This window comes from Aestuarium sp. (genome assembly GCF_023253315.1).
GTDB classification, from domain to species: domain Bacteria; phylum Pseudomonadota; class Alphaproteobacteria; order Rhodobacterales; family Rhodobacteraceae; genus Marivivens; species Marivivens donghaensis.
Map to the genome: position 1 here is coordinate 111,347 of NZ_JALRGW010000001.1, position 192,160 is coordinate 303,506.

The 192,160-nt window shown below is 58.3% G+C and carries 200 protein-coding genes, 1 other RNA gene and 1 pseudogene (1 of these 202 only partly in view); 94 read left to right on the top strand and 108 right to left on the bottom strand.

Going from position 1 to position 192,160, the window contains the following annotated elements; translation table 11 throughout:
- Nucleotides 1-970, bottom strand: partial view of a glycosyltransferase family 2 protein gene (locus tag AC1QQ2_RS00585; RefSeq protein WP_479711680.1) — the start only. The gene continues 1,283 nt to the left of window position 1, outside the view; the window shows 970 of its 2,253 coding nt (coding positions 1-970); it begins with the start codon at nucleotides 968-970; its stop codon lies off the left edge, out of view.
- A 250-nt stretch (nucleotides 971-1,220) separates the two neighbouring features.
- Here AC1QQ2_RS00585 and AC1QQ2_RS00590 point away from each other — a divergent pair, with 250 nt between their 5' ends.
- On the top strand, nucleotides 1,221-2,210 hold the full coding sequence (locus AC1QQ2_RS00590; protein WP_479711681.1) for a phosphoadenosine phosphosulfate reductase: 990 nt from the start codon (nucleotides 1,221-1,223) through the stop codon (nucleotides 2,208-2,210).
- A 2-nt stretch (nucleotides 2,211-2,212) separates the two neighbouring features.
- On the opposite strand, the gene AC1QQ2_RS00595 is transcribed toward AC1QQ2_RS00590, so the two are convergent.
- From AC1QQ2_RS00595 to AC1QQ2_RS00610, 4 genes are read right to left on the bottom strand one after another with little or no spacing between them, the layout of a single operon-like run.
- Complete coding sequence (locus AC1QQ2_RS00595; RefSeq protein ID WP_479711682.1) at nucleotides 2,213-2,776, bottom strand: sarcosine oxidase subunit gamma; 564 nt, start codon at nucleotides 2,774-2,776, stop codon at nucleotides 2,213-2,215.
- Nucleotides 2,769-5,732 (bottom strand): sarcosine oxidase subunit alpha family protein, encoded by a 2,964-nt coding sequence (locus tag AC1QQ2_RS00600; protein ID WP_479711683.1) that lies wholly within the window; start codon nucleotides 5,730-5,732, stop codon nucleotides 2,769-2,771. Before AC1QQ2_RS00600 ends, AC1QQ2_RS00595 begins: the two co-directional genes overlap by 8 nt.
- Nucleotides 5,729-6,058, bottom strand: a complete 330-nt coding sequence (locus tag AC1QQ2_RS00605) for a sarcosine oxidase subunit delta (RefSeq protein WP_067545822.1) — start codon at nucleotides 6,056-6,058, stop codon at nucleotides 5,729-5,731. Before AC1QQ2_RS00605 ends, AC1QQ2_RS00600 begins: the two co-directional genes overlap by 4 nt.
- A gap of 12 nt (nucleotides 6,059-6,070) precedes the next feature.
- Entirely contained in the window at nucleotides 6,071-7,315 is a 1,245-nt protein-coding gene (locus tag AC1QQ2_RS00610) for a sarcosine oxidase subunit beta family protein (RefSeq protein WP_479711684.1), read from the bottom strand.
- A gap of 225 nt (nucleotides 7,316-7,540) precedes the next feature.
- Between AC1QQ2_RS00610 and ccmI the strand changes: the two genes are divergently transcribed.
- From ccmI to AC1QQ2_RS00625, 3 genes are read left to right on the top strand one after another with little or no spacing between them, the layout of a single operon-like run.
- Nucleotides 7,541-8,764, top strand: coding sequence for a c-type cytochrome biogenesis protein CcmI (gene ccmI / locus AC1QQ2_RS00615; protein ID WP_479711685.1), 1,224 nt, complete (start codon nucleotides 7,541-7,543; stop codon nucleotides 8,762-8,764).
- Nucleotides 8,761-9,231, top strand: a complete 471-nt coding sequence (ruvX, locus tag AC1QQ2_RS00620; protein WP_479711686.1) for a Holliday junction resolvase RuvX — start codon at nucleotides 8,761-8,763, stop codon at nucleotides 9,229-9,231. Before ccmI ends, ruvX begins: the two co-directional genes overlap by 4 nt.
- Nucleotide 9,232: 1 nt before the next feature.
- Nucleotides 9,233-9,478, top strand: a complete 246-nt coding sequence (locus tag AC1QQ2_RS00625) for a DUF1289 domain-containing protein (RefSeq protein WP_438987572.1) — start codon at nucleotides 9,233-9,235, stop codon at nucleotides 9,476-9,478.
- Here AC1QQ2_RS00625 and AC1QQ2_RS00630 read toward each other — a convergent pair.
- The 4 genes from AC1QQ2_RS00630 to AC1QQ2_RS00645 all read right to left on the bottom strand — a co-directional run bounded on the left by AC1QQ2_RS00630 (nucleotide 9,475) and on the right by AC1QQ2_RS00645 (nucleotide 13,037).
- Nucleotides 9,475-10,221, bottom strand: a complete 747-nt coding sequence (locus tag AC1QQ2_RS00630) for a hypothetical protein (protein WP_479711687.1) — start codon at nucleotides 10,219-10,221, stop codon at nucleotides 9,475-9,477. The two genes, AC1QQ2_RS00625 and AC1QQ2_RS00630, sit on opposite strands and share 4 nt — an antisense overlap.
- On the bottom strand, nucleotides 10,218-11,042 hold the full coding sequence (locus AC1QQ2_RS00635; RefSeq protein ID WP_479711825.1) for a sulfite exporter TauE/SafE family protein: 825 nt from the start codon (nucleotides 11,040-11,042) through the stop codon (nucleotides 10,218-10,220). Before AC1QQ2_RS00635 ends, AC1QQ2_RS00630 begins: the two co-directional genes overlap by 4 nt.
- Nucleotides 11,043-11,073: 31 nt before the next feature.
- Nucleotides 11,074-12,063 carry a tRNA dihydrouridine(20/20a) synthase DusA gene (gene dusA, locus AC1QQ2_RS00640; protein WP_479711688.1) on the bottom strand — a complete coding sequence of 330 codons (990 nt, stop codon included), beginning with the start codon at nucleotides 12,061-12,063 and terminating at the stop codon, nucleotides 11,074-11,076.
- A gap of 77 nt (nucleotides 12,064-12,140) precedes the next feature.
- Complete coding sequence (locus AC1QQ2_RS00645) at nucleotides 12,141-13,037, bottom strand: LysR family transcriptional regulator (RefSeq protein ID WP_479711689.1); 897 nt, start codon at nucleotides 13,035-13,037, stop codon at nucleotides 12,141-12,143.
- Nucleotides 13,038-13,172: 135 nt separating this feature from the next.
- Here AC1QQ2_RS00645 and ygiD point away from each other — a divergent pair, with 135 nt between their 5' ends.
- From ygiD to AC1QQ2_RS00675, 6 genes are all read left to right on the top strand, one after another.
- Nucleotides 13,173-13,997, top strand: a complete 825-nt coding sequence (gene ygiD, locus AC1QQ2_RS00650) for a 4,5-DOPA-extradiol-dioxygenase (RefSeq protein WP_479711690.1) — start codon at nucleotides 13,173-13,175, stop codon at nucleotides 13,995-13,997.
- Between the two features lie 69 nt (nucleotides 13,998-14,066).
- Nucleotides 14,067-14,891 carry an arsenate reductase/protein-tyrosine-phosphatase family protein gene (locus AC1QQ2_RS00655; protein WP_479711691.1) on the top strand — a complete coding sequence of 275 codons (825 nt, stop codon included), beginning with the start codon at nucleotides 14,067-14,069 and terminating at the stop codon, nucleotides 14,889-14,891.
- A complete protein-coding gene (locus AC1QQ2_RS00660) occupies nucleotides 14,888-15,886 on the top strand; it encodes an ArsJ-associated glyceraldehyde-3-phosphate dehydrogenase (protein WP_249944171.1) in 999 nt (332 codons plus the stop codon). Before AC1QQ2_RS00655 ends, AC1QQ2_RS00660 begins: the two co-directional genes overlap by 4 nt.
- Nucleotides 15,883-17,130 (top strand): organoarsenical effux MFS transporter ArsJ, encoded by a 1,248-nt coding sequence (gene arsJ, locus AC1QQ2_RS00665; RefSeq protein WP_479711692.1) that lies wholly within the window; start codon nucleotides 15,883-15,885, stop codon nucleotides 17,128-17,130. Before AC1QQ2_RS00660 ends, arsJ begins: the two co-directional genes overlap by 4 nt.
- A gap of 166 nt (nucleotides 17,131-17,296) precedes the next feature.
- Nucleotides 17,297-18,268, top strand: coding sequence for an efflux RND transporter periplasmic adaptor subunit (locus tag AC1QQ2_RS00670; RefSeq protein WP_479711693.1), 972 nt, complete (start codon nucleotides 17,297-17,299; stop codon nucleotides 18,266-18,268).
- Nucleotides 18,261-21,473 carry an efflux RND transporter permease subunit gene (locus AC1QQ2_RS00675; RefSeq protein WP_479711694.1) on the top strand — a complete coding sequence of 1,071 codons (3,213 nt, stop codon included), beginning with the start codon at nucleotides 18,261-18,263 and terminating at the stop codon, nucleotides 21,471-21,473. Before AC1QQ2_RS00670 ends, AC1QQ2_RS00675 begins: the two co-directional genes overlap by 8 nt.
- A 47-nt stretch (nucleotides 21,474-21,520) precedes the next feature.
- Here the strand turns inward: AC1QQ2_RS00675 and AC1QQ2_RS00680 are convergent, their stop codons facing one another.
- Nucleotides 21,521-22,648 carry a zinc-dependent alcohol dehydrogenase family protein gene (locus AC1QQ2_RS00680; RefSeq protein ID WP_479711695.1) on the bottom strand — a complete coding sequence of 376 codons (1,128 nt, stop codon included), beginning with the start codon at nucleotides 22,646-22,648 and terminating at the stop codon, nucleotides 21,521-21,523.
- A gap of 79 nt (nucleotides 22,649-22,727) precedes the next feature.
- On the bottom strand, nucleotides 22,728-23,921 hold the full coding sequence (locus AC1QQ2_RS00685) for a glycerate kinase type-2 family protein (RefSeq protein ID WP_479711696.1): 1,194 nt from the start codon (nucleotides 23,919-23,921) through the stop codon (nucleotides 22,728-22,730).
- Between the two features lie 127 nt (nucleotides 23,922-24,048).
- On the opposite strand from AC1QQ2_RS00685, the gene AC1QQ2_RS00690 reads away from it, so the two are divergent.
- From AC1QQ2_RS00690 to AC1QQ2_RS00700, 3 genes are read left to right on the top strand one after another with little or no spacing between them, the layout of a single operon-like run.
- Nucleotides 24,049-24,666, top strand: coding sequence for an ImuA family protein (locus tag AC1QQ2_RS00690; RefSeq protein WP_105234790.1), 618 nt, complete (start codon nucleotides 24,049-24,051; stop codon nucleotides 24,664-24,666).
- A complete protein-coding gene (locus tag AC1QQ2_RS00695) occupies nucleotides 24,663-26,291 on the top strand; it encodes a Y-family DNA polymerase (protein WP_479711697.1) in 1,629 nt (542 codons plus the stop codon). The genes AC1QQ2_RS00690 and AC1QQ2_RS00695 overlap by 4 nt, the downstream gene beginning before the upstream one ends.
- Nucleotides 26,291-29,590 (top strand): error-prone DNA polymerase, encoded by a 3,300-nt coding sequence (locus tag AC1QQ2_RS00700; protein ID WP_479711698.1) that lies wholly within the window; start codon nucleotides 26,291-26,293, stop codon nucleotides 29,588-29,590. Before AC1QQ2_RS00695 ends, AC1QQ2_RS00700 begins: the two co-directional genes overlap by 1 nt.
- Here AC1QQ2_RS00700 and AC1QQ2_RS00705 read toward each other — a convergent pair.
- The 5 genes from AC1QQ2_RS00705 to AC1QQ2_RS00725 form a co-directional block, all read right to left on the bottom strand.
- A complete protein-coding gene (locus AC1QQ2_RS00705; protein ID WP_479711699.1) occupies nucleotides 29,587-30,546 on the bottom strand; it encodes a LysR family transcriptional regulator in 960 nt (319 codons plus the stop codon). The genes AC1QQ2_RS00700 and AC1QQ2_RS00705 overlap by 4 nt on opposite strands.
- A gap of 66 nt (nucleotides 30,547-30,612) precedes the next feature.
- Complete coding sequence (locus AC1QQ2_RS00710; RefSeq protein WP_479711700.1) at nucleotides 30,613-31,785, bottom strand: APC family permease; 1,173 nt, start codon at nucleotides 31,783-31,785, stop codon at nucleotides 30,613-30,615.
- 18 nt (nucleotides 31,786-31,803) lie between these two features.
- Nucleotides 31,804-32,355, bottom strand: coding sequence for a polyhydroxyalkanoate synthesis repressor PhaR (gene phaR / locus AC1QQ2_RS00715; RefSeq protein WP_479711701.1), 552 nt, complete (start codon nucleotides 32,353-32,355; stop codon nucleotides 31,804-31,806).
- A gap of 145 nt (nucleotides 32,356-32,500) precedes the next feature.
- The gene (locus AC1QQ2_RS00720) at nucleotides 32,501-32,944 is read right to left on the bottom strand and encodes a phasin family protein (RefSeq protein ID WP_479711702.1); all 444 of its coding nucleotides are present in this window, start codon (nucleotides 32,942-32,944) and stop codon (nucleotides 32,501-32,503) included.
- Between the two features lie 158 nt (nucleotides 32,945-33,102).
- Nucleotides 33,103-34,914: a PHA/PHB synthase family protein gene (locus AC1QQ2_RS00725; protein WP_479711703.1), complete on the bottom strand. Its 1,812-nt coding sequence runs from the start codon at nucleotides 34,912-34,914 to the stop codon at nucleotides 33,103-33,105.
- Nucleotides 34,915-35,018: 104 nt separating this feature from the next.
- Here AC1QQ2_RS00725 and phaZ point away from each other — a divergent pair, with 104 nt between their 5' ends.
- Nucleotides 35,019-36,290, top strand: coding sequence for a polyhydroxyalkanoate depolymerase (gene phaZ / locus AC1QQ2_RS00730; protein WP_249945500.1), 1,272 nt, complete (start codon nucleotides 35,019-35,021; stop codon nucleotides 36,288-36,290).
- 96 nt (nucleotides 36,291-36,386) lie between these two features.
- On the opposite strand, the gene AC1QQ2_RS00735 is transcribed toward phaZ, so the two are convergent.
- On the bottom strand, nucleotides 36,387-37,094 hold the full coding sequence (locus AC1QQ2_RS00735; protein ID WP_479711704.1) for an alpha/beta fold hydrolase: 708 nt from the start codon (nucleotides 37,092-37,094) through the stop codon (nucleotides 36,387-36,389).
- 124 nt (nucleotides 37,095-37,218) lie between these two features.
- On the bottom strand, nucleotides 37,219-37,962 hold the full coding sequence (locus tag AC1QQ2_RS00740) for an alpha/beta hydrolase (protein WP_479711705.1): 744 nt from the start codon (nucleotides 37,960-37,962) through the stop codon (nucleotides 37,219-37,221).
- A 159-nt stretch (nucleotides 37,963-38,121) separates the two neighbouring features.
- Between AC1QQ2_RS00740 and thrS the strand changes: the two genes are divergently transcribed.
- Entirely contained in the window at nucleotides 38,122-40,068 is a 1,947-nt protein-coding gene (gene thrS / locus AC1QQ2_RS00745) for a threonine--tRNA ligase (protein WP_479711706.1), read from the top strand.
- A 32-nt stretch (nucleotides 40,069-40,100) separates the two neighbouring features.
- On the opposite strand, the gene AC1QQ2_RS00750 is transcribed toward thrS, so the two are convergent.
- On the bottom strand, nucleotides 40,101-40,469 hold the full coding sequence (locus tag AC1QQ2_RS00750) for a hypothetical protein (protein WP_438987501.1): 369 nt from the start codon (nucleotides 40,467-40,469) through the stop codon (nucleotides 40,101-40,103).
- A gap of 59 nt (nucleotides 40,470-40,528) precedes the next feature.
- Complete coding sequence (locus AC1QQ2_RS00755) at nucleotides 40,529-40,855, bottom strand: arsenate reductase family protein (protein WP_479711707.1); 327 nt, start codon at nucleotides 40,853-40,855, stop codon at nucleotides 40,529-40,531.
- A 176-nt stretch (nucleotides 40,856-41,031) separates the two neighbouring features.
- Between AC1QQ2_RS00755 and AC1QQ2_RS00760 the strand changes: the two genes are divergently transcribed.
- Nucleotides 41,032-41,241: a cold-shock protein gene (locus tag AC1QQ2_RS00760; RefSeq protein ID WP_067545895.1), complete on the top strand. Its 210-nt coding sequence runs from the start codon at nucleotides 41,032-41,034 to the stop codon at nucleotides 41,239-41,241.
- Nucleotides 41,242-41,247: 6 nt separating this feature from the next.
- Here AC1QQ2_RS00760 and AC1QQ2_RS00765 read toward each other — a convergent pair whose 3' ends face one another.
- Together AC1QQ2_RS00765 and thyX are read right to left on the bottom strand one after the other, a co-directional pair.
- Nucleotides 41,248-41,745 carry a BLUF domain-containing protein gene (locus AC1QQ2_RS00765; RefSeq protein ID WP_479711708.1) on the bottom strand — a complete coding sequence of 166 codons (498 nt, stop codon included), beginning with the start codon at nucleotides 41,743-41,745 and terminating at the stop codon, nucleotides 41,248-41,250.
- Between the two features lie 219 nt (nucleotides 41,746-41,964).
- On the bottom strand, nucleotides 41,965-42,873 hold the full coding sequence (gene thyX / locus AC1QQ2_RS00770) for an FAD-dependent thymidylate synthase (RefSeq protein ID WP_479711709.1): 909 nt from the start codon (nucleotides 42,871-42,873) through the stop codon (nucleotides 41,965-41,967).
- Between the two features lie 185 nt (nucleotides 42,874-43,058).
- Here thyX and AC1QQ2_RS00775 point away from each other — a divergent pair, with 185 nt between their 5' ends.
- Genes AC1QQ2_RS00775 through AC1QQ2_RS00790 form a run of 4 tightly spaced genes read left to right on the top strand, consistent with a single transcriptional unit; the run spans nucleotide 43,059 to nucleotide 46,562 of the window.
- Nucleotides 43,059-44,033: a hypothetical protein gene (locus AC1QQ2_RS00775; protein WP_479711710.1), complete on the top strand. Its 975-nt coding sequence runs from the start codon at nucleotides 43,059-43,061 to the stop codon at nucleotides 44,031-44,033.
- A complete protein-coding gene (locus AC1QQ2_RS00780; RefSeq protein WP_479711711.1) occupies nucleotides 44,017-45,405 on the top strand; it encodes a hypothetical protein in 1,389 nt (462 codons plus the stop codon). The genes AC1QQ2_RS00775 and AC1QQ2_RS00780 overlap by 17 nt, the downstream gene beginning before the upstream one ends.
- 58 nt (nucleotides 45,406-45,463) lie before the next feature.
- Nucleotides 45,464-45,892, top strand: coding sequence for a VOC family protein (locus AC1QQ2_RS00785; RefSeq protein ID WP_438987496.1), 429 nt, complete (start codon nucleotides 45,464-45,466; stop codon nucleotides 45,890-45,892).
- The gene (locus AC1QQ2_RS00790) at nucleotides 45,834-46,562 is read left to right on the top strand and encodes a DUF1194 domain-containing protein (protein ID WP_479711712.1); all 729 of its coding nucleotides are present in this window, start codon (nucleotides 45,834-45,836) and stop codon (nucleotides 46,560-46,562) included. Before AC1QQ2_RS00785 ends, AC1QQ2_RS00790 begins: the two co-directional genes overlap by 59 nt.
- On the opposite strand, the gene AC1QQ2_RS00795 is transcribed toward AC1QQ2_RS00790, so the two are convergent.
- From AC1QQ2_RS00795 to AC1QQ2_RS00805, 3 genes are all read right to left on the bottom strand, one after another.
- The gene (locus AC1QQ2_RS00795; protein WP_074039062.1) at nucleotides 46,556-47,008 is read right to left on the bottom strand and encodes a MarR family winged helix-turn-helix transcriptional regulator; all 453 of its coding nucleotides are present in this window, start codon (nucleotides 47,006-47,008) and stop codon (nucleotides 46,556-46,558) included. The genes AC1QQ2_RS00790 and AC1QQ2_RS00795 overlap by 7 nt on opposite strands.
- Nucleotides 47,009-47,171: 163 nt before the next feature.
- Nucleotides 47,172-47,447 carry a succinate dehydrogenase assembly factor 2 gene (locus AC1QQ2_RS00800; RefSeq protein WP_249945488.1) on the bottom strand — a complete coding sequence of 92 codons (276 nt, stop codon included), beginning with the start codon at nucleotides 47,445-47,447 and terminating at the stop codon, nucleotides 47,172-47,174.
- 2 nt (nucleotides 47,448-47,449) lie between these two features.
- Entirely contained in the window at nucleotides 47,450-47,830 is a 381-nt protein-coding gene (locus tag AC1QQ2_RS00805; RefSeq protein WP_105234773.1) for a helix-turn-helix domain-containing protein, read from the bottom strand.
- 79 nt (nucleotides 47,831-47,909) lie between these two features.
- On the opposite strand from AC1QQ2_RS00805, the gene AC1QQ2_RS00810 reads away from it, so the two are divergent.
- Both AC1QQ2_RS00810 and AC1QQ2_RS00815 read left to right on the top strand, forming a co-directional pair.
- Complete coding sequence (locus tag AC1QQ2_RS00810; RefSeq protein WP_479711826.1) at nucleotides 47,910-49,112, top strand: pyridoxal phosphate-dependent aminotransferase; 1,203 nt, start codon at nucleotides 47,910-47,912, stop codon at nucleotides 49,110-49,112.
- Nucleotides 49,113-49,118: 6 nt separating this feature from the next.
- A complete protein-coding gene (locus AC1QQ2_RS00815; protein ID WP_479711713.1) occupies nucleotides 49,119-49,544 on the top strand; it encodes a hypothetical protein in 426 nt (141 codons plus the stop codon).
- Here AC1QQ2_RS00815 and AC1QQ2_RS00820 read toward each other — a convergent pair whose 3' ends face one another.
- Entirely contained in the window at nucleotides 49,545-50,897 is a 1,353-nt protein-coding gene (locus AC1QQ2_RS00820; RefSeq protein ID WP_479711714.1) for an MATE family efflux transporter, read from the bottom strand.
- Nucleotides 50,898-50,980: 83 nt separating this feature from the next.
- Here AC1QQ2_RS00820 and AC1QQ2_RS00825 point away from each other — a divergent pair, with 83 nt between their 5' ends.
- Entirely contained in the window at nucleotides 50,981-51,652 is a 672-nt protein-coding gene (locus tag AC1QQ2_RS00825) for a DUF2461 domain-containing protein (RefSeq protein WP_479711715.1), read from the top strand.
- On the top strand, nucleotides 51,649-52,536 hold the full coding sequence (locus tag AC1QQ2_RS00830; RefSeq protein ID WP_479711716.1) for a LysR family transcriptional regulator: 888 nt from the start codon (nucleotides 51,649-51,651) through the stop codon (nucleotides 52,534-52,536). Before AC1QQ2_RS00825 ends, AC1QQ2_RS00830 begins: the two co-directional genes overlap by 4 nt.
- On the opposite strand, the gene AC1QQ2_RS00835 is transcribed toward AC1QQ2_RS00830, so the two are convergent.
- Entirely contained in the window at nucleotides 52,533-53,042 is a 510-nt protein-coding gene (locus tag AC1QQ2_RS00835; protein WP_479711717.1) for a hypothetical protein, read from the bottom strand. The genes AC1QQ2_RS00830 and AC1QQ2_RS00835 overlap by 4 nt on opposite strands.
- 156 nt (nucleotides 53,043-53,198) lie before the next feature.
- Here AC1QQ2_RS00835 and parE point away from each other — a divergent pair, with 156 nt between their 5' ends.
- Together parE and AC1QQ2_RS00845 are read left to right on the top strand one after the other, a co-directional pair.
- Nucleotides 53,199-55,157 carry a DNA topoisomerase IV subunit B gene (gene parE / locus AC1QQ2_RS00840; RefSeq protein ID WP_479711718.1) on the top strand — a complete coding sequence of 653 codons (1,959 nt, stop codon included), beginning with the start codon at nucleotides 53,199-53,201 and terminating at the stop codon, nucleotides 55,155-55,157.
- Between the two features lie 15 nt (nucleotides 55,158-55,172).
- Complete coding sequence (locus AC1QQ2_RS00845) at nucleotides 55,173-55,685, top strand: super-infection exclusion protein B (RefSeq protein ID WP_479711719.1); 513 nt, start codon at nucleotides 55,173-55,175, stop codon at nucleotides 55,683-55,685.
- Here the strand turns inward: AC1QQ2_RS00845 and AC1QQ2_RS00850 are convergent.
- A complete protein-coding gene (locus AC1QQ2_RS00850; RefSeq protein WP_479711720.1) occupies nucleotides 55,676-56,044 on the bottom strand; it encodes a c-type cytochrome in 369 nt (122 codons plus the stop codon). The two genes, AC1QQ2_RS00845 and AC1QQ2_RS00850, sit on opposite strands and share 10 nt — an antisense overlap.
- Nucleotides 56,045-56,162: 118 nt before the next feature.
- Here AC1QQ2_RS00850 and AC1QQ2_RS00855 point away from each other — a divergent pair, with 118 nt between their 5' ends.
- Complete coding sequence (locus tag AC1QQ2_RS00855) at nucleotides 56,163-56,597, top strand: DMT family transporter (protein WP_479711721.1); 435 nt, start codon at nucleotides 56,163-56,165, stop codon at nucleotides 56,595-56,597.
- On the opposite strand, the gene AC1QQ2_RS00860 is transcribed toward AC1QQ2_RS00855, so the two are convergent.
- The 3 genes from AC1QQ2_RS00860 to proS all read right to left on the bottom strand — a co-directional run bounded on the left by AC1QQ2_RS00860 (nucleotide 56,581) and on the right by proS (nucleotide 60,042).
- Nucleotides 56,581-57,264: an ABC transporter ATP-binding protein gene (locus tag AC1QQ2_RS00860; RefSeq protein ID WP_479711722.1), complete on the bottom strand. Its 684-nt coding sequence runs from the start codon at nucleotides 57,262-57,264 to the stop codon at nucleotides 56,581-56,583. The genes AC1QQ2_RS00855 and AC1QQ2_RS00860 overlap by 17 nt on opposite strands.
- Nucleotides 57,257-58,558, bottom strand: a complete 1,302-nt coding sequence (locus AC1QQ2_RS00865; protein WP_479711723.1) for an ABC transporter permease — start codon at nucleotides 58,556-58,558, stop codon at nucleotides 57,257-57,259. The genes AC1QQ2_RS00860 and AC1QQ2_RS00865 overlap by 8 nt, the downstream gene beginning before the upstream one ends.
- Nucleotides 58,559-58,686: 128 nt before the next feature.
- The gene (gene proS / locus AC1QQ2_RS00870) at nucleotides 58,687-60,042 is read right to left on the bottom strand and encodes a proline--tRNA ligase (RefSeq protein ID WP_479711724.1); all 1,356 of its coding nucleotides are present in this window, start codon (nucleotides 60,040-60,042) and stop codon (nucleotides 58,687-58,689) included.
- Nucleotides 60,043-60,269: 227 nt separating this feature from the next.
- Between proS and AC1QQ2_RS00875 the strand changes: the two genes are divergently transcribed.
- Genes AC1QQ2_RS00875 through AC1QQ2_RS00890 form a run of 4 tightly spaced genes read left to right on the top strand, consistent with a single transcriptional unit; the run spans nucleotide 60,270 to nucleotide 65,874 of the window.
- The gene (locus AC1QQ2_RS00875; protein WP_479711725.1) at nucleotides 60,270-61,394 is read left to right on the top strand and encodes an AI-2E family transporter; all 1,125 of its coding nucleotides are present in this window, start codon (nucleotides 60,270-60,272) and stop codon (nucleotides 61,392-61,394) included.
- Entirely contained in the window at nucleotides 61,391-62,056 is a 666-nt protein-coding gene (locus AC1QQ2_RS00880) for a P-loop NTPase family protein (protein WP_479711726.1), read from the top strand. Before AC1QQ2_RS00875 ends, AC1QQ2_RS00880 begins: the two co-directional genes overlap by 4 nt.
- Before the next feature lie 49 nt (nucleotides 62,057-62,105).
- Nucleotides 62,106-64,274 (top strand): RNA degradosome polyphosphate kinase, encoded by a 2,169-nt coding sequence (locus AC1QQ2_RS00885; RefSeq protein WP_479711727.1) that lies wholly within the window; start codon nucleotides 62,106-62,108, stop codon nucleotides 64,272-64,274.
- 46 nt (nucleotides 64,275-64,320) lie between these two features.
- On the top strand, nucleotides 64,321-65,874 hold the full coding sequence (locus tag AC1QQ2_RS00890) for a Ppx/GppA family phosphatase (protein ID WP_249945471.1): 1,554 nt from the start codon (nucleotides 64,321-64,323) through the stop codon (nucleotides 65,872-65,874).
- Here the strand turns inward: AC1QQ2_RS00890 and AC1QQ2_RS00895 are convergent.
- Both AC1QQ2_RS00895 and AC1QQ2_RS00900 read right to left on the bottom strand, forming a co-directional pair.
- Nucleotides 65,869-66,873, bottom strand: coding sequence for an endonuclease/exonuclease/phosphatase family protein (locus AC1QQ2_RS00895; RefSeq protein WP_479711728.1), 1,005 nt, complete (start codon nucleotides 66,871-66,873; stop codon nucleotides 65,869-65,871). The two genes, AC1QQ2_RS00890 and AC1QQ2_RS00895, sit on opposite strands and share 6 nt — an antisense overlap.
- On the bottom strand, nucleotides 66,870-67,550 hold the full coding sequence (locus AC1QQ2_RS00900) for a TerB family tellurite resistance protein (RefSeq protein ID WP_479711729.1): 681 nt from the start codon (nucleotides 67,548-67,550) through the stop codon (nucleotides 66,870-66,872). The genes AC1QQ2_RS00895 and AC1QQ2_RS00900 overlap by 4 nt, the downstream gene beginning before the upstream one ends.
- 134 nt (nucleotides 67,551-67,684) lie before the next feature.
- Between AC1QQ2_RS00900 and nhaA the strand changes: the two genes are divergently transcribed.
- Nucleotides 67,685-68,863 carry a Na+/H+ antiporter NhaA gene (gene nhaA / locus AC1QQ2_RS00905; RefSeq protein ID WP_479711730.1) on the top strand — a complete coding sequence of 393 codons (1,179 nt, stop codon included), beginning with the start codon at nucleotides 67,685-67,687 and terminating at the stop codon, nucleotides 68,861-68,863.
- Nucleotides 68,864-68,911: 48 nt separating this feature from the next.
- On the opposite strand, the gene scpA is transcribed toward nhaA, so the two are convergent.
- Both scpA and AC1QQ2_RS00915 read right to left on the bottom strand, forming a co-directional pair.
- Nucleotides 68,912-71,038, bottom strand: a complete 2,127-nt coding sequence (scpA, locus tag AC1QQ2_RS00910) for a methylmalonyl-CoA mutase (RefSeq protein ID WP_105234755.1) — start codon at nucleotides 71,036-71,038, stop codon at nucleotides 68,912-68,914.
- Complete coding sequence (locus AC1QQ2_RS00915) at nucleotides 71,013-72,044, bottom strand: hypothetical protein (protein ID WP_479711731.1); 1,032 nt, start codon at nucleotides 72,042-72,044, stop codon at nucleotides 71,013-71,015. The genes scpA and AC1QQ2_RS00915 overlap by 26 nt, the downstream gene beginning before the upstream one ends.
- 102 nt (nucleotides 72,045-72,146) lie before the next feature.
- Between AC1QQ2_RS00915 and AC1QQ2_RS00920 the strand changes: the two genes are divergently transcribed.
- Nucleotides 72,147-72,614: a DUF4174 domain-containing protein gene (locus AC1QQ2_RS00920; RefSeq protein ID WP_479711732.1), complete on the top strand. Its 468-nt coding sequence runs from the start codon at nucleotides 72,147-72,149 to the stop codon at nucleotides 72,612-72,614.
- Here AC1QQ2_RS00920 and AC1QQ2_RS00925 read toward each other — a convergent pair.
- From AC1QQ2_RS00925 to AC1QQ2_RS00935, 3 genes are all read right to left on the bottom strand, one after another.
- The gene (locus tag AC1QQ2_RS00925; RefSeq protein WP_249945464.1) at nucleotides 72,604-72,777 is read right to left on the bottom strand and encodes a hypothetical protein; all 174 of its coding nucleotides are present in this window, start codon (nucleotides 72,775-72,777) and stop codon (nucleotides 72,604-72,606) included. The genes AC1QQ2_RS00920 and AC1QQ2_RS00925 overlap by 11 nt on opposite strands.
- Nucleotides 72,777-74,777, bottom strand: a complete 2,001-nt coding sequence (locus AC1QQ2_RS00930) for an acetyl-CoA carboxylase biotin carboxylase subunit (protein WP_479711733.1) — start codon at nucleotides 74,775-74,777, stop codon at nucleotides 72,777-72,779. The genes AC1QQ2_RS00925 and AC1QQ2_RS00930 overlap by 1 nt, the downstream gene beginning before the upstream one ends.
- Before the next feature lie 93 nt (nucleotides 74,778-74,870).
- Nucleotides 74,871-75,074: a hypothetical protein gene (locus AC1QQ2_RS00935; RefSeq protein ID WP_105234751.1), complete on the bottom strand. Its 204-nt coding sequence runs from the start codon at nucleotides 75,072-75,074 to the stop codon at nucleotides 74,871-74,873.
- Between the two features lie 162 nt (nucleotides 75,075-75,236).
- Between AC1QQ2_RS00935 and AC1QQ2_RS00940 the strand changes: the two genes are divergently transcribed.
- Nucleotides 75,237-75,389 (top strand): hypothetical protein, encoded by a 153-nt coding sequence (locus AC1QQ2_RS00940; RefSeq protein ID WP_249945462.1) that lies wholly within the window; start codon nucleotides 75,237-75,239, stop codon nucleotides 75,387-75,389.
- Nucleotides 75,390-75,399: 10 nt separating this feature from the next.
- On the opposite strand, the gene AC1QQ2_RS00945 is transcribed toward AC1QQ2_RS00940, so the two are convergent.
- The 5 genes from AC1QQ2_RS00945 to AC1QQ2_RS00965 form a co-directional block, all read right to left on the bottom strand.
- On the bottom strand, nucleotides 75,400-75,768 hold the full coding sequence (locus AC1QQ2_RS00945; RefSeq protein WP_105234750.1) for a hypothetical protein: 369 nt from the start codon (nucleotides 75,766-75,768) through the stop codon (nucleotides 75,400-75,402).
- Between the two features lie 66 nt (nucleotides 75,769-75,834).
- The gene (locus tag AC1QQ2_RS00950) at nucleotides 75,835-75,984 is read right to left on the bottom strand and encodes a hypothetical protein (protein WP_167668772.1); all 150 of its coding nucleotides are present in this window, start codon (nucleotides 75,982-75,984) and stop codon (nucleotides 75,835-75,837) included.
- 211 nt (nucleotides 75,985-76,195) lie between these two features.
- Complete coding sequence (locus tag AC1QQ2_RS00955; protein ID WP_438986520.1) at nucleotides 76,196-76,567, bottom strand: DUF6497 family protein; 372 nt, start codon at nucleotides 76,565-76,567, stop codon at nucleotides 76,196-76,198.
- Nucleotides 76,568-76,574: 7 nt separating this feature from the next.
- Complete coding sequence (locus tag AC1QQ2_RS00960) at nucleotides 76,575-76,928, bottom strand: hypothetical protein (protein ID WP_479711734.1); 354 nt, start codon at nucleotides 76,926-76,928, stop codon at nucleotides 76,575-76,577.
- A gap of 22 nt (nucleotides 76,929-76,950) precedes the next feature.
- Nucleotides 76,951-78,483, bottom strand: coding sequence for an acyl-CoA carboxylase subunit beta (locus tag AC1QQ2_RS00965; protein WP_067546004.1), 1,533 nt, complete (start codon nucleotides 78,481-78,483; stop codon nucleotides 76,951-76,953).
- A gap of 216 nt (nucleotides 78,484-78,699) precedes the next feature.
- Between AC1QQ2_RS00965 and AC1QQ2_RS00970 the strand changes: the two genes are divergently transcribed.
- Nucleotides 78,700-79,926 (top strand): multidrug effflux MFS transporter, encoded by a 1,227-nt coding sequence (locus tag AC1QQ2_RS00970; protein ID WP_479711735.1) that lies wholly within the window; start codon nucleotides 78,700-78,702, stop codon nucleotides 79,924-79,926.
- Between the two features lie 47 nt (nucleotides 79,927-79,973).
- Nucleotides 79,974-81,371 carry a helix-turn-helix domain-containing protein gene (locus AC1QQ2_RS00975; RefSeq protein WP_479711736.1) on the top strand — a complete coding sequence of 466 codons (1,398 nt, stop codon included), beginning with the start codon at nucleotides 79,974-79,976 and terminating at the stop codon, nucleotides 81,369-81,371.
- Between the two features lie 32 nt (nucleotides 81,372-81,403).
- Here AC1QQ2_RS00975 and AC1QQ2_RS00980 read toward each other — a convergent pair whose 3' ends face one another.
- Nucleotides 81,404-81,652, bottom strand: a complete 249-nt coding sequence (locus tag AC1QQ2_RS00980) for an HP1242/YdcH family protein (RefSeq protein WP_067546012.1) — start codon at nucleotides 81,650-81,652, stop codon at nucleotides 81,404-81,406.
- Nucleotides 81,653-81,935: 283 nt separating this feature from the next.
- Between AC1QQ2_RS00980 and AC1QQ2_RS00985 the strand changes: the two genes are divergently transcribed.
- Nucleotides 81,936-82,346: a hypothetical protein gene (locus AC1QQ2_RS00985; RefSeq protein ID WP_245918131.1), complete on the top strand. Its 411-nt coding sequence runs from the start codon at nucleotides 81,936-81,938 to the stop codon at nucleotides 82,344-82,346.
- 32 nt (nucleotides 82,347-82,378) lie between these two features.
- On the opposite strand, the gene betA is transcribed toward AC1QQ2_RS00985, so the two are convergent.
- From betA to betI, 4 genes are read right to left on the bottom strand one after another with little or no spacing between them, the layout of a single operon-like run.
- On the bottom strand, nucleotides 82,379-84,037 hold the full coding sequence (gene betA / locus AC1QQ2_RS00990; protein WP_479711827.1) for a choline dehydrogenase: 1,659 nt from the start codon (nucleotides 84,035-84,037) through the stop codon (nucleotides 82,379-82,381).
- Complete coding sequence (gene betB, locus AC1QQ2_RS00995; protein ID WP_479711737.1) at nucleotides 84,037-85,497, bottom strand: betaine-aldehyde dehydrogenase; 1,461 nt, start codon at nucleotides 85,495-85,497, stop codon at nucleotides 84,037-84,039. Before betB ends, betA begins: the two co-directional genes overlap by 1 nt.
- Before the next feature lie 45 nt (nucleotides 85,498-85,542).
- Nucleotides 85,543-87,057, bottom strand: coding sequence for a choline-sulfatase (betC, locus tag AC1QQ2_RS01000; RefSeq protein ID WP_249945453.1), 1,515 nt, complete (start codon nucleotides 87,055-87,057; stop codon nucleotides 85,543-85,545).
- Nucleotides 87,054-87,635 (bottom strand): choline-binding transcriptional repressor BetI, encoded by a 582-nt coding sequence (betI, locus tag AC1QQ2_RS01005; protein WP_479711738.1) that lies wholly within the window; start codon nucleotides 87,633-87,635, stop codon nucleotides 87,054-87,056. The genes betC and betI overlap by 4 nt, the downstream gene beginning before the upstream one ends.
- 92 nt (nucleotides 87,636-87,727) lie before the next feature.
- Here betI and choX point away from each other — a divergent pair, with 92 nt between their 5' ends.
- The 3 genes from choX (at nucleotide 87,728) to choV (ending at nucleotide 90,613) form a co-directional block, all read left to right on the top strand.
- Nucleotides 87,728-88,642, top strand: coding sequence for a choline ABC transporter substrate-binding protein (choX, locus tag AC1QQ2_RS01010; RefSeq protein ID WP_105234740.1), 915 nt, complete (start codon nucleotides 87,728-87,730; stop codon nucleotides 88,640-88,642).
- A 121-nt stretch (nucleotides 88,643-88,763) separates the two neighbouring features.
- Complete coding sequence (gene choW, locus AC1QQ2_RS01015; protein WP_479711828.1) at nucleotides 88,764-89,600, top strand: choline ABC transporter permease subunit; 837 nt, start codon at nucleotides 88,764-88,766, stop codon at nucleotides 89,598-89,600.
- Entirely contained in the window at nucleotides 89,600-90,613 is a 1,014-nt protein-coding gene (choV, locus tag AC1QQ2_RS01020) for a choline ABC transporter ATP-binding protein (protein WP_105234739.1), read from the top strand. Before choW ends, choV begins: the two co-directional genes overlap by 1 nt.
- A 51-nt stretch (nucleotides 90,614-90,664) precedes the next feature.
- On the opposite strand, the gene AC1QQ2_RS01025 is transcribed toward choV, so the two are convergent.
- Together AC1QQ2_RS01025 and AC1QQ2_RS01030 are read right to left on the bottom strand one after the other, a co-directional pair.
- Nucleotides 90,665-91,573 (bottom strand): DMT family transporter, encoded by a 909-nt coding sequence (locus tag AC1QQ2_RS01025; protein ID WP_479711739.1) that lies wholly within the window; start codon nucleotides 91,571-91,573, stop codon nucleotides 90,665-90,667.
- A gap of 45 nt (nucleotides 91,574-91,618) precedes the next feature.
- On the bottom strand, nucleotides 91,619-92,221 hold the full coding sequence (locus AC1QQ2_RS01030) for a LysE/ArgO family amino acid transporter (RefSeq protein ID WP_479711740.1): 603 nt from the start codon (nucleotides 92,219-92,221) through the stop codon (nucleotides 91,619-91,621).
- A gap of 69 nt (nucleotides 92,222-92,290) precedes the next feature.
- Between AC1QQ2_RS01030 and AC1QQ2_RS01035 the strand changes: the two genes are divergently transcribed.
- Nucleotides 92,291-93,154 carry a LysR family transcriptional regulator ArgP gene (locus tag AC1QQ2_RS01035; protein WP_479711741.1) on the top strand — a complete coding sequence of 288 codons (864 nt, stop codon included), beginning with the start codon at nucleotides 92,291-92,293 and terminating at the stop codon, nucleotides 93,152-93,154.
- Between the two features lie 48 nt (nucleotides 93,155-93,202).
- On the opposite strand, the gene AC1QQ2_RS01040 is transcribed toward AC1QQ2_RS01035, so the two are convergent.
- From AC1QQ2_RS01040 to mgtE, 5 genes are all read right to left on the bottom strand, one after another.
- Nucleotides 93,203-93,946 (bottom strand): YebC/PmpR family DNA-binding transcriptional regulator, encoded by a 744-nt coding sequence (locus tag AC1QQ2_RS01040; protein WP_479711742.1) that lies wholly within the window; start codon nucleotides 93,944-93,946, stop codon nucleotides 93,203-93,205.
- A gap of 69 nt (nucleotides 93,947-94,015) precedes the next feature.
- The gene (locus tag AC1QQ2_RS01045; protein WP_479711743.1) at nucleotides 94,016-95,797 is read right to left on the bottom strand and encodes an SLC13 family permease; all 1,782 of its coding nucleotides are present in this window, start codon (nucleotides 95,795-95,797) and stop codon (nucleotides 94,016-94,018) included.
- Between the two features lie 62 nt (nucleotides 95,798-95,859).
- Nucleotides 95,860-96,684 (bottom strand): TIGR00282 family metallophosphoesterase, encoded by an 825-nt coding sequence (locus AC1QQ2_RS01050; protein ID WP_479711744.1) that lies wholly within the window; start codon nucleotides 96,682-96,684, stop codon nucleotides 95,860-95,862.
- A gap of 125 nt (nucleotides 96,685-96,809) precedes the next feature.
- A complete protein-coding gene (locus tag AC1QQ2_RS01055) occupies nucleotides 96,810-97,364 on the bottom strand; it encodes a 5-formyltetrahydrofolate cyclo-ligase (protein ID WP_479711745.1) in 555 nt (184 codons plus the stop codon).
- Complete coding sequence (gene mgtE, locus AC1QQ2_RS01060; protein ID WP_105234733.1) at nucleotides 97,361-98,734, bottom strand: magnesium transporter; 1,374 nt, start codon at nucleotides 98,732-98,734, stop codon at nucleotides 97,361-97,363. Before mgtE ends, AC1QQ2_RS01055 begins: the two co-directional genes overlap by 4 nt.
- Before the next feature lie 109 nt (nucleotides 98,735-98,843).
- Here mgtE and guaD point away from each other — a divergent pair, with 109 nt between their 5' ends.
- Complete coding sequence (gene guaD, locus AC1QQ2_RS01065; protein WP_479711746.1) at nucleotides 98,844-100,130, top strand: guanine deaminase; 1,287 nt, start codon at nucleotides 98,844-98,846, stop codon at nucleotides 100,128-100,130.
- Here the strand turns inward: guaD and AC1QQ2_RS01070 are convergent.
- From AC1QQ2_RS01070 to AC1QQ2_RS01090, 5 genes are all read right to left on the bottom strand, one after another.
- Nucleotides 100,127-100,606, bottom strand: coding sequence for a CAP domain-containing protein (locus AC1QQ2_RS01070; protein ID WP_479711747.1), 480 nt, complete (start codon nucleotides 100,604-100,606; stop codon nucleotides 100,127-100,129). The genes guaD and AC1QQ2_RS01070 overlap by 4 nt on opposite strands.
- 25 nt (nucleotides 100,607-100,631) lie before the next feature.
- Nucleotides 100,632-101,963 carry an 8-oxoguanine deaminase gene (locus AC1QQ2_RS01075; protein WP_479711748.1) on the bottom strand — a complete coding sequence of 444 codons (1,332 nt, stop codon included), beginning with the start codon at nucleotides 101,961-101,963 and terminating at the stop codon, nucleotides 100,632-100,634.
- Between the two features lie 59 nt (nucleotides 101,964-102,022).
- Nucleotides 102,023-102,334, bottom strand: coding sequence for a hypothetical protein (locus AC1QQ2_RS01080; protein WP_479711749.1), 312 nt, complete (start codon nucleotides 102,332-102,334; stop codon nucleotides 102,023-102,025).
- 150 nt (nucleotides 102,335-102,484) lie between these two features.
- A complete protein-coding gene (locus tag AC1QQ2_RS01085; RefSeq protein ID WP_105234729.1) occupies nucleotides 102,485-103,222 on the bottom strand; it encodes a Bax inhibitor-1/YccA family protein in 738 nt (245 codons plus the stop codon).
- Between the two features lie 93 nt (nucleotides 103,223-103,315).
- Nucleotides 103,316-103,543, bottom strand: coding sequence for a DUF1127 domain-containing protein (locus tag AC1QQ2_RS01090; protein WP_479711750.1), 228 nt, complete (start codon nucleotides 103,541-103,543; stop codon nucleotides 103,316-103,318).
- Between the two features lie 113 nt (nucleotides 103,544-103,656).
- Between AC1QQ2_RS01090 and AC1QQ2_RS01095 the strand changes: the two genes are divergently transcribed.
- On the top strand, nucleotides 103,657-104,514 hold the full coding sequence (locus AC1QQ2_RS01095; RefSeq protein WP_479711751.1) for a LysR family transcriptional regulator: 858 nt from the start codon (nucleotides 103,657-103,659) through the stop codon (nucleotides 104,512-104,514).
- On the opposite strand, the gene AC1QQ2_RS01100 is transcribed toward AC1QQ2_RS01095, so the two are convergent.
- Entirely contained in the window at nucleotides 104,504-105,460 is a 957-nt protein-coding gene (locus tag AC1QQ2_RS01100) for an NADPH:quinone oxidoreductase family protein (protein WP_479711752.1), read from the bottom strand. The two genes, AC1QQ2_RS01095 and AC1QQ2_RS01100, sit on opposite strands and share 11 nt — an antisense overlap.
- A 271-nt stretch (nucleotides 105,461-105,731) precedes the next feature.
- Between AC1QQ2_RS01100 and AC1QQ2_RS01105 the strand changes: the two genes are divergently transcribed.
- Nucleotides 105,732-106,100 carry a helix-turn-helix domain-containing protein gene (locus AC1QQ2_RS01105; RefSeq protein ID WP_067546062.1) on the top strand — a complete coding sequence of 123 codons (369 nt, stop codon included), beginning with the start codon at nucleotides 105,732-105,734 and terminating at the stop codon, nucleotides 106,098-106,100.
- A gap of 59 nt (nucleotides 106,101-106,159) precedes the next feature.
- Nucleotides 106,160-106,972 (top strand): inositol monophosphatase family protein, encoded by an 813-nt coding sequence (locus AC1QQ2_RS01110; RefSeq protein ID WP_479711753.1) that lies wholly within the window; start codon nucleotides 106,160-106,162, stop codon nucleotides 106,970-106,972.
- Here the strand turns inward: AC1QQ2_RS01110 and AC1QQ2_RS01115 are convergent.
- The 3 genes from AC1QQ2_RS01115 to rnpB all read right to left on the bottom strand — a co-directional run bounded on the left by AC1QQ2_RS01115 (nucleotide 106,969) and on the right by rnpB (nucleotide 108,209).
- Complete coding sequence (locus AC1QQ2_RS01115) at nucleotides 106,969-107,469, bottom strand: GNAT family N-acetyltransferase (protein WP_479711754.1); 501 nt, start codon at nucleotides 107,467-107,469, stop codon at nucleotides 106,969-106,971. The genes AC1QQ2_RS01110 and AC1QQ2_RS01115 overlap by 4 nt on opposite strands.
- 77 nt (nucleotides 107,470-107,546) lie before the next feature.
- The gene (rpmG, locus tag AC1QQ2_RS01120) at nucleotides 107,547-107,714 is read right to left on the bottom strand and encodes a 50S ribosomal protein L33 (protein WP_007814563.1); all 168 of its coding nucleotides are present in this window, start codon (nucleotides 107,712-107,714) and stop codon (nucleotides 107,547-107,549) included.
- Nucleotides 107,715-107,838: 124 nt separating this feature from the next.
- An RNA gene (gene rnpB / locus AC1QQ2_RS01125) (RNase P RNA component class A) lies at nucleotides 107,839-108,209 on the bottom strand.
- A gap of 102 nt (nucleotides 108,210-108,311) precedes the next feature.
- On the opposite strand from rnpB, the gene AC1QQ2_RS01130 reads away from it, so the two are divergent.
- The 5 genes from AC1QQ2_RS01130 (at nucleotide 108,312) to AC1QQ2_RS01150 (ending at nucleotide 113,090) form a co-directional block, all read left to right on the top strand.
- Complete coding sequence (locus AC1QQ2_RS01130; protein WP_479711755.1) at nucleotides 108,312-109,847, top strand: FAD-binding domain-containing protein; 1,536 nt, start codon at nucleotides 108,312-108,314, stop codon at nucleotides 109,845-109,847.
- Between the two features lie 71 nt (nucleotides 109,848-109,918).
- A complete protein-coding gene (gatC, locus tag AC1QQ2_RS01135; protein ID WP_479711756.1) occupies nucleotides 109,919-110,206 on the top strand; it encodes an Asp-tRNA(Asn)/Glu-tRNA(Gln) amidotransferase subunit GatC in 288 nt (95 codons plus the stop codon).
- Complete coding sequence (gene gatA, locus AC1QQ2_RS01140) at nucleotides 110,206-111,684, top strand: Asp-tRNA(Asn)/Glu-tRNA(Gln) amidotransferase subunit GatA (RefSeq protein WP_105234723.1); 1,479 nt, start codon at nucleotides 110,206-110,208, stop codon at nucleotides 111,682-111,684. Before gatC ends, gatA begins: the two co-directional genes overlap by 1 nt.
- A 33-nt stretch (nucleotides 111,685-111,717) precedes the next feature.
- Entirely contained in the window at nucleotides 111,718-112,428 is a 711-nt protein-coding gene (locus AC1QQ2_RS01145; RefSeq protein WP_479711757.1) for a hypothetical protein, read from the top strand.
- Nucleotides 112,429-112,436: 8 nt separating this feature from the next.
- Nucleotides 112,437-113,090, top strand: a complete 654-nt coding sequence (locus tag AC1QQ2_RS01150; RefSeq protein ID WP_479711758.1) for an N-acetylmuramoyl-L-alanine amidase — start codon at nucleotides 112,437-112,439, stop codon at nucleotides 113,088-113,090.
- Here AC1QQ2_RS01150 and AC1QQ2_RS01155 read toward each other — a convergent pair.
- Complete coding sequence (locus AC1QQ2_RS01155; RefSeq protein WP_438987628.1) at nucleotides 113,087-113,536, bottom strand: nucleoside deaminase; 450 nt, start codon at nucleotides 113,534-113,536, stop codon at nucleotides 113,087-113,089. The two genes, AC1QQ2_RS01150 and AC1QQ2_RS01155, sit on opposite strands and share 4 nt — an antisense overlap.
- A gap of 166 nt (nucleotides 113,537-113,702) precedes the next feature.
- Here AC1QQ2_RS01155 and AC1QQ2_RS01160 point away from each other — a divergent pair, with 166 nt between their 5' ends.
- From AC1QQ2_RS01160 to AC1QQ2_RS01180, 5 genes are all read left to right on the top strand, one after another.
- Entirely contained in the window at nucleotides 113,703-114,509 is an 807-nt protein-coding gene (locus AC1QQ2_RS01160; protein ID WP_479711759.1) for a pseudouridine synthase, read from the top strand.
- Between the two features lie 219 nt (nucleotides 114,510-114,728).
- Complete coding sequence (locus AC1QQ2_RS01165; protein WP_479711760.1) at nucleotides 114,729-115,607, top strand: 5-bromo-4-chloroindolyl phosphate hydrolysis family protein; 879 nt, start codon at nucleotides 114,729-114,731, stop codon at nucleotides 115,605-115,607.
- Between the two features lie 26 nt (nucleotides 115,608-115,633).
- Complete coding sequence (locus tag AC1QQ2_RS01170; RefSeq protein WP_479711761.1) at nucleotides 115,634-116,824, top strand: toxic anion resistance protein; 1,191 nt, start codon at nucleotides 115,634-115,636, stop codon at nucleotides 116,822-116,824.
- The gene (locus tag AC1QQ2_RS01175) at nucleotides 116,825-117,772 is read left to right on the top strand and encodes a DUF2927 domain-containing protein (protein ID WP_479711762.1); all 948 of its coding nucleotides are present in this window, start codon (nucleotides 116,825-116,827) and stop codon (nucleotides 117,770-117,772) included.
- Between the two features lie 16 nt (nucleotides 117,773-117,788).
- Nucleotides 117,789-118,898, top strand: coding sequence for an SPFH domain-containing protein (locus AC1QQ2_RS01180; RefSeq protein ID WP_479711763.1), 1,110 nt, complete (start codon nucleotides 117,789-117,791; stop codon nucleotides 118,896-118,898).
- Here the strand turns inward: AC1QQ2_RS01180 and AC1QQ2_RS01185 are convergent, their stop codons facing one another.
- The gene (locus AC1QQ2_RS01185) at nucleotides 118,899-119,300 is read right to left on the bottom strand and encodes a CZB domain-containing protein (RefSeq protein ID WP_479711764.1); all 402 of its coding nucleotides are present in this window, start codon (nucleotides 119,298-119,300) and stop codon (nucleotides 118,899-118,901) included. It abuts the gene before it with no gap.
- A 79-nt stretch (nucleotides 119,301-119,379) separates the two neighbouring features.
- Between AC1QQ2_RS01185 and AC1QQ2_RS01190 the strand changes: the two genes are divergently transcribed.
- The 4 genes from AC1QQ2_RS01190 to AC1QQ2_RS01205 all read left to right on the top strand — a co-directional run bounded on the left by AC1QQ2_RS01190 (nucleotide 119,380) and on the right by AC1QQ2_RS01205 (nucleotide 123,171).
- Nucleotides 119,380-120,468, top strand: coding sequence for a TFIIB-type zinc ribbon-containing protein (locus tag AC1QQ2_RS01190; RefSeq protein WP_479711765.1), 1,089 nt, complete (start codon nucleotides 119,380-119,382; stop codon nucleotides 120,466-120,468).
- An 80-nt stretch (nucleotides 120,469-120,548) separates the two neighbouring features.
- Entirely contained in the window at nucleotides 120,549-121,466 is a 918-nt protein-coding gene (locus AC1QQ2_RS01195; protein WP_479711766.1) for a carbohydrate kinase family protein, read from the top strand.
- On the top strand, nucleotides 121,463-121,900 hold the full coding sequence (dtd, locus tag AC1QQ2_RS01200) for a D-aminoacyl-tRNA deacylase (protein ID WP_479711767.1): 438 nt from the start codon (nucleotides 121,463-121,465) through the stop codon (nucleotides 121,898-121,900). Before AC1QQ2_RS01195 ends, dtd begins: the two co-directional genes overlap by 4 nt.
- A 218-nt stretch (nucleotides 121,901-122,118) precedes the next feature.
- A complete protein-coding gene (locus AC1QQ2_RS01205) occupies nucleotides 122,119-123,171 on the top strand; it encodes an aspartate-semialdehyde dehydrogenase (RefSeq protein WP_479711768.1) in 1,053 nt (350 codons plus the stop codon).
- 11 nt (nucleotides 123,172-123,182) lie between these two features.
- On the opposite strand, the gene AC1QQ2_RS01210 is transcribed toward AC1QQ2_RS01205, so the two are convergent.
- Genes AC1QQ2_RS01210 through AC1QQ2_RS01220 form a run of 3 tightly spaced genes read right to left on the bottom strand, consistent with a single transcriptional unit; the run spans nucleotide 123,183 to nucleotide 125,187 of the window.
- On the bottom strand, nucleotides 123,183-123,965 hold the full coding sequence (locus AC1QQ2_RS01210) for a metal ABC transporter permease (protein WP_479711769.1): 783 nt from the start codon (nucleotides 123,963-123,965) through the stop codon (nucleotides 123,183-123,185).
- Nucleotides 123,965-124,711 (bottom strand): ATP-binding cassette domain-containing protein, encoded by a 747-nt coding sequence (locus AC1QQ2_RS01215; protein WP_479711770.1) that lies wholly within the window; start codon nucleotides 124,709-124,711, stop codon nucleotides 123,965-123,967. The genes AC1QQ2_RS01210 and AC1QQ2_RS01215 overlap by 1 nt, the downstream gene beginning before the upstream one ends.
- Nucleotides 124,708-125,187, bottom strand: a complete 480-nt coding sequence (locus tag AC1QQ2_RS01220; RefSeq protein ID WP_479711771.1) for a transcriptional repressor — start codon at nucleotides 125,185-125,187, stop codon at nucleotides 124,708-124,710. Before AC1QQ2_RS01220 ends, AC1QQ2_RS01215 begins: the two co-directional genes overlap by 4 nt.
- A gap of 65 nt (nucleotides 125,188-125,252) precedes the next feature.
- Between AC1QQ2_RS01220 and AC1QQ2_RS01225 the strand changes: the two genes are divergently transcribed.
- Nucleotides 125,253-126,137: a zinc ABC transporter substrate-binding protein gene (locus tag AC1QQ2_RS01225; RefSeq protein WP_479711772.1), complete on the top strand. Its 885-nt coding sequence runs from the start codon at nucleotides 125,253-125,255 to the stop codon at nucleotides 126,135-126,137.
- A gap of 89 nt (nucleotides 126,138-126,226) precedes the next feature.
- Nucleotides 126,227-126,817 (top strand): TetR/AcrR family transcriptional regulator, encoded by a 591-nt coding sequence (locus AC1QQ2_RS01230; RefSeq protein ID WP_105234707.1) that lies wholly within the window; start codon nucleotides 126,227-126,229, stop codon nucleotides 126,815-126,817.
- On the opposite strand, the gene AC1QQ2_RS01235 is transcribed toward AC1QQ2_RS01230, so the two are convergent.
- Nucleotides 126,814-127,512 (bottom strand): HAD family hydrolase, encoded by a 699-nt coding sequence (locus AC1QQ2_RS01235; RefSeq protein ID WP_479711773.1) that lies wholly within the window; start codon nucleotides 127,510-127,512, stop codon nucleotides 126,814-126,816. The genes AC1QQ2_RS01230 and AC1QQ2_RS01235 overlap by 4 nt on opposite strands.
- Before the next feature lie 9 nt (nucleotides 127,513-127,521).
- Nucleotides 127,522-127,800: a DUF3572 domain-containing protein gene (locus AC1QQ2_RS01240; RefSeq protein WP_105234705.1), complete on the bottom strand. Its 279-nt coding sequence runs from the start codon at nucleotides 127,798-127,800 to the stop codon at nucleotides 127,522-127,524.
- Nucleotides 127,801-127,877: 77 nt separating this feature from the next.
- On the opposite strand from AC1QQ2_RS01240, the gene AC1QQ2_RS01245 reads away from it, so the two are divergent.
- A complete protein-coding gene (locus AC1QQ2_RS01245; protein ID WP_479711774.1) occupies nucleotides 127,878-129,260 on the top strand; it encodes a diguanylate cyclase in 1,383 nt (460 codons plus the stop codon).
- Here AC1QQ2_RS01245 and AC1QQ2_RS01250 read toward each other — a convergent pair.
- The 4 genes from AC1QQ2_RS01250 to AC1QQ2_RS01265 form a co-directional block, all read right to left on the bottom strand.
- Nucleotides 129,257-129,733, bottom strand: a complete 477-nt coding sequence (locus AC1QQ2_RS01250) for a periplasmic heavy metal sensor (RefSeq protein ID WP_479711775.1) — start codon at nucleotides 129,731-129,733, stop codon at nucleotides 129,257-129,259. The genes AC1QQ2_RS01245 and AC1QQ2_RS01250 overlap by 4 nt on opposite strands.
- Nucleotides 129,734-129,735: 2 nt before the next feature.
- Nucleotides 129,736-130,101 carry a hypothetical protein gene (locus AC1QQ2_RS01255; RefSeq protein WP_479711776.1) on the bottom strand — a complete coding sequence of 122 codons (366 nt, stop codon included), beginning with the start codon at nucleotides 130,099-130,101 and terminating at the stop codon, nucleotides 129,736-129,738.
- Nucleotides 130,091-130,681 carry an RNA polymerase sigma factor gene (locus AC1QQ2_RS01260; protein ID WP_479711777.1) on the bottom strand — a complete coding sequence of 197 codons (591 nt, stop codon included), beginning with the start codon at nucleotides 130,679-130,681 and terminating at the stop codon, nucleotides 130,091-130,093. Before AC1QQ2_RS01260 ends, AC1QQ2_RS01255 begins: the two co-directional genes overlap by 11 nt.
- 83 nt (nucleotides 130,682-130,764) lie before the next feature.
- A complete protein-coding gene (locus AC1QQ2_RS01265) occupies nucleotides 130,765-131,307 on the bottom strand; it encodes an EF-hand domain-containing protein (protein ID WP_438987475.1) in 543 nt (180 codons plus the stop codon).
- 201 nt (nucleotides 131,308-131,508) lie between these two features.
- Here AC1QQ2_RS01265 and AC1QQ2_RS01270 point away from each other — a divergent pair, with 201 nt between their 5' ends.
- Both AC1QQ2_RS01270 and AC1QQ2_RS01275 read left to right on the top strand, forming a co-directional pair.
- Nucleotides 131,509-131,898: a DUF983 domain-containing protein gene (locus AC1QQ2_RS01270; protein WP_105234699.1), complete on the top strand. Its 390-nt coding sequence runs from the start codon at nucleotides 131,509-131,511 to the stop codon at nucleotides 131,896-131,898.
- 17 nt (nucleotides 131,899-131,915) lie between these two features.
- Entirely contained in the window at nucleotides 131,916-132,602 is a 687-nt protein-coding gene (locus tag AC1QQ2_RS01275) for an NUDIX hydrolase (RefSeq protein ID WP_479711778.1), read from the top strand.
- On the opposite strand, the gene AC1QQ2_RS01280 is transcribed toward AC1QQ2_RS01275, so the two are convergent.
- From AC1QQ2_RS01280 to AC1QQ2_RS01290, 3 genes are all read right to left on the bottom strand, one after another.
- Nucleotides 132,596-133,078 (bottom strand): lipocalin/fatty acid-binding family protein, encoded by a 483-nt coding sequence (locus AC1QQ2_RS01280; protein ID WP_479711779.1) that lies wholly within the window; start codon nucleotides 133,076-133,078, stop codon nucleotides 132,596-132,598. The genes AC1QQ2_RS01275 and AC1QQ2_RS01280 overlap by 7 nt on opposite strands.
- Entirely contained in the window at nucleotides 133,078-134,112 is a 1,035-nt protein-coding gene (locus AC1QQ2_RS01285) for an aldo/keto reductase (protein ID WP_249945410.1), read from the bottom strand. Before AC1QQ2_RS01285 ends, AC1QQ2_RS01280 begins: the two co-directional genes overlap by 1 nt.
- A gap of 140 nt (nucleotides 134,113-134,252) precedes the next feature.
- Complete coding sequence (locus AC1QQ2_RS01290) at nucleotides 134,253-134,711, bottom strand: outer membrane beta-barrel protein (RefSeq protein WP_249945409.1); 459 nt, start codon at nucleotides 134,709-134,711, stop codon at nucleotides 134,253-134,255.
- A 137-nt stretch (nucleotides 134,712-134,848) separates the two neighbouring features.
- Here AC1QQ2_RS01290 and metG point away from each other — a divergent pair, with 137 nt between their 5' ends.
- Complete coding sequence (gene metG, locus AC1QQ2_RS01295; RefSeq protein ID WP_479711780.1) at nucleotides 134,849-136,561, top strand: methionine--tRNA ligase; 1,713 nt, start codon at nucleotides 134,849-134,851, stop codon at nucleotides 136,559-136,561.
- 28 nt (nucleotides 136,562-136,589) lie between these two features.
- On the opposite strand, the gene ruvB is transcribed toward metG, so the two are convergent.
- Genes ruvB through ruvC form a run of 3 tightly spaced genes read right to left on the bottom strand, consistent with a single transcriptional unit; the run spans nucleotide 136,590 to nucleotide 138,769 of the window.
- Nucleotides 136,590-137,606, bottom strand: a complete 1,017-nt coding sequence (gene ruvB / locus AC1QQ2_RS01300; RefSeq protein WP_479711781.1) for a Holliday junction branch migration DNA helicase RuvB — start codon at nucleotides 137,604-137,606, stop codon at nucleotides 136,590-136,592.
- A gap of 3 nt (nucleotides 137,607-137,609) precedes the next feature.
- Nucleotides 137,610-138,263: a Holliday junction branch migration protein RuvA gene (gene ruvA / locus AC1QQ2_RS01305; RefSeq protein ID WP_479711782.1), complete on the bottom strand. Its 654-nt coding sequence runs from the start codon at nucleotides 138,261-138,263 to the stop codon at nucleotides 137,610-137,612.
- Nucleotides 138,260-138,769: a crossover junction endodeoxyribonuclease RuvC gene (ruvC, locus tag AC1QQ2_RS01310; RefSeq protein ID WP_249945406.1), complete on the bottom strand. Its 510-nt coding sequence runs from the start codon at nucleotides 138,767-138,769 to the stop codon at nucleotides 138,260-138,262. The genes ruvA and ruvC overlap by 4 nt, the downstream gene beginning before the upstream one ends.
- A gap of 317 nt (nucleotides 138,770-139,086) precedes the next feature.
- On the opposite strand from ruvC, the gene AC1QQ2_RS01315 reads away from it, so the two are divergent.
- Nucleotides 139,087-139,296 carry a DUF1127 domain-containing protein gene (locus AC1QQ2_RS01315; protein WP_105234691.1) on the top strand — a complete coding sequence of 70 codons (210 nt, stop codon included), beginning with the start codon at nucleotides 139,087-139,089 and terminating at the stop codon, nucleotides 139,294-139,296.
- 80 nt (nucleotides 139,297-139,376) lie between these two features.
- On the opposite strand, the gene AC1QQ2_RS01320 is transcribed toward AC1QQ2_RS01315, so the two are convergent.
- The 3 genes from AC1QQ2_RS01320 to AC1QQ2_RS01330 form a co-directional block, all read right to left on the bottom strand.
- Nucleotides 139,377-139,745 (bottom strand): hypothetical protein, encoded by a 369-nt coding sequence (locus tag AC1QQ2_RS01320; RefSeq protein WP_479711783.1) that lies wholly within the window; start codon nucleotides 139,743-139,745, stop codon nucleotides 139,377-139,379.
- Between the two features lie 110 nt (nucleotides 139,746-139,855).
- Nucleotides 139,856-140,734 (bottom strand): 50S ribosomal protein L11 methyltransferase, encoded by an 879-nt coding sequence (locus AC1QQ2_RS01325; protein WP_479711784.1) that lies wholly within the window; start codon nucleotides 140,732-140,734, stop codon nucleotides 139,856-139,858.
- Nucleotides 140,735-140,746: 12 nt separating this feature from the next.
- On the bottom strand, nucleotides 140,747-141,979 hold the full coding sequence (locus AC1QQ2_RS01330) for an MFS transporter (RefSeq protein ID WP_479711785.1): 1,233 nt from the start codon (nucleotides 141,977-141,979) through the stop codon (nucleotides 140,747-140,749).
- Between the two features lie 144 nt (nucleotides 141,980-142,123).
- On the opposite strand from AC1QQ2_RS01330, the gene AC1QQ2_RS01335 reads away from it, so the two are divergent.
- Nucleotides 142,124-143,191, top strand: coding sequence for a YeeE/YedE family protein (locus tag AC1QQ2_RS01335; protein ID WP_479711786.1), 1,068 nt, complete (start codon nucleotides 142,124-142,126; stop codon nucleotides 143,189-143,191).
- Here AC1QQ2_RS01335 and AC1QQ2_RS01340 read toward each other — a convergent pair.
- On the bottom strand, nucleotides 143,188-143,598 hold the full coding sequence (locus tag AC1QQ2_RS01340) for a group III truncated hemoglobin (protein ID WP_479711787.1): 411 nt from the start codon (nucleotides 143,596-143,598) through the stop codon (nucleotides 143,188-143,190). The two genes, AC1QQ2_RS01335 and AC1QQ2_RS01340, sit on opposite strands and share 4 nt — an antisense overlap.
- Before the next feature lie 316 nt (nucleotides 143,599-143,914).
- Here AC1QQ2_RS01340 and ileS point away from each other — a divergent pair, with 316 nt between their 5' ends.
- Both ileS and AC1QQ2_RS01350 read left to right on the top strand, forming a co-directional pair.
- The gene (gene ileS / locus AC1QQ2_RS01345; protein WP_479711788.1) at nucleotides 143,915-146,812 is read left to right on the top strand and encodes an isoleucine--tRNA ligase; all 2,898 of its coding nucleotides are present in this window, start codon (nucleotides 143,915-143,917) and stop codon (nucleotides 146,810-146,812) included.
- Nucleotides 146,813-146,857: 45 nt separating this feature from the next.
- Entirely contained in the window at nucleotides 146,858-147,274 is a 417-nt protein-coding gene (locus AC1QQ2_RS01350) for a GNAT family N-acetyltransferase (protein ID WP_479711789.1), read from the top strand.
- Here the strand turns inward: AC1QQ2_RS01350 and AC1QQ2_RS01355 are convergent.
- From AC1QQ2_RS01355 to fsa, 4 genes are all read right to left on the bottom strand, one after another.
- Nucleotides 147,271-147,969 carry a CDP-alcohol phosphatidyltransferase family protein gene (locus tag AC1QQ2_RS01355; RefSeq protein WP_479711790.1) on the bottom strand — a complete coding sequence of 233 codons (699 nt, stop codon included), beginning with the start codon at nucleotides 147,967-147,969 and terminating at the stop codon, nucleotides 147,271-147,273. The genes AC1QQ2_RS01350 and AC1QQ2_RS01355 overlap by 4 nt on opposite strands.
- A 39-nt stretch (nucleotides 147,970-148,008) precedes the next feature.
- Entirely contained in the window at nucleotides 148,009-148,941 is a 933-nt protein-coding gene (locus AC1QQ2_RS01360) for a tyrosine recombinase XerC (protein ID WP_479711791.1), read from the bottom strand.
- A complete protein-coding gene (locus AC1QQ2_RS01365) occupies nucleotides 148,938-149,645 on the bottom strand; it encodes a DUF484 family protein (protein ID WP_105234681.1) in 708 nt (235 codons plus the stop codon). Before AC1QQ2_RS01365 ends, AC1QQ2_RS01360 begins: the two co-directional genes overlap by 4 nt.
- Before the next feature lie 198 nt (nucleotides 149,646-149,843).
- Nucleotides 149,844-150,497, bottom strand: a complete 654-nt coding sequence (gene fsa, locus AC1QQ2_RS01370; RefSeq protein ID WP_067546217.1) for a fructose-6-phosphate aldolase — start codon at nucleotides 150,495-150,497, stop codon at nucleotides 149,844-149,846.
- 91 nt (nucleotides 150,498-150,588) lie between these two features.
- Here fsa and AC1QQ2_RS01375 point away from each other — a divergent pair, with 91 nt between their 5' ends.
- Complete coding sequence (locus tag AC1QQ2_RS01375; RefSeq protein ID WP_479711792.1) at nucleotides 150,589-152,778, top strand: primosomal protein N'; 2,190 nt, start codon at nucleotides 150,589-150,591, stop codon at nucleotides 152,776-152,778.
- On the opposite strand, the gene AC1QQ2_RS01380 is transcribed toward AC1QQ2_RS01375, so the two are convergent.
- Both AC1QQ2_RS01380 and AC1QQ2_RS01385 read right to left on the bottom strand, forming a co-directional pair.
- Complete coding sequence (locus AC1QQ2_RS01380; protein ID WP_479711793.1) at nucleotides 152,772-153,770, bottom strand: YcjF family protein; 999 nt, start codon at nucleotides 153,768-153,770, stop codon at nucleotides 152,772-152,774. The genes AC1QQ2_RS01375 and AC1QQ2_RS01380 overlap by 7 nt on opposite strands.
- A complete protein-coding gene (locus tag AC1QQ2_RS01385) occupies nucleotides 153,767-155,182 on the bottom strand; it encodes a YcjX family GTP-binding protein (protein ID WP_479711794.1) in 1,416 nt (471 codons plus the stop codon). The genes AC1QQ2_RS01380 and AC1QQ2_RS01385 overlap by 4 nt, the downstream gene beginning before the upstream one ends.
- Before the next feature lie 163 nt (nucleotides 155,183-155,345).
- Here AC1QQ2_RS01385 and truA point away from each other — a divergent pair, with 163 nt between their 5' ends.
- The 5 genes from truA (at nucleotide 155,346) to AC1QQ2_RS01410 (ending at nucleotide 163,031) form a co-directional block, all read left to right on the top strand.
- Complete coding sequence (truA, locus tag AC1QQ2_RS01390) at nucleotides 155,346-156,113, top strand: tRNA pseudouridine(38-40) synthase TruA (protein WP_479711795.1); 768 nt, start codon at nucleotides 155,346-155,348, stop codon at nucleotides 156,111-156,113.
- Between the two features lie 175 nt (nucleotides 156,114-156,288).
- A complete protein-coding gene (locus tag AC1QQ2_RS01395; protein ID WP_479711796.1) occupies nucleotides 156,289-158,010 on the top strand; it encodes an autotransporter assembly complex protein TamA in 1,722 nt (573 codons plus the stop codon).
- Complete coding sequence (locus AC1QQ2_RS01400; RefSeq protein ID WP_479711797.1) at nucleotides 158,010-161,741, top strand: translocation/assembly module TamB domain-containing protein; 3,732 nt, start codon at nucleotides 158,010-158,012, stop codon at nucleotides 161,739-161,741. The genes AC1QQ2_RS01395 and AC1QQ2_RS01400 overlap by 1 nt, the downstream gene beginning before the upstream one ends.
- Nucleotides 161,741-162,310 (top strand): hemerythrin domain-containing protein, encoded by a 570-nt coding sequence (locus AC1QQ2_RS01405; protein WP_479711798.1) that lies wholly within the window; start codon nucleotides 161,741-161,743, stop codon nucleotides 162,308-162,310. The genes AC1QQ2_RS01400 and AC1QQ2_RS01405 overlap by 1 nt, the downstream gene beginning before the upstream one ends.
- Before the next feature lie 70 nt (nucleotides 162,311-162,380).
- Nucleotides 162,381-163,031, top strand: coding sequence for a GntR family transcriptional regulator (locus AC1QQ2_RS01410; RefSeq protein ID WP_479711799.1), 651 nt, complete (start codon nucleotides 162,381-162,383; stop codon nucleotides 163,029-163,031).
- On the opposite strand, the gene AC1QQ2_RS01415 is transcribed toward AC1QQ2_RS01410, so the two are convergent.
- Genes AC1QQ2_RS01415 through AC1QQ2_RS01425 form a run of 3 tightly spaced genes read right to left on the bottom strand, consistent with a single transcriptional unit; the run spans nucleotide 163,028 to nucleotide 166,151 of the window.
- A complete protein-coding gene (locus AC1QQ2_RS01415) occupies nucleotides 163,028-163,468 on the bottom strand; it encodes a GNAT family N-acetyltransferase (RefSeq protein WP_479711800.1) in 441 nt (146 codons plus the stop codon). The genes AC1QQ2_RS01410 and AC1QQ2_RS01415 overlap by 4 nt on opposite strands.
- Nucleotides 163,465-164,760: an NAD(P)/FAD-dependent oxidoreductase gene (locus AC1QQ2_RS01420; protein ID WP_479711801.1), complete on the bottom strand. Its 1,296-nt coding sequence runs from the start codon at nucleotides 164,758-164,760 to the stop codon at nucleotides 163,465-163,467. The genes AC1QQ2_RS01415 and AC1QQ2_RS01420 overlap by 4 nt, the downstream gene beginning before the upstream one ends.
- A complete protein-coding gene (locus AC1QQ2_RS01425) occupies nucleotides 164,760-166,151 on the bottom strand; it encodes an aspartate aminotransferase family protein (protein ID WP_479711802.1) in 1,392 nt (463 codons plus the stop codon). The genes AC1QQ2_RS01420 and AC1QQ2_RS01425 overlap by 1 nt, the downstream gene beginning before the upstream one ends.
- Before the next feature lie 467 nt (nucleotides 166,152-166,618).
- Here AC1QQ2_RS01425 and AC1QQ2_RS01430 point away from each other — a divergent pair, with 467 nt between their 5' ends.
- The 4 genes from AC1QQ2_RS01430 to AC1QQ2_RS01445 all read left to right on the top strand — a co-directional run bounded on the left by AC1QQ2_RS01430 (nucleotide 166,619) and on the right by AC1QQ2_RS01445 (nucleotide 170,633).
- Nucleotides 166,619-167,704, top strand: coding sequence for a polyamine ABC transporter substrate-binding protein (locus tag AC1QQ2_RS01430; RefSeq protein ID WP_479711803.1), 1,086 nt, complete (start codon nucleotides 166,619-166,621; stop codon nucleotides 167,702-167,704).
- A gap of 69 nt (nucleotides 167,705-167,773) precedes the next feature.
- Nucleotides 167,774-168,925: an ABC transporter ATP-binding protein gene (locus AC1QQ2_RS01435; protein WP_479711804.1), complete on the top strand. Its 1,152-nt coding sequence runs from the start codon at nucleotides 167,774-167,776 to the stop codon at nucleotides 168,923-168,925.
- A gap of 5 nt (nucleotides 168,926-168,930) precedes the next feature.
- The gene (locus AC1QQ2_RS01440; protein ID WP_249945385.1) at nucleotides 168,931-169,827 is read left to right on the top strand and encodes an ABC transporter permease subunit; all 897 of its coding nucleotides are present in this window, start codon (nucleotides 168,931-168,933) and stop codon (nucleotides 169,825-169,827) included.
- On the top strand, nucleotides 169,824-170,633 hold the full coding sequence (locus tag AC1QQ2_RS01445; RefSeq protein ID WP_105234669.1) for an ABC transporter permease: 810 nt from the start codon (nucleotides 169,824-169,826) through the stop codon (nucleotides 170,631-170,633). The genes AC1QQ2_RS01440 and AC1QQ2_RS01445 overlap by 4 nt, the downstream gene beginning before the upstream one ends.
- Here the strand turns inward: AC1QQ2_RS01445 and AC1QQ2_RS01450 are convergent.
- Nucleotides 170,630-171,136 carry a DUF2478 domain-containing protein gene (locus tag AC1QQ2_RS01450; protein ID WP_479711805.1) on the bottom strand — a complete coding sequence of 169 codons (507 nt, stop codon included), beginning with the start codon at nucleotides 171,134-171,136 and terminating at the stop codon, nucleotides 170,630-170,632. The genes AC1QQ2_RS01445 and AC1QQ2_RS01450 overlap by 4 nt on opposite strands.
- Before the next feature lie 62 nt (nucleotides 171,137-171,198).
- On the opposite strand from AC1QQ2_RS01450, the gene mobA reads away from it, so the two are divergent.
- Nucleotides 171,199-171,756 (top strand): molybdenum cofactor guanylyltransferase MobA, encoded by a 558-nt coding sequence (mobA, locus tag AC1QQ2_RS01455; RefSeq protein ID WP_479711806.1) that lies wholly within the window; start codon nucleotides 171,199-171,201, stop codon nucleotides 171,754-171,756.
- On the opposite strand, the gene AC1QQ2_RS01460 is transcribed toward mobA, so the two are convergent.
- From AC1QQ2_RS01460 to AC1QQ2_RS01470, 3 genes are read right to left on the bottom strand one after another with little or no spacing between them, the layout of a single operon-like run.
- Nucleotides 171,753-171,977: a sulfurtransferase TusA family protein gene (locus AC1QQ2_RS01460; protein ID WP_105234667.1), complete on the bottom strand. Its 225-nt coding sequence runs from the start codon at nucleotides 171,975-171,977 to the stop codon at nucleotides 171,753-171,755. The two genes, mobA and AC1QQ2_RS01460, sit on opposite strands and share 4 nt — an antisense overlap.
- A complete protein-coding gene (locus AC1QQ2_RS01465; protein ID WP_479711807.1) occupies nucleotides 171,970-173,016 on the bottom strand; it encodes a DUF475 domain-containing protein in 1,047 nt (348 codons plus the stop codon). Before AC1QQ2_RS01465 ends, AC1QQ2_RS01460 begins: the two co-directional genes overlap by 8 nt.
- Before the next feature lie 51 nt (nucleotides 173,017-173,067).
- Nucleotides 173,068-173,310, bottom strand: coding sequence for an accessory factor UbiK family protein (locus AC1QQ2_RS01470; RefSeq protein WP_067546274.1), 243 nt, complete (start codon nucleotides 173,308-173,310; stop codon nucleotides 173,068-173,070).
- A 103-nt stretch (nucleotides 173,311-173,413) separates the two neighbouring features.
- Here AC1QQ2_RS01470 and lgt point away from each other — a divergent pair, with 103 nt between their 5' ends.
- The 5 genes from lgt to AC1QQ2_RS01495 all read left to right on the top strand — a co-directional run bounded on the left by lgt (nucleotide 173,414) and on the right by AC1QQ2_RS01495 (nucleotide 177,502).
- Entirely contained in the window at nucleotides 173,414-174,295 is an 882-nt protein-coding gene (gene lgt / locus AC1QQ2_RS01475; protein ID WP_479711808.1) for a prolipoprotein diacylglyceryl transferase, read from the top strand.
- Nucleotides 174,292-175,347: a class I SAM-dependent methyltransferase gene (locus AC1QQ2_RS01480; protein WP_479711809.1), complete on the top strand. Its 1,056-nt coding sequence runs from the start codon at nucleotides 174,292-174,294 to the stop codon at nucleotides 175,345-175,347. Before lgt ends, AC1QQ2_RS01480 begins: the two co-directional genes overlap by 4 nt.
- Nucleotides 175,344-176,102 (top strand): peptidoglycan editing factor PgeF, encoded by a 759-nt coding sequence (pgeF, locus tag AC1QQ2_RS01485; protein ID WP_479711810.1) that lies wholly within the window; start codon nucleotides 175,344-175,346, stop codon nucleotides 176,100-176,102. Before AC1QQ2_RS01480 ends, pgeF begins: the two co-directional genes overlap by 4 nt.
- A 193-nt stretch (nucleotides 176,103-176,295) precedes the next feature.
- Nucleotides 176,296-176,445, top strand: a complete 150-nt coding sequence (locus tag AC1QQ2_RS01490; RefSeq protein WP_158664492.1) for a hypothetical protein — start codon at nucleotides 176,296-176,298, stop codon at nucleotides 176,443-176,445.
- A gap of 274 nt (nucleotides 176,446-176,719) precedes the next feature.
- Nucleotides 176,720-177,502 (top strand): Hint domain-containing protein, encoded by a 783-nt coding sequence (locus AC1QQ2_RS01495; RefSeq protein WP_479711811.1) that lies wholly within the window; start codon nucleotides 176,720-176,722, stop codon nucleotides 177,500-177,502.
- Here the strand turns inward: AC1QQ2_RS01495 and AC1QQ2_RS01500 are convergent.
- Complete coding sequence (locus tag AC1QQ2_RS01500) at nucleotides 177,499-177,999, bottom strand: Lrp/AsnC family transcriptional regulator (protein ID WP_479711812.1); 501 nt, start codon at nucleotides 177,997-177,999, stop codon at nucleotides 177,499-177,501. The two genes, AC1QQ2_RS01495 and AC1QQ2_RS01500, sit on opposite strands and share 4 nt — an antisense overlap.
- A 192-nt stretch (nucleotides 178,000-178,191) precedes the next feature.
- Here AC1QQ2_RS01500 and trxB point away from each other — a divergent pair, with 192 nt between their 5' ends.
- Nucleotides 178,192-179,133, top strand: a complete 942-nt coding sequence (trxB, locus tag AC1QQ2_RS01505) for a thioredoxin-disulfide reductase (protein ID WP_067546295.1) — start codon at nucleotides 178,192-178,194, stop codon at nucleotides 179,131-179,133.
- A gap of 42 nt (nucleotides 179,134-179,175) precedes the next feature.
- Here the strand turns inward: trxB and AC1QQ2_RS01510 are convergent, their stop codons facing one another.
- The 3 genes from AC1QQ2_RS01510 to AC1QQ2_RS01520 form a co-directional block, all read right to left on the bottom strand.
- Nucleotides 179,176-179,655 (bottom strand): cytochrome b, encoded by a 480-nt coding sequence (locus AC1QQ2_RS01510; protein ID WP_479711813.1) that lies wholly within the window; start codon nucleotides 179,653-179,655, stop codon nucleotides 179,176-179,178.
- A 101-nt stretch (nucleotides 179,656-179,756) separates the two neighbouring features.
- Entirely contained in the window at nucleotides 179,757-179,981 is a 225-nt protein-coding gene (locus AC1QQ2_RS01515; protein WP_105234661.1) for a DUF1150 family protein, read from the bottom strand.
- The gene (locus AC1QQ2_RS01520) at nucleotides 179,981-180,400 is read right to left on the bottom strand and encodes an Hsp20 family protein (protein WP_105234660.1); all 420 of its coding nucleotides are present in this window, start codon (nucleotides 180,398-180,400) and stop codon (nucleotides 179,981-179,983) included. The genes AC1QQ2_RS01515 and AC1QQ2_RS01520 overlap by 1 nt, the downstream gene beginning before the upstream one ends.
- Nucleotides 180,401-180,558: 158 nt before the next feature.
- On the opposite strand from AC1QQ2_RS01520, the gene AC1QQ2_RS01525 reads away from it, so the two are divergent.
- From AC1QQ2_RS01525 to AC1QQ2_RS01535, 3 genes are all read left to right on the top strand, one after another.
- A complete protein-coding gene (locus AC1QQ2_RS01525; protein ID WP_067546311.1) occupies nucleotides 180,559-180,777 on the top strand; it encodes a YdcH family protein in 219 nt (72 codons plus the stop codon).
- 73 nt (nucleotides 180,778-180,850) lie between these two features.
- Nucleotides 180,851-181,339: a 5-(carboxyamino)imidazole ribonucleotide mutase gene (gene purE, locus AC1QQ2_RS01530; protein ID WP_067546314.1), complete on the top strand. Its 489-nt coding sequence runs from the start codon at nucleotides 180,851-180,853 to the stop codon at nucleotides 181,337-181,339.
- Nucleotides 181,332-182,408 (top strand): 5-(carboxyamino)imidazole ribonucleotide synthase, encoded by a 1,077-nt coding sequence (locus AC1QQ2_RS01535; RefSeq protein ID WP_479711814.1) that lies wholly within the window; start codon nucleotides 181,332-181,334, stop codon nucleotides 182,406-182,408. The genes purE and AC1QQ2_RS01535 overlap by 8 nt, the downstream gene beginning before the upstream one ends.
- Here the strand turns inward: AC1QQ2_RS01535 and AC1QQ2_RS01540 are convergent.
- A complete protein-coding gene (locus AC1QQ2_RS01540) occupies nucleotides 182,386-183,120 on the bottom strand; it encodes an alpha/beta fold hydrolase (protein ID WP_479711815.1) in 735 nt (244 codons plus the stop codon). The two genes, AC1QQ2_RS01535 and AC1QQ2_RS01540, sit on opposite strands and share 23 nt — an antisense overlap.
- A gap of 77 nt (nucleotides 183,121-183,197) precedes the next feature.
- Between AC1QQ2_RS01540 and AC1QQ2_RS01545 the strand changes: the two genes are divergently transcribed.
- The gene (locus tag AC1QQ2_RS01545) at nucleotides 183,198-183,644 is read left to right on the top strand and encodes an NUDIX domain-containing protein (protein ID WP_479711816.1); all 447 of its coding nucleotides are present in this window, start codon (nucleotides 183,198-183,200) and stop codon (nucleotides 183,642-183,644) included.
- Here the strand turns inward: AC1QQ2_RS01545 and AC1QQ2_RS01550 are convergent.
- Both AC1QQ2_RS01550 and AC1QQ2_RS01555 read right to left on the bottom strand, forming a co-directional pair.
- A complete protein-coding gene (locus tag AC1QQ2_RS01550; RefSeq protein ID WP_479711817.1) occupies nucleotides 183,641-184,699 on the bottom strand; it encodes a CaiB/BaiF CoA transferase family protein in 1,059 nt (352 codons plus the stop codon). The genes AC1QQ2_RS01545 and AC1QQ2_RS01550 overlap by 4 nt on opposite strands.
- Nucleotides 184,699-185,910 (bottom strand): acyl-CoA dehydrogenase, encoded by a 1,212-nt coding sequence (locus AC1QQ2_RS01555; protein WP_479711818.1) that lies wholly within the window; start codon nucleotides 185,908-185,910, stop codon nucleotides 184,699-184,701. Before AC1QQ2_RS01555 ends, AC1QQ2_RS01550 begins: the two co-directional genes overlap by 1 nt.
- 93 nt (nucleotides 185,911-186,003) lie before the next feature.
- Here AC1QQ2_RS01555 and AC1QQ2_RS01560 point away from each other — a divergent pair, with 93 nt between their 5' ends.
- From AC1QQ2_RS01560 to AC1QQ2_RS01575, 4 genes are all read left to right on the top strand, one after another.
- Nucleotides 186,004-186,900, top strand: coding sequence for a LysR substrate-binding domain-containing protein (locus AC1QQ2_RS01560; protein WP_479711819.1), 897 nt, complete (start codon nucleotides 186,004-186,006; stop codon nucleotides 186,898-186,900).
- Nucleotides 186,901-186,961: 61 nt separating this feature from the next.
- Complete coding sequence (modB, locus tag AC1QQ2_RS01565; RefSeq protein WP_479711820.1) at nucleotides 186,962-187,657, top strand: molybdate ABC transporter permease subunit; 696 nt, start codon at nucleotides 186,962-186,964, stop codon at nucleotides 187,655-187,657.
- Nucleotides 187,654-188,712: a molybdenum ABC transporter ATP-binding protein gene (gene modC, locus AC1QQ2_RS01570; RefSeq protein WP_479711821.1), complete on the top strand. Its 1,059-nt coding sequence runs from the start codon at nucleotides 187,654-187,656 to the stop codon at nucleotides 188,710-188,712. Before modB ends, modC begins: the two co-directional genes overlap by 4 nt.
- A 49-nt stretch (nucleotides 188,713-188,761) precedes the next feature.
- Entirely contained in the window at nucleotides 188,762-189,973 is a 1,212-nt protein-coding gene (locus AC1QQ2_RS01575) for an AGE family epimerase/isomerase (protein ID WP_479711822.1), read from the top strand.
- 4 nt (nucleotides 189,974-189,977) lie between these two features.
- Here the strand turns inward: AC1QQ2_RS01575 and AC1QQ2_RS01580 are convergent, their stop codons facing one another.
- The 3 genes and pseudogenes from AC1QQ2_RS01580 to AC1QQ2_RS01590 form a co-directional block, all read right to left on the bottom strand.
- Complete coding sequence (locus tag AC1QQ2_RS01580) at nucleotides 189,978-190,724, bottom strand: maleate cis-trans isomerase family protein (RefSeq protein ID WP_479711823.1); 747 nt, start codon at nucleotides 190,722-190,724, stop codon at nucleotides 189,978-189,980.
- Nucleotide 190,725: 1 nt separating this feature from the next.
- A complete protein-coding gene (locus tag AC1QQ2_RS01585; RefSeq protein WP_479711824.1) occupies nucleotides 190,726-191,886 on the bottom strand; it encodes a M24 family metallopeptidase in 1,161 nt (386 codons plus the stop codon).
- A pseudogene (locus AC1QQ2_RS01590) lies at nucleotides 191,879-192,160 on the bottom strand (PLP-dependent lyase/thiolase); the annotation flags it as partial. The gene AC1QQ2_RS01585 and the pseudogene AC1QQ2_RS01590, both read right to left, overlap by 8 nt.

The following is a 192,160-nucleotide window of genomic DNA, read 5'->3' on the forward strand; positions in this document are numbered from 1 at the left end:
TTGCCGCCTCAGCGTCTTGCATCGCGACGTTGCCAATACGGTTCATCCGCCAAACCGCATTCGATGCGGCCTTTGCAGGGGCAATGCACCAACGGCGGCGCGGGGCTTCGGCGTCGAACTGAACGCAGATATGATCGGCAAAGCGGATCGGTTCATCATTGCGCACGCGCCACGGATAGGCCTGCGTCCCAAGCATCGGGATCGCCCCCGTTTCAGACGCAACCGCACGGTCAAAAATCGTACCCTTGCCCGTGTCGGTGATCAAGTCAAACACATCGATATTCGCCACCGCTCGCGCAGAGCCAAGGAACCGTTCGCGAATGATTTCATAGGCATGCATCGCGCCCAAAGGCGATTTCCACGGGTCGGCGGCTGGGATCTCCATCCGATCTTTGCCGGGGGCACCAGGGGCGCAGAACGGGTGGCTCTCATCGGGGAGGTCGAGCTTGCCCAAGGGCGTGGGCGAACGCAGGATCAAGACCTCAACATCGGCCTCCATCGCGGCTAGCCCCGCCTGAAACGCCTCATCGAACTCTAGGCTATCGCCCAGACGATCCCGATCAAGGATCACCGCCGTCTCAACGCCCTGATATTCGGCGTTGAACTCTAGCCAGCGCAGCACCGTCGCCGCTGTTTCCCCGTTGCGGGTCGCGGCCAACGCATTCGTCCCCGCAAAGATCGTCTGTTCAGGATCAGCAGGCGTGATATCAGCCACAGCACCGCCAAAACCGATGCGCAATGGGACACCCTCTGGCAGACGCAATTTGACAATCGGACAGCCGCCAATGGTGACCTGAGACAGCACTTCGGTGCCGCGCGGCAACCCGATACGATCCATCGGCGCATCCGCGCGGAAATACAACGTGACGAGGTTTTCCGAATTTTCCGACGGCACGCGCACCGCATCGATCAAGGCGATGCCATTTGCAATCATGCCGTGTAGGTTACGGTAATGAACCTTGCCTGCCATTTGTTCCGCCTACCCCGCGCGCCGTTAAATCACAGGCACCTGCGTTCAATGCCTTTTCGTTTTCTATTACGGCAACTCTAGTCAAAGCTGTATCCCCTTTCCAGCGTTTGCCCCAACTGACCCCGATTTTGACGAGCGATGTGACCAAAAATAGCTGAATTGTGGCACAAAATGCCCAGATTTCTTCTGGTTATGGCCTTAAACCGAGCCTAGTGTCCGCCCAAAGGCCCCGTCACCAGCGGGGGTTAGTATGTTTGAGACGTTTGAAAAAGGTGGGTCTGTCGTGCACCGCAATAACCAGAAACTGCGTGATCCTCTAACTGGATTGGACTTTGCCGCATGGCGCGCGAAGGTCGAAGAGATCAGCAATGACATTGGCCAGTTTCAGGCAATCGGCGACAAACATTTCAGCACCTTTGTTGAGGCGGGATCGACGCTCTTTGTCACCTTTGAAAGCGCGGAAACCGCGATGGAAGGTTTAACCGATGGGCGTCCTCTGGGCTGGGACTATGTGATTGAAAACGGTTGGTCGCACCTCGGCCTGTTTTCCGTCGGCGACACGTGGTTCCGCCATGACGATGTCTATGCCTTCTTTGACGAACTCCTCGACGATTACTTCTTTGACGACTTCGATCAGGTGATCTTTTTCGGCGCTGGCCCCGGTGGGTATGCCGCCTGCGCCTATTCGGTCTGCGCCCCTGGTTCAAAGGTGCTCGCCCTTAACCCACAAGCAACGCTGTCGCCAGATGTGACCCGCTGGGACGACCGTTTTCCACAGGCGAAGAAGCTCGATTTTATCGAACGCTACGGCTACGCGCCTTATATGGTTGAGGCGGCTGAGGATGTGACGATCCTCTATGACACCGGTTCGGAACTCGACGCGCTACATGCTGCGATGTTTGAGGGCCCAAATGTCACCCATCACCGCGTGCGGATGTTCGGTATCGACCTGCGCCGCGCCTTTATCGAGATGGGAATTCTCAAGAAACTCTTGGCCCAAGTCGCCGCTGGCACCCCCACCGACGAAGGGTTCGGTACGCTCATGCGGGCACGCCGTAACCATGGTGGGTACCTGCGCGGGCTTTTGGCAGAGCTGGTCGAACAAGACCGCCCATACCTGACTGCACTGCTGTGTCGGAATGTGTTGTCGCGCATGCCCGCGCCGCGGTTCCGTCAGCGGCTTGATGCACTGGAAAAGGCAGAGCGGGAGGGGCTGGTTAAGCTCCCCCCCGACGTCTGATTTTAGTAAACGCCAACTGGGCCAGCTTTGGCCGAAGTTGCGATCAGGCCGAATACGTATTCAGCAACAGAGCGGAAGCACACGACGCGGAAGCTACCGTCGTCGAGTTTCCAGTAGGCCGCTGCCACCTGCCCTACACGGGAGCGGCGCACCATGCCTGCAACGAACTGCGATGCTTCGAAATCGACGGGCGCGTTTTTGCCCAGTACTTCGGTCGCGAACTCGCCCGACACGCTAAAAATCGCGCGCGCATCAGACACATTCGCCACGAGGTAATGCGATCCCGCCAGCGCGTCGTTCATCGCCGCAACAAAGGCATTCACCTCTGTATAGGGCAGAACGACGAGCAGTTCGTCGGGCGACATCCAGAGGACGGTTTTCACGCCATCGGTCTGGAACTGGCGCACGTCGGGGATTTGCAGACCTGTCAGCTGCGTTACCGCAGCCGCAAAGCCTTCGTCCTCAAAATCGCCGCGCAGGGTGACCATGCCGGTCAGGCCCAGCTCTTGGACCGTTACAGGGCCGGTCGCAGTTTTGCCGTTCAAGGCGCTGACAGCATTAGACATTCTGCTTCTCCCCGTCTTTGTCGTAGAACACCGGATCGACAATTTTTGCCTTAACCATGGTGCCATCTTCGCGGTTGAACTCGATCACTTCGCCCATGCGATCTGGACCGTGTTTGACAAGACCCATCGCGATGCCACGCTTGAGCGTTGGCGAGTAGTAGGTCGAGGTGACACGCCCCTGAACATTGCGCTGACCGTTCGGGTTATACCCCGGTGCAGGCACGTAGGACCCATCAGGAATGACCGACCCGTCGAGTGTTTCCAGACCAACCAGTTTCCAGCGATCAGGTGACGCCATGAACGACCGCTCTTGAGCGCGTTTACCCAGATAGTCCTCTTTCTTCTTGGAAATCGCCCACTGAAGGTTGAGGTCTTGCGGGATAATCGTGCCGTCGGTTTCGTCGCCGATCATGATAAAGCCCTTCTCGGCACGAAGGATGTGCATGGCTTCGGTACCATAAGGCATCAGGCCGAGGTCCTTGCCCGCCTCTTGCAGCGCGGACCAGAGGGCCGCACCTTGGGATGCAGGAACCGAGACTTCGTAGGACAGTTCGCCCGAGAACGAGATTCGGAAAATCCGCGCATCGAACTCGCCCAGCTTGCCCTCGACGTAGGTCATGAACGGGAAGCCCTCTTTGGAGAGGTCCATGTTGCCGCCCAGTTTTTCCAAAAGCTGGCGTGCTTTGGGACCAGCAACCGCGATCTGCGCGAATTGTTCGGTCACGTTCGCGGTGTAGACCTTCCAGTCCCACCATTCGCACTGAAGCCAGTCTTCCATCCAACCGTGGATACGATCTGCACCGCCCGTGGTGGTGTGGCAGAGCCATGTATCCTCGGCCAGACGCACAACAACGCCGTCGTCCGAGAGGAAGCCGTTTTCGTTACACATCAGACCATAGCGGCATTTGCCAACGCCCAGAGTGCTCATCATGTTGGTGTAGAGCATGTCGAGGAATTTGCCCGCATCCGGACCCTTCACGATGATCTTACCGAGGGTCGACGCATCCAGCGTGCCCACGTTTTCACGAACGTTCAGGATCTCGCGGTTGACCGCATCATGCACCGTTTCGCCGTTGCGCACGTAAGCGTAGGTCCGGCGCCAATGGCCCACAGGTTCCCAATCCGCACCATTGGCGTCATGCCAATCGAACATCGGGGTTTTGTGGATGGGCTGGAACAACTCGTCACGTGCCGCACCCGTGATCGCGCCCATCGAGATCGGCGTGTAGGGCGGACGGAAGGTCGTGGTGCCCACATTTGGGATCGACGCGTCGAGCGATTTGGACAGGATAGCCAGGCCGTTGATGTTCGACAGTTTGCCCTGATCGGTCGCCATACCCAGCGTGGTGTAACGCTTTGTATGTTCAACAGATTCATAACCTTCGCGTGCAGCGAGCTGAACGTCAGAGACCTTAACGTCGTTCTGATAGTCGAGCCATGCTTTCATGCGCAGTTTTTGACCAGCGCCCTGCGGCATCAGCCAAACAGGTTCGAGCGGAGCCGCAGCAACCTCGTTTGTTGTGACCTCAAGACCTGCGTCTTTGAGGACATCAGCGGTGCTAAGATAGCCAGAGGCCGACCCAACGGTGCTGACGAATGCCTTACCGTCGGCACCTGTCGGGGCGCGGGACGGATCGGGGCGGAACATCGCGAGGTCTTCGTCCCAGTTCAGTTTGCCACCACAGTGCGACCAGAGGTGCACAACAGGCGACCAGCCACCCGACATCGCGACGCAATCACATGCGATCTCTTCGATGACAGAGCCTTCGCCCGCTTGCAGACAGACCTTCACGCCAGTGACGCGGGTTTTGCCTTTGACCTTGGCGATAGCTTTGCCTTTGAGCACGCGAATGCCGAGCTTTTCAACTTCAGCCGCGATTGGGCCAGCGCCAGAGGCACGAGCGTCGATGATCGCAGGGACAGCGAGGCCAGCGTTTTTCAGAACGATCGCTGTGCGGTATGCGTCGTCGTTGTTGGTGACAACAACGGTGCGATCACCAACCGACACGCCCCAGTTCACAACGTAGTCACGCACCGCAGCGGCCAAGAGGACACCCGGAATATCGTTGCCAGCAAAGGACAGCGGACGTTCAATCGCGCCAGTCGCCGTGATGATGTGACCTGCACGGATGCGCCACAGGCGGTGACGCGGACCCGATTTGTCGGACAGGTGGTCCGTCAGACGCTCATAGCCCAGAACATAGCCGTGGTCGTAGACGCCCGACGCCATGTTGCGGTTACGCACTGTGACGTTCGGCATCGCGTTCAGCGCTGCGAGCGTGTCCTGCACCCAAGCCTCTGCCGACTTGCCGTCGATTTCGACGCCATCCACAACAGCACGACCACCAAAATCAGCGGTTTGTTCAAGAAGCAGAACCTTCTTGCCTGCTTGACCTTCTTTCAGTGCAGCCGCCAGACCAGCGATACCGCCGCCGACAACCAGCACGTCACAGAAGTAGTAGAAGTGTTCGTAGGTATCCGCGTCTTTTTCCTGCGGCACCTGACCCAGACCAGCCGATTGGCGGATGAAGGGTTCATAGACGTGCTTCCAGAACGGACGCGGGTGGATAAACATTTTGTAGTAGAAGCCAGCAGGCAGCCAACGGGCGAACAACTGGTTCACAGCACCGATGTCGAACTCAAGGCTCGGCCAGTGGTTCTGCGAACGGATCGTCAGACCGTCAAAGACTTCTTGCGTGGTGGCGCGTTGGTTCGGTTCAAAACGACCGCCCTCGCCCATGTTAAAGAGCGCGTTCGGCTCTTCTGCGCCAGAGGCCACAACACCACGCGGACGGTGGTATTTAAACGAACGGCCAACCATCATCTGGTCGTTTGCGAACAAAGCAGACGCGAGCGTGTCGCCCTCGTAGCCTTTGAAACGCTTACCGTTGAACTTGAATTCGACAGGTTTCGAACGGTCGATCAGACGACCGGAATTTGCCAGACGGGTGCTCATGCGGTTTCCTTCCACGACCAGTCGGGATATTTTGCACGGATGTTTTCAGTCACATCCGCAGGCGGTTCGGTGGTCTGGGCCGGATAGGTCCCGAACACCTCGAGCGTGGCGGTATCCCGCGCTGCAAGGAACCACTTCCCGCAGCCATAGGCATGACGCCAGCGTTCCAGATGAACGCCTTTTTTGTTTTCACGCATAAAGAGGTAGCCTTCAAAGGCCTCGTCGCTGTCACCAACGGTCGCGCGCTTCAGGTGCGCTTCGCCGCCAGCGGCCAGTTCAGTTTCTTCGGCATTCACGCCGCAATAGGGACACTGCAATAAAAGCATCGTCTTCCCTCCTTAGTGCGCCACGCCAGCGGCGACAGATTCATCGATGAATTTGCCTTCGCGGAAGCGGAACATATCAAATTCTTGCGTCAGCGGGCTGTGACCTTTGGCCATCAGTTCCGCCATCGCCCAACCAGAGCCCGGGATCGCCTTAAAGCCGCCGGTGCCCCAACCGCAGTTGACAAAGATGCCATCCACAGGGGTTTTCGACAGGATCGGCGAACGGTCACCAGTCATATCCACGATACCACCCCACTGGCGCAGCATCTTCAGACGGCTGACCATCGGGAAGGTTTCGACGAGCGCGCGAACGGTTTCCTCGATGTGGTGGAAGCTGCCGCGCTGTGTGTAGTTGTTGAAGCTGTCAGTGCCGCCACCGATCACCATCTCGCCCTTGTCCGACTGGGACATGTAGCCGTGAACGGTGTTCGCCATAACGACCACGTCCATGCAGGGTTTGATCGGCTCGGAGACGAGAGCCTGCAGCGCAACCGATTCAATCGGCAGACGGAAGCCAGCCATTTCAGCCAGAACCGAGGTGTGACCCGCAACGACCATGCCCAGCTTATCGCAGTCGATGTCACCTTTGGTGGTCGAAACGCCAAGAACCTTGCCGCCTTCGGTGCGGACACCTTTGACTTCGCACTGCTGGATTACGTCCATACCCATGTCGGAACAGGCACGCGCATAGCCCCAAGCCACCGCATCGTGACGGGCTGTGCCGCCGCGTTTCTGGTAGAGGCCACCCATGACAGGGTAGCGCGGGCCATGGATGTTGATGATCGGGACCAGCTTTTTCAGCTGCTCTGGGGTCACCCACTCGGTCGCAACGCCCTGCAGTTGGTTCGCCATAACGGTCCGCTGATAGCCGCGCACCTCGTGGTGGGTCTGCGCGAGCATGATCAGGCCGCGGGGCGAGAACATGACGTTGTAGTTCAGATCTTGGGACAGGTTCTCATAGAGCTTGAGTGCCTTGTCGTAGATCGCCGCAGAGGGGTCCTGCAGATAGTTCGAACGGATGATCGTGGTGTTACGACCTGTGTTACCACCGCCGAGCCAGCCTTTTTCGATGATTGCGACATTGGTGATGCCGTAATTCTTACCGAGGTAATAGGCGGTCGCGAGGCCGTGGCCACCCGCACCAACGATAATCACATCGTATTTCTTCTTCGGCTGGGGCGAACGCCAAGCACGCTCCCATCCTGTGTGATAGCGTAGACCCTCGCGGGCGACGGCAAATACTGAATAGCGTCTCATAGGCTGCGAATCCCCCTATTCTGGTCGCGGGCATCCTTTGGTCCTAACTGGACAAAAACTGCGAAGCAAAGACGATTGGACACGCCTGATTTTTGCAGTTTTGCGACATGCGACAAAGAAGCGTTACGAATGAGACCTGATCACAAACGGGTCATCGGGCCGCAGGGGCTTTTCTCAGGGGGTTGGGAAGGTTAGGTAAGGCGAAACGTTTAAACGGGAGGCCCCATGACGTTCTGGATCATTGCGACCGCATTGGCAGTTATTGCCGCAGGTCTTCTTGTGCTGCCGCTTTTGCGCTCCGGAACCAACACGGACGTCGATCCTCGCAACGACATTGCGATCTACAAGGATCAATTGGCCGAAGTGGACCGCGACCTCGCCCGTGGTGTTCTCGATCAGGCAGAGGCCGAACGGACTCGCACCGAAATTGCCCGCCGTTTGTTGGCCGCTGATAAGGCCGAAACCGACACATCGACCGATGCGCCCAAAGCCTTGGGTCGGGTTGTGATGATTGCTGCAGCAGCGGCGACCGTGGTTGGGGCGCTTGCGCTCTATTACCGTGTGGGTGCGCCTGGTTATCCCGACATGCCCCGCGCCGTTCGTCTGGCAGAAGCCAAAGACGCCTACGACAACCGCCCCACACAGGCCGAGGCCGAAGCCGCCCAGCCGATCCAAGAGCCAGTCACCCTGCCCGATGATCTACAGGCGACGGTGGACCGCGTACGCCAAACCGCAGAGGCCAACCCTGATAACCTGATCGCGCAGCGTGATCTGGTGCGGCTTGAGACGGCACTGGGCAATGTCAACCGCGCCGCCCATGCGCAGGTAAAGGTCGTGGCGATCCTTGGCGATGATGCAGAACAGGCCGATCTGGAGGTTCTTCTGGAGCTCCTCGTCGCGGCGGCAGGTGGCGATGTCACCCCCGAAGCGGAACGCGTTCTCAAAGCCATTCTAGACAAAGATCCTGAAAGCATTTCAGGGCTTTACTGGGCGGGAGTGATGTTCAACACCTATGGCCGTCCAGACCGTGCCTTCCCCTATTGGCGCAAGCTGCTAGAGGTCGCGCCTGAGGGTGCCGAATGGTTCGATCAGGTCGCCCAAGCCACCATTGAACTGTCGTGGTTCGCTGGCGTCGATGACTACACCCCGCCGATGCAAAACGGTGGTCTGCGTGGCCCGAATGCCGCTGCCATGGCCGCAGCAGGCGACATGAGCGAAGAAGACCGCTCTGCCATGATCGAAGGCATGGTTGGCAACCTCATGGATCGCCTCGCGACCGAGGGTGGCACACCGCAGGAATGGGCACAGTTGATCCGCGCGCTTGGCGTGCTGGGCGATACGGACCGCGCCGCAGCGATCTGGGGTGAGGCTCAGCAAACCTTTGCCAGCGATGCAAACGCGATGTCGATCATCCGTGAGGCCGCTGTCAGTGCAGGTGTCGCGGAATGATCTGCAACGACGCCGAAACCTTTGCCGCCGCCCTGCCCCCGTATCGCGCGATTTGCGGGCTGGATTTGGGCACCGTGACGATTGGCGTTGCCGTCTCTGACGGCCTGCGTCAGGTCGCGACCCCGCTCGAGACGATCAAACGCAAGAAATTCACGCTCGACGTGGAACGCCTGCTCGAGATCGTTAAAAAGCGCGACATCGCCGGAATCGTTCTGGGCCTGCCGCTGAATATGGACGGATCAGAGGGGCCGCGCGTGCAATCGACCCGCGCCTTTGCCCGCAACCTCGAAAAACTGACCGACCTTCCTATCGCGTTCTGGGACGAACGGCTGTCGACCGTTGCCGCAGAACGGGCGCTGTTAGAGGCGGATACGTCCCGAAAACGTCGCGATGAGGTCATCGATCACGTCGCTGCGGGGTATATCCTGCAAGGCATGCTAGACCGCCTGCGCCACCTCGGAGCCTGATGTGACCGAACAATTGAACACGGATGCCATTTGGCAAAGGGCCGAAATCGAAAGCCCTTGCGTCAAACTCTGCTCGATCCATCCCGAGACAAAAACCTGCATCGGCTGTCACCGCACCCTGCAAGAAATCGGCATGTGGAGCCGCATGACCCCGGAGGATCGCCGCACCATCATGGCTGATCTTCCGAACCGCGCTGGAGCGCTGAAAACCCGCCGTGGCGGACGGGCGGCGCGGCTCAAGGCTTAATCCCTGAGCCAATCCCGCATGTTGTCAAACTGCGGTCTGAAAAACGCGAGCCTGCGCCCTGCGGCGGGCACCTTATCCCTGCCTTCAGGTGCTGTGCCGTGGATTACCATCCGATCCAACAGGACCGACTGCCCCGCTTTCATCGGTAGTTCGACACGTTCGCAGCACTCGAACACCTCATTGCGGGCGTCCGTGTAAATCTCGGTCACGTCGGTATCCGACCACATGGACGGCGGCATCCCCGCAAAGGCCACGGTAAATGCCTCGCGCATAATCTCTTCGCTACCGGGCCAAACGACCAAAGGCGCGGCCGTGCAATCGTTCAAAGCGACAGCGAGGATATAGGCATGTGGTTCGCGCAGGAACCGCCGTTTCTGCGGCCCCTCGCCCATCAATCCATCGAGATGCGCCGCATCCTTGGCCTTGCGATAACGGTGCGCCTTATCCGTCTCATCCGCGTCCTTTTGCGGGTAGCCCGAATAGATCACCGACAGTTGCCCTTGATGCAGCGGCATCTCGGGCACCATCCCATCCCACGGACCGCGCAGGGGAACGCCATCAATCGCCCCCGTGGCATCGTTGGGCAATACGTCCACCCCCACGAACCACGTCTTACCATGCCGCAGCCACTTCGCCTGCATCGCAGGATCAGACAAAACCGCATCCGCCGCCACGTTCGCGGCCTTGGCCCAAACTGTGGCCTCTGGCGTGGCGTCGAACTGGATGAAACCGCCTTCGATCATGACATGATCGCCTTACGCAGCATGTTCAGCGCGATGAGGATCAGGAACATGCCAAAGAACTTCTTTAGTTTTCCTGCGTCCGTCTTATGCGCAATTGCAGCACCAATCGGCGCGGTAAACGTCGTCATTGCGATCACCACGAGGAAGGCCGCGATATTGACAGCACCGATGCTGAACGGCGGGGCGACGCCTTCTGGCAGCGAGGTCATCAGGAACCCAGCCACCGATGGCACCGCGATGATGAACCCAAAACCCGCCGCCGTTGCCACAGCGCGGTGCACAGGCACGCCAAACATGGTCAACAGAGGCACGCCGAACGACCCGCCACCGATGCCCATCAGGACCGAGAGGAACCCGACAAATGGCGAAAAAACGCGGCCTTTCAGACCTTTAGGCAGTTCATTTGCAACGCGAAAGTCTTTGTTCCCGAAAGTCATGTAGAGGCCGATGAACACCAGCAACCCGCCAAAGATATACTGCAACACGGTCGTGTTCAGGGCCGAGACGGTCATCTTGCCCGCGATTGCGCCCAGCACGATCCCGGGTGCCCAGATTTTCAGGATACCCCATTCCACCGCACCCTTTTTGTGGTGCGACATGACCGAACGGGCCGAGGTGACGATAATCGTGGCGAGCGAGGTCGCCAGACAGATTTGCATCAGCTGCGGGGTTTCATACCCCAGCGACGCAAACGCGTAGTAAAAACCGGGGACAAGGACGACACCGCCGCCGACTCCCAACAAACCTGCCAAAACACCTGCAAGCGCACCAATCGCCAGCAAAATAGCTGCCATTTCAATCAACAGAACGCTATCCATCAGGGCCTCCCAAATGATGTTGCCCTGATCAGTATCAGCCGCCCGTCACGTAGGAAAGCGCCTCTAGCACCGTCTTTGGCCCAGCGCCGTCGAGATGCGCGTTTTCCGACAGATACCGCCGCCAGCCCCGCGCCCCTGCCTTGCCCGCAAAAAGGCCGAGCATATGGCGCGTGATCTGGTTCAAACGTCCACCCGCAGCGATGTGATTTTCGATATAGGGCAGCATGTCATGGACGACCTGCACAGGGTCAGGACCCGCCTCTTTGCCGTAAATCCGAGCGTCTGCCATTTGCAGAATATCGGTCGGCTGGTGATACGCCGCCCGCCCGATCATCACGCCATCGAGCCCAAGGTCCAGTTGCGCGACGGCTTCGTCCAAGGTCGCGATGCCACCGTTGATCGAAATATGCAGATGCGGATAGGCGGCTTTGATTTCGTGAACCAACGCGTAGTCGAGCGGCGGAATATCGCGGTTTTCCTTGGGCGACAGCCCTTGCAGCCACGCCATCCGCGCATGGATGGTAAAGCGGTTCACGCCCGCCGCGCTGACCTTTTCGATGAACTCTGGCAGGATGTCGCGAGGCACCTGTTCGTCGACACCGATGCGGCATTTGACCGTCACCTCAACAGGCGATGTCGCGATCATTGCAGCCACGCACTCCGCCACCAGATCGGGCGACTTCATCAGTACCGCTCCAAAGGCCCCCGACTGCACACGGTCCGACGGACAGCCGCAGTTCAGGTTCACTTCGTCATAGCCATAATCCCCGCAAATCGCGGTCGCCTCGGCCAGTTGCACAGGATCGGACCCACCGAGCTGCACCGCAACAGGATGTTCGGCCTCATGGTAGCCTAATAGCTTTTCCCGATCGCCATTGATCACCGCAGGCGCGGTCACCATCTCAGTATAGAGCAAGGTCTCACGGCTCAGCAGACGGTGCAGATAGCGACACTCTCGCGTCGTCCACTCCATCATCGGGGCCACAGACAGGCGGGCCGCTGATTTTGCTGTGTTCTCCACCATGGGGTTTGTCATCGCTTATTAGATCGGATCAGTTTCGCGGTCGCATAGCGGATGCCGCAGGGAATTTCCACCAATCGCTAGAGGATTTCTGCCCCGCCGATATCATTCACCGCGAAATCTATCAGCGCACGGATTTTGCGCGGCAGTTGTCGTCCCTCGAGGTAAACCGCGCTCAATGGCCCCGTTTCGCAATCATACCCCTGCATCACAGGCACCAACCGCCCAGCGGCCAGCGCATCCCGCACGGCAAAGCGCGGCGCATAGGCGATCCCGAGGTTCGATGCCGCAAGCTCGGTCGCGGCACGGGCGGAGTTGACGTGAAACCGCCCTTGGACACTGGCGATAACATCGCGGCCATCCTCAAAGAACCGCCAACGTTTCGGGTGATGACGGTTGGTGTCGACGATACAGGCGTGGGCTTGCAGGTCGGCGGGATGACGTGGCGCGCCATGCTCTGCGATATAGGCGGGACTGGCGACAAGGACCGACCGAAAGTCCCCCAGCTTGCGAGTTTTCAGCGATAGCATCTGCGATTGCCCTAGGCGGAACGCCAGATCGATCCCGTCGCTCGCCAGATCGGCAAAGTCGTCCGTCAGCCGCAGATCAAACGTCAGCGCCGGATTGGCCTGCGCGAACCGCCCGAGCATTGCGCCCACATAGACCTCACCAAAGGTGACAGGGGCAGAGATGCGGATCACACCCGTCAGCCCCTTGGACCCATCAGCTACCTGCCCCAAGAGATCATCGAGGTCATCCAAGACCGCAGGCGCGCGGGCCAAGAGGTCCTCGCCCGCGGGCGTCAGTCCCACCCTGCGCGTGGTGCGTTGGAACAGACGAACACCCAGCCGCGCCTCAAGTTCGGCCACGTATTTCGACGTGAGACGGTTCGACACGCCCAGCGCCTCGGCCGCCGCCGTGAATGATCCCGTCTGCGCGGTCGCCACAAAGGCACGGAGTTCGTCGGTAATATCCATCGTCGGCTTATTTGGAATAAAACGGTAACAGTCAATCCACAAAGTCGCCATTTCATTGATTATAATCAAGCCCTATCTCAATCCTAGACAGAGGCGGTGCCCGACGCAGGCGCCGCAGATGAAAAGGATGCGCGAATGACAACGATTACATCTCTCCAAGCCCTCCGCGATCGGCTTGCCCCCTCTGACCGTATGCCCGTGGTATTCCTCGGTCATGGCAGCCCAATGAACGCGATTGAGGATACCGAATACAGCCGTTCGTGGACGGAACTGGGCCGCAATCTGCCGCACCCTCGGGCGATCCTCGTGGTGTCGGCGCATTGGATGACCAAAGGCACGACGCTCGTGGATGTCTCGGCTCTGCCCAAAACGATCCATGATTTCTACGGCTTCCCCGATGCGCTCTATGCCGAAAAATACCCAGCGCAGGGTGATCCCGCCCTCGCCCGCGAGGTAGTATCGCTCTTGGCCAGCCACCATGCCGAAGAGGACGACACATGGGGCCTCGACCACGGCGCATGGACCATTCTGAAATTCCTCTACCCAGAGGCCGATGTGCCCGTGTTCCAAGTCTCTATCGATATGAGCAAAGGGTTGGGCTACCAGCTCGAGATCGGCAAAACCCTGTCCGAATTGCGGGATCGCGGTGTGCTGATCCTCGGCTCTGGGAACGTGGTGCATAACCTGCGCGCCCTGCGGTTCGACGGCCATGTGCATGACTTCGCAACGGAATTCGACAACCTGTTCGAGACAAAGCTGACCGACCGCGATTTTGGCGGGCTGGCCGATGCCAATAAACTCGGGTCGCTTTTACGTATGGCGCACCCTTCTGTCGATCACTACCTGCCTGCCCTGACCATTGCGGGCGCCTCTGATGCGGGCGATGATCTTACCTTTATGACGGGGTCCATTGACCTTGGCGCTGTGTCGATGCGTTCGTTTGTGTTCCACCCTCGTTAACGAGTAACGGGGATCGCTGTTACAAAACCTTCACTTTGCGGGAGGGCATATTTCATATATTCATGAAATATGAAAACAGCGATTCCCGACCTATTATCGACCCTTGGCCACCCGCAACGCTTGTCGGTGTTCCAATTACTCATGCGCCGTTACCCCGACCATGTGCCTGCGGGGGAAATCTCGGACGCGCTGGGGATCAAAGGCAGCACGCTGTCGAACTACCTCTCTGCCCTGCAAACCGCTGGTCTGATTGACCAAGAGCGGTCAGGCACCTCCCTGCGCTACTGCATCAATATGACAACCGTTCAACAGATGTTTGACGGTCTGCTGGTCGACTGCTGCCGTGGTCGGCCTGATCTCTGCCTTACCCCGAAGCCCAAGCCACAGAGCCGCCCCTATAACGTACTCTTTATCTGCACGGGCAACTCTGCTCGTTCGATCTTTGCCGAAACGATCCTGCGGGATTTGGGTGGGGATCGGTTCAACGTCTTTTCCGCAGGGACCAAGCCTTATTCGGAACTGAACCCCTTTGCGCTCGAAGTGCTCGGGACCAAAGGGCATGACACCAGCCAATTGCGGGCCAAGAACGTTTCCGAATTCACGGGCCCCACTGCGCCAGACCTCGATTTTGTGTTCACCGTCTGTAATCAGGCCGCGAACGAGGAATGTCCCGCGTGGGACGGCCAGCCGATTAGTGGCCATTGGGGAATGCCTGATCCTGTCAAAGCTACAGGTACCGACGCCGAAAAAAGCCTAGCGTTTCAGCAGGCTTACGGGGCACTTCGCAACCGCATCGAACAATTCATCGCGCTGCCGATCACAACGCTTGATCGGATTGCGCTGCAAAAGGCCGTGGACACCATCGGCCGCCAGACCTCTGAGGATCACCTATGACCACATACGCACTCAACGGCCTTGGCCGCATCGGTAAACTCGCCCTGAAACCTCTGCTGGAAAGCGGCGCAAAGATCGCGTGGATCAACGATGCCGTTGGCGACACAGAGATGCATGCGCACCTGCTAGAGTTTGACACCGTGCATGGGCGCTGGAATGCAGCGTTTTCCTACGACGATGACAGCGTCACCATCGACGGCACCCGCCTACCCTTTATCGGGACCAAGGACCTGAGCGCACTGCCTCTCGACGGTGTTGACGTCGTGATCGACTGCACGGGCGTGTTCAAATCCGAAGCCGCCCTTGCCCCCTATTTCGCAGCTGGCGTGAAAAAGGTCGTCGTCTCGGCCCCCGTGAAAGACGGCCCAACCGCGAACATCGTTTATGGCGTGAACAACGACACCTATGATGCAGCCACCCATCAGATCGTCACGGCGGCGTCTTGCACCACGAACTGTCTGGCCCCCGTGGTGAAGGTGATCCACGAAAACCTCGGCATCAAACACGGGTCGATCACCACGATCCATGATGTCACGAACACGCAAACCATCGTGGACCGCCCCGCAAAGGATCTGCGCCGCGCCCGCTCTGCCCTGAATTCGCTGATCCCGACGACCACAGGATCGGCGACTGCGATCACGCTGATCTATCCCGAACTCAAAGGCCGCCTGAACGGTCACGCCGTGCGCGTGCCACTGTTGAACGCCTCGCTGACTGACTGCGTGTTCGAGGTCGAGCGCGAAACCACCGCCGAAGAGGTCAACGCCCTGTTCAAAGCAGCCTCCGAGGGCGCGCTGAACGGCATCCTCGGCTATGAGGAACGCCCGCTTGTGTCCACCGATTACACGAACGACGTGCGGTCCTCGATCATCGATGCGCCGTCGACGATGGTGATCAACGGCACACAGGTCAAAATCTACGCGTGGTATGACAACGAAATGGGCTATGCGCATCGTCTGGTCGATGTGGCCCGCATGGTCGGGGCATCGCTGTGAGCCAGAAACCAGAAGGTTTATCGGCCTATATTGCGGTCACCGCCGCCTATTGGGCCTTTATGCTGACGGACGGGGCCTTGCGGATGTTGGTGCTCTTGCACTTCCACACGCTCGGCTTTTCGCCCGTGCAGTTGGCCTATCTGTTCATCCTCTATGAGGTCGCAGGGATGGTGACGAACCTCTCTGCGGGCTGGATCGCGGCGCGGTTTGGCCTGACGACAACCCTCTACGCAGGGCTGAGCCTTCAGGTCGTAGCCCTCCTCGCGCTCGCCCAATTGGACCCGAGCTGGTCGATCCCCGCCTCGGTCGCCTTTGTCATGTGCGTCCAAGGCGCATCGGGCGTGGCCAAAGACCTAGCCAAGATGTCGTCGAAATCGGCAGTCAAACTCCTCGCGCCCACGGGCGATGGTGGGTTGTTCCGCTGGGTCGCGATCCTCACAGGGTCCAAGAACGCGGTCAAAGGCGTGGGCTTCCTCATGGGCGCCGCGCTCCTCGCTGCGTTCGGGTTCGTTGCGTCGATCTGGGCGATGGCGATCGTCCTTGGCGTGATCCTCATCGCAGTCGCGCTCTTCATGCCCTCGGGCCTGCCCAAAGGCCGCAAAGGGGCAAAGTTCTCTGAAGTCTTTTCCAAGTCCCACAACGTGAACTGGCTCTCTGCGGCGCGAGTGACATTGTTCGGCGCACGCGACGTGTGGTTCGTCGTCGGCATCCCGATCTATTTCTACGCGGTGCTCTCGGACGGGTCCGAGGCAGGCAACCGCGCGGCGTTCTTTATCATCGGTGTGTTCATGGCCGCGTGGATTATCCTCTACGGCATGGTCCAAGCCGCCACCCCGCGCATCCTCCGCGCGGCCATCCGCCCAGAGGCAGAGATCATCGGCGCGGCCCGCACATGGGCATGGGCGCTGTTCATCGTGCCTGCTGTGCTGACGGTTGCGGTTGCCCTATCGCCTGCCCCGCAGATGTGGCTGACAATCACCTTGGTCATTGGGCTACTGGCCTTTGGCGGAATATTCGCGGTGAACTCCTCGCTTCATTCCTACCTGATCCTCGCCTTCACGAAATCAGAGCGAGTCACGATGGATGTGGGGTTCTACTACATGGCCAATGCGCTGGGGCGTTTGATCGGGACGCTCTTGTCCGGATTGACCTATCAGATCGGCGGCTTGCCAATGGTACTGGGCACCGCTGCGGTGATGGTTGCACTCTCGGCTCTGACCACCGCGAAACTGCGAACGGTCTAAACCCGCCCCACATCTTAACAGATCAGAGCGCAACCGAACGGTCGGTTTGCGCTCTTTTCATATGGCTGCGGCAAACTGATTGGGACACGGGCCAAAGAATCGCTTGGCTTTTATATTAGCATGTCTATATATGTCGCAAATTAAATGTTTAACCAGAGAGGCCCCCATGCGCGCGCTCCTACTCACGGCCTGCATCGCTGCGACCGGATTCACCGCTGCGGCGGACACGATCACCCTCCGTCCTGAGCCTGTTCAGGAATGGAAGCCCGTCTACGGCACCGTCGAAACCCGCGACCGCGTACCCGCACGGGCTCGTATTCCGGGCACCATCACAGAGCTGCTGGTGAGCGAAGGCGATCAGGTCACCTCTGGTCAGGCCATCGCCCGCATCGAAGACGACAAACTTCTGTTGCAGGTAGAGGCTTTAGACGCCCGTCTTGAAGCCCTCGCATCGCGTCTCGCAACTGCGCAGGCCGACCTCGAACGTGGTCAGCAACTGTCGGAAAACGGCGTGATCACGGGGCAGCGCCTTGAGGGTCTGCAAACCGCGGTGGACGTTCTGAACGGCGAAATCGCTGGGACTGAGGCGGAAAAGCTGGTCGTCAAACGCCAGATCGAAGAAGGCAGCGTTCTTGCGCCTGAAACGGGTATCGTCCTTGATGTGCCTGTCTCGCTTGGTTCCGTGATCAACCCAGGTGAACCTGTAGCGGTCATCGGCGGTGGCGGCGTGTTCCTGCGTCTGTCGATCCCCGAACGCCACGCCCTGTCATTGACCCAAGGCGATCCAATTTCCATAGACGGCGCCGACGGCGAAATCGAAGGCCGTCTGGCCAAGATCTACCCGCAAATCTCTGGCGGTCGCGTTGAGGCTGACGTTGAGGTCGACGGCCTCTCTGACACCTTCGTGGGCTTGCGTGTGCCCGTGCGCCTGACCGTTGGCACCCATGACGCGCTGATCGTTCCTGCCACTGCCGTGACCAAAATCGGCGGCATTGATTTCGTTGCGGTCGAACAGGGCGGGCACACCATCGAAAAAGCCGTCGTTCCGGGTGGCACGATGCTGCGTGACGGCGTCGAGTGGGTTGAAATTCTAACCGGCCTGAATGCTGGCGACGTAGTGGTGACTGACCATGAGTAATCCGAACCAAACAGGCAGCCTAGGCATTGCGGGTCACCTGACCCGTATGTTCTTGCTGTCGCCGCTGACACCGCTTCTGCTGATGGCGTCGCTCGCCGTTGGACTGATTGCGCTGGGCGCTCTGCCCCGCGAAGAAGAGCCGCAAATCTCAGTGCCACTCGTCGATATTTTCGTCGAAGCCCAAGGCCTGCGGGCCGAGGACGCGGTGAAACTTATTACAGAGCCGCTTGAGACGATCATCAAAGGCATCGACAACGTCGAACACGTCTACTCTGACACCCGTGACGACCACGTGATGGTCACCGCGCGGTTCGAGGTCGGCATCCCCTCTGACACTGCGATCCTGCGCGTGCGGGACAAGATCATGGCGAACCTCGACCGTATCCCTGTGGGCATACCGCAGCCGATGGTCGTGGGCCGTGGCATCAACGACGTGCCGATCCTCTCTGTCACCTTTAGCGCCGCTGAAGGCCATGAGGACATCACCGCCGCTGACCTGACCCGCATTGCGCGCGAGGTCGAAGTTGAGGCCGCGACGATTGAAAACGTGGGCCTGACCTATTTGATCGGTGCAACCGATGAGGCGATCCGCGTTGCCCCGAACCCCGAAAAACTGGCGCTTTACGGTGTGACGCTCCAGCAGCTTGCAGGCAAAGTGCAGAGCGCGAACAGCGCGGTTCCTGCGGGCACCCTCCGTGATGGGGGTGAACAGATCGGCCTCGTCGTCGGTCGCACGCTGACCACACCTGCGGATATCGGCAACCTTGAACTCACCACCCGCGACGGCCGCACGGTCTATGTTCGTGACGTGGCCGATGTGGCGCTGGTCAATGACATCGACGAACGCCATGTGGCGACCCTCACCCGTGATGAAAACGGCGAGGTCACCCGTCGTCCCGCGGTCACCCTCGCGCTTGCGAAACGCGCTGGATCGAACGCCGTGATCGTGGCCGAGGAAATCTTGCATCGCATTGAAGGCATGCACGGCAAACTCATCCCTGAATCCGTCGATATCGAAATCACTCGTGACTACGGTGAAACCGCCGACGAAAAAGCGAACGAACTTTTGTTCCACCTCGCTTTGGCGACCATCTCTATCGTGATCCTCGTTTGGCTCGCCATCGGTTGGCGCGAAGCCATCGTGGTCGCCATTGTGATCCCTGTGACGATCCTCCTGACGCTCTTTGCGGCTTACATCATGGGCTATACGCTCAACCGTGTATCGCTCTTTGCGTTGATCTTCTCGATCGGGATCTTGGTGGATGACGCGATTGTGGTCATCGAAAACATCGCCCGACACTGGGGGATGAAGAAACCGGGGCAGAGCCGCTTTGGCGCGACCATCGCGGCTGTGGCTGAGGTCGGAAACCCGACCATCGTTGCGACCCTGACCGTTGTGGTTGCCCTTCTACCGATGCTCTTTGTGTCAGGTCTGATGGGCCCCTACATGAGCCCGATCCCCGCGAACGCTTCTGCCGCGATGATCTTTTCGTTCTTTGTGGCGGTGATCCTGACCCCGTGGCTGATGCTGAAAATCGCGGGCCGTGCGGAACTTCATCACGATGATGGCCATGGTTTCCCCGGTGGCAAACTCGGTCGCATGTATGACCGCATCGCGCGTCCGCTGCTGTCGGGTAAGAAGTCGTCGCTGATCTTCCTCTTGGTCGTGGTTGTGCTGTCCTTCGGGTCGCTCGGCCTGCTCTACACCAAGGAGGTAACGGTTAAGCTTCTGCCGTTCGACAACAAATCGGAACTGGCGATTATGATCGACCTGCCCGAAGGGTCGAGCGTTGAGGCCACCGATGCCGTTGCCCAAGCCGCTGCACGTATCGCGATGGATATGCCCGAGGTGATCTCGGCCCAGACCCACGCGGGTACTGCGGCACCGTTCAACTTTAACGGCCTCGTGCGTCACTACTACCTCCGTCAAAACCCAGAGATGGGCGAGGTGCAGCTGAACCTTCTGCCGAAAACAGAACGTGACCGCACCAGCCACGACATCGCACTGGACCTGCGCGCACGCCTTGCCACGCTGAACCTGCCCGAAGGCACGGTCGTCAAAGCGGTCGAACCCCCTCCGGGTCCGCCAGTGATCGCGACCCTTCTGGCAGAGGTTTACGGCCCTGATGCAGACACCCGTCGCGAAGTTGCTGAAAAGGTCCGTGCCGCGTTTGAGGACATCGACTTTGTCGTGGACGTAGACAACAACTACGGCGTCCAGCCGCGTCGTCTGCGGGCAGAACTGATGACCTCTGACCTCGACTTCTACAACGTGCTGGAAAGCGACGTCACACAGACGCTGCAACTCCTGAACGGGTCGTCGATTGTGGGCTATTCCCACCGTGGCGAAGGCCGCCGTCCGCTGCCGATCGTGATGACACGTGACCACGGCGACAACACTCTGGACGCGATGGCGCTCTCTACTCCGGTTCCGGCGAATGCCCTGCCCGGTGGTCGTGGCGTGGTCGAACTGGGTGACGTTGTGCAGATCACCGAAGAACGCGCGTCGTTCCCGATCTTCCGCCACAACGGTCGTGACACCATCATGGTCATGGCAGAAATGGCGGGCGATTATGAGGCGCCTCTGTATGGTATGCTTGCCGTGCAGGAACGTCTGGACGCGATGGACTGGCCCGAAGGCATGAAGCCCGAGATCAGCCTGAACGGTCAGCCGTCCGAGACAGATACCCCCGTCATCCTCTGGGATGGTGAATGGGAAGTGACTTGGGTCACCTTCCGCGACATGGGCGCTGCTTTTGGTGTGGCTCTCTTGGGGATTTACATCCTCGTCGTGGCCCAGTTCGGCAGCTTCCGTCTGCCGCTGGTGATCCTGACCCCTGTGCCGCTGACCTTCCTCGGTATTATGGGTGGTCACTGGCTGTTCGGCGCGCCCTTCTCGGCGACCTCGATGATTGGTTTCATCGCGCTTGCGGGGATTATCGTGCGGAACTCGATCCTACTGGTGGACTTTATCCGCAACGCCAATGACGACGGCGAAGTGACCGTGGACATTCTGATCGAAGCAGGTGCGACCCGTTTCAAACCGATCCTTTTGACCGCGCTTGCGGCGATGATCGGCGCGGCGGTGATCCTCGTTGACCCGATCTTCCAAGGTCTCGCGATCTCGCTCTTGTTCGGATTGTTGTCCTCAACCGCCCTGACGGTTCTGGTGATCCCAGCGATCTACCGGATCTTCAAAACCTAAACGCAGCTTGCGCCCGCCCTCAACAGCGGGCGCAAAACTTTTAGAGGTTAGCCAAAGACGACAACCTGACGGATCGCGGCCCCTTCGGCCAAACGATCAAAGCCCTCGTTGATGTCCTCAAGTTTGATCTGATGGGTCATCAGCTTTTCAATCGGCAACTGCCCCCGCATCATCATAGAGGCAAAGCGCGGAATATCCCGCAGCGGCACGCATGATCCCACATAAGACCCCTTGAGCGTTTGTTCGTTCGCCGTCAGCGACACGGCAGGGATTTTCAGCTCGTGCTGCGGGTTCGGCAGGCCAGCGGTGACAGTCGTCCCACCACGGCGCGTCACGTCATAGGCGTATTTCAACGCAGGCACAGCACCCGCCACCTCGACCGCGAGATCGACACCGCCGCCTGTCATATCGCGCAGCTTTTGAACCGCGCCTTCCTCTGACGGGTCAATTGCGGCAGTCGCACCCAGTTCCAGCGCAAAGGCGCGTTTGTCGGCGGCAAGGTCAACCGCAATGACTTCACGCGCGCCACCCGCAATCGCGCCCAAGAGCGCGGCAAGGCCAACACCGCCCAAGCCCACCACAGCGCAGGTCTGCCCTGCCCGCAAGTTGCCAGAGTTCAGCACAGCGCCAACGCCCGTCAGCACCGCACAGCCCAAGAGCGCTGCACGATCCAGCGGGATGTCTTTGTCGATTTTCACACAAGACGCCTCGGATACCACGGCGTAGTCCGAGAACGCTGAGACGCCGACATGGTGGTTTACGGTGTGGCCTTCGTGGCTGATCCGTTTGTCACCCCCGATCAGGCTGCCCTTGCCCGCCGCTGCCGCCGCAGGAATGCAGAGCGCAGGACGGCCTTCGGCGCAGGGAACGCAGTGACCACAGGAGGGCGCAAAGACCAGAACCACGTGATCGCCCTTGGCAAAGCGGGTGACGTTCGGGCCGACAGCTTCAACCACACCAGAGGCCTCATGCCCCAGCGCCACAGGCATATCGCGCGGACGGTCGCCGTTGATGACGGAAAGGTCAGAGTGGCACAGCCCCGCCGCCGCCATTTTGATCAGGAGTTCCCCACTACCAGGTTCAGACAGCTCTGCCTCAACGATTTCAATGGGTTTTGTATCGGCATAGGGGCGTGCATTCCCCATTTGCCGCAGCAAAGCGATCCGCGTTTTCATCAGGTCCTCCGTCTCTGTTTACACCACTTTCGGGCGAGAGCGGAGTTGAGGCAAGAGAAATTGAAGGGTTGTTCAATTCTTATCGAATGAGGACACCCAGATCGGCGACGTTGGTCCCCGTGCCGCCTGTCATCAACAAATCCCCCGCAAGGCCCAGTGCCGCGTAGCTGTCGTTATTGTCCAAGAGCGCCGCGAGATCACCGCCCGCCGCCGCGATCCGTGCAAGCGTACCCTCATCGACCAAACCACCCGCAGCATCCGTCGGTCCATCGCGCCCGTCCGATCCCCCCTGAAGGCAGGTCCAGTTGGTCCAACCCCGTGCCTGTGCCTCTAGCGCGATGCGCAGGGCGAGCTCTTGGTTACGGCCCCCGCGCCCTGTGCCCTTGAGCGTCACGGTCGTTTCCCCGCCCCAAATGGTGATGCCCTCTCCTGCCGCGTCACAGATTTCGCGGGCGGCATCGGCAACGTCCCCTTCGATGGCGGTGGGAATGACATACGCCACGCCAGCCTCTGCGGCCATTGCGGCGACCGATTGGGCGTTTGATCCGATCAGGATGTTCCGCGCCTCTGCAATCGGCTGGTCAGCGTCAGAACGGGTGAGCCAATCGCGCACCGACTGCGCCACACGGTCCCAGATGTTCAGGCGTTCCAATACGGCAATCGCATCGGCGCGTGTGCCCAAAGGCGCAACGGTTGGCCCGCTGGCAATCGTAGAGAGGTCATCACCCACCACATCCGACAGGATCAACGCCCGCAGGTCGCGCCCCGCACAAAGCCGCGCCAATCCGCCCCCTTTGATCAGGGATAGTTGCTGACGAAGCAGGTTCATCGTCCGAATATCCGCCCCCGACGCCAAGAGGAGCCTGCTGACCTCGGCCTTATCCTCGAGCGTGATGTTCCCCGCAGGTGCAGGCAGCAGCGCCGACCCACCGCCCGAGACGAGCACCAGAACGGGACCCGTGGTTGATTGGATCGCCTCGATAAAGGCCCGCGCGCCAGCGGCACCGCCCTCGTCTGGGACGGGGTGGCCTGCGGTGATCACGGTCGCGCCGTCTAGCGGAGACGCGTTTTCAGCGTTGGTCACCACGATGGTTGGCACGCCCGCGAAACGGTCCAACGCCGCCTCTGCCATACGGCGGGCGGCCTTACCAACGGACAGGATCAGCGCCGGGGCTGTGTCGGGCAATGCGCCTTGGACGCCGGTAAAGGGATCAGCGGCAGCGACGCCTGCGTTGAAAATTCGGGTAGCCGTTTGGCGCATATCTTGGGTCATGGGCGGATCGTTACCTAGCCGTTTTCCAAGGGCAAGGCATTTTCAGATCTTTGCCCCTCTGCCCATCAGGATATTTGACGGAAGGTGGCGACTCGATGTAGAACAAAAAGAGAACAAAGAGTCTGCCATGTCCCGTCCAACGCCCAAAGATGCCACCCTGTCAGAGGTGTTTAGCCCCCGCGCTATTGATGCAGCAGCGGTGGGTTTTGTGCTGGCCCATCTGGACACGGCCAAACCCGTTCTGTGGATTCAAGATCGCCTGTCGCGCAAGGAAACAGGCCGTCCACATCTGCGCGGATTGCCCCGCCCGATTGAGATCATCCATGTGGACGCCAACCGCCCCGTCGATGTCCTCTGGGCGATGGAGGAAGGGTTGCGTTGCCCTGCCTTTGGCGCCGTGTTGGGCGAGGTCTGGGGTGATCCTGCCGTCCTCGATTTTACGGCCACGAAACGGCTGGCCTTGCGGTCAGAGGCGCATCGTATTCCCGCGTGGCTCATTCGGCGGGCGGCTACTGCGGGGTTGAGTGCGGCACGCAATCGCTGGCGCGTGGCCTCTCTGCAATCGCTCAAACACCCGTGGGACAGCCGCGCCCCCGGTGCGCCCGTCTGGGAGGCTGATTTATTCCGATCCCGCTGGGGCAAAACGGGGCGTTGGGTGGCGCAGTATGATGGCACCCGACTAACCTTTGACCACGGCGTTGAGGCGGACGCCTATGACGACCAACGGAGGGAGGCTGAAGGGTGAGCCGCCTGTCATCACGGGACATGGACCTCGCTGCCGCCCTGAAACAGTTGGAAACGGGGCTACAGACCCCTGCGCCAGACTGGGCCAAACCGAAACCATCGGGGCGGCGTATCCTGTCCCTCCACCTGCCCCGCTTTGCGATGGACCGCTGGCAGATCATGGCGGATCGGCGCGGCGATAGCCCACCTGCGGATATGCCCTGCGCCTTGGCCGTGGATAGTGCACGGGGCGCGATGATTCATGCCACCAACCACGCAGCCGAAGCCGCGGGCGTCTATATCGGTGCCCGCGTTGTCGATATGCGGGCGATCTGCCCTGCGCTGCACCTCGACCATGCGGATGTGGACAGCGATGCCCGTGCGCTGGAACGGCTGATGCTCTGGTCGCGACGGTGGGCACCTTGGACCGCGCGGGATGGGGCCGATGGGATCGTCATGGACATCACGGGCTGCGCTCACCTCTTTGGCGGAGAGGACGCGATGCTCTTGCAGATCGAGGACCGTCTGGCGGGCCTCGGTCTCAACTCTGCGAGCGCGATTGCCCCGACCCACGGCGCGGCATGGGGGCTGGCCCGCTTTGGCGCGGTGCGAGCGGTTTGCCCGCCGGATCAGCTAGAGACACAGATCAGCGCCCTGCCCGTGCGGGCCTTGCGGATCACGGATGACACGACGCTGTTGCTCAATCGGCTGGGGCTAAAGACCATCGGCGATCTGATCGCGGTGCCGCGTGTGCCTCTCGCCCGTCGGTTTGCCCGTGCGCCGCTGGCGGAAAACCCTCTGATGCGGCTCGACCAGATGGTGGGGAAATTGGCAGAGCCGCTGGATGCGCCAGATGATCCACCTCGGTTCATCACTCACGCCCGCCTGCCCGAACCCGTCCAAGACCCGACTGAATGGATTCCCCAACTGGCCCAAGACCTCTGCGCCGATCTAGAGGCCGCAGGGTTTGGCGCGCGGCGGATCACGCTGACCGTGTATCGCACCGATGGGGATGTGTCCTCTGTCACGGTCGCGACCAGCCAGCCCAGCCGCGATGCCGCCCATCTGGCCAAACTTTTTGACGGGAAGCTGGACCGCATCGACCCTGGCTATGGCTTTGACCTGATCACCCTCGCCGCGCCCTTTGTCGAACAGATGGGCAAGCTACAGCACCGTCTGGATCGCCGCGCCACGGATGGCAGCGAACTCGCGCAGACTATCGACCGTCTCACCGCGCGGTTTGGGCCGCGTGGGGTGCTGCGTCCTGCCCCGTTAGAACGGCATATCCCCGAACGTTCGGAACAGTGGCGGCCTGCGATGGCGGGCACCCCTGACCCTGCCGCCACCCATCCACGGCGGCCCATTCGCCTGCTCGAACACCCCGAGGAAATCCGCGTCCTCTATGCTGTGCCCGAAGGTCCGCCCGCCCAGTTTGTCTGGCGGCGGCAGGTGCACCGCGTGGGTCGCTTTGACGGGCCAGAGCGGATTGCCCCCGAATGGTGGGCCGACAAACCCGGCACGCGACTGCGCGATTACTACAAGGTCGAGGATCAGCATGGCCTGCGCCTGTGGATTTACCGCGAGGGTGTGCTGGGCGATCTGCGTGGGGCAGAGCCGCGCTGGTTCCTGCATGGGCTCTTTGCCTGATGCCCGACATTACGCCCCATCACCCGAAACGGAGCCTGCCTGACGACAGCGACTTCACCCCCAATCCACGCAGCGCCTATGTGGAACTGGGGCTCACAAGCTGCTTTTCTTTTTTGCGTGGCGCGTCAGAGGCCTGTGATCTGGTGCAGACCGCGTGGGAGGCAGGCTATGATGCGCTTGGCGTGGCGGATCACAACACGCTTGCGGGGGTCGTGCGGTTCTATGTGGAGGCGGAAAAGGCGCATATCCGCCCGCTGATCGGCTGTCGGATTGTGCTGACCGAGGGCGATATGATCCTCGCCTATCCCACGGATCGGGCCAGCTATGGTCGCCTGTCTACGCTGTTGTCCAAGGGCAAACGCCACACGCCCGACGGCACGTGGCAGGACAAAGGGGCCTGTGACATTCCGCTGGCCGACCTGCGCGCTGCGGCAGAGGGCTTGCGGCTGATTGTGATCCCACCCGACGACCTGACCAAATGGGAACCGCGGCTCAAGCACCTCAAACGCAGCGTGCCGCAGATCACCCATATCGCTGCGGCCTACCTCTATCGCGGGGCGGATCGCGCACGGATCAACCATCTGGATGCGCTGGCCGATCGCAACGGACTGTCGATCCTTGCCACCAACGATGTGCTCTATCACGCGCCCGACCGTAGGCCCCTGCAGGATGTGATGACCTGCATCCGTGAAAAACGACGGCTGAGCGATGCGGGCTACCTGCTAGAGCCGAACGCTGAACGACACCTGAAAACACCCGCAGAGATGTGCCGCCTGTTTGCCGAATGGCCCCATGCGATCCGCGCCACCCGCGAGGTGGCCGATAGCATCCGTTTTGACCTGCGCGAACTGTCCTATGAGTACCCCAAAGAGGTCGTGCCAGAGGGACAAAGTCCGCAGGCCTACCTAGAGCAATTGACGTGGAAAGGTGCCGCTGACCGCTATCCTGACGGGATACCCGATGAGACGGTCAAAGTTATACAAAAAGAACTTCGCATGATCGAAAAGCTCGATATTGCGCGGTATTTTTTAACTATTCACGACATCATCCGTTTCGCCCGTGATCAAAGCAGCCCGCCGATCCTGTGTCAGGGGCGCGGATCGGCGGCGAATTCGGCGGTGTGTTATGTGCTCGGCATTACGGCGGTGGACCCCGCGCAGCACCAGCTGTTGTTCGAACGTTTCATCTCTGAGGAACGCAAGGAACCGCCCGATATCGACGTCGATTTCGAACATGAACGGCGCGAGGAAGTGATCCAGCATATCTACGCCAAATACGGGCGGGATCGGGCGGGGTTATGTGGGACGGTGATCCACTATCGCCCCCGCTCTGCCATCCGCGAGGTGGGCAAGGTCATGGGCCTATCCGAAGATGTCACCAGCGCCATCGCCAAAACCGTTTGGGGATCGTGGGGCACCGATGTTGAGGAAAAACGCGTCACAGAAGCGGGCTTGGATTTGAGTGACCCGCTGTTGCGTCGCACGCTGACCGTGGCCCGCCAGATGATCGGGATGCCGCGGCACCTCTCGCAGCATGTGGGCGGGTTTATCCTAACCGAACGGCCCCTGACCGAAACCGTTCCCATCGGCAACGGCGCGATGGCGGATCGAAGTTTCATCGAATGGGACAAGGACGACATTGATGCGCTGGGGATCCTCAAGGTGGATATCCTCGCGCTCGGCATGCTGACCTGCATCCGCAAGTGTTTCGATTTAATTTCAGCGCATTACGGAAAGCACCTAACCCTCGCCACCACGCCCCGAGAGGACCCGAGGGTTTACGATATGCTCTGCCGTGGGGACAGCATCGGGGTGTTTCAGGTGGAAAGCCGTGCGCAGATCAACATGCTGCCGCGCCTACGGCCGCGTGAATTTTACGACCTCGTGGTGCAGGTGGCGATTGTGCGGCCTGGGCCTATTCAGGGCGACATGGTGCACCCGTATTTGCGTCGGCGGAGCGGTGAGGAACCCGTGATTTATCCGTCCCCCGCGCCGCCCCATCACCCCGAAGAACTGCGCCAAATCCTTGGGCGGACCTTCGGCGTGCCTATCTTTCAGGAACAGGCGATGAAGATCGCGATTGAAGCGGCAGAGTTTTCCCCCGCCGAAGCCAATGAACTGCGCAAGGCGATGGCGACCTTCCGCAGCCGTGGTACCATTGGGCGGCTTGAGGAAAAGATGGTCGGGCGGATGGTGACGCGCGGCTATGACGAGGAATTCGCCCGCCGTTGTTTCGATCAGATTAAGGGCTTTGGCGAATACGGGTTTCCCGAAAGCCACGCGGCGAGCTTTGCCCAGTTGGTCTATGTGTCGAGCTGGCTGAAATGCCATTACCCTGCAGCCTTTTGCGCGGCCCTGCTGAATGCGCAGCCGATGGGATTTTATGCTCCTGCGCAGCTGGTGCGTGATGCCCGCGAGCACGGCGTGATCGTGCGTCCGCCTGATGTGAATTACTCGGATTGGGACACGACGTTGGAACCCCTCAGCGGGGGCTTTGCGCTGCGATTGGGGTTCCGTCAGATCAGCGGGTTTCCACAGGCGGCGGCCCTGCGATTGATGGCGGCGCGTGACAGGCCGTTTCGGGATGTCAAATCGCTCCAAGAGGTTGGGATCAGCGCGGCCCACATCCGCAAACTGGCCGAGGCGGATGCGATGCGGTCACTGTTTATCGACCGCAGGCAAGCCCTTTGGGAGGCGAAATCGCTCCGCGATGCGCCCGATCTGCCACTGTTTGCCGAGACGCGCGATGAAGGCGCCGAACCCGCTGTCGCCCTGCCTCAGATGCCCAATTGCGAACAGGTCGTGGCGGATTATCAGACGCTGCATCTGTCGCTCAAGGCGCATCCGATGGGGTTCTTACGCGCAGGGATGAGGAAAAAGGGCTATGGCGCGACCCGCGATCTGATGCAGTCCCGCCCGTGGCAAAAGGTCAAACTGGCGGGGTTAGTGCTGATCCGTCAAAGACCTGGATCGGCCAAGGGCGTGTGCTTTATCACCATTGAGGATGAAACTGGCGTCGCCAATATCGTCGTTTGGCCCAAGATGATGGAGGCCTATCGCAAGGTGGTGATGCAGTCTCGGCTCTTGTCCGTCGAGGGGTACATCCAGCGCGAGGGCGACATCATCCACGTTGTGGCGCAGCACCTAGAGGATCGGTCGGATGCGCTTTTGCGATTGGCGCCCGAGGCGATGGCACCCCCGATGGCCCGCGCGGATGAGGTCACAAAACCCATTCCCGCAGGCGCCGCCCGTCACCCGCGCAACGTCCGCGTCATCCCCAAAAGCCGCGATTTCCACTAGAGCGTGGTGAGCTGTCCCTTGAGCCACGGGTAGGCGGTAACCGCAGGACCGACGATCAAATCGTCGATCAACGGGCGCAACCTGTTTGCCACTTGGGTCGGTGTGTCCGAGAGCGCCCCGCGCCGTGCGGTCAGGGCAATCTGGCGCGACAGTGGTGCGAAAGGCAGCGGGATCAGGTCGAGTTGATCATGCACCCGTTCCGCCCGCAGCCACGCCATCGGTGTCAGGATCGACCATCCCGCCCCGCCCGCAACCATCGCAAGGATCGCGTGATAACTGTCCAACTCGAACCGATGGGCCAGTGGGAAATTCTCGCGTGCCAAATGCGCGGCAATCACCTGCCCCATGAAATGGCGAGTGGTGTATTGGATCATCGGCAAACGGCGCAGATCAGACAGCGGCGCGACCAGATCCACGGCCCCCTTGGGCGCTGCGATGACAAAGGGTTCTTGCATGAGCGCGTGACGCTCCAGCCCTTCGGTCATCGTCGGCAGGTCCGCCGCCACGATCATATCGAGCGCCCGTGCGTCCAGAAGGTCGTGCAACTGATGCGATGGGCCCGTCTCTAGCAGGAACTGGCAGGATTTCAGAACATCGGCAATCTCGCCCAAGAGGCGTGGTGTCACGTCAGTCTCAAAATCCTCGATCATCCCGAGGCGGAGGCGCGTTAACCCAGAATTATCGCCCGAGAGTTCCAACCGCGCCTGATCAGCCTCGTTCAGAATGGCATTGGCGCGGCGGAGGAATTTCTCGCCCGCTGAGGTCAGCGTGATGGGTCGTTCGTTGCGGTTCAACAGGACCGCGCCGATGCTGGTTTCCAAATTGGTCAACTGCTGGCTCACCGTCGCGGCGGACGATCCCAACCGCCGTGCCGCCGCCGAGATGGAGGCCTCTTGCGCAGTGGCCACAAAGACCTCAACGCCCCAGAGGGTAATTCGACCTGATGATGGTGCCATGAACCATGCCTCCTGTTCGCTGCGGCTACGCTAGGGGGTCAACCGCGATGCCGCAACGGCGAATGATTAGCCTTCGACCGATCGACCAAAGATCGCGATGCCCGCGCCCAAAACCGCCAGCGTCCAATAGATCGGTCGCCCTCGTTGGGCGGCGATGGCAGCTTGGACGGCGTAATAGGCGGCAAAGGCACGGCTGGCGTAGGCGATGATGGCAAAGACATCTGCACCCCACGTCAGCGCCAATCCCACGGCGACCAGCACCGCATAGGATTGCCCCGTACCGAGCCGCCCTTTGGTCAGTTCCGTCACCAATCCGCCCGATCCGCCTGTATCCGCCACAGCCGCGCTGAACTGGGCCGACAGGGCCGCGACGATCAAAAGTGGCGGCAAAACGGGCGCAACGATGGCCATCATGTCGATCACTGCCGTTTCAGACAAAGGCACATGGCCTGCGGGGAAGAGATACACCAAAAGGCATATGTAAATCATATAGATAGCGGCAGAAATCAGCTGCGCCCACCGCATCGATCGCACCCGCATTTCGGCGGAATACGTATCACCGAGGTAACGCGAGGTTTCGAAACCTTGGACCGTAACGATCAGGCCAAAGGCCAATGTAACAGCGCCCCAGCCAGACACCGTGACGGGGTTTATGACCAAACCGCCCGCACTCGCTTGGTCCGGGAAATGCACAGCCAAACCTGCGAGCAGGCCCGCGATGATCGCAAGTTTGAGGGTGACGGAGGCTTGCTCCATCCGTTCCATGGCGTGAAATCCGTAGACCCAGCCGACCAAGAGGATGACCGCATAGGTCACAGTCGTGATGATCCGTGCGGGCATGGCGCCGTCCCACGGGGTCAGGGTCGCGGCGAAGGCGCCAAAGAGGTTCAGGTAATAGGCAACCGAGATGAAATAGGCCCCAGCCAGCAGCCAAGAAGCCACGGTTTCGAGCCGCGCAATGCCACGGCCACGGTCAGGGTTTGCGTCGATGTCGTGGATGTTCGCGCGGATCGCACCGCCAAAGGCATAGGCCACAGCGCAGAGGCCCAGCATCACAACGGGGGCAAAAGCGCCGAAACTGTCGTCAAGAACAGGACCGAGGACCAGAAACCCGCTACCGATGATAGAGGCCAGTGGCGTGACCGTGGCCCGCCACCCTGTTGCGCGTCTGAGCTTTGGGTAAAACAAAACCGCCCCCGCGAGGACCGTCACAATTAAAATCGTGAGATCGGTCAGCACAGAGGCGGCTTTCGTTGATTACTTGCCAATTTTGGACAGTTTGTCCTGAAGCTCGGCAAGTTGTTTTTTGATCGTATCGAGGTCGTCGCCGCCTTTGGGCTCTTCCTCTTTTTCGGGGCCAGATGATCCGACCAGACCACCTGTCATCGCCTTAAAGAATGCAGCTTGCTGCGCCTGCATCGCCTCTAGCCCCGGAATAGAAGGCATGGCGGGCTGCGATTTGGTCATCTTTTCCATCATCGACGACTGGCTCTGACGGAGCATCTCGAACGACGCAGCGAGGAACTGTGGCACCACAGAGGTCGCTTGGGTCGTGTAGCTGCGCACCAGATCTGTGAGCACATCCACCGGAAGCACGCTTTCCCCGCGGCTTTCATGTTCTGCAATGATCTGAAGGAGATACTGACGAGTCAGATCATCCCCAGACTTCAGATCTACAATCTGAACTTCACGGCCTTCACGAATGAACAGCGCGATATCCTCAAGCGTCACGTAGTCGCTTGTTTCAGTATTGTAGAGGCGGCGGCTTGCGTACCGTTTGATGAGCAGTGGTTTGTTTGTTTCGGCCACGGGTCCCTCCCCGAACGTTTGCGGCAATGCAGCGAGCCTATGCTGCATCTGATTAAAAAGAAAGAATAAAGAAAGGGCGAGCTGTTTTCACAGCTCGCCCATCATTTCCGACCTAAAGGGAGGAGGATCAGGTCGGTAAGTCGAATTACTTCGCAGCAGCTTTTTTAGCAGCAGCCGTAACTTCGGTGGTTGCTTTTTTAGCAGCAGCGGTCAGGTCTTCCTGAGCGGTTTTGCCAGCAGCCATCATCAGTTCCAGAGTGTCTGTCTGAACTTTTTTCGCGATTTCAGCGAAAGCAGCCATGTGCTCTGCAGCAGCTTCAGCAGCGGTCGAAGCGAAATCGGTAACCGATTTTGCGTAGTCAGCAGGCTCTGCTTTAACGGTCGACAGCTCGGTCAGTTTTGCCAGAGTGTCTTGAGCCCATTTTGCCGACAGTTCGGTCGATTTCTGAGCAGCGTCGATCGCAACAGCCGACATTTTTTCAGCCAGAGTGGTTTGCGATTTGTAAGCGTCTTCCATCGATTTGGTGTCGATCGGGAATGCGCCCATCATGTCTTTGAATACAGCGGTGAAGTCAGTAGAAGCAGTCATCGGTAATACCTTTCATGGTACATGCGGCGCTTGCCGCTGGTCATTTGTCTTACCAACAATATGCATGCTGCACCGCAGCATTTCAAGTTTTTTCTGCATTGCAGCATGTGAAATTTCTGCGACACAGCAAAATCAGTAGGTTAGACCCCACCAGAGGGTTATTCCCCCTCTGGTGGTACTGCCGCTACGTAAGTTCCAGGGGCCGAACAGAGCACTGGATGGGTCGAATCACCCGGCGTTCTGGCGGGAACCATCTCGCCTGACCGTTCAGCGAGCCACGCGCCCCACCGTGGCCACCACGACCCGTCATTGCGCACAGCGCCCGATTTCCACTCTTCCGCGGAACCAGACATGTCGGGATTGGTGTAGTGCCCATATTTGCCCTTGGACGGAGGGTTTACGATGCCCGCGATGTGACCGCTCTCTGACAAGATAAAGGTCTTATCCTTCGATCCCATCTGCTGCACACCAGCATATGACGCATGCCACGCAGCGATGTGGTCGGTTTCACAGGCAATGGCACAGAGCGGGACATCCACCTCATTGATCTTCAGCACGTCGCCAGCGAGTTCAAACCCGCCATCCGCGAATTTGTTCTTTTGACAGAGGCCACGCAAGTATTCGACGGCCATCTTTGCGGGCAAGTTCGTGCCGTCCCCGTTCCAATACAGCAGATCAAAGGCTGGTGGGGTTTCACCCATCATGTAGCTCTTGATCGCGGGCTGATAGATCAGGTCACGCGAGCGCAGGTAGCTAAAGGTGCGCGCCATATAGAAGGACTCGAGCACGCCCGTGCGGTTCACCTCGGCCTCAATCCCGTCAACAAAGTCGTCGGTGAGGAAGACGCTAAACTCACCCTGATCCGAGAAATCCGTCAGCGTGGTAAAGAAGGTCGCGGAGCTGACAGAGGTATCCCCCTGCTGTTTCATCCGCGAAAGCGTCAGCGACAATGTGGTGCCCGCGATGCAATAGCCCACCGCATTGATCGACTCGGTACCGCAGATGGATTTCACCTCACGCATCGCGGTGCGGTAGCCATCCTCGATATAGTCGTTCAGCCCCGTATCGCGCATCGCAGGACCAGGGTTGACCCAAGAGACGATGAACAGCGTGTAGCCTTGATCCACGATCCATTTCACAAGGCTGTTCTTTTCCTTGAGGTCGAGGATGTAGAATTTGTTGATCCACGGCGGAAACAGAACAATCGGAATATCACGCACCTGATCGGTCGTCGGCGTGTATTGGATCAGTTCGAACATATGGTTGCGGAATACAACCTCGCCTTTGCTGGTCCCAATATTTTCGCCCAGTTTAAAGGCAGACCCATCCGCGAGCGACACAACCAGTTCACCGTCATGCGCCTCTAAGTCACGCACGAGGTTTTCCAGCCCGTCGATCAGGCTCTGCCCTTCGGTTTCGATCGCGCGTTCCAGTGCGTCGGGGTTGGTGGGCAGGAAATTGGTCGGACACATCATGTCGACGACCTGCGCGCCGAAATACTTCAGACGTTTACGTTCAAGGTCAGAAATCCCCTCGATCTCTTCGACGCCTTTAGCCAGAGCCTCAGCGTTGATCAGGTATTGCTGCTTGACCATATTGAAATAGGGGTTCGTCTTCCACATCGGGTTACTGAACCGACGATCATCGGGCGTGTGATCCTCTGGCGCTTCTAACGTGCCCTTTGCCAAGGCCGCCTGAGCCTCTGCAAAATGGGTCAGCGTTTTGCCCCAATACGCGATCTGTTGCTCAAACAGCTTTGCTGGATTCGCGGCAGCCTCGGTCCAATAGGCCATCGCCGCTTTCATATAGAGCTCTTGCGACGGACCTTGTAATGCTTCTGGCACATGACGTTTATGGGCGAAAGCGGCCATAACGCGCTGCGTCAAAGCCTCAATTCGCGCCATGTTTTGTTCGAGTTTCGCGAGCTGCGGATGCCCTGCGGCATCTTCGACCAAATCATTAGTTGTCATATGTGCGTCCTCCCCTTAACCTTCGCACATGCAGCATCGCCCTGTCTGCAGAGTTTGGGGACGTTGCATTGGCTGCATCGTTCCGCGAACAGGAGACGTTACAAGTGAAGTATATGTACACTTACGACCTTATGGAAAGCGTTCGTAACACTAATCAGTGGTTAGGTGCGACAGCGCGTGCATTTGCCGCGTATCCAGCATTGGCCGCGACCTCCAATCCAATGGTCGAATGGCTCGGTGCTTGGGGCGAAGTGACTGAACGGACCTTCTCTCGCATGGTTGCGAAACCTGACTGGGGTATTCCTTCGGTTCAAACGGGCGACGGCAAAGACCACATCGTTCAGGTGCAAAAGGTCATCGAACGTCCCTTTGGCGATCTCGTGCACTTTAAGGTCGCAGGCCGCAAGCCGATGAAACGCCGTGTGCTGCTCGTGGCACCGATGTCCGGCCACTATGCGACCCTCCTGCGCAAAACCGTGATGAGCCTCCTGCCCGATTGCGAGGTTTACACCACCGATTGGCACAACGCCCGCGACATTCCTGTCAGCGAAGGGAAATTCGACGTTGAGGATTACACCCTCTACCTCGTTGATTTCATGAAACACTTGGGCAGCGACATTAACGTGATCGCCGTCTGCCAGCCTGTTCCCCTGACCTTGGCCGCGACCGCCTATTTGGCAGAGCTTGACCCTAAGGCGCAGCCAAAGACCCTCACCCTGATCGGTGGTCCCGTTGATCCCAGCGCCGCCCCGACCGAAGTGACCGATTTTGGCCATTCGGTCACGATGGGCCAGTTGGAACAGACGATGATCCAGCGCGTTGGCTTTAAATACGCGGGCGTAGGCCGCAAGGTCTATCCGGGCCTTCTGCAGTTGGCCTCCTTCATCTCGATGAACGGTCAAACCCATGCCGAAGCATTCCAGAACCAGATTTTCCGCGCCGCCAAAGGCGAGTCTTCGGACCACGACAAACACAACGTGTTCTACGACGAATACCTCGCCGTGATGGATATGACGGCAGAGTTCTATCTGTCGACCGTTGAGCGCGTGTTCAAAAACCGCGATATCGCTCGCAACGCGTTCACCGTGAACGGCCATAAGGTCGACATCTCTAAGATCACGACCGTTGCTGTGAAAACTGTCGAAGGCGAAGAGGACGACATCTCGGCACCCGGTCAGTGCAAAGCCGCGTTGGACCTCCTGACCAACCTGCCGGACGAGAAAAAAGCATGGCACGTTGAACCGGGTGCAGGTCACTACGGTATCTTTGCTGGCGGCAGCTGGCGCAACAACATCCGCCCGCTCGTGCTCGACTTTATCGACGCGAATGCTGGAACGGCGCCCGCGAAACCCAAGGTCGTCGCGGTTAACGGCTAAACGAACAAAGGGGCCTCAGGGCCCCTTTTTGCTGCCTTTGTGCTGTAAATATCCCGGGTGAATTGGCCGCAGGCCAAGAGGGCAGCGCCCTCCCCCTTACTGCAGAACCAAGGGCTGCTTCATCCACGACCGCAGGGTTTCCCCAAAGGCGGCAGGGGCCTCTAGGCTCGGCAAATGCCCTACACCTGGCAGCACAGCCAGTTGCGCGTAGGGGATCAGTTGCGCCATAAATTCGTGGCGTTTGACGGGAAAAACGGTGTCCTCAGCCCCACAAATCAAAAGCGCAGGCTGTTTAATGCGACGCAGGGTGCTTTGTTGGTCGCGGCGGCGCTGCATGGCGCGGCATTGGCGGACATAGGTCTCGGCTCCGCCCGCCTTACCCATGGTTTGCAGTTTGCCCCAAACGTCCTTGCGATGGGCGGCACCGATGGCGTCCATCGGAACCTCTTTGGCTAAGATGTCGTCAAACCGCCCTGCCCGCGCGCCCACAATCCGAAGTTCCCTTTCGGCGGAATCCTGTGGCGTTTCAGGCAATGGCGAGGTTGAGATCAGCGCAACCCGCGTGACCCTCTCAGGTGCGCGGCGCAAAATCTCCATCGCGACCATGCCGCCAAATCCATGCCCCGCGAGGGCAAATTTCTGAGGCAAACCGGGCAAGAGGTTCGATGCGATTTCGTCAATCCGCTCGCCTTGGCAGGTCGGCGCGACCATCACGGGGCGTTCGCGACCCAAGGCGGTCAACTGCGGTAAAAACAGTCTGATATCCGACAAAATGCCGGGTAAAAGAACCATTGGTTCGGTCATTGGTGTCCTGCCCCCGCGTCATCCGCGGAATTGCCTGCGTCAGTCTTTCGCGGATGTTTTCACCCGTCTTAACCGCATCATGGCGCAACTCTCCTTTTGAGGGAAGAGGGCAAAGGATCACAATTTAGCCGATACGTTCCAAAATATCACAAACCGACTTTTTGATCAGCGCCAGACAGGCCGGATCAGAGAACCGATGGTCCGCGCCTTTGACGACGGTCAGTTGGATATCGTCGCCCTGCGCATGGGCAAAAAGGCGTTCCGCGACGTCCTGCGTGACCACATCATCCGCGCTGCCTTGCAGAATGCGCGCCGGAAATGGAAAGGTCAGCGGGCTACGCAGGATCAGGCGGGTGCGGCCATCCTCAATCAGACGACGGGTGATGACATAGGGCTCAACATATTCGTTCGGGATTTCGATGCGGCCCACGGTCATGATGGTTTCGCGCTCTTCGTCAGTGAACCCCGCCCAATAGCCGTCCTCGGTAAAGTCGGGCGCACCTGCGATAGTGACGAGCCCCGCGACCTTATCCGCGCGTTCGCGGGACAATAGCAGCGACACCCAACCGCCCATAGAGGATCCGACCAAGACGACCTCACCGTCGATCATGTCGATCGCGGCGCTGGCGTCTTCGAACCAATCACCGATGCAGCCGTCCTCAAAATCGCCATCGCTGATGCCGTGGCCAGAATAGTCGAACCGCAAGAACCCCTGCCCCGATGCCTTGGCCCATTCTTCGAGAGCGAGCGCTTTGGTTCCTTCCATGTCGGACTTTAGACCACCGCAAAACACGACATAGGGCGCGCGACCTTTGGTGAGGTTATAGGCGATGCGGCGGCCCTCTGGGGTGGTCAGATACTCGGTCATAGCGGTTCTCTCTTTGATTTTTTCGCCACATTTGCCCCGATGACCCAGAATGGCAAGCCTGCGGGCTTGACGTGTCATCAATCGAGGATCAAAACGCGGCTCGAACCATATACCCGCAACCGGGCGTTCCGTGGGCGCCAAACTGACGAGGAGACGGCTATGAGCCAGATTTCCCTTACCTTCCCCGATGGCAATTCGCGTTCTTATGATGCAGGCGTAACCCCTGCTGAAGTCGCGGCATCTATTGCCCCTTCGCTGGCCAAAAAAGCCATTTCTGCCAACGTGAACGGTGCCCATTGGGACCTTCAGTGGCCGATCAACGAGGACGCAACGGTTGCGATCAACACCATGCAGGATGATGAACCTGCGCTGGAACTGATCCGCCACGACCTCGCTCACATCATGGCCCGCGCTGTTCAGGCGATTTGGCCAGACGTCAAAGTGACCATCGGCCCCGTTCGCGATTACGGCTGGTTCTATGACTTTGACCGCGAAGAGCCGTTTACCCCCGAAGACCTCGGCGAAATCGAAGCGAAGATGAAAGAGATCATCAACGCACGCGAGGAGGTAAAGACCGAAGTGTGGGACCGCGCCCGCGCGATCAAACATTACGAGGACACCAACGAACCTTATAAGGTCGAACTGGTGAACCGCATCCCCGAAGGCCAAGACCTGCGGATGTATTGGCACGGCGACTGGCAGGACCTCTGCCGCGGTCCGCACCTGCAGAACACCGGTCAGGTTCCCGCTGATGCGTTCAAACTGACCCACGTGGCGGGTGCATATTGGCTCGGCGATAGCTCGCGTCCAATGTTGCAGCGTATCTACGGTATCGCGTTCAAAAACCGCAACGACCTCAAGGCGCACCTCAACATGCTTGAGGAAGCGGCAAAGCGGGATCACCGCAAGCTCGGTAAAGAAATGGACCTCTACCACATGCAGGAAGAGGCACCAGGTCAGGTGTTCTGGCACCCGAACGGCTGGACCATTTACACCACGCTGCAGGACTACATGCGTCGCCAGCAGCGCCGTGATGGATACGTCGAGGTGAACACCCCGCAGGTCGTGAACCGCAAACTGTGGGAAGCCTCGGGTCACTGGGAAAACTACCAAGAAAACATGTTCATCGTTGAAGTTGACGAAGATCATGCCCGTGAAAAAACCGTCAACGCGCTGAAGCCGATGAACTGTCCTTGCCACGTTCAGGTGTTCAACCACGGTCTGAAATCCTACCGTGACCTGCCGCTGCGCATGGCTGAATTTGGGTCGTGCAACCGTTATGAACCCTCGGGCGCTCTGCACGGGATCATGCGTGTGCGTGGCTTTACCCAAGACGACGCGCACATCTTCTGCACCGACGACCAGATCGAAGCCGAAACGAAGAAATTCATCGACTTCCTCGCTGGGATTTACGCGGACCTAGGCTTCCACAATTGGAAGATCAAACTCTCTACCCGTCCTGAAAAACGTGTTGGTTCGGATGAGAGCTGGGATCGTGTAGAGGCCGCACTGGGTGATGCGTGTAAGGCTGCGGGCTACAACTACGAAATCCAAGAAGGCGAAGGCGCATTCTATGGTCCGAAGTTGGAATTCGTCCTGACCGACGCGATTGGTCGTGATTGGCAGTGCGGCACCCTGCAGGTTGACCCGAACCTGCCAGAGCGTCTGGATGCGGTTTACGTTGGCACTGACGGCGACAAACATCGCCCCGTCATGCTGCACCGCGCGGTTCTGGGATCGTTCGAACGCTTCATCGGTATTCTGATCGAAGAGCACGCAGGCAAACTTCCGTTCTGGCTCGCGCCACGTCAGGTGGTTGTGGCGTCGATCGTGTCGGATGCGGACGGTTACGTGGCTGAGGTCGTTGAGGCGCTGCAGGCACGCGGCATCCGCGCTGAGGCCGACATCCGCAACGAAAAGATCAACTACAAGGTCCGTGAACACAGCCTTGGCAAGGTGCCTGTCATCCTCGCCATCGGCGCACGTGAGGTCGAGGAACGCACCGTTTCCGCCCGCCGTCTGGGTGAAAACAAGACCGAGACCATCGCTCTTGACCAGATCATCGCTGATCTCGCCGTCGAGGCGACACCGCCCGATCTGCGGTAATCAAAACATTCTAAGAATTTGAAAAGGCGCGCTTAAAAGTGCGCCTTTTCTTCGTCTGGCTTACCCGCCGCAATCGCGAGGATCCCGCCGACGCCTGCCATGCCGATTGGGAACATGGTGGCAAAGTTAAAGCCGAACGCGGCATACATCATCACCGCCGACACCAGCAAAAGCCCACCACCCCAGAGCGCACGGTATTTCGCCATACCAGCCCCCGTGATCGCGAGGATCGGGCCGAGGAAGCTCGCCGCTTTGATAAATGCGGGGTTGGTCACGACGCCAAAAATTTCTCCGACTTCGGAGTGGGTTTCCGTGAGGGACACATAGCCAAAGCTGAAAATCCCGATGATCATACCGATCACCCCGCCGAAAATACCCAAGGCTTTGGCTGCGCTACGCATCGCGTGCTCCTGTTTATTGCTGACCCTACATAGGCACGGCACGACCGCGCCACAACACCCTAGGCCAGAACGCTGGCTTTAACGGCGGCAGACCAGCCTTGATACCAGACGCCATCAGAGACGATCACGGGACGCTTAAGGAGCGTCGGATGTTCGGCGAGCAAATCGGCAGGATCACGCGCCTTATCCTCGTCCGACAGTCCGCGCCATGTGGTCGAGGCACGGTTCACCGCCTTTTCCCCAAAGGCCGACAAAATCGCCACGATATCATCGCCAGACAACCCATCCGCGCGCACGTCTTGAACCTGAGGGTCGAGCCCCCCTGCCGTCATTTCTTTGATCGCCTTGCGACAGGTGTCGCAGGACTTCAGGGAATAGACCTTCATTTTGCCTCCTTTTTCGGCATTTCGCGCAAGATGTCGCCTCAATGCAAGGTTGTCATTTGTCTTTTGGAAAATCGTGTTAGGCTTTGAGTCGCAGATCGGTGAGTGTCACAACGTAATGCGCGCTCATCGTGACGGCCACGCCCAAACGGGCAACCGACGACGAAGGAGTTACGACAATGGCTAGCGGTACTGTAAAATGGTTCAACACAACCAAGGGCTATGGCTTTATCGCCCCCGATGGTGGCGGCAAGGATGTGTTTGTCCATGTATCAGCTGTTGAACAAGCCGGCATGACCGGATTGGCAGACAATCAGAAGGTCGAATTCGACCTGATTGAAGGCCGTGATGGACGCCAAATGGCAGGCAACCTCAAGGCAGCAGGCTAACCGGCGTTAGCCCTCGGACCGCTCAGCAATCAGCGGATACCACTGCCCATCCTGACTGAACCCTCGCACCAACCGTTGCGAGGCTTCTTTGGCAGTGCTCACTTTTTCACGTGCCAGCGCCGCATTGACGTTCGAATGAAGCTCTGGATCGTTGAAACTGCGCACGTTTCCAGGTGTTCCCATGCGGAACGTCTTGAACTCGCGTTTGGCGATATCCTCGGTCACGAGCGTGGTGACATCAGTGTGACGTTTATCGGAACGGATATCATCAAAGGTCGACATAACGGCGTCGAGCGGTCCCTCGAGAACCTGCCAGAACTGCCCCTCGTCATAGATCAACATGCCAGTGAGACCTTTGATCTCATTGCGCTTGGATGCCTTGACCAAAATGTGTTCGATCTGCTCGCTTCCCATATCGGGTGCAGCAACGCTTACATAGATCAAACGTATCAATTGTTGGCTGTCTTCCGGCACATCTATCTCCAGCAAATTGGTCTTTGGCATCGGTAACGACCGATGACTGTTTAGCTTTACGCCAAAACAAAGACTTACCCAACGTCAACTTTTACCAAATATTCTTTTGTGACAGGAATGCAAGTCACCGCCAACGATCACATGACACTTTAGCGTGTAGTATATCAGAAAATCTGACAAAAGTAACATATGCAAAAGCCTACCCCGTGAAACAGGGTAGGCTTTGAACTTAAAAAGCAAAAAGTAGCGTCAGTTTTCTAGAACGGTTTGGAACTCGCGCCACTCACCTGCGCTCATGCCACTGTTTTCCTGAGTCACAGACTCGCCTTTAAGCATACGTCGCACACAGTCGAGAGCTTTACCCGAGAGCGTTGCACCACCCATGCGGTAATCCTCGAACGCTTGATACGCGGCAGGTACCCAATCGGCGACGACCTTACAAATTTCGTCCGCATAGACGCGAATTTCGTACTGCGCATGGCTATCCGCCCGCAAACGCAAGAAGTGGAACAGGTTGTGAAGGTCCACCTTCCAATACCACTGGGTGTAGATGTTCGCAGGCAGGTTCATCCGCGCCAATTCACGTGCAAGGCCCTGCTGACCGTCCTGAGAGATCATTTCCTGATAGTGGTCGTAGCAACGTGCCGCATCACCCTTCAGGTATTCGAGAACACGCGCCGCTTCTTCACCCGTCAGAACCTCACCACGGCCTTGGTTGTTGATCACCGACTGGGCTGCCAGAACGTCGGGCTCTGGGATGTAGAATTCACGATCCATGATCGAATAGCGGGCGGAGTATTCGTTCACGTTCGCCGTCCGGTGACGGATCCACTGGCGCGCGACAAAGACAGGAAGTTTGACGTGAAGTTTGATCTCGCACATCTCGAACGGGGTCGAGTGCCAGTGGCGCATCAAATAGCGGATCAGACCTGCGTCGTTCTGAACAGATTTCGTGCCTTTGCCATAGGACACACGCGCCGCCTGACAGATCGCAGCGTCATCGCCCATGTAGTCCACAACCCGAACAAAGCCGTGATCCAGCACGGGTTTGATGGTGTAGAGGTGGCTTTCCATCCCCTCGGAAACAGCCCGCAATGTTTGACGCGGTGTCGCGCGAAGTTCGGCAACCTCGGCCTCTTGTTCGGGGGTAATGGACATTTTGCTCTCCTCGGGGACTGGTGACTCGCGCATCACTATATATGGCAGACGTCAGAGGCAAAACCTCCATATTCCGTGTCAGCAGCGCGACAGGCACAGATTTAACCTAGCCGAATGGTTGACAGAGACTAACCTAAAGTCGATTGTCGCCCTCAATATACAAGAACGATTTTCAGAGTCTGATAATGCAGAAATCCATTTTGACTTTCGCCCTCCTGACCGCCCTCGCGGCCTGCGGCGGAGATGGGACAAACCCGTTTCAGCGAGCGGAGGTGGATACTGGCACAGGCACAGGTGCGGACGAAGAGAGCACCACCGATTTTTCGAAGCTGACCGATGACATGCGCGGGGTGGTTTTTGATCCTGATGCAGGCACGTTGTCCGTTGATCTAACTGGCCTTGACCAAACAAATGGGCAGTATCCATTAGCAGCCTACAATCGGACACCTCAACTTGACGTCGAGGGCTACCTCGCCTTCACCTATCAAGACGACCCTCTAGATCGACACTACACCGCCTTTGTCGCACAAGATTTTGCCAGAACGGTTCAAGGGGCCGTAGCCTCTGATGGTGGTCAATTTAACATCTATATGTCAGGCTCGACGTTCATCGCACTTGAGGCATTTGTGAACCCGACTCCATCTCTAACTGGGTCAGACAATGGCTTGGTTTCCTATGCTGGCCACTATGCGGGTGTCACGAATATGGGTGCCGTCAACGAGCTACTTTTAGAACCGACAATTGAAGTCTACGATGGGATCCCACCTCGTCAGACGTTAACGGTTCACGGTCAGATTTTTCTCAACGTCGACTTTGGGGATAATTTAATTAACGGAATAATCTACCATCGAGAATGGGGCAACACGCCACTGCCGCACTATACTCCGACCTACGACGACGAAGGCTATTTGCCCGATATCGTCCTCACCGTGACCACCATTAACGATATGGGCGAATTCTACGGCGATGCACAAAATCGGGACCAAGCGGGCATCGGCAATTACGGTGGTGTCTTTGGTGGAGCAAACGCTGAAGGCGTCGCGGGTGGCATTTTCGTTGAAAACCACGTTGGGGTCGAGAATGCTGATGAATATGGTGTTTTCGTTCTAACGCAATGCGGATTGACTGGGGCGGACCCCATCTGTGCGACGGTTAATTAACGTCTTTACCACATCAGTTTTCGCTCTCGGGGTTAGCCTAGCGCCGTCCGTCGGGCGGGCCGAAACCGCCGAAATATCCCTCACCCAAGGCCACGTCATGGCACGACAAGCGCTATTGTCGGGCGATTTTGGGTTCGCGATGGACTTGGCGCTCGCGCTTTTGGATGCGGACCCAGACGACGCAGATGCCTTGGCAATCTTGGCGACGGGATTGATACGGGTGGGCGATTACCCATTGGCCCGCAGCACCGCCCGCCGCGCCTATCGACAAGCCGAGGCAGGGTTGCAATCCTACGAGGCCGCCCGCATTGCGGCCCTCGCGGCCAAGCTCGATAATCGGTTCACCCTCTCGCAACTCTGGCTAAGGCGCGCGGCGACCCACGCGGAACTGCCGAACCTCGCCGCGCAAACGGCCCAAGATTACAAACAGGTCGCCGCGCAAAATCCGCTGTGGTTTCGCGTAAATGCATCAGTCAGACGGTCCGACAACGTGAACGGCGGCAGCGATACGGCGCTGAACGTGATTGACGGCGTACCTTGGGTTGGGACCCTCAGTGCAGAGGCGCAGGCGCTCTCTGGTACGGTGGCCTCGGGGCAGATATCTGCGCGCTATCGGATTGACCAATCGTCAGAGCACTTGACCGCTTTGACAGGGCAGTTGCTGTCGCAAAACGTGTTCTTGTCTGACGCGGCCCAAGCCAGTGCACCCGATTTAACCAACGCGGACCTCAGTTCCTATTCCCTGACCGCTGGCATTGAACATCGGCAAAAATGGGACAACCTCACGTCGAACATCAGTGCAGAAGTGGGGCAAGTTTGGTCGGGGGATGCAAAGTCCTATGATTTGGCCCGCTTGGGCGCAGGGCTGAGCTTCGGTCTGCGTGAAAACGCAGCAATTTCCGCGACGCTCCGCCATGAAATGCGGTTCGATCGGACGGGCGGGCGGAACGACGACACGGTCACAACGTTCGGCGCAGGCATCACTGCAATCGCGCAGACGGGCATCGCCCAAGGGCGTTGGAGCGCGGGCGTCAATCATACGATGACCGAAAGCCCAACTACCAACCGCGCCAATACCGCCTCAAGCCTCTACGCGAGTTTTGCCCCGAACATGCAGGGCAAGCCAGTGCAACTACAGGCGTCGGTTGGCCGTGCGGTCACGCTGTATGACGATTACGCCCTGCCGCCAGTGTTTTCGGGCGAACGGCGGGACGAGACGTCCTTTGCCGTGATAGAGGCTGCCTTTCCGAACATGACCTATGCGGGTTTCATGCCCGTGATCAGCCTTCGGTCCGTTCAAACCGATAGCAACATCAGCCGCTTTACCCGATCCGAAACGGGGATCGAGATCGGCTATCGTTCTTCTTTCTAACTGGTCATCGTCGGCTGGAGTGCTAGGGTTTGACCAAAGCAGTTTCGGGAGAAAACCTATGACCCTACGGTATTTGCACACGATGGTCCGCGTGAAGGATCTGGAAAAGAGTATGGCGTTTTATGCGCTCTTGGGTCTGCGTGAAACGCGTCGGATCGACAATGAGGCGGGGCGGTTTAGCCTCGTGTTTATGGCACCTGAGGGCCAAGAGGAGTGCCCGATTGAGCTGACCTATAACTGGGATGGCGATGAGGGCTTGCCGTCGGACGGACGGCATTTCGGGCACCTCGCCTATCAGGTGCCGAATATTTACGAGACGTGCCAGCACCTTATGGACAATGGCGTGACGATCAACCGCCCACCGCGCGATGGGCATATGGCCTTTGTGCGGTCGCCTGACAACGTGTCGATTGAACTGCTGCAAGCGGGTGAACGGCTCGCACCTGCGGAACCTTGGGTCAGCATGGACAATGTCGGTCACTGGTAAGGCGTTCTTCGCCGCTGCATTGATTGGGGCGGGCCTCCCTGCCGATGCGGAGTGTCGTCAGGCCTTGGCCCTAGGGCTCGATGTGTCGGGGTCAGTGGACGCGGTGGAATATCGTCTACAGCTCGATGGATTGGCGGCGGCGTTGTTGGCGCCTGAAGTCAGCGCGGCCATATTGTCAGACCCGATGGCCCCAATCAGGCTGTCGGTCTATCAATGGAGCGGGCCAGACACGGCGACCATCCTGTTGCCGTGGACCGAGGTCGCCTCGGCCTCTGACCTTTCTGCCATTGCCGCACGATTAACGACAGTTTCGACAGCGCCCGGTGATCTGACCACATCGATTGGGTCGGCACTGATGGCGGGCAAAGCGTTGCTCGACCAGCAGCCTGACTGCTGGCGGCACACGCTCGACCTATCAGGGGATGGCGAGAATAACACAGGTCCCCGCCCCCAAGACATCCCAGAGGACGACAGCATGACCGTCAACGGGCTGGTGATCCTCGGCGGTGAGGATGACGAAGGGCTGTTATCCTACTGGAAAACATACGTCATTCGTGGACCAGAGGCCTTTGTCGAACCTGCCGCGGGCTTTGACGATTACGAGGCCGCGATGCGCCGCAAGTTATTGCGGGAATTGCGCAGCCTCGCTCTTGGCTCACTGGATCAGTAGATATAGCGGATTTGGTCGGTCCAATACCGTTCGATCCGTTTGAGCGAGCCAGAGATCATATCCATGCCGTCATGATCCACCACCCCCCGCTTTTGCAGCCCTTCGGAATGGGCGGCGAACAGTCGGGACACGATATCCCGCACGCGGCGGCCTTTTTCGGTCAGACGAACGCGGACAGACCTGCGATCCGCATAGCAGCGCTGATGGTGCATAAAGCCGCCATCCACCAATTTCTTAAGGTTATAGCTGACGTTTGACCCCTGATAATAGCCGCGCGATTTCAGTTCGCCCGCCGTCACCTCATTGTCGCCCACGTTAAACAAAAGGAGCGCCTGAACAGGGTTCAGTTCCAGAACGCCCAAGCGTTCAAATTCGTCTTTGATCACATCCAGAAGCAACCTGTGCAGGCGTTCGACCAGCGACAGGGATTCGAGATAGTTGTTCATAAAGGCAGCATTCTGCGCCGTAATTGCGGAGGTTTCCTTCTGGACCCCGAGTTCGGAAATCAGGCTCATGCCTCTTACTCCTCTTTCGGTCAGTGGGACCATCTAGGGGTAAGAATCAGAAGATTTGGTTAAAGGTGGCGACTAATTTTCGTCACCACCGATATTATTGGCGCGGCGCCGTCAGGCCTTTGGCCGAAACGGAAATGCGGGCAACCAGGTCTTTGAATTGATCCGGTGCCTCGGTTTGGCCGCTGATCCACTGGTAGAGGTCGAGATCGGCCTCCTCCATGAAAATCTCATAATGATCGAGCTCCGCGTCGGACATGGTGGACAGTTCGCGGCTCGCGAAATCCGACAGGATCAAATCCATCTCTTTGATGCCGCGACGCATCGAGCGCATCGCCAAACGTTTGATCCGAATGTCACGCGGTTCAGTCATTGTTACTCCTTCAGCGCGGCGCGCAATTGCCGTTCCAGCTGGCCCATCTTTTTGACGTTGTCCTGCATTTGCACCCGCAATTCGCGGATTTGGGACAGAATGTCAGCGACACCAGGTGAAATTTCATCCTCAGTCGGTTCTGTGGGGCCTTCGCCCTGCCCCGTCAAGAGCCAGCTCATCGAAACGCCCAGCAAACCTGCCAGCATCTGGAGTTTGTTTGCACGGGGTTCAGTGAGGTCATCCTCCCATCCGCGCAGGGTCGTCAATTTGATCCCGATTTTTCCTGCGAGTTGTTTTTGGGTCAGGCCAGCCGCTTCTCGCGCCCCTGCCACTCGATCACCAAAAGTTGCCTGATCTTCGCTAAACCATTCTGTAGTTTCCACCGTCCGCGCTCCTTGCCGCTTGATTGGGTTACTGGGCCATCTTATGACACATCAGATCCAAATGACCACCGGAGGCGTCATGTCCGTGCTCTCAACGACACTTTCCCGCGTAAAACCTTCGCCCACGATCGCGATGACGACCAAAGCGCAAGAGCTGAAGGCCGCGGGGCGCGATGTGATCGGGCTGTCCGCAGGCGAGCCGGATTTTGACACGCCGCAGAACATTAAGGACGCCGCGATTGCAGCGATCAACGCGGGCAAGACGAAATACACGGCTGTCGATGGTATCCCTGAGTTAAAGCAAGCGATCTGCGATAAGTTCCGCCGCGAAAATGGCCTGTCCTATGAACCCGCTCAGGTGACGGTGGGCACGGGTGGTAAACAGGTGCTTTATAACGCGTTCATGGCGACCCTGAACGCAGGCGACGAGGTGATCATCCCCGCGCCCTACTGGGTGTCCTATCCTGACATGGTTCTCTTGGGCGGTGGCACGCCTGTGATTGTCGAATGTAGCCTCGAAAACCAGTTCAAACTGACGGCCGAGCAGCTAGAGGCCGCGATCACGCCAAAGACCAAATGGTTCCTTTTTAACTCTCCATCAAACCCGTCGGGCGCTGGCTATTCATGGGACGAGCTAAAAGCGCTAACGGATGTTCTGATGCGTCACCCGCATGTCTGGGTGATGACTGATGACATGTATGAACACCTCGTTTTTGACGATTTCGAATTCTGCACCCCTGCGCAGGTCGAACCAGGCCTTTATGACCGCACGCTGACCGTAAACGGTGTGTCCAAGGCCTATGCGATGACCGGCTGGCGGATTGGTTATGCCGCTGGCCCCGAAGAGCTGATTAAGGGCATGCGCAAGGTTCAGTCGCAATCCACATCGAACCCTTGTTCGATCAGCCAATGGGCGGCGGTTGAGGCGCTCAACGGTCCGCAAGGCTATATTGAGGACAACAAGGCCCTGTTCCAGCGTCGCCGTGATCTGGTTGTGGGCATGCTCAACGATGCGAAGGGTGTGAACTGCCCGACGCCCGAAGGTGCGTTTTATGTCTACCCCGACATCTCTGCCTGCATTGGGAAAACCAGCGCGGCGGGCACGTTGATCGACACGGACGAAGCCTTTGCGACCGCATTGTTGGAAGAGACTGGCGTTGCGGTTGTCTTCGGGTCGGCCTTTGGGCTTTCACCCAATTTCCGCATCAGCTACGCTACCTCGGACGAGGCCTTGGCAAAGGCCTGCACGCGCATTCAACAGTTCTGCGAAGGCCTAAGGTAAGCGACTATGAGTTCTGAATTACCCGAGTATTACTTTCGCGTGCGCGACAATGGCGCGGCCGTGTTCAAAGTGGATACCGAAAACCGTCAGCGCCGGATTGAGATGGACCAGATCGCCGTTGCGAACATCCGCAATGGCGAGATTAAGGCCCAAGGCGCACGGGAGCTCAGCCCCGAAGACCTAAAGGTAATTAAGGACTGGATGGAAGCGCGCATCGCCCTTTTGGCGGCGCGGGACATCGACGACATCCACCGAGCGGTGGACTACATGAATTTGACGACCCATTGGGCGCAGACCAAAGCGACCGATGAACAGTTGGAAGACGTGACAGACGCGCTCTTGATGGCAATGCACGACCTGCGGACGGTTCTGATCCGCAAGAAAGCTGACCGCTTGATGAAGGGTCGCGAGGACGCGTCCGACGACGATTGATCAACCGATCCTGACCGACCGCGCCCAGAACCGCCACATCAACGTCAGCGCCGCCATGCCGAGGCCGATACAAAGGCCGAGCCATAGGCCAACTTCATTCAAGCCCAAGACAAACGCCAGAACGTATCCTGCAGGCAGACCGATCAGCCAATAGCTGATCGTCGCCAACCACATTGGCACAGCCGTATCCTGCACCCCGCGCAAGAGCGACAAGGCGATGATCTGCCCCGCGTCGACGAATTGGAACAGAGCGGCAAATATCAGAAGCTTTGCGGCGATGCTGATCAGGGCAACGCGCTGCGGTTCGGACGGGTCGACAAAGAGACCGACGAGCGTTTCGGGGAAAGAGAGGAACGTGCTGACAACGATCACGCCAAAGCTCAGCCCGACGATGACAGATGCCCATGCCGTGCGACGCAGACCCGCTTGATCCTTGCGACCATAATCCCCGCCTGCACGGATGGTTGACGCTTGGCTCATGCCGACGTGGAACATAAAGGCAAGTGCGGCGAGTTGCAGCGCGATCCCGTGGGCCGCCAGTTCCAATTCCCCGATCCAGCCCATCATCACAGCACTGGCCGAGAACAGACCGCTTTCCGCCAATGACGTCAGGCCAATCGGCACGCCCATGCGAAAGATCTGCGACAGGGCTTCGCCATCGGGTTTCCAGATACGCTGGAACAGTTTGATCTCAGGCAGTTTGAAGTTCGAATAGATCGCGAGAACCAGCAAGGTGATCGTCTGGATCAGGACAGAGGCCATCGCCGCCCCGCGGATGCCCAGCTCTGGCGCGCCAAAATTACCGAAAATCAGGATGTAGTTCACACCCGCGTTAAAGACGACGCCACCCAAGGTCACCCATAGCAAAATCGCCGTCATATGCTGCGCCGACAGATAGGACCGCAGCACCACGACGAGCAGCCCTGGCGCAATGCCAAAGCCCGCGATCCGCAAGTATTTCTGGGCCTCTAGGGCAATCACCTCATGCTGGCCCATCCATAGGAAAATGGTCCCCGACCACCACAAGAGCGGCAAAACCACCGCCGCAAAGGCGAGGCTCAGCCAGAATGCCATGCGGGTAACACGGCGGGCGCGGGTATCATCGCCTTCGGCAGCAGCCGCAGCGACAAGCGGCATCACGGCAAAGCCGAACCCCGCGCCGAAAATATAAAGGATAAACCACCACGATGACCCCAATGTCACCGCCGCAAGCGCGGTCACGTCATACCAGCCCAACATGATCGTATCGGTCATATGAATGGCAAAGGCAGCAATGCTGCTGCCGACCAAGGGCATGCCGAGGCGGATCAGGGGCAGGATATCCTGACGAAGGGTGGGACGCGTGTGATTCATAGCACCAGCATTACGGCAAGTTGCAATTTTCGTCCATATGATCAAATTCCGTTTGTCAGTAGACACCCCTCGCCCGACACCGCATGATCCCCGCGAACGACAGTGGTGCTGCTATGAATTTCGAGACATTTATTGAGACTGCCCAGCCGTTTTATCGGACGCTGGCGGCGAACAATTCCAAAGACTGGTGGGAAGCAAACCGCGCCACCTATGACAAAGAGATCAAACCGACCGCGCTTGCTCTGCTGGATGACATTGCACCGCGACTGAGCGACCTATTGGGTGATCCCGTCACCACCAAACTGTTCCGCCCGCACCGTGACACCCGGTTCTCTAAGGATAAGACGCCTTACAAGACCCACCTGCATGTGCTCTGGCAAGTGAACGAAGGACGTCAGCCCGTGGCCTATTTCTTTGGCATCGAACCAGATCAAGTTCGGATCGGTGGCGGGATGATGGCGATGGAGAAAGACGTTCTCGACGATTGGCGCAAATTCGTTGATCTGGACGCCCCGCGTGTAGCGCGGATTGTGGAAGGTGTGAAAACGGCAGGCTTTAGCTTGCGCGAACCAGAACTGGTGCGGGTGCCGCGTGGCTTTGCGCCTGATCACCCGAATGCGGACCTCTTGCGCCACAAGTCGGTGATTGCGACCCGACCCTTGGGCGGCACTGGTCCCCTTTGCGATCGGATCATGGACGGGTTAAAGGAGTTCAAACCCCTTGGGGACCTATTGCTTTCGGTGGCCTGCGCATGATCGACAAATTGGAAATGTTCATCGCCCTCGCCCGCGAGGAACATTTCGGACACGCCTCGGAAAGTTTGGGGATCACCCAGCCAACGCTCTCTGCGGGGATCAAGCAGTTGGAGAACCAGTTGGGGGTGCAACTGGTCTATCGCGGGTCGCGCTACGGTGGCCTGACGCCCGAAGGTGCACGCGTGTTGGATTGGGCGCGGCGGATCGTGGGCGATGTGCGCGTCATGAAACAAGAGATGCGCGCCGCCCGTGAGGGTCTATCTGGCGACATTCGTTTGGCCGTGATCCCAACGGCCCTGCCGATGGTGGCCGATCTGACCTCGGCCTTTTCCAAAGAACACACCAATGTTCGGTTCACGATCCTGTCGCGGTCATCGATTGAAATCCTCGACATGCTTGAGGGGTTGCAGATCGACGGTGGGATTACCTACCTCGACAACGAACCTCTGGGCCGCGTGGCGACAGTGCCCTTGTATGAGGAAGACTACGCCGTCATCTGCCACGAGGGGTCCGACCTCGCGAAACGGTCGAAATTGGACTGGTCTGATCTGGCGGATGCGCCCCTCTGTCTGCTGACACCCGACATGCAGAACAGGCGGATCATCAACCAAAACCTCGCGGCGGCGGGTATCACCCCGACCCCAACTGTCGAAAGCAACTCGACCTTGGTTTTGGTGAGCCACGTGGAAACCGGCCAATGGGTGACGATCCTGCCCTTGCGGATTGCCGCGTTCCTAACGACAGGCAAAGACCTCACGTCTGTTCCACTCTCCGCACCAGAGCGGAGCCATAGCATAGGGTTGATTGCAGCAGACCGCGACCCACAGACCCCTGTGATGGCCGCTCTATTGGGCTACGCATCCCGTATCGCGAAGCGCCGCTAGAACCGCGCGGCAGCGGAACGGATGATGCGAATGATCATCTTTCCAAAGATCACAATATACCACCGCATATACCTTTTGTGCAAAATAGCCGATCCCGTCAGGACAACGTCCTCTTGGTCTGCGGACATGGTGACGCAGACCATGCCCATGCGGACCTTATCATCCACGATCAAACACAGTTTATGATCGCTAATGGTTTCGACGATGAAGCTACCGATCTTAGCCCCTTTTTTCGGGGGATAATCGATATCCATCTCGGTGGGTTTGAAGGGCTTCGTCCCGAACGGCAAAAGAACAAGGTTGCGAAACTTGAGAATGAACCGCGACCACCATGGCAAAGAGGCGTTCGCCTTTGCCCAAACCTCCCACGCGGTCATGGGATGAGGCAGCGGCTGCGCCAATGACAGAAAGAAATCGAGCTCTTCCAACGGCGCAATGATAGAGGCTGGATTAGGTCGAACCTGTCCATTTGTCTCTAACGTTAATGTGGTGATCCGCGACGCCATTGTCCCCCCTCATCCTTAAAGTATTACACAAGTTCTAATTTTCAACTCGCCCAAACGACGATCTTTTCGATCATCATGTGGATAATGCAAAACCAGAGATTGCCCCCCCGCGTCGGTTAGGCCACTATATGCGGCAACAAAGCAAAGAGCAGCGATATGGCCGACGACCTTCTCTCCGGCGCAGAGCCGACCGATTACGACGCATCTTCTATTGAAGTCCTCGAAGGGCTCGAACCTGTCCGCAAACGTCCGGGCATGTATATTGGCGGCACGGACGAACGGGCGCTGCACCACATGGTCGCGGAAATCCTCGACAACTCCATGGACGAGGCCGTTGCTGGCCACGCCAATCGGATCGAGGTCGAACTGCACGCGGACTATTCGATTTCGGTGCGCGATAACGGTCGCGGGATGCCCGTCGATCCCCACCCCAAATTCCCAGGGAAATCCGCGCTCGAGGTTATCCTGACCGTTCTGCACGCAGGCGGTAAATTCTCGAACAAGGCCTATTCGACCTCTGGCGGTCTGAACGGCGTGGGCTCCTCCGTTGTGAACGCGCTGTCGGATTCGATGATCGTGCAGGTCGCACGGAACAAAGAACTCTACGAACAGAAATTTTCGCGCGGGGTCCCGCTTGGCCCGATTGAGAAAATCGGCGCTGCCCCGAACCGTCGCGGCACGACTGTGACGTTCCACGCAGACCCTGACATCTTTGGCTCGCAGAAACTGAAACCTGCCCGACTGTTCAAAATGACACGGTCCAAGGCCTATCTGTTCTCGGGCGTTGAAATCCGCTGGAAATCCGAAATCGATGACGGGGAAACCCCGACCGAGGCCACGTTCCGTTTCCCGAATGGCCTGTCGGACTTCCTTAATGAATCGCTCGAAGGGGTCAGCACCTATTCCGAAAAACCGTTCTCTGGCAAAGTCAGCTTTGAGGACAAATTCGGCGTACCGGGGTCGGTCGAATGGGCGATCAACTGGACGCCGTCGCGCGATGGCTATCTCCATTCCTACACCAACACCGTTCCCACGCCCGAAGGCGGCACCCATGAAACGGGGTTCTGGGCTGCGATCCTCAAGGGCATCCGCGCCTACGGTGAACTGGTCAGCAACAAAAAGGCCGCACAAATCACCCGCGAGGACCTGATCACGGGCGGCTGTGCGCTCTTGTCGATCTTTATCCGCGAACCCTCTTTCGTAGGCCAGACCAAAGACCGTCTCTCGACCGAGGAAGCCGCGAAATGGGTGGAAAACTCTGTCCGCGACCACTTTGACAACTGGCTCGCTGCCGATACCAAATCGGCGGGCGCGATCCTTGATTTCCTTGTCCTGCGCGCCGAAGAGCGTCTGCGCCGCCGTCAGGAAAAAGAGACCCAGCGCAAAACCGCGACCAAGAAACTCCGCCTGCCGGGGAAACTGGTGGACTGTTCCGCTACGAACCGCGAGGGCACCGAGCTTTTCATCGTGGAAGGTGACTCAGCGGGTGGCTCTGCGAAAATGGCGCGGGATCGCAAGACCCAAGCCCTCCTGCCGCTGCGTGGTAAAATCCTGAACGTCCTTGGCGCCGCGTCGAACAAGCTTGGCACGAACCAAGAGATCAGCGACCTGACCCAAGCGCTCGGCGTGGGGCTGGGCACGAAATTCAACGTCGACGATCTGCGCTATGACAAGGTCATCATCATGACCGACGCGGACGTGGACGGGGCGCACATTGCCTCGCTCCTCATGACGTTCTTCTTTACGCAGATGCGCCCGATGATCGACCACGGGCACCTCTACCTCGCCTGCCCGCCGCTGTTCCGCGTCACCCAAGGGGCGAAACGCGTCTACTGTCTGGACGAGGCCGAAAAGAACGCCGTGCTGGAAAAAGGGCTTGGCGGTAAGGGCAAAATGGATGTGTCCCGCTTTAAAGGCTTGGGCGAAATGGACGCCAAAGACCTCAAAGAAACCACGATGGACCCCGCCTCCCGCAAACTCATCCGCGTCACCATCGACGAGGACGAACCGGGCGAAACCGGCGATCTGGTCGAGCGTCTCATGGGCAAAAAACCCGAGCTAAGGTTCCAGTATATTCAGGAAAACGCGCGGTTTGTTGAAGAGTTGGATGTTTGAGGAATTGTAAAAAGTATGTACGATTGGTTCATAGCGTTATTAAAAAGTACTTCTACCAGAACAGCCTTCGTCCTATTTTTCGTAGCTGTTGCATACATCTTCTTACCAGAAAATGTCCTAATCAAACTGGGCACGCCACGATCTAGCGATCTAATGCCGTATGCTGGACTTGTGTTTCTAGGGGGTGGCGGATGGAGTTTATACTGGCTTTTTAATTTCTTTGGCCCCGCCCTCGAAAGGCAGCGTAACATATGGTCCTTCAGAAAAGAAACGAACTGGCACCTTGAACGACTTGGCGTGGATGAGAAAGACTGCCTAAGAGAATTTATTCAAACCAATAAAACCACCTTAAATTTAGCGATCCCGAATGGAACCGCCGATGCTCTATGCAAGAAAAACATTCTGTATAAACCGAGCAATATTACTATGACAAATCCGTCCTACCCTCATGCCTATTACTCACTCCATGGGGTAGCTAAAGATTTAATTATCAAGAAAAAAATAATCGAATTGCAGCCTCACTCCTGAATGCTCTCCAGATACCCTGCGAGGGCCAGCAGCTCGGCGGGTACGGGGGTGCGGTCGACCATGATGATCTCGCCCATGTCGCCCGCTCCGAACTCTGGCATCGGGTTGTCGGGGGAGTGGTGGAGGCCGTCGATGGTGCTCATCACCGCGTTCACGTCAAAGATACCGCCGTTTCGGGCTGCGATCTGGGTCAAATCGGGCGGCGTTTTCGCGAGGCCTGCGGCGGCAAAGCCGTTGCCCTTGGCGTTCTCACCGTGACAGGCAGCGCATTCGTCGGCGAAAATCTTGCGGCCATCCGCGACCTCTTCGACGCAGGCGGACAGACCAAAAGCGGCAAGAAGGATAAAGGCGGGTTTCATGACTGCTCTCCCCAATGTTTGTTAGCCCCATTGTCCCAAAGCGCGGGGCAAAGGTAAACAGGAATTGCGTGTCCCTGTCCGATCGGTCTAACGTCCCGCAGGGGCAGGAGGAATTTCCATGAACAGTTCGTATGTTGTGATGCTACTCGCAGGGATCGGCGTGCCCGTTTTGGCGGCGTTGAACGCGGCCTTGGGTCGCACAATCGGGTCACCTGCGGCGGCAGGGTCGGTCCTGTTCATCGTGGCCTTCTGCGTGGCGCTGGTGGTGGCGCTGTTCACGGGGCCAGAGGGCTATGGCAAACTGCTGAACGCGCCAAAGCACCTGTTCCTCGCGGGGTTCCTGATCGCGTTTTACCTGCTGTCGATCACATGGATCGCGCCGAAAATCGGCATCGGCAACGCGGTGTTTCTGGTGCTGATCGGCCAGTTGATTTCAGCCGCAGCGATTGACCATTTCGGGCTGTTTGGCGCGAACCAGACGCCGATTTCCCTGACCCGCGCGGCGGGGATCGCGATCATGGCGGTGGGTGTTTTCGTCACGCAGAAGGTGTAACGGCCCCCGCGTCGAGCCGCACGATACGGTCCATCCGCGCCGCGAGGTCGTGGTTGTGCGTGGCGATGAGCGCCGAGAGGCCCGTGGCACGAACGAGCGTCATCAGCGCCTCAAACACGCGGTCAGAGGTATCAGGATCGAGGTTCCCCGTCGGTTCATCCGCCAGCAAGAGCGCAGGCCCATTGGCGAGCGCCCGACAAAACGCGACACGTTGCTGTTCGCCCCCCGATAGCGCGGCAGGACGATGCGCAGCGCGTTCCGCAATCCCAACGGTATCGAGGAGTTCCAGCGCCCGCGCCTTGGCCGCGCGTTCGCTAACGCCATTGGCGAGCTGCGGGAGCGTGATGTTTTCGAGCGCGGTGAATTCGGGCAGCAAGTGGTGGAACTGGTAGATAAAGCCGACCCCTGCCCGACGGATCGCGGTGCGCCGCCGATCAGAGATGCCCGTCATATCTTCGCCCCCGATGGACACCATGCCCGTGTCAGGCGTGTCGAGTAGCCCGGCGATATGCAGGAGCGTCGATTTCCCCGCACCAGAGGGCGCGACAAGGGCGACTACCTCGCCCTCGCCCACAGTCAGATCAACGCCGCGCAGGACTTGCACTTCGTTCGGTTTGCCGTGGTTGTAGCCTTTGGTGATGCTTGACAGGGTGAGGGTGTTATTCATAGCGCAGCGCCTCCACCGGGTTCATGCGGGCTGCACGGCGTGCGGGCAAAAGGGTGATCGTCCACGACAGGCCGAGCGACAGCGCGACGGCAGAGACGACATTCGACAGGCGCAGTTCGGCGGGCAGATGATAGATGCCACGGATCGACGGGTCCCAGACGCCGCCGCCAGAAACGTAGTTAATCAGGCTAAAGATCGGGTCGATGTAGATCGCGAAAAGGCACCCGAGGATCACGCCAGCAATAGTGCCAACGGTCCCGATGCTCGCCCCGCAGATAAAGAAAACGCGCAGGACGGACCCTTCGGTCAGGCCCATGGTGCGCAGGATTCCAATGTCGCGGCCCTTATTCTTTACCAGCATGATAAGGCCCGAAATGATGTTCATCGAGGCGATCAGCACGAGGATCGCCATGAGAACGAACATCACGTTATCTTCGACCGTGAGGGCACGCAGGAATGCCCCAGCGCTGTCGCGCCACGTCCAGATCAGGGCCCGATCGCCAGCAGCAATCAGGATCGGAGCCAGCAGATCATCGACGGCTTCTGGGTTCTCGACCATCACCTCGATCTCATCGGCGACACCGTCTTTGTTAAAGAACAGCTGCGCCTGCGCCATTGGCAGATAGACCCGCGTGCGGTCGATGTCCCAACGGCCAGCGGTAAAGATATAGACCACCTCATAGGCACTCACCCGTGGGCTGGTGCCAAAGGCCGTGCGGGTGCCATTCGGTGAAATCAGCTTGATTGTGTCACCAATGGTCACGCCCAGTTCACGCGCCACGCCAGAGCCAATCGCGATACCTTCGCCAAAGCGGGCAATGTCCCCCAAAGCGACCTCGGGTTCAACAATGCGCGGAATGGTCAGCAGGTCGTCATAGGCGATGCCGTAAACTTCTACCCCTGCGTTTGCGTTGGTGAAATTCGCCATAACCTGACCACGCACCAAGGGCGCAGCGCGGGTCACGCCCTCCACCGCGCGAAGGGCGGCGGCCATATCGGCGGCATTGGAAATCGTGCGGCTCACCTGCCCGTTCTGATCGACCTCCATCGTTTGATAGACGGTCACATGGGCATTCGCGCCAAGGATCGTATCCACGAAATCAGAGCGGAACCCAGACCGGATGGCCATCGTCGCAACCAGCGCAAAAACGGCGAGCATAATGCCGATGAGGCTGATCCAGGTCATCACCGAAACGCCACCCTCTGCACGACGGGCGCGAATGTAGCGCCACGCGATCATCCACTCAAAGCGGGAAAACGGTGCGGTGGATCGTGCCTTAGGCAGTTCGGTCATAACGGCTCCTGTCTGTCGGAACGGACCTTATGGAAAGGGCACAAAGGGTCAAGTCACTCTCCCGTGGCTTGCGCGCCTTTGTGCCCAAAATAGTCAAAATAGCGCGGGGACAGTGCCCCCGCCCCAGATTACGCGCCTTTTGGGTGCGGATGTTTTGTGTAGATCTCTTTGATCTTCGCGATAGCTTCAGCGGGCGCCATCTCAACGCTTTCGCCTGTGCGGCGCGAGGTCAATTCAACGACGCCATTCGCCAGACCACGCGGGCCAACGGTGATGCGCCACGGCAGACCGATCAGGTCCATTGTCGCGAATTTGCCGCCAGCGCGTTCGTTGCGGTCGTCATAGAGCGGTTCAAACCCAGCAGCGGTCAGTTCCGCATAGAGGCTTTCACAAGCCGCATCTGCCGCATCATCACCCTGCTTCAGGTTCACGATACCAACGTGGAACGGGGTCACGCCTTCTGGCCAGATGATGCCCTTTTCGTCGTGGCTCGCCTCAATGATCGCACCCAACAAACGCGATACGCCGATACCATGCGACCCCATGTGGACAGGAACCTTGTTGCCTTCGTTGTCGACAACGGTCGCGCCCATGGCGTCCGAATATTTGGTGCCAAAGTAGAAAATCTGACCCACTTCGATACCACGAGCCACACGACGACGTTCTTCTGGCACCTCGTTAAAGACCGCCTCATCGTGGGTCTCATCGGTGCGTGCGTAACGGCTGGTAAACTCTTCCAGAACCGCCTGACACTGTTCGCGGCTATCGTAGTCAATCTCACGATCACCAAAGGTCAGATCGGTGATCTGGCTATCGTAGAACACCTCGGACTCGCCCGTTTCCGCGAGGACGAGGAACTCGTGGGTGTCATCGCCGCCAATCGGGCCAGAATCCGCACGCATCGGGATCGCCTGCAGGCCCATACGCTCGTAGGTGCGCAGGTAGCTGACGAGGTGACGGTTATAAGCGTGCAGCGCGTCCTCTTTGGTAAGGTCAAAGTTGTAGCCGTCTTTCATGTAGAACTCACGACCACGCATCACGCCGAAACGCGGGCGCACTTCGTCGCGGAACTTCCACTGGATCTGATAGATGGTCAGCGGCAGGTCTTTGTAGCTGTTCACATGGGCGCGGAACACGTCCGTGAACATTTCTTCAGCGGTCGGAGAGAACAGCATGTCACGGTCGTGACGGTCCTTCATCCGCAGCATTTCAGGGCCGTAAGCGTCATAACGACCAGACTCGCGCCATAGGTCCGCTGGCTGCAGCGTCGGCATCTGCATCGGGATGTGACCCGCTTTGATCTGTTCATCGTGAACGATGTTCTCGATCTTTCGGAGGACTTTGAACCCGAGGGGCAGCCAAGAATAAATCCCCGCTGCCTGCTGCTTGATCATACCAGCACGCAGCATCAGGCGGTGCGATACGATCTGCGCTTCGGCAGGGTTTTCTTTCAGAACAGGAAGGAAGTAGCGGGAAAGGCGCATATCACGGTCCAGCAATTTAATGACAAGGTTACCCCTTCCGCTATCGGAAACCGCCCCCATGGGCAAGTCAGACCTCGCGATCCCTGCCTTTGTGCCGCAACTATCCCGGGGGAGGCCACCGCAGGTGGACGGGGGCAGCGCCCCAAAACCCGTCCTAACCCCGGGCAGGACTTGATTTATCTGGCCAGAAGGCTGACATAGACCTAACGCGACGATAGGGGCATGGCATGGGACTTCCAGTCAAAGAACAGGTGAAATACTGGGGCATCGCCACAGCTATTTTGGTGTTTTTGCTCTATTTCCTCGGCAACGTGATCCTGCCCTTCGTTCTAGGTGGAGCGGTCGCCTACATGCTCGACCCAGTTGCAGATCGGTTGGAGAGAGCGGGCTTTAGCCGTGCGGCCTCTGTCGGCGTGATCAGTATCGGCGCAACGATCATTTTTGTGATCGCGGCTCTCTTAATCATCCCTGTGCTGATCCAGCAAACAGCGTCGCTCTTTAATTTCATCGGCACCTCGGTTGATACCGCGCCCACAGTTCTGCGCGATCTTGATAGATGGCTGACCGACACCTTCCCTGCCCTCGCACAGAATGACATCACACTCTCGGGCAGCCTCAAAAACGTGGCCTCCACCGTGCAGAGCAAAGGTGGCGATTTCCTAAACGGCGTGCTCTCTTCGGCGATGAGCCTGATCAACGTGATCGTCCTTTTGGTCGTCGTGCCCGTTGTGGCGGTCTACTTGCTCTATGATTGGGACAATATGGTCGCTGAGATCGACAGCCTCTTGCCGCGCGATCATTTGGGACAAATCCGCAGCATCGCGACAGAGATCGACAAAACGCTTGCCTCGTTCATCCGTGGGCAAGGCACCGTCTGCCTCATCCTTGGCATTTTCTATGCGGTGGGCCTCATGGTCGTTGGTTTGCAGTTCGGCCTCGTCGCTGGTGCCATTGCGGGGCTTTTGACATTTATCCCTTACGTTGGAGCTCTGGTCGGTGGCCTTTTGTCGATCGGCCTCGCGCTGTTTCAGTTCTGGAATAGCGTTGAGGTGATCGACGGCGCGACCACGACCTTTGCCACGGATTGGCTGCGGATCGGGCTTGTCGCTGCGATCTTTGGCGTCGGCCAGTTCCTCGAAGGCAATTTCCTGACACCAAAACTCGTCGGTAGCTCGGTCGGCCTGCACCCTGTTTGGCTGATCTTTGCGCTGTCCGTCTTTGGCACCTTATTCGGTTTTGTTGGGATGCTCGTTGCGGTGCCAGTTGCCGCGATGATCGGCGTTGTGGCCCGTCACGCCATCCGAAGCTACAAGAACGGACGCCTCTATCGGGGCTTTAGCGATACCGAATGACCCCGCGCCAGCTGTCCTTTGATCTACCCCCTAACGTCGCGTTGGGCCCTGACGATTATTTCGTGTCAGAGGCCAATGCCCACGCCTATGTCATGGTCACAAACCCTGATGGCTGGGCCGATGGCAAGCTCGCCCTGATCGGCCCCAAGGGAAGCGGCAAAAGCCATCTGTCGCGCGTGTTTCAGCACCTTACAGGTGCCACCGTTTGGAAAGCTAGGGAGATTGGCAGCACGCTCGACCTGCCCTCTTGCCCGATTGTGATTGAGGACATGGAGGGCCTGCAGCCCCAGTCCGAGGAACCTCTGTTTCATCTTCACAATCACCTGCGTGCGCAGCGTTTGCCGCTTCTGCTGACCGCCGCAACGCCGCCGAGCCGTTGGAGCATCGCCCTCCCCGACCTTGCCAGCCGAATGCAGGCAGCACCCACCGTGCATATCGCCGACCCCGATGATCGGCTACTCAGCGCCGTGTTGATGAAGCACTTTGCCGACCGCCAGCTGACCCCGAAACCCGCGCTGATCTCCTATCTTGCAGGTCGGATTGAACGGTCGTTTTCTGCTGCTGACGACATCGTATCAGCGCTGGACAAAGAGGCTCTCGCGACAGCGCAACCGATTGGAATTAAACTAGCTGGTAGGTTGCTGGACAATCCATCAGAATAGGCGCGATAATGGTCACATAATCGTTGCAATTGCGCAGCATAAGGCCGCCATGACACTCGCAAATTTCCTGACCGCAAAATTCCCCGAAGCCGTTGAGGCCGATTTTGACCTCACCAGCCCATCCCGTTTTTATAACCGAGAGTTAAGCTGGCTTGGCTTCAACTGGCGTGTCTTGGAAGAGGCCGAAAACCTGCGGGTTCCACTGTTGGAACGCCTGCGGTTCCTGTCCATTTCGGCAACCAACCTTGACGAGTTTTATACCGTGCGCGTTGCGGGTCTGCGGGAACTGGCACATGCGGGCAACATGACCCCTGCGCTCGACGGTCTTACACCTGTCGAACAACTCGCGCTGATCAACGCGGACGCCCGCGATCTGATGATGCGCCAACAGTCGACGTTTAACGCGCTCAAGGCTGAACTAGCGCAAGAGAAAATCCATATCCTATCACGGACCGACCTGATCGAAGGTGACGCAGAGTTCCTGGAAAATGTGTTCCTGAACAACGTGTTCCCCGTTCTTTCTCCACTCGCTGTTGACCCTGCGCACCCCTTCCCGTTCATTCCGAACACGGGTTTTGCGCTGGCGCTGCAATTGGAACGGACCGCTGACAAACGGTCCATGCGCGCGCTCTTGCCCGTGCCGCATCAGATCGACCGCTTTATCGCGCTGCCGACAGTTGACGGGGATCGGTTCCTGCCGCTCGAAGAACTGCTTTTGTTGCACATCCACCGCCTCTTCCCTGGCTATAAGGTCAAAGGCGACTGTGCGTTCCGTGTGCTGCGCGACAGCGACCTTGAGGTCGAAGAAGAAGCCGAAGATCTGGTGCGCGAATTTGAGGTCGCCCTCAAACGTCGTCGTCGCGGTGAGGTCGTCCGCATGAAGATGACAGCGGGCGCACCTGACGGGCTGCGCGACATGATCATGCACGAACTGCATGTCGACGAATCCGAGGTGGTGATCGTGGACGGTATGCTCGGTATGGCTGACCTCAAACAACTGGTCCTCGACAGCCGTCCTGACCTTTTGTGGTCGCCCTACACGCCGCGTGTTCCCGAACGGGTTCAGGACCACGGCGGCGACATGTTCAAATCGATAAAACAAAAGGACATGCTGCTCCACCACCCCTACGAGACCTTCGACATGGTGGTGCGGTTCCTCAAACAAGCGGCCGCCGACCCGAATGTGGTCGCTATCAAACAGACGCTTTATCGCACGTCCAAGAACTCCCCGATCGTTGAAGCGCTCTGCGAGGCGGCTGAGGATGGCAAATCCGTGACCGCGCTGGTCGAACTGAAGGCCCGCTTTGACGAGGCTGCGAACATCCGTCAGTCGCGCCGTTTGGAACGGGCTGGCGCGCATGTGGTGTATGGCTTTACCACACTGAAAACTCACGCGAAAATCTCGACCGTGGTGCGCCGCGAAGGGGATCAACTGGTCACCTACACCCACTACGGCACGGGCAACTATCACCCGATCACCGCAAAGATTTACACCGACCTGTCGTTCTTTACCTGCGATGCGGCCTTGGGGCGGGACGCGACGAAGGTGTTCAACTACCTGTCGGGCTATGTGCAGCCAGACGGGCTTGAGAACCTGACGATTGCACCGATGGGCCTGAAACAACGCCTTATCGAAATGATCGACCTTGAAATCGAACATGCCCGCGCTGGCCGCCCTGCTGCGATCTGGGCCAAGATGAACAGCCTGATTGAAGAGGACGTGATGAACGCGCTCTACCGCGCGAGCCAAGCGGGCGTGAAGATCAGTCTCGTGGTGCGTGGCATCTGCGGCATTCGTCCGGGGATCAAAGGACTGTCGGAAAATATTCGCGTCAAATCCATCGTTGGTCGGTTCCTCGAACATTCGCGCATCGTCTGCTTTGGCAATGGCGGCGGACTTCCGGGCAAAGAGGCACGTGTGTTTTTCTCGTCTGCAGACTGGATGGGGCGTAACCTCAACCGTCGTGTTGAGACACTGGTTGAAGCTAAGAACCCGACCGTCAAAGCGCAGATCGTCGATCAGATCATGTCAGCCAACATGGCGGATATCGCGCAGAGCTGGATCATGGGGCCGGATGGCAAATTTACGCGGGTCGCCGTGCCTGAGGATAAATTCGCCTTTAGCTGCCATAAGTTCTTTATGGAGAACCCATCGCTGTCTGGTCGCGGGTCGGCCGGGGCCACGGGTGTCGTGCAACTAACGCACACCGAAGATTGACACCGCGCCCCTCCCCGTCCAAAGGTCGGGGAGGACCGGAGAATCCATGACGACCACGACCCAGACAGACGACACCGACTGGGGCCCCTTTGGGCGGCCTTTGTTTGACGATCCTCAAGCCAAAGCGCTCGCGCGTGTCGGCGTGTTGGACGTTGGCTCTAACTCTGTTCGTATGGTGGTCTTTGACGGCGCTGCCCGTAGCCCTGCCTATTTCTACAACGAAAAGGTCATGTGCGCTCTCGGCGCTGGACTTCGTGAAACGGGTCGTTTGAACCCGACAGGCCGCGCCCGTGCGCTGGCTGCCATCCGCCGCTTTGCCGCTCTCGCCGAAAGCATGGATGCACCTTTGACCGCTGTTGCCACGGCTGCCGTGCGTGAAGCCGAAGATGGCGATGAATTCAGCCGCGAAGTACTGGAAAAAGCAGGCGTCAAGCTGCACATCATTGATGGTCGCGAAGAGGCCCGCCTTTCGGCGCAAGGCGTTCTGCTGGGCTGGCCCGGCAGCTTTGGCATGGTCTGTGATATTGGCGGCTCGTCAATGGAATTGGCGGATATCAAAGATGGCAAGGTTGGCCACCGCCTCACCTCGCCCCTCGGTCCACTGCGCCTCAAAGGGTTCACCTCAAAGCGCGACCTCAAGGCCCATGTCAAAGAGATCATGCAGGGCATGCATGCCGAGATGGACTATGAGACAGGGATGCGGCTGTTTCTGGTCGGCGGCTCATGGCGTGCGATCGCGCGCATCGATATGGAGCGGCGCGGCTATCCCCTGACCGTTCAACACGAATACCGAATGACCGCCCGCAACGTCTCCACGACGGCGGATTACATCGGCTCTGCAAACCTCGACGATCTGCGCAGCCGTTGTGGAATTTCGTCCGAACGTATGGCGCTGGTGCCCATCGCAATCCACGTGCTCAAGGAACTGGTGAAAACCTTCCGCCCCAAAGATATCGCTGTGTCATCCTACGGCATACGCGAGGGTCTTTTGTACGAACAAATGCCCCAAGAGCTGCGTGACCGCGATCCGTTGATTGAAGCCAGTCGTTATGCGGAATCAAAAGACGCGCGTTTGCCCGGATTTGGCAAAGTTCTCTATGATTTCGTAACGCCGCTGTTCCCCAATGCAAATTGGCAGAAACTGCGCATCATCAAAGCCGCCTGCCTCTTGCATGACGTAACTTGGCGCGCGCACCCTGACTACCGTGACGAAGTTGCGTTCGACAATGCGACCCGCGCAAACTTGGGCGGGTTGAAACACGAAGAACGAGTGTTGCTCGGTCTCTCGCTGTTCCATCGCTATTCCAGCAAGCGTCAGGGTTCGCGTCTCGAACCTCTGTTTGCCCTGCTCGATGAACAGCAAATCCGTGAGGCAGAGATCCTAGGTCGGGCGATGCGTTTGGGTGCGATGCTGTGGCTCAAGGCCGAGGGGAATCCGGGGCAGTTTATTTGGAAGCCCAAGAAGCGCGAGCTGGAACTGGTTCTCAACGCAGAGACAGAGCCGCTATGGGGTGAAGTGTCTGAGGCGCGGTATAACTCGCTGGCCAAGGCGATGGACGCGGTGTCTGCAACCGTCCGCATCCTGCCCAAACAGTCATAAATTAAGGTCGATCGTCACGGGAAAGTGGTCCGACGCGGTCAATAAGGCCTCGCGCAGTTCGGGCGTGCCGTAGCAGACGGGGTTGTCGAACGGATGCCAAATCCGCCAACGCGGGTCATGGTCCAATAGTTCTGGCGACACCATGACATAATCGAGCAAAGCGCACAGGTAGTTGTCATCCCCACCCATCCTAAACCGCGATGTGGTCGGCACAGCGCCGAGTTTTTGGGTGAGCGCCGCCCGCGCGTGGGGATCAAAAAGACGCGGTTGGTCGCCCTCTCCCATAACGATCTCAATACTGGACCGACCAAAAAGCTTTTCATATTCGTCCAGCCCAGGGCCGTCGTTGAAATCGCCCAAAACGATCAGGTTATCGCCCTGCGCCAAATGGTGATCAATCCGACGGCGCAGCCAGAGACATTGCGCCAACTGCTTGCGCCTGTTCTCAATCGCGATCCGCATTTGTTCATGGATATTGCGGGCACCGTGCGGGGCCTTTGATTTCGCGTGAACGCCAATCAGCCGCAAATCGTGCCCTGCCTTAGTCCGCAATGCGACTTCGTTCGGGGGTTTGGACCATTGCACGAGATCGAGATCAGCATCGACATCCAGATCAATCTCGAACGCCGCATCGAACCGCGGGGCGTCGGGGTGAGACAGGGGATCATGTCGCGCCTCAAATACATCGGGATCATAGAGCAGCGTGATCTCTTGCTGCGTATCATTCGAAAACCCAATCAGCGCCTTTCGCGCCCGCAACCCATATTCGGCGGCAAAGTTCTGGAGGGCGATGACCCCGCTCCGCCGACGATTGTCGTCTGGGGCCTCAATCACCATCACGGCATCGGCGTCGAGTGCAGTGAACACAATCCCCAAGGCATCGAGCTGTTCGCCCCGTTTTACATTCAATCGTCCCGACCAGCGATGATCGTGCAGAAGCCGCCCATTATCGTCAAATAAGTTGGTAAACCATTCGACGTTATAGGTGGCTATCCTCATGCGGCTTTGCCGTTAATCTGATCCCACGCAGTATTTACGGCTATGAGACGCGCTTCGGCGAGTTTGATCGCCTCCTCGGGAAGGCCACGCGCCATCAGACGGTCAGGATGGCTTTCGCGCACGGCATCGCGCCAGACCTTGCGAATGTCATCAATCGGCATATCGGGCGAAACGCCCAGCACGTCATAGGGATCGCGCTCTGCATCGGGGACGAACTGCGCGCGGATGGTGCGGAACCGACGCTCATCAAACCCAAGTATCTCTGCCACACGCTGCAAAAACGCGTCCTCAGCCTCGTGATATTCACCGTCCGCCATCGCAATATGGAACAAACCTTCCATAAGGTCACAGAGCGGTGCGCGGTCATCACCGAACATCTTTGCGACGCGAGCCGCATAATCCTCAAACCCTGCAACGTCTTGTCGCGCAAGGTTAAATAGCTTTGCCGCCTGTGCCTCATCTTCGGGCGCGATGGTGAACACCTCGCGGAATGCGGCCACTTCGTCACGGGTCACAAGGCCGTCGGCCTTGGCCATTTTGGCACCCAAGGCAATCACCGCGATGGTAAAGGCTACCGATCGTTCGGGCGGCGTGCGGAATTGTTCAAACACAGCCGCCAACCCCTCGCCCTTGCGAAGAGCGGCCAGAGCATCAGCGATACGTGTCCAAATCGACATCGACGGGCTTCCCGTTGTGCTAGAATCGACAAGGTCACCTGCAATTATGCACAGACAAACCGTGTTCAACTGGTTGATGCAAGCGCCTGAGTGCTTACTTGACATTAAATTAACTATAATTGTCGGGAATTACCATGTCTCTTGCCTCTGCCCTCGATCGCTTTTTCCGCCATGAAGCGGCGGGAGGGATCGTTCTCATGCTGTCCGCAGCCTTGGCGCTCATCGTCGCTAACTCTGGACTGACGGATCTCTACCACGGTGTTCTCAACACATATTTCGCCATCACCTTTGACGGCGAAGGGCTGCAGAAACCGCTGATCCTCTGGATCAACGACGGTTTGATGGCGGTGTTCTTCTTCCTGATCGGGCTAGAGCTAAAGCGCGAGATGTTAGAGGGGAAGCTGAAAAACCCGCGCGACGTGATCCTACCAGGTATGGCAGCGGTCGGCGGCATGGTCGTGCCTGCGGTGATCTATGCGGCGATTAACTGGGGCAATCCCGAAACCATCCGTGGCTGGGCTATTCCTGCTGCCACCGACATCGCCTTTGCGGTCGGTGTTCTGGCGCTGCTCGGCACGCGGGTGCCGTCCGCGCTCAAGGTGTTCTTGCTGACGCTCGCGATCCTCGACGACCTCGGTGCGATCATCATTATCGCGTTGTTCTACACGGCGGATTTGAAAATCGATTACCTCTGGCTGGCGCTGATCCCTCTCGCGGGTCTGTGGTTCCGCAATTACATGGGCTTCCACCGCGTGGCACCCTCGGTCCTGCTGGGCATCATCCTGTGGTTCTTCGTTCTGAAATCGGGCGTGCACGCAACGCTGGCTGGTGTGATCACCGCGTTCTTTATTCCTCTCAAGGATAAATACGGAAAATCGCCGCTCCATTCGGTCGAACATGGCCTGACGGACTATGTGTTTTTCCTGATCGTACCGATCTTTGCCTTTGCAAACGCGGGTGTTGTCCTCAAAGGGATCACGATTGACCAGATGTTCGCGCCGCTCCCCATCGGTATCGCGCTCGGCCTGTATCTCGGTAAGAAAATCGGCGTGTTCGGCCTCACATGGCTCATGGTGAAAGCAGGTCTGGCTAAACTGCCCTACGGCGTCAACTGGCGGCACATCTACGGTGTCAGCTGTCTGGCGGGCATCGGCTTTACCATGTCGCTCTTTATCGGTGGCCTGAGCTTTGGCGAAGGTGGTGTGCTGATGAACGAGGTGCGAATTGGCGTTCTGCTCGGTTCTATCCTTTCGGCGATCACGGGGTATCTGGTGCTGCGCAATGCAGGCAATCCAGAGGTCGAAAAGGCCTAACGCAAAAGGGGGCCTCGCGGCCCCCTTTTTTCAGTCTGATCGCTGATCTTAACCGCGAACGTCGCGGATGATCTGCAAGATATCTTCGGCAGCTTTGGGGATGTTTGTCCCCGGACCAAAGATCGCCTTAACGCCAGCTTTGTAGAGGTAATCGTAGTCCTGCTGCGGGATAACACCGCCGCAGATTACGATGATGTCTTCGGCACCAGCGGCCTTGAGCTCTTCGATCAACTGCGGTGCAAGGGTCTTGTGACCTGCAGCCTGCGACGAAATACCGATCACGTGAACGTCGTTGTCGATCGCGTCCTGTGCAGCTTCAGCAGGGGTTTGGAACAGCGGGCCAACGTCCACGTCGAAACCAATGTCCGCAAAGGCGGTCGCGATGACCTTGGCGCCACGGTCGTGACCGTCCTGACCCATTTTTACCACGAGCATACGCGGGCGGCGGCCTTCTTCTTCGGCGAATTGCTCAACCGATTTCTGAATGGCGGCAAAGCCTTCGTCGCCTTCGTACGCTGCGCCATACACACCAGCGAGCGTTTTCACTTCGGCGCGGTGCCGACCGAACTCTTTTTCCATAGCCATGCTGATCTCCCCTACGGATGCACGGGCGCGTGCGGCTTCGACAGCAGCAGCGAGAAGGTTTCCACCCTCTTTTGCGCGGCGGGTCAGTTCGGTCAGAGCAGCCTGACAGGCGGCCTCGTCACGGGTGCCACGGATTTTTTCAAGACGGGCAACCTGCGATGCACGCACCGCGTTGTTGTCGATGTCCAGAATGTCGATCGGGTCTTCTTTGGCGAGGCGGTATTTGTTCACGCCTACGATCACTTCGTCGCCACGGTCAATCATCGCCTGACGTTTCGCAGCCGATTCTTCGATGCGGAGTTTGGGCATACCCGAGGCCACAGCCTTGGTCATGCCGCCCATTTCCTCGACCTCTTCGATAAGCTTCCATGCCTCTTCGGCGAGCTGAGCGGTGAGGCTTTCGACGTAGTAGGAACCAGCGAGCGGATCGACGACCTTGGTCACGCCAGTTTCCTCTTGGAGGATCAACTGGGTGTTCCGTGCGATACGGGCCGAGAATTCGGTCGGCAGCGCAATCGCTTCGTCCAGCGCGTTGGTGTGGAGCGACTGCGTGCCGCCCAGAGCAGCCGCCATCGCCTCGTAAGCGGTGCGGACAACGTTGTTGTAAGGGTCTTGCTCTTGGAGCGACACACCAGAGGTCTGGCAGTGCGTGCGGAGCATCAGCGACCCCGGTTTCTGCGGGTTGAACTCTTTCATGATGCGGGTCCAAAGCAGACGCGCAGCCCGCAGTTTCGCGGCCTCCATGAAGAAGTTCATGCCAATCGCAAAGAAGAACGACAGACGCGGTGCGAACTGGTCAACATCCATGCCCGCCGCAATCGCGGTGCGCACGTATTCACGACCATCGGCCAGCGTGTAAGCGAGTTCCTGAACGAGGTTCGCGCCCGCCTCTTGCATGTGGTAGCCAGAGATCGAGATCGAGTTGAATTTCGGCATCTCGGTCGAAGTGTATTCGATGATGTCCGAAATGATCCGCATCGATGGCTCTGGCGGGTAAATGTAGGTGTTTCGCACCATGAACTCTTTCAGAATGTCATTCTGAATGGTCCCCGACAGGACTGATTTATCGTGGCCCTGCTCTTCGCCCGTGACGATAAAGTTCGCCAGAACGGGGATAACCGCGCCGTTCATGGTCATTGAAACCGAGACTTTATCCAGCGGAATGCCGTCAAAGAGGATCTTCATGTCCTCAACGCTGTCAATCGCAACGCCTGCCTTGCCCACGTCACCGACAACGCGCGGGTGATCCGAGTCATAGCCGCGGTGCGTCGCGAGGTCGAAGGCCACCGACACACCCTGCTGACCCGCAGCGAGAGCCTTGCGGTAGAACGCGTTCGATTCCTCAGCCGTCGAAAAGCCCGCGTATTGGCGGATGGTCCAAGGACGGCCTGCATACATGGTTGCGCGCGGACCACGGGTGAAGGGTTCGATCCCGGGCAGTGAGCCGAGGTGCGGCAGGTCTGCGGTGTCCTCTTCGGTGTAAAGGGGTTTGACCGTGATGCCTTCGAGCGTGGTCCAGTTCAGGTCATCTAATGGGCGATCACGCAGTTCTTTCTGCGCGAGCTTAGACCAGGTATCTTTGTCTGCCATGATCGGGTCCTCCGATTGCCGAACGCCAATGGGCGTTGGTCACTTCTGTCTGTCTAATATGGGTCGTGTCCAACCCGTGCTGGGTTGGTATTTCGATAAGCCGCGCCTGAGCGATTGCGCCCTCGCGCAACTCTGTCAGGTCGTCAGCATATGTGCGTTGCATCGCCGCGCGTTGATCGGCGTCAAACGGCATCCAAGCGCCGCTGCCCTGCCCCAAACGGATCGCCCCGTCGAGGTCGCCACGGTTCACCAATTCCTCGCGCAATTTGCGCAGGCGGGGCGACGGGTTGCGCCAATCGTCCGCCTCTGACAGCGAAACGCGCTGGCCGATGAGGTGCGACAGTTCCGCGTCGGGATGGCTAACCATCGCCTCGAACGGGAAGACAACGATGTCGGTCTGCGGGAACACCCGGGCGACGTCGCGGATCACATCACCCCATCTGCGCGACTGCATTGCCAGACGGTCGATCAGGTCGGGCTGTGGCATGGTGTGGCCGTTCATCACCGCATAAGCGAGGACAGAGGCCCAGTAACTGTCATAGTTGCGGATGCTGATCGCGATACGGGCTACGGGCGCGGCCAGTGCCGCACGAAACCGCAACAGCCGTTCGAGAACATCGGAATAAAGCGCCCCATCGCGCAGGTTATTGCGGGCCGAGCCAAGAAGGTTCTCTTCGGTGATCATCAGGCGGTCATAGCCAGCCTCGGTCAAACGTCCGACCTCGCGGCGAATGGCAACGCGGGACCGTTCAGAGCGGTGTGCGATTTCAGCCGTTACGCGGTCGGGCCGATGAACCAAGCCATCAAACAGCCCTGCCCGCGTTTGTTTCGGCGTCCAAACGGCCGTGCCGCCATGGGACAGCGCCCCGCGATGACGTTGGACATGACATTGGAACGATGTTGTGCCCGTACGATGGGCCCCCAGATGAAGACAGATTTCCACGGCGCGATCACCTTTTCGGCGTTGGGCCGCGCGTTGGTGCGCGGGATGGACGATAGCGATCATGCTGCGTCCTCCAATCTCACCAGAGGCTTAATGCTAAAATTGTTCGCACCGAGGGTGTCTGCCCCCTTAGAAACCGTAAATTCCAACCCTATATTGATAGGCATGAAACCAATTCTTCGCGCCAGTTTTACGTTCTTATTCATGGCTTTGGCAGGCATTCCTGCCGCTGCACAATCCGTCACGCCTGACGACTGGATTGCCGCGCCTGACCAATTTGTCGACGCATCCGAGATAAATTTGAACGATTTTCTCTGGCGTGCGCGGGCCATTGTTGTGTTTGCTGACACGCCCTTTGATCCACGATACATCGAACAGATGGACAATCTCGGCGCCGACATCCCTGCGCTCGTCGAACGCGATGTCATCGTGATCACCGACACCGACCCCTCCGCAGAGACAGCGTTACGCGAACGGCTGCGGCCACATGGGTTCATGCTCGTGTTGATCGATAAGGACGGCACGGTTGCGTTCCGCAAACCTGCCCCTTGGGACATGCGCGAAATCGGGAGGTCGATTGATAAATCCCCTCTCCGCCAGCAAGAGATCAACGCGCGGCGCATCACGCAATAATCCCCTCAACTAAGGCATAGAGCCCAACTGCCAAAGCAGGTGCCGCGAGGGCGATCACAGGGGCGACATCGCCGCCCCCATGCAGCACAACTGCCCACCAGCCCGCATAGGCGACCACAAAGGCCGCCATCTGCGTAAGAACTGTGTGAGCGTCGCGCATCATTATTCGAACTCGATGATGACTTCGTCTACGGCCATGCTGTCGCCAGCCGCTGCTTTCACCGCCTTGACGATGCCCTTACGTTCAGCGCGGAGGATGTTTTCCATCTTCATCGCTTCAACGGTGCAGAGCGCCTGACCCTCTTGGACTTCGTCGCCTTCGGCCACGTTGACCTTAACGATCAGACCCGGCATCGGGCAGAGCAGCAGTTTCGAGGTATCTGGCGGCAGTTTCTCAGGCATCAGTTTCGCAAGTTCAGCCTGACGCGGGGTGCGCACGTGAACCTTGATGTCTGCGCCACGGAAACGAATGCGGAAGCCGTGGGTGATCTTATCGACCTTCAGAACCAGCGGTTCGCCACCAACGCTCAGACGTGCAAGGCTGTCGCCCGGAGTCCAATCGCTCTCGACCCGCAGAACTGCGCCGTCGATGGTGACGTTCGAGCCGTCGCGATCTGCCGCGATTGTGGTCGCAAAGTCCTCGCCCTGCAGCGAAACAACCCAATCGGTGCCAACGCGACGTTCGTGGTTACCCAGACGACCTGATACTTGGGTCCGACGGATTTCGGCCACGCGGTTCATCGCAGAGGCCGCCGCAGCGACCTTAACCAGCGCATCTTTCGGCAGGGTCACACCGTCGAACCCTTCGGGGTATTCTTCGGCGATGAACGCAGTGGTCATATTGCCCGAGGTGAAACGCTCGTGGTCCATAACAGCCGCGACGAACGGCAGGTTATGACCGATGCCTTCGACCTCGAACGTGTCGAGAGCAACGCGCATCTCTTCGATCGCAGCCGCACGGGTTTCGCCCCATGTGCAGAGCTTTGCGATCATCGGGTCGTAATACATGCTGATCTCGCCGCCTTCGTAGACGCCAGTATCGTTACGCACGATGCCACCCGTAGTGGTCTGGCCCTCAACAGGCGGACGGTAGCGGGTCAGGCGGCCAATCGACGGCAGGAAGTTGCGATATGGGTCTTCTGCATAAAGACGGTTTTCAATCGCCCAACCGTTGATTTTCAGGTCTTTCTGTTCGAACGGCAGCTTTTCACCAGCAGCGACGCGGATCATCTGTTCAACAAGGTCGATGCCCGTGATCAGCTCTGTCACTGGGTGTTCCACCTGCAGACGGGTGTTCATCTCGAGGAAGTAGAAGTTCCGTTCGCCATCGACGATGAATTCCACGGTTCCTGCGGATGCGTAGCCCACAGCCTTGGCCAGTGCGACCGACTGTTCGCCCATTGCCTTGCGGGTTTCCTCGTCGAGGAACGGCGACGGTGCCTCTTCGACCACTTTCTGGTTACGACGCTGGATCGAACACTCACGCTCGTGCAGGTAAACGGCGTTGCCGTGGCTGTCAGCGAGAACCTGAATTTCAATGTGGCGCGGCTGGGTGACGAATTTCTCGATAAAGATACGGTCGTCGCCGAAAGAGTTCGCTGCTTCGTTCTTGGAGGACTCGAACCCTTCGCGGGCTTCGGTGTCGTTCCATGCGATGCGCATACCCTTACCACCGCCACCAGCGGAGGCTTTGATCATGACCGGATAACCGATCTGGTTCGAAATTTTGACGGCTTCTTCGGCGTCCTCGATCAAACCCATGTAACCGGGAACGGTGTTCACCTGAGCGTCCTGAGCGATCTTTTTCGACGTGATCTTGTCGCCCATCGCTTCGATTGCGCCAACCGGCGGTCCAATAAACGCAACGCCAGCAGCCGACAGGGCCTCAGCAAATTTCGAGTTCTCAGAGAGGAAGCCATAGCCCGGGTGCACTGCTTCGGCGCCGGTTGCTTTGATCGCTTCCATGATCTTGTCGATCACGATGTAGGACTGGTTCGCGGGCGGCGGGCCGATGTGGTAGGCTTCGTCCGCCATCTGCACATGCAGGGCGTGACGGTCAGCGTCCGAATAGACAGCAACCGTTTTGATGCCCATTTTGCGGGCGGTCTTAATGACACGGCATGCGATCTCGCCACGGTTGGCGATCAGGATCTTCTTGAACATGTGCTGGGGTCCTTTGAATGCAAAACCGCCGTGGGGGCGCAATGCACCCCACGGCGGTTCAGGTGGTTTAGACGCCCCGAAGGGCAGAATGGGTTAGCGGCAGACGGTTGCGTAGTTGTCGCACGTTGCGCCAACGAGCGCGCCGCCAGTAGCGCCGATGATCGGATCGACACCGAGCGCATCTGCCGTGACTGCGCCAGCGGCAGCGCCGGCAAGCCCACGTTCGAGGTCGGTATCAAGGCAGGCCGAGAGACCTGCGAAAGCGACAAATGCGACGATCCAAATTTTGTTGACCATGAGTGACTGCCCTTTTCGTTTTTATTCTGCGCCAAAAGACCACGAGCAATTCGCGGCGCGGCCAAAGTAACAAATAGGTCGAGACGGTCCTCTCCCGAAGTCGATCCGGTCTGGGGAAAGCCGGACCGACAAGGGGAAGGGTAACAGTCTTGACTGCTTGTCTTGGACGACCTGCTGGTTACGTCCTCAACACAGGCAGCGTGGCACGAAGTTTCGCCAGAGCCAAAGGCGAAATCCGTCAGGGCAGCCGCATGGGCTGTTTCCTGCCAAATCGCTGCCTTCATGGGCAAAATCGTGCCGATCCGTGTCATCTAACCCAGCACCCTCACTCAAAGAAATCGCTGTCAGGGTCAAAGACCGCTGGGAAGCTGATCATCGCCTTATCGACGTCGATACGCAGAACGGCGTCATAGCTCTCTGGATCAAAGTCTTCAGGATATGCAGCGACAACCTCGCGGCCAAAGAGCCAGCTCAGACGGCCCGCATCCAGATTGCCGCGCTCAAACGGTTGGTCACCGAAGTGGTGCCAAAGGGCAGCCATAAACGCCTCGTCCACGCGTTTATCCATGGCCTTACGGTCACGGAAACGTTCACGGCGGGTCAGAGGGGTGACGCCACGCGGGTTTGCACGGCGAATAACAAATTGGAATTCAGAACCAGGGAAACGACCTGGGAAACCACGATGTTTCAGCATCACACGCGCCCTCCAACGACGGGCGCGAGGGTCAGGACAGCCCCGTGGGACTGTCCCATTTGCGCATTAGTTACCGTATTTGCCGGTGAAAACAGGCTCTGTTGAGAGCGGTGCTGGCTCAACATAGACGGTTTCAGTGGGGTGTTGGCGGGCAGAACAGGCTGCGACGACAACGAGTAATCCAAGCGCACAGAGCGCTTTGATGGAATGAGACATGATATGCTCCAGACACTGCCTACGGGGTTTGTCCGGTATTTGTTCCGGCTTTCCCCTAACTTGTTACGGGCTACCTTTTGGTAACCTGCTGTCAGGATAGCAGAAATGCCGTTTCCAGCATATCGGGAGCTATGCAGATTTGCGCCCTGTGTCGGGCCTGCATCAATTCGGGTCATGATGAGTTCGAGCCTCGCAATATATTGTGGAGTCATCAGAATGGCTCCCACATGCAGCGACCGTCTTCAATCACGAAAGGGTCAAAGAACTGGGTTATTTCGGGTGCGGTCTCTCCAAACGGGACAATTTCCGCCGAAAGTGAGATCACAACCTGCTCAACACCCTCATCGAGTGAGGGAATCGCCACCGTTTCGCAGAGCGTCGCAATGTCCGCAGAAACGTCAGCGTAATCGAGGTCGGCAATCGCAGGCGCGATAAAGCGGAACCGCGTCAGGCCCTCTTCGGCAATCACCTCATGCAGGGTCACGGACAGGCCAGACGGCATAGCGAAGTCTTCCGCTACCGCTGGAACTGCGAGGTTCCCTGCTAAAATGAGTGCACCAAAGATCACCTGTTTCCCTCCCATGGTCGGATCACACCTCCGACTGAGTGATTTGCGACCGCGCCACCCAGCGCGCTCTTTTCGTCGTATCGGCCAAGAGATCACCGATGACCGATTGAGTGGTAGTGGCGGGAAATGGTCCCGCCACCGATCCTCCGGCCCGCACAACAAGTCCTCCATCTTGTGTGCGGACCTCGACAACCGGGGAAAAGCCGCGAAGCCCTTTTAGCGCGCGCCACAAATCCTGACGGATTTGAGTGGCAAGCCGGCCTCGTCTCAGCAACGGGAACGTCGTCTCTGCCGATACATCGAAATGTGCAGGCAGGCGGCGGGTGTGAGTAACCACACCCTCGTTGCGGATCGTATGCCAGCGGCTTTGCGCCATATCCCCTACTTCCGCCCTGAAATCAGAGCGGAATGTTGTCGTGTTTCTTCCACGGGTTCGTCAGCTTCTTGTTGCGAAGCGAAGCGAACGCGCGGGTCACGCGGCGGCGGGTCGAACGCGGCTGAATAACCTCGTCGATAAAGCCCTTTTCTGCAGCAACGAATGGGTTCGCGAAACGGTCCTCATAGTCTTTGGTCCGCGCTGCGATTTTGTCGGGATCACCCAGTTCGTTGCGATACAGGATCTCAACCGCGCCCTTCGCCCCCATCACCGCGATTTCCGCAGTCGGCCAAGCGTAGTTGAAGTCGCCGCGCAGGTGTTTGGACGCCATAACGTCATATGCGCCGCCGTAAGCTTTACGCGTAATAACGGTCACTTTCGGGACGGTCGCTTCACCATAGGCAAACAGCAGTTTCGCGCCGTGTTTGATAACGCCGTTGTATTCTTGGCTGGTGCCCGGCAGGAAGCCCGGAACGTCGACCAGCGTCAGGATCGGAATTTCGAACGCATCACAGAAGCGCACGAAACGCGCTGCTTTGCGGGACGAGTCAATGTCGAGGCAGCCCGCCAGAACCATCGGCTGGTTCGCAACAACGCCCACGGTCTGACCTTCCATGCGGATAAAGCCCGTCAGGATGTTTTTCGCGTAGTCAGCCTGAATTTCAAAGAAATCGCCTTCGTCAGCGATTTTGCCGATCAGCTCTTTCATGTCGTAAGGCGTGTTCGGGTTATCGGGGATCAGGGTATCCAGCGATTCCTCTACGCGGTCCACTTCGTCAAAGAACGGACGAACGGGCGGCTTTTCGCGGTTGTTGAGCGGCAGGAAGTCCACCAGACGGCGCACTTCAGCCAGCGCCTCAACGTCGTTTTCAAACGCGCCATCCGCGACCGACGATTTCTTGGTGTGAGTCGACGCACCACCAAGCTCTTCTGCGGTCACAACTTCGTTCGTGACGGTCTTAACCACGTCAGGGCCAGTTACGAACATGTAAGAGCTGTCACGCACCATAAAGATGAAGTCGGTCATCGCAGGCGAATACACCGCACCACCCGCGCACGGCCCCATAATCACAGAGATCTGCGGAACAACGCCCGAGGCCATGATGTTACGCTGGAACACGTCCGCATAACCCGCGAGCGAGGCAACGCCCTCTTGGATACGAGCACCACCAGAATCGTTCAGACCGATGACAGGCGCGCCGTTCTGCATCGCCATATCCATGATTTTGCAGATTTTTTCAGCGTGGGTTTCAGAGAGCGAACCGCCGAATACGGTGAAGTCCTGAGAGAACACATAGACCATACGGCCATTGATCGTGCCCCAGCCCGTGACAACACCGTCACCCGGCATTTGCTGTTCCTGCATACCGAAGTCGGTGCAGCGGTGCGCTTTGAACATGTCAAATTCTTCAAAGCTACCTTCGTCTAGCAGCAACTCGATACGCTCGCGCGCGGTCAGCTTGCCTTTAGAATGTTGTGCATCAATCCGCTTTTGACCACCACCAAGCCGCGCAACTTCGCGACGGCCTTCGAGTTCTTGCAGGATATCTTTCATCTGGGGTCCCCTCCGACAGGTCGTTAGCGGGACCGTATGTGAAAGATTATTGCGCGACAAATGAAATCGGGCAAATTTGCAAATAGTTGGATTAGCAAGACTTTGCATTTGCAAATCAGCTAACTTTACTTAACCAATTTGCTCGTCCCTTTTGCACAGATCATCCGTCAACTTTGCAGATAGACAGGGGCGGGTTTTGGGCGTAGCCAAACCATCATGAGCATTGATCAATCGGTCAAGATTTTGGACCGCACCACCCCGCCCCATACGCTGACGCTGGTTTTATTGGCTGGCATGTCCGCGCTCACCATGTCGATCTTTCTGCCATCCCTGAACGGAATGACAGTGTATTTCGGCACAGATTACAGCGTGATGCAGTTTGCCGTTTCTGGCTACTTTATCATGACGGCGCTTTTGCAGCTGATTATCGGACCGATGTCGGATCGTTACGGGCGGCGGCCTGTTCTGCTCATCTCTCTCGGCCTGTTCGTCATCGCGACCTTCGGCGGCATTCTCGCGTCGAACGTCTGGGTGTTCTTGGGCTTCCGTATGCTCCAAGCCTCTGTCGCATCCTGCATGGCGCTTAGCCGCGCGGTCGTGCGTGACATTTACCCTGCGGATCAAGCGGCATCGAAACTCGGTTATGTGACGATGGGCATGGCGCTGGTGCCAATGCTCGGCCCTGTGATCGGTGGCGTCTTGGATCAAGCCTTTGGCTGGCAATCGGCCTTTGCCTTCCTTCTGGCCGCTGGCATCGGCGTTTTTGCCCTTACCTATTTCGACCTCGGCGAAACCGCCAAGGGCACAGGGATGAAGTTCAGCGACCAGATCAAAACCTACCCCGAACTGTTCCGCTCTGTGCGGTTTTGGGGCTATGTCGCTTGCACGGCGTTTTGCGCGGGTGCGTTTTATGCGCTCCTTGGTGGGGCGTCGTTTGTCGCGGGCACCGTGTTTGAACTGTCGCCCTCCATGACGGGTGTCGCCCTCGGCGCGCCGTCGATCGGGTATCTCTTTGGGAACTTCCTGTCGGGTCGCTACTCGGTCAAACTGGGGATCAACAAGCTCGCACTCTTTGGCTGCTCGATCACCGTTTCAGGCCTCATCGCGGCACTGATCGTCACAACGACAATCGCCTCGCATCCCTTCGTGTTCTTTGGCTTTACGACCGTGATGGGCCTCGGCAACGGGTTGACGATGCCGAACGCCACGTCGGGGTCGCTCTCGGTCCGGCCGCACCTCGCTGGCACGGCCTCGGGCCTTGGCGCTGCGATCATGATGGCGGGCGGCGCGGGACTCTCGGCACTGGCGGGATCACTCCTCGACCCCGCACAACGCGAAGTGCCCCTGCTGATTATCATGCTCATCAGCGCTTCGCTTTCGCTGCTGTCGATCATCCTCGTCATTTATCGCGACCGCCGCATCGGTTCGGACTTGCTGGAATGAGTTTGCAAACGTAACTTTGCAGCAACTCTATTCTGCAAAGGTGCCCTATGGCTGTCCAGAAACTCTATGCTGGTGTGAAACTGCGTGAACTGCGCGGACGACTGGGGCTGACGCAAAAGACCTTTGCCGAAAAGCTGGGCGTGTCCCTGCCCTATCTGAACCAGATGGAAAACAACAACCGCCCTGTGTCGACGGCGGTGGTTTTGTCACTGGCCCAAGAGTTCGGTTTTGACGTGACCGAACTGCAATCGGGCGATGAGGCGCGCCTGATCTCTGATATGCGCGAAGCCTTGGCCGACCCTGTGTTCACGGGTTCTGCCCCGTCGGTCGCCGACCTGCGACTGGTGGCCTCCAACGCGCCGACAATGGCGCGGGCACTGCTGGACCTGCACGCGGCCTACCGCCAGACCCACGAACGGCTTGCCTCATTGGACGAAGCCTTGGGCCGCGAAGATGCTCGCCTACAGCCGTCCCCGTGGGAGGAAGTGCGAGACTTTTTTCACTACTGCGACAACTACATCGACGCCGTGGACCGCGCGGCAGAGAACTTTGCGCTCAACGCGGGCGACATGCCCGTGCGTGACGCTGCGATAAAAACGCTTGATGGGCGCGGCGTCACTGTGCGGTTCGATGATACCGAGGTTATTCGTCACTACGATGCTGCCACCCGCACCCTGACCCTGTCCCGCCGCGCGGCCGAAGGCACGCAGACGTTCCAACTGCTCCTCCAACTCGCACTCCTGACCAAAGATCAACTGATCGAGGCCACGCTCGACCTCGCACGGTTCCAATCGCCAGAGGCACGCTCGATCGCCAAGGTTGGCCTTGCGAACTATTTCGCGGGTGCTGCGCTCATGCCCTACGGACGGTTCCTTGAGGCGGCCCAAGAAACGCGGCACGACCTCGAACGATTAGCGGATTGGTTTGGGGCCTCGCTGGAACAGGTGGCGCACCGTCTATCGACCCTGCAAAGACCAGGGGCCAAAGGCATCCCGTTTTTCTTTGTTCGTGTGGACCCCGCAGGCACGATCACCAAACGCCACTCTGCCACCACACTGCAATTCGCACGATACGGTGGGGCTTGCCCGTTATGGAACGTGCACCGCGCCTTTGAGAACCCGAACCGCTGGCTGCGCCAGTTGGCCGAAACGCCCGACGGTGTTCGGTATTTCTGCCTCGCCCGTGACACGACGAAATCTGGGGGATCGTTCCACGCGCCAACCCGCCGCTTTGCAATCGGCCTCGGCTGCGAGGTGAAACACGCGCGTGCGCTCGTCTATGCCGATCACATGGACATCGACACGGCCGCCGCGTTTGAGCCTATCGGGATTTCCTGCCGGATTTGTGACCGTCGCGATTGTCACCAGCGGTCCGTACCACCGCTTGAACGTCGCCTGACGGTCGATCCAGACCACCGCGCCGTTCTACCCTATCAGGTCGAATAAAAAGGGCGGCACCCTCGCGCCGCCCCATCAGATTAGGCCGTTGCTGCGGCTTTGAGAGCCGCTGCAATCTCGTCCTTGAGCTTCATCCGTTCTTTGCGCATCTCGATGATGAACATATCATCGGCAGGCTCAACGTTGGTCTCTGCGAGGTGGATTTTGTCATTCACCTCTTCATACCGATCAACGGTTTTCGCAAAATGCGCGTCAGACTGTTTCAGCGCGTGGAGCGCATCGATCTGGGCTGGAAATTCTTCGTTAAGGCGGTGCGGAGTGTTCGACATATTGGTCCCTTTCCTCAGGTTTCGATTAAACCTAGGCCCCGCGCAGCCCCCTCACTTTGACTAAAATCAATAAACGGGGGCGAGTTTACCTTTCCGCTGCATTTTGCAATCTCAGGCTGCTTTTTGAGAATTTTCTCAACCTTTTTGATTGAAATCATTACAAAATAACGAATTCTCGCGTAGAGTTGTCCCAAGGATGGAAATGACCCTCATAAGGTCCAACGAACGGAGAAGACCTGTGCAACACCTTGGAACGCTTATCAGCGCCACGATTTTCACGGCCGTGTCGACTGCAGCTTCGGCATGTCCTGACTACAACCAATACGGCGCCGAATATCGGTATTCCGGTTCGGATCTGTATTCCGCGCGTCAGTTCAGCGTCGTTGCAGGTGGTGACAACAATCTGCAATCCTGCGGTTTCAAGAACAACTCTGGCTACGTGATGACCGCGCCAGACTTTAGCTTCGACCTCTATAAGATGGGCGGCTTCGATGTTGAAATCAGCGTTCTAAGCAATTGTGATTCCATGCTTTTGGTCAACGATGCCAATGCGAATTGGTATTATGACGACGACAGCAACGGTCAGGCTGATCCCAAAATCCGGATCAGCGGCAGCGATGGCTACCTCGATGTTTGGGTCGGCACCTATAACGGGGAATATTGCGACGCGACGCTCTACCTCGAAACGTTCTAAGACAAAGGGCCGCGTGATGCGGCCCTTTCTTTTTAGCGCTGGGATGTTTCCCAATTCGGGTTGATCCACGGCTCTGCATTCTCAGCAGGCAGCGGTGTCCGACCAAGGATATGATCCGCCGCCTTTTCGCCCGTCATGATCGACGGTGAATTCAGGTTGCCGTTGGTGATCCGTGGGAAGATCGAGCTATCCGCCACGCGCAGGCCATCGACGCCGATGACACGGCATTCGTGATCTACAACCGCCATCGGATCGTTCCGGTCACCCATCTTACAGGTGCCGCACGGATGGTAGGCGGATTCAACGTGTTCGCGGGTAAACCCGTCCAGCTCGTCATCGGTCTGGCAATCCTTGCCTGGTTGGATTTCCTTACCCGCGTAGGGTTTGAACGCATCCTGAGCGAAAATCTCGCGCGTGAGGCGGATCGCGGTGCGGAAGTCAGCCCAATCCTTTTCGTGCGACATGTAGTTAAACAGGATCTTCGGCTTATCCTTGGGGTCCGCTGACCGCAGCGTGACCGACCCGCGTGACGGCGACCGCATGGGGCCAACGTGTGCTTGGAAACCGTGCCCTTCGGCAGCGGCCTTACCATCGTAGCGCACGGCGATGGGCAGGAAGTGATATTGGATATCTGGGTAATCCACGCCAGCCGCCGACCGCACAAAGGCCGCGCTTTCGAACTGGTTCGACGCGCCGAGGCCCTTTTTCGTCAGCAGCCACTGTGCGCCAATGATCCCCTTCCAGAACAGGTTCCAGTATTTGTAGAGGCTCACAGGCTGGGTCGCGGCCACCTGAATATACATCTCAAGGTGATCCTGAAGGTTCTGACCAACGCCCGCACGATCCGCGACCACATCAATGCCATGTTCCGCCAGATGCGCCGCAGGTCCAATGCCTGACAACATCAACAGCTTTGGCGAGTTGATCGAGGATGCCGCGATTATCACTTCGTTCGTGGCAGAGATCACTTCGGAGCCGTTGCCTTTGTTGATCTGAACGCCCGTCGCCCGACCGTTTTCGATCACGACCTTTTCGGCCAGACCTTTGACGACCGTCACGCGCCCCGTCGCCATCGCGGGTTTGAGGTAAGCGTTCGCAGCCGACCAACGGCGGCCTTGCCATATGGTGCTGTCGAACGGGCCAAAGCCCTCTTGCTGTTCGCCGTTATAATCGCCCGTCACAGGATAACCCGCCTGACGACCGGCCTCGACAAAGGCGCGGGTCAGTGGGTTCGTACGCGGACCACGGGTCACATGCAGCGGGCCAGAGTTCCCACGCCATGACGCATCACCTCCATGACCACCGTCATGCCAGTTCTCCATCCGCTTAAAATAGGGAAGCACATCGGCATAAGACCACCCATGCGCACCGCTTTCGGCCCAGTGATCGTAGTCTTTCGCGTGGCCGCGCACGTAGATCATGCCATTGATCGAGGACGATCCGCCAATGACCTTACCGCGCGGCGTCGCCATGACGCGACCGCCCAGATGCGGCTCTGGTTCTGTCTGAAAGCCCCAATCATAAAGCCCCATGTTCATCGGGTAGGACAGCGCCGCGGGCATCTGAATAAACGGACCAGCATCGGTGCCGCCGAATTCCACAACGATGACTGACTTGCCTGCCTCGGCCAAACGGTAGGCCATGGCGCAGCCAGCGCTGCCCGCGCCAACGATTACATAATCAGCCCGCATTAGAATGGAGCCTCGCATTTGTTCATGGACACGTAGACGGTCTTCACTTCGGAATAGTGATTGATCGCCACTTTCGAGTTCTCGCGCCCAACGCCAGACAGTTTAGAACCGCCGAACGGAGCCTCCACTGGTGCGAGATTGTAGGTATTGATGTAACAGGTGCCTGCTTCGAACCCTGCGACGACACGGTGCGCACGGGTCAGATCAGACGTAAAGACGCCAGCCGCCAGACCAAATTCGGTGTCGTTGGCACGGGCCATGACTTCTTCCTCGGTGTCGAAATCAAGAACCGACAGCACAGGGCCAAAGATTTCCTCGCGGGCGATGGTCATATCGTCAGTCACATCGGCAAAGAGTGCGGGTTCGATGTAATAGCCTTCGTTGCCAATGCGTTTGCCGCCTTTGACCAAACGGGCGCCCTCTTCGATGCCTTTCTGGATATAGCCCTCAACGATCCCCAACTGGCGTTCGTTGGACATCGGCCCAATTGTGGTTTCGATTTGCAGCGGATCGCCGATCACAGCGTCATCCATGCGTTCCGCCAGACGTTTCAGGAACGCCTCTTTGATGCCTTTTTGAACGAACACGCGGGTGCCGTTCGAACAGACCTGACCTGTCGAATAAAAGTTCGCATTGATCGCGCCAGAGATCGCGCTTTCCAAATCGGCATCGTCAAAGATGATCAGGGGAGATTTGCCGCCCAGTTCCATCGTGACGTGCTTCATGCCAGCGGCAGCGGCGGCATATACTTTTTGCCCCGTCGGCACAGAACCGGTCAGCGACACTTTCGCCACGCGTGGATCAGTGACAAGCTGCGCACCGACGGCACCCAGACCTTGGATCACGTTGTAGACGCCCGCGGGTGCGCCTGCCTCATGCAGAATCTCCGCAACTTTGAGTGCGCAGAGCGGTGTGGTTTCCGACGGTTTGAACACCATCGTATTGCCGCAGGCCAGCGCGGGTGCGCCTTTCCAACACGCAATCTGGGTCGGATAGTTCCATGCACCGATGCCGACACAAACGCCCAGAGCCTCGCGGCGGGTATAGACGAAATCACCGCCACCCAGCGGGATGTGTTCGCCCGTCAGTGCCCCAGCCAGACCACCGAAATATTCGAACGCATCCGCGCCAGAGGTCGCGTCCGCAATCGTCGTCTCGGACAGTGGTTTGCCCGTGTCATAGGTTTCCAGAACCGACAGATCGTAGTTCCGATCCCGCATGATATCCGCCGCGCGACGCAGGATGCGGCCGCGCTCTGTGCCTGTCATTGCGGCCCATTCCGCCTGCGCCCGTTTTGCCGAGGCAATCGCACGTTCGACAATCGCGGGCGTGGCCGCATGGACGCGGGCAATTACCTTGCCAGTGGCGGGATAGATGACTTCGATCAGTTCGCCTGCGCTGTCTTCGACATATTGGCCATCGATGAAATGGCTTGCGGTGGGTTGGGTATCATAGGGCATTATTTGGCCTCCGTTGGGAGTATTTCGGTAGCAAAGAAAAAGCGGTTATTCCCCACGGGGGAAGCGCTTGTTCTCTTCAAGAACGTTCAGGTCCATGTGGTTGCGCATGTATTGTTCAGACGCGAGCCGCAGCGGTTGGTAATCCCACGGGAAGTAGGCCCCATTGCGCAGCGCCTCATAGACGACCCAACGGCGGGCTTGGCTTTCGCGCACAGCGGCGTCGAACCGATCAAGGTCCCAACGCGCCAGCGATTTCGCCTTTAGGTCCGCGAGGGCATCCGCATGGGCGGGATCATCGGCGAGGTTGGTCAGCTCGTTCGGATCGGTCGCGAGGTTGAACAGCTGATCGGGGTCCAGCGCGCAGCGGGTGTATTTGTAGTCGCCTTCACGGATGGACACGAGGGGCGCATAAGACCCTTCGGCGGCATATTCCATCAGGACAGGCTCAGTGCGCTGACCGCCCTGCCCCAAGGACACAAGGCTCTGCCCATCGGTCCACGGCATCACCTCGTCCATGCTGACGCCTGCGAGGTCACACATGGTCGGGCATACGTCGATGGTGGAAACGGGCGTTTCGACCAGACCCGGCTCCATCTGCGGGGCGGCGATCATCAGGGGCACGCGAGCGGAGCCTTCGAAGAAGGACATTTTGAACCACATACCGCGTTCGCCCAGCATATCGCCGTGATCCGAGACAAAGAACACGATGGTGTTGTCATCCATGCGGGTGCGTTTGAGCACGTCTAGGATTTCACCAATCTTATCGTCGAGATACGAGATGTTCGCGAAATAGGCGCGGCGCGACCGACGGATATTGTCGTCGGTGATATCAAAGTTGCGCCAATCGTTCGCGTCCATCAGACGTTTGTTGTGCGGGTCGAGGTCCTCGTAGGGGATCGTCGGAACTGTCGGCTCCAGATGCTCGCAATCCTCGTAGAGGTCCCAGTATTTCTTGCGAGCCACATAAGGGTCATGCGGGTGTGTGAACGACACGGTCATCATCCACGGACGATCATCGAGTCCCCGCGACAGGTCATAGAGTTTCTTGGTCGCGTTAAAGGCCACCTCGTCGTCGTATTCCATTTGGTTGGAAATCTCGGCAACGCCAGCGCCCGTGACGGAGCCCATGTTGTGATACCACCAGTCAATACGCTCACCCGGTTTGCGGTAGTCAGGGGTCCAGCCAAAATCGGCGGGATAAATGTCAGTGGTCAGACGTTCCTCAAACCCGTGCATCTGGTCAGGACCGACAAAGTGCATCTTGCCCGAGAGGGTCGTTTGATATCCCGCGCGACGCAGGTGGTGCGCGTAGGTCGGGATATCTGACGCATATTCGGCGGCGTTGTCATAGACGCGGGTGCGGCTCGGCAATTGACCCGCCATGAATGACGCCCGCGCGGGTGCGCAGAGCGGAGAACCTGTGTAGGTGTTTTTGAAACGCGTGGACCGTGCAGCGAGCGCTTTGAGGTTCGGCGCATGGAGCCACTCTGCGGGGCCGTCGGGGAACAAGGTACCGTTTAACTGGTCGACCATGATGATCAAAATATTCGGCTTGGTCATTTCGTTTTCCCTAGTTCGAGATCAAGTGCAGCAAGCACATGTTTGGTCGCGGCTTTGCTGCTGGTTTTCGTTATGGTGAGGGCTTCGCGCAGATAGATACCGTCGATCAATCCACCGATCCGATAGGCTGCGTCCTGTGCGTCATCGCCCAAAAGCGGGCGCAGGTTAAACATGAGATTCGCGTGCAAACGGCGCTGATAGATCGTCAGCAGCCTTTTCGCTTCGCCTGAAGTTTGGGCAAGAACGTAAAAATTAAGCCAAGCCGCAATCACCTCGCGGCGGAAGTTTGACGTTCCGAATCCAGCCCGAATGATCGCCTCCAGCCGTTCGCGCGGCGTGTCAGCCATAATCAGCGCACCGCGAACTTCCGCGGCGTAAACGGATAAAGTGTGTCGCATTGCAGCCAGAAATATCTGTTCTTTTCCACCGAAGTAGTGGTGTGCAAGTGCAGATGACATACCCGCACGTTTCGCGATCTGGCTAACCGTTACATCCAACGACCCGTTTGCCCCGATTTCATCAATCGTGGCTTTCACCAAAGCGGCGCGGCGTATAGGTTCCATCCCGAGCTTGGGCATCTTTTCATCCAAAATAGCTTGCCAAGTGAAACTAGGTGGTTGTTTATTGACTCGTCAATCAACAAAAAACCATCACCAACGGGAGACCATACATGAAACTCAAATCTGCTCTGTCCGTGCTTGCCATTTGTGCAGCTGCACCTGTGCTTGCTGATTGCGGCACCGTAAACATGTCCGATGTGGGCTGGACCGACATCACCACCACCACTTCTGCGTCCAAGCACGTGCTCGAAGCACTGGGCTATGACGTGGACGTAAAAATTCTCTCGGTTCCAGTGACCTACGCGTCGCTGTCGTCGGGTGATCTGGACATCTTCCTCGGCGCTTGGATCCCTGCTCAGTCGGGCGTTCTAGACCCATATCTGGCTGACAAAACCATCGACGTTCTCGCAACGAACCTCGAAGGCACCGTCTACACACTCGCAGTTCCGACCTACACCTTCGAAAAAGGTCTGCAGTCGTTTGCCGACATCAACAAATTCGCTGAGTCGCTCGACGGCAAGATCTACGGCATCGAGCCGGGTAACGAAGGTAACACCTACCTCGTCTCGCTGACCGAAAAAGCTGGTTCTGGCCTCGAAGGCATGGAAGTCGTCGAATCCTCCGAACAGGGCATGCTAGCTCAGGTTGCTCGCGCTTATGACAAGCAAGAAGACGTTGTCTTCCTCGGCTGGGCACCGCACCCGATGAACGCAAACTTTGAACTGTCCTACCTGCCGGGTGGTGAAGAGTTCTTTGGCGGTATCGGTACCGTTCAGACCCTCGCACGCGCTGGCTACGCCGAAGAATGCCCGAACACTGGCAAACTCTTCAGCCAGATCTCGTTCACCCTCGACATGGAAAACGGCATCATGGGCCAGATCCTCGACGAAGGCGCTGATCCTGATGAAGCAACCATGGCTTGGCTGCAGGCAAACAAAGATGCCGTTATGGCATGGGTTGACGGTGTGACCACCGCTGACGGCGGCGACGCTGCTGCAGCTGTTTCGGCTGCTTTCGGCTACTAATCCCGACCAAACGAAAGGCCCCGTTGATCGGGGCCTTTCTGTTTCCCTCAAACAGGCAAAGACCTGTCGCTGCATTTTAAAGGAGGTTTGGGTGATTAGTTTAGGTGAGTTTTGGCAATCGATGGCGGACGGAGAGCTGGGCAGCAAAATCCCTGTAGGGAAAGCTGCGAAGACCGTTTTCGATTGGATGCAAGACAATTTCGAATTCGTATTTGACTGGATTTCTGCGGTGATGGAATGGCTGATCGACGCTATCCTTGCCGTTCTCGAATACCCACACCCCATCGTGATCATCGGGGCCTTTATGGCGCTGACCTGGGTGCTTCAACGCAATTGGAAGACCTGCGTGCTGATCGCAGTCGGGTTCCTCTTTATTCTGAACCAAGAATATTGGGACGAAACCCTTGAGAGCCTCACACTGGTCTTGTCGTCTTGCCTCGTCTGTATGGCGATTGGTGTGCCGTTGGGTATTTTTGCCGCTCACAATCCCAAAGCCTACCGTTTCATGACGCCAGTGCTCGACCTGATGCAGACGCTCCCTGCGTTCGTCTATCTGATCCCCGCGATCGTGTTCTTTGGCATCGGCACCGTTCCGGGCCTGTTGGCAACGGTGATCTTTGTTCTGCCTGCACCGATCCGTCTGACCCACCTTGGTATTTCGTCGACGCCGAAAGCGCTCCTCGAAGCGGCGCGTGCCTTTGGCGCGACCAACCGTCAGGTTCTGTGGAAGGTTGAACTCCCCTCTGCCCTACCGCAGATCATGGCAGGTCTGAACCAAACCATCATGCTGTCGCTGTCGATGGTTGTTGTTGCCGCGCTCGTGGGCGCAAATGGTCTGGGCGTTCCAGTGCTGCGTGCGCTGGGTCAGGTGCGCACCGACCTCGGCTTTGAATCTGGGTTCGTGATCGTGGTCGTGGCCATCATCCTAGACCGCATGCTGCGGATGGAGCGTAAATAATGGCTAAAACCGCAGTAGAATTCGACAACGTATCCATCGTTTTCGGCGATCAACCAGACCGTGCCCTACCCCTCATGGACGAAGGTCAGACCCGTGGTGACATTCAGGCCAGCACAGGTCAGGTCCTCGGCGTGCATAACTGCTCGCTCACGGTGGCTGAGGGGGAAATCCTCGTTCTAATGGGCCTCTCTGGCTCAGGTAAATCCACGCTTCTGCGCGCTGTGAACGGGTTGAACCCCGTGGTGCGGGGCTGCGTTCGGGTATCGGACGGCAATGGGCTCGTTGATGTGACCCACGCCAAACCCGCAGACCTGCGCCATATCCGCCAGACTCGCGTTGCGATGGTGTTCCAGCAATTCGGCCTTCTGCCGTGGCGGACCGTTCGTGAAAACGTCGGCCTAGGGCTAGAGCTTGCGGGGCAAACACCCGCACAGCGCAAGGCTGCCGTCGATGCGCAGCTAGAGCTTGTCGGTCTGGCTGACTGGGCTGAACGCAAGGTGGGTGAATTATCGGGCGGTATGCAGCAGCGCGTCGGCCTCGCCCGCGCCTTTGCGACCGAAGCCCCGATCCTGTTGATGGACGAACCCTTCTCGGCGCTCGATCCGCTGATCCGTGCGAAGTTGCAGGACGAACTCCTCGACCTGCAAGCCAAGCTGAAACGGACGATCATCTTTGTGTCGCACGACCTTGATGAAGCGTTCAAAATAGGCAACCGCATCGCCCTGATGGAAGGCGGCCGCATCGTTCAGATCGGCACCGCCCGCGAGATCATCGCGAACCCTGTCGACGACTACGTGCAGGACTTTGTCGCGCATATGAACCCGCTCGGCGTTCTGACCGCGCGTGATGTGATGACCACTGGGTCGGGCGACGGCGTTAAGATCGACGCGGAACTACCGATCCGCCAGATCATCGCGCAGCTACAGACAGACAAAGTGCTAACGGTCGTTGAGAATGGCACCCCCATTGGGCAAGTGACCGAAGCCTCGGTTCTGACGCGCCTGAGCCGCTAAGAGCCTCTGCAAAACAGCAAAACGCCGGTCCATTGGGCCGGCGTTTTTCGTTTAGACTTTGGTTTGGTTCACAACCGGTGTCACCTTGCGGCGCAACTGCGCCTCGCGCCATGTCATATAACTGATCGCCCCAATGATGAGCGCCCCACCTGCCAGAACAAAGGGATCAACCGCCTCACCAAAGAGCACCGCGCCAAAGATGCTTGCCCAGACAAGCTGGAGGAAAGTCACAGGTTGCGTGACCGTCATCGGGGCAGAGGCAAACGCCTTGGTCATGCAATAATGCGCGGCAGAGGCAAACACAGCCACACCACCGAGCCACATGACCTGATGTAGCTCTACGGGTTCCCAGACTACAAACGCAATCGGTGCAAGGCAGATCGTCACCACGCCCGACAGCATCGCCACAACGACACCCGCAGGGGCAATCCCGCTAAGCTGTTTGGCCACGAGGTAGGACAGGCCAAATGACAGCGCCGCGCCCAACTGGGACAGGTGACCGATTTGGATTTCACGCATACCAGGGCGGATTACGATCAACGCGCCGATCAGCGCCACGCCAATCGCCAGCATCCGACGCCGCGCGAACCCTTCGCCCAAGAGGAGCGCGGCACCCACCGTCACTACAATCGGGTTCAGATAGCCAATCGCCGTAACCTCGGCCATCGGGATGCGGGCCATCGCAAAGAACCACAGGATAATCGCGACCGTATGGAGCGCCCCGCGCAGACCAAAGAGCTGCCATGCCCGCACACCAATCCCACCCCTAAGGTAGGGTCCGAGCGTTGGGACGAGGAACACAAAGCTCCACGCGAAACGGATGAATGCGCTTTGTGCGGCGGGGAGGTCCTCGCCCAGATAGCGCACGATCACGTTCACCACGACAAAGCAAAAGCCAGTGGCGAGCATCCACAACACGCCCTGAACGGGCCGATCCTGAGAGGGTGATGAAACAGTCATTGCACCTTCATGAACCTGAGCGCTTGCCGCCGCAAGTGGATTTGATCACATTTCAGCGAAGACCAGAGTTGCAGCCACAGACCACATCAAAAGCCCCACGCAGGTATCGAGGATACGCCACGCAATGGGCCGTTCGAACACAGGTGCAAGTAGCCGCGCACCAAAGCCAAGCGTGGTGAAAAAAATCACAGACCCCGACATCGCGCCCGCACCAAAGACCCATTCGCGGCCCTCGAACTGCGCCGATAGGCTGCCGATTAGGACTACTGTGTCGAGGTAGACATGCGGGTTCAACCATGTGAACGCGAGGCAGGTCAGCATGACCCTTGCCAGCGGAACACGGTCGCCTTCGCCTGCTGTCATCACCGCCCCGCCACGCCACGCGGACAGAAACGACCGTGCGCCATACCATCCCAGAAACGCGACACCGCCCCAGCGCAGCAGCGGCATCAGCCACGGCAGGGCATCTACCGCCGCGCCGATCCCCGCAACACCCGCCGCGATCAACACAGCGTCCGACACGGCGCAAGTCGCAACCACCGCCAAGACATGTTCCCGCCGCAGTCCTTGCCGCAGCACAAAGGCATTCTGCGCCCCAATTACGAGGATGAGCGCGATACCTGTTCGAAGTCCGATCCAATATTCCATGGGGTTGACCTAGCGCGGCACAGCGGGATTAATCAAATTAAATAAACTGAGTTAGAATTAGAGTTTCTAATGTATGATCCCGCTCAACTCTCCGCGCTTTCTGCCGTGATCCGACTTGGAGCCTTTGACGCGGCAGCCCATGCGTTGGGCGTCACGCCATCCGCGATTTCGCAACGGATCAAGGCACTTGAGGACCGTATTGGAACCACGCTGATCCAACGCGGAACCCCCTGCACCGCGACGCCGACAGGCGCGCGATTGTCACGGCACTATGATGACCTCACGCTACTTGAGACGGCATTGGCGGCGGACATCGGGCAAACGGCGGCCCCTGCGCGGCTGCGGGTCGCGGTCAATGCGGATAGCCTCGCCACGTGGTTTTTGCCCGCTATTGCCGACCATCCCATGCTGTTCGACCTTTTGATCGACGATCAGGACCACTCTGCCGATTGGCTCCGCAAAGGCGAAGTTTCTGCTGCCATCACAGGCGAGGCTGGCCCCGTTCAGGGCTGCGATAACTTTGCCCTCGGTGCGTTGACCTACCGCGCGACCGCGAGCCCATCCTTTGTCCGTCAGCATTTCCCGAACGGCGTCATGGCAGTCGCGTTAGCTACCGCCCCTGCCCTGACGTTCAACGCCAAGGACGCGCTCCAAAACCGCTGGGTCGAGATGATGGTCGGGAAACGGGTGCCGCTGAACACTCACCTCGTCCCATCGTCGAGCGCCTTTGTTGAGGCGAGCCTCTTGGGCATGGGGTGGGGCATGAACCCCGCGGCTCTGGTTGATCGGCTGATCGCAGAGGGTAAACTGGTCGATCTATCGCCAGAACGACCCCTTCTTACCCCGCTGCATTGGCAGGTGAACCGTCTGGTTGCGAAACCTCTGGCGGGGCTGACGGCTTCGATCCGCGCTTCGGCGAAACAAACGCTCTAAATGAAAACGGCGCCCGAAGGCGCCGTAAATCGGAGTTGATCCTAAGGATTAGCCGAGCTGAGCCGCCACATCCTCTGGCACGTCAAAGTTCGCGGTGACGGTCTGAACGTCATCGTCGTCTTCGAGCGTGTCGATCAGCTTCATCAGCTTCTGAGCGGTTTCGAGATCCACATTGGTGCGGTTCTGCGGTTTCCAGATCAGTTTCGCTTCAGTCGCTTCGCCGAGTTCAGCTTCGAGAGCTTCGGACACCTCAGAGAGGTTTTCCATCGCGCAATAAACCCAGTGGCCGTCCTCATCGGATTCCACATCGTCAGCGCCTGCTTCGATCGCAGCCATCATCACGGTGTCCGCATCGCCAACCGATGCCGGATAGGTGATTTCGCCCACGCGGTCGAACATGAAGGAAACCGAACCCGTGGTGCCGAGGTTGCCGCCACCCTTGGTGAATGTCGAACGCACGTTCGATGCGGTGCGGTTCACGTTGTCGGTCAGTGCCTCAACGATAATCGCGATACCGTTCGGGCCGTAACCCTCGTAACGGATTTCGGTGTAATCATCGCCGTCACCCATCTGCGATTTCTTAATCGCGCGTTCGATCACGTCCTTAGGCATGGACTGCGATTTCGCTGCTTTGATCGCCAGACGTAGACGCGGGTTCTTATCGGGATCAGGGTCGCCCATCTTTGCGGCTACGGTGATCTCTTTGGAAAATTTGGAGAACATTTTGGACCGCGCAGCGTCTTGACGCCCTTTGCGGTGTTGGATGTTAGCCCATTTACTATGGCCGGCCATGGGGACCTCTTTTCAGTCTATCGGACAGTTCGCGTCTCTATATGTCAGTCGGGCGGCTGGCTGCAAGCCTCAGAGCGGCCAGATCAACGGGATGATGGCTGAACATAGGAACGCAAGCGATGCATTGAGCGGCACACCAACCTTTAGGAAGTCCGAAAACTTATACCCACCGGGACCGTAAACGAGCGTGTTGGTCTGGTATCCGATGGGTGTCGAAAAGCTCGCCGAGGCAGCGACCATGACCGCGACGACCAAGGGCCGAGGGTCCACACCAATCGCATTGGCAAGCCCGATCGCAATAGGCGTCATCACCACGCCGACCGCATTGTTCGACACCAATTCCGTCAGAACCATCGACAGTGTGTAGACCGCAAAGACCACCACATAAGGCGGCAAGTCGGTCATGAACGGCGCTAGGCCATTACCGATCAGCGCCACAGCCCCCGAATGATCCAAGGCCGCGCCGACGGCCAGCATGCCAAAGATCAGCGCCAAGAGGCTGCCATCGACATGCTCAAACGCCTCTTCAGCATCAATACAGCCCGTCAGCAAAACTACGGCCACGGCCACAATAGCCAACAATAAAATCGGCGCCACATTGAACGCCGCCAAAATCACCACGCCAAACATCGCGGCAATCGCGATCGGCGCATGGCTACGACGATAGGCACGAACCGAGGGTTTCGACACATCGCCAAGGCTCATATCAGCAGCGAGTTTCTGGATGTCCTCAGGCGCACCTTCCAACAGGAGCGTATCCCCCACCCGCACAATCAAATCTTCGATCTGGTTGCCGATGTTTTTGTCACGACGATGCACAGCAAGCGGGTAGACGCCATAGCGACGACGCAGGCGCATTTGGCCCAGTTTGCGGCCGACCATCCGCGATTCAGGGGTAATCAGCACTTCGACCGTGGTGGTTTCAACTGCTGACAGCTGATCCATCCGACGCAGTTCTTTGTTCCGCTGCAAGCCCAACAGCTCTGCCATTGGGGTCCGCAGCACAACGCGGTCCCCGACCTGCAGCGTCACACCTGTCAGATCACGCCGCAGCGACTGGTCGCCACGCACCACATCGATCAATCGCACGCCTTCGCGTTTGAACAACTGAACGTCGAGCACTTCACGACCAATAAGGTTCGATTCAGGTGGAATGACCGCTTCGGTAAAGAACCGCATCCGGGACCGATCCGACAAAAGCGAGGCCATGCTCGTACGATCAGGCAGCAGCTTGCGCCCGAAAATCAAAAGATAAGCCATCGTCCAGAGCGAGATCACTATGCCAATAGGCGTGATTTCAAAGATCGAAAACGGCTCCATCCCCGACTGACGAGCCACACCATCCACTAATAGGTTGGTCGATGTGCCGATCAGCGTCATCGTGCCACCCACAATCGCGCCATAGGACAAGGGGATCAGCAGTTTCGAGGCAGAGACACCCAAGGTCCGCGACAACTGCACAAAGACGGGCAACATCACAACGACCACAGGGGTGTTATTCACAAAGGCCGAGGAAACGATGACAAAGCCCATCAACCCCGCCAGCGCCAATTTTGGGCGCTCCTCAGCATGAGCTTGGGCGAATTCCGTCATCCGCGCGAGGGCACCCGTCCGCACCAACGCTCCCATCACGATAAACATCGCCGCAATCGTCCAAGGTGCAGGGTTCGACAACGACGACACCGCCACGTCATAGGGCAAAATGCCCAAGGCCAGCATGATCGCAACGCCTGTGATCGCCACAACTTCGGTCGGGTAGGTTTCCCGCAGGAACATGACGAACATGCCGACAACGATCATCAACGCTACGATGGCCTGACCTGTCTGCGACAGGTGTATTAGGTCGACCATGAAATTCCCCAAGCTATTGGCACTCTATAGTTGCCGCGCCGCATGTTCGGACGCAAGCCCCCTCAACACAGAGGCGACGGACCACTTTGTGACAATCGGCCTCCATGGCGGACCATTTCCACGCGGGTTGCTTTGCCTGTGCGGTCATCGGTTTCCACATAAAGGCCCGATACCGTCACATCGCCCATCGCGGGTTCAAAACGGTTCTTCGCCATGCCCGTGATAAACCGACGCAGTGGTTCCGCCTTGGTCATGCCGATCACGCTGTCATAATCGCCGCACATCCCCGCATCCGACTGAAACGCCGTGCCCGCTGGCAAAATCTGCGCGTCGCCGGTCGGCACGTGAGTATGCGTCCCCACAACAACCGAAGCCTTCCCATCGCAAAAGTGACCCATCGCCATTTTCTCTGATGTCGCCTCGCAGTGCACATCCACCAACGTCGCCTGCACCAACCCACCCAAGGGGAACTGACGCAACACCTGATCCACGGCAGAGAACGGGTCATCAAACGGGCGCTTCATGAACACCTGACCTAACACTTGCGTGACAAGAACCTTCTGCCCCCGCCGCGCCGTAAACACCCGCGCCCCTTTGCCTGGTGCCACCTTGGAGAAATTCAACGGACGAATGATCCGCGGCTCTTGCTCGCAAAAGGCCATCATGTCCTTTTGGTCAAAGGCATGATCGCCCAAGGTGATCACATCCGCGCCCGCGTCCAACATCATCTTGGCGTGTTCGCCCGACAATCCCATGCCGCGCGTCGCGTTTTCGCCGTTCACCACAACGAAATCGAGCCCCCACGCGTCCCGCATTTTCGGGATCGCATCCACCACAGCCGCGCGTCCGCCACGACCCATCACATCGCCAAGAAAGAGTATTTTCATGAAATACCTCTAGGCCCGTGCCAATAAATGCGCAACCTCCGCCGCTCTCTGCGCTGCCTTTGTGCGTCAAATATCCCGGGGGGTGAATGGGCCAAAGGCCCAGAGGGGGCAGCGCCCCCTGCCCTTTACCCGACCTCGATCACACCGTTTTCGGTGACAATCAGGTTCAACGGCTGATCCACAGGTTCGAGCGGGATATTGGCATCCTCTTGGGCGCTATAGGCAAACCCGATCGCCAGCGTCGCGCGTTTGGCGCGCAGTTTCTCTAGCGTGCGATCATAGAAACCACCGCCATAGCCCAGACGACCGCCTGTCCGCGAAAACGCGACAAGGGGTACGATGAGGATCTCTGGCTCTATCCACTCCCCGCTTTCGGGGATCATTGCGCCGAACTCTCCCGCGATGAGGGTGCAGTCTGGTTCCCACTGGCGGAACTTGAGCGGTGTTGCAGCCCCCATGATCACAGGCACACCGACAGGGCCGTGCGCTGCGGCCTCGGCCATTGCGGGCAGCGGATCAATCTCGGTCCGCATCGGCATGTAACCCGCGAGCGGCACGCCACGATACCCCGCGAGGACCTCTGAAAGATGCGCGGATGTGCCGACGCCCGCTTGATGGGCCTCTTTGCGGCGGGCAAAGGCGGCGACCCGCGCCGCAGCCTTCTGTTCATCAAGCGTCATAGGAGCATCCATCCAGCCAAGCCAAGGAAAGCAAAGAACCCGACGACATCTGTCACCGTGGTCACAAAGGCACCAGAGGCCAATGCGGGGTCAACGCCAGCACGTTCGAGCGCGACAGGCACCATCGTGCCAGCAAGCCCAGCGACCACAAGGTTGATCACCATCGCTAGCGCGAGGACCACACCCAGCATAGGCGTGCCGAACCAGACGTAACCGACCAAGCCCATGAGCACCGCAAAGACCAATCCGTTCAATAGACCGACCATCATCTCTTTGCGGATCACGCGCCAAACGTTCGACCCTGTCAGGTCGCGTGTCGCCATCGCACGCACGGCAACTGTCAACGATTGTGTGCCCGCATTGCCGCCCATCGACGCCACAATCGGCATCAACACGGCCAAAGCCACGAGCCCCGAAATCGTCGTCTCAAACAGGCTGATCACCATCGACGCGAGGATCGCCGTCACGAGGTTCACGCCGAGCCACGGAAGGCGCTGGCGCGTGGTCTCGAGCACGCTGTCCGACAGGCTACCTTCACCCACACCTGCAAGACGCAGGATGTCTTCTTCGTGTTCTTCGTCCAGAAGGGTCATCGCGTCGTCGATGGTGATCACACCAACCAGACGGTCATCTTCGTCCACGACAGGCGCCGAAATCAGGTGGTAGTGGTTGAACGCATGGGCCACATCCGCCGCCGTATCGTTCACGTCAAAGACGCGGAAGCTGTCCTCGCAAATGTCGCGCAGTTTCGCGCTGCGAGGAGAAGACAGGATACGGCCAAGGGTCGCATAGGCCACGGGTTTGATCTTGGGATCGACCAACACCACATGGTAAAACTGATCCGGCAGATCGATACCCGACCGCATGAAATCAATCGTTTCGCCCACCGTCCAATGTTCGGGCGCGCGAACGATTTCGACCTGCATGTGGCGCCCAGCAGATTCTTCGGGATAAGCGAGTGCCTTCTCGACAACGACCCGCTCTGGTCCTTCAAGAACATCCAGAACCGCTTCTTGTTGGTCCTCGTCTAGGTATTCAACAAGGTCAACAACGTCATCGGATTCGAGTTCACGGAAAGCCTCAGCCAGTTCCGCAGGCGCGAGGCTTTCGATGATCTCTTCGCGGATACCTTCGTCGAGTTCGGACAGGATTTCCCCGTCCATCCCGCCCTTCCAGACATCCAGCAGGTCCCGCCGTTCGCGCGGCGAGATCTGTTCGATCACATGGGCGATGTCCGCAGGGTGCAAGGGATCGAGCAGGAAATCGACCTGCTCGGCATCGCCCGCATCAACAGCCTCGAGAACCCCGTCAACGAGACTTTCTGTGACACCAAATGCCTCTTCTTCGTGGTCTTCGATCAGCTCGGCCATGACGCCCCCGTTTGTTGCCCCCAAAATACGTATTTGCCGTGCGGTCACAACACATAGAGGCTGCTTTTCTGCGATTTACGCAAAGGTTTGATCAGATTAGCATGACAGTATGACAAAACATCTCCTCATCGGGCAAACGCTCTCCTATTCGGGCAATCCTTTTTCCTCAGCGTGGGAAGAAGTTAGCCATCATTCTTCTCGCGGAGCGGTGCTGATCGACGGCGATACAATCACTGCCGTGGGCGAAGCAGATGACCTGCGCCGCGCGCATCCCGATGTGCCAGTGACCGATTATGGCGATGCGTTGATCACCGCAGGTTTTGTTGATGCCCATATGCACTATCCCCAAACGGGCATTATCGCGTCTTGGGGCAAACAGCTGATCGATTGGCTGAACACATACACCTTCCCCGAAGAATCGCGGTTCCATGATTTGGCCTATGCAGAGGAGGTCGCGGGACGGACGCTCGACCTCGCCTTGGCGCATGGGACGACGACCCTGACGAGCTTTTGCACCATCCACCCAGAATCGGTGGATGCGTTTTTCGGGGCCGCGACGGCACGCGGGATGGCGGTTGTTGCGGGCAAGACCTGCATGGACCGTAACGCGCCAGACACGCTGCGCGATACGGCGCAGTCCGCCTATGACGACAGCAAGCTATTGCTAGAAAAATGGCACGGCGTCGGGCGCAACACCTACGCGATTACGCCACGGTTTTCGCCGACCTCGACCCCTGAACAGCTAGAGGCGCTGGGTGCCCTGTGGGCCGAACACCCAGATTGCCTGATGCAAACACACCTGAGCGAACAGCTCCCCGAGATTGAGTGGGTGAAAACGCTCTTTCCCGAATGCCGCGATTATCTGGACACCTACGAACGGTTCGGACTGCTGGGCAAAGGTGGCCTTTATGGTCACGCGATCCACCTGACTGAGCGCGAAATTACCCGCCTGTCCGAGGTCGGCGCCTCAGTAGTGCATTGTCCGACCTCGAACACCTTTATCGGGTCGGGGTTGTTCGACCTGATGGGCCTTGCGCAAACGACGATCCGTATTGGTCTTGCCACGGACACAGGCGGCGGGTCGAACTTTTCGATGCTGCGAACGATGGCTGCGGCCTATGAGATTGCCCAACTGCGTGGGGTCGCCGTGCATCCTAGCCAGTTGATGTGGCTTGCAACCGAAGGATCCGCATCAGCCCTGCATATGTCGGGGCAAATCGGTCATTTGGGCGTTGGTGCAAAGGCCGACATCACGGTGATTGATCTGGCCTCAACTCCTGTGATTACGCAACGCAGTACCCGCGCCAATGACATTTGGGACGCACTGTTCCCGACCATCATGATGGGCGATGATCGGGCCATTCGCGATGTTTGGGTCGCGGGTCGGGCCGTTTAACACGGCCCGCCAAGCACCAGAACCCATTCGTCCTGATAGCGACCCAGACCAAACCGCGCGATCCCGTCGAGCAGCATGTTGGCCCTGTGCCCTGGTGATGTGAGCCACGCGTTGAACACTTCGGCCTCGGACTTCTGGCCCCACGCGATGTTCTCTGCGACATAGCCCGAACAATACCCCTGCGCTTTGGCGCGATCCCACGGCATCGACCCGTCAGGCCCACGGTGTTCGTGCGACCCCGCTTCAACCAAGGTGCGCGCATAGGCATTGGCCGTCGCGGTCAGCACCGCGTTTTCCTCAACCGGACCCAGCCCGTTCTGCGCCCGAAAATCCACCAGCATTTTGCCAAAGCCCGTGGTCGCGGGAGTGATGGTGATACTGCTCATGTCTGGTGTTGCAGGGCCGAGCGGGATCGGCACCACAACGCAGCCAGACAATGCGGCAATCGATGCAACGGTGAGTAATGTGTAACGCATGGCAATGCCCCCAAAGCCGTTTCGTTTATTCAATGAGCGCCTTTGCCAAACGGTTTTGCCGTCCGATCATCTGTTCAAGGTCAATCGACACCAAATGGCCGCCTTGAACAATCTGACGCCCTTCTACAAAGAGTTCCTTAACACGAGTTGGCCCTGCAAGCAAAATCGCAGCCTTATCCCAGCTACCTGCGGCCTCAATCCCGTTCATGTCCCAGATCGCAATGTCGGCCCGTTTACCGACCGCGATTTGACCGCAGTCGTGACGCCCCAGAACCTCTGCCCCGCCGCGTGTCGCGATCCACAGCGCCTCGCGCGATGACATAGCGTCTGCCCCGCGTGCCACTCGTTGGAGGAGCATCGCCTGACGCGCCTCGGCAATCAGATTGCCCGCATCGTTGCTCGCCGATCCATCGACACCAAGACCGACAGGCACGCCCGCGTCCCGCATATCGCGAAGCGGTGCAATCCCCGACCCAAGGCGGCAGTTTGAACAGGGGCAATGGGCGACGCCCGTGCGCGAACGGGCGAACATGTCGATCTCTGACCCGTCGAGTTTGACGCAATGCGCGTGCCATACGTCAGATCCAGTCCAGCCAAGGTCTTCGGCATATTGCCCCGGACGACAGCCAAACATTTCGAGGCTATAGGCAATGTCCTCATCATTTTCGGCAAGGTGTGTGTGCAGCATCACGCCCTTATCCCGCGCAAGGATCGCCGCGTCCCGCATCAGATCACGCGTCACCGAGAAGGGCGAACAGGGCGCAATCCCCACACGAACCATCGCCCCGTCGCGGGCATCATGGAAAGTGTCCACAACGCGGATGCAGTCCTCTAGGATCGCGGGTTCTTGTTCCACAAGGCTATCGGGCGGCAGGCCGCCGTTGCTTTCGCCAATGCTCATCGCACCACGTGTCGGGTGGAACCGCATCCCGATATCTTGGGCCGCTGCGATGGTATCATCCAACCGCGACCCGTTCGGATAAAGGTAAAGGTGATCCGAGGTCAGCGTGCAGCCCGAGAGCGCCAGTTCAGCCAGACCAATAGAGGCGGAAACGTACATTTCCTCTGGGCCGAACCGCGACCAAATCGGATAGAGCGTTTTCAGCCACCCAAAGAGCAACGCATCCTGTCCACCAGGCACCGCGCGGGTCAGCGTTTGATATAGGTGGTGGTGCGTGTTCACCAAACCGGGCGTCAGAAGGCATCCCTCTGCATGGACGACCTTTGCGTCACCTTGCGGCAGATCGGGACCAACTGCGGTGATCACACCACCATCGATCAAAACATCGCCCGTAAATTCACGCGCATCATCATCCATCGACAGGATGGTTGCGCCTTTGATCAGTGTTTGTGTCATGTTTGGCCCGTCTGGAGTGTCCGCCCCAGTCTTACAGTGCTTTGGCAGACCCGTCAGTCTTAAAGAGCAACGGGCGCGTTCTGGCGTTCGTATTTGAACACCGAGATCGTCGAGTATTTTTCGACCTTGCAGGTAAAGCTGTGCCGCAGTTGTTCAATCAAAGCGTCGCCGTAGCGGGTGAACTTGTTCATGTCATTCACAGAGGCGCAACCAACTTGGAGAACAATGCTCCCCTCTGCGTCAAAGAGGATTTCTGCGGTCAGGATTGGTAGACGATCACCGTCTTTTTCCAAGGATTCTGTAAAGAACGCAGCCGCGAGTTTTGACGTCGGCTGGGACCCAAATTTGATGGCATAAATTCTGTAAAACATTGTGCCGCGCGAGTCCTTGACTGGTGATCTGTCACCATCAACGACACTTCAACCTGAATTTGCACCACGTTTAACCAAATGATCGTGGGACCTATCCAAACGAAAAGGCCGCCCTGAGGCGGCCTTTGAGTGTTTTGTGTTCAGGTGCGATTAATCGCGATTGCCGAAAAGTTGCAGCAAGAACATGAACATGTTGATGAAGTCGAGGTAGAGGTTCAGCGCGCCCATGATAGCGGCTTTGCCCAGCCATTCCTGATCCATCGCATACGCGTGCTGGATGTAATCGTTTTTGATCTTCTGGGTGTCATATGCAGTCAGACCAGCAAAGATCAGAACGCCGAGGATCGACACTGCGTATGCAATCGCAGGCGACTGCAGGAACATGTTGACGATCATCGCGACCAGAAGGCCGATCACACCCATCACAAGGAACGAGCCCATACCGCTCAGGTCTTTTTTGGTGGTGTAACCAACCAGCGACAGACCCGCAAAGGCGATCGACGTGATCAGAAACACCTGCGCGATCGATACGCCCGTGAAGGCCATAAAGATCCACGACATCGACAGACCCATGACGGATGCGTAGGCGTAGAAGTAAAGCTGCGCACCTGCAGCCGACAGGCGATTCAACGCAGCGCCAAAGAAGAACACCATGCCCAGCGGCGCGAACATAACGATCCAGCCCAGAATGTTGGGCTGCAGGGTCCGCGGGTCACGCAGGATCGAGAAGAGCGCATCGCTCGTCCCGAAGGCCCAAGCAACGATAAAGGTCAGCAGGGTGCCGACAGACATCGTCGCATAGACTTTGTTCATGTGGGTACGAAGACCCTCGTCAATGGCAGCGGTGCGGACACCGGCATTGGCGCGCATCGTGCGGAAATCAGCCATAAAATCCTCCAAGAGTAGCTGTGGTGGTGCCCCAATGGGGCTTTGGTTACCATATTGGCATGGAGGTGCGAGGATTCAAGACTTTATGCCCGATCAAAATGTCGAACGTGTCCAATGATCTTGCGCGTCCCAAACGGGGCGCTCTGCTTCGGCCATCGCGTCCTGACGCGTCACACCAATATCGGCCAGCATATGATCATCGAGAGCACTGAGCTGACGGCGGCTTCTGTGCAGACCAACGGCGCGGACGATGAGGCTCAAGACACCGCTGCGGGTCGGGCGGACAACATCGCAGGAGCAAACATAAGACAGGTCGGACATAACATTTCCTTTCGTGATGCAATCATGGGGTTTATCATTACTCTTGATATTGCACGCGGTGATTGCATAATGGAAATAAATGTATTTGAAGTGAACCATCACGGATTGTGATTATGGCCCGAAATCTCGACCTGACTGCCCTACGCGCCTTTGCCACCGTTGCGGAAACAGGGGGTGTGACCCGTGCGGCGACCCTGCTGAACCTGACGCAATCGGCCGTGTCTATGCAGCTCAAACGGCTTGAGGAAAATCTGGGGCTATCTCTCTTGGATCGGTCAGAGCGCACCATTCGCCCCACCTCTGAAGGCGAACAACTGCTCGGCTATGCGCGAAAGATGCTCGACCTGAATGACGAAGCCTTGGGCCGTTTGACGGCAGACAGCTACGAGGGAGAGATTACCTTGGGCGTGCCGCATGACATCGTCTACCCTGTGCTACCGCCTGTTCTGCGCCAGTTTTCGATGGATTTCCCACGGATGCAGGTGCGACTGATTTCGTCTTACACAAAACAGATGAAAGAGCAGTTCGAACGGCACGAGATCGACGTGCTGTTGACCACCGAATACGGAACGCCCGAAGATGCAACGCTGTTGCGGTCAGTGCCTCTGGTCTGGATCGGCGCGCCCGAGGGGACTGCCTATCGCAATCGACCGCTAAGGTTGGCACATGAGGCCCATTGCATTTTCCGCCAAATCGCCCAGCGCAGTTTGGACGAGGCAAACCTGCCATGGGAAATGGCACTTGATACGGATTCCACGCGGACATCCGAGGCCACTGTGGCCGCCGACCTCGCCATTCATACGATGCTCAAAGGGACAGAGCCGCCGCAACTGGCAGAGATTGACCACAATGGCGCCCTGCCCGATCTGCCTGTGACGAACATCAACCTCTACATTCAAAAGGGCCGCAATTCGCCAGTAATCCCCAGCCTCGCGGACCTTCTGAGGAAGGCTTACAGCGTCACGGCGTAATCACGACCTTGCCCGTAGATTTGCGAGAGGCGAGCAGGTCTATCCCCTCCGCCGCTTGATCGAGGGGGAGGACATGGCTCACGTGTGGCTTCAGCCGCCCCTGCGCATACCAGTCGAGCAATTCAGCGAGGCTTTCGGTCAGAGCCTCAGGCGCAAATTTCAGATAGCCGCCCCAGTAGACGCCAATCACATCGACGTTTTTGACCAAGAGGTGGTTGGCAGGCACTTGCGGCACGTCCCCACTGGCGAATCCGATCGCCAAAAGACGAGCCTCGCGCTTGGCCGCCTTGAGCGCGGCGGTAAAGCTTTCGCCCCCAACCGCGTCATAGGCCACATCAATACCGCCCAGCGCCTTTAGCTCTGCCGCCAGATCGGCATCTGCGTCGATCAGGTGATCCGCGCCCGCTGCCTTTGCTACGGCCAGCTTATCGGCGCCGCGGGCCACAGCAATCACCCGCGCGCCGAGTTGTTTGCCAATCTCGACCGCCGTCAGACCGACGCCCCCCGCAGCGCCTAAGACAACGAGCGTCTCACCCGCCTTTAGCCGACCCCGCCGCGTGAGCGCGAGGTGCGAGGTGCCATAGGCCACCATGAATCCTGCTGCTTGCGTCGAAGGCATCGCATCGGGCACAGCGATACAGCGGTCCGCAGGAAATACGCCGTATTCCGCCAGACCGCCCTGCCCGCCAAAAACGGCCACGCGTTGGCCGACCTCTGGCCAGGTGACACCCTCACCCAGCGCCGTCACCACACCGCAGACCTCAAGCCCCAGAGTGAACGGCGGTTTTGGCGTGTCCTGATATTTGCCCTTGGTCATGAGAATGTCGGCGAAATTCAACCCACAGGCTTCTATCCGAAGAGAAACCTCTCCAGCCGCTGGTTGCGGCACGTCGATCTCGACCAAATGGGCGGGGCTGTCAAAATCGACGACTTGAAAGGCTTTCATGCGGCGGGACTCCTTGAAGTTAACAGGTTTTTCCATAACCTAAAGGATCAAATCCTTCTCGCCAACATGTGCGTTGGTGTGGACTATCGCACAGTCACTGAGCGAAAGAGCGATACAACCTGTCCTAAAGGTCAGGTTCAAAACGCAACCGTTACGTGTTTAATATCAGGCATCAAAACAAAAAATCGTCGCGCACGAAAACGGCCTTCGACTGTTGATGGGGCAACAGTGCGAAGTGTGAGTGCTCGGCGAAAACCCGAGAGGAAACCCTATGAGCCATCCCGTTGATATCCATGTCGGTAAACGCGTCCGGCATCGTCGTTGGATGATCGGCACCACGCAGCAGCAGCTTGCCGAAAAAGTCGGCATCAAGTTTCAGCAGATCCAGAAGTATGAAACCGGTATGAACCGCGTTTCCGCATCCCGTCTTTGGGACATCGCCCATGCGCTGGGCGTCGATGTTTCGTTCTTCTTTGAAGGTCTGGAAAGCAATGCTCCGGTCTCTGAAGGCAATATGCCCAACGACATTCTGTCGGACAAAGAAGCACTGGAACTTCTGCGGTCGTACTACGCGATTCCCGAAGCCCAGCGCCGTCGTTTGTTCGATCTGGCCCGCGTCCTGAGCGACGCTGCCGCCTGAGCACTTGACCGATAGGCGCGCCCCGCGTTACCGCAGCAGCGGAACAAAGAGGACGCGTCATGTCGAATACTATTGATACAGCTACTATGGGCGATCTTATCAGGGTCGCCCATTTGCTTGCCGATGCTGCGCGTCCCGAAACCCTGCGCTATTTCCGCAGCGCAGGGCTGGATGCCGACAACAAACGTCCCGCCGATTTTGACCCCGTAACCGAAGGCGACCGCGCCGCAGAACGTGCGATGCGCGATGTTTTGGCGCGTGAGCGTCCCGATGATGCGATCTTTGGCGAGGAATACGGCAAAAAGGACGGCACCACGGGGCTGACTTGGGTTCTGGATCCGATTGACGGCACGCGGGGCTATTTGTCTGGCACGCCGACGTGGGGCGTTTTGATCGCCGTTGGACCAGAGAGCGGCCCTGTGGTTGGCGTGATCGATCAGCCCTATATCGGCGAGCGTTTCATCGGTGCACCGACCTTGGCCGAGGTTACAGGCCCTATGGGCACCTCTGCGCTGTCAACCCGCCCCGCCCGTCCGCTGGCAGAGGCCATCGTCTTTACCACCTTCCCAGAGGTTGGCAGCACTGACGAGCGCGACGGATTCACCGCTGTCGCTACTAAGGCGCGATTGGTCCGCTATGGCTGCGATTGCTATGCCTACGCGCTGCTCGCCGCAGGTCAGATTGATCTGGTGATTGAGGCGGGCCTACAGCCCTATGACATCCAAGCGCCTATCGCCGTGATCCAAGCCGCCGGTGGCGTTGTTACCGATTGGCAGGGCAACCCTGCGCATAACGGCGGTCGTGTGATCGCTGCGGCAAATGCAGCGGTCCATGCAGAGGCGCTGGCGATCCTCAAAAACATCGCGGGCTAAAAATCAAGCTTCAGCCAAATCACGGGAAACAGAATCGATCCATCCCCACTGAGGTCGAGCATATCGTCACCTGAAAGAACGAAACCTTTGTTCCGGAAAAACCCGACAGAGTTGCGCGTAGCAGGCCCATAGAGCCCCTTGAGGCCCGCAAGCCTGCTCGCCGCTATAATCTGGTTGAACACTTCAGAGGCACAGCCGTGCCGCACGTGGTCTGGATCAGCGACAAGCATCCTGACGGTGCCATAGCCTTTGGGCATCTTTGACGTATTAGGCCCTTCACCCGACCACCCGCCAGCGGCGTAGATCGCACCATCCTGTTCGTAAACGTAATACTGACCACGGATGATCAGATCGACGGGCGGCCTTGCCATATAGGGTACAGCCTGTTCGATAAGGGACGGCGCATAATCGTCCGTCAGAAGGAGATTAAAGCTACGATTACAAAGCTGCGTGATCGCGGCGAGGTCCGATAGGACCGATTCACGGACAATACCCATATTAGAACGGTACAACGAAAAAGACCGCGCTGGTGTCGCGCGGCCTACAATCGTTGTCGATTAGACAAAGGGCAAGATTACTTAATCTTACCTTCTTTGTATTCAACGTGCTTGCGAACAACCGGGTCGTACTTACGGACAACCATTTTCTCGGTCATTGTGCGTGCGTTTTTCTTAGTAACGTAGAAGTGGCCAGTACCCGCGGTGGAGTTCAGGCGGATTTTGATAGTGGTCGGCTTCGCCATGTCTCATCTCTCCTGATCGCGGGCCGTTATTAGAACGGCACATCGCGTGAATTCGTATGAAGCCCGCCTTTTACAGCCGCCCGCCCCCGAGTCAACCGCAATTGTAATGGGAAACGTAAAGATTATGCGCGGACGGCCTATAAGCCGGATTTTGTCCAAGGGTTTCCCCTCTGGATGACCATTCATCTAGACGATCTGTTACCAAACCGCCTCTAGCTGCCAACCCGGACCTCTCGGGGTTAGGCGTCCCTGCCCCATACGAGGCGCGAGGTCCCTATTTGGCATTGCACCCGGTGGGGCTTGCCGTGCCGGTCCTGTTGCCAGTCCCGCGGTGGGCTCTTACCCCACCGTTTCACCTTTTCCCTGCATGCAGGGTAGTCTGTTCTCTGTGGCGCTTTCCCTGGGGTTACCCCCGCCGGGCGTTACCCGGCACCGTGCCTTCTGGTGTCCGGACTTTCCTCGGACCCAAGGGCCCGCGGTCATCCAGCCATCCGCGCGGCGTCGTCGCTATGCGGTTCTGCGCCATAGGTCAACGGGAAAGGTTGTTTAGCGCGCGCCAAAGACTAGCTCTGCGCTCTCAGCAACAGAAGTGTAGCGATGAAAACAGCAGTTCATGTCGTTTGGTTCAAACGCGACTTGCGGGTCGAAGATCACGCCCCGCTGTATGCGGCATCGCAGCTTAGCCTGCCCGTCGTTCCGCTGTACATCGTCGAGCCTTACCTATGGCGCCAACCCGACGCATCTCGCCGACACTGGCACTTTGTCAACGACTGCCTGAGCGAACTGAACGAACATCTCACCGAGCTTGGCCAGCCGCTGATCATTCGGATCGGATCAGCGGTCGACGTCTTAGCCCAATTGCACGCCGAACATGGGATCGCGAGGATTTCATGTCATGAGGAGAGTGGGAACGACTGGACCTATCAGCGTGACCGAGCCGTGATCCGCTTTTGCCGTTCTCAGGGGATTACCCTGCAAGAGATGCCATCGAATGGCGTAGTTCGCCGACTCGCCTCACGCGACGATTGGGCTGCGATCCGCAACCGCCGCATGGCCGATAAAATCATCCCAAAGCCGAAGCACCTTGCGCCTGCACCATATGTGCACTCATCACCTCTGCCGAAAAAAGACGACCCAATGTTCGGTCCGCCCCTGAGCGGCAGCACACAAATTGGCGGTCGTCGTGCCGCCGTCGCGGACCTGAGATCATTTCTGACAAACAGGTCACGCGGTTATCTGCGCAATATCTCTTCTCCCCTTGTGTCGGACTATCATTGCTCTCGCATGTCGGCGCATCTCGCGTGGGGCACGATGTCGGTTCGCGAGGTCGTCCAATCCATTAGCAAACGGCGCAACCAACTCACCACGGCTGATACGGCGTCTTTTGGTCGAAATCTCTCCGCCTTTGGATCGCGCCTCGCGTGGCGGTGTCATTTCGTCCAGAAAATCGAGGACCAGCCCTCGATAGAGACACACTGTATGCATCCTGCGTTCGAAGCGCTTGACCGACACGACGCCAGCCATCCCCATTTCGCAGCTTGGGCCGAAGGGCGCACAGGTTTCCCCTTTGTCGATGCCTGCATGCGGAATTTGACGGCAACAGGCTGGATCACCTTTCGCATGAGGGCGATGTTGGTCAGTTTTGCCAGCTACCAACTCTGGCTCGACTGGAGGGTTACGGGACAACATCTCGCGAGGCTGTTTACCGACTATGAGCCGGGCATTCACTATAGCCAACTGCAGATGCAATCGGGGGTTACGGGGATCAATACGATGCGGGTCTATAACCCCATCAAACAGTCCCAAGAGCACGACCCAGACGGTCGTTTTATTCGAAAATGGGTTCCTGAACTGGCTCACCTTCCACGCGAAGCAATTCATACCCCATGGACGTGGGAAAAAACGTTTCTAGATCGGTCGGATTTTGTACTGGGCCGCGATTATCCTATGCCGATTGTCGATCTTGCGTCGGCAACCAAATCCGCCAAAGACAAAATTACGTCGATCAAACGCGGCATCGGGTTTAGCGATGTGGCGCGGGGGGTGCACCAAAAGCTAGGCAGTCGGAAGCGCCCAACGGCCCGACGAAAAACGGCAAAACGCGCAAACCCTGACCAACTTAGCCTGTTCTAAGCCCCGAGAGCCTTGCGGGTTCTGGCCTGCGGCGTTAAACGCGACAACGACCCAAATATTCGGAGAGGCCCATGTCGATTGACACGGATACCGCCCGCCGCGTGGCCAAACTGGCCCGCATCAAGGTGGAAGAAGACGCACTGCCCGCACTGGCGCAAGAATTCAGCGCCATCCTCGGCTTTATCGAGCAACTGGAAGAAGTGGATGTAGATGGCATCGAACCGATGACCTCTGTCACGCCACAACGCCTGAAACGCCGCGACGATGTCGTGACTGATGGCAACCAGCAGCAAGCCGTGCTGAAAAACGCGCCCGATGCGCGTGAAGGGTTCTTTGCTGTGCCGAAGGTGGTGGAATAATGACCGATCTGAACAAACTCACCATCGCCGAGGCGCGTGATGCGCTGAAAAAAGGCGAAACAACCTCTGTCGCCCTGACCGAAGCCTGTCTGGCCGCCATCGACGCCCAAGGCGTTCTGAATGCTGTGGTTCACAAGACCCCAGAACTGGCGATGGAACAGGCCAAAGCAGCGGATGCGCGCGGTTACGCGGACGCCCCTGCCCTGTCGGGTATCCCTCTCGGGATCAAAGACCTGTTCTGCGTCAAAGGTGTCGACACCCAAGCAGCGTCGGGAATCCTCAAGGGTTTCAAACCTGAATACGATAGCACCGTCACGACCAAGCTGTTTGAAAACGGCGCGGTTATGCTGGGTAAGACGAACATGGACGAATTCGCCATGGGGTCGTCGAACGAACATTCGGCTTACGGCCCGTCCGTGAACCCGTGGAAGGTCGATGACCGTCAACTGACACCGGGTGGGTCCTCGGGTGGTTCGGCGTCGGCTGTTGCCGCTGACCTTTGCATCGGTGCGATCGGCACTGACACAGGCGGTTCTATCCGTCAGCCTGCGGCCTTTACTGGCACCGTTGGCATCCGCCCAACCTACGGCCGTGTGTCGCGCTATGGCATTGTCGCCTATGCGTCCTCGCTGGACCAAGCTGGCCCGATGACCAAAACCGTCCGCGATACCGCGATCATGCTCACCGCAATGTCGGGCCACGACATGCGCGACAGCACCAGCGCCGACATTGCCGTTCCTGATTTCGAAGCCGCCCTCACAGGCGACATCAAAGGCAAAACCATCGGTATTCCGCGCGAATACCGTCTGGACGGCCTGAACGCTGAGATTGCAGGTCTTTGGGACAAAGGGGCAGACATGCTCCGTGATGCGGGCGCTAAGGTCGTTGACGTGAGCCTGCCGCACACCAAATACGCGTTGCCTGCCTACTACGTGATTGCGCCTGCTGAGGCCTCGTCGAACCTCGCGCGCTATGACGGCGTGCGGTTTGGTCACCGCGCCACGCTCGGCGCTGGCGACGGCATCAACGAGATGTACGAAAAAACCCGCGCCGAAGGATTTGGCGCCGAAGTGCAGCGCCGCATCATGGTCGGCACCTATGTGCTCTCAGCTGGTTTCTACGACGCCTACTACAACCGCGCCCGCAAGGTCCGCACCCTGATCAAGCGCGACTTTGAAAACGTGTTTGCAAGCGGCGTTGACGCGATCCTCGCCCCGACCACCCCGTCGCCTGCCTTTGGCATCGGCGAAGTGTCGGATGCTGATCCAGTGCAGATGTATCTCAACGACGTGTTCACCGTGACGCTGAACCTCGCGGGTCTTCCGGGTGTGTCCGTGCCTGCGGGTCTGGATGCGAACGGCCTGCCGCTTGGCCTGCAGCTGATCGGCAAACCGTGGGAAGAGGCTGATCTGCTGAACATCGCCTATTCTCTCGAAGGGTCCACCGGATTTGTAGCCAAGCCACAGAAGTGGTGGTAAACGGCGATAAGTCTGGGATTAGAGGGTCACGGTATGGGTGTGAATAAACTGTGGTTGGTTGGATCGGCGCTTTCGGTTCTGGTCGCTTGTGGAGAGACCGTTCCGGCCAGCAATGGTCCCGGCTTTGGTGATCCATTGGATTGGCAGCGCGAAAACGCGCTGACAGGTGCGCCTGTGCAATCGACATCACTGTCGTCGACCACCAACACATCCCAAGCGATCCCAACGGGTCAGCTGATCTCTGCTGGTATTCTGCCTGAAACCTCTGGTGACGGCACCGCCACCTACGTGCGCAGCACAGGTGTTGAAGCCTCGCCGAGCAACGCAGCCCCGACCCTGATCGGCGCAAACCTATCGGACGAACAGGACTTCCAAGCCGTCTCGGCTCGTGAAACCATCCAGTCTGACGCAGAACGCCGTGCGGCTCTGGCCTCGCAATACGAAGTGGTGCAGCCGACCGCGCTGCCGACCCGCGTCGCCTCTGGCCCGAACATCGTGGAATACGCGCTCACTGCGCCGAACACCAAAGGTCAAGAATGGTATAGCCGTTTCATGCTCTCTGGCGAAGGTCGGTTCCTGCGCAACTGCGCCAAATACGCCAGCGCGGATGAGGCGCAGCGTGACTTCCTCGCCCGTGGTGGGCCTGACCGCGATCCGCGCGGGCTCGATCCTGATGGCGACGGCTTTGCCTGTGGCTGGGATCCGGCCCCCTACATCGCCGCAGCTCGTTCGAGCGGCAACTGATCCGCAAGGTGACATCCCCCAATTTCGGGCCGCGACGTGACAACGCGCGGCCCGACCTCGTTGTGATCCACTACACCGCGATGGCCGATTGCGATGCGGCAGAACGGGTGTTGTGCTCCCCGGAACACGAAGTCTCTGCTCATTACCTCATCACCACCCAAGGCGAGGTCATCCAACTCGTCGATGAGGCCGACCGTGCATGGCACGCGGGCGCTGGCGCATGGGGCAGCGTCACGGATGTGAATTCTCGGTCCATCGGGATTGAGCTCTCCAATATCGGCACGGCCCCCTTTGCCGCCGCCCAAATGGATGCACTCGAAACCTTGCTGAGCGGCATCATGGAGCGCTGGTCAATCCCGCCCGAACGGGTGATCGGCCACTCTGACCTCGCCCCTGGCCGCAAAATCGATCCGGGTGCGCGGTTCGATTGGGCCCGTCTTGCCCGTCAGGGTCTCGCTATTCGCGCCAAGGCCACGCCAACAGCCCCCGTCAACCCCGCCACCTTCGACGCGCTCCTGACAACGATCGGCTATCCACAAGTGCCTGCTGATACGCGCCTATCGGCTTTCCGCCTGCGCCACAGGCAACATCACACTGGACCGCTCGACGGAACGGACATGGCACTAGCGCTCGATCTGGCGAAACGGTTCCCCGCCGTTTAACGCTTTGCTGCGAAAAACGATTTGAGCATCTCTTCGGCCTCACGCGCTGCGATGCCATCGTAGACCTCAGGCGCATGATGACACTGGGAATGCGAAAACACCCGCGGCCCTTGTGCCACGCCACCTGATTTCGGATCCGCCGCCCCATAATAAAGCCGCCCGATCCGCGCAAAAGAAATGACCGCAGCACACATCGGGCACGGCTCTAACGTCACATAGAGGTCATGCCCCACCAAACGCTCGCTCCCCAACTGCGCACAGGCCTCGCGGATCGCCAGCGTTTCCGCATGGGCCGTGGGGTCCGACAACTCGCGCGTCCTATTCCCCGCCCGCGCCACGACCGATCCATCAGGCGCAACAATCACCGCACCCACGGGAACTTCGCCGCGCGCGGCGGCCAATCGCGCCTCGTCTAGCGCCTGATCCATGTAGCTCGTGAATGTCATTCCTTCTTTTGTGCCGCCACAGCCCAATGTGCAAGCCCCTGCCTTTGTGCCGCAAATATCCCGGGGGGTCTAAGGGGGGCAGCGCCCCCCTTGCCAGCTCAGTATTTTCGCACCTGCCCTTCAGGGATGATTGCGCCGCAACCCGCTTAGGCGCTATGGGACGGGTATGAGCACGCAAACACCGGACGGCGACCGCATCGCCAAAGTTCTTTCTCGCGCAGGCGTCGCATCCCGACGTGAAGCCGAACGTATGATCGCGGAAGGCCGCGTAAAGGTGAACGGGGTCGTCATCGACAGCCCTGCCCTAAACGTGAGCAGCGGTGACCGCATCATCGTCGACGGCAAACCCGTGTCGGAACCCGAACCCGCGCGTCTATGGCTCTATCACAAACCCGCTGGTCTTGTGACGACAGAACGTGATGAGAAAGGCCGTGATACGGTCTTTGGTGCGCTCCCCGAAGACATGCCGCGCGTGATGAGCGTGGGACGCCTCGACTTGAACTCCGAAGGCTTGTTGCTGCTGACCAACGACGGGGAACTGAAACGCAAGCTGGAATTGCCCGCCACGGGCTGGCTGCGTCGTTACCGCGTCCGCGTCAAAGGCGATGGGTCGAAAATCGACATCGACGCGCTGCGCCGTGGTATCACCGTAGACGGCGTGAAATACGCACCGATGGAAGTTGGCTTTGACCGTCAGCAAGGCGCGAACGCGTGGTACACCATCGCGCTACGCGAAGGCAAAAACCGCGAAATCCGTAAGGCGATGATGGCCGTGAACGCCACAGTGAACCGCCTGCTTCGCGTCTCCTACGGTCCGTTCCAATTGGGCAACCTCAAACCGGGCGAAGTCGAAGAAGTCAAACGCCGCGTTCTTCGGGATCAGATGGGGTGGGACAACGACCAAAACCCGACAGAGACGCCGAAACCAAAACCCGTGCGCAACCGCAAACCACGTCCGCCGCGCAAACCATAACATTCAAGGCCTTGCTACCGACAGTTGCAGGGTCCATGTTACGTATTGGGAACTTGGGGGCTACCACAGGCGCAACGTCATGCGGATGTTGCGTTAAGGGGCTAGTCCTCTTGATTACGTGTGGAAGGTCTTGATGCCCAAATCTGTTAAGAACATCGCATTCGCGCTTTTGATCATGCTGCTCTTCGGCACAACCTTTGGCTGGATCGGAGGTCTGTGATGGCGCAGAAATACGGCGGCAAATACAGCCCACAATCGCAACAGTCCCCGTCTACCCCCGCAGCCCCCGATCATCGGGTCAAAGACGCGGCGGGTGCGCGTGCGAATGTTCTCTTTATCCCTGCGGCCATGCTCGGTTTCGTGTCGATCCGCGAAGGGGCGACATTGATGATCGTCGGCCTCTCAGCTGCCGCGCTGATGTTGCTCTCCGCATGGCTCACCCGCGAAGGGCTCCGCGCTGAGGCCGCTTATAACGCCCGCGCCATTGCCCGCCGCCCTGCTCTACCGCGTAAAATCATCGGGTCGGTTCTGATCGGGGTCGCGGTGGCCTTGGCGTCGATCCGCAGTGGATCGCCTGTGCTGGCCGCACCTGCCTTTGGGATCGTGGCGACAGCGCTCTACCTCGTCGCATTTGGCCTCGACCCGCTTAAAAACAAACGCATGGAAGGCATAGATGACTTCCAGCAGGACCGCGTAGCCCGTGTCGTAGATGACGCCGAAGATTACCTCGCCGCGATGGCTGCCCATATTTCCACGCTTAAGGATCGTGCCTTGGACGGTCGGATTGCGACATTCCAATCCATTGCTCGCCGCATGATCCGCACCGTCGAAGAAGACCCCCGCGACCTCACAGGCGCCCGCAAATATCTGGGCGTCTATCTGATGGGGGCACGCGATGCTTCGGCCAAGTTTGCAGACCTTTATAAGAGAACGGGCGATCAGAGCGCCCGCGCAGATTACGAACAGCTGCTCATCGACCTCGAACAGAATTTTGCGGCACGCACCGACAAGATGCTGACCGACGATCGCAGCGATATGGATATTGAAATCAAAGTGTTGCGCGACAGACTGCAACGCGAAGGCGTAAAGCCGCTTTAACAAAGTCAATGTGACGGAGAACCATTATGTCCCAAGATATTCGCACCAAAGCCGAGGCCAGCTTGGCCAATGTTGAAAAAGTGACCGCCGTTGTTTTGGCAGAACCGGGAACAGAGATTGTGGCCTTGGATCAGGCCGACGAGACCACCAGCGCGGAGATCACAAAACGCATTTCCGAACTGGATATGAGCGATACCAACTCCATCGTGCGCTTTGGTTCGTCCGCTCAGGCAGAGCTGCAGGAAATCTCGCAATCGATGCTGCAAGGCGTCCGCAACAAGGACGTTGGCCCCGCAGGTGACAGCCTGCGCAACATCGTAACCACGATCCGTGGGTTCTCGGTCTCTGAACTGGATGTGCGCCGCGAACGCACCTTCTGGGAAAAACTGCTGGGCCGCGCCGCACCGATGGCGAAATTCGCGGCTCGTTTTGAAACCGTTCAGGGCCAGATCGACAAGATCACCGATGATCTGTTGATGCACGAACATACCCTACTCAAAGACATCGAAAGCCTTGATGTGCTCTATGAACGCACGCTGACCTTCTACGATGAACTCGCGCTCTATATCTCTGCGGGCGAGGCAAAACTGAAAGAACTGGACGAGGATACCATTCCCGCCAAAGAAGCCGAAGTTGCTGCAGCCCCCGAAGGTGACGGTGTGATGGTTGCCCAAGAACTCCGCGACCTGCGCTCTGCCCGCGACGATCTGGAGCGCCGTGTGCACGACCTGAAGCTCACCCGTCAGGTCACAATGCAGTCGCTGCCGTCGATCCGTCTGGTTCAGGAAAACGACAAATCGCTGGTGACAAAGATCAACTCGACCCTCGTGAACACCGTGCCGCTCTGGGAAACCCAACTGGCACAGGCTGTCACCATCCAACGCTCTGCCGAAGCGGCCAAAGCCGTTCGCGAGGCAAACGACCTGACCAACGAACTGTTGACTGCCAACGCTGACAACCTGCGTCAAGCGAACAAGGTCGTTCGCGAAGAAATGGAACGCGGCGTGTTCGATATCGAAGCGGTCAAAAAGGCCAACGCGACCCTTATCGCGACGATCAACGAAAGCCTCGAGATTGCCGACGAAGGCAAGCGTAAACGTGCCGAAGCAGAGGTTGAACTGCAGCGTATGGAGTCCGAACTCAAAGAGACTCTTGCCAGCGCCAAGGCACGCGGCAATGCTACTGGGTACAACATCGGCACTTCGACAGGCGCATAAATGAACGGACGGGGACGGCGATTTTCTATGGCAGCGGCTGGGCTTATGCTCGCTGCATGTGTGGACATGCCGTCCCCACCTCCGACAACTGCACCGCCTGAACCCGTAGCCCCTTCGCCAGAGGCGGAGTTGGAGGGCCCATCGCAGCAGAGCCAACTTCTGTCGCTCTACTATCAGCGCCTCGAACGAAATGCGCTGGCCCAAGGGTTGATGCGAACGGATGACGGGCACGTTGACGCGCCCTTTACCGACACACAACTGACCGCGAATTTCATCCGCATTGCGCTGTTTGACGAATACACGACCAGTGGCGGCTCGCTTCGGGCACGTGCCACGTCGTCGGCGCTGCGGCGCTGGGATCAACCGATCCAGATGAACGTGCAGTTTGGCGCGAACGTGCCGTCTGACATCATCGCGTCCGACCGTCGTTATATCACGTCCTTTGCATCGCGGCTGGCCTCCATCACGGGTCTGCGCATTAATCAAGTCAGCAACGGCGGCAATTTCCACGTCCTGATCCTGAACGAGGACGACCGACTCGCGGCGGGTCCCTTGATCCGCAGCTTGATCCCGTCGATCGACGACAGTTCGCTGCGCTATGCGGTGAACCTGCCGCGCGATCAGTTATGCGTCGTGATTGGCACCTTCAAAGCCGACGGCCACACCTACCAAAGCGCGGTTGCGATCATTCGCGCCGAGCATCCAGAATTGATGCGGCAGTCATGCTATCACGAGGAACTGTCGCAGGGGCTTGGCCTTGCCAACGACAGCCCGCGTGCGCGTCCGTCGATTTTCAATGATGACGACGAATTCGCGCTGCTCACCCGACACGACGAACTTTTGTTGAAGATACTTTACGATCCGCGCCTCAGCACTGGCATGACCGAAGCCGAGGCCACACCCATCGTCCGCCAGATCGCAGCAGAGCTGGTCGGCGGACCTGTGTAATTGAAAGGAGCCTCGTATGGGCATTTTGGATTTTCTGTCCGGTCAATTCATCGACGTTATTCATTGGACCGACGACACCCGCGACACGATGGTTTGGCGGTTTGAACGCGAAGGCCACGAAATCAAATACGGTGCAAAGCTGACCGTCCGCGAAGGTCAGGCCGCGGTGTTCATTCATGAGGGGCAACTGGCGGATGTGTTCCAGCCTGGTCTCTACATGCTTGAAACGAACAACATGCCGATCATGACCTCGCTCCAGCATTGGGACCACGGGTTCCAATCGCCGTTCAAGAGCGAGATTTACTACATCAACACCACCCGTTTTTCGGACCTCAAATGGGGCACGAAAAACCCGATCATGCTGCGCGACCCTGAGTTTGGCCCGACCCGTATTCGCGCCTTTGGCACCTACACAATCAAGGTGTCTGATCCTGCGAAATTCATGACCGAAATCGTCGGCACCGACGGCGAATTCACAATGGACGAGATCAGCTTCCAAATCCGCAACATCATCGTCCAAGAATTCAGCCGTGCGATCGCATCGTCAGGTATTCCAGTTCTGGATATGGCCGCCAACACAGCCGATGTGGCGGCCTTGGTAAACAAGGCCATCGCGCCAACCATCGCGGCCTATGGCCTTGAAATCCCTGAGTTCTACATTGAAAACATCAGCCTGCCAGAGGCGGTTGAGGCAGCGCTCGATGCCCGCACGAGCCGTGGGATCGCTGGTAATCTGGATGACCACATGAAATGGCGCGCAGCAGAGGCGATGGGCAATCCGGCCTCTGGTGCGGGTTCGGCTATGGCAACAGGCATGGGCGCTGGTATGGGCATGGCCATGGGTCAGGCAATGTCGGGTCCGTGGGGCGCTGTTCCACAAACCGCTCCGCAGGTCGCCCCTATTGCGCCTCCGCCGCCGCCCGTCGAAAAGGTCTGGCACATCGCGGACAAAGGCGAAACCAAAGGCCCGTTTTCTAAGGCATCACTGGGCCGCATGGCTGGTGACGGCGCATTGACTCGCGAAACACTGGTCTGGACCGCTGGTCAGGACGGCTGGAAACCTGCGGGCGATACAGAGCTCGCACTTTTGTTCACCGTCGCACCGCCCCCGCCGCCGCTGCCGTAATTAGGCGGACCGCCGCCCCTGTGCGTCGTCCATGGATTTCCACGCGGATAGAGCGGTGGCTAGATCATCGCTCATCCGACGAAAATTGGCCGAATGGATTTTATCCAATGCGACCTGAAAGTCACCGACAGCGATATCCAGTGCAATATTCCCAGCCATCATATGGAACGCCGCATGAAGCCTGCGGACATGGTGAGGACAGGGTTGGAGTTGATCGACTTTTGGCCGAGCATAGAACCATTCCCCAAAGGCGCAGCGGTCGTCTCGACAGATCGTCCCGACAGGCAAATCGCGGTTTTTATCCGTCGCGGCCTTTGACAGGCGGTTTTTCCACTCAGCATGTGCAGCCAATGCAGCATCAATCTGCGCCGCATCAATTTTCGCCCCGGTTTTTATCGTCATACACGGACACCTTTGTTACTCGTGACTGTAGAACGGGTCAGCAGACCACTATATTAGTGGCACAGCCCAAGGATTTCGAATGACTGTTCAAGAACACCGTTTTCCCTGCGAACAATGCGGCGCTGACCTGCGGTTTGACCCAGTTCAGAACAAATTGGTCTGCGATTTTTGTGGGCATAGCGAGGCTGTGGAAAAGGGCGACTATGCGGGCACGGCGATAAAAGAGTTGGATTTTGAACAGGCCATCCGCCATCAACTCCCCCAAGCCGAGATCGAAGAAACCCGTGTCAGCACCTGCCCCAACTGTGGGGCGCAGGTGGAAATTCACGAAAAAGATCACGCTGTTGAATGCCCGTTCTGTGCGACGCCTGTGGTGACGGACACGGGCACCCATCGTCACATCAAACCCAAGGCGTTGTTGCCGTTCGGGCTCGATGAAAAGCAAGCGCGCGATGCGATGACGAAATGGCTGGGCCAGTTGTGGTTTGCGCCGAACGGATTGCAGGAATATGCCCGTAAGGGTCGCAAGCTCAACGGTATCTACGTCCCCTACTGGACCTATGACGCGGATACAAAGTCGAGCTACACAGGCGAACGGGGTGACGATTATTACACAACCCATCGCGTTGTTCGGAACGGGAAATCTCAGACTGTGCGCCAGCGTCACACCAAATGGCGGCGTGCCTCTGGGCGCGTGGCGCGGTTCTTTGACGATGTGCTGGTGCTTGCGTCCAAATCGCTGCCGAAACGCTATACGGACGGGCTTCAGCCGTGGAACCTGTCCGAGCTTCAGCCCTATTCGCCCGATTTCCTCGCAGGGTTCCGTGCCGAGGGCTATCAGATCAGCCTTGAGGAAGGCTACACCGAAGCCCGCGCCTATATGGATGCGATGATCCTTCGGGATGTGAAATTCGATATCGGTGGTGACCGTCAGAAGGTGCATAGCATCAACACCTCGATCAGCGATGTCACCTTCAAACACATCCTTCTGCCCGTTTGGTTGGCAGCCTATAAATATCGCGGGAAAACCTATCGGTTTGTGGTCAACGGTCAGACGGGCAAGGTGCAAGGCGAACGCCCCTACTCTGCTTGGAAAATCGCCTTTGCTTCGATCATAGGTCTGATTGTCGCGGCAGGCGTGGGATACGTTGTAGCGCAGAACAAGTAAGTTTAATCAGATGACTTGACTAATTGGTGTTTTAGAGGCACCCAGAGGTCCACTGTTAACGCTACCAGATGAGGCCCGAAATGATCCTGTGCTGCGGTGAAGCCCTGATTGATATGTTGCCCCGCACCTCGACCGAGGGTGAGGCATGCTATGCTCCCTACGCGGGTGGTGCTGTGTTTAACACCGCGATTGCGCTGGGTCGTTTGGGTGCAGAGACGGGTTTCTACTCTGGCATCGCGCAGGACATGATGGGCGATCTGCTCACCGAAACGCTCGTCAATTCAAAGGTCGACACCTCGGCTGTCGTCTATTCGGACCGCCCCTCGACCGTGGCCTTTATCAAACTGGTAGACGGTCAAGCGACCTATGCGTTCTACGATGAGAACACCGCAGGCCGCATGTTGTCCAAGGACGATCTGCCGACCGAGGTCACAGCGGATACCCTGTTCTTTGGCGGCATCTCGCTGCCCGTCGATCCCTGCGGCGCAACCTACGAGGCGCTCTGCCATCGCGAGGCCGCAAACAAGGTCATCATGATCGACCCGAACATCCGTCCAGGCTTTATCCGTGATGAGGCCACCTACCGCGCACGGATTGAAGGTATGCTGTCCGTGGCCGACATCATCAAAGTGTCCGACGAAGATCTGACGTGGCTCTTTGGCGAAGGCGACATGATGGATCACGCAAAGAAGCTGATCAGCAACGGGGCAAAACTCGTTTGCATCACCGAAGGGGCCAAAGGTTCTTACGGTATCACCGCCGAGAACGTCGTTTTTGTCGAAGCGCAAAAAGCGACCGTTGTGGATACTGTGGGTGCTGGTGACACGTTCAACGCGGGCGTTCTGGCGTCCCTTCAGTCGGCCGGCAAACTGACCAAAGCTGCCGTCGCTGAACTGGACGAGGACACAATCCGCACCGCCCTATCGCTGGGCAACCGTGCCGCCGCCGTGACCGTCAGCCGCGCTGGCGCTAACCCACCGTGGAGCAATGAACTGTGAGAGCCCTCGTTCAACGCGTATCCGAAGCATCAGTCAAAATCGACGGCGAAACCGTCGGCGAAATTGGCCATGGGATGCTCGTACTCGTTTGCGCGATGGACGGTGACACAGACGAAAAGCCGGCCAAACTGGCGGCAAAACTGTCCAAGATGCGCATCTTCAAAGATGACGAAGGCAAGATGAACAAATCGCTGGTTGATGTGGGCGGCAGCGCCCTTATCGTCAGCCAGTTCACCCTCTCTGCCGATACCTCGCGCGGAAACCGCCCCGGATTTTCGACCGCCGCCCGCCCCGACGAAGGCGAACGTCTCTATGAGATGTTCAAGGACGAGGTCGCGAAACTCGGCATTCCGACGGCCTGCGGTCGCTTTGGCGCGGACATGAAAGTGTCGCTGATCAATGACGGCCCAGTAACGATCTGGACCGAGGTTTAACAAAACCATTGCGCGAACTGGGGAATCGCTGCTAACCAGCGTCCCATGTCGATCCTGATGAAGAAAACCATGACCAAGATGACCACCGCTCTGGCGGGGGACGTTTTTGCATGGTCTGATCGGATCTAAGCAAAACAAACCCCGCCGGAGACGGATGGGGTTTCAGCGACACAGCCAAAGCGTTCCCAATCCGCCTCCTCTGAAAAAAGAGTGAGACTATGAACGTGCATGTTGAACCGCCCTACGCCGCCCCAGTCGTTGCCATTGTTGGCGCAACGGGTGCTGTCGGCATCGAATTGATCCGCAGCCTAGAGAGCCTTGGATTTCCCGTATCCTCTCTTCGTCTGTTGGCCTCTGCCCGTTCGGCAGGTCAGCGCATCGCCTTTCGCGGCAACGACCTGATCGTCGAAGAACTGACCGAGCAGAGCTTTGCTGGCTGCGATATTGTGTTCTTTTCTGCGGGCGCAACGATCTCGCGCCGCTTTGCGCCGATTGCGGTGCGGGCGGGCGCTGTGGTGATCGACAACTCGTCCGCATTCCGCATGGACCCAACCGTTCCGCTGATCGTGCCAGAGGCCAACGGTCGCGCGCTCACTCCACATGCGGGCATCATCGCGAACCCCAACTGCGTTGCCGCAATTGCCACGGTTGCCCTCGCCCCGCTTCAACGCTGCTGGTCAATCTCGCGCCTCAACATCGTGACCTATCAATCCGCTTCAGGCGCTGGTGCCGCCGCGATGGAGGAACTGCGTGACGCGACCGCCGCTGCCCTAAACGGCGAGGCCCATTCCCCGACCGTCCTGCCGCATCCCTACGCCTTTAACCTCTTTAGCCACAACGCCGAGATTGATCCCGAAACGGGTTACAATGGCGAAGAACTGAAGGTCGTTGAGGAAACCCGCCGCATCCTCGCCCATCCGCGTCTGCCCATTGGGATCACCTGCGTGCGCGTTCCTGTACTTCGCGCCCATTCGCTCGCGATTTCGGTGCGGTTTGATCAGTATGTGTCGCCGGAGTCCGTGCGTGCACAGTTGGAAAACGCTGCGGGTGTTCGGCTTGTCGATAACCGTGACGCGAACCATTTCCCGATGCCGTCCGAAGCCTCAGGGATTGAAGACGTTCTGGTCGGCCGCATTCGCACGGACCTCGGTGATCCGACGGGCCAAACCATCGCGATGTTCGTATCGGGCGATCAGTTGCTCAAAGGGGCTGCGCTGAACGCGGTGCAGATTGCGGAAACGCTGCTCACTCAGACCGCTAAAGCGGCCTGAGATGAATAAGGTCACGCACGGCGGCGCAACAGGCTCAGCACAAACAGAGCCGCCGCCGTGCAGACAATCGACGGGCCTGCTTGGGTGTTGAGGGTAAAGGACAACCCCACTCCGCCAAGCGCGGCAATGATCCCACAGATGACCGCAATGACCGCCATCGCTTCGGGTGTGCGGGACAGGTTACGGGCTGCGGCGGCCGGAATGATGAGGAGTGCGGTGATCAAAAGCGCGCCGACGACCTTGATCGACACGGCCACAACGCCTGCAAGTAGGAGCGTGAGGATAAGCTGTTCACGACGCGGATCAATACCCGCCGCATAGGCCAGATCGGGCGACACCGTTGCGGTTAGCATCCGCGACCAGCGCCACGCGAGGACGCCCACGACCACAGCCGCGCCACCCCAGATCACCGCCAGATCTGTCTTGCTCACCGTCAGGACATCGCCGAACAAATAGGTATCCAGATCAACCCGCGCCGAGGGCACCAGTGCGACCGCCAAAAGGCCCAGCGCCAAGGCTCCGTGAGACAAGACGCCCAGCACCGTATCGGCAGCAAAGCCGCGCCCTGTCAGCGCCCAGAGGCCGACCGCCATCAGCACCGCCACAACACCCACGCTGCCCAAGATCGACACTTGAAATCCCAGCGCAATCGCCACACCCAAAACCGCCGCGTGGGCGGTCGCATCGCCGAAATAGGCCATCCGCCGCCAGACAACGAACGACCCGAGGAACCCCGCCGCAACCGCCGTTCCAACGCCCGCGAGTGCCGCACGCATAATGAAATCGCTGAGCATCAGTGTGCGTCCTCGTGATGGCAATGGGGATGATCGTGGTCATGCCCGTGGTCGTGATCATGGCGATAAAGCGCGAGCGCCCCTTTGGTCCCTGTGCCGAACAACTGACGATATTCAGGCGCAGCGGAAACGACCTCTGGCGTGCCTTCGCAACAGACGTGACCGTTAAGGCAAATCACACGGTCCGAGGCGCTCATCACAACGTGAAGTTCGTGGCTCACCATCAGAACCGCACAGCCGAGGCTATCGCGCAAGTCTTCGATCAATTGATAAAACGCCGCCGACCCCGGTTGATCAAGGCCCTGCGTCGCCTCATCCAGCATCAGAATATCAGGTGACGACAGGATCGCTCGTGCCAAAAGAACCCGCTGGAACTGTCCGCCTGACAACCCGTCCAATGGGCGTGTGCCGATCCCCGCAACGCCCGTTCGCGTCAACGCGGCTTCGGCCTCGGCATCCGTGACCCGCGTCGGCAGGTCCAAGAACCGCCGCACCGTCATCGGCATCGTCGCGTCCACATGCAGTTTCTGCGGGACGTATCCGATCTTTAGCCCAGCCTTGCGCACCACCTGTCCAGAGGTCGGCTGCAGCGCCCCAATGAGCGTGCGGAGGAGCGTCGATTTTCCCGATCCGTTAGGACCGACAATGGTGACAATCTCGCCCTTGTGGATGGCAAAGCTGACGTTGTGCAAAACCGTCGCCGCACCATGGCGGACGTGGATGTTCTGTGCGGTCAAAAGGCTCATGAGTGGTCCTCTTGGCATGCGGGGCACAGGCCCTCGGCCTCGATCACGGTCTGTTCGATGCTAAAACCGCTATCCCCGATTGCGTCCGATAGAACGGACGGCGCGGTTTCGGCTTCGGCGACCTTGTGACAGGCGCGGCAAATCATGAACGCGGGATCATGGGTCGCACCGGGATGTGTGCAGGCGACAAAAGCATTGAGCCGTTCGATCCGATGCGCAAACCCCTGTTCAACCAGAAACCCAAGCGCGCGGTAAGCCACGGGGGGCTTAGACCCCAACCCTTCGGTCGTGAGCCGTGCGAGGACATCATAGGCCCCCAACGCGCGATGGGATTCGAGCAATATTTCAAGAACCCGACGACGCACAGGCGTGAACTGCGCCCCGCGTTCTGCACAGGCGTTTTCAGCCGCCTGAAGCGCCGAATGAATACAACTGGTATGATCGTGCGGCGCAAAACCGCTGATTTTATGGGGCATGGCATCTTGTTATGTTATAACATCACCAGTATATCGACGCCGACCTGCAACCACAAGAGGCCCCGATGTCGATTCGTCTAGCTACCGCACTTTCCCTCGCCGCCACATCCCTACAGGCAGAGCCGCTCCGCATTGTGACGGATACAGCGCCGATACAGTCGATGGTTCAGGCCGTCGTGGGGGATCTGGCAGAGGTGGAGGTTCTGCTCCCTGCAGGGGCAAGCCCGCATGACTACGCGATGCGCCCATCGGATGCGATTGCGTTGGAAAATGCGGATGTTGTGGTCTGGGTTGGGCATGGCCTCACCCCTTTCCTTGAGGACCCGATTGAGACACTCGCCAAGGACGCCACGGTCGTTGAATTGTTGGACACCGAAGGTTGGCTTCCGATTGAACTCGACCACCATGACGATCACGACGAACATGACCACGGCGCCGTTGATCCCCACGCGTGGCTCGCCCCTGATGTGCAGAGCGCTTGGGTCATGACGCTGGCTAATACGCTCGGCCAATTGGACCCTACCAACGCAGCCACCTACCAGTTTAACGCGGCCACACAGACCACGGCGATTATCGAAACCCAATCCGCTGTTGAGGACCTGCTCGCCGATGTGCGCGGCGGACAGTATGTCGTGTCACATGATGCTCTGGGATATTTCGAACGGGCCTTCGACATGCCTGCCGCGGGCGCAATCACGATCAGCGATGCCTCGGCACCGGGGGCTGCGCGTATCATTGAACTCCGCCAGATCATGCAGGATTTGGACGTGACGTGTATCCTCGTTGACCCGCAAACCTCCCCGAAATGGGCGCAGGTCGTGGCCGAGGGAACAGGAGCCAAGGTCGCGATGGTCGACCCCCAAGGTGCGGCCCTCCCCGATGGTCCGATCCGCTCCACTGGGATCATGCTGGATATTGCGACGGTGCTTGCGGACTGCCTCAAAGAATAGGCGCCAGAGCATTCGTATGCTCATAAGCAAGTTGGTCACCTTTTTGCCGTATTGCTCGATACACCCGAGCATGAGGCAAAGAGGCACCAATGGACGAACCCAAACAGAACGACCGCCGTATTCAGATTGAAACGGCAGCCTATGGTTTGTTGTCGCTCAAGGGCTACAAGGCGACCTCTATGCTCGAAGTTGCCAAACGCGCAAAGGCGTCGAACGAAACGCTCTATAAGTGGTATGGCAACAAACAGGGTCTCTTCCTGTCGATGGTCGAACGCAGTGTGGCTGCGTCCCGCGAACTGCTCGTTTCCAGCCTCGAAGGGGATCAGGACCTCGCTGCGATCCTCGATACCTTTGGGCCTCAGCTGCTCCAGATGTTGACGAGCCAGCGCACGATTGTGCTCAACCGTGCTGCGGCGGGCGATGTGCATGACACGGGTATGCTGGGCCGCACGATTACCGAAGGTGGACGCGATGCGATCCTTCCGATCCTCGCGCAGGTATTCGACCTTTCAGAGCCTAAGGGCATGACGGGCTATGAAGCCGCAGAACTCTACCTCGACATCTTGATCAGTGACCTGCAAATCCGCCGCGTGATCGGCGTTCTGCCAATGCTGTCAGAGACAGACGTCAAAGCGCGCTCTGACCGCGCCCGCGATATCGTCCTGAAACTGATCGCTTAACCCTGCGCTGCGATCCACGCGGGCAGTTCAGCAATCGACGGTAAGACCACGTCGGCATGGGGTGCCAGTTCTGGCGCCTCTGCAAGTCCCGTGAGCACTGCCACTGTGCGCATTCCTGCCGCCCGTCCCGCATGAAGGTCATGGGTGCTGTCCCCCACCATCACGCAAGCCTCAGGCGCAAGCCCCGTCGCCTCGCAAAAGGCGATCAACTGACCCGCTGCGGGTTTCCCACCAAAGCCACTATCGTAGCCTGCGATAAAGTCGAACCGATCCACCACATTCGACGCAGCGAGGTGCGCCCGTGCAGGTGCCTCGGAATCGTTCGTCGCTACGCCGAGCTTTAGGCCCATACCGCGCAACCCATCCAGATAATCGGCTAAAGGTGCCGCTTCTACCTGTGGTGCTGTGGCGGCGCGGGCATTCATGCGGGCGATCAGCTCAGCTTTGGGCTGGGGCGGCAGATACGGCATGATCGCATCGGCAACCTCTGAGGCGGTGCTGGCAATCACAATGCTGTCTTTGCGGAACCTACGGTTCGCCATGTCGTAGCCCATCACATCCGCCAATTTCGCCAAACGCACAGGATCGTCGCCCACTTCTTCGGTCAAAAGACCAAGCGTCCACGCCCCCCACGTCGCATTGAAATCATAGAGCGTGCCGTCTTTGTCAAAGACGACGCCTTGGATGGCAGTCATGGCTGTTCCTCAGGTCCAGTGGACGTTTTCAGCGCCAGGCAGTGCGTATCGCGCCTGAAGCGGGGTTTCGTAGGGCAGTTCCAGCGCATCACACATCTGCACGACCCACTCATCATCCATGGTCAGAAAATCGAGAACCGAGGCGAGAAATGCTGGTTCCGTGGCCTGCGTGCGGATGTCATCAATCGACGCCCCCGTTGCGCCCAAAAACACAGGACACAGGTCATCATTTGCGGCCAACCAGCCAAGGGCCCGAAGGGCGATTGTCTCTGCCTGTTCACGGTTCATTTGGAATTCCAACGTCTGTGCAAGAGTTTCTTAACCATTTTCGCCGCATCCTTAACCCACAGCCGTGGAGAACCAGAATGGCGGGACGAATCCTCATCATCGATACAGTTGCCACGAACCGCATCGTGCTCAAGGTCAAACTGGCCTCGGCGCAATATCAGGTGACACCCTGTGCCAATGTTGCAGAAGCCCATGAGGCGATGAACGAGGGTGGCTTTGACCTCTGCCTGATCGAGATGACCCAATTGCCCCCTGCCCTGCGCGAATTTTGTCAGGATCTACGGGACACGGCGGACACCCGTCATATCCCGATCATCGCCACGGGATATTTCGACAACCCTGCACAGCGGCTCGACGCGTTGATCTGCGGGGCGGATGACGTGCTGGAAAAACCGATGTCAGATCAGATGCTCTTGGCCCGTATCCGCAGCCTATTGCGCGCCCGTGCAGCGGACGACGAATTGCGGCTGCGTGATGATACCAGCCGCGCATTGGGCTTTGCCGAAACGACGGAGGTTTACGTGGCGGCGGGCGCTGTGACCCTGATCGCGTCCCAGCCAGAGCAGTCAGCGACGCTCTGCCGTGAACTCGGCGCGGCGCTCGCAGCCTCGGTTCATCAAAAAACACCCGAAGATGTGCTCATGGCCCAAGGCAAGGTGCCTGATCTCTTTATCATCGACGCACGCGGGTTCGACCCTGACACCGATGATCGCCAGTTGTTCCGCCTCATTGCTGATTTGCGGAGCCGCACAGACACGCGCCATGCCGCCCAACTCCTGATCACCCCCAACGCGGGAAGCGACCTGTCCCCTATGGCGCTCGACATTGGCGCGAATGATGTGGTGCCGTCCCATGCGAGTGCCGCCGAAATCGGCCTGCGTGCCCGTAAACTCATTCGGCGCAAGCAACGGATGGCGCAATTGCGGGACACGGTTCAAACGGGGTTAAAGGCCGCGGTGACCGATCCACTAACGGGGCTCTACAACCGCCGCTACGCGATCCCGCACCTTCGCGCCATGGCTGAGCGTTCAAAATCCACAGGGCGCAGTTTCGCGGTTATGGCGCTCGACATTGATCATTTTAAACTGGTGAACGACAGCTTTGGCCATAGCGCTGGGGATCGGGTCATTGCGGGGGTTGCTGACATTCTACGGGATAACTTGCGTAGCGTGGATCTGGTCGCACGGATCGGCGGCGAAGAGTTCCTGATCGCCCTCCCCGACACGCCCGTTGAACAAGCCCGCAAAATGGCAGAGCGTATCCGCGACATCGTGCAGAACACGCCCCTATCGATTGGTTCTGGAAAAATGCCCGTGGGGGTTACGCTGTCGATCGGCGTTGCCTTGGGCATGGGTGACGACGGTGATGTCACCGACGTCATCGAACGCGCAGATGCGGCCCTCTATGACAGCAAATCATCGGGCCGCAATGCGGTGACACTGGCGCGAACAGCGGCCTAGCGGCGGTCACCGCCATGTCTCAATTCGCGCTCTAAACGATCCGCAAACCGTGCCCGTTCGTCGCTGTCCATCGCTGTGATCCGATTGAGCAGTGCCTGCTGACCTGCCTCCATCGCGTTGCTGGCACGGGCGCGCTGTTCGGCAAACATCGTTTCAATCGCGGCAGGGTCAAAGTCGTCGGCGCGAACAACCGCCAAGAACCCCTCCATCGCGGCGATGCGGTCCTCGTAGCGGGGCGGACGAATGTCGTGGCGTCCGCGTAGTTCGGACCGAATGGCACGACGGTCGTCATCACCCAAAGCATTCGCGAACGGCCCGATGGTCATATCGAATCCGCCGAACGGCCCCGGTGCGCGGCCTTTCATAATGCCGCCAGCCACGACGCCGATGATCATCACGTTGAGCGCAAGCGAGGCGATCAGCAGGATACGCAGACCCGGACGCATCCGGCTCTTTGGTTTATCGGTGGTCATAGTTAACCCTCCAATCCGAGAATATCTTCGGAGGCGAATAGCGATACATCAACGCTATCGGCCCAAATTACATCTGTCACAGAGCTAAGGCTCGCAGGCGGGGAAATCCCGATCCACACGCCCGCCGCAGCCGCCGCCGCCAGACCAGAGGCTCCAGCCCATCCGCCCAGCGCGGCCCACAGCGAAGCCACGAGCGAACGGCGTTCCTCTGTCGGCAAAGTGACCTGTTCAAACCCATCGGCCACGTCGTCAATGTCGGCAAAGAGACGCGCCATGAAATCATTGTGCGGATCGGGGTCAGTCGTCCGCGCAGAGGCGAACAGATCATCGAGTTCAAGATCGGTCAGGTCAGTCCGTTTATCGGTCATCATCAAACCCCAATTCCGCTTTGCGCCCAGCGAGTATCGCTGCAAGGGCGCGTTTTCCACGAGACGTCAGGCTCTCTACGGCCTCAACGCTTATTTCCATAATCTCGGCAATCTCAGGATTACCAAGCCCTTCAAGGTGACGCAAAGCCACCGCTTGCGCCTGTCGGTCAGGCAAGGACGCCAAGGCATCCGTCAGCGCCTTTTGGCGCGCATCATCTTGCATTCGGTCCGTCACACTTGGCGTCGGGTCCTCGGGTTCTGCGATCTGATCAATCCCGACATTGCGGTTGCGCCGCCGCAGTCTGTCAGTGCAAAGGTTCGCCACAACACGGTAGAGCCAAGTGGACACCTGCGCCTCACCCTGTCGCCACTCTGGTGCGATTTTCCACAACCGCATCAGCGCGTCTTGGACCACGTCCTCGGCCTCGGCACGGTCGGTCAACATGCGGTAGGCCTGCCCCAAGGCGCGGGGCGTCAATCGGATCGCCAACAGGCGTGCCGCCGCGCGGTCACCATTGGCGAAAGCCACCAAGAGCGCTCCGTCTGGCGCGCCATCATATTGATCAAAGGCCATATCCATTAACCGTCAGGGGTATCTGGTCTTTTCGAATGCTGCAATCAGTGGCCCACCTGTTTGGCAGGCCACCGACGCTATTCTAGCGATTAGTGGCTTTGGCGACCAAAGAACCCACCGCGCTCGTGATCACCGTGGCCTTCGCCACCACGCTGCATCCGCTGACCCATCTGGGCCTGCGCGGTTTGGAATTCTTCGGCCGTCACTGTGCCATCCGCATCCGCGTCGAGACGTGCGAACATCATCGCCAGACCCTGACCGCTGTTCGGCTGAAGCTCTTCAGCAGACAAAACGCCGTCACCATCTGTGTCACGCTCTGCGATCATCATCTGGGCGCGGTTCGCAGCCATCTGCTCCATCTGGGCGGTGACCATTGCGGCAACTTCGTCTTGGCTCAGGGTGCCCGAACCATCGGTATCCGCTTCTGCAAACTTCGCGGCTGGCATCGCTTGCAGTTCTTCCAAGGTCAGAACGCCGTCACCGTCGGTATCAAGCGATGCAAAATCCATCGGCGCCTGCATCATACGGCCACCCATTCGACCGGCATCGTCGCCGCGACCAAAGCCAGCAGCCGAAACAGAGGTAGCAGCAAGACCAGCAACAACTGCCGCAATGATAAGTTTGGTTTTCATTTTTGTATTCCTTTTCGAGGTTTCTCCCCAAGGCCCTCAACTGCCTGGGTTGACCTTAATACGGGGCAGCTTTGACTTTCCGTCGCAGATTTTTTCGGCACGCCTCAGAGGCCTTTGCGACATCGGGCCGCAAGGACCGATTGCCCTCTTTATTTTTTACGACGAAAGGATCAGGAAGGGGTCTACGCCAAGGAGAGCTGCATGACTCAACACGTCGAAGCCATCATCGAAGAACGCGACACCAAGACAGCGGTGCTGCGTGGTTTGCGTCGCAAGTGTCCCTCTTGTGGCGAAGGACATATGTTTGTGGGCTACCTCAAGGTTGCCGACCAATGCCCTGTCTGCCGTGAAGAGCTTTCGCATCACCGCGCTGACGATGGCCCCGCCTATCTGACCATCCTGATCGTTGGTCACCTGATGGGTATCTTGATGCATGTGATCTTTATTCAATTCCGCCCCGAACCTCTGGTCATGGCAACTGGATTTACGGTTGGCTGTGTTGCGCTGTCGCTCTATCTTCTTCCGAGGTTCAAGGGCTTCATTGTTGCGATGCAATGGGCGAAACGCATGCATGGGTTCGGCAACGCCTGATCCCGAAAGGGAACACGATGGACAAATCCGCACTCCGCAACGCTGCAACAATCATCGTAATCCGTGATCGTTTGACCAATCCTGCGGTCCTCATGGGGCAGCGCGGATCCTCTGCGGCGTTCATGCCAGACAAGTTCGTTTTTCCAGGTGGCGCGATTGATCCGAACGATGGGCTGGTGCCGATGGCCGCGGACTTGTCAGAGCCAACACAGTCCCGCCTGAACGAAGACAGCGACCTCACCGCCACCACGATCATCGCCGCAGCCATCCGCGAATTGTGGGAGGAAACAGGACAGATCATCGGGACAAAGGGCGACTGGCCTGACGCGCCGCAAGGCTGGCGTGGCTTTGCCGCTGCGGGCTATCTACCTGACCCGTCTGGTCTAGAGTTCGTCTTCCGCGCCGTCACGCCCGAAGGTCGCCCTCGTCGCTTTGACGCGCGGTTCTTGCTCGTCGATGCAGAACGGCTCGCCACGGACCCCGACGATTTTTCTGGGGCTGAGGACGAATTACGCCACCTGCAATGGGTGCCGCTGGATCAAGCGCGCAGCTTTGACCTGCCCTTTATCACAGAGGTCGTTTTGGCCGAGATTGCAAAGAACCTGCACAACGCTGGCGCGCCCGACCTCGTTCCTTTTTTCCGCAACGATGATGAGGCCCATCTGGTCACGCGACTGGGCGGGAAATCCCCGTTCGATCAGTAACGCAGCAGATAGTCCGTCTTATATCCGTTGAAGTCGAGCATCGTGACCGCAGCGCGATAACGATCCGCGCTGATCGTGTCCCGCGCAAGGATCGCGCCCATTGATCCGTCAGGTGTGCCGATAACGGCGGCTTGACCATCTTCGGCCAGCCAGAGCACCCACATCGGATCGGCATCCACTGTGTATCGCCCCTGCCCCAGATACCGCGCTGGGCCGCCCGCATAGGCATTCCCACCCGAACAGCCCGTCAGGATCATCGTGCGATCAACGGAAAGAACGGGGTCACAATCGGGGGTATCGGCATTGGGAAACCCAGCAACGACACGCCAGTTCCCTTCAAACGAAGCGGGATCAAACACCGCCCGCGAGGCAATCGGAACATTGCGGTCCCGATAGCTGGTTATGGTTTCTGGCCCTGCCTTTGCACAGGCAATCAGGCTCGTACAGAGGACGGACAGGGCCAGAAGGGATTTCATCAGTAGGGCATCGGGTGCTGGCGGTGAACCGCGTCGATCTCTTTCATCACCTCATCCGAGAGCGATACCTGATCGCCCGCGAGAAGATGCGCCAACTGCTCTGCCGTCGTCGCACCAAAGATGGCCGAGATCGGGAACGGACGGCGGCGCTGCCACGCCATCGCCATATGCACGGGATCGATACCATGTTTGGCCGCCAGATCGAGGTAGGCTTGGGTCGCGGCAAAGGCACGGTCGGTCTTGCGTCCGCCCAGATCACCGTTGAGCGACAGACGCGACCCTTCGGGCACTGCGCCGTTCTGGTATTTGCCTGTCAGAAGCCCAGCAGCCAAAGGCGAATAGGACAACAGCGTGATGTCTTCGTGCACGGAAAGTTCCGCCATATCGGTGTCATAGAGGCGGCACAAAAGCGAATATTCGTTCTGCATCGTCGCCATCCGCGGTAGGCCATGTTTTTCAGCCAAGGCCAGCCACTTCATCGTGCCCCAAGCGGATTCATTCGACAGACCAATCGCCCGCATTTTGCCAGCTTTCATCGCACGATCCGCCGCTTCGAGCGTTTCGATCATATTGGCCTCAACCTTTGCGGTGTCCTGTTTGGACGGATCAAAGCCCCAGTTCTGACGGAAGTGGTAACTACCACGGTTCGGCCAATGCAATTGATAGAGGTCGATGTAATCCGTCTGCAGGCGCGACAGCGTTACATCGAGCGCCTCTTCGAACGATTTTCCATTATACCCACCGGGGCGGAACCCACTGTCACCGCAAATCTTAGAGGCAACGACAACTTCGCTACGACGGCCCGTCGCGGCGAACCAATTGCCGAGAACCTTTTCGGAATCGCCCATCGTCTCTTTCAAGACAGGGTTCACTGGATACATCTCTGCAACGTCAAAGAAATTGATACCCGCCTCAAGCGCCATATCCATCTGTCGAAACGCGTCGTCTTGGTCTGTTTGGCGGCTATAGGTCATCGTGCCGAGGCACCAATCAGAAACTTCGATACCCGTCCGGCCGAGTTGCAGCATGTTCATGTGGTAAATCCCGCGTAGAAAATTGTTAGCGCAACCCTAACCGTCCCGCCCGTCGGCGCAACCCCTCAGGCGAGGTGATGACTCTGCGTTAGTGCACAGAAAAAGGGCGCCCTGTTCGGCGCCCTTTGGATCGGTTTGTATTAAAATGCGTAGGTCGTGCCGACGCGGATGTTGGTCACATCAGACTGACCGCTATCCATCATGTCGCGGATGACTTCGACACGCAGATCGGTCTTTGCGCCAATCTCGTAGTCGAGGCCTAGGCCAAAGTTTAGGCCATCCGCGCTGCCGCCACTGTCGAGGTCATAGTTGGTGTAGCCCAGACCACCCATCAGAGCGATCACGCCCGTGTCATGACGCGCCATCGCACGCAGACGCAGCGCACCGTAGTCGCCATCATTGGTCAGGCTGTAGTCGACTTCGGGGCCGAACGTGACAGCGCCAGCGCCGAAACGCATACCGCCCAAAACGGTGATACCTAGGCTCGCGTCGCCCGAATGGGGGTTCGCATAATCAAAGGCGCCGCCAGCATAAATGTCTTGTGCCGAGGCAAATGCACCTGCGCAGCAGAGGGCTGCAGAGAGGAGAAGGGTTTTCATTGGGTTGTTCCCGATTTTAATGAACTGCTCTGACGCGAATAATACGCCAACCTGAGATCATAAGGAAGAGTCCTTAGGCGCTGGCGTCCCGCACGATGCCCCGCTAAAAGGCGGATAACCGCGCATAGGATAGAACAATGGCAAGACACCTGATCACCTCGGCAATTCCCTATATTAACGGGATCAAACACCTTGGAAACCTTGTGGGTTCGCAGCTCCCCGCTGACCTCTTTGCCCGTTACCAGCGTGGTCGCGGTAACGAAGTGTTGTTCCTGTGCTCGACCGATGAACACGGCACCCCTGCGGAACTCGCAGCAGCCAAGGCTGGCAAGCCCGTGGCCGAGTATTGCGCAGAGATGCACGAGGTTCAGGCCCGCATCGCCGAAGGGTTCCGCCTGTCATTCGATCACTTTGGTCGGTCGTCGAGCGAACAGAACCACGCGCTGACCCAGCATTTCGCGGCGAAACTGGCCGAAAACGATCTGATCCGCGAAGTGTCCGAGACCCAGATGTATAGCCACGCCGATGGCCGCTACCTGCCTGACCGTTATATCGAAGGCACCTGCCCGAACTGCGGTTTCGACAGCGCGCGCGGCGACCAGTGCGACAACTGCACAAAACAGCTCGACCCTGTGGATCTGATCAACCCGCATTCGACCATCTCTGGCTCAACCGATCTGGAAATGCGCGAAACCAAACACCTCTATCTGCGCCAGACCGCGATGAAGGATCAGTTGGACGCGTGGATCGACAGCAAAAAAGACTGGCCCGTTCTGACGACCTCGATTGCGAAAAAATGGCTGCACGACGGTGACGGCCTACAGGACCGCGGCATCACTCGCGACCTCGACTGGGGTGTTCCCGTGAAAAAGGGCGGCGAAGATTGGCCGGGCATGGAAGGCAAAGTCTTCTACGTTTGGTTCGACGCGCCCATCGAATACATCGCCTGTTCACAGGAATGGGTCGACGCGGGCAAAGGCGCGGATTGGGAACGCTGGTGGCGCACCGACAAAGGCGCAGAGGACGTGACCTACACCCAGTTCATGGGCAAAGATAACGTGCCCTTCCACACCCTATCGTTCCCGTCGACGATCCTTGGTTCGGGCGAACCATGGAAGCTCGTCGATTACATCAAATCGTTTAACTACCTGAACTATGATGGCGGCCAGTTCTCGACCTCGCGCGGTCGTGGCGTGTTCATGGATCAGGCGCTGGAAATCCTGCCTGCGGACTACTGGCGCTGGTGGCTTTTGTCGCACGCCCCTGAATCGTCGGACTCTGAATTCACGTGGGAGAACTTCCAACAATCGGTGAACAAAGACCTCGCTGACGTTCTAGGCAACTTTGTCAGCCGTATCACCAAATTCTGCCGTTCCAAATTCGGCGAAGAAGTCCCTGCTGGCGGCGAATTTGGCGAAAAAGAAGCGGCAGTTATTGCGGCCCTGACCGAACGCCTCAAAGCCTATGAGGGCTTTATGGATGCAATCGAAGTCCGCAAAGCTGCGAGTGAATTGCGGGCGATCTGGGTAATCGGCAACGAATACCTGCAAGACGCAGCCCCTTGGTCGACCTTTAAGGAAGACCCAGAAACCGCTGCCGCGCAGGTTCGGTTCGGTCTGAACCTGATCCGTTTCTACGCGATCCTATCCGCGCCGTTCATCCCTGATGCCTCTGATGCGATGCTCGCTGCGATGAAATCCGACGACAGCGCATGGCCTGACGATGTGGCCGCAGCGCTAAACGCCCTGCCCGCTGGTCACGGATTTGCCGTTCCCGAAAACCTCTTCCGCAAAATCACGGATGAGGAACGCGAAGAGTGGCAAGAACGCTTTGCTGGCGTCCGCACCTAATAGAAAGCCCGCCAAACGGCGGGCTTTCTTAATCGAACATGTCCTGTTGGCTGCGTGGGGCTTCTAGCCCCAGATGCCGCCACGCGCTCTGTGTGAGCATCCGTCCGCGCGGGGTCCGTTGAATGAGACCCTGCTGCAAAAGATATGGCTCGATCACTTCCTCCAATGCATCACGGCTTTCGGACAGAGCGGCAGAGAGGGTTTCGATCCCAACAGGCCCGCCGCCATAGCTTTCGGCCATCAGGCGCATATACCGACGGTCCGCGCCATCAAGGCCGAGCGTATCCACCCCAAGACGGTTCAGCGCACGGTCCGCGATTTCGCGGGTGACACGACCATTCCCTTCGACCACGGCAAAATCGACGACACGGCGCAACAGACGGCCCGCGATACGCGGCGTTCCACGAGCGCGTTTCGCGATCTCATGTGCCCCGTCATCATCCGCAGGCGCACCCAGCAGCCGCGCCCCACGGGTGACGATCTGGTGCAACTCTTCAACGTTATAGAACTGCAACCGCGTCGGGATGCCGAAACGGTCGCGCAGCGGGGTGGTAAGCAGCCCCAAACGGGTCGTCGCCCCAACGAGCGTAAAGGGCTGGAGTTCGATCCGAACAGTCCGCGCCGCTGGCCCCTCGCCGATGACGAGGTCCAACTCATAGTCCTCCATCGCGGGATAGAGCACTTCTTCAACCGCTGGGTTCATGCGGTGGATTTCGTCGATAAACAGAACGTCCCGCGCCTCAAGGTTGGTGAGGATCGCCGCCAGATCCCCCGCCTTGGCCAAGACAGGACCAGAGGTCATACGGAAATTCACGCCCAACTCACGCGCCATAATCTGCGCGAGCGTGGTTTTACCCAGCCCCGGAGGACCGTGGAACAACGTGTGGTCCATCGCCTCGCCCCGCATTTTCGCGGATTCAATGAACACACGCAGGTTCGCCCGCGCATCGGCCTGACCGATAAATTCATCTAGCCCCTGCGGACGCAGCGCGCGATCGTTGTCAGAGGGTTTGCGGTCCGGCGTCAGTTCTTCGGTGCGGTCCATCGGTTAGCCTTTCGGGGCTAGGAGTTTCAGCGCCGCACGGATGAGCTGGCTGGTATCTAGGTCGGGCATGTCATTCAGCGCCTGCGCCACAGCGCCCGCCGCGTCAGAGGGCGAATACCCGAGGTTCTGCAAGGCCGATAGCGCCTCTGGCTGGGCGCTCGACGCTTTGGGCGGGGCGGCGCGGGGTTTTGGTGCGGGTTCAGCCTCGATCACGTCATCAGAAACAGTGGCCTCCGTGCCCGTCATCGCCATGACACTCGGCGCTTTGCCTTTGAGTTCCAGAATGGCTTTTTGTGCGGTTTTCGGACCGACACCCTTGGCGCGGGCAATTGCGGACCAATCCTCTAGCGCAATCGCGCGGCTCACTCCTTCGGGGCCAAGGGTGCCAAGGATCGCAAGCGACGCTTTCGGTCCGATGCCTTGAACGCCCGTCAGTAGACGATGCCATTCCTTTTCCACCAAGGTCGAAAAGCCGAACAACTGCATCAAATCCTCGCGGACGAGAAGATCAGTGTAAAGCGCAACCGCCTGACCAATCGGAGGGATCGTCGCCATCACGCGGTCGGAACAATAGACGATATAGCCAACACCGCGCACGTCGATCAGAACATGATCCAGACCTTTGTAGTCTACGATCCCCGAAATCTTTCCAATCATACGCCAGCCTTTGCGATAGCGCGGGACAGATGGCCCGCTGATTGACAATGATGCGCATGACAAATGGCAATCGCCAAGGCATCCGCCGCATCCGCGCCCGCGATTTTCACACCAGGCAATTGCAGCCGCACCATATGGTCGATCTGTTTCTTATCCGCGTGACCTACCCCGACCACCGCCTTTTTCACGGCGTTGGGCAGATATTCCCCGACGCGTAACCCAGCCTGCGCAGGAACCAACAGCGCGATCCCCCGCGCCTGCCCCAGTTTCAACGTGGCGACCGCGTCTTTGTTCACAAAGGTCTGTTCGACCGCCGCCGCATCGGGCTGATAACTCGCGAACACCTCAGTCAGTTGGGAATAGAGCGACAACAGGCGGTCCGACAAATCCGCAGCGCCATCCGATTTACAGACCCCATTGGCGACATGCGAAAGACGCGAGCCAGAGACATCAATGATTCCCCACCCCATGTTTCGCAGCCCCGGATCGATGCCGATGACGCGCATGCCTGTTCCTTTTTGTATGCTCTTTCGGTCACAAGTAGCACAAAAAGAGAACAAACGCCAAGTCGCAATATTAAGCAGATTTTCATGCCGCACCTGCGAAGGGCGCAAAAACGACCCTAAAAACGACACTTCAAATTTCAGTCGCGACGAAATTGGGAGCTTAAAAACAAGGCCGTTTGTCTAAAAATAAGGCATTCCAAAAACGCATAAGAACTATGCAAAACCGACTATCGCTTTTGAATTTTTCCGCAACTACATGGCGATCATCAAGACAACATCGCTGCACTGCGGCGACCCGACCCATGAAGGACAAAGCTATGGCTATGGTTGACACCACCACCGCGTACACACCGCGTCTGGCCTATCAGGCCGTTTCGTTCGTCTACAACGTGATCACCAGCATTCAGCTCTGGAACGAATCTCGCAAGACCGTGAGCGTTCTGGAGAAACTGACCGATCGTGAATTGAATGACATCGGTCTGAACCGCGGCGACATCTACAACTTCGCTCGCACTGGATCGTTCTAATCCGCCCCAACCAGACGCGTCATTGACGATACGACAAAGGCCACCCGAGAGGTGGCCTTTTGCGTTGCACAGGGCACCGATTAATGCGGCAGGCCCCACGCGTTATTGACTGTGCGCTTAATTTCATACGCCACGGTGCGGCTCACGACATCTGATTGCATGATCCACGCGCCTGCGCGGTCAATCGCATTGCCGTCACGCATCGCGTTGATCCGTTGGTTATACCCCGTTTCACCCAGATAGATCAGCACGATCACTTTGAATGCGACAAGCGCGACAAGCATCGTGAAAATCCCCGCGTAAGGGATGCGTGGCGCACGACGGCGGGCGCGGGCAACAATCAGCCCGTCATTTTGGACCACATGGTCGACACCATTGGCCAAGCGGACCTGATAGGTCCGCTCTAATTGTTTCAGACGTGCATCAAACGTCGCCTTATTATCAGACATAGGATTTACCTCGCACGCGGCCCCCACCGCACAAAAACACCTAATATTCTGATAAAATTAGTTGCTAACTTCGTCCAATTTAGGACCATTCCGACCCTAATTTGGAAACATTATTCAAAAATCAGCGTCAATGTTGTCCAGTCGCCGATAGATTCACGATTTTTCAACCCAAACCCCTGCGATTGATACGCCGCCAGCACAGAATCAGCCTGTTCGTTCAGAATGCCAGACAGGATCGAGACGGTGCCCGATTTCGAATGGCGCGCCATATCGGGGGCAATCGCAATGAGCGGACCTTTCAGGATGTTCGCAAAGATCAGATCATAGGGCGCAGCGGCGCCAATCTCTGGCGCGTCAAAGCCTGCGGCCTCAATGCACAGAACACTGCCCGACATGCCATTGGCGGATAGGTTGGCTTCGGCGACCTCAACGGCGACGGCATCAATGTCGGATGCCAGAACAACGGTGTCAGGCCAGAGACGCGCAGCGCCCATCGCCAAAACAGCCGTGCCACAGCCCACGTCGATGGTGCGTGCAGGTGCGTAGCCTTCGTCGGCCAAACGATCCAAGGCGCGCAGGCATCCCAACGTAGTGCCGTGGTGACCCGTGCCAAAGGCCATCGCTGCTTCGATCAGCAGCGCAATACGATCCTCTGGGACCTTATCCGCATCATGGCTGCCGTAGACAAAGAAACGACCTGCCTCAACGGGAGCCAATTCGCGTTTCACATGGGCGACCCAGTCGATCTGCGGCACTTCGGAAATCACAAAATCCTTTGCGCCATGCATCGTCGACAACAGCGCCAGCCCCGCCCGATCTGGTTCTTCGACGAAATAGACCGCGACTTCGAAGAGGCCCGAACCATCCTCGATCTCAAAGCTGCCAACGCCAGTTGGTTCTGGCCACAGGTTTTCGCAATCGGCGGCCAGCGCCTCTGCCTGTTCGAGAGAGGGGACAACAGCGATGGCGGAATAGGTCAGGTCAGTCATGTTCGTATCGTCTTATTCAGCAGGAGCGGCGACGGGCCGCGTGAAAACAGTCTCATGCCCAGCCATAGGATGACGCGGGATAAGAAGCGATAGGCAAAGCGAAACAAACGCCATGCAGGCCGCAAGGATGAAAACGGCGAAAGGAGAATAGAGCCACAAAAGCCCCAACAGCACAGGCAGGAACACAGCCGCGATATGGTTGATCGTAAAGGCCACAGCGGCGGTCGGTGCAATATCGGCAGGATCGGCGATCTTTTGGAAATAGGTTTTCAGCGCGAGCGCGAGGCCAAAGAAGATATGATCCACGACATAAAGCGCAGCCGCGACCGCAACGCCCCAACCGAACCAATAGACGCCGCCATAGGCCAAGAACACACAGATCAGGCCCGTGTATTCAAACACCAAGGCACGGCGTTCGCCCCAGAGATGGACGACCTTACCCAGCACGGGCGCGATCAGCATGTTGGCGATCAGGGTAACGAGGTAGAGGCTTGTGACCTCATGCACCTCAAACCCGAACCGTTCGACCATCATGAAGCCCGCAAAGACGACAAAGATTTGCCGACGGGCACCCGCCATGAATTGCAGCGCATAATAAAGGCCATACCGACGGCGCAGGATGAATTTCTTGATCTGGGGGTTCGGGGCTTCGAACTGTGGGAAGGCGACGATGCAGTAGATCGCGACCAGCGCGGTAAAGCCGCCCGACATGAGGTAGACCGTGTTGAACGACAGATCAAAGCTCTTCCAAGTCATGACGACCAGCACATAGGCAACCAAGGTTGCCGCTGATCCCGCAGACATCAACCAGCCCAACGTTTGCGGGGCCTTGGCCTTGTCGATCCACTGGAGCTGGAGCGATTGGTTCACGGTCTCGAAATAGTGGAACCCGATGGAGCTGAACGTGGTGATCATCAGGATGCCACCCAAGGTCGGGAACCATGCCGTCATCGCCGTCGACACCCCCAAAAGCAACAGCGCAGAAAGGCCCAGCACCTGTTCGCGCATCACCATCAGGATCAAAATCACGCCGATAGCCAGAAACCCTGGGATTTCGCGGACGGTGTGCAATAGGCCGATGTCGTCGCCTTGGAAGTTGGCGACCTCTACGACGAAGTTGTTCAACAGCGCCGACCAGATCGAAAACGCAACGGGCATCCCCATCGCCATCAGGAACAATAACGCAATCGGGCGTCGCCAAAGGGGCAACTGGTCTGCGTCATTCAAAGGGAAAATGCGTTTCATACCCGCCCGATACGCCTTTTTATGGGGTATGGCGAGTGATTTTACCGCCCCGTCCTGTCTGATCTGGGTCAAAGATTTCGTATTTCAGAGTCCAGTATTCAGACATTCATATGTATAAAGAGGCGTCGCAGCGGGGAGGCTGATATGGATTTTCTGTCCATCGTCGAAACTTTGGGTGAAGGCCGCACGGCTCTGTTGATGGGGATCATCACGGGCATCACCTTTGGCGTGGCCGCACAACGGTCGCGGTTTTGCCTCCGCGCTGCGACGGTAGAATTTGCCCGCCGCCAGATGGGGGACAAGGTCGCGGTCTGGCTGCTGACCTTCTCAACGGCTGTCGTCTGGGTGCAAGCGGCAGGCCTCTTGGGCTACATCGATATTCCCGAGGCACGCATCATGGCCATCCCCGGAAGCTGGTCAGGCGCAATTGTCGGCGGTCTGATGTTCGGCGTCGGTATGATCATGGCGCGGGGATGTTCGGGACGTTTGCTGGTTTTGGCCGCAACGGGGAACCTGCGCAGTTTGGTATCGGGCATGGTCTTTGCCGTGGTGGCGCAGATGACGATGGGCGGCTGGCTCAAGGCGCCGCGCGACTGGATCGCCTCGCAATGGATCACCTCAGGCGGACGCAACGTGGACCTTTTATCCGCGCTGCACCTGCCAGAATGGGGCGGTTTGTCCTTTGGCTTGATGCTAGCCGTCCTCGCGCTGATCATCGCCCGCAAGAACCGCATCGGGGCAAGCCGCCTGATCTTTGGCGCGGGTGTTGGCTTTGCCGTGGCGCTGGGCTGGGCGCTGACAACTGCGCTGAGCCGCGTGGCCTTTGATCCCTACCCGATCGAAAGCGCCACATTCACAGGCCCATCAGCCAATACGCTGATGTTCCTTCTCGATAGTGGAAACGCCGTTCTGGAATTCCCAGTAGGCCTCGTTCCGGGCGTATTCATCGGGGCGTTCTTCGCCTCTGTCCTCACCAAAGAGTTCAAATTCCAAGGTTTTGAGTCCGAGGCCAATATGCGGCGGTCCCTCACGGGGGCGGCGCTCATGGGATTTGGCGGGATGCTCGCAGGCGGCTGTGCTATTGGCGCAGGCGTGACGGGCGGGTCTATCTTTGCAGGCACCGCATGGCTCGCGCTGACCGCATTTTGGATCGGCGGTATGATCACCGACTTCCTACTTGATCAGCGCATCGCGCGCGTATCAGAACTTTAACCAACGAGCCGCGGCGCACACTCTGTATTACGGTGACGTTCCTCAACGCCTATCCGCAATCCGCGCCCGATGCGATGGGCAAGTTCTGACCACGCCGCAGCCTGAAGCGCATTCAGGTGACGCCGCAGAACCGAGTCGAACAGACCGAGCCACACGTCGAAATGTTGCGGACGCACGTCGCCCGCATGCATGTGCGCACGCATCGGATTGCCGTCGTAGACCTTGTCGAAAAAGATCACGTTGCGCCAAAAATTGACGATCTTGGCCTCATGGGCCGTCCAATCCGTCACGTGCTTGTTAAAGATGGGTCCCAATCCGGGATGGGTCCGCACGACGGCGTAGAATTCGTGAACAACCAACTCGACCTCCTGCTCAGAGATCGGGAAACGGGGCGACAGTAACGACATGGCCCGTCCTTTCGACGTCGGAAACCCCCAATCGGTGATCAGCCCCAACGCACAACCGACCACATGGTTAAGTCTAGCAAAGCCACTCTGAGCCTTCATTGACAAAGAACAAGATGCGGCAATTTTAGTCAGGTGGCCACATAGACTTTACGCCAATTCCCGCCCGTCCTATAAGCCGCCCATGAAGGCACGTAACCCGATCATTATTCGAATTACGAACCCGGCTCTCTGAAACCAGAGCGGCCGGGCTAAGGTGTCTGAGACTTCGCACCGATCCTACCCATCCTGACCGAATTTTCGTGAAAAGGACGCCACCATGTGCGCCGACACACCTGACTACAAAGACACCCTGAACCTGCCAGAAACTGAATTCCCGATGCGTGCTGGCCTGCCGCAGCGCGAGCCTGAATGGCTTGCCCGTTGGGCCGAGATCGGCATCTACGATCGCCTTCGTGAAAAATCTGACCGCACGCCGTTCATCCTGCACGATGGCCCTCCCTATGCGAACGGCCACCTGCACATCGGTCACGCACTGAACAAGATCCTCAAGGACTTTATCGTGCGTTCGCAGCAGATGCTGGGCAAAGACGCACGTTACGTTCCGGGTTGGGATTGTCACGGCCTGCCGATCGAATGGAAGATCGAAGAAAAATATCGCGCTGAGGGCAAGAACAAAGACGAAGTGAACGTTGTCGACTTCCGTCAGGAATGCCGCAAGTTCGCCGAAGGTTGGATCGACATCCAGCGTGAAGAGTTCAAACGTCTGGGCATCACAGGCAACTGGGCTGATCCCTATTTGACGATGAACTTCCACGCGGAACGTGTGATCGCCGAAGAGTTCATGAAGCTCCTGATGAACGGCACGCTCTATCAGGGCTCTAAACCTGTGATGTGGTCGCCTGTTGAGAAAACCGCGCTGGCCGAGGCTGAGGTCGAATACCACGACCACACCAGCCATCAGGTCTGGGTGCGGTTTAAGCCTGTCGTGGGTGGCGAAAAGGTATCGAGCGACGACTTTACCGTCGTGATCTGGACCACCACCCCGTGGACCATCCCGCAGAACCGCGCTGTCGCTTATGGCCCGACCATCAAATACGGCCTCTATAAAGTGACCGAAGTTCACGAACACTCTGCCGCGACCGTTGGCGAGGTTGTTCTCCTTGCCAATTCGCTGGCCGAGTCCGTGATGCAGGGCGTTCGCGTCACTGCGTTCGAAAAGGTTGGTGATGTCGCTGCTGATGCCCTTGAAGGCATGATCCTCGCGCACCCGTATCGTGGCGTTGAGGACGGCAACGGCGAATGGGACTATGACGTTCCGATGCTGCCGGGCGATCACGTGACCGAAGAGGCTGGTACAGGTTTCGTTCACACCGCGCCGTCGCACGGTGACGACGACTATCAGCTCGGCCTGAAATTCGGCCTGCCGATGACCTACAACGTGACCGAGGATTCCTCTTACCGCGCTGACCTGCCGATCTTTGCCGGCATGCATGTGATCCTGCCCGATGGCAAAGAGGGTCCCGCAAACGTCGCGAACATCAAACAGATGGCCTACACGGGCGCGCTGTTTGGTAAGGCCAAGATGAAACACTCCTACCCGCATTCGTGGCGGTCCAAGGCTCCTGTTATCTACCGCAACACGCCGCAGTGGTTTGCAGCCATTGATAAGGACGTGAACGATGGTCAGGACACCTATGGCAAAACCATCCGCGAACGCGCGCTGACCTCGATCGACCAGCTGGTGAAATGGACCCCGCAAACGGGCCGCAACCGCCTCTATTCGATGATCGAAGCGCGCCCTGACTGGGTTCTCTCGCGTCAACGCGCGTGGGGCGTTCCGCTGACCTGCTTTGTGAAGAAAGACACCCTGCCGACCGCAGATGATTTCCTCCTGCGCAACGCGGCGATCAACGCCCGTATCGCTGAGGAGTTCGAAGTGGGTGGCGCCGACGTTTGGTATGCCGACGGCTTCAAAGAGCGCGTGTTCGGCAACGATGCGAACCCTGACGACTACGAACAGGTCTTTGACGTGCTCGACGTTTGGTTCGACTCTGGTTCGACCCACGCATTCGTTCTGCGTGACCGTGAAGACGGCACCGCAGACGGCATTGCGGACCTATACCTCGAAGGCACCGACCAACACCGCGGTTGGTTCCATTCGTCCATGCTTCAGGCCTGCGGCACCAAAGGACGCGCACCTTATAAGGGCGTTCTGACCCACGGCTTTACGTTGGATGAAAAGGGCATGAAGATGTCCAAATCCATCGGCAACACCGTCGCCCCCGAAGACGTTTGCAACGAATACGGCGCAGACATCCTGCGTCTGTGGGTGGCACAATCCGATTACACCGCTGACCTTCGCATCGGCGATAAAATCATCAAGGGCGTGGCCGACAGCTACCGTCGTCTGCGCAACACCATGCGCTTTATGCTGGGGTCGCTCAACGACTTCACAGAGGCCGACCGTGTTGATCCGAAAGACATGCCCGAACTGGAACGCTGGGTGCTGCATCGTCTGGCTGAGTTGGATGAGGTCGTTCGTAAGGGCTATGCTGAATACGATTTCCAAGGCGTATTCCAAGCGCTCTTTAACTTTGCGACCGTGGACCTGTCGGCCTACTACTTCGACATCCGCAAGGATGCGCTCTACTGTGATGGCGATACCCTGAACCGCCGCGCCTCGCGCACGGTTCTCGACATCCTGTTCAACCGTCTGACCACCTGGCTTGCCCCGATCCTCGTCTTCACGATGGAAGAGGTCTGGCTCGAGCGTCACAAAGAGGACGGCGCGTCTGTGCATCTGGTCGATATCCCAGAAACACCCGCAGAGTGGAAAGACGAAGCCTTGGCTGCGAAATGGGCTGGCATCCGCAAGGTGCGCCGCGTCGTGACCGCTGCTCTGGAAATCCAGCGTCGCGATAAGGTCATCGGTGCAAGCCTTGAGGCCGCGCCTGTCGTCCACGTTGACGACAAGGACGTGCTCGAGGCGCTGAAAACCGTTGCGTTTGACGACCTCTGCATCACCTCTGGCGTTATGCTCACAAACGACCCTGCCCCTGCTGAAGCCTTCCGCATGGGCGAAGTTGAGGGCGTGGCCGTCGTCTTTGAAAAGGCGGATGGTGAGAAATGCGAACGCTGCTGGAAAATCCTTCCAGACGTTGGCACCCACAGCAACGCGGGCGTCTGCGGACGCTGTGACGCGGCACTGGGCTAATAGATCGGGGCGCCTTCGGGCGCCCTTTTCACAACGGGGAACCATATGATCACGATCGTCACCACAGCCGCAGACCGTCAGGCCTGCTATGACATTCGCACCACCGTTTTTGTGGGCGAACAGAACGTGCCGCCAGAGCTGGAACTGGATGATCTAGAGGACCAATGCACCCACTTCCTCGCGCGTCTGGATGGGGTCCCGATGGGGACCGCACGCCTGCTTGATCGTGGCTATGCCAAGGTGCAACGCGTAGCAGTGATGAAAGAGGCGCGAGGAACGGGCTTGGGCAAACGGCTGATGGAGGCGCTACTCGATCACGCCCGCGACAAAGGCTTCACCGAAGCCCGCCTTGATGCACAGGTTAGCGCCATTCCGTTTTATGAAAAGCTGGGCTTTACCGCTGAGGGGCCAGAGTTTGACGATGCAGGTATCCCGCACCGCCTTATGACAAAACCGCTTTAACCGTCTTTGCCGTAAACGACCTGCTGCATAGCGCCTGCCGCGATCAGGTAAATCGAGGTGATCACCAACCCGTAATGGGCCCAGCTTTCGGGATGGAAATCGACCCAGGCGGCCCATCCTGCAAACCCTGTCCATGCCAGTGCCATCGGCAGCGTGACCAGCCGCCAGCGCGCCGTGCGCGTCGGGTGAACGAATTTGATCGGCAAGAACATCGCGATCGCCAGCACGACCACGAGGCCTAGGATCACCCAATAATCAGGGCGGATCGCAAAGACGACCAGCACCAGCATGTTCCAGCACCCCGGGAAACCAGAGAACGAATAGTCCTTTGTTTTCATGCGGGTATCCGCGAAATACAGCGCCGAGGTAAAGGTGATCACCATGATCGCCACCCAGCCTGTCCACCCCGGCAACATCTCTGGATGTTTAAACAGCGCGTAGGCGGGCACAAAGACGTAGGTCAGGTAATCGATGATCAGGTCCAACAGCACGCCGTCATAGATCGGGCTATTGGTTTTGACATCGTATTTCCGCGCCAACGGCCCATCGATCCCATCCACAAAGAACGCGACGACCAGCCATAGGAACATCAAGCTCCAATTGCCATCGACGGCAGCGAGCATCGCGAGCATCGCAAAAACTGCGCCAGTTGCGGTGAGAAGGTGAACGCCGAGGGCTTTGTGTGAAAGTGTCATTCGGGCTAAATGACCGAAAGCAACCCTAGGGGCAAGGGTTCAGTCGCGCGATCCCGCACCTGCGCGGGGGTGCGCTGATCGGTAGACCTCCATCAGGCGGGCGGTATCGACAGCCGTATACATCTGCGTGGTATTGAGCGAGGCATGACCTAATAATTCCTGAATGGCCCGCAAGTCCCCGCCCGCGTTCAACAAATGCGTGGCAAAGGAATGGCGCAGCGCGTGCGGGGTCGCTGTTGCAGGCAGGCCCAACTGCATACGTGCCTGCGCCATCACCTTTTGGATCATCACGGGCGACAGTTGCCCGCCGCGAACACCCCGAAACAGCGGCGTGTCAGGGTCGATCTGATGCGGGCAGTCCCGCACATAGGCAGCCACGGCATCACGGGCGGCGTCGATCACGGGAACGATACGCTCTTTGCCGCCCTTGCCGACGATCCGCAGAACGTTGGGCAATGGATAGTCGCGCCCCTTAAGGCCCAAGGCTTCGGATATCCGCAGACCACAGCCATAGAGCAACGTCACCACGGCCGTGTCCCTAGCAGCGACCCAAGGTTCGCGGGCTTGCAGTTCCACCGTGTCGATCATCGCTTTGGCAGCGTCTTCGGCCAGTGGGCGGGGTAGCTTTTTCTGGAATTTCGGGGCGCGGGTCATGAGGACCGCTGATGGGTCGAACCCGTCCCGCTCTGCCATCCATTTTACGAATGATTTGACCGCTGACAGCATCCGCGCGAGCGACCGCGCCGCGACACCACGACCGCGTTCATGCGCCATCCATGACCGCATGTCCGAAATGGTTAGCCGTGACAGCGCTGCCGTGCCCTGCTGATCACCGTGGTGATTTTGCAAGAACCCAAGAAACGCGAGAACGTCTGTTTGATAGGCCTTTATCGTGTTTTCGGCCACACCATCCACCGCCCGCGCATGGTCAAGCCAACGAGCAAGCGCATCGGTGAGTGAAGGAGAGATCACTCAAGCCAGCGCCGCATGGCGCGTTCAAAGACAGAGCCAAAGAACCCAAGAAGATCCGTACCCTGCTGCGGTGAAAACTGATGCGGGTCCTCTGCCCCCATCGCCAACATCCCCGGCAAACGCCCCGGACCAAAGTCGAGGCGCAGACACGCCTCGGACCGAATGTAGTCCGCTTTGTCACCGTAGAGGCTGTTTTCCTCTGGCTGCACCTGACGCAAAAGCACCTGACGCAGCGGGGCATTACGGCCCTTGGTCATGTAGTCCGCGATAAATCCGGGCTTCACCACTGAGAGAACATCGCCAAGGCTACGCACGGCGTCATCCGCCTGCTCTGCCCCACTTTCGAGAACCAGACGCATGGAATCGACGCGCAGAATTTCCGCAACTTCGGTGCCGAGGTCTTGAAGGAAGGCATCGAACTTTACGGGTTCCATCATGCGCAACACGGCGCGATGAATTTGATTGGTGCCCGCGAGGTTTTCATAAGCGGCGGCGATCACGCTGCGGTGGGTGTCCTCTAGACGGTCCAGACGCGCCTCAAGCCGAGCCATCGCAATGCCGCGCAAATCGACGATATTGCCGCCCATCGCCTGTTCGTTCGCAGACACGAGCGCGCGCATCAGATCAGTATCTTCGAGAACGACCTCAGGATCGGAGAGAATAAAATCCCGCACTTTCGGATCGATTTCCGGATTACCGCTCATCACTGACCTCATACTGCTTTGCGCGAACCCTAACAGGTTTTTGCGAGAGGTTGTGTAAAAAATCGCCCCACCGCGCAAGTCAGCAGAAAACTGTGACCGCGGATTGTGCAGGTTTTGCCACAGGTTAGCGGCATCACTTAACGCAAATAGGGGCAGCCGATAAGGCCGCCCCTAGATGTAGATTGGATAAGGTGAAGATTAGAGAATCTTCTGGCCTGTCTTTGCCCAGTCAGCTTCGAACTGTGCGAGACCTTTGTCGGTCAGAACGTGGTTCGCCATCGCTTTGATCACAGCCGGCGGAGCGGTCATGACGTCAGCGCCGATTTTCGCACATTCAGACACGTGGTTCGCAGTGCGCACAGACGCCGCGAGGATCTGGGTTTCATAGCCGTAGTTGTCGTAAACGGTGCGGATGTCTTCGATCAGCTGCAGGCCGTCGAGGTTGATATCGTCGAGACGACCGATGAACGGCGAGATAAAGGTCGCGCCAGCTTTTGCAGCCAGAATCGCTTGGTTCACCGAGAAGCAGAGCGTCACGTTAACCATGATCCCACGCGAGGACAGTTCTTTACAAACGCGCAGACCAGCCCAAGTCAGCGGAACCTTAACCGCGATGTTGTCTGCGATTTTCGCCAGTTTCTCGCCTTCGGCCAGCATGGTCTCAAAGTCCATGGATACAGCTTCAGCCGATACAGGACCGTCAACCAGTTCAGCGATTTCCTTCGTCACTTCGAGGATATCACGGCCCGATTTCAGGATCAGGGACGGGTTGGTGGTCACGCCATCAACCATACCGAGGTCGTTAAGTTCGCGGATTGCATCCACGTCAGCGGTATCTACAAAAAATTTCATGGGATTTGCCTCACAGGGTGGGTTGGCCTTTGTCGGGTCAGCGTTTACCTCAGGTAGGGTAAAACCGAAACCCTGAAATGAGTGCGCTTACGTGAGAGAATTCTACGCAGAAGGAGAGCTGGTATCTGTGCTGACCGCGCAGCCCCTCGACCGTCTGCTGGACTACAAAGCACCCGAGGGGGGATGTTGGCGCGGTGCATTCGTCGAAGTACCTCTTGGCCCACGCAAAGTTTTAGGCGTGATCTGGGGTGATGGCATCGGCGGGTTCGACCTGTCCAAAGCGCGTTCCGTCAATCGGGTGCTCGATGTGGCGCCCATGCGCGAAGAGATGCGTCAGTTCCTGACCAAGGTCGGCGCCTATACCCTGACCCCCATGTCCGCGATGCTGCGGCTCGCCACTCGGGCACCGGGATTGGGCGACGCGCCATCCATGCGCAAGGTTTACCGTCTGGGAAGCGTTGCCCCCGACCGCATCACCGACGCCCGTACCCGCGTGTTAGAGGTGCTGCGCGACTATGGCGGCTTGGCCTTTACCCTGTCCGAACTGGCAGAGATGGCAGGCACCTCGTCATCCGTCATCAAGGGCCTCGTCAAACAAGGCGCGGTCAGCGAAGAGGACAGCCCCCGTGACCTGCCCTACCCTCGGCTCGACCCAGATTACGGGGCCAAAGACCTGAGCGACGATCAGGCTGCCGCCGCCGAAACCCTGCGGGCGAAAATGCGCTCAGGTGCCTATGGCACGACGCTGCTAAAGGGCGTGACAGGATCGGGCAAAACTGAGGTCTACCTTGAAGCCGTAGCCGAAGCGCTCCGCATTGGGCGACAGGCGCTGGTGCTATTGCCAGAGATTGCACTGACCTCTGAATTCATCACGCGCGTTGAGGCTCGGTTCGGGATGAAGCCTGCGGAATGGCATTCGGGCGTCACCATGACCGAACGCCGCCGCTGCTGGAAAATGGTCGGTAACGGCGACGCGCAACTGGTCGTCGGTGCACGGTCCGCGCTTTACCTGCCTTATCGTGACCTCGGCCTGATTGTCGTCGATGAAGAACACGACACGTCCTATAAACAAGACGACGGTGTCCTTTATAACGCCCGTGACATGGCCGTCCTGCGGGCGTCACTTAACAACGCACAAGTGGTTCTGGCCTCTGCGACACCGAGCCTTGAAAGCTGGGCGAATGTTGAGGCGGGGAAATACGATCGGATCACGCTAACCTCGCGGTTTGGCGATGCGGTGCTGCCCGACATGAAAGCCATCGATATGCGGGCAGAGGATGTCCCCTCTGGCCGTTGGATTTCACCGAGCCTGCGTTCTGCCATCATCGATCGTATGGAAAAGGGCGAACAGTCGCTCGTCTTTCTTAACCGCCGTGGATATGCGCCGCTCACCATCTGTCGCGCCTGCGGGCATCAGATCGCCTGTGATCATTGCGACGCGCGGATGGTAGAACATCGGTTCCTAAAACGGCTCATGTGCCACCAGTGCGGCGAAACCAAACCCATGCCAGAGGTCTGCCCGAACTGTCAGGCCGAAGGCAAACTGAACCCCGTTGGTCCGGGTGTGGAGCGTATGGCCGAAGAAGTAGCCGAGCTTTTCCCCGACGCGAAAATTGCCGTCCTGTCGTCTGACCTCTTTGGCTCGGCTCGCGCGCTCAAGGAAAAGATCGAAGAAATCGGGCGCGGCGAAACCGACATCATCATCGGCACGCAACTGGTAGCGAAGGGACATAACTTCCCGCGATTGACGCTTGTGGGCGTGATCGATGCCGATCTGGGCCTACAGGGATCCGACCTCCGCGCGGCCGAACGGACATTCCAACTGATGCGTCAGGTTGCGGGGCGTGCAGGCCGCGCAGAGACCCCTGGCATTGCCTTACTGCAAACCTATCAGCCCGAACACCATGTGATCCGCGCGATCCTGTCAGGCGACGAAGAGGAATTCTGGAAGGCCGAAGCCGCAGAGCGCAAGGCGGCGGGCGTGCCTCCTTATGGGCGCATGGCTGGCATCGTGATCTCTGGCCCCGACATGCAAGAGGTGTTTGACCTCGGGAATGCTTTGGCTCGGCGGGCGGACCCGCTGATCCGTATCGGGGCGCAAGTCTTTGGCCCTGCCCCTGCCCCGATTGCCCGCATCCGTGGCCGTCACCGTGTGCGTCTATTGGTCAAAGCCGACAAAACCGCACCGCTGCAAAACGCACTCCAGCAATGGGTGGCGCAGGTGCGGGTACCGAACAATGTGCGTCTGTCGATCGACATCGACCCGCAGAGTTTTTACTGATCCGCCTTCGGACGTCCAAAGAGCCCAGCCAAAGCGCGACTTACGATTTGCGAGACCGTCGGTTTTGACGCCACGCCCCACGGCAACGGGCGGCACACCTCTAGCGCGGCCACACCGACCCGAGCCGTCAATGCACCGTTGATCACGCCTTCACCGAAACGGCGCGACACCTTGGCCAAGGCCCCGCCGCCAGCGACGGTTCCGATCAAATCATCCCCCACCGCGACGGCCCCCGTGGCAACCAGATGCGTCAGCACCGTGCGGGTCAAACGCCAGCTTCCGAAGGTGCCAGAGCGGCCACCGTAAATCTCTGCAATGCGACGGATCATCCGAAGGTTTGCAGTCAAGGCCGTGATCAGATCAGCCAAGGCCAAGGGCACAATCGCGGTAACCGTCGCGACCTGACGCGCTGCGGCTTCGACCTCTGCGCGGGCCCTGTCATCAAGCGGCAACAGGAGCGTTTGCTCTGCCAATTGCAAGAGACCGTCAGCGTCCATCACCTCGGCTTCACGCTCAGCGAGTTGGGCCAAACCCCACTCCAAATCGGCGCGATTTTTGTATAGTTTCTTTATATCTGACAGAACATTACGCGCCAAACCTAAATCATTTCTCGCGATAGCCTCTTGGGCCTCTTTGTGGACCTTATCCAACCGTCTGAGCCGCCCAAACGCCGCCAGTTCCCGCAAAGAGATCAGCGCCATGACCGCGACAAAACCAGCGACCAAAACGGTGACGATTAACCCCAAAACGGGCGACCGAGCGAGGAGTGCGTTCACGTAATCCCACGCAGCCAAGGACACGATAAAGCCGATCAGCGAGACAAGCAGCGACCAGAACCACTTTGCCAGTCGCGAAGGTTTACGCACCGACAGCGCCGCCAGTTGTTGCATCGCGACGGGGCGCCCAGCGTCGAAGTCATCGACAGGCGGGGCCTCTGCGGGACTGGGCGACGGAGTGTCGAGGTCGATCAAAACAGGGCCATTGGTCGTCATAGTCGATCCCCCAACAAAAATTGCGCAACACGGTCCATACGGATGTGTGGCGGACCATCCCCCGGTCGGAGGGTGAGCGGTGCAGGCGCGAAATTCATCACAGAATAATCGGCATCCAACCATTTTTCATCGCCCGCACGAGCTGGCGCGAGGAGATGCGCAGGATCGTCAGGCAAAGCGCCAGGGTAAAACGCGGCCTGCCGCCCATCTGATAGCAAACGCCCCCTCACCACATCAATGGTCGCACCATCGTGTTGAACGGTCTCCTCTGTCGTCGTGCGCAGCGCCGCAATCGACATCGCATTGGTCTGCGCACCCGCGAAATCCGCCCGATCCTTTGCTTCGCGCAATAGGGCCTGCGTGATCGCTGTCAGCTTCGCATGTTGGCTGTGGTGGAGGTGGTCCGCCTTGGTCGCTGCAAAGAGGATTTTATCCACCCGCTTTCCACCCAAAAGCCGCGTCAGCCACGCATTCCGACCCGGTCGAAACGCCGCCAGAATATCGGCCATCGCAGTGCGTAAATCTTCGACCGCGCGGGGGCCATTATGGACTGCGCCCAGCACATCAACCAAAACAATTTGTCGATCTATTCTTGCAAAATGATCCTTAAAGAATGGCTTTACGATCTTATTCTTGTAACTTTCGAACCTTCTCTCAAATTCACGGTAAAGAGAGCCTCGCGGAGCACGGTCGATTTCAGGCAGCGGCGCAAAGGTCAAAACGGGCGATCCTTCCAGATCACCGGGCAACAAAAACCGCCCCGGTGACAGGTCCGAAAACCCGTCCTCGCGGGCGGCATTCAGATAGGCGGTAAAGCTCGCGGCCAAGGCCCCTGCGGTGGGCTCATCGTGCGGCTCTGCGCCCTTCGCCGAGTGGATCGCATCGCGCGCGGATTGGGCAACAGAGCGCCCCTCCATCCGTGCCAAAGTTTCACGCGACCATTCCGCATAGGATTTCTCAAGAAGCCCCAGATCGAGCAACCATTCACCGGGGTAATCCACAATATCAATATGAACCGTGCGTGGCCCCGTCACCCCCGCGAGGAACCCTGTCGGTTGAACACGCAAGGACAGACGCAATTCGGAAATGCGGCGCGTGCCCTCAGGCCAGCTCGGTTGAGGCGCGGTGAGCTTGGCGAGGTGATCCTCAAACGGGAACCGCGGGACTGTGTCGTCGGGCTGTGGCTGAAGATAGGCCGAGCGGATCGCACCGTTTGCCGCAGGCACCAGTTGCGGCATCCGCCCCCGATCCATCAGGTTCGCCACGAGAGAGGTGATAAAGACCGTCTTGCCCGCGCGGCTTAATCCTGTGACGCCTAAACGGACCACGGGATCGGAAAATGGTGCCGTTACAGTGTCAGTGACCGTCTCAAGACTACGGGCCAGACCATCGGCAAGTGTTGAAAGGACCAAATCAGTCTCCTGCTCTATTAGGTCATAGATAAGCATTTGGGACCGCTCTGTGTAGGGGCGCTGCCCCCGTCCGCCTGCGGCGGCCTCCCCCGGGATATTTTGAGCACAAAGGCAGAGCGGGCGCGGGATTGATTTTCGGGGCAGCGCGGCCTAATCGGGGGCCATGCCTCGTTACGCGTTTCAGATCGAATATCACGGTGCCCCTTTTGTCGGCTGGCAAAGGCAAGCAGAGCAATTGTCGGTGCAAGGTGCGATTGAAGCGGCCTTGGCCAAATTGGAACCGCGCGCCCATACCATCGCGGCGGCGGGGCGGACTGATGCGGGCGTTCATGCGACCCATCAGGTGGCGCATGTTGATCTAGAGCGGGATTGGACAACGTTTCGATTGATGGAAGCGTTGAACTATCACCTCAAGCCGTTGCCAGTTTCGATTGTCCGCACCGAAAAGGTTGCAGACGATTGGCACGCACGGTTTTCGGCAAATGAACGTCGTTATCTGTTCCGTATCATCACACGCCGCGCCCCATTGGTGCATGAGGCGGGATTGGTTTGGCAGGTTCGGCAGCACTTGGATGCGGCTGCGATGCAAGAGGCGGCGAATAGGCTCTTGGGGCGGCATGATTTTACGACATTCCGATCGTCGATTTGTCAGGCTGATAGCCCAATGCGGACATTGGATGAATTGCGGGTCGAAGAACTGGCGCGTCCAGATGGGCAAGAGATACGGTTTTACGTGCGGGCACGGTCGTTCCTCCACAATCAGGTGCGGTCTTTTGTTGGCACGCTCGAGCGTGTTGGCGCAGGGCAATGGACCCCTGACGACGTGGAGGCCGCGCTCCATGCACGTGACCGCGCAGCCTGTGGCCCCGTTTGCCCTCCTCATGGGCTATATCTTGCCGGTGTTGGTTATCCCGACGACCCATTTGCTTGACCTGAATGTGATGCGCCGTAGCTCTACCTGAGGTGCATTCCTGTTCTCAGTGCGATAGGTTAGGGTTAAGCAAACTCACCAAGCGGGTGGGTGATAAGGGGCAGAAAAACGCGTGTCAGGACCATTCAAAACACTCGTGTCGAGCATTTCCATTGCCATCATTGCGCAAGCGGCCGTGGCCCAAGATTTGACCATCGCGGTGGATGTCGCGGATCTGGAACCCGTGTTGCGGCAAGCCTCGCTGGTCGCAACGGTGCTTTCGACCGAGGACGCCCCTCTGGCCCAAGATTTGATTGCAGCCGCGCGGGCCGATTATCAGCGGATCATCGCAGGTTTGTATTCCGAAGGGTATTACGGCGGCACGGTATCTATTCGCGTCGATGGGAGAGAGGCCGCCTCGATTGCGCCGCTGGATGCACCTGAAACCGTCGGCGCAATCACGATAGAAGTGAACGCAGGCCAGCGGTTTACCTTTGGACAGGTGAGCGTTGCGCCTTTGGCGGATGGGACCGTTTTGCCTGATGGATTTACCACAGGGCAGACCGCGCGATCTGGCGAGGTAAAGGCGGCAGTTGCCGCAGCGGTCGCGGCATGGCGAGCGGAGGGGCACGCAAAGGCCACCCCGACATCGCAGCAGATCACCGCGCGCCATACCGAGGCCGAATTGAACGTGGCCGTCGGCATTGATGCGGGTCCGCAAGTGTCATTTGGTCCCCTGACCGTGTCTGGCAACAAAGATGTCCGCACCGACGCCATCACGCGGATCGTCGGCTACCAGCAAGGCACCGTGTTTTCCCCTGATGAGGCCGAAAAACTGGCGGATCGGTTGCGGCGGACGGGTGCGTTTTCCTCTGTCGCTGTGATCGAAGGGGAAACGCTGATCGGGACCGCTATGCCGATAGAGTTGCAGGTGTCGGAAAAGCTGCCGCGCCGTCTGGGTTACGGGGTGGAGATGTCGACCGTCGATGGTCTCACCTTGTCGGGCTACTGGATGCATCGCAATATGCTAGGCGGGGCGCAGCGGTTGCGGGTCGATGGGATCGTATCGGGGATCGCTGGCGAAACAGGCGGGGTCGATTATGGGACGACTGTGACCTACGCCTACCCGCGTCCCTTTTCGATTGATACCGAAGCTGTCGCGACCTTAACCCTCGAACACGAGGATGAGCCTGATTACAAACTCGATCAGCTGACGGGATCGGTGATTGTAACCCGACTGTTCAGGGATAATCGCGAGATCGAGGGCGGCATCGGCTTTGTCACCGCCCAAAGCGAAGATGCCAACGGTATCCGCGATTACACCCTTTTGACGCTTCCCATGGCGGGCACTGTGGATCGGCGGGATTCCACGTTGAACCCCAAGAACGGCCATTACGCGACCTTGGACCTCACGCCCTTTGTAGGCTTTGGTGATGCGGGAACTGGAGGACGGCTCTATTTCGATGGGAGAATTTATCGATCTGTGGGCACCGACGATAACGTCACCTTTGCCCTGCGCGGCCAATTGGGATCGGTCATGGGCGTGTCCATCGCCGAAGCGCCGACTGACTACCTATTTTACTCTGGTGGCGGCGATAGCGTGCGCGGTGAAGGATATAAATCGCTTGGCTATACAACAGGCGGCCAAACCACAGGCGGGCGCAGCTTTGCCGCGATTTCGGCGGAGACCCGCATTGACGTGACACCCTCCATCGGGATGGTCGGATTTGTCGACGCAGGCTTTATCGGTGGTGACTCCATTCCCTTTGAAGATGGCGAATGGCAGAGCGGCGCGGGCCTTGGCCTTAGGTATAACACAGGGATAGGGCCAATTCGTCTCGACCTCGCGACGCCGACTTCGGGCGATGGTGCGGGGCAATCCATCAACCTTTATGTCGGTATTGGGCAGGCGTTCTGATGCGGAAATTTCTCTTCCTCCTCGCACTGGCCCTGCCGATCCCTGCTGCGGCCCAAGACACCGTTGAGGCCGACCGTGGTTTGATCGTCGACTTCCTGACCGACAACCTGTCGGGCGCGGGTCGTGAGGTGCAAATCTATGGGTTCCAAGGGGCGCTGAGTTCGCAGGCCAAAATCGACCGACTGACCATTGCGGACGCAGATGGTGTCTGGCTCGACGCCCAAGGTCTGGTTCTAGACTGGAACCGCGCAGCGCTTTTGGCGGGGCGGGTCGAGGTGAGCGACCTTTCGGCGGACAGCATCGCGATGCTCCGCAAACCCCTGACCGAAGCGCAGGCCATTGACCCGAGCGCGAGCAGCGCACCCTTTGCCCTGCCCGACCTTCCCGTCTCGTTGACTGTCGATCACATGTCGGTTGGCGCGCTGAGCCTCGGCGCCGACCTGATCGGAGAGCCTGTATCGCTCTCCATCACAGGCAGCGCTGCATTGGCAGGCGGCGCGGGGTCCGCCGACCTACAGGCGGAACGGATTGACGGGCAAACGGGCGAATTGATCCTCACAGGGTCCTTTTCAAATGAAAGCCGCGTTCTGGGCCTGACACTCGCCCTGCGCGAAGGGGACGCGGGCATTGCCGCGCGGCTCCTCGATCTACCGGGGTTGCCCTCTGTCGCGCTGAGCATCGATGGTACCGCTCCGCTGGACGCCTATGAGGCCACAATTGCGCTGGATACTGACGGGCAGCCACGGTTGAGCGGCATGGTTGGGTTTGGCTCTGTCACCACTGCCCCTGACACGACAGAAAAGACGTTCCAATTTGACCTCGGCGGCGATGTGACCGCGCTGTTCCTGCCAGAGTATCGCGACTTCTTTGGCCCTGACGTGCGGCTCGCAGTGGCGGGTCGGTCAACCGATCAAGGAACCGCCCTCTCGGACCTGACCATTGAAACCCAGAGCCTGCGGCTGAACGGCTCGGCGAACTTAGACGAAACGGGCTGGCCGAATGATTTCGCTCTGACGGGCGACATGGGTCGTGCAGATGGCGCGCCCGTTCTGTTGCCCATCAGCGGGACACAAACCTACCTGCGGTCCGCGACTTTGGACATTGGGTTTGATGCCACAAATGGCGACCAATGGAACGCAAAGATCGACGCGCAAGACTTTGTTCGAACAGGAATTTCAGTTCCGCATCTTACACTAAACGGTGGTGGGACGATTGCACCTGATCGTAGCGGATTGACTGCTGATCTAACCTACGGCGCGACGGGTATTTCGCTTAATGATGAAGGGCTGACCGATGCGATGGGCGATGAGGTGAGCGGTGCATTGTCGCTCGACTACGTGGCAAATGATCGGACGACTTTGCGGGAATTTTCACTGTCAGGCGCAGGGATTGATGCGCAGCTATCGGCCATCATCGACCCAACGGGGCACGAGATCGTCATCACACCTGACCTGTCCGTCGTGGTCAAAGGCCTGTCTCGGTTCGCCACCCTCGCAGGTCTGCCCGACCTTGCGGGTGACGCTGAACTAACCGCCAAAGGCACGGTCCACCCCCTCCGCACCGCTGTCGATTTGGACGTTGTCGCACGCACCACCGACCTCTCTATTGGGCAACCGCAGGCGGATGCGCTCTTGGCGGGGGATGGTGTTCTGACCCTCCGCGCTGTGCGGGATGAGGCGGGAACGCGGATCGAAGGCCTCGATTTCCAATCAGGTGACACGGCCCTGAACGGCACCGTGGCGCTGACGGCGGAGGGCGTGTTGGGACTTGCGAAGCTCAACACCCCTGCGGCTGGTCTGATTGATGGGGCGTTGGGCGAATTGTCGGTGACAGTCAACGGCGCACGTGCGACCGACGGAACCCTGACCGCAGATGCCGTCATCACCCGCGATGGCGACAGGATCGACCTCAGCGCCGACCTGCCCGCCGAAGGCCAAGGACCGATTAACCTAAACGCCGATATCGCCGACCTTCGCCAATATGCGGCCCTTGCTGGCCTTGACCTTTCGGGCGGCGCGTCTGTGACCATCAACGGCACAGCCCAAGCGGACGGCCAAGCGTTTGACCTGACCGCCAACGCGACGACGCGCAACGTGGCGATTGGGAACGCGAGCCTTGACCCGATCTTGGCCGGCGCAGGGCAGTTGGCGACACGCCTGCGCCGCGATGACCAGCAGATCACCGTTGATCCACTCACGCTGACCTTCCCAAACCTCACAGGCCAAGCAACCCTCGCGACCGACGGCACCACAGGTGGGGCAGAGTTCAACCTCCGCCTTGCAGATCTTGCCCTGATCGCGCCTGACTTCTCGGGTCCGCTCACGACCAAAGGCACCGCAACCCTGACAGAGAATGGCGCGTGGCAGATCGACACCCAAGCAGACGGCGCGGCGGGTCTTTCGGCCAATGTCGCGGGACAGATCGCAGGGTCGAACCTCGACCTGCGGATAAATGGCACCGCCCCGCTAGCGCTTTTGAATGGCGTGTTGGAACCGCGCCGTTTGACAGGCACCGCAGGGTTTAACCTTGCTGTTTCTGGCCCTGCTGCTCTCGACGCAGTCGCGGGGCAAATTCAAATCACGCGGGCAGAGCTTTCGGCGCCGACCTTGGGCCAATCTCTACGCGACCTCGACGGGACGATCACGCTCGCCAATGGATCAGCGCAGGTGGATATGACAGGGGCGTCCTCGCTCGGTGGCGGGCTGGCGTTGCGTGGCCGCGTTGGGCTGAGTGGTGGACTAAATTCGGCCCTGACCGTTGAAGCCAACAACATCGTTGTGCGCGATCCGACGCTCTATGAAAGCACCCTGACGGGGGCGATTGCGATCAATGGGCCGCTTGCGGGTGGTGCGCAGATCAGTGGCACGATCGACGTGGCGCAATCTGAAATTCAGGTGCCATCGTCGACCGTTGGGTCCTTGGGCGATGTGCCTGACGTCACCCATATCGGCGCGCCTTCGGACGTTCGCCAAACGCTCCAGCGGGCTGGGCTAACAAGGGAATCCGCGACCACTGCTGGCGGTGGCGGGCCTGCCTATGGCCTCGACATCACGATCAACGCCCCTGCCCGCCTGTTTGTGCGTGGGCGTGGGTTGGATGCGGAGCTTGGCGGGAAACTTACGCTGCAAGGGACCACACAGCAGATCATTCCCGCAGGTCAGTTCAACTTGATCCGTGGGCGGCTCGATATCTTGCAACAACGCTTTGCCCTGACCGATGGCGCGATCACCATGCAGGGCGACTTCATCCCCAAAATCCGCTTTGTTGCAACAACCGAGTCCCTGAACGGCACGACCGTCAACGTCATCGTCGAAGGCCCCGCCAGCGCGCCAGAGGTGAGCTTTACCTCCGCGCCTGAACTGCCTCAGGACGAGGTTCTGTCCCAGCTTCTCTTTGGTCGTGACATGTCATCCATCAGCGCGTTCCAAGCCGTTCAACTCGCCGCTGCCGTTGGCACCCTTACGGGACGCAGCGGCGGCGGGTTGATCGACAAAATCCGTCAGGGGTCTGGCTTGGATGATCTGGACGTGACCACCGATGATGCGGGCAATGCGGCGCTGTCGGCGGGCAAATACCTTAGCGACAATATCTACACCGATGTCACCGTATCATCCCAAGGCGACACCGAAATTAACCTTAACCTTGACCTTGGCGGCGACTTTACTGCCAAAGGCGGGTTCGGAACCACTGGCGATACCTCGGTCGGTGTATTCTTTGAAAAGGACTACTGATGACGATCTCGCTCGACCTTGCGGACCGCAAAGGGCTCCCTGATCCGCTGCGCGTATTGGTCACCGAATACCCCCGCGACCTCTGGGCCAGCGATCCGAATTTCCACGGACTGGTGAGTTTTTGGCTCGACCGCCACATGACCTTCCGCCGTTTATTGTCCGCGATGACCTCGGCGACCGAGGATGTGATGGACAAGGGGGATCCGAAACGGTTTGCGACCGCGATTTCGCGTTATGGCTCTATGTTCGTCCAAGACCTGCATGGCCACCACCAGATCGAGGATCAGCACTACTTTCCGATCCTGTCGAAAAAAGACCCGCGCGTGACCCGTGGTTTTGACATTCTGGACAAAGACCACCACGCGATGGACGGCATCCTCTCCAGCTTTGTCGAGGTTGCGAACGGGGCATTGCAGACCCTTGATCGTGGCCCAAAATTGATCACGGGCGCAGGTGCGTTTCATGCGGAGCTTGAGAAATTGACCCGCTTGATGGACCGCCACCTCACCGACGAAGAGGAATTGGTGGTGCCTGTAATCCTCAAGTTCGGCGCAGACGGGCTTCACTAACACAATCTGATTTGATCATTTCTTTGATGTGGGGCAGAGTTGGCCCAAATTAGACGCAGGAGTGCCGCACGTGAACGTCGAAATGCCAAAGGAACCAGCACACCAAACGGTGTATCGACGCCTTCGCGATATGATCCTCTGCGGAGAGATGGAGCCTGGTCAGGCCGTCACAATCCAAGGCCTCGTGGCTGAACTGGACGCGGGCATGACCCCCGTGCGCGAGGCGATCCGCCGCCTGACCTCTGAACACGCGCTGGAATTCAAAGACAACCGTCGCGTTGGCCTTCCCGTTCTGAACCGCGCTGAGATTGACGAGATTTCCTTTGCCCGTCTGGCGCTAGAGCCCCAGCTCGCCATGTGGGCCGCGGCCAAGATCACGCCTGAACAGATCGACCAGCTTGCTGCCATTGACGAGGACCTGAACCGCGCGATTGATCGTGGCGATATTCAGACCTACCTGATTCAGAACTATCGTTTCCACAGCACGCTTTACTCGGCCTCTCAAGCCTCGACGGTGATCGCGCTGGTGGATGCACTCTGGCTCCGCCTTGGGCCGAGCTTGCGTGTGATGCGGGGTCGGTTCGGCACGGCGTCGCTCGACGACCGTCACGCCGTCGCGGTTGAGGCTCTGCGATCAGGTGATATTCCTGCCGTAGGCGACGCCATTCGTTTGGATATTGAACAGGGGTTCAACCAGATCCGCCTGTCGATGCGCGACTAGACCGCCATCTCCATAAAGACACGATCAAACCCGTCGACCGTTGCGCGATGCGTGATGGTGAACCCGTATTTCTCGTAGATCACGACGTTCCGCGCCATTTTCGCATTGGTGTAAAGCGTCAGCTTTGTCTGCCCCGTTGACCGCGCATGATCTACCGCGAAATCGAGGAGCTTCCGCCCGATCCCCTGCCCTTGGGCCTCTGGCGAAACCGCGATCATATCGATTTCGATCGCGTCCCTATCAGGGAACATGACCAAACAGCCGACAATGGGATTTCCGAGGACATACAAATGCCCCGCCTTAATCGCGGCTGCATAATCGGCGCCCATTGGCGCGGGACGGCGGCCGATCAGTGGGATGTAGTCCGCATAAGAGGTTTCGACGATCTGTTGCACCGCTGGCAAATCGGCAGGCGTTGCGAGGCGGATGTCCGTCAAAACCGATCTTTCAGACCGAACCACAGCATCCCGAGCACCAACAAGGGATGCCGTAGCGCCGCACCGCCAGGGAACCGTGGGCTCGGCACAGATGCCATGATGTCGAACTTTTCCGCCTGCCCCGCGATGGCCTCAGCAGCGACCTTGCCCGCGAATGTGGCAAGGGCAACGCCATGACCAGAAAAGCCAGAGAGCGACAGGATATTGCCCGTGATCCGCTCCACATGCGGAAGGCGGTTCATCGTGATCCCGAGCGTCCCGCCCCACGCGTAATCGACGCGGATACCGTTTAGCTGTGGGAAAATCTGCGCCATCGCCTTGCGAACGACGCCTTCGATATCGGACGGGAATTTGTAGCCATAGCTTTCCCCACCGCCAAAAAGCATCCGATTGTCCTCAGACAGGCGGAAGTAATTGATGACGTATTTGCTGTCTGCCACGCAATGATTGCCCTTCATCACCAGTTCGGGATCAGCCAAAGGCTCTGTCGCGATGATGAAGTTGTTGATCGGCATCACACGGGCGGCGACGCGTTCTTGCATCCGACCCAGATAGCCATTGCAGCCCATCACCACATAGCGGGCGCGAATGGTGGCGCCTTCGGTATGCACAACGGCGGGCTCACCCTCTTCAACGCGGGTGACGCGGGTTTGTTCATAGATGGTCACGCCCAGATCACGGCACGCCCGCGCAAGACCAAGCGCAAAGCGTAGCGGATGAATGTGACCGCCGCCCATATCTATCGCGCCACCATGATAGGCATCTGATCGACAAAGATCGTAGAGTTCATCCCGATCCAATTTGCGGATTTTATCGTAGCCGTATTCGGTGTTCAGCTTATCAACATAGGCATGAGTGTGCGGAACGAACCGCGCGCGGTGATCGGCCTCGATCACACCTGCGGCCCAGCCAGCGCCCGTCTCGTATTTCTGATCCAGCCCGCGCAAGACATCGACGGACTCTTGCGAAAGCGCCCAGAGTTTGCGGGCCAAATCCTTGCCCACGAGTTCCTCTAGGTCGTCCTGATGTAGACGTTGACCGCCAGAGACCTGACCACCGTTGCGACCAGAGGCACCAAAGCCGACGCGCTGCGCCTCGACCAAAGTGACCTGATAGCCCTGCTCTGCCAGATGCAGCGCAGTGGATAGGCCCATGAACCCACCGCCTATGACACAGATATCGCAGGACAAATCACCCCTTGCCGCGGGGAACGCGTCAAGGGGTGTAGCTGTCGCCGCATAATAACTGTCGGGGTATTCCCCAACGCGATCATTTGCGGTGAGAAAGTCCATTAGGCCGCCTTCATCAGACCTGCGGCCTTCACTTTTTCATAAGCTTCATCGAGCGACTTGCGGGCACGAGCGATCAGCTCGTCCACTTCTGCGCGGGTGATAACCAGCGGCGGAGCGATGATCATACGATCACCAACGTGACGCATGATCAGGTCGTTGCCGAAGCAGCATTCGCGGGTCATGAAACCAACGGTGCCCGGTGCAGCTTCGAACGGCTTGCGGCTGCCTTTTTCAGGAACCAGCGCGAGCGACGCCATCATGCCAACGATCTTTGTTTCACCAACAAACGGGTGATCGCCAAGGCTGTGCCACTTCTCTGCCAAATAAGGTGCGATGTCGTTCTTTACGTAATCAACGAGGTTCAGTTCCTCCATGATACGCAGGTTTTCCAGCGCAACCGCACAGGCCACAGGGTGACCCGAGTAAGTGTAGCCGTGGTTGAACTCAACGCTATCAATCGCTGCCGCGACTTTGTCGTTCACGATCGACGCTGCGATCGGAATGTAGCCCGAGGACAGGCCTTTTGCGGTGGTGATGATGTCAGGCTTGGTGCCCATGGCTTGGAAGCCGAACCATTCACCCGTGCGGCCAAAGCCACAGATCACTTCGTCAGAGATGAACAGGATACCGTATTTATCAACGATACGCTGGATTTCTGGCCAATAAGTTTCAGGCGCAACGATCACGCCGCCCGCACCCTGCACAGGTTCACCGATAAAGGCCGCAACCTTTTCCGGTCCGATTTCGAGGATCGCCTCTTCGAGTTCACGTGCACGAGCGAGACCGAATTCTTCGGGCGACATGTCGCCGCCTTCGGTCCACCAGTTCGGCTGGTTGATGTGGTGGATGCCAGGGATGATACCGCCCTGTTTGTGCATGCCAGCCATACCGCCAAGGCTCATGCCTGCCATGGTCGAACCGTGGTAGCCATTCTTACGACCGATGACGACCTGACGATCAGGTTCACCCTTCGCCTGCCAGTATGCACGCACCATACGCAAGTTGGTGTCGTTCGCCTCAGAGCCAGAGGACGCAAAGAACACGTGGTTCAGATCACCCGGTGCGATTTCAGCGAGCTTATTGGCAAGCTGGATAACCGGCACGTGCGTGGTCATGAAAAAGGTGTTGTAATACGGCAGTTCCTGCATCTGCTTTGCCGCAACTTCGGCAAGGCTGTCGTGGCCGTAGCCGATGTTCACACACCAGAGGCCCGACATCGCGTCGAGGATACGGTGGTTTTCGCTATCGGTCAGCCACACGCCTTCGGCGCGGGTCACAACGCGGGCGCCGCGCTTTGCCAGAACATCACCGTTGGTAAACGGGTGCATGTGGTGAGCGGAATCGAGCGCCTGAAGCTCTGCTGTGGGGGTTTGGGTGCTGATCATATTCATGAGGGCGCTCCTTTCGGCGCGAAACGCGCGCAGGGTTGAGGGCAAAGGTCACACGCAATTTCTGCGTTCTGCGGCAGGATAGAAATACGGCTCCGCCCCGTCAAGCAAGTTTGATCAAATTCCACACCCACATGACCCACTCTGGGCAGTAGAATCGTCTTTGGACGTCATCCGAAGCAGGGTCTAATCCTTAGGCCACGCACCCAAAGCCCACTCGAACCCCAAGATTTGCCCAACTGCTAAGCATCCAGATCAACTGGCCTTTCTTTCTTTGATCAATAAACGCCTTATTTTTGACCAGAGACAGTCCGCATAGCAAAACATTTACGCAGCCCCGCTTGTTTTTTGCCCTCAGTCGTGGCGGGATGATTTTACCCCCTGCGACACAGAAAGGTTGCAATGTAGGCTACTTTTGATCAAATTGGGGAAAAAGGTCCGAATGGGCCACCAACTCGGGAGAAAGAAATATGACAAAAACCTGGTTGCCGATGACGGCTGCAATTGCGCTCGTCGCTGGCTCTGCGATGGCAGAAGAGGTGCGCGTTTATAACTGGTCGGACTACATCGACGAAGCGCTCTTGGAAAAGTTCCAAGCTGAAACTGGCTATGACCTGATCTACGACGTGTTCGACTCGAACGAAGTTCTTGAGACCAAAATGCTGGCTGGTGGGTCGGGCTACGACGTTGTTGTGCCGACAGGCACCTTCCTCCAGCGTCAGATCGTAGCTGGCGCGTTCCAGCCGCTCGACATGTCGAAACTGCCGAACGCTGGCAACCTGTGGGACGTGATCAAAGATCGCACCGCGCAGTATGACCCCGGCAACGCCTATTCGATCAACTACATGTGGGGCACCACTGGTATCGGCGTAAACACGGGCAAAGTGGCTGAGCTTCTGGGCGACGACGCACCGATCAACAGCCTCGAGCTGGTGTTTAACCCAGCCAACATGGAAAAGCTGGCTGAGTGCGGCGTTCACTTCCTCGATGCACCGACCGAGATGGTTCCGGCTGCTCTCGCCTATGCGGGCCTCGACCCAGACGCCAAAGACGCTGACTCGCTCGCAAAAGCCGAAGAAGTGCTGATGGCGGTTCGTCCGTACATCCAGAAGTTCCACTCTTCGGAATACATCAACGCTCTGGCAAACGGTGAAATCTGCGTGGCCTTCGGTTGGTCGGGCGACATTCTGCAAGCACGTGACCGCGCAGCAGAAGCTGAAAACGGCGTCGAAGTTGCGTATAACGCTCCGACTGAGGGCGCTCTGATGTGGTTCGACCAAATGGCGATCCCTGCGGATGCTCCAAACCCAGAAGGCGCGCATGCATTCCTGAACTTTATCATGGATGCGCAGAACATGGCCGATGCGTCGAACTACGTTTACTACGCAAACGGTAACAAAGCGTCGCAAGAGCTGCTGATCGAAGACGTGATCGGCGACACTGCGATTTACCCTGACGAAGCAACGCTGGAAAACCTCTACACCGTGACCCCGTTCGGTCCGGCAGAGCAGCGTCTGCTGACCCGTCTGTGGACCCGCGTTAAATCCGGCGTCTAATCGCGCCTGACCTGCCCCGCGCCGTTTTTATCGGCGCGGGGATTTTCATTTTATGCCGGAGTTCATTTGATGGCTCAGTCCCCTCGCCCGTCCAGTAATCCAACCAATGTTTTTGCACCTTGGAATGACCCAAACGCCAAACCATTGATTCAGTTTAAGAACGTGACGAAAAGGTTCGGGGATTTCACTGCCGTTGATGACCTGACAATCGATATTTACGAACGCGAATTCTTTGCGCTTTTGGGCCCGTCTGGCTGCGGCAAAACCACGTTGATGCGGATGCTCGCTGGCTTTGAGAGCCCGACAGAGGGCAGCATTCTTCTGGGTGGTCAGGACATCGTTCCCGTGCCCCCGAACAAACGCCCCGTAAATATGATGTTCCAGAGCTACGCGCTCTTCCCGCACCTGACCGTATGGGACAACATCGCCTTTGGTCTGCGCCGTGATGGGCTAGGCAAGGATGCGATCAACGATCGCGTCAAAGAGATGCTGCGCCTGACGCGCCTCGACAAATTCGCGAAACGCAAACCGCACCAGATTTCTGGCGGTCAGAGGCAGCGTGTGGCGCTTGCCCGCTCTCTGGCGAAGGCACCGAAACTGCTGCTCCTCGACGAACCGCTGGGCGCATTGGACAAGAAACTGCGCAACGAGACGCAGTTCGAACTGATGGACATTCAGGAAAAGACGGGAACCACTTTTGTCATCGTGACCCACGACCAAGAAGAGGCGATGACCGTTGCCTCCCGCGTTGCGGTCATGGACCACGGCAAGATGGTTCAGGTCGACACGCCCGCTGGCATTTATGAAGCTCCGAATAGCGTTTACGTGGCGGACTTTATCGGTGATGTGAACCTGATCGAAGGCAACGCTAAGGTCGAAGGCAACACCGTCACGATCCATTTCGCCGAAGGCGCTGCACCCATCACCGCGGTCTGCGAACGCCCCGTCGCGGATGGTCAACGCGTGTCCTATGCGATCCGTCCTGAAAAGATCTCTGTGAACCGTGAACCGCTCGACGATCGCGCGAACCACGTCAAAGGCAAGATCGAGGACATCGGCTACCTCGGCAATGTGTCGACCTATCACGTCCGCCTGCCTTCTGGCGAACTGGTCAGCGCCTTGATGACCAACTCGCGCCGCCTCGCCCGCCGTGATTTCACATGGGAAGACGAAGTGTGGCTTAGCTGGACGGACACCGCTGGTGTCGTCCTGACGGAGTGAGCGGCATGAACCTACGCCGCCTCATCGTCATTGGAATTCCGTTCACGTGGTTGCTGTTATTCTTCCTCGTGCCCTTCGTGATCGTGATCAAGATCTCGCTCTCTGATCCTGCCATCGCGATCCCGCCCTATTCGCCAACCTTGGAATTGTCTGGGGGATTGGCGGGGCTCAAGGCGTTCTTTAGCCAGCTGGATTTCGAGAACTTCACCTTCCTGACGCTCGACCCGTTGTATTACACGGCCTATCTGTCGTCGCTCAAGATCGCCTCGATCTCGACCCTGCTGACGCTCGCCGTGGCCTTCCCAATGGCTTACGGCATGGCTCGTGCGCCAGAGGAATGGCGCGCCACGCTGATGATGCTCGTGATCCTGCCGTTTTGGACCTCCTTCCTGATCCGCGTGTATTCGTGGATGGGAATTTTGGGCAAAGAAGGCTTCTTGAACATGATCCTTCTGTGGCTCGGCATCATCGACGAACCACTAACGATCCTGAATACGAACACGGCGGTTTATATCGGTATCGTCTACACTTACCTGCCGTTCATGATCCTGCCAATCTATTCGACGCTGGAAAAACTGGACCTGTCTTTGATCGAAGCGGCAGAGGACCTTGGCTGCACGCGCACCTCTGCCTTCTGGCTCGTCACGGTGCCGCTATCTGTTCCGGGTGTGGTTGCTGGGTGTTTCCTCGTCTTTATCCCTGCCTTGGGCGAATTCGTGATCCCGTCCCTCTTGGGTGGCTCGGACACGCTGATGATCGGTAAGGTTCTGTGGGAAGAGTTCTTCTCGAACCGCGACTGGCCTGTGGCCTCTGCGGTGGCTGTGATCCTGCTCGCGATCCTGATCATCCCGATCATCCTGTTCCAGCGGAACCAACAAAAGCAGTTGGAGGGCGACCAATGAAAAAGCTGAGCTGGTTCAACCTGACCACCCTCACCCTTGGGTTTGCCTTCCTATACATCCCGATGATCGTGCTGATCGTCTATTCGTTCAACGGCGGGCGTCTGGTGACGGTTTGGGCGGGGTTCTCGACCAAATGGTATGGCACACTGTTCCATAACGAGGCGTTCCTTGATGCCGCTTGGGTGACGATCCGCGTGGCCGTCGCAACAGCAACGCTTGCGACGATCCTCGGCACATTGGCAGGGTACGTGCTGGTGCGCGGCGGTCGGTTCTGGGGCCGCACGCTGTTTTCAGGGATGGCCTATGCGCCGCTCGTGATGCCTGACGTGATCCTCGGTCTTTCACTCTTACTGTTGTTCAAGGTGATGTTCGGCAGCATGGGCATGACCACGATCATCCTCGCGCATACGACCTTTGCGATGTGCTATGTGTCGGTCGTCGTCTCCTCGCGCCTTCTCTCTTTTGACAAATCACTGGAAGAAGCCGCATCGGACCTCGGCGCGACGCCGTTTGACACGTTCATGTCGGTCACTCTGCCGATCATCTTTCCCGCGGTTCTGTCGGGCTGGCTCTTGGCCTTTACCCTGTCGCTCGACGATCTGGTGATTGCGTCCTTTGTGACGGGTCCGGGTGCAACGACCCTCCCGATCAAAATCTACTCGGCCGTGCGTTTGGGCGTTTCGCCCGAGATCAACGCGCTCTCGACCATCATGATCGGTATCGTTACTGTCGGCGTTCTGACTGCATCGTTGCTCAACAAACGCAAAGTTGTTCAGCGCCTCAAGGACGAGAAAGCCGCGAATTAAGCGAGTTCAGCGACCGTGCGGCGAGCCCATTCAAGGATCGCCGCCGGATCGTTGGGCAGTTCTTCGCCCAAGCCTTCGGTAAAGGCGTGGAACGCAGGCAAGGTTTCATCACGAACGGCCAAAAGCACGGGAATACCCGCCGCTAGCGCTGCACCGATCACAGGACGGAACCCGCGACCCTCGGCCTCTTGTTTTCCGAACTTATTCGCCAAGAGTAGCTCTGCCCCATCGAGCGAAGCCTCAACCAGCCCCACAGCCTCTTCCAATGCGGTCGGGTCCAGACGACACCCCGATGAAAGCGCCCCAAGGTTTTGGCTGATGCGGATCACTCTCCCTGACGGGATCATATGCAGGTCCATGTGATAAGGGCTTCCGTCCTGCGGATCATCGTTGATCTGGCAGGCCCCTGCGACCACGATGCCCTCTGCCCGCAACTGGCGGATCGCCTCTGTCAGCGTTGGGTTTGCGGTGCTGGTTTTGGTCGCGATTACGTAGCCTAGCATTATGTCCTCTTGTGCAAGTCGCACCACGATGACAGCCTGAGCCGCGAAAGAAAAGGGACGCAATGCAGCAAACACCAGTCATGATCCTCGCGGGCGGTCAGGCCACCCGAATGGGCGGCGGCGATAAGCCCCTGATGCTGTGGCGGGATCGGCCTTTGATCGAATGGCTGCTGGATGACATACGCAAACACTCCCCCAAAATAGCGATCAACGCGAATGGGGACCCGCAGCGGTTCGCGACATATTGGCTGGCAGTTGTGCCCGACGAACTGCCCGATTGCGGCCCGCTCTCTGGCATTTTGACTGCGATGGAATGGGCTGCGACCTCTGGATTTTCGCATGTCGGGGTGATTGCGGGGGATACCGTTGGGCTGCCCGATGACCTTTTGGAGCGTTTGGGCACCGGGCCGTCCTACGCCGCCTCGCTGGTCAACAGCGAATGGCGCGCCCATCCAACGGTCGGTGTCTGGCCCGTCGATCTGGCAGCGGGATTACGTGATTACCTTCAGTCAGGAGAACGCCGCGTCATGGGGTGGGCGAAATCTGTGGGTGCGACTGAGGTACGGTTTGACGGCGAAGTCTTCCGCAATTTCAACACGCCAGAGGACCTAAAGGGTTAGCCCCTACGGATCAAATAGGCCTGCCCGCGATCAACCTCTTCCATACCGAGGAACTCATGCCCCGCCTCGCGGCAAAACACGGGCATATCGATCTGCGCCATCGCGTCGGACGCCAAGATACGGAGCACTTGGCCCAACTCCATCGACGCCAGAACTTTCCGCGCCTTCAGGACAGGCAGGGGACATAGCAGCCCAATGGCGTCGACTTCTACGTCAGCCATGGAGTTTACGATCCCGCAAAGACGCGACGAAGGATGCGCCGATGAGGGCCGCACCGAGCAACCCCGTAACGGCTTCGGGCACGTGGAATTCGACGTGTAAGAACATTACCACTGCTAAAACGAGGATCGACCAGAACGCGCCGTTTTCGAGGTAGCGGTATTCGTTCAACGTGCCCTTTTCGACCAACATGACCGTCATCGACCGCACATACATCGCGCCGATCCCAAGGCCGATGGCGATGATGAACAGGTTCTGCGTCAGGGCGAACGCGCCGATCACACCGTCAAAACTGAACGAGGCATCGAGCACTTCGAGGTATAGGAACGCCCCCAAACCTGCCTGCCCAATAGCACGACCCGCCTTTTGTGCGTCCAGATAATGGCCGAGCACATCGACCAGCAGGAACGTCAGCAGACCCCAGATCGCCGATTGCAGAAACGCGCGGCCTGTCACGGGATCAAAGAGGTTCGACACCAGTGTGATCACCCCGATCACAATCGTCACCACCAACAGTTTCGCGCCTGACATGCGGCACATCATCCGTTCCACACCAGGCAGCCAATGAACGGTCTTTTCAGGATCAAAGAAATACGACAGCGCGACCATCAACAGGAACGTCCCGCCAAAGGCGCTGATCGGAACCCGCGCACCGTCCATGATCTCGGCGTAGCGGTCAGGATGCGCCCAAGCGAGCTCTACCGCAGCCCATGGCCCGATCTTGGCCGCGATACAAACGACGGCCAGCGGAAAAATGATCCGCATCCCAAAGACAGCGATCAGAATACCCCATGTCAGAAACCGCCGCTGCCAAACCGCAGTCATCTCACGCAGCTTGTTCGCATTCACGATCGCGTTGTCGAAGGAGAGCGAAATTTCCAGAACCGACAGCACAGTCGTGATGAAGAGCACGTTCAACATACCTGCCACGGTGCCAAAGATGCTCCACCCCAAAACCAAACTGAGGATAAGACCGCCAGCGGTCACACCGAAAGCCAGCGTGAAATAACGCAGCGCAGGTTTCGAACACGGTTCTGCCAATTCAGACCACCATAAAGAAGGACCGCCGCCCGATGGGGGCGGCGACGGTGATTATTTCTGCGCTTCGAGCGCGTCGAGCCGCGCCTTGAGCGCTTCGTTCTCTTCGCGGGCTTTTTGCGCCATCGCGCGAACGGCGTCGAATTCTTCACGGGTGACAAAGTCACGGTCCGCAAGCCAGCGATCCAGCATGGATTTCATCGCGTTCTGCGCTTCGTCCTTGGCCCCTTGCGCCACGCCCATAGCGTTGGTCATCAATTGGGAAAAGTCGTCTAGAATTTTATTGCGGGTCTGCATTGTCAGCCTCCGGTCAGTGTTAAGCCCTATATGGGGGGCGAACCTCAAAGGGGCAAGTCGCAACCTGTTGACTCTGACTATTCGTCCCATCAAACCTGCGGCCATGATCGCTCTTTCTGCTCTCGCCTTTCCGAATGTGTCACCGGAAATCTTTACCATCTCGCTCTTCGGGATGGAGTTTGCGCTGCGTTGGTATGCCCTCGCTTACATCACTGGAATCGCTCTGGGCTGGTGGATGATCGCAAAGTCGCTCAAACAGCCCGCGTTTTGGCCCGCGAACACCGCGCCGATGACCGCCAAACAGCTCGAAGATCTGATGACGTGGATCATCGCTGGTGTGATTTTGGGCGGACGTTTCGGCTATGTTCTGTTCTATCGCTTTAGCTACTACGCCCAAAACCCGCTTGAGGTTCTTCAAGTCTGGGAAGGCGGCATGTCCTTCCACGGTGGGTTCCTTGGTGTGATCGTGGCGACCTACCTTTATTCGCGTCATCAAAAACTTCCGCTCGGGTCGGTGGCGGATTCTCTGGCGATGGTCGCGCCCTTGGGCCTCCTGCTCGGGCGATTGGCGAATTTCATCAATGGCGAACTTTGGGGCCGCGTGAGCGACGTGCCGTGGGCTGTCGTCTTCCCATCTGAAGCGGCGCAGCAGTGCCTCTTGCCCATCTGCGCCCGCCACCCCTCCCAGCTCTATGAGGCCGCGATGGAGGGCGTGATCCTTGGCCTTATCATGCTCTGGCTCGTGCTACGTGCAGGCGCCTTGAAACGCCCGTGGACCTTGGCAGGGACATTTTTCGCAGGCTACGGCGTGTCACGCTTTATCGTCGAATTCTTCCGCCAGCCTGACGCGCAGTTCATCAGCGAAGGAAATCCGCTTGGCCTTGCGTTCCATGTGAACGGCTGGGGCCTGACCATGGGGCAAACACTATCACTGCCGATGATCCTGATCGGCCTCGTTCTGATCGCACGGGCGAAACGGACATGACGGCGCTGGCGGACCTCCTCAAACGCAGGATTGCGACCACGGGGCCAATCACACTCGCTGACTATATGTCAGAGGCGCTTTTGCACCCAGAACACGGCTATTACACCACCCGCGATCCGCTCGGCGCGACGGGGGATTTTGTCACCTCGCCCGAGATTTCACAGATGTTCGGTGAAATGATCGGATTGTGTTTGGCGCAGGCTTGGATCGACCAAGGCCGTCCGAACGGCGTTCTGGCAGAGCTCGGCCCCGGTCGCGGCACGCTGATGCAAGACATCCTTCGTGCCACCAAGGGCGTCTCTGGGTTCCATGACGCGCTCGACCTGCATCTGGTCGAAGCCTCGCCCGTCCTGCGTGCTGCCCAATCTTCGCGGCTGCCGAACCCAACGTTCCATGCGGATGTGTCGACGCTGCCTGATGCGCCCCTTTTCCTTGTGGCGAATGAATTCTTTGACGCCCTCCCCGTGCGCCAATTCCAACGCGACGGCACCGGCTGGCGTGAACGGATGGTCGGGCTAGAGGGTGACACCCTCACCATTGGCCTGTCCGCCGCTGCCCCGATTGCGCTGCTGGATCACCGCCTCGCCGATACCAAAGACGGCGATTTGGTCGAAGTATGCCCAGCCCTCCCCGCCATCATGGGGCAAATCGGTGAACGGATCGGCACCCGTGGCGGTGCTGCGTTGATCATCGATTATGGCGATTGGCGGTCCCAAGGTGACACGCTCCAAGCCCTGCGTGGACACAAACCGGTTGATCCGCTCGACGCACCGGGCACCGCAGACCTCACCACACATGTCGATTTTGAGGTCATCACCCAATCTGCGGCCCCTGCCCGCTTTACCCGCATCACGCCTCAAGGCGTCTTTCTCGAACGCCTCGGGATCACGCAGCGTGCGCAGAGTTTGGCTCAGTCAATGTCGGGCGATGCGTTAGAGTCCCATATCGCCGCACATAGACGCTTGACCCACCCGTCAGAAATGGGTGACCTCTTTAAAGTGGTCGGGATTTACCCCGATGCCCACACACCGCCCGCAGGTCTGGAACCATGACGCTCGAAATTATCACCCATGATGACCTTATGCCGATCCGCCACGGGTTCTTTACCCGACGGGGCGGTGCATCGTCTGGCGTGTTTGCGGGCTTGAACTGCGGCGGTGGCAGCAGCGATCAATCCGACATTGTCGTGATCAACCGTGGCCGTGTGGCCGCAGCAATGGATGTGGCGCCCGAGGCTCTTATTGGTGTGCATCAGGTGCACTCCGCTGACGTTGTGACCGTGTCTGACATCACCACGCCCCGCGCCCAAGCCGACGCCTTGGTCACCGATGTTCCGGGCATTGCGTTGTCCATCCTCACCGCCGATTGCCAACCTGTGCTCTTTGCTGACCATGACGCAGGTGTCATCGGTGCCGCACACGCTGGCTGGAAGGGTGCGCTTAGTGGCATTCTCGAAGCGACGGTTATCGCGATGGAAGACCTCGGCGCGGATCGTGAAAACATGGTCGCAGTCATTGGTCCAACCATCAGCCAACGCGCCTATGAGGTTGGTCAGGAATTCTTTAACGCGTTTCTGGACGAAGACCCCGCCTTTGCTCGATTCTTTGTGAATGGCAAAGAAGACGGGAAATTCATGTTCGATCTTCCTGCCTTTGGTCTATTCCGTCTGCGCACCGCTGGGGTGGGCACCGCAGAATGGACGCGCCACTGCACCTACTCGGACCCAGACCGATTCTACAGCTACCGTCGGACCTGCCATCAAAAAGAGGCCGATTATGGCCGTCTGATCGCGTCGATCCGCCTCTGACCCGCCACAATCGGGTCACTTCCGCCTAGCCTCACGCTCTCGCACCCCTTTGCATAAAGGGATTTCACCGTTCTGAGACGGTTTCCCCACGAACAGGGCAAAGTTTCACAACTTCGCCCAACTCTTGCCGCCTGTGCCCTTGATAGTGGGATCAACGCCGAAACTGGCAACGACTATTCAAGAGGACAGAGCAATGAAAAACAAACGCTGGCTCACCACTATGATCGAAGACGCCAAAGCCTGTGAAACACAGATGCCTTGGGCGCGTGGACTGCGGCGCGAGGCGATGATCGCCCGCCGCACAGAAACTACCTCCCCCGAATTAGAGGCCAAAGCGGCCTGATTTCTCCCTCGGAAGCAGACACTTCCAAGACCTCAAGGCGGCCACTGGCCGCCTTTTTCTTTGCGATTCGGGGTGAGCGGCGTGAAATTACGGCCAGATTAACGCCCCTAAGGTGAACAATCTGAGGTTGCTAACCTCACTTTGTTACCCGCTGCTCCACAATGCATTGATTTCTTTGACAAGTCCGGCCAACTTCTGCCACATTCTGGTCAAGTTGAACGACCCGATGTTGTCGGTGGGGGCCGACAGAAGGTCAACCGTAAGGTGGACCAGAATGCATATGCCCCGTTCGGCAGCCGCTCTAGGCGTGTCAAATAACCTACCGGTTTCTCAGGACCGGATCGCTCGGAAAGACGGGCGACTTCAGCGCAACCAGCCTCTCATGCGCAAATACGAAGTCGCCCATCTGACCAAAGATGGCCTCTGCCATGAATTCCAGAAAACAGCGCCCGCGCACCCTCTGTTCGAGGAAGCCTTTTCTGCCTTTGCCCGTGGCCTGTTATTCCAAACAGAAAACGGCCCAATCGCGGTCGAAGACCTCTGGCCTGGGGATCGCATCCGCACGGCCAACGGACGCCTCCGCACGCTTATGTGGAAAGGGTCGATGATGATCGTGCCGCATGTGGCGAGTGAAACGACATCCATGATCCGCGTTGGGACAGAGGCGTTGGGGCTTCATCGTCCATCGCACGACACAATGTTCGGACCTTCAGCGCGTGTGTTTCATACGTCACCCCGCATCAGGGCGTTCAACGGGCAAGATGGCGCGTTTGTTCCGCTGGCCGATCTGGTTGATGGGGACGGCATCATCGAAATCACGCCGATGGCGCCCGTGCAGGTGTTCCACTTGGGCTTTGCGACCCACGAACGCCTCAGCGTCGCGGGGCTAGAGGTCGAAAGCTATCACCCCGGTGCGCCACATCGGTTCCCCTTGCGCGGCGAACTCCTCGACATGTTCATGCCGCTCTTCCCGCATATGCGGGACCTCGGGAATTTCGGGATGGATTGCCAGCCGCGCTTGCGGATGGCTGATCTTGCGGTGTTTGACGTCGCTTAAGCGTCGCGAGCAAGGCGTTCCTCAAGAACGTCAAACGGCACACCCGGTTCGTCCTTCGCGCAGCGGATGACGAGCGATGTTTTCACATGCGCAACGTTGTCCGCAGTGAGCAGTTCACCCGTCAGGAAGCTCTGGAAGCTGCGCAAATCAGGGGCCACGCATTTGAGGATAAAGTCGACCTCACCGTTGAGCATGTGACATTCGCGAACGAGCGGCCAGTTGCGGCACCGTTCTTCGAAGGCAGAGAGGTCAGCTTCGGCTTGCTTGTGCAGACCGACCATCGCGAACACTTGCACTTCAAAGCCCAACTCGCGGCTGTCCACGTCAGCGTGGTACCCACGAATATAGCCCTGATCTTCGAGCGTACGCACACGACGCAGACACGGCGGCGCGGAAATGCCCACTCGTTTTGCCAATTCGACGTTGGTCATGCGACCATCCGCCTGCAATTCGGCAAGGATCATGCGATCGATTTCATCGAGTTTGCTGCCCGGCATTGGTATCCCCAAAGAAAGTTTCGCGAACCTTACGTCGAATGAAATTTATGCGCAACAATATTTCAAAGTTGCGCAATTTCATTTCTCATTCGCATACATAAAATTCTTGCAATGTTTTAATCCCGCTCGCCTCTTTCCCGCAGCGGGCGGCGTGGCTATATCGGGGGGAACGGATATTGAAAAGAGGCTGACATGTCTGACGCACGCCACACGAAGGTTTTGATCATTGGCTCTGGCCCTGCAGGCTATACCGCAGGCGTTTACGCAAGCCGCGCCATGCTGAACCCGATTCTGGTTCAGGGGATGGAACCGGGCGGTCAGCTGACCACCACGACCGAAGTCGAAAACTGGCCGGGTGAAAAAGAAATCCAAGGGCCGCAGCTGATGGTCAACATGGAAGAGCACGCCAAGGCGATGGGCTGTGAGATCATCATGGACCTGATCTCTGACCTCGACCTGTCCCAGCGTCCTTTCGTTGCCAAGGGCGACAGCGGCACCACCTACACCGCCGATGCGATCATCCTTGCGACAGGCGCTCGTGCAAAGTGGTTGGGTCTGGAGTCGGAAGAAGCCTACAAGGGCTTCGGCGTGTCGGCCTGCGCGACCTGTGACGGGTTCTTCTACCGCGGTCAGGAAATCGTTGTGATCGGCGGCGGTAACACCGCAGTCGAAGAAGCACTCTTCCTCACCAACTTTGCGACCAAAGTGACCCTGATCCACCGCCGTGACTCGCTTCGGTCGGAAAAGATCCTGCAAGAGCGTCTCTTGAAGCACGAAAAGATCGAAGTGCTCTGGAACCACGAGTTGGAAGAAGTCGTTGGCGAAGGCGATCCCAAAGGCGTGACAGGCGTTCGTGCAAAACACGTTGAAACGGGCGAAATCACCGAAGTCCCAGCCAAAGGCGTCTTTATCGCCATCGGCCACGCGCCGGCGAGCGAACTGGTCAAAGACCAGCTGGAACTGCACTCTGGCGGTTACGTAAAGGTGAAACCAGGCTCGACCGAGACCTCGATCCCTGGCGTCTTTGCTGCGGGCGACCTGACCGACGCGAAATATCGTCAAGCGGTCACTTCTGCGGGGATGGGCTGCATGGCGGCGCTGGACGCAGAACACTGGCTCGCCGCGCAAGAGTAACAACAAAAAAGCCCCGCAATCGCGGGGCTTTTTCTTTGGCGTTTAGCGCAGCTTCATCCGCGCCATCAGGTTGTCCTTGAACACAAACTGGTGGACCAACGCGCCGAGGATATGCAGCCCCAGAAGGCCGAGACCCAAGGTGAACATGACCTCATGCACCTCGCCCGCGTCACGGATGCCACCGAACCAAACGGCAATACCCGACAGCGGGATCGTGATCATCACGACATAGAGGCCGAGCTTGACCGCCTTAGCGAGCAAAGCCTGCGCACCGCTGCCCATTTCCGCAGGTGCGGGACGGGTGAAGCGCATCACAATACGAACCACGGCGAGCGCCAAAATCGCGATACCGACAATCACGTGCACACGGGTGCCGATTCCAATATCGGTCACGCCTTCACGCACAAAAGCGATATAGCTGTCCTTGATCGCTTCATGGCTAAAGAAGCTCACGAAAAAGAGCAGGAACATCAACCAATGCAGAATAATTTGTGGTTTTGAGAATTTTTCGGGATGTGCCACGACAGGCCTCCTTATCCATACATAACAAAATTATAATTTAATTTTCACGAGACTTGCAATCGCCAAACAAAAAAGGCGCCCTCTTGGGCGCCTTTGTCACATCAATGCACCGCCATCGGTGTCATGTCGTTTTGTCGAGCCAGCACAAAGGCCATCTGACGATCCGCGACGAGCGCGATCTGTTCGCCCGCTTCGGTATGGACCGAAAACAGCTGTTTGCGGCCCCCTGCCTGTTCCTGCAGATCCTCGGGCAAATCAGCGACATCGACCGATTTGACATAAACAATCCGGTCTTGGGCGTTTCTGAAATCGTATTTCGCGTTCATCATTCGGACCCTTTCCTAATCTTGATCGTCTGCACCACGGTTTCGGGCAGTTTGCGCGTCAAATCGACGTGCAGCAAACCGTTTTCCATCACCGCTTCGCCAACATCGACGCCATCGGCCAAAACAAACGACCGTTGGAATTGGCGGGCGGCGATACCGCGATGCAAGAAGATACGACCGTCACTGTCGTCCGATTGGCGACCACGGATGACAAGGCTGCTGTCCTCAACGGTGATCTGCAAATCGTCCTCAGAAAAACCAGCCACAGCCAGCGTGATCCGATAGGACCGTTCTGAAGTTTGTTCGATATTATACGGGGGATATCCGTCATTGCCGGATTTCGCTGTGCGTTCGACCAGCCGTTCCAGCTGTTCAAAGCCCAGAAGGTAGGGATGCGCCCCTAATGTTAGTTTCGTCATACGACACGTCCTCGTCCAAGCGACCGTCAAAGTGGCCCCGATCACGGCAGCCATAAATTGAATATGGTCTTTCAATCCGACCGCTGCAAGGGCTAGGCGGAATCGATCAAACCGCTTATGTTAAGAACTCGCGGCGCGAGAAAGTATCGGGTGAGTCCATGAATAAATCCGCACGGATGGAACAGATTGAGGTCCTTCGTTTCGAACTTGAGGTTCTCAAGCGCGAACACCGTGACTTGGATGAGGCTATTCATGCCCTCGAAGATCGCGGAACAGGCGATATGCTGACCCTGCGTCGCTTGAAAAAGCAGAAACTGAACCTCAAGGACAAAATCGTCGTCCTAGAGGACCGTATTTTCCCCGATATCATCGCCTGAGTGCATCGCGGGCAATTGCACCCTGCCCCATGCTCGCTATAGTGCCGCTTCCTATTCCAAGCGGGGACACATCATGACCACACCGCAAGTCGGTATCATCATGGGCAGCCAGTCCGACTGGCCGACAATGAAACTAGCCGCCGATATTCTCGACGAACTGGGCATCACCTACGAGAAAAAGATCGTCAGCGCGCACCGGACGCCAGATCGTCTGTGGGCCTATGGCAAGGCGGCAGCGGATCGCGGCCTTCAGGTGATTATCGCTGGTGCAGGCGGTGCAGCACACCTTCCGGGCATGATGGCGTCGAAAACCCGCGTTCCTGTGGTTGGCGTTCCTGTGCAGACCAAGGCGCTGTCGGGCGTTGATAGCCTCTATTCCATCGTTCAGATGCCCAAAGGCTACCCCGTTGCGACCATGGCAATCGGTGCGGCGGGTGCATCGAACGCTGGCCTGATGGCCGCTGGTATCCTCGCCCTCCAAGATGCCGATCTTGCTGCCCGCCTTGATGCGTGGCGCGAGGCGCTTTCTGCTTCTATTCCTGATGAGCCCGTCGATGAGTGATATGCTGAAACCTGGTTCGACGATTGGCATCCTTGGCGGTGGCCAGTTGGGGCGCATGCTCTCTGTCGCTGCATCGCGGTTGGGCTTTAAAACCCACATCTATGAACCCAGCGCGAACCCGCCCGCGGGCCATGTTGCGGACCGTGTGACCACTGCGCCCTATGACGACGCCGAAGCGCTCGCTGATTTCGCGGCTTCTGTCGATGTGATCACCTACGAGTTTGAAAACATCCCGACCGAAGCGCTGGACCTTCTCGAATCCGTGCGCCCAATTCGCCCGAACCGCAAGGCATTGGCGGTGTCGCAGGACCGCCTTGTCGAAAAAGCGTTCTTGAATGATCTGGGTCTGAAAACCGCACCCTTTGCGGCGGTCGATGATGAGGTTGATCTGGTCGAAGCCATCGCCGAGATTGGCACCCCCGCCATTCTGAAAACCCGTCGGTTCGGCTATGACGGCAAAGGTCAGGCGCGTCTGAAATCCGCTGATGATGCGGCCCAAGCACTGGCTGACATGAACGGTGCGCCGTCAATCCTCGAGGGTTTTGTGAACTTCACCCACGAGGTGTCAGTGATTGCCGCACGCGGCACCAACGGTGAAGTTGCCTGCTATGATCCGGGTGAAAACGTCCACAAGGACGGCATACTCGACACTACCACCGTTCCTGCGAACCTTACAGGCATGCAGAGCGTTGATGCGGTTCTCCTCGCTGGGAAAATCCTCAATGCGCTGGATTATGTCGGCGTCATGGGCGTTGAGCTGTTCGTCACCCCCCAAGGGCTGATCGTCAACGAAATCGCGCCGCGCGTTCACAACTCTGGCCACTGGACCCAAAACGGCTGTGCGGTCGATCAGTTCGAACAGCACATCCGCGCCGTTGCGGGCTGGCCATTGGGTGACGGCAAACGCCATTCGAACGTTGTGATGGAAAACCTGATCGGCGACGACGTGGACCGCATTCCAGAGATCGCCAAATCAGGCGATGCCATCCACCTCTACGGTAAGGCTGACGCAAAACCCGGTCGCAAGATGGGTCACGTGAACCGCATCACTGGTCCTGCGGGTCAATAAGCCCTTCGATCACGTCATAGACGACCTCTCCGCTCCGATCAAATTGGCCGTCTTTCAAAAAGGTGACAACCTCCGCGATGACTTGGGGGTTGTTCATCATAAAGGTGTGGGTCACGGGCAAAACCATGTGATCCGCGCCCTTCAATCGGGTCGACGCGACCGACACTTTGCCATCGTCGGGACCGTCGATTAGCGATGAATAGATCGGGTTCAGGCTCTGATCACCCGCGATTATCCCAACCTCAACGTTCAGATCCCCCAGCGATAGCGGAACGCTCCCCACCCCAGTGCCGAGCTGCTCTCCTGCAGGACCGTTGATCCACTCGAACGGCTCCCAATCGCCGAACACATCGACCAGTTCAGACCCTTGGTTCGGCGGGGCCAGCATCACAACGCGCCCCATATCAGCAGGCGTATGCCCCTGAAGCCACGCACGGATCAGAATGCCACCCATCGAATGGGTCACGAAATGAACCTTGCGAGCCCCACAAGCCGCCACATCATCGGTGATCTGACCGACAAGTTCCTCAATCGGTTGCTTGGTCGACGGGTAGCCGCGATTGACGACCTTATAGCCCTCGGCCTCCAACACCTCCCCCATCACAAACAGAGAGGCAGGCCCACGCGCCAACCCATGCAGCAGAACAACGCAGTCATTAGCCATGGCAGGGGCAGCGGCGAAAAGCAAAAGTGAGGCGAGTAAAGTTTTCATATACACCACATAAGCGCAAAAACGCATAATCCAATCAACCAGCTTGCGCGACGCTGCGGCACAGGCCACTGTAGCGCATGTCCAGATCAATCCGTCTTGCCACACGCGCTATTATTTTACACGAAAACAAATTGTTACTCGTGAACGCTTGGAAAAATCGCGATCACCTGTGGTGTGCACCCGGGGGCGGCGCCGAAGCGCATCAGAGCCTGCCTGCCAACCTATCGCGTGAAGTGCACGAAGAAACGGGGCTGATCGTTAAGGTAGGCGAGCCCTGCCTGATCAACGAATTCCACGACCCGAAGGGCGATTTCCATCAGGTTGACCTCTACTTCCGCTGTCAGATTATGGCGGGCGATCCCTTTGGCGACTGGACCGATCCCGAAGGAATCGTGAGCCACCGTCGTTGGGTCACACGTGAGGAAATGTCGAAACTCAGGGTAAAGCCCGATAGCCTCGCGGCGGTGGCATGGGGGGACGCGGACGCCCCACCCTATGACCCGCTAGAACCGATTATGCGTTAACGGCGGAGCGGAGTCTCCGATAGACGAATGGGCGTTCGGATTGCAGGAATGCCGTTTTCCATAACCTGCATCCCCCGCGCGACGACCTGCGGATCGGCAAAGACCTGATCGACCGAATTGATCGGCCCCGCTGGCACAGTCGCCTTTTCCAACGCCAACAACAGCTCGGACCGATCCCATCGCGACAGGGCCACCACGACCTTGTCCCGCAAGGGCACCCTATTCGCCACGCGCAGCGCATTGGTTGCAAAGCGCGGATCCTCCTCCAGACCCAGCACGTCGCAGAACCGACGGAATTGGCCATCGTTGCCGACGGCCACGATAATATCGCCATTCGACGTCGGAAGAACTTCGTACGGGGCGATGTTTGGATGCGCATTGCCCATACGGCGCGGCGCATTCCCCGACACGAGGTAGTTCATTCCCTGATTGGCCAGCACCCCAACCGCGCAATCGAGCAGCGCCATATCGACGTGCTGCCCGCGCCCCGTGGTTTCGCGAGCTTTCAGCGCGGCTTGAATACCGATCACCGAATAGAGCCCCGTGAAGATATCAGCAAAGGCCACGCCGACCTTTTGCGGCTCACCGTCTGGCGCCCCTGTGAGGTCCATCCAGCCCGCCATGCCTTGGATCAGGAAATCATAGCCCGCACGGTCGGCATAAGGCCCGTCCTGCCCGAACCCCGTGATCGAACAATAGACCAGCCGCGGATTGATCGCCGACAGACCCGCATAGTCGAGCCCGTATTTGGCCAGTCCACCGACCTTGAAATTCTCGATCACCACATCTGCGTCACGGATCAGGTCGATCACGATCTGCCGCCCTTCTTCGGTGCGGAAATCAGCAGTCACCACCGATTTTCCAGCGTTCGTCGCATGGTAATAGGCAGCGGTGCCGTCATCCATGAACGGTGGTCCCCAAGTGCGGGTATCGTCGCCGTCAGGGCTTTCGACCTTAATGACCTCAGCCCCGAGGTCGGCCAGAACCTGACCAGCCCAAGGACCAGCCAGAATCCGCGCCAACTCAACGACTTTCACACCGTTCAAGGGTTGCATCAGAAGAACGCCTGCAGACCAGTTTGCGCACGGCCAAGGATCAGCGCGTGAATGTCATGGGTGCCTTCATAGGTATTCACCGTCTCAAGGTTGACCATATGGCGGATCACACCGAATTCAGCCGAAATCCCGTTGCCACCGTGCATGTCGCGTGCGTGACGGGCCACATCTAGCGCCTTACCACAGTTGTTGCGTTTGATCAGGCTGATCATCTCTGGCGCAGCCTCAGCCGCATCCATCAAACGACCAACCTGCAAAGCAGCCTGAAGGCCCAGCGTAATCTCGGTCTGCATATCCGCGAGCTTTTTCTGGAACAGCTGGGTCTGCGCGATCGGTTTGTTGAACTGCTTGCGGTCCAGACCGTATTGGCGTGCCGCGTGCCAGCAGAACTCTGCCGCGCCCATAACGCCCCACGCGATGCCATAGCGTGCGCGGTTCAGACAGCCGAACGGCCCCTTGAGGCCCGACACATTGGGCAACAGCGCATCTTCGCCCACCTCAACGCCGTCCATGACAATCTCGCCCGTGATCGACGCCCGCAGGGATACTTTGTTTTCGATCTTCGGCGCCGACAGACCCTTCATCCCTTTTTCAAGGATGAAGCCTTTGATCTTACCATCATGCGCTTCGGACTTTGCCCAAACCACGAACACGTCCGCGATAGGCGAATTGCTGATCCACATTTTGGAGCCAGTGATTTTATAGCCATTCGCGGTCTTTTCCGCGCGGGTTTTCATGCCCGCAGGATCAGAGCCCGCATCGGGTTCGGTCAGGCCAAAACAGCCGATCCATTCGCCAGATGCCAGTTTCGGCAGATATTTCATCCGCTGTTCTTCGGTGCCGTAAGCGTAGATCGGATACATAACGAGCGAGGACTGTACCGACATCATCGACCGATAGCCGCTGTCCACACGCTCAATTTCCCGCGCAACAAGGCCATAAGAGACATACGACCCGCCTAGCCCGCCGTATTCCTCTGGCACGGTGACGCCCAACAGGCCCATCTCGCCCATCTCGCGGAAAATCGCGGGATCGGTGTGTTCGGTCAGGAACGCGTCCTTCACCCGAGGAAGCAATTTTTCGGTCGCATAGGCCCGCGCACTCTCTGCGATCATGCGTTCATCTTCGGTCAGCTGACCAGACATACGCAGCGGATCGGTCCAGTCAAAGGAACCAAGATCGGGGGCGTCTTTCGGCTTGAGTGCGGGCATGGGGGAAACCTTTCGTCTGAAGTTGTGCAGAGAGTGCCCGTAAGAGCGCCAAAAAACAAACGATTTAAAAATTGAATTTGATGAGTTATAGTCATGAACATGCGCCAAAGTTACACCCCATCCATTCCCGAACTGCAGTCCTTCACCGCCTGTGCACGGCTCGGCACAACGACGCTCGCCGCAGGGCATTTGAACCTCACGCAGAGCGCGGTATCGCGGTCACTTGCCACGCTTGAGGATCGTTTGGGCGTTGCCCTCTTTAACCGCGTCCGCAAACGGTTGGTGCTGTCCCCTGCGGGTCATGCCTTTCTCGACAAGGCCGAAGCCATATTGGCGCAACTCGATGATGCCTCTGTTGGCGTTATGGCCTTTGGTGGCCGTACATCTATCCTGCGGATCGCAGCCCTGCCCAGTTTTGTCCGCAGCTGGCTGATCCCGCGCCTACCAGGATTTACGGCGATTGCACCTGACATCAGCCTCGATATTTCTGCCCGCCTCGACCCCGTGGATTTCATCCGCGATCCCGTCGATCTGGCGATCATGCGCAAAACGCATCAACCTACAGGATCAACGGCAGAGATCATCTTACCCGAAAATCTGGTGGTCGTAGCCTCTCCTGCACTACTCAAAGGCGCATCCAATCTGTCGGATACCGACCTGCTGAACCTGCCTCTGTTGCAGCAATCCACCCGCCCGACCCTCTGGCTCGACTGGTTTCGCGATGGAGAGGCGGACCCGCGTCGGGCGCTACGAGGGGCGCGTCTCGACCACTTTGATATGGTGATTGATGCCGCGATTGCGGGACTTGGCGTTGGCATCGTGCCGCATGTTATTGCACGGCAATCGCTCGACCGTGGCACTCTGGTTCTGGCCAGCGGGCGAAAGTTCGAAACGGGCGATGCCTACGCCCTGATCCTTCCCGATGGTCAAGAGCCCAGCGCCGAGGTCAGGCTCTTTCGCGATTGGCTGCGGGCTGCGGTAAGACGTTGATCTGGCTTGCTCCTCTGCCACCACTCCGCAATAGTCAGCCCGAGGAATGGAGGCGGACAGCGTGACGGATTGGCTCTCACCAGCGGAATGGCAGGCGGTATCGCTGTCGCTGCGCGTTGCCTTTTGGGCAACGGTGTTGAGCCTCCCCATCGGGATATTCACCGCCTACGCATTGGCCCGCTGGTCCTTTGTCGGGAAGCAAATCCTGAATGGGATCGTCCACCTGCCGCTCGTCCTACCGCCAGTGGTGACGGGCTATCTGCTTTTGCTGACCTTCGGGCGGCGCGGCCCTGTTGGTGAATTCCTCGAACAAACGTTCGGGATCATCGTCGCGTTTCGCTGGACGGGCGCTGTCCTCGCGGCGGCGATCATGGCGTTTCCGCTTATGGTCCGCGCGATCCGTCTATCGATCGAGGCCGTGGACCCAAAACTGGAAGAAGCCGCATCAACCCTCGGCGCATCGCGGGTCTGGGTGTTCATAACCGTGACCCTACCCCTGATCCTCCCCGGTATTTTGGCGGGTTCCATCCTCGCCTTCGCCAAGGCGATGGGTGAATTTGGGGCCACGATCACCTTTGTGTCGAACATCCCTGGCCAGACGCAAACCCTGCCCTCTGCGATCTACGCCTTCCTGCAAGTCCCCGGCGGTGAAACCTCTGCCCTGAGGCTCGTTATCATTGCGGTGGTCATTGCAATGGGCGCCCTCCTCTTGTCCGAGGTCGTATCGAAACGCATCGCCGCTAGGGTGTCGGCATGACAGTTTCGGTTCAGATCACACACAAACAGGGCGATTTCACCCTTGATGCGGCATTTGACGCGCCTGATGGGCTGACGGTTCTATTCGGTCGCTCTGGCTCTGGCAAAACGAGCGTGATCAACGCCATTGCGGGCCTGCTGCGCCCTGACGCGGGGCGCATCGCGATTGGGGGGCATGTGCTCCAAGACAGCGCGACGGGCCTTTGGCTGCCGCCCCATAAACGGCGGATCGGTTATGTGTTCCAAGACGCGCGTCTATTCCCACACCTGTCTGTGCGCCAAAACCTCACCTACGGACAACGGTTCAGCGCGACGAAGGCAGCGATTGACCCCGTGGTGGAAATGCTGGGCCTTGACGATCTGTTGAACCGCCGTCCCGCTGCCCTCTCTGGCGGGGAAAAGCAGCGGGTTGCGATTGGGCGAGCATTGTTGTCTGGGCCAGAACTGATCCTCGCTGATGAACCTTTGGCGGCGCTGGATGAGGCCCGCAAAGATGACATTCTGCCGTATTTCGAACGGCTCCGCGATGAGGTGGGTATTCCGATTGTCTATGTAAGCCACGCCGCGGGCGAGGTTGCACGGCTTGCCACCACGGTGGTCATCATGGATCAGGGGCGCGTCAAACAAATGGGGCCAGCGGGCGAAGTCCTCTCTGACCCGTCGGTGATCCCTGTCGGCGTGCGCGAGGCAGGCGCGATGATTGAGGCGCGGGTTGGCGCCCATTCCGACGATGGGCTGAGCGACCTGTTGATTGGCGATCTGGTCGTGACCATCCCCAATTGCGGCCGTCAGATCGGCGATCTGGTCCGCCTGCGCATCGCAGCCCAAGACGTGATGATCGCCACCCAGGCACCCCAAGGGATCTCTGCCCTCAACGTCCTGCCTGCTACGATCAAATCGATCCGTATGGGTGACGGCCCCGGTGCGATGGTCCAGATGGAGGTCGGCGGCGCGACGCTTTTGTCACGGATCACCCGCCGTTCGGTTCAAACCCTCGGCCTAACCGCTGGGCAAAAAGTATTTGCAGTGCTCAAGGCGGTAAGCGTTGCGCGGTAACGGGCGTTAGCGGTATCAATTCGCGACACTTAGCACGAATAGGCACAGCATGACCCAGATCGGCACAGACGGTTTCAACGGCCATTGGATCAACGATCCCGTCCATCGGGCGTTTCTGGAAAACGACGCCCACGCGCAATTGGCGTTTTATCGCAAGGCGTTGCGTGCGGATGGGGCCTATGACGTTCTGGCCATTGACGGCACCCCTATCGCGGGGTCGGCTCAGCAGCTCCACAACACCACGCGGATGGTGCATTCCTATGCGCTGGCCTCGCTCTGGGGGGCGAAGGGGCACGACGACATGATCGACGCGGGCATGGCGTTCCTGTGGAACCAGCACCGCGATACGACACATGGTGGCTATGCCTACGGCCTAAAGGACGGCGCAATCGTTGATGACAAAAAGCTCGCCTATGGGCATGTCTTTGTCCTCCTTGCGGGATCGAGCGCAAAGAACATCGGCCATCCTGACGCCGACCGCCTGATCGCGGACGCGGCAGAAGTGCTGGACACGCGGTTCTGGGATGACGACGCGGGCCTGTTCTTTGACGAGTTCAACCGCGACTGGTCACCGTTTTCAACCTACCGTGGCTACAACGCCAATATGCACGGGGTTGAGGCGCTCTTGGCCGCATATGAGGCGACGGGCGAGACGCTGTTCCTCACCCGAGCGGGCCGCATCCTGTCGTTCTTTATGGAGACCATCGCGCCCTCGCATGACTGGCGGTTGCCAGAGCACTACACCCCAAATTGGACGCCCGATCTAACGTATCAAGGCGACCCAATGTTCCGTCCGCGCGGCACAACACCGGGGCATTCGTTCGAACTTGGCCGGCTTTACCTGCAGTATTGGGATTTGGCGGGCCGCAAGGATGATGGCTCTGTTGATCGTGCGCGTTCGCTGATCGAAACCGCGCTGAACGATGCGTGGGTTGAGGGCGGCGGGTTTGTCTACACCCTTGATTATTCTGGCGCGCCGCAGGTCACAGACCGCTTCTGGTGGCCGCTGACTGAGGCGATCGGGGCCATGGTATCACTGATCAAACTCGACGGTCGCGACAGTGACGAGGCATGGTATCGCCGTTTGTGGCAAGCGGCCTCGGACCTCTTTATCGACCACGAAAACGGCGGTTGGTTCCATGAGGTCGATGCAACTGGAAAACCTGCACAAAAGCAGTTCATCGGCAAGCCTGACCATTACCACGCTATTCAGGCGGATCTCTTCCCTCTCGACCAGAGGCTGACCCGCCTGTTTACCTAAGCGTTCAGAGGCGGAACAATTTCCCCGGTGCGTTTGGCCCTGCCTTGCAGCCCGCCAACTGCGCCATGTGCCATGCCAGCGCCTGATTGCTGCTGACGACAGGTTTGCCCAACTCGTCCTCTAGCGCGTCGATGATATCCATCGTGCGCAGGTTGGTGCAGGACAGGAAAACCGCGTCAACATCAGGATCGCGACCAATCTCTAGCGCGGCGGCGTGGATCGATTTGGGGTCAATGCGGGCGACGCGGGCCTCTAGTTCTTCGCCAAAGGATAGCGTCTTTGGCACCTCAAATCCTCGCGCGACAAAGGCATCCCTGATCGCATCTGCAACCGTGGCGATATAGGGCGATACGACGCCCAAACGCGTAGCCCCAAGCGCCCGCAATGCCGCGACTGAGGCCGTCAGAGGGTTCGTGACGTTCCGCGTCTTGGCCCCTTCGCCGACGAGGGCGGCCACGCGATCCTCGCCGATCAGCGTTGTGCCAGAGGTGCAAGCATATGAAATCGTGTCGAAATCCAGAGAGGTCGGGAACAGAGACGCCGCACCCGTGATGTGCCCCGCCATCTTCGCGATGGTATCTGGGTTCAGTTCTGCCCCCGCAGCCACACGACTAATATAGACCGCGACATCCCGTTGGGGGAACATGTGCCAAAAGTCCTGTTCGACCGTTTCGTCGGTGGACAATGCGATCAAACCGAGGATCGCTGTGGACCCTATCGGGCCCGTCAAATCATAGGGATAGGTTGTCATATCAAACCTCTGGCAAGAATTCTGGTGCACGGGTGGAGAGGAGTTCTGGACCCTCCTCGCGCAGGACGATGTTTTCCTCGTGAACGAGGATGCGGTTCGGGGCGATCTCAACCCCCGGCTCTAGGGTGAGCACCATACCTGCCCGCAGTTCAGTCGTATCAAGCGGGGTGAAGGACGGCCATTCCGTGAGAGTAATGCCCAACCCATGCCCAAGCCGACCACCACCAGCCGCGGCGCCCTTGTTCGTTATGGCATCGGTGAGGATACGGTGGACGTCCCGAGCCAGCATCCCTGGACGCAGAGTGTCTAGCGCAACATCAATCGAATGGGTCAGCGCCGCTTGGGCGCGTTTGACATCATCAGACGGTTCACCGACGGCATAATTGCGGTCGAAATCACAGAAATACCCGTCCTTCACCGCGCCCGTATCGAGCATCAGAATATCACCCGCCCGCAACGGTTCTGGCCCAGCGGGAGAGATCACATCGCCATAGCCGCCCTGCCCTGCGCCGCCTGCGGTATAGCTCACCCAATCCGCGCCTTCGTCCAAGAGAACCTTTTGGAAATCTCGGAATACTTGGTCGAGCGGTCTTCCAACGCCTGCGAACTCTGGCACGCGGGCAAAGGCGCGATCAGCGACGCCGCAAATGGTGCGGATTTTTGTAATTTCCGCCTCAGATTTCACCTCGCGAACGCGCTGGATGGTGTCGGTGCCATCTACAAACTGACGCGGCGCGATGCGATCCGCGATCCGCATAAAATCGCCCAACGGCAAACGGGCCGAGGTTTCCAACCCCATCGGGGTCGCGATCACACCGCCCGCAGGCACCAAATCGCAGAGCGTATCGGACAACAGCGAAACACCATCATCCACAGGATCAGGTGCAGCCCAAGTCCGAATGTCGTTGATCCACGTCCGCCCCATCAGATCGGACCCAATCGCGGGGATCACGGCAATCGGATCACCCTGCGCAGGCACCACGATGAACCACGGACGCGCGGGACTTTCCCAGAATCGCGTCAGGAACCCCGTGACGTAGAACACATCTGCGGGCGAGGTCAGCAACAGCGCGTCTTGCCCCGCTGCGGCCATCCGCGCTTGCAGTCGATCAACGCGACCACGGTATTCGCTGCGTGGAAAAATGAGAGAGCGGTCAGACATCTTCGGGGCCTTCGCTGAGGATACACATCACATGCGCATCAGGCCCGATCCCATCGATCCCCGCAATCAGCGCCGCCAATCCTGCCCCGCCCGAGGGGGTCGTGGCAAAGCCGTGCTGGGCCAAGACCGCGATGCCCTCAGCCGCCTCTTTTTCGGTCAGGGTCAGGAACGTATCGGCATCCCGCGACAACCCCGCGAGTGCAATCATCGAGGGGGTTTTGCAATCCAAACGGCCCATCTCTGACACGCCACCAGATGAGGTCACAAGTGCACC

Bases quoted from the DNA above. Each gene is read 5' to 3' on its own strand.
- modC (WP_479711821.1), top strand. From the start codon at position 187,654: ATGACAGTTTCGGTTCAGATCACACACAAACAGGGCGATTTCACCCTT.
- AC1QQ2_RS00785 (WP_438987496.1), top strand. From the start codon at position 45,464: ATGACCCTACGGTATTTGCACACGATGGTCCGCGTGAAGGATCTGGAA.
- AC1QQ2_RS00655 (WP_479711691.1), top strand. From the start codon at position 14,067: ATGAAAACAGCGATTCCCGACCTATTATCGACCCTTGGCCACCCGCAA.
- AC1QQ2_RS01075 (WP_479711748.1), bottom strand. From the start codon at position 101,963: ATGACACAAACACTGATCAAAGGCGCAACCATCCTGTCGATGGATGAT.
- thyX (WP_479711709.1), bottom strand. From the start codon at position 42,873: ATGTCCATTACCCCCGAACAAGAGGCCGAGGTTGCCGAACTTCGCGCG.
- AC1QQ2_RS01450 (WP_479711805.1), bottom strand. From the start codon at position 171,136: ATGCTAGGCTACGTAATCGCGACCAAAACCAGCACCGCAAACCCAACG.
- gatA (WP_105234723.1), top strand. From the start codon at position 110,206: ATGACCGATCTGAACAAACTCACCATCGCCGAGGCGCGTGATGCGCTG.
- purE (WP_067546314.1), top strand. From the start codon at position 180,851: ATGACCACACCGCAAGTCGGTATCATCATGGGCAGCCAGTCCGACTGG.
- betB (WP_479711737.1), bottom strand. From the start codon at position 85,497: ATGCCCTATGATACCCAACCCACCGCAAGCCATTTCATCGATGGCCAA.
- AC1QQ2_RS00915 (WP_479711731.1), bottom strand. From the start codon at position 72,044: ATGATCGCTATCGTCCATCCCGCGCACCAACGCGCGGCCCAACGCCGA.
- AC1QQ2_RS01545 (WP_479711816.1), top strand. From the start codon at position 183,198: ATGTCCAGATCAATCCGTCTTGCCACACGCGCTATTATTTTACACGAA.
- AC1QQ2_RS01365 (WP_105234681.1), bottom strand. From the start codon at position 149,645: ATGAGCGGTAATCCGGAAATCGATCCGAAAGTGCGGGATTTTATTCTC.
- AC1QQ2_RS01495 (WP_479711811.1), top strand. From the start codon at position 176,720: ATGCATATGCCCCGTTCGGCAGCCGCTCTAGGCGTGTCAAATAACCTA.
- thrS (WP_479711706.1), top strand. From the start codon at position 38,122: ATGAGCCAGATTTCCCTTACCTTCCCCGATGGCAATTCGCGTTCTTAT.
- AC1QQ2_RS01335 (WP_479711786.1), top strand. From the start codon at position 142,124: ATGGATTTTCTGTCCATCGTCGAAACTTTGGGTGAAGGCCGCACGGCT.
- AC1QQ2_RS00740 (WP_479711705.1), bottom strand. From the start codon at position 37,962: ATGACCGAGTATCTGACCACCCCAGAGGGCCGCCGCATCGCCTATAAC.
- guaD (WP_479711746.1), top strand. From the start codon at position 98,844: ATGACAAAACATCTCCTCATCGGGCAAACGCTCTCCTATTCGGGCAAT.
- AC1QQ2_RS00680 (WP_479711695.1), bottom strand. From the start codon at position 22,648: ATGAAAACGCGGATCGCTTTGCTGCGGCAAATGGGGAATGCACGCCCC.
- AC1QQ2_RS01280 (WP_479711779.1), bottom strand. From the start codon at position 133,078: ATGAAATCCCTTCTGGCCCTGTCCGTCCTCTGTACGAGCCTGATTGCC.
- AC1QQ2_RS00830 (WP_479711716.1), top strand. From the start codon at position 51,649: ATGATCGACAAATTGGAAATGTTCATCGCCCTCGCCCGCGAGGAACAT.
- ruvA (WP_479711782.1), bottom strand. From the start codon at position 138,263: ATGATTGGAAAGATTTCGGGGATCGTAGACTACAAAGGTCTGGATCAT.
- AC1QQ2_RS00820 (WP_479711714.1), bottom strand. From the start codon at position 50,897: ATGAATCACACGCGTCCCACCCTTCGTCAGGATATCCTGCCCCTGATC.
- gatC (WP_479711756.1), top strand. From the start codon at position 109,919: ATGTCGATTGACACGGATACCGCCCGCCGCGTGGCCAAACTGGCCCGC.
- AC1QQ2_RS01180 (WP_479711763.1), top strand. From the start codon at position 117,789: ATGGGCATTTTGGATTTTCTGTCCGGTCAATTCATCGACGTTATTCAT.
- ruvC (WP_249945406.1), bottom strand. From the start codon at position 138,769: ATGCGCGTCATCGGCATCGATCCGGGGCTGCGAAACATGGGGTGGGGA.
- choV (WP_105234739.1), top strand. From the start codon at position 89,600: ATGGCTAAAACCGCAGTAGAATTCGACAACGTATCCATCGTTTTCGGC.
- AC1QQ2_RS01245 (WP_479711774.1), top strand. From the start codon at position 127,878: ATGGCGGGACGAATCCTCATCATCGATACAGTTGCCACGAACCGCATC.
- AC1QQ2_RS01160 (WP_479711759.1), top strand. From the start codon at position 113,703: ATGAGCACGCAAACACCGGACGGCGACCGCATCGCCAAAGTTCTTTCT.
- truA (WP_479711795.1), top strand. From the start codon at position 155,346: ATGCCTCGTTACGCGTTTCAGATCGAATATCACGGTGCCCCTTTTGTC.
- AC1QQ2_RS00845 (WP_479711719.1), top strand. From the start codon at position 55,173: ATGTACGATTGGTTCATAGCGTTATTAAAAAGTACTTCTACCAGAACA.
- AC1QQ2_RS01175 (WP_479711762.1), top strand. From the start codon at position 116,825: ATGAACGGACGGGGACGGCGATTTTCTATGGCAGCGGCTGGGCTTATG.
- AC1QQ2_RS01115 (WP_479711754.1), bottom strand. From the start codon at position 107,469: ATGGGTATTGTCCGTGAATCGGTCCTATCGGACCTCGCCGCGATCACG.
- AC1QQ2_RS01070 (WP_479711747.1), bottom strand. From the start codon at position 100,606: ATGCGTTACACATTACTCACCGTTGCATCGATTGCCGCATTGTCTGGC.
- AC1QQ2_RS00930 (WP_479711733.1), bottom strand. From the start codon at position 74,777: ATGTTCAAGAAGATCCTGATCGCCAACCGTGGCGAGATCGCATGCCGT.
- AC1QQ2_RS00970 (WP_479711735.1), top strand. From the start codon at position 78,700: ATGAGCATTGATCAATCGGTCAAGATTTTGGACCGCACCACCCCGCCC.
- AC1QQ2_RS00860 (WP_479711722.1), bottom strand. From the start codon at position 57,264: ATGAATAACACCCTCACCCTGTCAAGCATCACCAAAGGCTACAACCAC.
- AC1QQ2_RS01040 (WP_479711742.1), bottom strand. From the start codon at position 93,946: ATGGCCGGCCATAGTAAATGGGCTAACATCCAACACCGCAAAGGGCGT.
- AC1QQ2_RS00590 (WP_479711681.1), top strand. From the start codon at position 1,221: ATGTTTGAGACGTTTGAAAAAGGTGGGTCTGTCGTGCACCGCAATAAC.
- choX (WP_105234740.1), top strand. From the start codon at position 87,728: ATGAAACTCAAATCTGCTCTGTCCGTGCTTGCCATTTGTGCAGCTGCA.
- AC1QQ2_RS01190 (WP_479711765.1), top strand. From the start codon at position 119,380: ATGACTGTTCAAGAACACCGTTTTCCCTGCGAACAATGCGGCGCTGAC.
- betI (WP_479711738.1), bottom strand. From the start codon at position 87,635: ATGCCCAAGCTCGGGATGGAACCTATACGCCGCGCCGCTTTGGTGAAA.
- AC1QQ2_RS00605 (WP_067545822.1), bottom strand. From the start codon at position 6,058: ATGCTTTTATTGCAGTGTCCCTATTGCGGCGTGAATGCCGAAGAAACT.
- AC1QQ2_RS00775 (WP_479711710.1), top strand. From the start codon at position 43,059: ATGCAGAAATCCATTTTGACTTTCGCCCTCCTGACCGCCCTCGCGGCC.
- AC1QQ2_RS01490 (WP_158664492.1), top strand. From the start codon at position 176,296: ATGAAAAACAAACGCTGGCTCACCACTATGATCGAAGACGCCAAAGCC.
- AC1QQ2_RS00935 (WP_105234751.1), bottom strand. From the start codon at position 75,074: ATGGTCAACAAAATTTGGATCGTCGCATTTGTCGCTTTCGCAGGTCTC.
- AC1QQ2_RS01265 (WP_438987475.1), bottom strand. From the start codon at position 131,307: ATGAAAACCAAACTTATCATTGCGGCAGTTGTTGCTGGTCTTGCTGCT.
- AC1QQ2_RS00600 (WP_479711683.1), bottom strand. From the start codon at position 5,732: ATGAGCACCCGTCTGGCAAATTCCGGTCGTCTGATCGACCGTTCGAAA.
- AC1QQ2_RS01320 (WP_479711783.1), bottom strand. From the start codon at position 139,745: ATGTCTGATAATAAGGCGACGTTTGATGCACGTCTGAAACAATTAGAG.
- mgtE (WP_105234733.1), bottom strand. From the start codon at position 98,734: ATGGCCGAGCTGATCGAAGACCACGAAGAAGAGGCATTTGGTGTCACA.
- AC1QQ2_RS00765 (WP_479711708.1), bottom strand. From the start codon at position 41,745: ATGCCAAAGACCAATTTGCTGGAGATAGATGTGCCGGAAGACAGCCAA.
- AC1QQ2_RS00760 (WP_067545895.1), top strand. From the start codon at position 41,032: ATGGCTAGCGGTACTGTAAAATGGTTCAACACAACCAAGGGCTATGGC.
- AC1QQ2_RS01260 (WP_479711777.1), bottom strand. From the start codon at position 130,681: ATGGATATGGCCTTTGATCAATATGATGGCGCGCCAGACGGAGCGCTC.
- AC1QQ2_RS01250 (WP_479711775.1), bottom strand. From the start codon at position 129,733: ATGACCACCGATAAACCAAAGAGCCGGATGCGTCCGGGTCTGCGTATC.
- AC1QQ2_RS00975 (WP_479711736.1), top strand. From the start codon at position 79,974: ATGGCTGTCCAGAAACTCTATGCTGGTGTGAAACTGCGTGAACTGCGC.
- AC1QQ2_RS00810 (WP_479711826.1), top strand. From the start codon at position 47,910: ATGTCCGTGCTCTCAACGACACTTTCCCGCGTAAAACCTTCGCCCACG.
- AC1QQ2_RS00900 (WP_479711729.1), bottom strand. From the start codon at position 67,550: ATGTCGATTTGGACACGTATCGCTGATGCTCTGGCCGCTCTTCGCAAG.
- AC1QQ2_RS01045 (WP_479711743.1), bottom strand. From the start codon at position 95,797: ATGGTCGACCTAATACACCTGTCGCAGACAGGTCAGGCCATCGTAGCG.
- AC1QQ2_RS01080 (WP_479711749.1), bottom strand. From the start codon at position 102,334: ATGTTTTACAGAATTTATGCCATCAAATTTGGGTCCCAGCCGACGTCA.
- AC1QQ2_RS01500 (WP_479711812.1), bottom strand. From the start codon at position 177,999: ATGCCGGGCAGCAAACTCGATGAAATCGATCGCATGATCCTTGCCGAA.
- AC1QQ2_RS01580 (WP_479711823.1), bottom strand. From the start codon at position 190,724: ATGACAACCTATCCCTATGATTTGACGGGCCCGATAGGGTCCACAGCG.
- AC1QQ2_RS00705 (WP_479711699.1), bottom strand. From the start codon at position 30,546: ATGGCACCATCATCAGGTCGAATTACCCTCTGGGGCGTTGAGGTCTTT.
- AC1QQ2_RS01405 (WP_479711798.1), top strand. From the start codon at position 161,741: ATGACGATCTCGCTCGACCTTGCGGACCGCAAAGGGCTCCCTGATCCG.
- AC1QQ2_RS01555 (WP_479711818.1), bottom strand. From the start codon at position 185,910: ATGCCCGCACTCAAGCCGAAAGACGCCCCCGATCTTGGTTCCTTTGAC.
- AC1QQ2_RS00855 (WP_479711721.1), top strand. From the start codon at position 56,163: ATGAACAGTTCGTATGTTGTGATGCTACTCGCAGGGATCGGCGTGCCC.
- AC1QQ2_RS01380 (WP_479711793.1), bottom strand. From the start codon at position 153,770: ATGACGACCAATGGCCCTGTTTTGATCGACCTCGACACTCCGTCGCCC.
- AC1QQ2_RS01540 (WP_479711815.1), bottom strand. From the start codon at position 183,120: ATGAAAACTTTACTCGCCTCACTTTTGCTTTTCGCCGCTGCCCCTGCC.
- AC1QQ2_RS01400 (WP_479711797.1), top strand. From the start codon at position 158,010: ATGCGGAAATTTCTCTTCCTCCTCGCACTGGCCCTGCCGATCCCTGCT.
- AC1QQ2_RS00895 (WP_479711728.1), bottom strand. From the start codon at position 66,873: ATGAGGATAGCCACCTATAACGTCGAATGGTTTACCAACTTATTTGAC.
- AC1QQ2_RS00925 (WP_249945464.1), bottom strand. From the start codon at position 72,777: ATGATGCGCGACGCTCACACAGTTCTTACGCAGATGGCGGCCTTTGTG.
- AC1QQ2_RS01110 (WP_479711753.1), top strand. From the start codon at position 106,160: ATGTCGAATACTATTGATACAGCTACTATGGGCGATCTTATCAGGGTC.
- AC1QQ2_RS01585 (WP_479711824.1), bottom strand. From the start codon at position 191,886: ATGTCTGACCGCTCTCTCATTTTTCCACGCAGCGAATACCGTGGTCGC.
- proS (WP_479711724.1), bottom strand. From the start codon at position 60,042: ATGCGCCTTTCCCGCTACTTCCTTCCTGTTCTGAAAGAAAACCCTGCC.
- mobA (WP_479711806.1), top strand. From the start codon at position 171,199: ATGCAGCAAACACCAGTCATGATCCTCGCGGGCGGTCAGGCCACCCGA.
- AC1QQ2_RS00815 (WP_479711713.1), top strand. From the start codon at position 49,119: ATGAGTTCTGAATTACCCGAGTATTACTTTCGCGTGCGCGACAATGGC.
- rpmG (WP_007814563.1), bottom strand. From the start codon at position 107,714: ATGGCGAAGCCGACCACTATCAAAATCCGCCTGAACTCCACCGCGGGT.
- AC1QQ2_RS01315 (WP_105234691.1), top strand. From the start codon at position 139,087: ATGGCTATGGTTGACACCACCACCGCGTACACACCGCGTCTGGCCTAT.
- AC1QQ2_RS01145 (WP_479711757.1), top strand. From the start codon at position 111,718: ATGGGTGTGAATAAACTGTGGTTGGTTGGATCGGCGCTTTCGGTTCTG.
- AC1QQ2_RS00945 (WP_105234750.1), bottom strand. From the start codon at position 75,768: ATGCTGAAACATCGTGGTTTCCCAGGTCGTTTCCCTGGTTCTGAATTC.
- AC1QQ2_RS01225 (WP_479711772.1), top strand. From the start codon at position 125,253: ATGTCGATTCGTCTAGCTACCGCACTTTCCCTCGCCGCCACATCCCTA.
- AC1QQ2_RS00890 (WP_249945471.1), top strand. From the start codon at position 64,321: ATGACGACCACGACCCAGACAGACGACACCGACTGGGGCCCCTTTGGG.
- AC1QQ2_RS01435 (WP_479711804.1), top strand. From the start codon at position 167,774: ATGGCTCAGTCCCCTCGCCCGTCCAGTAATCCAACCAATGTTTTTGCA.
- AC1QQ2_RS01105 (WP_067546062.1), top strand. From the start codon at position 105,732: ATGAGCCATCCCGTTGATATCCATGTCGGTAAACGCGTCCGGCATCGT.
- AC1QQ2_RS01275 (WP_479711778.1), top strand. From the start codon at position 131,916: ATGGACAAATCCGCACTCCGCAACGCTGCAACAATCATCGTAATCCGT.
- ygiD (WP_479711690.1), top strand. From the start codon at position 13,173: ATGACAACGATTACATCTCTCCAAGCCCTCCGCGATCGGCTTGCCCCC.
- AC1QQ2_RS00700 (WP_479711698.1), top strand. From the start codon at position 26,291: ATGCCCGACATTACGCCCCATCACCCGAAACGGAGCCTGCCTGACGAC.
- AC1QQ2_RS00850 (WP_479711720.1), bottom strand. From the start codon at position 56,044: ATGAAACCCGCCTTTATCCTTCTTGCCGCTTTTGGTCTGTCCGCCTGC.
- AC1QQ2_RS01055 (WP_479711745.1), bottom strand. From the start codon at position 97,364: ATGACGCTTGATGAACAGAAGGCTGCGGCGCGGGTCGCCGCCTTTGCC.
- AC1QQ2_RS00960 (WP_479711734.1), bottom strand. From the start codon at position 76,928: ATGGCGCAAAGCCGCTGGCATACGATCCGCAACGAGGGTGTGGTTACT.
- AC1QQ2_RS00800 (WP_249945488.1), bottom strand. From the start codon at position 47,447: ATGACTGAACCGCGTGACATTCGGATCAAACGTTTGGCGATGCGCTCG.
- AC1QQ2_RS01025 (WP_479711739.1), bottom strand. From the start codon at position 91,573: ATGACTGTTTCATCACCCTCTCAGGATCGGCCCGTTCAGGGCGTGTTG.
- nhaA (WP_479711730.1), top strand. From the start codon at position 67,685: ATGTCTCTTGCCTCTGCCCTCGATCGCTTTTTCCGCCATGAAGCGGCG.
- AC1QQ2_RS01330 (WP_479711785.1), bottom strand. From the start codon at position 141,979: ATGAAACGCATTTTCCCTTTGAATGACGCAGACCAGTTGCCCCTTTGG.
- AC1QQ2_RS01100 (WP_479711752.1), bottom strand. From the start codon at position 105,460: ATGAAAGCCTTTCAAGTCGTCGATTTTGACAGCCCCGCCCATTTGGTC.
- AC1QQ2_RS00725 (WP_479711703.1), bottom strand. From the start codon at position 34,914: ATGACAACTAATGATTTGGTCGAAGATGCCGCAGGGCATCCGCAGCTC.
- AC1QQ2_RS00965 (WP_067546004.1), bottom strand. From the start codon at position 78,483: ATGAAAGATATCCTGCAAGAACTCGAAGGCCGTCGCGAAGTTGCGCGG.
- AC1QQ2_RS00885 (WP_479711727.1), top strand. From the start codon at position 62,106: ATGACACTCGCAAATTTCCTGACCGCAAAATTCCCCGAAGCCGTTGAG.
- AC1QQ2_RS01550 (WP_479711817.1), bottom strand. From the start codon at position 184,699: ATGCAACCCTTGAACGGTGTGAAAGTCGTTGAGTTGGCGCGGATTCTG.
- AC1QQ2_RS01480 (WP_479711809.1), top strand. From the start codon at position 174,292: ATGACGGCGCTGGCGGACCTCCTCAAACGCAGGATTGCGACCACGGGG.
- AC1QQ2_RS00735 (WP_479711704.1), bottom strand. From the start codon at position 37,094: ATGACCGAACCAATGGTTCTTTTACCCGGCATTTTGTCGGATATCAGA.
- AC1QQ2_RS01130 (WP_479711755.1), top strand. From the start codon at position 108,312: ATGAAAACAGCAGTTCATGTCGTTTGGTTCAAACGCGACTTGCGGGTC.
- AC1QQ2_RS00955 (WP_438986520.1), bottom strand. From the start codon at position 76,567: ATGGGAGGGAAACAGGTGATCTTTGGTGCACTCATTTTAGCAGGGAAC.
- AC1QQ2_RS01525 (WP_067546311.1), top strand. From the start codon at position 180,559: ATGAATAAATCCGCACGGATGGAACAGATTGAGGTCCTTCGTTTCGAA.
- AC1QQ2_RS01520 (WP_105234660.1), bottom strand. From the start codon at position 180,400: ATGACGAAACTAACATTAGGGGCGCATCCCTACCTTCTGGGCTTTGAA.
- AC1QQ2_RS00685 (WP_479711696.1), bottom strand. From the start codon at position 23,921: ATGACCCAAGATATGCGCCAAACGGCTACCCGAATTTTCAACGCAGGC.
- parE (WP_479711718.1), top strand. From the start codon at position 53,199: ATGGCCGACGACCTTCTCTCCGGCGCAGAGCCGACCGATTACGACGCA.
- AC1QQ2_RS00610 (WP_479711684.1), bottom strand. From the start codon at position 7,315: ATGAGACGCTATTCAGTATTTGCCGTCGCCCGCGAGGGTCTACGCTAT.
- AC1QQ2_RS00835 (WP_479711717.1), bottom strand. From the start codon at position 53,042: ATGGCGTCGCGGATCACCACATTAACGTTAGAGACAAATGGACAGGTT.
- AC1QQ2_RS00645 (WP_479711689.1), bottom strand. From the start codon at position 13,037: ATGGATATTACCGACGAACTCCGTGCCTTTGTGGCGACCGCGCAGACG.
- AC1QQ2_RS01095 (WP_479711751.1), top strand. From the start codon at position 103,657: ATGGCCCGAAATCTCGACCTGACTGCCCTACGCGCCTTTGCCACCGTT.
- AC1QQ2_RS00670 (WP_479711693.1), top strand. From the start codon at position 17,297: ATGCGCGCGCTCCTACTCACGGCCTGCATCGCTGCGACCGGATTCACC.
- ruvX (WP_479711686.1), top strand. From the start codon at position 8,761: ATGATCTGCAACGACGCCGAAACCTTTGCCGCCGCCCTGCCCCCGTAT.
- AC1QQ2_RS00980 (WP_067546012.1), bottom strand. From the start codon at position 81,652: ATGTCGAACACTCCGCACCGCCTTAACGAAGAATTTCCAGCCCAGATC.
- AC1QQ2_RS00750 (WP_438987501.1), bottom strand. From the start codon at position 40,469: ATGCGTAGCGCAGCCAAAGCCTTGGGTATTTTCGGCGGGGTGATCGGT.
- AC1QQ2_RS01430 (WP_479711803.1), top strand. From the start codon at position 166,619: ATGACAAAAACCTGGTTGCCGATGACGGCTGCAATTGCGCTCGTCGCT.
- AC1QQ2_RS01255 (WP_479711776.1), bottom strand. From the start codon at position 130,101: ATGACCGATAAACGGACTGACCTGACCGATCTTGAACTCGATGATCTG.
- AC1QQ2_RS00880 (WP_479711726.1), top strand. From the start codon at position 61,391: ATGACCCCGCGCCAGCTGTCCTTTGATCTACCCCCTAACGTCGCGTTG.
- AC1QQ2_RS00660 (WP_249944171.1), top strand. From the start codon at position 14,888: ATGACCACATACGCACTCAACGGCCTTGGCCGCATCGGTAAACTCGCC.
- AC1QQ2_RS01035 (WP_479711741.1), top strand. From the start codon at position 92,291: ATGTATGATCCCGCTCAACTCTCCGCGCTTTCTGCCGTGATCCGACTT.
- AC1QQ2_RS01220 (WP_479711771.1), bottom strand. From the start codon at position 125,187: ATGCCCCATAAAATCAGCGGTTTTGCGCCGCACGATCATACCAGTTGT.
- AC1QQ2_RS01575 (WP_479711822.1), top strand. From the start codon at position 188,762: ATGACCCAGATCGGCACAGACGGTTTCAACGGCCATTGGATCAACGAT.
- AC1QQ2_RS01085 (WP_105234729.1), bottom strand. From the start codon at position 103,222: ATGGCTGATTTCCGCACGATGCGCGCCAATGCCGGTGTCCGCACCGCT.
- AC1QQ2_RS00720 (WP_479711702.1), bottom strand. From the start codon at position 32,944: ATGACTGCTTCTACTGACTTCACCGCTGTATTCAAAGACATGATGGGC.
- AC1QQ2_RS01470 (WP_067546274.1), bottom strand. From the start codon at position 173,310: ATGCAGACCCGCAATAAAATTCTAGACGACTTTTCCCAATTGATGACC.
- ccmI (WP_479711685.1), top strand. From the start codon at position 7,541: ATGACGTTCTGGATCATTGCGACCGCATTGGCAGTTATTGCCGCAGGT.
- AC1QQ2_RS01090 (WP_479711750.1), bottom strand. From the start codon at position 103,543: ATGTCCGACCTGTCTTATGTTTGCTCCTGCGATGTTGTCCGCCCGACC.
- betC (WP_249945453.1), bottom strand. From the start codon at position 87,057: ATGACCAAGCCGAATATTTTGATCATCATGGTCGACCAGTTAAACGGT.
- AC1QQ2_RS01165 (WP_479711760.1), top strand. From the start codon at position 114,729: ATGGCGCAGAAATACGGCGGCAAATACAGCCCACAATCGCAACAGTCC.
- fsa (WP_067546217.1), bottom strand. From the start codon at position 150,497: ATGAAATTTTTTGTAGATACCGCTGACGTGGATGCAATCCGCGAACTT.
- betA (WP_479711827.1), bottom strand. From the start codon at position 84,037: ATGCGGGCTGATTATGTAATCGTTGGCGCGGGCAGCGCTGGCTGCGCC.
- AC1QQ2_RS01240 (WP_105234705.1), bottom strand. From the start codon at position 127,800: ATGAACCGTGAACAGGCAGAGACAATCGCCCTTCGGGCCCTTGGCTGG.
- AC1QQ2_RS01235 (WP_479711773.1), bottom strand. From the start codon at position 127,512: ATGACTGCCATCCAAGGCGTCGTCTTTGACAAAGACGGCACGCTCTAT.
- AC1QQ2_RS00875 (WP_479711725.1), top strand. From the start codon at position 60,270: ATGGGACTTCCAGTCAAAGAACAGGTGAAATACTGGGGCATCGCCACA.
- AC1QQ2_RS01445 (WP_105234669.1), top strand. From the start codon at position 169,824: ATGAAAAAGCTGAGCTGGTTCAACCTGACCACCCTCACCCTTGGGTTT.
- AC1QQ2_RS01460 (WP_105234667.1), bottom strand. From the start codon at position 171,977: ATGGCTGACGTAGAAGTCGACGCCATTGGGCTGCTATGTCCCCTGCCT.
- AC1QQ2_RS00755 (WP_479711707.1), bottom strand. From the start codon at position 40,855: ATGAAGGTCTATTCCCTGAAGTCCTGCGACACCTGTCGCAAGGCGATC.
- AC1QQ2_RS01155 (WP_438987628.1), bottom strand. From the start codon at position 113,536: ATGACATTCACGAGCTACATGGATCAGGCGCTAGACGAGGCGCGATTG.
- AC1QQ2_RS01205 (WP_479711768.1), top strand. From the start codon at position 122,119: ATGAACGTGCATGTTGAACCGCCCTACGCCGCCCCAGTCGTTGCCATT.
- ileS (WP_479711788.1), top strand. From the start codon at position 143,915: ATGTGCGCCGACACACCTGACTACAAAGACACCCTGAACCTGCCAGAA.
- AC1QQ2_RS01535 (WP_479711814.1), top strand. From the start codon at position 181,332: ATGAGTGATATGCTGAAACCTGGTTCGACGATTGGCATCCTTGGCGGT.
- metG (WP_479711780.1), top strand. From the start codon at position 134,849: ATGGCAAGACACCTGATCACCTCGGCAATTCCCTATATTAACGGGATC.
- AC1QQ2_RS01350 (WP_479711789.1), top strand. From the start codon at position 146,858: ATGATCACGATCGTCACCACAGCCGCAGACCGTCAGGCCTGCTATGAC.
- AC1QQ2_RS01210 (WP_479711769.1), bottom strand. From the start codon at position 123,965: ATGCTCAGCGATTTCATTATGCGTGCGGCACTCGCGGGCGTTGGAACG.
- AC1QQ2_RS01185 (WP_479711764.1), bottom strand. From the start codon at position 119,300: ATGACGATAAAAACCGGGGCGAAAATTGATGCGGCGCAGATTGATGCT.
- AC1QQ2_RS00595 (WP_479711682.1), bottom strand. From the start codon at position 2,776: ATGTCTAATGCTGTCAGCGCCTTGAACGGCAAAACTGCGACCGGCCCT.
- AC1QQ2_RS01420 (WP_479711801.1), bottom strand. From the start codon at position 164,760: ATGGACTTTCTCACCGCAAATGATCGCGTTGGGGAATACCCCGACAGT.
- AC1QQ2_RS01290 (WP_249945409.1), bottom strand. From the start codon at position 134,711: ATGAAAACCCTTCTCCTCTCTGCAGCCCTCTGCTGCGCAGGTGCATTT.
- trxB (WP_067546295.1), top strand. From the start codon at position 178,192: ATGTCTGACGCACGCCACACGAAGGTTTTGATCATTGGCTCTGGCCCT.
- AC1QQ2_RS00675 (WP_479711694.1), top strand. From the start codon at position 18,261: ATGAGTAATCCGAACCAAACAGGCAGCCTAGGCATTGCGGGTCACCTG.
- lgt (WP_479711808.1), top strand. From the start codon at position 173,414: ATGATCGCTCTTTCTGCTCTCGCCTTTCCGAATGTGTCACCGGAAATC.
- dusA (WP_479711688.1), bottom strand. From the start codon at position 12,063: ATGGTGGAGAACACAGCAAAATCAGCGGCCCGCCTGTCTGTGGCCCCG.
- AC1QQ2_RS01440 (WP_249945385.1), top strand. From the start codon at position 168,931: ATGAACCTACGCCGCCTCATCGTCATTGGAATTCCGTTCACGTGGTTG.
- AC1QQ2_RS01285 (WP_249945410.1), bottom strand. From the start codon at position 134,112: ATGAACATGCTGCAACTCGGCCGGACGGGTATCGAAGTTTCTGATTGG.
- AC1QQ2_RS00825 (WP_479711715.1), top strand. From the start codon at position 50,981: ATGATCCCCGCGAACGACAGTGGTGCTGCTATGAATTTCGAGACATTT.
- AC1QQ2_RS01425 (WP_479711802.1), bottom strand. From the start codon at position 166,151: ATGAATATGATCAGCACCCAAACCCCCACAGCAGAGCTTCAGGCGCTC.
- AC1QQ2_RS01560 (WP_479711819.1), top strand. From the start codon at position 186,004: ATGAACATGCGCCAAAGTTACACCCCATCCATTCCCGAACTGCAGTCC.
- AC1QQ2_RS01325 (WP_479711784.1), bottom strand. From the start codon at position 140,734: ATGACTGACCTGACCTATTCCGCCATCGCTGTTGTCCCCTCTCTCGAA.
- AC1QQ2_RS01195 (WP_479711766.1), top strand. From the start codon at position 120,549: ATGATCCTGTGCTGCGGTGAAGCCCTGATTGATATGTTGCCCCGCACC.
- AC1QQ2_RS00865 (WP_479711723.1), bottom strand. From the start codon at position 58,558: ATGACCGAACTGCCTAAGGCACGATCCACCGCACCGTTTTCCCGCTTT.
- AC1QQ2_RS00920 (WP_479711732.1), top strand. From the start codon at position 72,147: ATGAAACCAATTCTTCGCGCCAGTTTTACGTTCTTATTCATGGCTTTG.
- AC1QQ2_RS01340 (WP_479711787.1), bottom strand. From the start codon at position 143,598: ATGTCGTTACTGTCGCCCCGTTTCCCGATCTCTGAGCAGGAGGTCGAG.
- scpA (WP_105234755.1), bottom strand. From the start codon at position 71,038: ATGGCAGACAAAGATACCTGGTCTAAGCTCGCGCAGAAAGAACTGCGT.
- AC1QQ2_RS00690 (WP_105234790.1), top strand. From the start codon at position 24,049: ATGTCCCGTCCAACGCCCAAAGATGCCACCCTGTCAGAGGTGTTTAGC.
- AC1QQ2_RS01050 (WP_479711744.1), bottom strand. From the start codon at position 96,684: ATGAAAATACTCTTTCTTGGCGATGTGATGGGTCGTGGCGGACGCGCG.
- ruvB (WP_479711781.1), bottom strand. From the start codon at position 137,606: ATGGACCGCACCGAAGAACTGACGCCGGACCGCAAACCCTCTGACAAC.
- AC1QQ2_RS01030 (WP_479711740.1), bottom strand. From the start codon at position 92,221: ATGGAATATTGGATCGGACTTCGAACAGGTATCGCGCTCATCCTCGTA.
- AC1QQ2_RS01270 (WP_105234699.1), top strand. From the start codon at position 131,509: ATGACTCAACACGTCGAAGCCATCATCGAAGAACGCGACACCAAGACA.
- AC1QQ2_RS01515 (WP_105234661.1), bottom strand. From the start codon at position 179,981: ATGAACGCGAAATACGATTTCAGAAACGCCCAAGACCGGATTGTTTAT.
- AC1QQ2_RS00950 (WP_167668772.1), bottom strand. From the start codon at position 75,984: ATGTCTCATTCCATCAAAGCGCTCTGTGCGCTTGGATTACTCGTTGTC.
- AC1QQ2_RS00630 (WP_479711687.1), bottom strand. From the start codon at position 10,221: ATGATCGAAGGCGGTTTCATCCAGTTCGACGCCACGCCAGAGGCCACA.
- AC1QQ2_RS01230 (WP_105234707.1), top strand. From the start codon at position 126,227: ATGGACGAACCCAAACAGAACGACCGCCGTATTCAGATTGAAACGGCA.
- AC1QQ2_RS00795 (WP_074039062.1), bottom strand. From the start codon at position 47,008: ATGAACAACTATCTCGAATCCCTGTCGCTGGTCGAACGCCTGCACAGG.
- AC1QQ2_RS01215 (WP_479711770.1), bottom strand. From the start codon at position 124,711: ATGAGCCTTTTGACCGCACAGAACATCCACGTCCGCCATGGTGCGGCG.
- AC1QQ2_RS01355 (WP_479711790.1), bottom strand. From the start codon at position 147,969: ATGACACTTTCACACAAAGCCCTCGGCGTTCACCTTCTCACCGCAACT.
- choW (WP_479711828.1), top strand. From the start codon at position 88,764: ATGGCGGACGGAGAGCTGGGCAGCAAAATCCCTGTAGGGAAAGCTGCG.
- AC1QQ2_RS01170 (WP_479711761.1), top strand. From the start codon at position 115,634: ATGTCCCAAGATATTCGCACCAAAGCCGAGGCCAGCTTGGCCAATGTT.
- pgeF (WP_479711810.1), top strand. From the start codon at position 175,344: ATGACGCTCGAAATTATCACCCATGATGACCTTATGCCGATCCGCCAC.